The organism is Schlesneria sphaerica, assembly GCF_044336245.1.
In the GTDB taxonomy this organism is placed as follows: domain Bacteria; phylum Planctomycetota; class Planctomycetia; order Planctomycetales; family Planctomycetaceae; genus Schlesneria; species Schlesneria sphaerica.
In genome coordinates this window covers 5,328,698-5,559,383 of record NZ_CP172346.1, presented here as the reverse complement: position 1 = coordinate 5,559,383, position 230,686 = coordinate 5,328,698, and the positions used below count along the sequence as shown (strand labels likewise).

Annotated in this window: 176 protein-coding genes, 3 tRNA genes and 2 pseudogenes (2 of these 181 cut by a window edge); 95 read left to right on the top strand and 86 right to left on the bottom strand. The window is 56.7% G+C overall.

Annotated elements, in window-relative coordinates:
• Positions 1–375: the 3' portion of a CRTAC1 family protein gene (locus ACGY09_RS20165; protein WP_397569174.1), read on the top strand. 1,362 nt of this gene lie to the left of the window's left edge; only the last 375 of its 1,737 coding nucleotides appear in the window; its start codon lies off the left edge, out of view; it ends in the stop codon at positions 373–375.
• Positions 362–1,513, top strand: a complete 1,152-nt coding sequence (locus tag ACGY09_RS20160; RefSeq protein WP_397569173.1) for a tetratricopeptide repeat protein — start codon at positions 362–364, stop codon at positions 1,511–1,513. The genes ACGY09_RS20165 and ACGY09_RS20160 overlap by 14 nt, the downstream gene beginning before the upstream one ends.
• A 337-nt stretch (positions 1,514–1,850) precedes the next feature.
• On the opposite strand, the gene ACGY09_RS20155 is transcribed toward ACGY09_RS20160, so the two are convergent.
• The 5 genes from ACGY09_RS20155 to ACGY09_RS20135 form a co-directional block, all read right to left on the bottom strand.
• The gene (locus ACGY09_RS20155; RefSeq protein ID WP_397569172.1) at positions 1,851–2,366 is read right to left on the bottom strand and encodes a universal stress protein; all 516 of its coding nucleotides are present in this window, start codon (positions 2,364–2,366) and stop codon (positions 1,851–1,853) included.
• A gap of 51 nt (positions 2,367–2,417) precedes the next feature.
• Complete coding sequence (locus ACGY09_RS20150; RefSeq protein ID WP_373653180.1) at positions 2,418–2,792, bottom strand: HPF/RaiA family ribosome-associated protein; 375 nt, start codon at positions 2,790–2,792, stop codon at positions 2,418–2,420.
• A gap of 300 nt (positions 2,793–3,092) precedes the next feature.
• The gene (rnk, locus tag ACGY09_RS20145) at positions 3,093–3,512 is read right to left on the bottom strand and encodes a nucleoside diphosphate kinase regulator (RefSeq protein WP_373653181.1); all 420 of its coding nucleotides are present in this window, start codon (positions 3,510–3,512) and stop codon (positions 3,093–3,095) included.
• Between the two features lie 608 nt (positions 3,513–4,120).
• Positions 4,121–5,167, bottom strand: a complete 1,047-nt coding sequence (locus ACGY09_RS20140) for a TerC family protein (protein ID WP_397569171.1) — start codon at positions 5,165–5,167, stop codon at positions 4,121–4,123.
• A 378-nt stretch (positions 5,168–5,545) separates the two neighbouring features.
• Positions 5,546–6,577 (bottom strand): universal stress protein, encoded by a 1,032-nt coding sequence (locus tag ACGY09_RS20135; protein ID WP_397569170.1) that lies wholly within the window; start codon positions 6,575–6,577, stop codon positions 5,546–5,548.
• Between the two features lie 1,171 nt (positions 6,578–7,748).
• On the opposite strand from ACGY09_RS20135, the gene ACGY09_RS20130 reads away from it, so the two are divergent.
• The gene (locus tag ACGY09_RS20130) at positions 7,749–8,969 is read left to right on the top strand and encodes an ATP-binding protein (protein ID WP_397569169.1); all 1,221 of its coding nucleotides are present in this window, start codon (positions 7,749–7,751) and stop codon (positions 8,967–8,969) included.
• A complete protein-coding gene (locus tag ACGY09_RS20125; RefSeq protein ID WP_397569168.1) occupies positions 8,962–10,368 on the top strand; it encodes a sigma-54-dependent transcriptional regulator in 1,407 nt (468 codons plus the stop codon). Before ACGY09_RS20130 ends, ACGY09_RS20125 begins: the two co-directional genes overlap by 8 nt.
• Before the next feature lie 40 nt (positions 10,369–10,408).
• Here the strand turns inward: ACGY09_RS20125 and ACGY09_RS20120 are convergent, their stop codons facing one another.
• Complete coding sequence (locus tag ACGY09_RS20120) at positions 10,409–10,609, bottom strand: hypothetical protein (RefSeq protein ID WP_397569167.1); 201 nt, start codon at positions 10,607–10,609, stop codon at positions 10,409–10,411.
• A 73-nt stretch (positions 10,610–10,682) separates the two neighbouring features.
• Between ACGY09_RS20120 and ACGY09_RS20115 the strand changes: the two genes are divergently transcribed.
• Positions 10,683–11,078 (top strand): hypothetical protein, encoded by a 396-nt coding sequence (locus ACGY09_RS20115; RefSeq protein WP_397569166.1) that lies wholly within the window; start codon positions 10,683–10,685, stop codon positions 11,076–11,078.
• A gap of 788 nt (positions 11,079–11,866) precedes the next feature.
• Positions 11,867–12,340, top strand: coding sequence for a hypothetical protein (locus ACGY09_RS20110; protein ID WP_397569165.1), 474 nt, complete (start codon positions 11,867–11,869; stop codon positions 12,338–12,340).
• A 351-nt stretch (positions 12,341–12,691) separates the two neighbouring features.
• Here ACGY09_RS20110 and ACGY09_RS20105 read toward each other — a convergent pair whose 3' ends face one another.
• On the bottom strand, positions 12,692–13,348 hold the full coding sequence (locus tag ACGY09_RS20105; RefSeq protein ID WP_397569164.1) for a trimeric intracellular cation channel family protein: 657 nt from the start codon (positions 13,346–13,348) through the stop codon (positions 12,692–12,694).
• 440 nt (positions 13,349–13,788) lie between these two features.
• Between ACGY09_RS20105 and ACGY09_RS20100 the strand changes: the two genes are divergently transcribed.
• Positions 13,789–16,173 carry a 2OG-Fe(II) oxygenase gene (locus ACGY09_RS20100; protein WP_397569163.1) on the top strand — a complete coding sequence of 795 codons (2,385 nt, stop codon included), beginning with the start codon at positions 13,789–13,791 and terminating at the stop codon, positions 16,171–16,173.
• A gap of 271 nt (positions 16,174–16,444) precedes the next feature.
• Here the strand turns inward: ACGY09_RS20100 and ACGY09_RS20095 are convergent, their stop codons facing one another.
• The 8 genes and pseudogenes from ACGY09_RS20095 to ACGY09_RS20060 all read right to left on the bottom strand — a co-directional run bounded on the left by ACGY09_RS20095 (position 16,445) and on the right by ACGY09_RS20060 (position 27,941).
• On the bottom strand, positions 16,445–18,073 hold the full coding sequence (locus ACGY09_RS20095; RefSeq protein WP_397569162.1) for a type I restriction-modification system subunit M: 1,629 nt from the start codon (positions 18,071–18,073) through the stop codon (positions 16,445–16,447).
• 5 nt (positions 18,074–18,078) lie between these two features.
• On the bottom strand, positions 18,079–19,434 hold the full coding sequence (locus ACGY09_RS20090; protein WP_397569161.1) for an HD domain-containing protein: 1,356 nt from the start codon (positions 19,432–19,434) through the stop codon (positions 18,079–18,081).
• A gap of 14 nt (positions 19,435–19,448) precedes the next feature.
• Positions 19,449–19,964: a hypothetical protein gene (locus tag ACGY09_RS20085; RefSeq protein WP_397569160.1), complete on the bottom strand. Its 516-nt coding sequence runs from the start codon at positions 19,962–19,964 to the stop codon at positions 19,449–19,451.
• A gap of 144 nt (positions 19,965–20,108) precedes the next feature.
• Positions 20,109–20,852, bottom strand: a complete 744-nt coding sequence (locus tag ACGY09_RS20080; RefSeq protein ID WP_397571893.1) for a hypothetical protein — start codon at positions 20,850–20,852, stop codon at positions 20,109–20,111.
• Positions 20,853–20,858: 6 nt separating this feature from the next.
• A pseudogene (locus tag ACGY09_RS20075) lies at positions 20,859–21,308 on the bottom strand (restriction endonuclease subunit S); the annotation flags it as partial.
• Between the two features lie 30 nt (positions 21,309–21,338).
• Positions 21,339–24,332 carry a type I restriction endonuclease subunit R gene (locus ACGY09_RS20070; protein ID WP_397569159.1) on the bottom strand — a complete coding sequence of 998 codons (2,994 nt, stop codon included), beginning with the start codon at positions 24,330–24,332 and terminating at the stop codon, positions 21,339–21,341.
• Between the two features lie 2,489 nt (positions 24,333–26,821).
• A tRNA-Ser gene (locus tag ACGY09_RS20065) sits at positions 26,822–26,911 on the bottom strand.
• A 607-nt stretch (positions 26,912–27,518) separates the two neighbouring features.
• On the bottom strand, positions 27,519–27,941 hold the full coding sequence (locus tag ACGY09_RS20060) for a secondary thiamine-phosphate synthase enzyme YjbQ (RefSeq protein WP_397569158.1): 423 nt from the start codon (positions 27,939–27,941) through the stop codon (positions 27,519–27,521).
• Positions 27,942–28,412: 471 nt separating this feature from the next.
• Between ACGY09_RS20060 and ACGY09_RS20055 the strand changes: the two genes are divergently transcribed.
• Together ACGY09_RS20055 and ACGY09_RS20050 are read left to right on the top strand one after the other, a co-directional pair.
• Positions 28,413–29,408, top strand: a complete 996-nt coding sequence (locus ACGY09_RS20055) for an adenosine kinase (RefSeq protein WP_397569157.1) — start codon at positions 28,413–28,415, stop codon at positions 29,406–29,408.
• 506 nt (positions 29,409–29,914) lie between these two features.
• Positions 29,915–32,557 carry a PSD1 and planctomycete cytochrome C domain-containing protein gene (locus ACGY09_RS20050; RefSeq protein WP_397569156.1) on the top strand — a complete coding sequence of 881 codons (2,643 nt, stop codon included), beginning with the start codon at positions 29,915–29,917 and terminating at the stop codon, positions 32,555–32,557.
• A 92-nt stretch (positions 32,558–32,649) separates the two neighbouring features.
• Here the strand turns inward: ACGY09_RS20050 and ACGY09_RS20045 are convergent, their stop codons facing one another.
• Positions 32,650–34,335 (bottom strand): GspE/PulE family protein, encoded by a 1,686-nt coding sequence (locus ACGY09_RS20045; protein ID WP_397569155.1) that lies wholly within the window; start codon positions 34,333–34,335, stop codon positions 32,650–32,652.
• Positions 34,336–34,904: 569 nt separating this feature from the next.
• Positions 34,905–35,924, bottom strand: a complete 1,020-nt coding sequence (gene fba, locus ACGY09_RS20040) for a class II fructose-bisphosphate aldolase (RefSeq protein WP_373653193.1) — start codon at positions 35,922–35,924, stop codon at positions 34,905–34,907.
• A 442-nt stretch (positions 35,925–36,366) separates the two neighbouring features.
• Between fba and lpdA the strand changes: the two genes are divergently transcribed.
• Positions 36,367–37,788 (top strand): dihydrolipoyl dehydrogenase, encoded by a 1,422-nt coding sequence (gene lpdA, locus ACGY09_RS20035; RefSeq protein WP_397569154.1) that lies wholly within the window; start codon positions 36,367–36,369, stop codon positions 37,786–37,788.
• A gap of 213 nt (positions 37,789–38,001) precedes the next feature.
• Here the strand turns inward: lpdA and ACGY09_RS20030 are convergent, their stop codons facing one another.
• The 5 genes from ACGY09_RS20030 to ACGY09_RS20010 are packed head-to-tail and all read right to left on the bottom strand — an operon-like array spanning position 38,002 to position 41,763.
• Entirely contained in the window at positions 38,002–38,805 is an 804-nt protein-coding gene (locus tag ACGY09_RS20030) for a rhomboid family intramembrane serine protease (protein WP_397569153.1), read from the bottom strand.
• A gap of 13 nt (positions 38,806–38,818) precedes the next feature.
• On the bottom strand, positions 38,819–39,361 hold the full coding sequence (locus ACGY09_RS20025) for a macro domain-containing protein (protein ID WP_397569152.1): 543 nt from the start codon (positions 39,359–39,361) through the stop codon (positions 38,819–38,821).
• On the bottom strand, positions 39,362–40,264 hold the full coding sequence (locus ACGY09_RS20020; protein WP_397569151.1) for a dihydrodipicolinate synthase family protein: 903 nt from the start codon (positions 40,262–40,264) through the stop codon (positions 39,362–39,364).
• A 49-nt stretch (positions 40,265–40,313) separates the two neighbouring features.
• Entirely contained in the window at positions 40,314–40,721 is a 408-nt protein-coding gene (locus tag ACGY09_RS20015) for a globin (RefSeq protein ID WP_397569150.1), read from the bottom strand.
• A gap of 7 nt (positions 40,722–40,728) precedes the next feature.
• Complete coding sequence (locus ACGY09_RS20010; RefSeq protein ID WP_397569149.1) at positions 40,729–41,763, bottom strand: esterase/lipase family protein; 1,035 nt, start codon at positions 41,761–41,763, stop codon at positions 40,729–40,731.
• A gap of 489 nt (positions 41,764–42,252) precedes the next feature.
• Here ACGY09_RS20010 and ACGY09_RS20005 point away from each other — a divergent pair, with 489 nt between their 5' ends.
• Both ACGY09_RS20005 and ACGY09_RS20000 read left to right on the top strand, forming a co-directional pair.
• The gene (locus ACGY09_RS20005) at positions 42,253–43,500 is read left to right on the top strand and encodes a CinA family nicotinamide mononucleotide deamidase-related protein (protein WP_397569148.1); all 1,248 of its coding nucleotides are present in this window, start codon (positions 42,253–42,255) and stop codon (positions 43,498–43,500) included.
• Positions 43,501–43,690: 190 nt separating this feature from the next.
• On the top strand, positions 43,691–43,882 hold the full coding sequence (locus tag ACGY09_RS20000) for a hypothetical protein (RefSeq protein ID WP_373653201.1): 192 nt from the start codon (positions 43,691–43,693) through the stop codon (positions 43,880–43,882).
• 400 nt (positions 43,883–44,282) lie between these two features.
• Here the strand turns inward: ACGY09_RS20000 and ACGY09_RS19995 are convergent, their stop codons facing one another.
• Together ACGY09_RS19995 and ACGY09_RS19990 are read right to left on the bottom strand one after the other, a co-directional pair.
• A complete protein-coding gene (locus tag ACGY09_RS19995; RefSeq protein ID WP_397569147.1) occupies positions 44,283–44,624 on the bottom strand; it encodes a hypothetical protein in 342 nt (113 codons plus the stop codon).
• Between the two features lie 192 nt (positions 44,625–44,816).
• The gene (locus ACGY09_RS19990) at positions 44,817–45,356 is read right to left on the bottom strand and encodes a hypothetical protein (RefSeq protein WP_373653203.1); all 540 of its coding nucleotides are present in this window, start codon (positions 45,354–45,356) and stop codon (positions 44,817–44,819) included.
• 215 nt (positions 45,357–45,571) lie between these two features.
• Between ACGY09_RS19990 and ACGY09_RS19985 the strand changes: the two genes are divergently transcribed.
• From ACGY09_RS19985 to ACGY09_RS19955, 7 genes are all read left to right on the top strand, one after another.
• On the top strand, positions 45,572–46,651 hold the full coding sequence (locus tag ACGY09_RS19985) for a thiamine phosphate synthase (protein ID WP_397569146.1): 1,080 nt from the start codon (positions 45,572–45,574) through the stop codon (positions 46,649–46,651).
• A gap of 191 nt (positions 46,652–46,842) precedes the next feature.
• Positions 46,843–47,988 (top strand): squalene--hopene cyclase, encoded by a 1,146-nt coding sequence (locus ACGY09_RS19980; RefSeq protein ID WP_397569145.1) that lies wholly within the window; start codon positions 46,843–46,845, stop codon positions 47,986–47,988.
• Positions 47,989–48,103: 115 nt separating this feature from the next.
• A complete protein-coding gene (locus tag ACGY09_RS19975; protein ID WP_397569144.1) occupies positions 48,104–50,794 on the top strand; it encodes a BatA domain-containing protein in 2,691 nt (896 codons plus the stop codon).
• The gene (locus tag ACGY09_RS19970; RefSeq protein WP_397569143.1) at positions 50,791–53,238 is read left to right on the top strand and encodes a hypothetical protein; all 2,448 of its coding nucleotides are present in this window, start codon (positions 50,791–50,793) and stop codon (positions 53,236–53,238) included. The genes ACGY09_RS19975 and ACGY09_RS19970 overlap by 4 nt, the downstream gene beginning before the upstream one ends.
• A gap of 65 nt (positions 53,239–53,303) precedes the next feature.
• Positions 53,304–54,932 carry a hypothetical protein gene (locus ACGY09_RS19965; protein WP_397569142.1) on the top strand — a complete coding sequence of 543 codons (1,629 nt, stop codon included), beginning with the start codon at positions 53,304–53,306 and terminating at the stop codon, positions 54,930–54,932.
• Between the two features lie 48 nt (positions 54,933–54,980).
• Positions 54,981–58,937, top strand: a complete 3,957-nt coding sequence (locus ACGY09_RS19960) for a hypothetical protein (RefSeq protein ID WP_397569141.1) — start codon at positions 54,981–54,983, stop codon at positions 58,935–58,937.
• A gap of 74 nt (positions 58,938–59,011) precedes the next feature.
• Positions 59,012–60,040 (top strand): AAA family ATPase, encoded by a 1,029-nt coding sequence (locus ACGY09_RS19955; RefSeq protein WP_397569140.1) that lies wholly within the window; start codon positions 59,012–59,014, stop codon positions 60,038–60,040.
• 156 nt (positions 60,041–60,196) lie between these two features.
• Here the strand turns inward: ACGY09_RS19955 and ACGY09_RS19950 are convergent, their stop codons facing one another.
• Positions 60,197–61,648: a DUF1501 domain-containing protein gene (locus ACGY09_RS19950; RefSeq protein WP_397569139.1), complete on the bottom strand. Its 1,452-nt coding sequence runs from the start codon at positions 61,646–61,648 to the stop codon at positions 60,197–60,199.
• A gap of 112 nt (positions 61,649–61,760) precedes the next feature.
• Complete coding sequence (locus tag ACGY09_RS19945; protein WP_397569138.1) at positions 61,761–64,376, bottom strand: DUF1553 domain-containing protein; 2,616 nt, start codon at positions 64,374–64,376, stop codon at positions 61,761–61,763.
• Positions 64,377–65,287: 911 nt separating this feature from the next.
• On the opposite strand from ACGY09_RS19945, the gene ACGY09_RS19940 reads away from it, so the two are divergent.
• The 5 genes from ACGY09_RS19940 to ACGY09_RS19920 all read left to right on the top strand — a co-directional run bounded on the left by ACGY09_RS19940 (position 65,288) and on the right by ACGY09_RS19920 (position 71,173).
• Complete coding sequence (locus ACGY09_RS19940) at positions 65,288–66,193, top strand: DUF58 domain-containing protein (protein WP_373653213.1); 906 nt, start codon at positions 65,288–65,290, stop codon at positions 66,191–66,193.
• Between the two features lie 332 nt (positions 66,194–66,525).
• Entirely contained in the window at positions 66,526–67,542 is a 1,017-nt protein-coding gene (locus tag ACGY09_RS19935) for a peptidyl-alpha-hydroxyglycine alpha-amidating lyase family protein (RefSeq protein WP_373653214.1), read from the top strand.
• Entirely contained in the window at positions 67,539–68,624 is a 1,086-nt protein-coding gene (locus ACGY09_RS19930) for a zinc-binding dehydrogenase (RefSeq protein ID WP_373653215.1), read from the top strand. Before ACGY09_RS19935 ends, ACGY09_RS19930 begins: the two co-directional genes overlap by 4 nt.
• Before the next feature lie 75 nt (positions 68,625–68,699).
• Positions 68,700–69,884: a sialidase family protein gene (locus ACGY09_RS19925; protein WP_373653216.1), complete on the top strand. Its 1,185-nt coding sequence runs from the start codon at positions 68,700–68,702 to the stop codon at positions 69,882–69,884.
• Between the two features lie 200 nt (positions 69,885–70,084).
• Entirely contained in the window at positions 70,085–71,173 is a 1,089-nt protein-coding gene (locus tag ACGY09_RS19920; protein ID WP_397569137.1) for a peptidylprolyl isomerase, read from the top strand.
• Between the two features lie 70 nt (positions 71,174–71,243).
• Here the strand turns inward: ACGY09_RS19920 and ACGY09_RS19915 are convergent, their stop codons facing one another.
• A complete protein-coding gene (locus tag ACGY09_RS19915; protein WP_397569136.1) occupies positions 71,244–72,254 on the bottom strand; it encodes a cyanophycinase in 1,011 nt (336 codons plus the stop codon).
• A 182-nt stretch (positions 72,255–72,436) separates the two neighbouring features.
• Between ACGY09_RS19915 and ACGY09_RS19910 the strand changes: the two genes are divergently transcribed.
• Positions 72,437–72,961, top strand: coding sequence for a SixA phosphatase family protein (locus tag ACGY09_RS19910; protein WP_397569135.1), 525 nt, complete (start codon positions 72,437–72,439; stop codon positions 72,959–72,961).
• Between the two features lie 30 nt (positions 72,962–72,991).
• Here ACGY09_RS19910 and ACGY09_RS19905 read toward each other — a convergent pair whose 3' ends face one another.
• Positions 72,992–73,999 (bottom strand): ribose-phosphate diphosphokinase, encoded by a 1,008-nt coding sequence (locus ACGY09_RS19905; protein ID WP_373653220.1) that lies wholly within the window; start codon positions 73,997–73,999, stop codon positions 72,992–72,994.
• Between the two features lie 214 nt (positions 74,000–74,213).
• On the opposite strand from ACGY09_RS19905, the gene ACGY09_RS19900 reads away from it, so the two are divergent.
• Positions 74,214–74,462 (top strand): hypothetical protein, encoded by a 249-nt coding sequence (locus ACGY09_RS19900; RefSeq protein WP_373653221.1) that lies wholly within the window; start codon positions 74,214–74,216, stop codon positions 74,460–74,462.
• A gap of 506 nt (positions 74,463–74,968) precedes the next feature.
• Positions 74,969–75,919, top strand: a complete 951-nt coding sequence (xerD, locus tag ACGY09_RS19895) for a site-specific tyrosine recombinase XerD (protein ID WP_397569134.1) — start codon at positions 74,969–74,971, stop codon at positions 75,917–75,919.
• Between the two features lie 292 nt (positions 75,920–76,211).
• Here the strand turns inward: xerD and gatB are convergent, their stop codons facing one another.
• The 6 genes from gatB to ACGY09_RS19865 all read right to left on the bottom strand — a co-directional run bounded on the left by gatB (position 76,212) and on the right by ACGY09_RS19865 (position 83,259).
• Complete coding sequence (gatB, locus tag ACGY09_RS19890) at positions 76,212–77,711, bottom strand: Asp-tRNA(Asn)/Glu-tRNA(Gln) amidotransferase subunit GatB (protein ID WP_397569133.1); 1,500 nt, start codon at positions 77,709–77,711, stop codon at positions 76,212–76,214.
• A 12-nt stretch (positions 77,712–77,723) separates the two neighbouring features.
• Positions 77,724–78,605: an EboA domain-containing protein gene (locus ACGY09_RS19885; protein WP_397569132.1), complete on the bottom strand. Its 882-nt coding sequence runs from the start codon at positions 78,603–78,605 to the stop codon at positions 77,724–77,726.
• A gap of 36 nt (positions 78,606–78,641) precedes the next feature.
• Positions 78,642–78,893, bottom strand: a complete 252-nt coding sequence (locus ACGY09_RS19880; RefSeq protein WP_397569131.1) for a zinc ribbon domain-containing protein — start codon at positions 78,891–78,893, stop codon at positions 78,642–78,644.
• A 49-nt stretch (positions 78,894–78,942) separates the two neighbouring features.
• A complete protein-coding gene (locus ACGY09_RS19875) occupies positions 78,943–79,959 on the bottom strand; it encodes a sugar phosphate isomerase/epimerase family protein (RefSeq protein ID WP_397569130.1) in 1,017 nt (338 codons plus the stop codon).
• A 20-nt stretch (positions 79,960–79,979) separates the two neighbouring features.
• The gene (gene trpE, locus ACGY09_RS19870) at positions 79,980–81,476 is read right to left on the bottom strand and encodes an anthranilate synthase component I (protein WP_397569129.1); all 1,497 of its coding nucleotides are present in this window, start codon (positions 81,474–81,476) and stop codon (positions 79,980–79,982) included.
• 1,237 nt (positions 81,477–82,713) lie between these two features.
• Positions 82,714–83,259, bottom strand: a complete 546-nt coding sequence (locus ACGY09_RS19865; protein ID WP_397569128.1) for an RNA 2'-phosphotransferase — start codon at positions 83,257–83,259, stop codon at positions 82,714–82,716.
• A 93-nt stretch (positions 83,260–83,352) separates the two neighbouring features.
• On the opposite strand from ACGY09_RS19865, the gene ACGY09_RS19860 reads away from it, so the two are divergent.
• Complete coding sequence (locus ACGY09_RS19860; protein WP_397569127.1) at positions 83,353–83,655, top strand: transposase; 303 nt, start codon at positions 83,353–83,355, stop codon at positions 83,653–83,655.
• Positions 83,652–83,957, top strand: coding sequence for an IS3 family transposase (locus ACGY09_RS19855; RefSeq protein WP_397569126.1), 306 nt, complete (start codon positions 83,652–83,654; stop codon positions 83,955–83,957). The genes ACGY09_RS19860 and ACGY09_RS19855 overlap by 4 nt, the downstream gene beginning before the upstream one ends.
• Positions 83,958–84,087: 130 nt before the next feature.
• On the opposite strand, the gene ACGY09_RS19850 is transcribed toward ACGY09_RS19855, so the two are convergent.
• Positions 84,088–86,712 carry a DUF3656 domain-containing protein gene (locus ACGY09_RS19850; RefSeq protein WP_397569125.1) on the bottom strand — a complete coding sequence of 875 codons (2,625 nt, stop codon included), beginning with the start codon at positions 86,710–86,712 and terminating at the stop codon, positions 84,088–84,090.
• A 336-nt stretch (positions 86,713–87,048) separates the two neighbouring features.
• Here ACGY09_RS19850 and ACGY09_RS19845 point away from each other — a divergent pair, with 336 nt between their 5' ends.
• The 6 genes from ACGY09_RS19845 to ACGY09_RS19820 all read left to right on the top strand — a co-directional run bounded on the left by ACGY09_RS19845 (position 87,049) and on the right by ACGY09_RS19820 (position 92,345).
• Entirely contained in the window at positions 87,049–88,053 is a 1,005-nt protein-coding gene (locus tag ACGY09_RS19845; protein WP_397569124.1) for a DUF4351 domain-containing protein, read from the top strand.
• A gap of 133 nt (positions 88,054–88,186) precedes the next feature.
• Positions 88,187–88,429, top strand: coding sequence for a DUF4351 domain-containing protein (locus ACGY09_RS19840; RefSeq protein WP_397569123.1), 243 nt, complete (start codon positions 88,187–88,189; stop codon positions 88,427–88,429).
• A gap of 34 nt (positions 88,430–88,463) precedes the next feature.
• Complete coding sequence (locus tag ACGY09_RS19835) at positions 88,464–88,937, top strand: DUF1854 domain-containing protein (protein WP_397569122.1); 474 nt, start codon at positions 88,464–88,466, stop codon at positions 88,935–88,937.
• Positions 88,938–89,092: 155 nt separating this feature from the next.
• Positions 89,093–89,761: an ABC transporter ATP-binding protein gene (locus ACGY09_RS19830; RefSeq protein ID WP_373653235.1), complete on the top strand. Its 669-nt coding sequence runs from the start codon at positions 89,093–89,095 to the stop codon at positions 89,759–89,761.
• 174 nt (positions 89,762–89,935) lie between these two features.
• Positions 89,936–90,967: a DPP IV N-terminal domain-containing protein gene (locus ACGY09_RS19825; protein WP_397569121.1), complete on the top strand. Its 1,032-nt coding sequence runs from the start codon at positions 89,936–89,938 to the stop codon at positions 90,965–90,967.
• A 55-nt stretch (positions 90,968–91,022) separates the two neighbouring features.
• Positions 91,023–92,345, top strand: coding sequence for an amidohydrolase (locus tag ACGY09_RS19820; protein ID WP_373653237.1), 1,323 nt, complete (start codon positions 91,023–91,025; stop codon positions 92,343–92,345).
• Here the strand turns inward: ACGY09_RS19820 and ACGY09_RS19815 are convergent.
• The 7 genes from ACGY09_RS19815 to ACGY09_RS19785 all read right to left on the bottom strand — a co-directional run bounded on the left by ACGY09_RS19815 (position 92,342) and on the right by ACGY09_RS19785 (position 102,902).
• A complete protein-coding gene (locus ACGY09_RS19815; protein ID WP_373653238.1) occupies positions 92,342–92,491 on the bottom strand; it encodes a hypothetical protein in 150 nt (49 codons plus the stop codon). The genes ACGY09_RS19820 and ACGY09_RS19815 overlap by 4 nt on opposite strands.
• Before the next feature lie 182 nt (positions 92,492–92,673).
• Complete coding sequence (locus ACGY09_RS19810) at positions 92,674–93,696, bottom strand: DUF1559 domain-containing protein (RefSeq protein WP_373653239.1); 1,023 nt, start codon at positions 93,694–93,696, stop codon at positions 92,674–92,676.
• A 108-nt stretch (positions 93,697–93,804) separates the two neighbouring features.
• The gene (locus ACGY09_RS19805) at positions 93,805–94,296 is read right to left on the bottom strand and encodes a hypothetical protein (RefSeq protein WP_373653240.1); all 492 of its coding nucleotides are present in this window, start codon (positions 94,294–94,296) and stop codon (positions 93,805–93,807) included.
• Positions 94,297–94,734: 438 nt separating this feature from the next.
• A complete protein-coding gene (locus ACGY09_RS19800; protein ID WP_397569120.1) occupies positions 94,735–97,728 on the bottom strand; it encodes an FG-GAP-like repeat-containing protein in 2,994 nt (997 codons plus the stop codon).
• A 207-nt stretch (positions 97,729–97,935) separates the two neighbouring features.
• A complete protein-coding gene (locus ACGY09_RS19795) occupies positions 97,936–98,961 on the bottom strand; it encodes a DUF1559 domain-containing protein (RefSeq protein ID WP_373653242.1) in 1,026 nt (341 codons plus the stop codon).
• 114 nt (positions 98,962–99,075) lie between these two features.
• The gene (locus ACGY09_RS19790) at positions 99,076–99,603 is read right to left on the bottom strand and encodes a hypothetical protein (protein WP_397569119.1); all 528 of its coding nucleotides are present in this window, start codon (positions 99,601–99,603) and stop codon (positions 99,076–99,078) included.
• Positions 99,604–99,797: 194 nt separating this feature from the next.
• Entirely contained in the window at positions 99,798–102,902 is a 3,105-nt protein-coding gene (locus ACGY09_RS19785; protein WP_397569118.1) for an FG-GAP-like repeat-containing protein, read from the bottom strand.
• A 516-nt stretch (positions 102,903–103,418) separates the two neighbouring features.
• On the opposite strand from ACGY09_RS19785, the pseudogene ACGY09_RS19780 reads away from it, so the two are divergent.
• The 7 genes and pseudogenes from ACGY09_RS19780 to ACGY09_RS19750 form a co-directional block, all read left to right on the top strand.
• Positions 103,419–103,766 (top strand): annotated as a pseudogene (locus ACGY09_RS19780) (hypothetical protein); the annotation flags it as partial.
• Between the two features lie 48 nt (positions 103,767–103,814).
• A complete protein-coding gene (locus tag ACGY09_RS19775) occupies positions 103,815–106,460 on the top strand; it encodes an FG-GAP-like repeat-containing protein (RefSeq protein WP_397569117.1) in 2,646 nt (881 codons plus the stop codon).
• Positions 106,461–106,990: 530 nt separating this feature from the next.
• Positions 106,991–107,458: a carboxypeptidase-like regulatory domain-containing protein gene (locus ACGY09_RS19770; RefSeq protein WP_397569116.1), complete on the top strand. Its 468-nt coding sequence runs from the start codon at positions 106,991–106,993 to the stop codon at positions 107,456–107,458.
• A gap of 314 nt (positions 107,459–107,772) precedes the next feature.
• Positions 107,773–108,783, top strand: coding sequence for a DUF1559 domain-containing protein (locus ACGY09_RS19765; RefSeq protein ID WP_373653248.1), 1,011 nt, complete (start codon positions 107,773–107,775; stop codon positions 108,781–108,783).
• A gap of 775 nt (positions 108,784–109,558) precedes the next feature.
• Positions 109,559–110,005 carry a hypothetical protein gene (locus ACGY09_RS19760; RefSeq protein ID WP_373653249.1) on the top strand — a complete coding sequence of 149 codons (447 nt, stop codon included), beginning with the start codon at positions 109,559–109,561 and terminating at the stop codon, positions 110,003–110,005.
• Positions 110,006–110,272: 267 nt separating this feature from the next.
• Complete coding sequence (locus ACGY09_RS19755; protein ID WP_397569115.1) at positions 110,273–111,343, top strand: DUF1559 domain-containing protein; 1,071 nt, start codon at positions 110,273–110,275, stop codon at positions 111,341–111,343.
• A 265-nt stretch (positions 111,344–111,608) separates the two neighbouring features.
• Positions 111,609–112,589: a zinc-binding dehydrogenase gene (locus ACGY09_RS19750; protein WP_397569114.1), complete on the top strand. Its 981-nt coding sequence runs from the start codon at positions 111,609–111,611 to the stop codon at positions 112,587–112,589.
• 231 nt (positions 112,590–112,820) lie between these two features.
• Here ACGY09_RS19750 and ACGY09_RS19745 read toward each other — a convergent pair whose 3' ends face one another.
• Entirely contained in the window at positions 112,821–114,161 is a 1,341-nt protein-coding gene (locus ACGY09_RS19745; protein WP_397569113.1) for a hypothetical protein, read from the bottom strand.
• Positions 114,162–114,509: 348 nt separating this feature from the next.
• Between ACGY09_RS19745 and ACGY09_RS19740 the strand changes: the two genes are divergently transcribed.
• Positions 114,510–115,367, top strand: a complete 858-nt coding sequence (locus ACGY09_RS19740) for a RidA family protein (RefSeq protein WP_397569112.1) — start codon at positions 114,510–114,512, stop codon at positions 115,365–115,367.
• A gap of 35 nt (positions 115,368–115,402) precedes the next feature.
• Here the strand turns inward: ACGY09_RS19740 and ACGY09_RS19735 are convergent, their stop codons facing one another.
• A complete protein-coding gene (locus tag ACGY09_RS19735) occupies positions 115,403–116,890 on the bottom strand; it encodes a hypothetical protein (RefSeq protein ID WP_397569111.1) in 1,488 nt (495 codons plus the stop codon).
• Positions 116,891–117,424: 534 nt separating this feature from the next.
• Here ACGY09_RS19735 and ACGY09_RS19730 point away from each other — a divergent pair.
• The 4 genes from ACGY09_RS19730 to ACGY09_RS19715 all read left to right on the top strand — a co-directional run bounded on the left by ACGY09_RS19730 (position 117,425) and on the right by ACGY09_RS19715 (position 124,901).
• Positions 117,425–119,134: a hypothetical protein gene (locus ACGY09_RS19730; RefSeq protein WP_397569110.1), complete on the top strand. Its 1,710-nt coding sequence runs from the start codon at positions 117,425–117,427 to the stop codon at positions 119,132–119,134.
• Positions 119,135–119,435: 301 nt separating this feature from the next.
• Positions 119,436–120,137: a PEP-CTERM sorting domain-containing protein gene (locus tag ACGY09_RS19725; protein ID WP_397569109.1), complete on the top strand. Its 702-nt coding sequence runs from the start codon at positions 119,436–119,438 to the stop codon at positions 120,135–120,137.
• 467 nt (positions 120,138–120,604) lie between these two features.
• Positions 120,605–121,510, top strand: coding sequence for an SMP-30/gluconolactonase/LRE family protein (locus tag ACGY09_RS19720; protein ID WP_397569108.1), 906 nt, complete (start codon positions 120,605–120,607; stop codon positions 121,508–121,510).
• A gap of 199 nt (positions 121,511–121,709) precedes the next feature.
• The gene (locus ACGY09_RS19715; RefSeq protein ID WP_397569107.1) at positions 121,710–124,901 is read left to right on the top strand and encodes an error-prone DNA polymerase; all 3,192 of its coding nucleotides are present in this window, start codon (positions 121,710–121,712) and stop codon (positions 124,899–124,901) included.
• A gap of 182 nt (positions 124,902–125,083) precedes the next feature.
• On the opposite strand, the gene ACGY09_RS19710 is transcribed toward ACGY09_RS19715, so the two are convergent.
• The gene (locus tag ACGY09_RS19710; RefSeq protein ID WP_397569106.1) at positions 125,084–128,128 is read right to left on the bottom strand and encodes a tetratricopeptide repeat protein; all 3,045 of its coding nucleotides are present in this window, start codon (positions 128,126–128,128) and stop codon (positions 125,084–125,086) included.
• 297 nt (positions 128,129–128,425) lie between these two features.
• Between ACGY09_RS19710 and ACGY09_RS19705 the strand changes: the two genes are divergently transcribed.
• The 17 genes from ACGY09_RS19705 (at position 128,426) to ACGY09_RS19625 (ending at position 152,099) form a co-directional block, all read left to right on the top strand.
• A complete protein-coding gene (locus tag ACGY09_RS19705) occupies positions 128,426–128,755 on the top strand; it encodes an ankyrin repeat domain-containing protein (RefSeq protein ID WP_397569105.1) in 330 nt (109 codons plus the stop codon).
• Between the two features lie 76 nt (positions 128,756–128,831).
• Positions 128,832–129,248 carry an IS66 family insertion sequence element accessory protein TnpA gene (gene tnpA, locus ACGY09_RS19700; protein ID WP_397569104.1) on the top strand — a complete coding sequence of 139 codons (417 nt, stop codon included), beginning with the start codon at positions 128,832–128,834 and terminating at the stop codon, positions 129,246–129,248.
• Positions 129,242–129,634 carry an IS66 family insertion sequence element accessory protein TnpB gene (gene tnpB / locus ACGY09_RS19695; RefSeq protein ID WP_373649181.1) on the top strand — a complete coding sequence of 131 codons (393 nt, stop codon included), beginning with the start codon at positions 129,242–129,244 and terminating at the stop codon, positions 129,632–129,634. The genes tnpA and tnpB overlap by 7 nt, the downstream gene beginning before the upstream one ends.
• A 159-nt stretch (positions 129,635–129,793) precedes the next feature.
• On the top strand, positions 129,794–131,545 hold the full coding sequence (gene tnpC, locus ACGY09_RS19690) for an IS66 family transposase (RefSeq protein ID WP_397569103.1): 1,752 nt from the start codon (positions 129,794–129,796) through the stop codon (positions 131,543–131,545).
• A complete protein-coding gene (locus tag ACGY09_RS19685; protein WP_397569102.1) occupies positions 131,440–131,991 on the top strand; it encodes an ankyrin repeat domain-containing protein in 552 nt (183 codons plus the stop codon). The genes tnpC and ACGY09_RS19685 overlap by 106 nt, the downstream gene beginning before the upstream one ends.
• Before the next feature lie 638 nt (positions 131,992–132,629).
• Complete coding sequence (locus ACGY09_RS19680; protein ID WP_397569101.1) at positions 132,630–133,982, top strand: hypothetical protein; 1,353 nt, start codon at positions 132,630–132,632, stop codon at positions 133,980–133,982.
• Positions 133,983–134,032: 50 nt separating this feature from the next.
• Positions 134,033–135,631, top strand: coding sequence for a TolC family protein (locus tag ACGY09_RS19675; protein WP_373653262.1), 1,599 nt, complete (start codon positions 134,033–134,035; stop codon positions 135,629–135,631).
• Positions 135,632–135,942: 311 nt separating this feature from the next.
• Positions 135,943–137,136: a DUF4118 domain-containing protein gene (locus tag ACGY09_RS19670; protein ID WP_397569100.1), complete on the top strand. Its 1,194-nt coding sequence runs from the start codon at positions 135,943–135,945 to the stop codon at positions 137,134–137,136.
• Positions 137,133–137,789 carry a response regulator gene (locus ACGY09_RS19665; protein ID WP_397569099.1) on the top strand — a complete coding sequence of 219 codons (657 nt, stop codon included), beginning with the start codon at positions 137,133–137,135 and terminating at the stop codon, positions 137,787–137,789. The genes ACGY09_RS19670 and ACGY09_RS19665 overlap by 4 nt, the downstream gene beginning before the upstream one ends.
• A 40-nt stretch (positions 137,790–137,829) precedes the next feature.
• The gene (locus tag ACGY09_RS19660) at positions 137,830–139,203 is read left to right on the top strand and encodes an efflux RND transporter periplasmic adaptor subunit (RefSeq protein ID WP_397569098.1); all 1,374 of its coding nucleotides are present in this window, start codon (positions 137,830–137,832) and stop codon (positions 139,201–139,203) included.
• A gap of 53 nt (positions 139,204–139,256) precedes the next feature.
• Positions 139,257–142,802: an efflux RND transporter permease subunit gene (locus ACGY09_RS19655; RefSeq protein WP_397569097.1), complete on the top strand. Its 3,546-nt coding sequence runs from the start codon at positions 139,257–139,259 to the stop codon at positions 142,800–142,802.
• Between the two features lie 675 nt (positions 142,803–143,477).
• Positions 143,478–144,518: an SDR family NAD(P)-dependent oxidoreductase gene (locus ACGY09_RS19650; protein WP_397569096.1), complete on the top strand. Its 1,041-nt coding sequence runs from the start codon at positions 143,478–143,480 to the stop codon at positions 144,516–144,518.
• Positions 144,519–144,585: 67 nt separating this feature from the next.
• Entirely contained in the window at positions 144,586–145,359 is a 774-nt protein-coding gene (gene xth / locus ACGY09_RS19645; protein ID WP_397569095.1) for an exodeoxyribonuclease III, read from the top strand.
• Between the two features lie 195 nt (positions 145,360–145,554).
• Positions 145,555–150,063, top strand: coding sequence for a DEAD/DEAH box helicase (locus ACGY09_RS19640; RefSeq protein WP_397569094.1), 4,509 nt, complete (start codon positions 145,555–145,557; stop codon positions 150,061–150,063).
• Positions 150,064–150,078: 15 nt separating this feature from the next.
• Positions 150,079–150,966, top strand: coding sequence for an Fpg/Nei family DNA glycosylase (locus ACGY09_RS19635; RefSeq protein WP_397569093.1), 888 nt, complete (start codon positions 150,079–150,081; stop codon positions 150,964–150,966).
• Between the two features lie 83 nt (positions 150,967–151,049).
• The gene (locus ACGY09_RS19630; RefSeq protein WP_397569092.1) at positions 151,050–151,253 is read left to right on the top strand and encodes a hypothetical protein; all 204 of its coding nucleotides are present in this window, start codon (positions 151,050–151,052) and stop codon (positions 151,251–151,253) included.
• A gap of 309 nt (positions 151,254–151,562) precedes the next feature.
• Complete coding sequence (locus ACGY09_RS19625; protein WP_397569091.1) at positions 151,563–152,099, top strand: pyridoxamine 5'-phosphate oxidase family protein; 537 nt, start codon at positions 151,563–151,565, stop codon at positions 152,097–152,099.
• 996 nt (positions 152,100–153,095) lie between these two features.
• On the opposite strand, the gene ACGY09_RS19620 is transcribed toward ACGY09_RS19625, so the two are convergent.
• Entirely contained in the window at positions 153,096–153,860 is a 765-nt protein-coding gene (locus ACGY09_RS19620; RefSeq protein ID WP_397569090.1) for a hypothetical protein, read from the bottom strand.
• A 139-nt stretch (positions 153,861–153,999) separates the two neighbouring features.
• On the opposite strand from ACGY09_RS19620, the gene ACGY09_RS19615 reads away from it, so the two are divergent.
• The 5 genes from ACGY09_RS19615 (at position 154,000) to ACGY09_RS19595 (ending at position 159,917) form a co-directional block, all read left to right on the top strand.
• Complete coding sequence (locus tag ACGY09_RS19615) at positions 154,000–154,299, top strand: hypothetical protein (protein ID WP_397569089.1); 300 nt, start codon at positions 154,000–154,002, stop codon at positions 154,297–154,299.
• Between the two features lie 429 nt (positions 154,300–154,728).
• On the top strand, positions 154,729–156,147 hold the full coding sequence (locus ACGY09_RS19610; RefSeq protein WP_397569088.1) for a hypothetical protein: 1,419 nt from the start codon (positions 154,729–154,731) through the stop codon (positions 156,145–156,147).
• A gap of 1,217 nt (positions 156,148–157,364) precedes the next feature.
• Positions 157,365–158,045: an SOS response-associated peptidase gene (locus ACGY09_RS19605; protein WP_397569087.1), complete on the top strand. Its 681-nt coding sequence runs from the start codon at positions 157,365–157,367 to the stop codon at positions 158,043–158,045.
• Between the two features lie 36 nt (positions 158,046–158,081).
• Positions 158,082–158,645: a hypothetical protein gene (locus tag ACGY09_RS19600; RefSeq protein WP_397569086.1), complete on the top strand. Its 564-nt coding sequence runs from the start codon at positions 158,082–158,084 to the stop codon at positions 158,643–158,645.
• A gap of 813 nt (positions 158,646–159,458) precedes the next feature.
• Positions 159,459–159,917: a hypothetical protein gene (locus tag ACGY09_RS19595; RefSeq protein WP_397569085.1), complete on the top strand. Its 459-nt coding sequence runs from the start codon at positions 159,459–159,461 to the stop codon at positions 159,915–159,917.
• Positions 159,918–160,699: 782 nt separating this feature from the next.
• Here ACGY09_RS19595 and ACGY09_RS19590 read toward each other — a convergent pair.
• The gene (locus ACGY09_RS19590; RefSeq protein ID WP_397569084.1) at positions 160,700–161,014 is read right to left on the bottom strand and encodes a hypothetical protein; all 315 of its coding nucleotides are present in this window, start codon (positions 161,012–161,014) and stop codon (positions 160,700–160,702) included.
• A 444-nt stretch (positions 161,015–161,458) separates the two neighbouring features.
• On the opposite strand from ACGY09_RS19590, the gene ACGY09_RS19585 reads away from it, so the two are divergent.
• The 3 genes from ACGY09_RS19585 (at position 161,459) to ACGY09_RS19575 (ending at position 164,747) form a co-directional block, all read left to right on the top strand.
• Positions 161,459–161,532: transfer RNA gene (locus ACGY09_RS19585), tRNA-Arg, on the top strand.
• 5 nt (positions 161,533–161,537) lie between these two features.
• The gene (locus tag ACGY09_RS19580; protein ID WP_397569083.1) at positions 161,538–162,398 is read left to right on the top strand and encodes an aldo/keto reductase family protein; all 861 of its coding nucleotides are present in this window, start codon (positions 161,538–161,540) and stop codon (positions 162,396–162,398) included.
• Between the two features lie 159 nt (positions 162,399–162,557).
• Complete coding sequence (locus ACGY09_RS19575; protein ID WP_397569082.1) at positions 162,558–164,747, top strand: tetratricopeptide repeat protein; 2,190 nt, start codon at positions 162,558–162,560, stop codon at positions 164,745–164,747.
• 147 nt (positions 164,748–164,894) lie between these two features.
• Here ACGY09_RS19575 and ACGY09_RS19570 read toward each other — a convergent pair whose 3' ends face one another.
• Positions 164,895–166,385, bottom strand: coding sequence for a serine hydrolase domain-containing protein (locus ACGY09_RS19570; protein WP_397569081.1), 1,491 nt, complete (start codon positions 166,383–166,385; stop codon positions 164,895–164,897).
• A gap of 202 nt (positions 166,386–166,587) precedes the next feature.
• Complete coding sequence (locus tag ACGY09_RS19565; RefSeq protein WP_397569080.1) at positions 166,588–167,655, bottom strand: prenyltransferase/squalene oxidase repeat-containing protein; 1,068 nt, start codon at positions 167,653–167,655, stop codon at positions 166,588–166,590.
• A 276-nt stretch (positions 167,656–167,931) separates the two neighbouring features.
• On the opposite strand from ACGY09_RS19565, the gene ACGY09_RS19560 reads away from it, so the two are divergent.
• The 3 genes from ACGY09_RS19560 (at position 167,932) to ACGY09_RS19550 (ending at position 171,800) form a co-directional block, all read left to right on the top strand.
• On the top strand, positions 167,932–168,999 hold the full coding sequence (locus tag ACGY09_RS19560; RefSeq protein WP_373653296.1) for a lysylphosphatidylglycerol synthase transmembrane domain-containing protein: 1,068 nt from the start codon (positions 167,932–167,934) through the stop codon (positions 168,997–168,999).
• Positions 169,000–169,366: 367 nt separating this feature from the next.
• Positions 169,367–169,798 (top strand): hypothetical protein, encoded by a 432-nt coding sequence (locus ACGY09_RS19555; RefSeq protein WP_397569079.1) that lies wholly within the window; start codon positions 169,367–169,369, stop codon positions 169,796–169,798.
• 280 nt (positions 169,799–170,078) lie between these two features.
• Positions 170,079–171,800 (top strand): fatty acyl-AMP ligase, encoded by a 1,722-nt coding sequence (locus tag ACGY09_RS19550; protein WP_397569078.1) that lies wholly within the window; start codon positions 170,079–170,081, stop codon positions 171,798–171,800.
• An 8-nt stretch (positions 171,801–171,808) separates the two neighbouring features.
• Here the strand turns inward: ACGY09_RS19550 and ACGY09_RS19545 are convergent, their stop codons facing one another.
• From ACGY09_RS19545 to ACGY09_RS19520, 6 genes are all read right to left on the bottom strand, one after another.
• A complete protein-coding gene (locus ACGY09_RS19545) occupies positions 171,809–173,311 on the bottom strand; it encodes a DUF1501 domain-containing protein (protein WP_397569077.1) in 1,503 nt (500 codons plus the stop codon).
• Positions 173,312–173,542: 231 nt separating this feature from the next.
• A complete protein-coding gene (locus tag ACGY09_RS19540; protein ID WP_397569076.1) occupies positions 173,543–174,106 on the bottom strand; it encodes a hypothetical protein in 564 nt (187 codons plus the stop codon).
• 337 nt (positions 174,107–174,443) lie between these two features.
• The gene (locus tag ACGY09_RS19535; protein ID WP_397569075.1) at positions 174,444–175,424 is read right to left on the bottom strand and encodes a DUF1559 domain-containing protein; all 981 of its coding nucleotides are present in this window, start codon (positions 175,422–175,424) and stop codon (positions 174,444–174,446) included.
• A 332-nt stretch (positions 175,425–175,756) separates the two neighbouring features.
• A complete protein-coding gene (locus tag ACGY09_RS19530) occupies positions 175,757–178,390 on the bottom strand; it encodes an SGNH/GDSL hydrolase family protein (RefSeq protein ID WP_397569074.1) in 2,634 nt (877 codons plus the stop codon).
• Between the two features lie 59 nt (positions 178,391–178,449).
• On the bottom strand, positions 178,450–178,740 hold the full coding sequence (locus ACGY09_RS19525) for an acyl carrier protein (RefSeq protein ID WP_397569073.1): 291 nt from the start codon (positions 178,738–178,740) through the stop codon (positions 178,450–178,452).
• A 768-nt stretch (positions 178,741–179,508) separates the two neighbouring features.
• Complete coding sequence (locus ACGY09_RS19520; RefSeq protein ID WP_397569072.1) at positions 179,509–180,720, bottom strand: acyltransferase family protein; 1,212 nt, start codon at positions 180,718–180,720, stop codon at positions 179,509–179,511.
• Between the two features lie 432 nt (positions 180,721–181,152).
• Here ACGY09_RS19520 and hisI point away from each other — a divergent pair, with 432 nt between their 5' ends.
• The 3 genes from hisI to ACGY09_RS19505 all read left to right on the top strand — a co-directional run bounded on the left by hisI (position 181,153) and on the right by ACGY09_RS19505 (position 183,421).
• Positions 181,153–181,542 carry a phosphoribosyl-AMP cyclohydrolase gene (gene hisI, locus ACGY09_RS19515; protein ID WP_373653306.1) on the top strand — a complete coding sequence of 130 codons (390 nt, stop codon included), beginning with the start codon at positions 181,153–181,155 and terminating at the stop codon, positions 181,540–181,542.
• Positions 181,543–181,658: 116 nt separating this feature from the next.
• Complete coding sequence (gene hisG, locus ACGY09_RS19510; RefSeq protein WP_397569071.1) at positions 181,659–182,537, top strand: ATP phosphoribosyltransferase; 879 nt, start codon at positions 181,659–181,661, stop codon at positions 182,535–182,537.
• 65 nt (positions 182,538–182,602) lie between these two features.
• Positions 182,603–183,421, top strand: a complete 819-nt coding sequence (locus ACGY09_RS19505) for a ribonuclease domain-containing protein (RefSeq protein ID WP_397569070.1) — start codon at positions 182,603–182,605, stop codon at positions 183,419–183,421.
• 188 nt (positions 183,422–183,609) lie between these two features.
• Here ACGY09_RS19505 and ACGY09_RS19500 read toward each other — a convergent pair whose 3' ends face one another.
• The gene (locus ACGY09_RS19500; protein ID WP_397571892.1) at positions 183,610–185,019 is read right to left on the bottom strand and encodes a DUF1501 domain-containing protein; all 1,410 of its coding nucleotides are present in this window, start codon (positions 185,017–185,019) and stop codon (positions 183,610–183,612) included.
• Positions 185,020–185,576: 557 nt separating this feature from the next.
• Here ACGY09_RS19500 and aroC point away from each other — a divergent pair.
• Both aroC and ACGY09_RS19490 read left to right on the top strand, forming a co-directional pair.
• Positions 185,577–186,731 (top strand): chorismate synthase, encoded by a 1,155-nt coding sequence (gene aroC, locus ACGY09_RS19495; protein WP_397569069.1) that lies wholly within the window; start codon positions 185,577–185,579, stop codon positions 186,729–186,731.
• A gap of 211 nt (positions 186,732–186,942) precedes the next feature.
• Positions 186,943–187,026: transfer RNA gene (locus tag ACGY09_RS19490), tRNA-Leu, on the top strand.
• A gap of 92 nt (positions 187,027–187,118) precedes the next feature.
• Here ACGY09_RS19490 and ACGY09_RS19485 read toward each other — a convergent pair.
• The 7 genes from ACGY09_RS19485 to ACGY09_RS19455 form a co-directional block, all read right to left on the bottom strand.
• Entirely contained in the window at positions 187,119–188,309 is a 1,191-nt protein-coding gene (locus ACGY09_RS19485; RefSeq protein ID WP_397569068.1) for a tyrosine-type recombinase/integrase, read from the bottom strand.
• A 164-nt stretch (positions 188,310–188,473) separates the two neighbouring features.
• Complete coding sequence (locus ACGY09_RS19480; RefSeq protein WP_397569067.1) at positions 188,474–188,926, bottom strand: hypothetical protein; 453 nt, start codon at positions 188,924–188,926, stop codon at positions 188,474–188,476.
• Between the two features lie 98 nt (positions 188,927–189,024).
• Positions 189,025–189,279 carry a hypothetical protein gene (locus tag ACGY09_RS19475; RefSeq protein ID WP_397569066.1) on the bottom strand — a complete coding sequence of 85 codons (255 nt, stop codon included), beginning with the start codon at positions 189,277–189,279 and terminating at the stop codon, positions 189,025–189,027.
• Positions 189,280–189,407: 128 nt separating this feature from the next.
• Positions 189,408–189,551, bottom strand: coding sequence for a hypothetical protein (locus ACGY09_RS19470; protein ID WP_397569065.1), 144 nt, complete (start codon positions 189,549–189,551; stop codon positions 189,408–189,410).
• Positions 189,548–189,952 carry a hypothetical protein gene (locus ACGY09_RS19465; protein WP_397569064.1) on the bottom strand — a complete coding sequence of 135 codons (405 nt, stop codon included), beginning with the start codon at positions 189,950–189,952 and terminating at the stop codon, positions 189,548–189,550. The genes ACGY09_RS19470 and ACGY09_RS19465 overlap by 4 nt, the downstream gene beginning before the upstream one ends.
• A gap of 105 nt (positions 189,953–190,057) precedes the next feature.
• Positions 190,058–190,528, bottom strand: a complete 471-nt coding sequence (locus ACGY09_RS19460; RefSeq protein WP_397569063.1) for a hypothetical protein — start codon at positions 190,526–190,528, stop codon at positions 190,058–190,060.
• A complete protein-coding gene (locus ACGY09_RS19455) occupies positions 190,525–191,142 on the bottom strand; it encodes a hypothetical protein (protein WP_397569062.1) in 618 nt (205 codons plus the stop codon). Before ACGY09_RS19455 ends, ACGY09_RS19460 begins: the two co-directional genes overlap by 4 nt.
• 321 nt (positions 191,143–191,463) lie before the next feature.
• Between ACGY09_RS19455 and ACGY09_RS19450 the strand changes: the two genes are divergently transcribed.
• From ACGY09_RS19450 to ACGY09_RS19440, 3 genes are all read left to right on the top strand, one after another.
• The gene (locus ACGY09_RS19450; protein ID WP_397569061.1) at positions 191,464–191,817 is read left to right on the top strand and encodes a hypothetical protein; all 354 of its coding nucleotides are present in this window, start codon (positions 191,464–191,466) and stop codon (positions 191,815–191,817) included.
• Positions 191,818–193,215: 1,398 nt separating this feature from the next.
• Positions 193,216–193,560 carry a hypothetical protein gene (locus ACGY09_RS19445; protein WP_397569060.1) on the top strand — a complete coding sequence of 115 codons (345 nt, stop codon included), beginning with the start codon at positions 193,216–193,218 and terminating at the stop codon, positions 193,558–193,560.
• Positions 193,561–193,854: 294 nt separating this feature from the next.
• Entirely contained in the window at positions 193,855–194,259 is a 405-nt protein-coding gene (locus ACGY09_RS19440) for a type II toxin-antitoxin system death-on-curing family toxin (RefSeq protein ID WP_397569059.1), read from the top strand.
• Between the two features lie 24 nt (positions 194,260–194,283).
• Here ACGY09_RS19440 and ACGY09_RS19435 read toward each other — a convergent pair whose 3' ends face one another.
• The 11 genes from ACGY09_RS19435 to ACGY09_RS19385 all read right to left on the bottom strand — a co-directional run bounded on the left by ACGY09_RS19435 (position 194,284) and on the right by ACGY09_RS19385 (position 202,098).
• A complete protein-coding gene (locus ACGY09_RS19435) occupies positions 194,284–194,694 on the bottom strand; it encodes a hypothetical protein (protein ID WP_397569058.1) in 411 nt (136 codons plus the stop codon).
• Between the two features lie 271 nt (positions 194,695–194,965).
• Positions 194,966–195,385, bottom strand: coding sequence for a hypothetical protein (locus ACGY09_RS19430; RefSeq protein WP_397569057.1), 420 nt, complete (start codon positions 195,383–195,385; stop codon positions 194,966–194,968).
• Between the two features lie 26 nt (positions 195,386–195,411).
• Positions 195,412–195,984 carry a DUF6171 family protein gene (locus ACGY09_RS19425; protein WP_397569056.1) on the bottom strand — a complete coding sequence of 191 codons (573 nt, stop codon included), beginning with the start codon at positions 195,982–195,984 and terminating at the stop codon, positions 195,412–195,414.
• Between the two features lie 610 nt (positions 195,985–196,594).
• Complete coding sequence (locus ACGY09_RS19420) at positions 196,595–197,293, bottom strand: hypothetical protein (protein WP_397569055.1); 699 nt, start codon at positions 197,291–197,293, stop codon at positions 196,595–196,597.
• On the bottom strand, positions 197,286–198,182 hold the full coding sequence (locus ACGY09_RS19415; protein ID WP_397569054.1) for a hypothetical protein: 897 nt from the start codon (positions 198,180–198,182) through the stop codon (positions 197,286–197,288). Before ACGY09_RS19415 ends, ACGY09_RS19420 begins: the two co-directional genes overlap by 8 nt.
• 240 nt (positions 198,183–198,422) lie before the next feature.
• Positions 198,423–198,650, bottom strand: coding sequence for a hypothetical protein (locus tag ACGY09_RS19410; RefSeq protein WP_397569053.1), 228 nt, complete (start codon positions 198,648–198,650; stop codon positions 198,423–198,425).
• Positions 198,647–198,835, bottom strand: a complete 189-nt coding sequence (locus tag ACGY09_RS19405) for a hypothetical protein (protein WP_397569052.1) — start codon at positions 198,833–198,835, stop codon at positions 198,647–198,649. Before ACGY09_RS19405 ends, ACGY09_RS19410 begins: the two co-directional genes overlap by 4 nt.
• 1 nt (position 198,836) lies before the next feature.
• A complete protein-coding gene (locus tag ACGY09_RS19400; protein WP_397569051.1) occupies positions 198,837–199,178 on the bottom strand; it encodes a hypothetical protein in 342 nt (113 codons plus the stop codon).
• A gap of 297 nt (positions 199,179–199,475) precedes the next feature.
• Complete coding sequence (locus tag ACGY09_RS19395) at positions 199,476–199,832, bottom strand: hypothetical protein (RefSeq protein WP_397569050.1); 357 nt, start codon at positions 199,830–199,832, stop codon at positions 199,476–199,478.
• Between the two features lie 26 nt (positions 199,833–199,858).
• On the bottom strand, positions 199,859–201,208 hold the full coding sequence (locus ACGY09_RS19390; protein WP_397569049.1) for a replicative DNA helicase: 1,350 nt from the start codon (positions 201,206–201,208) through the stop codon (positions 199,859–199,861).
• Complete coding sequence (locus tag ACGY09_RS19385; RefSeq protein WP_397569048.1) at positions 201,205–202,098, bottom strand: hypothetical protein; 894 nt, start codon at positions 202,096–202,098, stop codon at positions 201,205–201,207. Before ACGY09_RS19385 ends, ACGY09_RS19390 begins: the two co-directional genes overlap by 4 nt.
• Between ACGY09_RS19385 and ACGY09_RS19380 the strand changes: the two genes are divergently transcribed.
• A complete protein-coding gene (locus tag ACGY09_RS19380) occupies positions 202,097–202,234 on the top strand; it encodes a hypothetical protein (protein WP_397569047.1) in 138 nt (45 codons plus the stop codon). The two genes, ACGY09_RS19385 and ACGY09_RS19380, sit on opposite strands and share 2 nt — an antisense overlap.
• Before the next feature lie 200 nt (positions 202,235–202,434).
• Here the strand turns inward: ACGY09_RS19380 and ACGY09_RS19375 are convergent, their stop codons facing one another.
• The 4 genes from ACGY09_RS19375 to ACGY09_RS19360 form a co-directional block, all read right to left on the bottom strand.
• Entirely contained in the window at positions 202,435–202,623 is a 189-nt protein-coding gene (locus tag ACGY09_RS19375) for a hypothetical protein (RefSeq protein WP_397569046.1), read from the bottom strand.
• Positions 202,624–202,649: 26 nt separating this feature from the next.
• Positions 202,650–202,931, bottom strand: coding sequence for a helix-turn-helix domain-containing protein (locus ACGY09_RS19370; protein ID WP_397569045.1), 282 nt, complete (start codon positions 202,929–202,931; stop codon positions 202,650–202,652).
• Between the two features lie 277 nt (positions 202,932–203,208).
• Positions 203,209–204,087, bottom strand: a complete 879-nt coding sequence (locus tag ACGY09_RS19365; protein WP_397569044.1) for a hypothetical protein — start codon at positions 204,085–204,087, stop codon at positions 203,209–203,211.
• Between the two features lie 432 nt (positions 204,088–204,519).
• Complete coding sequence (locus ACGY09_RS19360) at positions 204,520–205,395, bottom strand: DUF3883 domain-containing protein (protein ID WP_397569043.1); 876 nt, start codon at positions 205,393–205,395, stop codon at positions 204,520–204,522.
• A gap of 189 nt (positions 205,396–205,584) precedes the next feature.
• Between ACGY09_RS19360 and ACGY09_RS19355 the strand changes: the two genes are divergently transcribed.
• The 6 genes from ACGY09_RS19355 to ACGY09_RS19330 all read left to right on the top strand — a co-directional run bounded on the left by ACGY09_RS19355 (position 205,585) and on the right by ACGY09_RS19330 (position 211,951).
• Positions 205,585–205,848, top strand: a complete 264-nt coding sequence (locus ACGY09_RS19355; protein ID WP_397571891.1) for a transposase — start codon at positions 205,585–205,587, stop codon at positions 205,846–205,848.
• A gap of 441 nt (positions 205,849–206,289) precedes the next feature.
• On the top strand, positions 206,290–206,544 hold the full coding sequence (locus tag ACGY09_RS19350; RefSeq protein WP_397569042.1) for a hypothetical protein: 255 nt from the start codon (positions 206,290–206,292) through the stop codon (positions 206,542–206,544).
• Positions 206,545–206,617: 73 nt separating this feature from the next.
• Positions 206,618–206,767, top strand: coding sequence for a hypothetical protein (locus ACGY09_RS19345; protein ID WP_397569041.1), 150 nt, complete (start codon positions 206,618–206,620; stop codon positions 206,765–206,767).
• A gap of 413 nt (positions 206,768–207,180) precedes the next feature.
• Positions 207,181–208,425, top strand: coding sequence for a HEAT repeat domain-containing protein (locus tag ACGY09_RS19340; RefSeq protein ID WP_397569040.1), 1,245 nt, complete (start codon positions 207,181–207,183; stop codon positions 208,423–208,425).
• Positions 208,426–208,732: 307 nt separating this feature from the next.
• Positions 208,733–209,527, top strand: a complete 795-nt coding sequence (locus ACGY09_RS19335) for a hypothetical protein (protein ID WP_397569039.1) — start codon at positions 208,733–208,735, stop codon at positions 209,525–209,527.
• 1,155 nt (positions 209,528–210,682) lie between these two features.
• A complete protein-coding gene (locus ACGY09_RS19330) occupies positions 210,683–211,951 on the top strand; it encodes an AAA family ATPase (RefSeq protein ID WP_397571890.1) in 1,269 nt (422 codons plus the stop codon).
• A 664-nt stretch (positions 211,952–212,615) separates the two neighbouring features.
• Here ACGY09_RS19330 and adhP read toward each other — a convergent pair.
• Positions 212,616–213,647, bottom strand: coding sequence for an alcohol dehydrogenase AdhP (gene adhP, locus ACGY09_RS19325; RefSeq protein ID WP_397571889.1), 1,032 nt, complete (start codon positions 213,645–213,647; stop codon positions 212,616–212,618).
• A gap of 523 nt (positions 213,648–214,170) precedes the next feature.
• On the opposite strand from adhP, the gene ACGY09_RS19320 reads away from it, so the two are divergent.
• Positions 214,171–215,640, top strand: coding sequence for a B12-binding domain-containing radical SAM protein (locus tag ACGY09_RS19320; RefSeq protein ID WP_397569038.1), 1,470 nt, complete (start codon positions 214,171–214,173; stop codon positions 215,638–215,640).
• Between the two features lie 231 nt (positions 215,641–215,871).
• Here the strand turns inward: ACGY09_RS19320 and ACGY09_RS19315 are convergent, their stop codons facing one another.
• Together ACGY09_RS19315 and ACGY09_RS19310 are read right to left on the bottom strand one after the other, a co-directional pair.
• Positions 215,872–216,117, bottom strand: coding sequence for a hypothetical protein (locus tag ACGY09_RS19315; RefSeq protein ID WP_373653320.1), 246 nt, complete (start codon positions 216,115–216,117; stop codon positions 215,872–215,874).
• Positions 216,118–216,308: 191 nt separating this feature from the next.
• The gene (locus ACGY09_RS19310; protein WP_397569037.1) at positions 216,309–218,402 is read right to left on the bottom strand and encodes a hypothetical protein; all 2,094 of its coding nucleotides are present in this window, start codon (positions 218,400–218,402) and stop codon (positions 216,309–216,311) included.
• 353 nt (positions 218,403–218,755) lie between these two features.
• Between ACGY09_RS19310 and ACGY09_RS19305 the strand changes: the two genes are divergently transcribed.
• Complete coding sequence (locus ACGY09_RS19305; protein ID WP_397569036.1) at positions 218,756–219,490, top strand: tyrosine-protein phosphatase; 735 nt, start codon at positions 218,756–218,758, stop codon at positions 219,488–219,490.
• Positions 219,491–219,600: 110 nt separating this feature from the next.
• Here ACGY09_RS19305 and ACGY09_RS19300 read toward each other — a convergent pair whose 3' ends face one another.
• Complete coding sequence (locus ACGY09_RS19300) at positions 219,601–222,684, bottom strand: PAS domain-containing protein (RefSeq protein WP_397569035.1); 3,084 nt, start codon at positions 222,682–222,684, stop codon at positions 219,601–219,603.
• Positions 222,685–223,171: 487 nt separating this feature from the next.
• A complete protein-coding gene (locus ACGY09_RS19295) occupies positions 223,172–224,734 on the bottom strand; it encodes an FAD-dependent oxidoreductase (RefSeq protein ID WP_397569034.1) in 1,563 nt (520 codons plus the stop codon).
• Positions 224,735–224,952: 218 nt separating this feature from the next.
• On the opposite strand from ACGY09_RS19295, the gene ACGY09_RS19290 reads away from it, so the two are divergent.
• Positions 224,953–225,111, top strand: coding sequence for a hypothetical protein (locus ACGY09_RS19290; protein ID WP_397569033.1), 159 nt, complete (start codon positions 224,953–224,955; stop codon positions 225,109–225,111).
• A 20-nt stretch (positions 225,112–225,131) separates the two neighbouring features.
• Positions 225,132–226,331, top strand: coding sequence for an NAD(P)/FAD-dependent oxidoreductase (locus tag ACGY09_RS19285; protein WP_397569032.1), 1,200 nt, complete (start codon positions 225,132–225,134; stop codon positions 226,329–226,331).
• Between the two features lie 117 nt (positions 226,332–226,448).
• Here the strand turns inward: ACGY09_RS19285 and ACGY09_RS19280 are convergent, their stop codons facing one another.
• The 3 genes from ACGY09_RS19280 to thyX all read right to left on the bottom strand — a co-directional run bounded on the left by ACGY09_RS19280 (position 226,449) and on the right by thyX (position 229,810).
• On the bottom strand, positions 226,449–227,453 hold the full coding sequence (locus ACGY09_RS19280; RefSeq protein WP_397569031.1) for a glycosylase: 1,005 nt from the start codon (positions 227,451–227,453) through the stop codon (positions 226,449–226,451).
• 27 nt (positions 227,454–227,480) lie between these two features.
• Positions 227,481–228,707, bottom strand: coding sequence for a hypothetical protein (locus ACGY09_RS19275; RefSeq protein WP_397569030.1), 1,227 nt, complete (start codon positions 228,705–228,707; stop codon positions 227,481–227,483).
• Between the two features lie 176 nt (positions 228,708–228,883).
• Positions 228,884–229,810, bottom strand: a complete 927-nt coding sequence (gene thyX, locus ACGY09_RS19270; protein ID WP_397569029.1) for an FAD-dependent thymidylate synthase — start codon at positions 229,808–229,810, stop codon at positions 228,884–228,886.
• Positions 229,811–230,478: 668 nt separating this feature from the next.
• On the opposite strand from thyX, the gene ACGY09_RS19265 reads away from it, so the two are divergent.
• Positions 230,479–230,686, top strand: the beginning of a protein-coding gene (locus ACGY09_RS19265) for an FHA domain-containing protein (RefSeq protein ID WP_373653329.1). It continues 497 nt past the right edge of the window; the window shows 208 of its 705 coding nt (coding positions 1–208); it begins with the start codon at positions 230,479–230,481; its stop codon lies beyond the right edge, outside the window.

Genomic DNA, 230,686 nt, shown 5'->3' with positions numbered 1-230,686 from the left:
GTCGGGGACTTTGACAATGACGGAGGAATCGATGTGGTTGTCGTGCATCAGAATGAGCCCGTATCAGTCCTTCGCAACCGATTCCCTCATCAGCGATTCGTCAGTCTGGACATCATCGGAACTCGCGTTGACCGGGATGCGATCGGTACCACCGTTACCGTCAGACAGGAAGGGGACGAACGAATCGCGTTCGTCCGGAGTGGTGCAGGATACCTGTCTCATTTCGATCGACGCGTGGTGATGGCCGTGACGGACGCCCCTTTCGACGTGAAGGTTTGCTGGACGGACGGAATGACAGAAATCTTCCGCGCGGTTCCCACAGGTCGCACCTCTCATCTCATTCAAGGACAAAGCGAGTCCGATGCGGCCCCATAGCGAACCGACGGCCCAGCCCCGTCAATTGAACATAGCCCTCCTGCTGGCACTACTCGCAGGTAGCATTGTCGTTTGTGGACTGTTGTGGAGCCTGCGACCAAGCCCGGAAAGTCTGTATCAACAGGCCCTGCAGTCAAAAGAACTCCATGACAAGCAGCGGTTATTACAACAAGCCATCCGCTTGGCTAACGACGACGATCCGGCAGCCGAATTGGAACTGTGCCTCGTGTCCGCTCGGCTGAAAGACTGGAGTGCGGTCGAATCGGGGATCGCCAAGCTGTCTCAGCAGAAACTCCCTACATCTGACCTCATGAAGGTGGCACGCGTCTGCCTGGAAGCACAGCAATGGGCTTCCGCAAAACCGATACTGGACGCTCTGCAGGAAACGCAGGGTCAAAATGAAGATTACCTGCGTCTTCGCTGTGCCTACTTTCAGGGAACCGGAGATCATCGTGGGCTGATTGATGCGACGCTCCTGCTGACCAAAGCAGCCCCTCATCAGACAAATTACTGGCTGTTGCTGGCTCAGATCCACGAGTTATTGGAACAGAACGCTGCGGCCATCGCCGTGTATCAAGAGGCGCTGGACCACGAATTGAGTCGTCTGGACGAAATCAAAATTCGTTCCCGTTTACTGGAACAGTTGATTCACGTCGGAGATGCCCCCGGGGCAAGAGATCAGTTGAACGCGCTCATCGCAGCGGGGGAAACGGGTCCGCGAATCGAAATCGCGACTGCGCGCCTTTATCACCTGGAAGGACAAAGCGAACTCGCCTTAGCCTCGCTGGAGCCGGCTCTGCAACGGATTGGTGAGGTGCCAGAAGCCATTCGGTTACGCGGTGTCCTTCAGCTGGAACTCGGAAAATTTGATGAAGCGGTCCGGGACCTCAAACGAGTTATCGAGCTGACTCCCCACGACGAAATTGCCTTATTCAAACTCGCAGAGGCCAATCGACGGTGGGGGAAGCAAGACCCGACACGAGACGATGGAGTGCTGGCAGACAAGTACCATCAGAGGTACCTGCAAGTTCACCAGCGCCAGTTGAGGATCAAAGCGATTCAGCGAGAACTCGCGCAGACCCCAGATCACCCACAGTTGCGTAAAGAACTTGAACAACTCAAAGCCGAGACGCGTTAGCCACCGGTACTGTGGAATGAGGGCCTTGTTCTTTGAGTTAGGTTGAGGTTGGAGAGGGGGTCGCGACGATGGAAGAATGCTCTCCCTCAGCACGCCCACGAATTCATCAGGAGAGCTGACGGAACCATTCGATCGCGGTGAATCGCGGTTTGATACGCGGGAGATGCAGGACACGATGGGAGGAGTCCGAACGTCAGTGCCGCGGATTCCATGGAGGGGAATGTCAGGGGGCCATCACGGCACAGACCAACTCGGTTGCTCCTGACTGCGCGACTCTTTTTGCACTGAGACAGCTTGCGCAGAGACAGCCTGTGAGCAACCGAGTTGGACAACCCCGCTATTGCGACACGATCTCGACGGGACAACCCGCGTGCCTTGAGACCTGCGCCGCCGTGGAATCCCCCCACCACCGAAGCATGCGTGCCCGGCGTTTTGACCCCACGATGATCTGATCAGCACCATATCGACGGGCCTCATCAAGAATCACCTCCGCGGGATCACCTGTCCGTACGATGAACTTCGTCGACAGCTGCGGCGCAGCTCCCTTCAATCGCTCCGCAGCCTCTTCGAGCTGGCGTCTTGCCTCGGTGCGTTGGACATTCATCAGTTCTCCCAGGATGAGCTGTGACGGTCCCGCCAGAGCATTCGCCTCAATCGGCGAAAGCACGGTGATGAGTCGCACCTCCGCATCTTCGGGCCAATCGCGCTGCCTCAATTGCGTCAAAAACGCATGACTAGGGGACGTCCCCTCGATTGCCAGCAGAATTCGCTGCGATCGCGGGGTGTGACGACCCGCAGCATCCGTGGAGAGAGACCCGTTCGCGGGAGAAGGAGGTGGCATACACGTAGTCACGGTAATTCCTCTTCTAAAGATGAGATTCTTCGACTGAGGACCGGGATCACCTTACGACCCGGACTCGAATCGCGCGATCGATCCGAGTGACTTCGCCCTGTTCTTGCGGCTTCGTTTCAGGAGCGACTTGGGGCGCTGCAGTTTGTGGAGGACCACACGCCGCGCACGTTCGGCGGCTTGAGCAACAGCGGCCCACGGATTCTCGGATGTGGCAGACGCCGTCAGATGACCGAATGGCGGAAGCGAGATGCGGACACGACACTGTTTGTCGACCCCGCCGCGGGGACCATTTTCGTCACTCAGCGTGACATCGACACTCGTGATTCGCTTCGATGCATGACTGAGAGCTCGCGTCATCTGCTCGACGACGGCATTCGCATACCGGTGAGGCTGAGGGACTGACGACGCGTTGATATTGATCTTCATCACGGGTTCTCCTTGTACTGGTTCACAATCCAGGTTCACCACAACGAAAGCTTTCGAATATCCGCAAGACCGATCCGATGTTCCTGTTGCCTTGCGCGTTGACATCCACAAGAGTTCGATTCGAGAAAGAACAAAACCAATTTTCACCTCACCCCTGAAACTTTCCAGGGGTGAGGTCGACGCCGAGCGCTGGCGTCGAGGATCCCAGAGGCCAACCTGAGAATTCAGGTGGCGCTGTTTCTGATGCTGCTTTCAAAGGGGACGTATCCGTTAGTTCAGACGGCAGTGTCCGCGAAGCGGCTACGTGACACAGACACGGTTACGCTCGGGTTGGAAGACGACCTCTTCAATCCGAAACCGCACGAGCCCACTCGGAACCTGCCACTGCACGAGATCCCCTTCGCGATAGCCAAGGATGGCTGTTCCGATCGGGGCAAGTACTGACAGTTTATCTGACGCGATGTCCGCATCTTTAGGAAAAACAAGCGTATAAGTGCTTACTTCCTGGGTATGAACGTCACGGATTTTGACGGTCGAATTCATCGTCACGACATCGGGAGGAATCTCGTCAGGGTTCATGACGATCGCGCGATTCATCTCCTGCCGCAACGACTGGAGATAGGGCTTATCACCGAATGCCATTGCCAGTTCACTGAAGAACAGGCTTTCGAGATCGTCGTGATCCGACTTGGTAATGATGATTTGTCGTTTGCCAGCCATGTGTCGCTCCTCGTTCCTTAACCTTGTTTAACGTACCGCTCCTGACTGAACGCGAAAGTTTGCGGCAGAGAAATCACCTGCGATCGATTCGCTCAATTCGTTACGTCGAATGAGAACCCTGTCGTGTAACCACGCCTGCGCAGTGGCCGCGACATCGCTGCTCGTCAACTCAGGAATCGTGACTTCGTCAAACAGCGAACGCTGAGGGGAGAGTAAGCAACTCCCAGACCAATGCGCTCAAACACGAAAAACTGGCAAATAAAAGGGGGACCGCGGCGACGATTCGGGGCGTGGCGCACGAGAATCCGGCCCTCACCGTCAACTCCCGGTGACGGCCGAAACCTGAGTTGACATCGTCGAGGTTCAACCGAGCAACATCGGCCTCATTCGACGGCTTTCCCGTAGGAGACTGAATGGCTCCATGACGGTGAGGACCGGCCTGAAACTCCGGGGGTGTTCGCCCCGCAACGGATTTCACCTGCCCCTGCGACCATTTTGGTCAGGACATATCACGGGGCGGGGGACGAGCAGAGGGGCGCCCGTTCCCCGAACGTTGTGGTCCCCCCGGAGGGTGTTCGGTGATCACACAGCAAGGTGACGGAACCGACTTACGCCTCCTCAGAAGACTCGTGCGTCTCGGAAGGTCGCTTAATGATCATCGATGCCAGGATCCCCGCGACGAGGATCCCGATGATCACAGCCAGCAGATAGAAGTTGAAGTGCGACCCCAATGTCTTTTTCAGCCATTCGGTGAAGAACATCTTCAGCCCGACGATCAGCAGAATGACCGCCAGCGATACCTTCAGGTACCGGAACGTGTCGATCATCCCGGCGAGAGCGAAATACAGCGAGCGAAGTCCCAGGATGGCGAACACGTTACTGGTGAACACCAGGAAGGGATCCGCCGTAATGGCAAAGATCGCCGGGATCGAATCGACGGCAAAAATCACATCCGTCGATTCGATCAGGATCAGCGCCAGGGCTAAAGGAGTCAGCATCAGAGTGCCCGGTCGCAGACTCTCGGCGTACTCCCCCTTGGCTTCCACTCCCGCTCGCACAAAAAAATGCTCGCCATGAATCTCGTTGGCGACAGGAAAGAACCGTCGCGTCAGACGAATGATCCACCCGAAGCTGGAGGCTTCATGATTGGAAGCAAAGACCAGCATCTTGATCCCAGTGAAGATCAGCAGGGCGCCAAAGACATACAGCACCCAGTGGAATCGTGAAATCAGCAGATTTCCGACGGCGATCATCGCCCCGCGCATTACCAGCGCTCCAATGATGCCCCAGAACAGAACCCGATGCTGGTAAATTATGGGAATGGCAAAGAAGCCGAAGATCATCGCGATCACAAACACGTTGTCGATGCTCAGCGATTTTTCGACAATGTACCCCGTGATGTACTTTTCAACGGCGGTAGCGCCATCGTTCAGTTGACCATCTGCGACATCGATCTGGGTCCCCAGACCAAACCAGTGACCTTCGTAGGCAAAGTAGACGAAGACCGCAAAGGTGAGCCCCAGAGTCACCCACACCGCCGTCCAAGCCAGGGCTTCCCTGATGGAGACTACATGGGCGTGACGGTGGAATACACCAAGATCAAGGGCCAACATCGCCAGGACGAAGACCACAAAGCCAATCCACAGCCAGATCATGCGAAACCCCTTGCCTCTGCCCAATCAAATCGACACGTCGCGTCATCACAGTTTGAGCATCTCTATCGGCCTGACCACGATATCAGCAGTGGTAAATGGCTCTCGCTCTTCACTTCTCTGCAAGATAGTGAAAATACCACGCCCGCGGGTTACCGCAAGGATCGATCTGCATCTCGGCTTCCCTTCCCCCCTTTCACAAAACAGGCGGGACAAAGCTGCCGGATGACAGCCCTGCCCCGCCTGTTTGAAGTCCCACCCACGTCCCACCCGTCGAAATTCTCAGTCCGGTCCGAAAGGACCTCTACCGAACGTCGCTTGAGTCGCAAAAGCAACCATTTCGGGGCCCGTCATTTCGACGGGTGGGACCCGTCACGACTCTCACGTCACTTTCGTCAACTCCGGCCGCTTCGCTCGGCCGGGAATACTCTGCAGGAGGATCGGTATCTTCGAGTGACGCAGCAGAGAATCTGCGACACTCGAACGCATCATCCGTGAAAGTCCTCGGTCTGCGTGAGTCGGAATCGCGATCAGATCCGTCTCGTGCGACTCGGCGTAGTGCTGAATCGCCAATCGAGGATCTTCCGCACTGGTGAGGACATAGGCCTCCGCATGAATCCCATTCTGTTTCAATCGTTCGATCGTCCAGGAGAGGTACTCTCGGGGACTTGAATGAGGAAACAGACCGGCTGTCCATTCTTCGTTCTGGACGTTCAAGAGCGTGATCGTTCCGCCATGCGTCTGCGCGGCGAAACGAGCACAGTCCAGCACCGTTCTGTCCGCAACCGAGCCGTCCAGAGGCAGCAGAATTCGCTTCACTTCAGGTCCCGCAGTCAATTCGACCGGTACGGAATCCCCTTTGGTGACCAGCAGCGGAACAGACAGCCGCTGACGCAGTTGATCCACCCGGTTCTGCCACCAGAGCCGAGAAGCGAATCGTCGACGACGTGAACCGATCACGACCAGACTGGAATCGGGCACCCCCGTCATCAAGGCATCGATCGTGTCGGGACTATCGACCAGCACGATTTCAACATCCACGTCTTCCCTGCGAGTAATCTGCCGGGCAATCCGTTCGAGATAGTCCTGGTGTTCCACCTGCGTCCGTTCATAAGCGGACGAATGCTGCCACGGCTCGAGCGCGGCGAACGGCTCGGTGTAGGCGTGTATTAGCCTCAGCGAAGCCCCCGTTCGACGGACAATTGCCAGCGCAGGGGGCAATGCATGTTCTGCGGGGGTTGAGCCGTCAAGCGGAACAACAACGGTTTGAATCGTCTCGGAACTCCGTCGTTCGGGCTCCGCCTGCCAGAGCCGCGCATCGGATTTCCCTCCGTCGGTCGGCCAAAGATGAAGGCGGTCAGAAAGACTGGTCGAGGCCGCGATCCTGCTTGAAAACTGGTCGTCGCGTTTCATGTCACACTCCTCGTTTCGCTGACGGAAGTCTCGGACGAAATCAAAGAGAACTGATAGCTATTTGTGTGCCACCTCGGCCAAAAGGACTTTGTTCAACAGGAGGGACTACAAGGCCCTCGTCAGATAAGCACCTTCCTTCTTCCAGACAGGGCCTTACCTGCCGCTGGACCATCACTCTGTGACAAGCCCCATCCACCAGCACGTAACCCTTGAAGCCGTTGTGTGCTTCTAACTGCAGGACGTGCGCCTCCGTTGGCTGCTCCACTCTGTGAATGCGTCAACTACCCGTCCTTTCCCATCACTGGGCCTGGGTCTCTTGCCCCACCCTGCACCGATCAAGAGCCTCTTCTTCTCTCAGCGCATCACGGCGGCATCACAGCGAATCCCGTAATCGACCAAGCTCTACTGTCCACCTCCGGCGACGGTGTCATCAACAAAGGACAGACAAATCCGGTTTCGGACATCTCGGCGGACGCGAATGTTCAAGAGGCTCAAGACGCTGAAAATTCAGGCCCAGCATTCCTAGTTGCACAAGAGCAGCAGTCGCCGAAAAAGAGAAAACCCTTCTCGTGCTGATACCGAACGAGACGGTCGCAAGCGGCATCCCAGTTGCTTTGTCTTCGTAATGTTCTGTGGTCATTAACAAAGCATTCACAATCCGGTTGCCCGGGCAAGGCATCGGAAGAGCGAAGCGGCTGCTGAGTCGGCAAGTCGATGCGGATACCAGCTTCGTCGTCTCAGCAGAGCTTCGCTCTTCCATTTTTGATTGCTCCGTTTCCAGTCAACGACTTCCCCCCACATCTTCCTCGGCAGAGAGAGACATTCCGAAACGAGGGATCCCTCGAGCGAATTCGCACAGCGTCTCGATCGCGCTGCGCGGTGATCTCTCGCCCCTGGGACGCGGGATAGATCGGTACACACCAAGAGTGGGGGTCAGCTCGTTGACCACACGGGCATTGCAGAAGCGGAGGTCGAGCCTGCCCCCTTCATCCTGGCCCGTGAGATCGGTATCATGACAAGATCCGGAAAACCGATCTTAAAACAGACCTGCATGACAACGATTGAAAGTCGGTAAATCCGCGCAGTTCTGGCCGCATCAGGACATACAGGCCGTCCGCCGTGACGATTCTGATTTGAAGCGTGCAATTTCCGCATGGCGAGAGTATGCAGCATGTCCAACAAAACACGATTCGGACAATCCATAGTGCGACCCATTGATAACTACGTTTTCCGAGCCATCGCCGACTACACCTACGACTGGGAAAGCTGGCTTTCCCCCGAAGGAAAGCTGCTTTGGGTGAACGCAGCCGTCGAACGAATTACGGGTTACCACCCTGACGAATGCCTGCAGATGCCTGATTACCCCTTGTCGATGGTGGCCGAAGAAGATCGGCACAAGATCATCGAGATGCTGAATGATGCGACCACCGAAGGAAGCCGAAACGATGTCGAGTTCCAATTGATTCATCGCGATGGATCCCGGCGCTGGGCGGCGGTCTCCTGGCAGCCGATGTACGACGATTCCCACAGGCATCTGGGGCATCGTGCCAGTGTGCGGGATATCACAGAACGACACTATCTGCGGGAAGAACTGCGACTGCACAATCAGCACCTCGAACAGCTCGTGCAGGAACGGACGATCAAGATTGCGCAACTGGAACAGCATCGGCGCAAAATGGAAAAGCTCGCCGCGCTGGGACAGATGGCCGCGGGGATCGCTCACGAAATCAACAATCCCCTGGCCGGAATCCGCAACGCATTCGCACTCTTCAAGGGGAACCTCTCGGGGGATGACGAAAACTATGAGTTGCTCGAACTGATCGACAGTGAGATCGAACGGATCAGCTCCATCACGCACCAGATGTATCAGCTGTATCGCCCCAGTCAGCAGTCCCCCACCCGATTTGATTTGATTCGCGCCATCGAGAATGTGCTTCTGCTGTTGCAACCCCTCGCTTCCGAAGCCAATGTCCGCGTCGTTCTTCGCCCGCCCCCAAAAGACGCCAGCGCCGACCCCAGTGTCGATTCGAGTACGACAGACGTGGTCCTGCGGGAAAGCGAGTTGCGACAGATTCTGTTAAATATCGTCCGCAACGCGATTCAGGCTTCTCCGTCACAGGGTGAAGTTGTGCTGGACGTTTTTTCGACGGATCAAAACGTGACCATCACTGTAACCGATCAGGGAGAAGGGATTTCAAAGGAAGCGACCACGCGTATCTTTGAGCCATTCTTCAGCACAAAAACCGGAACTCGTCAGGGAATGGGACTGGGTCTGTCTGTCTCTCGCAGCCTCGTTGAGGCCATGGGTGGGAGCATTGCCGTCGAGCGATCAGGCCCTGGCGGTACGACATTCCAAGTTACACTCCCTCGCCGGATCTCCAGCCATGAATGAACCATCATCCCCCAAGCGAATTCTGATTGCCGACGACGAACCGCTCTACCTGCGGACAACCGGGCAGTTGCTCCGCAAAGCCGGGTTTGAATGCGAATGCGTACCGGATGCCGACGCAGCACTCGCCAAACTCGAAACCGGATCGTTTGACCTTATCCTGTCTGACCTCAACATGCCCGGCAATTTCAAACTGGAATTGCTGCGGCGTGGTCGTGCGCAGTGGCCGCATATCCCGCTGATCGTCATCACCGGGGTCCCATCCCTTCCCACCGCAATCGAAAGTGTCCGTCTGGGGATCGTGGACTACTTACTCAAACCAGTGAAGTTTGAAGAGCTACTGGCCAGTGTGAACCGTGCCCTGAGTCATGCAACGGCCCCCCCGGTCTTGAGCGAACCCGCCGTGGCAGAAGACGAGATCCCGACAGCCCGGTTTCCACAGATTATCGGCCAGAGCCCTGCAATGCAGGAACTGCTGGAAATCGTCGATCGTGTCGCGAAAACGGATACGAACGTCGTCATCACCGGGGAAAGCGGCACCGGCAAAGAAGTAATTGCGAAAGCGATTCACCAGAACAGCCGCCGCCGGAGCTTTCACTTTCAGGTCATCGACTGCACGGCAATTCCCGAATCCCTCTTTGAGTCGGTGCTGTTCGGTCACGCCCGGGGTTCGTTCACAGGTGCGGTTAAGGATCAGGAAGGCCTGCTCAGTCGCAGTCACCGGGGGACCGCCTTCTTCGACGAATTGGGAGAACTTCCCCTGGCCTCACAGGCAAAGCTGTTGCGAGCTGTGCAGGAGCAGGCGTTTACCCCCGTCGGCATGAGTGAACTGCGGAAGGTCGATACGCGGTACATCTGCGCAACAAACAGAAATCTGGAAGACGAAGTCGAAGCCGGTCGATTTCGACAGGATCTGTTTTACCGTCTCGGCGTCATTCATATCGAACTCCCCCCGCTGCGCAAGCGGGGCGATGATGTTCTGCTGTTGGCCGATGCCTTCCTGACGCAGCTTCAACCCGACAATCGGCGGGTCACCGGCTACACCGACGAAGTACAGGAATGTTTTCGCCGCTATGAATGGCCGGGAAACATTCGCGAACTGAGAAACGTCATCGAGCGGGCTGTCACATTATCGCGCACAGACAAAATCGAACTGGCAGACCTCCCCAAACCCCTCCGCACAGCAACCACAAATTCCGCATCCCGACAAGTGTCGGATATCGCCGAAATTTCCCGCGAAGAAGCACTCGACAATGCCGACCGCGATTACCTGACCGCCTTACTTAAAAAGCATGAAGGGAACATCTCTCAGGCGGCTCGCCAGGCAGGACTTTCCCGGCAGGGGATGCATCGGCTGCTCAGTCGACATCGCCTCGATGCGGCCGATTTCCGACAACAGTAGGAGAAATCGTCGTAGGCGGGTGAGTTCCGTTCACGCGTTTCTACTGTGCCGTGATCGCAGTAATGTGCGGTTGAGGAACGACTCGCGACGTGCCTCTTTGATGAAGCGAGATGGCTTTGAAGTTGTCGCAGGTCTCCGCACCGACTTCCTCGGTTCGCCAATCGACATCTACCCCGATTCCACTGCGCAGCCGACCGTCCAATCCTCCCATTCCGCTCAAATGGAATTTTGGAAAATTCATTCAAGATCTCGGTATCTTATTTGCACAATACATCCGCGGCGACGAGCAATCACATTCCCAGATGGACATGCAAATGGAATGCAACGAGTGGAGTGAGCGAAATCATTCGCTGAACGCGTTCAACTTGGCACTGAAGATCGGGACCCATGGACTGATACGCGACATCGTGCTTGATCTGGCGAGCGATGGAAGTGTCATCGTGTGGGGCCGTGCCCGTAACTACTACGCGATTCAACTGGCTGTCTGTGCAACACGAGAGTTCGGCAACCGGCGGCACCTGTTCCCCAAAACTCGACTCCTGCTGTCCGTGGGTGAAAGTGTTGTCGATCTCGAGATCGTCCATCCCGAGTACGAAAAACAGGATCGACCACTGCCCACTCCCCGCCCGCACCGTCGCATATCGATGACGATGACTGCCGCCATGCCCGCCGCGATGATGGATGTCATTGGCAGCGTCGAAAGCCTCTGAAACAGTGGGGTCGCTCCGACTCGTTCCACGGATCACGCATCACACGTCCTGAGATGCCTGCGCATGCGCTCGCTGATCGCTCGTCTGCTTCGTGATCCGCTGTGGCCCTGCTCGGTGCAGGAAGGCCAACTCCAATTGGGGCTCATAGAAGTACCCCGCTTGAAATGGCCTGGTTTGAACATCGGTGCCTCTTCGCAGCACAGATTCTCTCGCATGCGGTCAGGACGTGTCCGAAGAAATCATCGCGACCATTTGACCGTATCCAGGAGGGGGAACGACGCTCGACACCGTATTCCTTACCTGTGGCACAGAGCTCAGCTTCCGCAATACCTAACCGCGTAGAAGCAACAACCCTTCCAGTGTCGGCCCGCACAAGACCTCGCACGGCCATCACACCACCCTGGCCAGTGGTCCGGGGAATTATGGGGTCAGATGAACATCAGGGAGACACTGTCACCACATGGCGACACGTCGAAGCCGTTATGACTGTCCTCTTTCCAACAATATTCGCAGTTCCCGCGTTTCAAACGCTCTGAGACAGCTGTAAATGTCGGGGCTTTAAGCAATCTTCATGATCGGTACGCATCGTGCATTCCTCCCTCTTGCTACCAGGAGTTCGCTGTGTTTGTGATCTGCACGGTACGACGGTGATCTAAGGCGATCACGGGATCGAACAAGCACGGCTGTCGATGGAGCTTCACCACCGCCGAATGCCTGACTGAAAGCCATCACCAGATGACTTTCAGTCGAATCGCTCTGAGCGAAACTGATTTGCTGAGGAGAGGAACATGACCACAGGAACTGCAATCAAGGTGGAACTATCTGGTGTTCACCCCCGCAGTCATCGCTGCGCCAGCGCCGTGGATGCGGCCATGATCCGGGTGCAGGGAGTCTACTCGCGCTGCGACCTGCGCAACGGAACGGTGACGCTCACCGCCAGCGACGAGGCCGCTGCCCGCAAGGCCCTCGCGGCCTTCGCCGCAGCAGGATTCTACGGCACGTCCGACAATGACGATCTTCAGGTACAGCCCTTGGCCCCGACGACGTCCGCACGGCTGACGCGCGCTCAGATCTCAGGCATCCATAACTGCTGTCCCCCCTGCTGCAACGCCATCGATGAGGCAATCAGCAGTGTCCCGGGAGTCACAGGTCATACAGCTAGACCCGGAGTAACCCGGTTTTTCGTCACAGGCGATTTTGAATCGGGTGATCTGGTCCGGGCTCTCAACGAATCCGGCTTCAGTGCGATCATTGAACCGTAAGAAAGACGGTGGGCATACGCTCGATGCACCCGTAATAACAAGTGGATTGCTCATGTGGTCGCTTTGCTCACTAAGCGACAGACGTCAATGGCTTTTCTTTTCGGGTTGAGGGGATTTTCAGCTGAAATCCTGCGACCAATGCAGATTGTGCGACGGGGAAAGCGGTGGGCCGGGGTTTGATGACGGTCATCAAATGTCGGCTCACCGCGGCCCGCCTCCCCCTGTAGTGCCACGCTGAGCCCTGATCAGCAGGCAGACTTGCCGCAATCCGATCGCGGGAAGAAGCAAATCAATTCCGACTCGCTCTGTGCGCCATCTCACGCTGACTTCCTCCCTTGGCCTCCGTATGAGTTATTCTCGCTCCGAATGAGCCAACGGGCGGGGCAAGTGCCATCCCCGGTAGAGCGACATCATCCTCAGCCAGAAGCAGAGGAGCGCTCCCGCGATCAGGAATCCACTCAAGGGCAACTGCAACGTATGCCCTGTCGCAACCAGGAGCCCTGCGGCCAGTGCCGCAACGGCATAAATATCGGCCTGAAGAACGAGGGGTGTCTCGCGGACCAGCAGATCACGCAGCATCCCTCCGCCGATCCCGGTCAGCATCCCCATGAGCGCGGCCATCATGGGATGAAGACCGAACGAGAGTGCCTTTTGAGTCCCCGTCACGGCGAACAGTGACAGTCCGGCGGCGTCAAAGACCAGCACGGGCCAGCTTCGAAGGTTAATCCCCGGAGACCACAAAAACATCACCAGGCCCGCAACGACCGAGACGGTCACATACTTCCAGTCGCGAATGGCAGCCGGAGGAACCGCGCCGATTAAAACATCACGGGCGATCCCCCCCGCGTTCCCCGCCGCAAACGAGAGAAACATCAGTCCAAACAGGTCGAGCCTGTTTTTCACCCCCGCCGCCGCACCGCTCAGCGCAAATACAAACGTCCCCAGCAAATCAAACACAATCAAAAGCTGAGCAGCCAATCCACGCCCCTGCAACAACGGCTCATCCATCTCAGATCCCACCCGGCACGATACCAACTAAGCTTCTCCGCTTCGCAACAGCATCCTTCCCATTCCAACACGTCAATCCCACCGCTGCAATGACCGAACACGGTGCAGCAACGCTCGTCTCTGCTGGTCCGCTCAATTCAATCATCACTGACGACGTGCAGCCCTCATCGACATGCACGCCGCGAGATCGTCGTGCTCGCCACCCTGAACGGCGTCACCAGCAGCGAGGGTCGCTCTGAGAGAACCTCCGACAATGGATCTTCAAACGGTTGTTCGCCCCGCACTGAATCAGGGGTTGCTCACCCATCGGAGACATTCATCCCTCACATGACCCGACGGCTTACTCTCAGTAGAATCCCGTCACAATTCACAGATCATGATTTCGGCTCGTTCTTCAGCGGGTTCAAAATCATCAGAGACAGGCCTGGGAGGGAGTTCTCATGCGGTCATCAATGAAGGAACTGGAGCGAATACTCAATTCGCTTGGGGAGTCATCTCGATTCGCAACATCCGGCCAGTTACCGGCCGTACTTCCGGGTCTGGAAGTCGACGGTTTTGGTTCCGTCGGACTTCCATTAGCCGCTGTGGAAGCAAAGCGACTTATCCAACAGGCGGAACAAGCCCCCTACGGACGGGGCGAAGAAACAATCGTTGACACAGATGTTCGCCGCGTCTGGCAGTTCGAGCCCACCCAGTTCCGTCTCAAAAATACCGACTGGGCCACCCAGATCGAAACCGCAGTCGAACAAATTCGACGTGACTTTGGCTTAGATCAAAAGATCTCGGCACACCTCTACAAACTGCTGGTGTATGAGAAAGGGAGTTTTTTCGCGCCCCACCGCGACACCGAGAAGATTGCCCGAATGTTCGCGACGCTGGTGGTTTGCCTTCCCTCGCTCCATGAGGGAGGATCGCTCATCGTGCAACATGACGGACAGACAGAGACCATTGACTTCGGTGGAACAGCCTCCGAATTTCAGACCCGATTCGCTGCGTTCTACGCCGATTGCCAGCACGAAGTCACTCCGGTGACATCGGGATTTCGAATCTGTCTGGTTTACAACCTCTCTTTGAGCGGTCGTCGCCAGCCCTCCGCGCCACGCAATCAGCCCCTCGTCCAGCAGGCGCGACAAGAGTTGGAGAATCTCTTCGAAAACGCTTCAAACCCAATGGAGAAGATCTGCATTCCGCTGAGGCATCAATACACCGAAGCCAACCTCGATCCCCGGCAGTTGAAAGGAGAGGATCGGACTCGATTCGACGTGCTGCGACAGGCCGCCGAGTCGCTCGGCTATCCCTGCTATCTGGCCCTCCTGACGCACTGGCAATCGGGGGAAGCCGATTATGATTCCCTGGACACCGATCGCTATTGGGGCCGCAGCTCAAGACGACGAAGATACAGATATGATGACAACGACGAGGCAGACGATACTGATGTCGAACTTGGTGAAGTGCACGATGAGGATCTTTCGCTCGCCCATTGGCTGAATCCGGACGGAGAACCGCAGCCCTTCGGCAAGATTGAGTTCCAGGAAGAAGAAGTCCTGGGCTTCGATGAGAAAAAGGACTGGTCCCGCCGCCAGGAAGTTCACGAAGCGACAGGGAATGAAGGTGTCACTGTCGAATGCTGGTACCACCAGGCAGCCGTGGTGATCTGGCCCCCCTCTCGATTCTTCCAGATCATGGCCAGTGGAGGACCATCGTCGTCCGTTCCGGCACTCGAACAGATGATGGCCGCATCCCCTGCTTCGGACCAGTCATCCTCCCTCCGTGAGTTCGCCAAACAGATCATTGCGCAATGGAACCCGGATTGGAAATTACGCAACGACAAGGTCTCACTCGCCACCCGCATGCTGGAACTGCTGGACCGAATCGGTGACGCGGAACTGGCAGTCCGGTTTGTGCGGGACGTACTCCCCCAAAGCTTCAACGGCTCCGAAGGGAAAGCACTGACTCGACTGTGCCACCAATTCGGCTGGGATGTACTCGGTCCGTCCTTGCTGAGTTTTGTGGTTCAACAGCAACCGGAAGATCACATGACAACGATCGCCCGGATTGTCGCCGTGTGTGCCCCGCTTTGCTGCGATCCCCCCAAACCGACGAAAAAACGACTCCAGGTCTGCCAGTCCCTCGCGACAGAATTATGGTCCGCCGTGAAGCGTTTCGAACGCAAACTCGTCGGTGATGAGGATGATGATCTCTGGATCGAAGAAGGATCGTGGAACGATCCCGCCAGGGACTACATCGGACTAGTCGATCCACTGCTGCTGATCGGCGCTGCCGTGGAAGCGGCTGACGAACTGGAGCGATTTCTCGATCGGATTCTCCTTGATCCGCGCCGGTACAATCTTCGTCGAGTTTTAGTTCCCGACCTTCTATCGGCCCAGAAGTGGTTGCCCCGGTTTCCCGCAGGTCAGCCCGCACTCACACGACTGCGTGAACACTGTCTTGTGCAGCTTCGCGCCGCGACAACCGAGCCTGTAGAACCACCCAAAGACTGGACGCGCAGCGCGAATTTTGACTGCCACTGCGACGTCTGCCAGACCTTGGCGAAGTTCTTACGAGACCCGAAGCTACAGGTCGGTCGGTTCCCCCTCCGAAAAGACCGCCGCCAGCATCTGCACAATCAGATCGAACGCCATCACTGCGACTGCACGCACGAGACCGAGCGAAAAGGGTCCCCCCAAACACTCGTCTGCAACAAAACAAACGCAACCTACACACGCCAGCGCCAGCAATACGAAAATGACTTGAAACTGATCACAAAACTGGAAGCACTCACCACCCCGCCCAAACCCAGGAAGCCCAGAAAAAAGCCGCAGTAAAGCTGTGACGCCCCCTGCTCGAACAGTCAAGAAAACGAGCCTTTGGGTCGCCAACAACGAGAGAGCATCGGATTCACCGATCCTAAGGCACCGAAGTGCCCCTCCCTTCGGGCTACGGGAACCGGTTCATCGTGTGCTTTCTCCGATTCGGAGTCGTCGCCTCCGATGAATGTATCGCTCTTTCACTCGCAAACAACTCTCTCCGATATTCGCCTTACCAGGGGGCCGAGTCTCTCGCATTATTCTGCTGGCTGACGGAACTTCGCGAATGTCAGGGTAACGGAGGTAATCCGAGTTCCACGAGGAACTGGTTGTGGGCGTTCTTGGACTTTTGAATCTCGCGTTCAATATCGACCAGTGCGGCGTGCGTTTGTTTCAGGTCGATCTGGACTTCATCCTCGGCGTTGCTGACATACCGGGAAATATTCAGATTGAAGTCGTTGGCTTCAATCTCCTTCATCTTGACCCGGCGCGCGTACTTCTCGACCTGCTTCGGCCGATCTTTATAGGTGCGAATGATCCGGCCGATATGCTCGTCCGTCATGACATTCTGGCGTTTCCCTTTAGAGAAATTCTCGGGGCCGCTGGCGTTGATGAATAAGACGTCGTCCGGCTTCTTGCACCGTTTGAGCACCAGGATGCAGACGGGGATGCCGGTGGAGTAAAACAGGTTGGCGGGGAGCCCAATGACCGTGTCGATATGCCCGTCTTTGAGCAGCTTGGTGCGAATGCGCTCTTCCGCGCCCCCTCGGAACAGGACACCGTGCGGCAAGATGATCGCCATCACTCCCTGCTCACTCAGATAGTGGAAGCCATGCAGCAGGAACGCAAAGTCGGCTGCGCTTTTGGGTGCCAGTCCGTAGTTCTTGAACCGGACGTCCTCACCCAGCACCTCGTTCGGTTCCCAGCGATAGCTGAAAGGAGGATTGGCGACGACGGCATCGAACTTCGGCACTTTCGCCGGGTTGGTCTCGCGGAGCATGTCCCAGTCGTTAGTCAGCGAATCACCGTGATAGATCTCGAACTCGGTATCTTTGACTCCATGCAGCAGCATGTTCATTCGCGCGAGGTTGTAGGTCGTGATATTCGATTCCTGGCCATAGATCTTCCCGATTGTTCCTCCTGCCTCCCTGACATGACGGCGGACGTTGAGCAAAAGTGATCCTGACCCGCAGGCGAAATCCAGGACACTCTCCAGCCGCTTTCGAGGGCCCATCGTCGGTTCATGGCCGTCGAGTGTGACGATGGCTGACAGGATGTCGCTGATTCGCTGCGGCGTATAGAACTCGCCCGCCTTCTTGCCCGAGCCTGCTGCGAACTGGTCGAGCAGGTACTCGTAAGCATCGCCGAGCGTGTCGGTGTCGGTAGAGAACAGGGCCAGCCCCCGTGCGATCTCACTGACGACCGAGCAGAGCTTGGCGTTACGGGCTTCATAGCCCCGTCCGAGTTTGTCCGAGGCCAGGTTGATCTCCGAGAACAGACCGTGAAACGCGTTCTCGAAGGAATCTTCCTCAATGTACTTAAACGCCGCCTGCAGAGTATTCAACAGATCGCCGCTTTGCGTTTTGGCCAGGTGAGCGACGTTCGCCCAGAGATGCTCAGGCTTGATAACGTAGTGCGCCTTACGCCGCATCTGTTTTTCGAACCCGGGAACGTCCTTCTTGTTTTCAGCGTACCAGACGGAGAGCGGAGTTCGTCCGCCGTTGCCGATCGCGCTGGGGTCGGGGTAGTCCTTCCTCAACTCACGCTTCGCGGCCGCTTCGTAGTTGTCCGAGAGGTAGCGGAGAAACAGGAACGCGAGCATGTAATCGCGGAAATCATCCGCGTTCATTGACCCTCGTAGCTGGTCTGCAATGTTCCAGAGAATCTTGCCGAGTTGTTTTTGATCGTTTTCGGTCATGGTCTTTAGTTGCCAAACTCCGTGTCTGAATTGGAGGACATCAGCTTCCGACGGAGCTCAATCGCCTCTTGGCGAATCTCTTTGGGTACGTAGTAGTAGACGCGATCTTCCTGAGGAGTGATCACCGCTCCGAGTCGCGGCAGATAGGCCCCGATCGCCACAGGTCTCTCGTCGACCAGCACGCGAATCGTATTGACGGCAGACTGGTTTACAGGATCCTTTTCCTCCCGGTACGGCTGGCGATACTTCCCTTTCACCGTGTCGGCCAGGCAGTACATCGACGGTTCCTCATAATCCTTGGCTTTCAGCAACAAGTGCAGGTCTGCCTCCCATTTCCCGAAATCATTCGATTTGAGGGGATTGACGGGCGGCGGCGGCTCGACCATCGCTAACCCATCACGATTGAGGAATCGCCTGGCGCAGTCCGCGAGCGACTTGTCACTGTGCCCAGTCCACCGCTGAATTTGTTCCAGCACTGTGAACTCCTCGACAGCGAGATAGTCAGAAACCGGCATCGTCTCGTGATTGGGGTCTTCGGATTTCCAGAACTGTTCCAGAACAGGATTCGCGTTGACGTTGATCCCATTCTTCCTGAGTTCATCAGCGCGCTTCCACATTGCCTGCAGCAATACCTCAAATCCGCGTGTGGTCTTGTGCAGGTAAACATTTTGGTACATATAGTACCGGGCGAAGATGTATTCCTCGATTGCCATCGCCGACTTGGCAGGCCACACAAGATCCGTTTCGTCGTCATGAAACTGCATCGTGGTCAGCAATCGGTGCCAGTCGAAATGGCCGTATCCGGCGCCAGTGAACAGACTGTCGCGACGGAGATAGTCGAGCCGATCGACATCAAGCTGGCTCGACATCAGCGCTCGTTGCCACGCCGGATGCTTGGTGTCCTGGGAATTGATGAGGTCGGCAACGTGGTTCGGGAGATAGGCATCTTCCCGTTTGAGGATCTCGTGGACCTGCGATCCTTGGTCGAGGATCACGGCCATCGACCATTGCTCGTGATTAATACCAAGACAGGGCTCGAACAGATGGGAAAATGGACCATGTCCCACGTCGTGTAGAAGTGCCGTCGCCAGCAGCGCCTGCCGTGCCTTCCTGATTCGTTCGGCGTCACTGACTCGCTCGAGATGTTCGAGTACAAGCTTCATCAGGTGGGTGACGCCAAGGCTGTGCGCGAATCGCGTATGATCTGCACCTGGGTAAGTGAAGTTGCTCACACCCAGTTGATGAATACGACGCAACCGCTGGACCTCACGACAGTTTGCGAGATCAACGAGCCACCCGTCGCGATTGCGATCGAAAGCGATGTAATTATAGAGCGGGTCACGGAAGACCTTGTCAGACATGCAGTCCCCGCTCGCTAGGTCGCATCTACCGCATGAAATCGTTTCGCCAGCTTCAAGGCGTTCTGACTTGCGGGAAACTCAGGGGCGACTCCTTTGAACTGGCAGGCCAGTTGCAGGGCCTGATCCCAATCCTGATCCGTTGACTGACTGAAGTAAAACAGGATGGTCGAACCGAGTTCAAGCTGCCAGAGGTCGCTTCCGATCAGTTCCTTGCCGAGCTGTTCAAACCGCTGCATTCCCTCATCGATCGTCTGCTCGAGGAATTGGCGCGTGATCGGCTTCAGCTGGTAGACATACTGCGACCCGAAACGAGGTCCCCCGGTCTCATCCACCAGACCGGCGGCCACAATCTCATCGCAGGCATCGGCGACGTCGCACGAGTAAGGCCCGAAGTGGTGAAGTGTGTAGACGCATTCGAGCGGGCAGCCCGCTGCCTGAAGAAAGTAAACGACTTTTTGCAGCCGTTTACGGCCCTGCAATCCGGTCTCACCTGCCCAGGAGAGCAGTGTCGCGAGTTGCAGCCGGTTCATCTCAATTTCTCCTCGCGGTCATCCACAACATTCGTCAGTCCCAACGTGATCCGACATGTTATCGTCGTGACCGACGTGCGTCCAACAGTCTAACTCGATGCTCGATTCCTTGTCATTGCGGTTCCGACTCGGCAGAACATCCGCTCAGGCCCCCTCCGATGACGGTAACAGTTGCTGCATCAGGCCCTTTTTGTGTGTTCGCAGGCTGTTCCGCTTTTGTGATACGGAATCAATCAAGACGTCTAGCGAGCAGAGACACGCGGCGATTCGCTGCTGCTCGACAAGGGTGGGAGGCCAAGTCAACGCAAGCGAACTGAACCTTGAACTGCCTAGATGTGCGACTGAGGTTGTTTTGGTTGAAATGCTCGCGAATGTTCCGTCCTTCTGGCATTGCCTAAATGCTTGTGCAGCGAAGTCGGGACAAGTAGACGGGAAAGCTCGAAAGCGAAGTAGCTGATTCTGCATCGCGCAGCGTTGTTGGAACTGACCGCGATAGATCGACGTACGGCCCACAAGTTCTAATGATTGGCCTTCGTTCAACAGAACGTCCCCATCTAGAATTTCAAACCTGGCGAATTCAGAGTCAGTCATTGGCATCGTGAGCACATCTGACAAATCGATCTCGCCGTCCAAGACGTTTTTTGTACGCAGATAAGGTCGCGGCAAACCAGGCGCAGTGGCCGCCAATGCCTTTCCCGCGAGTACTTCTCCTCGGTTATCGACTCGCTTTGTCTCCCATTCCCCTTCATCGCGGAACTCGGGAAAACGCAGTCGGGGGCGGGATTCGCCTTCTTGGGGGAAGAGTTGCTGCATCAGCCCTTTCTTGTGGGACCGCAGCGTTTCCAGCTTTCGCTCTTCGGCGGCAATCCACTCATCCAACGACGTCAAACACGCCGCAATCTTTCTCTGCTCGACGAAACTTGGAATCGCGAATCTAACTTTCCTTATCGCACTCCCAATGATCTGAGGCTGGGCTGATCCGGAAATAACGTCCGAGAAACCTCTGTGTTTCAGATAGTGATAGAGAAATCGATGCGACGTTGCCGTCGAATCGATCTCATCCAGACACATTGAGTTGCCCGTTATGTAACTCTTTGCCGGGATTAACAGTACTTCACCGCAGGTCGACCCACGGCAAGTTACCGCCACAGTCTCGAATTCGTGGTTAAAGGTATCGTGGTGACCGATCAATCCATTTGCGCCGTAAACAGGGAAACCGTGGTCGCGCAAATTGGCGAAAGTAAGCGTCGGCCACTGCTGGGGCCGACAGACGTTGCCAAGTAACGTGCCCGTCCACCCCGGCTTGTCCCGGAACTCCGGAAAACGCAATCTCGGTGTCAGCACTTTCGTTTGATCGTCCTTCTTTGCCACGTTTCACCCCTCGTACGCGCTGATGCCGGAGATCTCTCTTCCGGCAGCACGCTTCTTGAGCAGAGGAACAAGATCGGTCATCAGGGCCTGTTCCTTTTCCGCGCGTTCGCGCCAGCCGAGGTCGAGCGGTTCGAGAAGGTCGTTGAGTCGCTCGGCGTCGAAGATCATGGGGGGCTGCAGGATCTGATCGACGAACGCCTGCAACGCCTCGTAGCTCAGGCCGTGACTGTCGGCCGTCGCTGCCAACTCCCGGGCGTCCCGTTCCGCCTTGAACTGCCGGTAACCTTCACGAACGGCGTTCTCATCCAGCGGCTTCCCCGCCTCCAGCGAACGGACGTATTCGGTGATCGCTTCCCGCTCGTCCATGAACTTCGCGTCAGACGCGATCAGCCCAATGAGCTGCTCGCGACTCATCTTCGCCTTCTTCGGGTCCTGCCCGGTGAAGCGCGAGATCAGCCCCATGATGTAGTCGTAGTCGATCATCGCCGATGCGAACAGGACGAACTCGAAATCGAGCTGGTCAAGCTCCGCAGGCTTCGGAGCATCATCCTTGCTGCCGGGCTTATTCTGTTGTTCACGCAGACGCTGAGCGGTTTCCAGGTATTTTCCACGGAAGCCTTTCAGCGTCTCCCTGGGAAGGGTCTGTTCGATCGTCTGTTTTTCTTCATCAGTAAGGTCGGTGTACTGGTCGAGCTGGGTCTGCAGCCGCTGAACTTCCTTGAATTGCTTCACAAAGGCGACCCGGGCGTCATCCCCTTTCAGATTGGCAACCGCTTCCGGTTTCGTTTCGAGTCCCTGAGAGGACATGAAGTCCGCCAGACTTTGAACCGCCTCTTTCAGTTTCTCGATGACCTTCGGAGCCTTGTCGACCAGCCAGATCTTGCGGGCCTGCTCTGCGGTGGCACCGGAGAACATCTGAATCGCTTCATCCACGTTCGCGTGCTGGCCACGGAAATCGAGGATGTGACCGTAAGGTTTACTTGCGTTGAGAACGCGGTTCGTGCGGCTGAACGCCTGAATCAGGCCGTGGTACTTGAGGTTCTTGTCAACGTACAGCGTGTTGAGGTACTTGCTGTCGAAACCGGTCAGCAGCATATCCACGACGATCGTGACATCGATCTTTTCACGCCCCTTCTTCGGCAGGTCGGCGTTGGAGAACTGCTGATCCTTGATCCGTTTCTGCACGTCCTGATAGTAAAGGTCAAACTCGTTGATCGAGTGATTCGTGCCATAGGTTTCGTTGTAAGTCTCGATGATCAGCTTGAGCGCCTTCTTTTTGCCGTCGGGATCATCCTGGTTGTCGAAGCGTTCCTGGATCAGATCTTCCTGAATCTGGCGCACGTCGGGACTAACATCACCGGGAGGGGAAAAAACACAGGCGATGTTCAGGGGCCTGAAATCAGGGTCGTCAATCTTTTTCCCCGTCTGCAGACTGTCAAACATGGACCAGTAATCAATCGCGTCGTTGATCGAGGAGGTCGCCAGAACGGCATTGAAACGACGGTTGGACGTTGCCGCATCGTGTTTCGCCAGAATCGCTTCCACGACCGCACGCTTGGCCAGCGTTTCCCCCGGCTTGAGCAGCGTTCCGTCGGGCAGTTTATAGTATTCGACGTTGAACCGCAGGACGTTCTGATCTTCAATCGCGTGCGTGATCGTGTATTGGTGCAGGCGCTGCTGAAACAGGTCTTCTGTCGTGCGGAGCTGCTTGACCTCGCCAGTAACCTGCCGAACTGACGCGTTCTCTTCAAAGATCGGTGTCCCGGTGAACCCGAAAAGCTGGGCGTTGGGAAAGAACTCTTTGATCGCTTTGTGATTGTCGCCAAACTGCGACCGATGACACTCATCAAAGATGAATGCGATCCGCTTGTCGCGCAAAGGGGAGAGACGTTCGATGTAGTTACGCCGGTTTGTCGGGTCGAGTGCCAGTCCGAGCTTCTGGATCGTGCAGACAATGACTTTGTCAGCGTAGTTGTCGGAGAGCAGGCGACGGACGAGTGACTCGGTATTGGTATTCTCTTCGACACACCCTTCCTGAAAGCGGTTGAATTCCTCGCGGGTCTGCCGGTCGAGATCTTTCCGGTCGACGACAAACAGGCATTTTTCAATGGTGGGATCGTCTTTCAGCAGCGTGGAGGCTTTGAAGGAAGTGAGCGTTTTGCCGCTTCCTGTCGTGTGCCAGACGTAACCGTTGCCGTTGTTCTTCTCGATGCAGTCGACGATGTGCTTCACGGCGTAGATCTGGTATGGCCGCATCATCAGCAGCTTCTGCTCGCTGGCGACGAGGACCATATAGCGGCTGATCATTTGCCCGAGAGTGCACTTGGCGAGGAACTTTTCGGCGAAGTCGTCGAAATGTGAGATTTTGGTGTTGTCTTCCGTCGCATACTGGTAGATCGGCAGGTACCGCTCTTCGGCGTCGAAGGCGAAGTGACGGGAGTTATTGTTCGCGAAGTAGTAGGTGCTGTCACGGTTGCTGACGAGGAAAAGTTGCACGAAGCAGAGCAGCGTCCGTGTGTAGCCATTGCCGGGGTCATTCTTGTAGCCGACGATCTGCTCCATCGCCTTTCGCGGGTTGATCCCCAGGGTCTTGAGTTCAATCTGCACGCACGGTACGCCGTTGATCAGCAGCATCACGTCATAACGGTGGTGGCTGTTGTCGGTGTTGATCCTGAGCTGGCTGATCACTTCGTAGGAGTTTTTGCACCAGTCCCTGATGTTGACCAGTGTGTAGTTGAGGGGAGTTCCGTCCTCGCGGGTGAAACTGTTGATGCTGCGAAGGGTTTTGGCGGCGGCGTAAACGTCAGAGGTGACAATCTCATCGAGCAGTTGATCAAATTCACCATCCGTCAGCTTAACCCGGTTAAGGGCCTGAAACTTCTGTCGGAAGTTCGCCTCAAGCGCACTCCGATCACGAATGTCGGTGCGAACCTCGTATTTGAGTTCGCCCAGCCGTGCGATGAGCTGTTCTTCCAAGTGTCGTTCTGATGAGGTCATAGTGGCGGCCACTGTAGCCCGAAGAACTTCAATTTGAAACGGGACCGGGAGGGAACTTCAGTGCTCCCCCAGTGTTCGGTCTTCTTGATGACCGACGCGGGGTTGGCGGAAAGTGGCTTTTAGCAGCTCAGTCGTGGCTTCCACCGACACAGGGTCGTTGGAGAGCAGGATGAGGTCGCTTAAGCCGGACTCTTTAGCTGAGCAGTCATGGCTTCCACAGACACAGGGTCGTTGGAGAGCGGGATCAGGTCGCTGACCGGACTCCTTAGCTGATCAGTCGTGGCTTCCACCGACGCGGGGTCGTTGGAGAGCGGAATGAGATCACTTGGCCGGACTCTTTAGTTGAGCAGTCGTGGCTTCCACCGACGCGGGGTCGTTGGAGAGCGGGATGAGATCACCTGGCACGACTCCCTTAGCGGATCAGTCGTGGCTTCCACCGACGCAGGGGCGTTGGAGAGCGGGATGAGGTCGCTGACCGGACTCTTTAGCTGATCAGTCGGGGCTTCAAACGACACAGGGTCGTTGGAGAGCGGGATGAGGTCACTTAAGCCGGACTCTTTAGCTGATCAGTCGGGGCTTCCACCGACGCAGGGTCGTTGGGGAGAGGGGTGCGGTCACTTGGCCCGGCTCCTTAGCTGAGCAGTCGTGGCTTCCACCGACACGGAGTCGTTGGAGAGCGGGATGAGGTCCCGGACCCGACACATGGGAACGATTCAGATCGCTCATGGGTTTTCAGGCTGCCGTAACCTGAGTGAATCGTGCCGGCAATTTCTGAACTGCTGAAACACCTTTCGGCAGTTTCCTGGCGATCGACTTGTTCGATAGTCCTGTTCTGGATTTCAACTTCCTCTGTTCGGGTTGTCTACTGGACCTTCGACGTTCGAGCAGTTTGGAAACCCCACATCCGTTCGTGCCGACGGGGACGTCGGCGGTCCCGGGATCGCCGACGTCCCCGTCGGCTTTCTTTCGGGCTTGGCGGCTTCTTACCGACGCGAGGTCGGGGAGTACGGTTTTGCTTGGAGTTGAGAATAATCGAGGGATCATTCCGCCGACAGCTCACCACCGGAGTGGCCGATTACCTGCTGGTGAGCGTTTATCAGGGCGCGATGGAGTCCAAAGGTTTGGATGTTTGGGCTCGCGGGATTGCGGTTTGTTGCTGACACTGTTCGTGTGGGAATTCTTCGTTGGACAGGTGAGCAAACCCGAGGGGGCTTGTCAGATGGTGGAATACCGTGATGAAAGAGACTCAGCGGCTCCCGTGCGTTCTGCTCAGCGAGCGTTCGGGTGGTGGACTGAGACCTGATAGCTGGCGTGATTCGTCTCGATGTGCGTTGTCGCGGTCGAGACTTGGCTGAGGATCGGGTTGTGAGGCGCACGGGTCTGTGTGGAATTGTTGCGAATTCGACGGGTTCTACTGACGCTGAAAAGTCTTTTTGACGGTCGCTGTCGGGTGACTCGTGGGAATCGGATCAGACTTCGAGACAGGCCGCCAAGGTCATCTGTGATCGGCGTCAGTGGAGAGATGAGGTGTCGCAAATGAAAGCGTCAATGACTTTGGTGCCGTTGTGTTGGTTCCGGCACACTTACACGCTCCATCAGAAGGACGATGCTGGAGCGTTGAGAGTGCCGGATGATAGGCACGTTTGTCGAGGACAGGAACGGGTTGGCCAGCCTGGCCAACCCCTGGCCAGTCGGTGGCCAGTCCCAAGTGCTGAATGGATCATGGTTTGTGCGATTTTCAGGGGACTGGCCCGGCTGGCCACAGAATTACGGAAGGGCGAATCCCAGTTTTTACGGCGGTCCTCGTCGATGACTCGCCACGGAGATGACACGCAACCGGATTCCCTGTGCCGGCCGGGGGATGAACGGTACTGGAGCGACGAGCCAGGAGCATTGGGAAACGGGGGAACTGAAAAGCAGGGACAGGGTCGCGAAGCGAACCGAGTCCAGGTTCTTGAATCGACGGCTGGCCAACGGACCGTGAGGCTGGGGTGAGGGAGGGAACGCTTAAAGCCCAATAGGGCCACCTGCCCCGGCTTCGAGTTGAGACGCACAACGAAACGACACATCGGCTATTTGACAATTCGGGACAGACGGAGTTGCCTCCGGATCTCATCGAGAGGGTTGCGGAGGGTGGCATTTTGAGGTGATGGACCGCAGGCTCCTCTTCGAAAAATAGAGACAAGCACTGCAGAGCGTGCCAGCCGGGATTTTCAAGAGACGATCAGCCGCGATCCTGGCCGGGCGATTCGATGCCCATGTATTTGGTTCTCGTTCCCCGAACTCGTTCGTGGGGCTCTGGAATCGCCTGACGGGTGCGACCGATCTCTGCCTCGCGGCGGACTCTCTGCCCTCCCAATCACTGTCCCCGGCCGTTGCAGGTCCGGCCATCGCGGTGGGTAGAGAACTTGCATATCCGAGAAATGAAACTTGCCCAGCTGACAATGAAAAAACCGTCGAGAAAACAGACGTTTTCTCGACGGTTGATGCGGAGAGGGAGGGATTCGAACCCTCGGTAGGAGGAATACCCCTACGCCGCTTTAGCAAAGCGGTGCTATCGGCCACTCAGCCACCTCTCCGGCTGACCAATCGAAGTCGAAACTATAGCCAATGAATCCTGAAAAACAAGTCGTGTTGATACCTGACAAAAAATGAGTGAAAATTTGCCCGTTTCTCGTGATTTTGCCGAATTCCGCTCACCGCGTCGGTGACCGGTAGAAACCCGCAATCCTCCCCTGACATCCTCAGCAGGTCGTAAAGTTGCTCCGGTCCTTCGACGTGCCGCCAACCGGTTGAGGTTACTCTCGATTCAACAGAGACGGGTCGCTTTCAATGCCGACAAACTTAGACTCCTCGATCTCGAATTGTATACCGTCCGACGAGAACCTCAGGCACGCAATCACACAGTCCCCAACCTCGTCTAAGATGGCTCCCGTCGTTCCACCTTGAACTTCCAAGGTGTTACCTTCAGATTCGACAGTGACCACCAACCTCGCCCTTTCCGCGACCCATTTGGCGTCGCAAGCAAAAAGCCAAGGTCGCTGACCAAATTCCTCGAACAGATGGGGTATACCGACATCGACCTCAGCTTCTGTGAAACCTGTGACAGCGATTCGAGTTCGCACTCTTGTCATGACAACGCCCCTTCCGAGCAGACTGTAAGCGTGCAATAGAACTCCAGCAGTCTCATTCTCCGATCACTTTGACAAGCACCCGCTTGGGCCTGTGACCATCGAATTCACCGTAGAAAATTTGTTCCCACGGTCCGAAATCGAGTTTGCCGTTGGTGATGGCGACGACCACCTCCCGCCCCATAATCTGGCGCTTCATGTGGGCGTCAGCGTTGTCTTCACCTGTTCGATTGTGGTGGTATCGAGCGGGTGAGGGGTCGAACGGGGCGAGTTCTTCCAGCCACTTCTGATAGTCCTGGTGCAGGCCCGGTTCATCGTCATTGATAAAGACGGATGCCGTAATATGCATGGCGTTGCAGAGCAGCAGTCCTTCTTTGACGCCACTCTTTTCCACGAGTTTTTCAACCGTCGGGGTGATGTTGAGAAAGCCCATCCGGTTTGGAATCTGAAAGTACAAATACTCTGTCAGTGACTTCATGTGGAACCTCCGGGACGCGAAGCGGATGAAACCGTTTGAACGGATCCGGCCAGGTGTTGGATACGAATCTTTCGCAGCGTAGCACACGCGGCAAAGTCCTTGAACGAAGCTTCTCACAGCCCTCACTGGTCTCACAGAGCGGTTGGAAACAGGGTTTCAGCGGTCGGTGGATGGTACCGCGGTTAAGGGTGATGCGAGTGGCGAGCCATTCCCCTGTCTGGTAAAAAATCATTTTTCTGATGGATTTGATCGAAATGAAGCGGAGAGCGGGCATCGATTGCGCGAACGTGCTCCCCTTCCCTGCCGCCCTTTTTGAGCAGAACCTCGTTCTGAAAATTGTCTGAAAACGGTCCGCACTTCGGTCGACCCTTTCCGCGAGTTCAGGAGCCGGTGTTTCCCAGGAACCACCGCGAGAGTTGGATCGAATTTCACCTTCGCCCGAGTTTGAATGATTTTTTGAAAGTAAGTTCCATGGCAACGGTTTATGACGTCTACGGCGTCGGCAATTCGCTGGTCGATATTCAGGCTCGCATCGAAGACTCAACCCTTGAGAAACTGGCATTCGCGAAGGGGATCATGACGCTGGTCGACGACGGGACTCAGACTCGAGTTCTGGAATCGATTCGCGGTGCCAAGATCAATCGCTGTGCCGGGGGATCCGCGGCGAACACGATCGCGGGCCTGGTCGAATTCGGTGGTAAGGCGGCCTATGCGGGCAAGACCGGACAGGATGAACTCGGCGAGTTCTGGCTGAAAGACATGCGGAACCTGGGAGTCACGATCGAAGTTCCTCAGGTGGCCGGACAGACCGGAGCGTGCGTCGTGCTGATCACAGACGATGCACAGCGAACCATGCTGACCCACCTCGGTCTTTCGGCCACGCTGAGCGCCGACGACATTTCTGAAGCGGAAATTCAGAAGTCGAAGTATGTCTACATCGAAGGGTATCTCTTCGCCGGAGAGACCACCAAGGAAGCGGCCCTGCGAGCAATCGAACTGGCGAAGAAGAACGGCGTGAAAGTCGCCTTCACCGTTTCCGATCCCTTCCTGATTTCGATGCACCGCGAGCTGTTCCTGCACCTGCTCAAGGATTCAGTTGACCTGCTGTTCTGCAATCTGGAGGAAGCGCGCAGTCTGACAGGCAAGACGGATCCCGTCGATTGTGCTCAGGTGATTCATCACCACGCCGCCGACGTGGCATTGACCCTGGGTGCCGATGGGTCGCTGTTGATGCAGGATGGCCAGGTCATCCCGATCGAAGGGGTCACCACGAAAGCGATCGACACGACCGGTGCAGGCGATATGTATGCCGCAGGGATCCTCTACGGCATCACTAACGGTCTGAACTGGAAGCAGGCGGGCCACCTGGCATCTCACGCCGCCGCACGCGTGGTGTCTCAGATGGGTGCTCGCCTTCAGCAGCCGTTCACCAAAGCCGACGTCGCCAAATTGCTGGAAGGGATCTGATCGCACTGTGAGTCGCCGCTGAGACGATTTTTGAAGCGGTCTGACAGGAACACGCCCGGTTTGGACGAACGGATCTGAAGTTCGTCCAAACCGGACGTACTGTTTTTCTTGCCTCCCGTCTCTTCGGGAGAAAAAGAGCCTCCACCGGATCAGGTCTGCCGCCGGACGTGCGAGGAACAACGCCACCCACTTCACGGAAGGGACGTCACATTCACTTGTTCCAGGTTCGTCGGCCCAAACACCACTTGCCGCTGTGCCGTCTCGGAATTGACCCGGTCTATTCAACGGACCATACTAATACGTTATCACGTTCATGGCAGGGCCATTCGGGAGTCTCCTCGATCCTCCCGGCGACTTTCATTCAAACGTGAAGCGGCAGCGACAGGTTTTCGATGGCTTTGCGACGGTGGCACCCGACCACCGTTGTCTAAAAACGTTGTGCGGTCATCGATTTCACGAACTGCTGATGATCAAGTTCGGTCCATCGAGTTTGCGAGGCATTGCTGATGCCGGTCGTACGATTTGTTAGCGCACTTTTTTGCTGTGCCGTTCTCACGTCTCTATGCCCGATCGTCGCTCACGCCGACGACGCCGCCGTTGACTATGCCACTCAGGTCAAGCCGATTCTGCTGAAGCTTTGTGCCGACTGCCATGGGAAGGAAACACAGCAATCCAGTCTGCGGTTGGACTCAGCGAAGGGAGTCACGACGGGGGGCGATTCGGGCCCCGCAGTCATCGCTGGAGATTCCGCTCGCAGCCTGCTCATCCATGCCATCACAGGGACCGAAGGGGCATTACAGATGCCTCCGGATGGAGACAAATTGGCCGAGGCCGATATTGCCATGCTGCGACGCTGGATCGATCAGGGTGCTCATTCTCCTGCGGATGAAGTGACGGAACCGGCCGTAGCGAAGACAAGTCGACACTGGGCGTTTCAACCAGTCCGACGAGTGATCCCCCCGACGGTCGAAGCACCTTTCGCCCGACACAATGGGATCGACAATTTCATCCAGGATCGCCTGCTGCGGGAGGAGCTGACTCCTTCTGAAGCTGCTGACAAAACAACACTCGTGCGGCGGGTCCATTTTGATCTGCTCGGACTTCCCCCTTCGGTCGAGACCGTGCAGGAATTCGTGAGTGACTCGTCTCCCGACGCTTACGAACGGCTTGTGGACCGGTTGCTGGCGTCCCCTCATTTCGGTGAGCGCTGGGCGCGCGACTGGCTGGATTCGGCGCGCTACGCCGACTCCAACGGATTCACTCGCGATCAACCTCGAACCATCTGGAAATACCGGGACTGGGTGATCGATGCCCTGAACCAGAACCTGTCGTTCAAGCAGTTCGTGATCGAGCAGATTGCCGGCGACCTATTGCCTGATGCGACGCTGGAGCAACTTGTCGCCACCGGTTTCCACCGGAACACCCTCATTAATGAAGAAGGGGGCACAGATCCAGAACAGTTTCGTGTTGAGGCGGTCGTAGACCGGGTCAACACCACGGGGGCTGTTTTCCTGGGACTCACGGTCGGCTGTGCACAGTGTCATGACCACAAATACGATCCGATTTCGCAGCGGGAATACTATCAGCTCTACGCGTTCTTTAACTCGAATGAGTTCCACGCTGGCGATCCGACGGCGCCGCGGATCGATGTTCCGTCCAAAGAACAGATCAGAAGCGGCGAGCCCGAGCGATGGAAAGCGATACAAAAGACAATCCAGCGTCTGGAGCAGGAACTGAAGGATCAGACCTCTGCCATCGCGGATGACCTGACTGCCTGGGAAAAGACACTCACGGAGGAAGACAAGGCCAAGTTGCCATTCAACGTGAAAAACGCTTTGGATCTGCCCCCCGTTGATCGGTCGGAAACGCATAAGCGGGATCTGGACGCTTACTTTCGGCGATTGCCAGTCTCCCGCTCAAAGTATCCACAGCTGGATGAGATTGGTCGCCTGCGTCAGACAGCTCCCCAGTTCGCAACCACGATGATCACACGGGAGATCAATCCTCCGCGTGAAACCTACATCCAGATCCGAGGAGACTTCCTTCGTAAGGGTGCCCCGGTGCAACCGGCCATCCCCGCGGTCCTCAAGCAGCCTGCTGCACAAGCAGCTTCCCCAGGTCCTGAACTCGCATCAATCACCAATCGCCTGGAACTGGCCGAGTGGCTTACCGCACCGGAAAATCCACTCACTCCCCGGGTGATCGCCAACAGGTACTGGCAGCGGATCTTTGGACGGGGAATTGTTGAAACGGAGAATGACTTCGGGATCCAGGGGGATCCACCGACTCATCCGGAGTTGCTCGACTGGCTGGCTGCAGAGCTTCGACGTGACACCACGTCGACGGGAGCCGCCAGGGACAATGCAGCAGACGCCACCAGCCCACCACAAGTCGCTGCGTCGGATCCCCGGGCCTGGGATCTCAAGGCGTTCTTGAGAGGCCTGATTCTGTCTGCGACCTACCGTCAGTCATCTCATTCCCGTAGTGATCTGATTGAGCAAGATCCGCTGAATAAGTTATTGGCCCGTCAGTCACGCATTCGTGTTGATGCCGAAATGATTCGCGATGCCGCATTGACGGTCAGCGGATTGCTCACCACAGAGCTGGGTGGTCCCCCGGTTTACCCGCCACAGCCGGAAGGGGTTTTTGATTTTACTCAGGACAAGAAGCCGTGGAAGACGTCAACCGGACGCGATCGGTTCCGAAAGGGGCTTTACACGCACATCTGGCGTTCCAGCATCTATCCCGCGATGGCCGCGTTTGACTTCCCGGAACCGAATGTCGCGTGCACGCGGCGAATCCGTTCCAATACGCCACTGCAGTCATTAACGCTGGCTAACGACCAGACGTTTTTCGAGTTCGCACGGGGTTTTGCCGTTCGATTGCTGGAAGCACCTGCCGGGGACGACAGTGATCGACTGATGCACGCGGTTCAGGTCGCCCTGGGACGTGAGCCGAATTCGCAGGAACTGGCTCGATTGCGAGGGTTTCTACACGAGCAGCGGGATCGCTTCGCGCAGGACATTCCGGCAGCCGAAGCATTTGCCCCCAACCCGGCCCCCGCGGGGATATCGCTGACGGAGGCTGCGGCCTGGACAGCCGTCTCACGCGTGCTCTTGAACCTCGATGAATTCATTACACGCGAATAGGAAAATGCTGGCGGGTGTCCACCTGATTCGACAGTTTGCGAGACCCGGGAACGGGGCGAAACCCCATTGCCTCCGACCTCGTCCGGTACTGATCAGCCCATCATGTCACGCTTGGTGATGCGCATGACTTCTTCGAGTGTCGTCGATCCGTCCAGGACGCGCTGGAAGCCGGACAAACGCAGGGATATCATCCCCTTTTTGAGAGCGTAGTCTCGCATCTCTGCGGTACTGGCCCGGTTGATGCAAAGCTTTCCAATTTCAGGATCGGTGCGAAGAAGTTCAAAGATCGCCCGGCGGCCAGCGTACCCACTTCCCTTGCACTCGCGACAGCCAATTGGTTTCCAGAGGAAATCGGGTGCGGGAACGGGGAAGTCCTCTGGAATCTCGTCCGGATCGGGTCGGTATTGTTCCTTGCAGTGTTTGCACAGCACGCGGACCAGTCGCTGGGCGAGCACCCCTTCGACGGTGCTGGAGACCAGATAGGGTTCCACGCCCATATCAATCAGACGGGCAAATGCTCCCGGTGCATCGTTGGTGTGGAGCGTGCTGAATACAAGGTGTCCGGTAAGTGCGGCCTGAATCGCTGCTTCGGCCGTTTCACCGTCTCGGATTTCCCCGATCAGAATCACGTCGGGGTCGTGACGCAGGATGCTGCGAAGCCCAGCGGCGAATGTCAGGCCGACTTTTGAATGGACCTGAATCTGGCTGATACCCGGATTCTGATATTCGACAGGGTCTTCCACCGTGATGATTTTCACCGTGGGGTCCTTGATCTCATTCAGCGCACTGTAGAGTGTCGACGTTTTACCGCTACCGGTGGGACCTGTGACGAGGATAATGCCGTGTGGGAGACCGATCAGTTCGTGAAAGGTCTGGGCCATCTGATCGGGCATACCGACATTCTTCAGATTGAAGACCATGCGTCCTTTGTCGAGGAGTCGCATGACCACCCCTTCTCCATGAACCATCGGAATGATGGAAACACGAACGTCGATTTCGCGGCCAGAGATGCGCAGCTTGATTCGGCCATCCTGGGGAATTCGCTTCTCGGCGATGTTCAGTTTGGACATGATCTTCAAACGAGTGACGATCGCCGCGAAGAAGTGCGAGATCGATTCGGGGACGGGTTGCACGCGCAACAGCCCGTCCACGCGGTAACGAACCGTCAAACCGTACTCTTGCGGTTCGATATGCACATCGCTTGCCTGCTGTTCGAGCGCTTCCACAAGCAACTCGTTGACCAGTTTGATCACGGAGGCATTTTCGGCCTGCTGGGCCAGATCAGAGTCATCCGTAGACAGGTCGCTGAGAAGTTCGATCCCCTCGGCGGACCGCTGAGCAACCAGCTCGTTCAGGGTATCCCCCCCGACCCCGAGATGCTCTTTGATGAGTTCAATAACATCGAGTCGTCGAGCGAGGACCGGTTCGAGATGGAATCCGCTGACAGCCGAAAGCTCTTCAATGGCTTCCAGATTGAAAGGGTCACTGGTGGCAACGATGACACTTCCGTTGCGTCGCCCCAACGGCAACAACGCATGACGAAACACCGCCGTCGTCGGAAACTGCATGAGCAGTTCCTTGTCGATGGACTCTTGCTTGACCTCCACAAAATCCATCCCGAGTTCTTCGGCGAACGCTCGCAGGACATCATCTTCCTTGACGACGCCCATCTCAACAAGAACGCGGTCGACACGCTTCCCTGCCGCCTGAGGCAAAGCCGCTTCGACCTGAGGCCGGGTGACGAGATTATGCCGAATCAGAGTTTGGGCGATATCCATAGTGCGACGGTAACGCTTGTGAGGGACGAGAACTCAGTTCAGACAGCACCACAGCGAAGATGATGACAGCTCACCAAGGTTCATCGAGTAGCCTGGTTTTCGGGGAAGTATCGATGGGGGGCGAAAAGAGCTTTTCATACGAGCGGGCGGGATGCAAAACACAGAACGACGAAGTCTTGCGGTGGAGTCCCTCAAATCCTCTCACAGAAGAACGTCCGTAAGAGGGACATGATGATCTCTCCAGGGGCAGGATTCAAATCCAGTCCGTGACATCGGCTCGACCCGCTATTCTTGGCAATCTGTCTCAGTGTGTCGATGATCTTTCCAAACGTTTAAGTCCCATTTCAGGTTACACTTGTCCCCCTTGCGGACAACCGCCCCGCGGCCACCATGTAGAGACGATTTTCAGCCTCAACCTTATCGAAGGGGGCTGGGCACCCGATCGACTGAGCTCTCGGAAGGCATCGTGAACGAACGGGTTGCGAGCACAGAACAAGAACGACCTGGACGAACCGAGGTTCGTCCAGGTCGAGAAGTGCAGTTTGCACTGGCCATTATCAGGCGAACAATTACTTGCAGCGTCCTGAAGCGATCAGCTTGCTGGCGTTGCCAGCCTGGCCGAATGAAACCATACGGGCCACGCAGACCTGCTTCATGGCTTCCCGAGCGGGCTTCAGATAGTCGCGCGGGTCGAATTTTTCAGGGCTGGTGGCGAGGAGTTGGCGAATGGCACCGGTGATGGCCATACGGCAATCGGTGTCGACATTGATCTTGCGGACACCACTCTTGATTCCGCGCTGAATTTCTTCAACGGGAACGCCGAAGGTCTGCTTCATCTTCCCGCCGAACTTGTTGATGATGTCCTGCAGTTCCTGAGGAACAGACGAACTGCCGTGCATCACGAGGTGAGTGTTTGGCAGCTTCTTGTGAATCTCTTCAATTCGCTTCATTGCCAGCACTTCGCCGTCTGGCTTCTTGTCGAACTTGTAAGCGCCGTGACTGGTGCCGATGGCGACGGCGAGCGCATCGACCTTGGTCGCCTTCACAAATCGTTCCGCCTCGTCAGGATCGGTGAGCAACTGGTCGTGCGAAAGTTGACCCGAAGCACCGTGTCCGTCTTCGGCTTCCCCTTCCCCTGTGTCGAGTCGTCCCAGGCAGCCCAGTTCTCCTTCGACGGAGACACCGAACATGTGAGCCACTTTGACGACTTCAGAGGTGACGGCGACGTTGTAGTCGTAATCGGCAGGTGTTTTGCCGTCTTCTTTCAGCGAGCCGTCCATCATGACGGAGGTGAAGCCATACTTGATGGCGCTGCAGCACGTCGCTGGACTGTTCCCGTGGTCCTGGTGCATCACAATGGGAATCTCGGGATACAATTCAGACGCGGCAAGCATCAGGTGCCGCAGGTAGTTGTCCTGAGAGTATGCACGGGCACCGCGAGACGCCTGTACGATCACGGGGGAATCGGTTTCCCGAGCAGCTTCCATGATCGACTGGATCTGTTCCATGTTATTAACATTGAACGCGGCCACGCCGTAGCTGTTTTCAGCAGCATGGTCCAACACGACGCGCAGTGGAACTAAAGGCATTGTCTTCTAACTCCTGAAACCGGCGAAACCCCCATCCTGTCTCGTAGCGGGCCTGCCCCCAGTGGGCAGACTCTGGAAATGATCGAGATCGGGGTTTCCAAGCGGTAGAATATCGATTTTCAGGCGTTGACGTTAGTGACGTTGATTCGAAAATCGAAATAAACGGCACAACCTGCCCTCGTACCTCTCGACAATCGTCACGAGGGGTGATCTGCTCGTTTCCCCCCGTTCGAAGGGGGTCTATCCCATAAATCGGAACTGGTGCGAAAGCCGCCTGACTGACGTGCCTCACGGCCCGAAAGTCATTAGACTGTCAGTTCGCAGATTCAGGGACCGGCGCGGGGACGCGGCAGGGTGTGCCCGGAGTCGTGTCGAATCAGGGATGCCATCGGCACTGTTTTTTTATTTGCGTCCAAATTGACCTCGAGATTGAAATAACAATATGGCGGATTTGCAGACTCAACTATTGGTACTTGGTGCTGGACCAGGCGGATATCCGGCCGCATTCGAAGCGGCAGATCATGGAATGCAAGTGACGCTCGTTGACGAAGGGGTTCGCCCCGGTGGCGTTTGCTTGAATCGGGGATGTATTCCCTCGAAAGCCCTGCTGCATGTCGCCAAGCTGATCAACGAAAGCCACGAATCAAGTGCCATCGGCGTAAACTTCGTTCCTCCCAAAATCGATCTGCCGAAGCTGCGCGAATGGAAGAATTCCGCCGTCGTCGGCAAGCTGGCAGGTGGCGTGGGGGAACTCTGTCGTGCCCGCGGAGTCCAACTGATCAGTGCGCGTGGAACGTTCCTCGACGCCAACACCATTGAATTGAAATACCCCGACGGCAAAACAGACAAGTTGAAGTTCGAAAAGGCGATCATCGCCACGGGCTCGTCGCCAGCAATGCCTCCTGCGTTCCAGATCGGTGATCCGCGAGTGATGGATTCAACCGGAGCTCTGGAACTGGCCGATATCCCTGGCAAGCTGCTGATCGTCGGTGGTGGCTACATCGGGCTGGAAATGGGTACGTTCTACTCCGCCCTGGGCTCGAAGGTCACTGTTGTCGAACTGACCAAAGACCTGCTGCCAGGAGCCGATCGCGAACTTGTTCGCCCACTGCAGAAGCGACTGGAATCGCAGTTCGCGGCAATCCATCTCAACACCAAAGTCGATGGCCTGACCGCCTCCAAAGCGGGGATCACGGCCAAGCTGACCGGTGAAGGCGTTAAGCCGGAACAGACGTTCGATCGCGTCCTGGTCTCCATCGGCCGTCGACCGAACAGCAAAGGCTTCGGACTAGAAAATACCGGCGTTGCCGTCGACGAGAAGGGCTTCATCAAGGTTGACGGTCAGCGTAAAACCAACGTCGATCACATCTATGCGATCGGCGACATTGCTGGCGAACCAATGCTGGCCCACAAAGCGACGCGTGAAGCCAAGGTGGCCGTCGAAGCCATGCTGGGCGGCCCGGCCGAGTTTGACAACATCGCTATTCCAGCAGTGGTCTTCACTGATCCGGAAGTCGCCTGGTGTGGTCTGACCGAACCTGAAGCGATCGCCAAAAACCGCGAAGTCAAAGTGGTCAAATTCCCGTGGGCCGCTTCAGGTCGCGCGATTACGCTCGCCCGCAGCGAAGGCCTGACGAAGATGATCGTCGACCCCAAGACCGAACGTGTTCTGGGCGTCGGAATCGTTGGTGTGGGAGCAGGCGAAATGATCGCTGAAGCAACACTCGCGGTCGAAACAGCCGCCGTTGCCCGTGATCTGGCCGAAACGATTCACGCTCATCCAACACTCAGCGAAACCCTGATGGAAGCCGCTGAAAGCGTCTACGGCCAGGCGACTCACTCGTACCGGCCCAAAAAACGCTAAACGAATGCACGAACGCTTCCGGCGTGACGTTCATTCAGAAAGACGCCGCCTGCTGTCGAGATCCCTCGAGAGCAGGCGGTTTTCATTTGCCTGGCCAGTGCTGCCGATGCTTCGTTCTGTCGGCGTCGCCTGAGTCCGAAGCAGCCTGCTCTGTCGATGTTCCCACAGCGAGGACGACCACGTCAGAAGCGGCAAGCATGAAAGTCCGCCGGGTTACCAGGGGCGACTTTGCCAGCGACGTGTATCGCCTCCGAATGGTGGATAGGTGCTGGATCGAACTTGTTGCACAGGGGGATTCAAGCCACCGATGTAGTAAAGCCCCGCGGTCATACCGAGTCCCGCGACGAAGCCACCGACGTGAGCCCACCACGCGACTCCCCCACCACCGGCTTCGGTTTGAAACCCGGACAGAACCTGGAATGCAAACCAGATTCCCAGAAAAATCGGCGCTGGAATCGGCATCAGGCGCGAGAAGATGCCCAACGGAATCAGCGACATCACCGAAGCGCGCGGGTAGAGCCACATATACGAGCCCATCACCCCCGCGATCGCACCGCTGGCACCAATGGTCGGTATATAGGATGTGGAGTCGGCCATGATGTGCATGATGCCAGCGGCCAGACCGCTGACGAAGTACATTACGGCAAAACCAATATGTCCGAATCGATCCTCGACGTTGTCTCCAAAAATGTACAGGAACCACATATTCCCTACGATGTGCATCAAGCCACCGTGCAGAAACATGCATGTGAATAGCGTCATCAGCGGCGAAATCGGAGACGAAAGATCGAGAACCTCGCGCTGCCGTCGACCCGACTGCGATTGCGTTTCGACGATGATCTCACGGGCCTTGGGATGAGTAACACGTAGTGGGATCATCCCATACTCCCGCACGATCTGCTCGCCCCCGTTCGGTGCGGTGAGCTGAACGAAAAATGCAACGACACAAGCAGCAATCAGCGCATAGCTGACGAAGGGGAATCGCAACGAAGGGACATCGTCCCACAGGGGAAACATGCAGCGACCTTAATTATGTGGCGACATAAGATTCAAGAACTCGGGCGAAGGCGCCGTAGGTGCCGCCATCGAACAGCACAAATCGTACCATCATCGGTGATGATTGTACGGTAACGAATGACCGGACTTCGGCAAGCGAGTTCTCGGCGGCGAGATCGACTGGAAAACGATATGCACCGGTACTGATTGCGGGAAACGCGATCGATGAACATGAATGCTTCACCGCCAATTCCAGACAACGTCGAATGCACGAGCGAAGCAGGTCAACTTCCCCCTTTTGTCCTCCTCGCCAGACAGGGCCCACGGCGTGGAGAATCACCTTGGCGGGCAACAGCCCGGGTCCCGAGGGGACCGCGTCTCCCGGAGGGCAACCAAGGGGGAACCTGGCCTGCGTTTCGGCCATAACAGTTGGACCGGCCGCCCGGTGGATCGCCCCGTCAACACCTCCCCCTCCAGCCAACTGAGGATTCGCGGCGTTTACAACGGCATCGACAACTTGTTGAGAGATATCTCCCTGCTGGAGTTCCACACGACAGACACCAAACTGCACTTTCATTTAGCATTCTCGTTTCGGCCGCGATTCGATCGCGCGCCTGATTATTCCGATGACGTTTTCGCGTTCTGAGCCAACCAGGGGCAGCCGCGGTGCACGGGTCAGTTCTGAACCGTATCCGCATTCCTGCACGGCTAATTTGATGTACTGCACCAGTTTGACGTGCGTGTCCAGATGCAAAAGAGGTGTGTACCAGCGGTAGATCTCGCGGGCCGCTTCCCACTGGCCCGAAACCGCCAGATCCCAGACCAGGCGGTTCTCGTGGGGAAACGCATTGACGAGCCCCGAAACCCAACCTTTGGCCCCGAGCAGGATGCTTTCGAGAATCAGGTCATCCACACCGCCGAACAGGATATATCGATCTCCACAGACATTGTAGAGATCGGTAATGCGGCGGGGATTATCGGAGGACTCTTTAATGACCTGTAGCGTCGGTTCATCCGCCAGTTCGAGAAACATTGTCGGTGTGATATCGACCCCGTAAACCGGGGGATTGTTGTAGACCATGATCGGCAGATCAGTCGCGTTGGCCACCGTCCGAAAGTGTGTGATCGTTTCGCGCGGGTCCGATTTGTAAACCATGGCTGGCAAGACCATCAGACCGTCGACGCCAACCTCTTTCGCTGCTGCAGCGTAGCGACACGCAAAAGCCGTCGTATATTCCGCCACACCCGTCAAAACGGGAATGCGACCGCGGACCAGATCCACAGTCGCCTTGAGCACATCAAGTTTCTCCTGCCGTTCCAGGGAACAGTTTTCGCCAACGGTCCCCAGCATCACGACGCCGTGAATCCCCGCGTCGATCATCTGCTCCAGATGCCTCAGAGTACTTGGAATGTCGAGCGACTGATCGCGATGAAAGTGTGTAATTGCCGCCGGAAAGACGCCCTGCCACGTGACATTCATCGCAGTCCTCGCTCTGAGAGATGACTTGAAGCGGGAAAATCGGAAGTGATCAGTTGATCATATTCGGCTTCGGTCCCCGATTAATCAAGAATGTGGCGACATCGTGGAGGAAATCGCGTATGACCGTGGTTGCGGCCTCGGGCAATTCAGCTTCCACCAATGCTTCATCCATCAGCTTGACCCAGCGATGCCGGGCTGCCTCATCGATTGCAAACGGCGCGTGACGCATCCGCAACTGGGGATGTCCTCGCTCCTGCAGATAACGGTCGGGTCCACCGAAACGGAAGATCAGAAAACCCTTCAGGCGATGTTCGGCCCCAGCCAGATCGTGAGCAGGATACATCGGTCCGAGGATGTCGTCTCCGGGAACTCGCCGATAGAAGGCAGCCACCAGTCGTTCAAACCCCGTCTCACCAATCAGATTGTAGACACTTGAGATCGCGTTTTCGTCGGGCATAATCGTTCTATGGCTTGGAGACTGTTTGGACGGGCAGTCCGGGAATCGGTTGCGGTTCTCGATCAACGTTCAACCGCCCGTCTTTCAAGAAATTCAATGTCTGCGTCTGTACGTCTTCGTGCCACAGCAGATGTGAGTGCATTGCATTGACAACGCCGAAGTCTGATGCGCCGGGTAACCTGGTGCTGTCGACCGTGACAGTTCCATCGTCATCCCCGGGAATCAGGGGATTCCATCCGCAAGCCGTTCCACTGGATCCGGCAATCACGGCGAACTCGAATTTCGGCACAGGAAGCTGTGGAATCAGTCCGTTCGAACGAGTTCCCAGTTGGCGTGCACTTGGCCCCCCTGCGGTTCTGAGCAGCCAGCTTCGGCGAGTCAAATCAGCCAGTTCCGCACCTTGATTCGGTGTCCCCAGCATCACCATCCGTTTGATCCGGGGATCATCAAATTCCTTGGTGTAAGCTCGAACGACCAGTCCACCCATGCTGTGGACGACGAAGTTGATTTCGCTGACTCCGTCGAGCGATTGAATCACCTTGTCCAGGTTGCGCGCGGCCTCGGGAATGGAAATCTGGGTGCTGGGATAATCAAACTCGACCGTCTGGTACCCTGCATTCTGCAGACTCTTTCCTAATGATGTCATACAGCGGGAAGATTGCAGCAGACCGTGAATCAGGATCACGGCAGGCCCGTTCTTCGGCGCGAGATTTCGTTCGCGAGCGATCTCGTCCAATACGGTCCGACACTCGGCGAAAGTCCCATTCGTATAACGCAGGCTTTCAGGATCGATCAAACGGCATTGTCCGCTGAACACGTTCTGCTGGATCCGCCATCCACTGCAGTGGTAAATATCGCCCCAGAACTGACGTCCCCCCGCCGTTTTCGACTGCACCGCATCTTCGGCTTGTCGCTTGATCGTTTCGAACCATGATCGCGACAGCGATTCTTCGGCAGCGGACACCGAGCTGCTCAGCGTAACATGCCCGGTCAGCAGCAAGATTGTGCAGCCGTAAAAGCGTAGGCGAGAAAGAAAATCCATACCTGACCTCATCCTGACTCCGACCAAATTCTTGATTTTCGGCTCTCGGCAAACCGTCCGGGAATTGTTGTCAAAGTTCCTGTTTTAGGAAAGACGATTCCCGAATCGTCACAGCAGCCGCTTTCCTCCAGCAAGAATGGGCATTCAAATGTAACTCCTGAACTCCTCGTTATTTACGCGATGGAAAAGGCCTCGTCACGCCGAAGCGGCACGCATGGCTCAAGCATTATATCCCGCCCGGAGTGAATTATTCATTGGATTCAGACCAAATGGCAGAATTGAACGCGTTGCCTGAACGATCGAGAAGCGATTAAACTTCTGATCTGCCCACCATGACCTCGCCGAAAGCGGCTGCCGATAACCAATAACACTCGGAATCAGGGAACGTCGATCAGCCGCCCCGGAGCGAATACGATGAAAACACTCCTGCCGCATTGATCGATTTCACGATCTCGTCCACGCGAACGCTGAATTTCCAGAGAATTTTCCATGCACGCCGAAATTATCTCCGTTGGAACCGAACTTACAGCGGGGACTAAACTCGATACAAACAGTCAATGGCTGAGCCTTGAACTGGCAGAAATCGGTATTCCGGTTCTCGCACATATGACGATCGCCGACGAGCTGGACGAGATGGTCGGCGCGCTGCGGACGGCGGCCGAGAGATCCGAAATCGTGCTGATGACCGGAGGTCTGGGTCCCACACTGGACGACCTGACGCGCGATGCCCTCGCCAAATTCGCCGGCGTCGAACTGATACTGCACGAACAGTCTCTCGAATACATCAAATCCATGTTCGCCAAGCGAAATCGGCCGATGCCCGAGCGAAATGTGATGCAGGCGATGTTTCCTCACGGCAGCGACCCCCTTCCCAATCCCCGCGGGACCGCTCCCGGGATCTGGATGACATATCGACGTGCAGATGGAACCCTCTCACACATTGCGGCGATGCCAGGCGTCCCCAGTGAGATGAAGCAGATGTTCCGGCAGCAGGTTCTTCCCCGACTGGACGGAAGTGGACAAGTCATCCGCCGGGCCCGAATCAATCTTTTCGGAGTGGGGGAATCACAGGCAGAAGAAGCACTGGGCGACCTGACCGCCCGCGGACGTGACCCCGACGTCGGGATTACCGTTCACGAAGCGACGATCACTCTGCGCATCACCGCCGCCGCCAGTTCGATCGATGAGTGTCATCAGAAGATCGAGAAAACTCGCGAAATCGTGCTGAACCGTATGGGAACATTGGTCTTCGGGGTGGAAGACGAAGAACTGGAACATGCTCTTGTCCGGTTATTGAAGCTGCGCCGCGCATCGCTCTCAACGGCCGAATCGGGTACGGGGGGACTGCTGGCTCACCGACTGACCGGGGTTCCCGGGTTCGAATCGTGTTATATGGGAGGGGTCGTCGTCCCCACGAATCTCGCCAAACGAGAACTCGTTTCGGTCGACCCGATGTTGATCCGTCAGTACGGACCGATCAGTCAGGAAGTCGCGCTGGCCTGTGCCAAAGGATGTCGCCAGCGATTTGGGACACATTTCGCCCTCGCGGTGACGGAATGGCCCAACTTTGATCCGGACGATCCCCTGGCACCCTTCCCCGCATCGTTTGTCGCCCTGGCCGGTCCGAAACATTCCAAGGTCGAGAAAGTCCAGCATTTCGGCGACCCTGCGATCGCGAAAAGCAGAACGGCGAAAGTCGCGATGAATATGCTGCGCCTGTATCTGATCGAAGGCTGAAACACGGACGCGTCTGGTCGGGATCTTCGTGGCAGCTTTGTCGCCAGAATCCGCTCAACTTTGAAAACACGCGGAAAAAGTGAATCGGCTCGCTTCCGCCGTATCGCCTGAGCTATATTATGGAAGTGACCTTCGCTGATGATCAACATCAGCGACACGCTCGTGCAGATCGACACAAGGAAGAGGCCGGATGGCAACCAATCTCGGAAAAAACCTCATTTTCGGATCATTCGGAGTTGCGGGCTTCGTCGCCATTCTGGCATTGCTCGATATGATTCTCGGCGTCCCTTTCGCCAAATCCATGACGATGGACATCCTGTTCCTGCTGAGCGCGGCCATCGTGGGATATCTGGGCTGGGACGCGTTCAAGGACATGAGCTGACCTTTCACGCGATCGGAAGCCGAAAACGTACTCCCCGGTGTGTACGGGCAGCAGACAGACGCCTCAGCCCTCGACTTGAATAGCGTCAGTCTCGTATCTGGCGGTGATCACGCCCACCCACGAAAAAGAACGACATCGAGGACGTGGTGCTCGCTCTAGGCGGGCCACGTCTGAAGGCGTTTCGACGACCACGCGCAGGGCGTTTTGGTCGCACCCGCCTGACAGAAATAGACCGGCATTAAAGTCCGGCACGGAGCCCTGCTCCGGGGTCGATTGCAGCCGCCCCGGAGTTTCTTACACGCTAAAATCGATCCATCATCCCGCGCATCCTGCTGGGGGATGATGAACTTTCTCTGTCGGAAAGTGCCCGCAGCACGATCCGTTTCGAAGCAGACAGAGCTCAGTTGCTCCATTCCGCCTGGCTGTCGTTCTTCTTGACGTAACCGAGACTGCGGACGACTTCGAGAACTTCGCTCCATGTGGGGAACATCCGACCGCTCTTCCGCTTGTATTCGTCCATTGCTTTCATGAATTCGACTTCGTCGAGGGTGTAATCCCGCTCACAAGTCGTCGGATCGATCATCTTGCGGCGTTCGACCTTACGTCGCGGTGCGGCCTCGAGCGGTGCCGCGACGGTTTCCGCATCGATCTCTGAACGAGTACGACGTCCCCCCACTCGGCGATTCTGAATTCGGCGTTGGACGGCGGTGAGTTCGTTGGTTCCACGAAGACTGGTGATCATGATTCTAAACCTCCACTGATAGCGTTGGGTCGGACAATCCTTTGCTGTGAGTCGCTCCCTCGACCCGATAATTATGACCGCAACTTTTCTGTTAAAGTGGAGTGTAAAGATTGCAAAACAATGTTCATGAAAGGAAACATTGTCGCGCATCGGATGAATTCGGTTTTACCGGATTTAACGAGCGACTTTCGACTATCTTCGATCCATCACCCCGATTTTCTCACCTTTGATCGGGTCCAGACGTTCGACGTCGATGATTCGCCAGTTTCCACCCTCTTTCTGAAAGCTTAACACGCAGCGAAACGGATGGTGACCAGTGAATCCCATCACGGAAATCGTTGCATTCGCGCGAAAGTGAACTCGACCTCGAGAATTCTGATTTGTCAGTGTCGTCTTAAAATCTGTCAGCCGCAGATCGTCGCCGACCTCCACCAGAGCCATCGCCTCTTGACAGAGGAGTCTTAGCCCCGGCGCCGACGCAGCAAAATGGTCGAGTGCCGCGGGGTCGCGCCGACGGAACTGATTGCAGAGGTCGACGACCTGCAACTGCAATTTCTCTCCATCCGTCACAATCATCCGCTCGACCCCATAGACAACGCCGATCATTCCCAGCGAAACCAGAGCCAGCACCAGATACAGACTTCGCCTGTCCGAATTCCAAAGTCCCAGAAATACGATGCCTGCCACAGCGCAAATCAACATGGGAGGCCACGCATTTTCAGTAAACCACATAGCAGATCTCATTTGGGGACAGGTTGGACAGAGGGGTCAAGACATGACGCCTTGATTGTACTCATTGTCCAGAAGAGTGGAACCCCATGTCTACGTCCATGGAATGGGCTTGTTCAGCAGATTTGTGCATCGGGTCGTCGGACGTGAACTATCAGCACAAAATTTTCCTTCTACAATTTACGGTTCAAATATGGCCCTCTCTCGGGAAGCTTCTGATGACAGATGTTCGGCTCGACGTTTTTCGGATTCTGGACGCCTCGGCCAACCGCGCACGAGAGGGACTACGGGTGATCGAAGACTTTGCCCGTTTTATGCAGAATGATGAGAGGCTCTCGCGCCGTCTCAAACAGCACCGGCATGAACTGACCGGCATCCTGTCCGAACTTCCCACCTCAGCCCTGCTTTCAGCACGCGACACGGTAAACGACGTTGGAACAACGATCTCTGTTGCCACGGAATACCAGAGAACGTCGGCCGACGATGTCGTCCAGGCCGCGTTCAAACGCGTGCAGGAGGCGCTGCGAAGTCTGGAAGAATTCAGCAAAGTGGTCGATGCAAAGCTCGCCGCTCGCTTTGAACAGCTTCGCTATCAGCTTTACACGACAGAAAAGGTACATGGCGCCGATCAGGATGCCCGGCAGCGTCTGGATGATCAACGGGTTTATCTACTGATCACGGCCGCGGCTTGCGACGGCGGACCGGAAGCAGTCGTGAAAGCGGCACTGGACGGAGGCGTTCGACTCATTCAATCTCGCGAAAAATCGCTCTCGGACCGGGAATGGCTCCGGTTCGCACGACAACTGCGGGCATGGACTGCCGCAGTGGGAGCCCTGCTGGTCATTAACGACCGGCCTGATCTTGCGGTGCTTTGCGATGCCGATGGGGTTCACGTCGGACAGGAGGAATTCACAGTGGCGGAAGCCCGCACGATCGTGGGACCAGAACGGCTTGTCGGCGTGTCGACGCATTCGATCGAACAGGCCCGCCAAGCGGTCCTGGACGGAGCCGACTATCTGGGTGTGGGCCCGACCTTCCCCAGCACGACGAAGTCCTTCTCCGACTTTCCGGGTCTGACACTGGTTCGGGAAGTGAGTAAGGAGGTATCGATCCCCTGGTTCGCTATTGGCGGAATCGGAACGGGCAACGTGGCGACGGTCGTTGGTGCAGGTGCCCGGCGAGTTGCGGTCAGCAGCGCCATTTGCAGTGCCCCCTCCCCCATGGCCGCCGCTCGAGCCTTGATTGAAGCGACCGAGTCCAATTGCGAAAGACCAACTCGGACCACATCACAGCCGTGACTCGTTGGCCAGATCCGCGCGCTGCGGCGGGTTTCGGCACCGTATCCCCCCCATAACCCCTCCCTGCTCGTCAGGGATCCTGGAACGTGGTAAAAAACTGGTCCGCAACGACACGCGCATCATGCGTAGAATACACCCCAAAGCACGCCACGTTCGATGCAACATTCCCACCCCAATCTTCAATCTTCACCATGAGTAGACTCACCATCGTATTCCGCAGCCTTCTCATCGCGCCTGTACTCTGGGCGGCGCTGGCGGTTCCAGTTCTGGGTCAGAATGAATGGGAAGTGACTCCGGAATCCGAACTGGCGCTGGATCGCGGACTTGCCTGGCTGGCGAAAACGCAGGGACCTCAGGGGAATTGGGAATCGAACGATCTGGGGTTGGTTGGACTGGGAGCCCTGGCGTTTCTGTCAGCGGGACATATGCCTGGACGAGGCAAATATGGTGATAACGTCGATCGAGCACTGAAATTTGTCGTTAAGAATGCCAAACCCTCTGGCCTGCTGAATATCGCGGACGCGCAACGGGATCTTTACAACCACGGCCTTGCCGCATTCGTGCTGGGCCAGGCCTACGGAATGACTGACGACCCACAAATCGGAAAGACGCTCGAACGGGCGCTGAAGCTGATTGCAAACACACAGTGTGACGACGGAAGCTGGGACTACCGGGCGAAGCGACAGGCGCACGGGCACGATCTGAGTCTGTCTGTGATGCAGGCCAAGGCGCTGCGCAGTGCCGTCGACAGCGGATTCGAAGTTCGGAATGATGTCATCAAGCTGGCGATTCAAAGTGTTCGCGGCTACTACAAGTCCGATAACGGTGCCCGCGGCCTGGAGGAGATGGCCCGGGAAGGGGGCGGAACATTCACCTACGACGGGAATCGGGCCACGATCGCGATGTCCGCATGCGGCGTGGTCTGCCTTCAGGAATTCGGCCAGTACGACGACTGGCGCATTCCCAAGAACTTCGATTACATGACCAGAGAGATCGCTCGGCTTTCTCCGGTCAAAGGGAACGGAGAAGTTCCATTCGACGCCTATACCCTCTACTACGTAGGCCAGGCTCTGTACCAGACGGGGGGAACCCGTTGGGAAACGAACTATCCCATCCTGCGAGATCACCTGGTCAAATCTCAGGTTCGTAAACCCGAAAATCCGTCCGAAGACGGTTCGTGGCGCGACACACGCTGGGTCCACGGCAAGCCTGGTCAATTATACGGAACGGCTGTGGGCTGTTTCATTCTCGCCATCCCCAACCGGTATCTCCCGATCCTGCAGGAAGGTAAGATTGAAGGACTGGGCGATCACCTGGGGAAGGAAGCCCGCAACTGATGACCGGCTTGATTCGATGACGCGTGCACCCGTGCTGGTATCCCGACTTCTTCGTCAATGACCGGGTTAGTAAGGTGGCCATTGCGGAAGATGCGATCAACCTCAAAGAAGATTCATGCTAAGTTTTGACGCCAGTTCATATGCTCTCGCAGGAATTGCCGCGGCAGCGGGTCCTGTGCTGATTCATCTGCTGAATCGACGACGATTCAAGACGGTGAACTGGGCCGCGATGGACTTCTTGCGAGACGCTCTTGAACGGACTCGCAAAAAGCTTCATCTGCGCGATGTCCTTCTGCTGGCACTACGGATTCTGACCATCGCTCTGTTCGGACTGATGCTGGCACGTCCTTACTTCAAGGGAGCATCATCTGGCCAGGCCTGGCAAAACGCTCTGCTGGTGGCAACTTTGGTGACCACCTTCGGACTGGCCATCCACTGGGCCACATCGACTGAGGGGAAACGAAGCAGAATTGTCACAGGGGGATTACTCTTCGGCGTGCTGATTTCGGGGTTTCAGTTGTTTGGACTGTCTCAGCGAAATCTCACTTCGGGTGATTCTCGCTTCAGCAGCAGGATGCCCCTGCACGCGATCCTCGTCGTGGACAATAGTCGAAGTATGGGCGTGGAATCACTCGGCACCCGTCTGCTCGATCGCGCCAAAAGCAAAGCGAGTGAGTTCATCAATTCACTTCCGTTGGAAAGCCGGATCTCCGTCATCCCCTTAGCAGGTTCAGAGACCCCCTACACGCTGGAAGGTTACCGAAACAAAGAAGACGCAAGACGTGCACTCGACCGAATCCCGCTGGTCGATACTGAAGGAAGCATCCGGTCAGGGCTGGAACTCGCCGTCCAGGCAACTCAGCAGACGGCGGATCCCCCCGCCAAGCGAGTCGTCCTGTTCACCGACCTGCAGGAGACGGGTTGGCAGGCGACCGTCGCTCCCGAGTTGATGCAGCAGCTCACTGGCATGCAGATTGTCCAGGTCGCAACTTCCCCCGCGCGGAATGTCTGGGTCTCGGGTCTGCATGTCGAAGACGGCCTCACAAGTGCCGAAGTCCCCTGTCGGCTGCTCGCCCGACTGAATGCCAATCGCGTAGAGACCAGTTCAATCCGGGAAAGCGAGGACCCGCCGTTTCGTGTCCAGGTCAGACTGCTGATCGATGGAGTCGAAGTTGCCAGCCAGACACTCGAAGTGTCTCCCGGACAGGAACGGGAGATCGAATTCATTCACCAGTTTGAGACCACCCCCGATCCCCTGAAGCCCGAATGGACTGTTGCAACCGTCATCGCCCGGCCCGAACAACTGTCGATAGATCAACTGGCGGAAGACAACCGTCAACAGATCGTGGTACCTGTCGTCTCATCACTCCCGGTCGTCTTCGTTGATCAATTCGGTGACGATGAAAACCTGGAGCAGAACCGGATTGGTGAGACGTATGCCTTGCGACATCTGCTGGCCCCTCGCTCCAGCGTCGACAAGTTACAACAACGGCTCATTCAGACCATTCATCTGCGGGGAGATCAGATCACGCAGGAAATACTCGAAACAGCTCGACTCGTCATCATTGCGGGCGTCGAGAAACCAGATGAGTCCACAATCTCGCTGCTGCATGACTATGTCCAGCAGGGTGGGCCACTGGTTGTACTCGCGGGAGCCCACTTCGATCCGTCTGCATGGACTGAACGGGCCTGGCGATCAGGCCAGGGAATCCTTCCTGTCCCGCTTGCTGCGAGTCCCATCGGGATGACTCCAGAAGAATCGTCCCAACAAATTCGGCCGTTCTACCTCGCCTTCGAGACGATGCAGCACGACTTTTTTCTGGTGGAAGGAGAAGATCCTCAGACTCTGTCAGCCCTGTTCGATGCGACACCCTTCTTCAAAGCCGTTCAGGCGACGATGTCGCCGGATCTGTTGAGCGATCTGCTGGAGGCCGACACCCGACGATTGACCGAACGTCAGCAGTTTCTGGAAGCGTACGAAGCACGTCCCTCGTCCCGCGCGGATAACTCCGCTGTCGTCGAAGAAGCTGAAAGAACATACCGTCGCTGGGAACCATCGTGGTGGAACTGGCGGTCCCCTCTTCCGTTAGTCGATCGGACATTGGGCCCCGCGGAACTGGCCAAACGGAGCCAGCCTCGAGTGCTGGCGGCTTTCGACGGCGAGGGGATGCCCTACCTCCTTGAGCGCCGCATTGGTGCTGGCCGACTGCTCCTGTTCACCAGCGGCGTCACTTCAAACTGGAATCTGCTCAAAAGTTCCGGGGCGATGTACTTCTTTCATCGGACGTGCAGTCAATTGATGGAAGAGACGCTTCCACGTCGAAATTATCTGGCCGGGCAGAAGATCACCCTTCCCGTCGAGAGAAGTGACGAGCTTGGCTATGGGGTCATAAGGCCGTCCGGGATTCGGGAAGCCCTGTACGTCGAAGCCATCAATTCGAACGTGTCAGGTGTCACGATCCGTCGCCCGGTCCGAGCAGGGACCTATCTTGTCCAATCCGAACAAGGCGCCCATGGAGATACTTCTGCAGCGAGACTGGTGGACGAGATTCCCATCGCCGTGAACGGGGCCGAAAGTGAATCCAATCTGACGGTATTACCTGCTGCGACCCTAATGCAACAACTCGATCAGTACGAGATTCGCGTCCTCACGGCCAATGATCCGATTCGGCTGGAAGGAGGAAGCAGCCGGGGAAGAAACCTGTGGAAAGGGTTCGGCTGGTCCGTACTCGCCTGTCTGTTGTGGGAGATGTTCATTGTGGCCGGCCCCTCGCTGAAACTTCGGGGGCAGGTGGTTTCCTCATGAACTGGACAGCATTTGTTGGCAGAAGACTGGGCTACAGTGAAACCTCGACCATCGAGTCGATTCGGATTTCTTTCGGCTCTGCCTGGGCTCATCCCTGGCCCGGTCTGGTGGTGCTGGGATGTCTCGGCCTGTCTGTCTTCACGTTCTGGTTCTACTTGCAGTGGCAGACCCACGCACAGCGGCCTGCCCGTCTGGGACTCGCGGTCCTCCGATCACTGATTCTGTCGCTGGTTCTGCTGATCGTCGCAGACCCTACGCTGGAACTGGCTCTGGTCAGTCTCCCCAAGCCGGTCCTATGGTTTCTGCTGGACGGCAGTGACAGCATGTCGATCGCCGACGAGCTTCCCGAAGCCGAGCGTTCGAGCCTGGCGACCGCAGTCGATCTCGAGGGCTACCGATCACAGCACCCTTCTCAATCTGGCAGCGACCGCCTCTCACGAGCTGACTACACCCGTGCCTGGCTGCACAAAGCGGATCACAATCTGATTGATCGATTGTCTGATTCGTATCGCCTCCGCTTCTTCAGCTTTGGCGAAACAGACGGGATTCGGATTCTGAGCTTTGACGAAACAACCTCGCAGCCCAACCGTTTTGCAGCCTGGCAGACAACAGGTCGTACCACGCCTCTGGGAGACGCCTTCGAGGAACTGGCACGACAACATGCCTCCGACAATGTCTCGGCAGTCGTCGTCGTCAGTGACTTCGGACAAAACTCCGGTACTTCACCACTGGAGGCCGCAAAGAAACTGGGGGTTCCGATCTTTACCGTCGGCGTCGGTCCGGTCACCGCGGTCGATCTCAGTCTCGACCTGATCGTTCCACAGACGATCAAGAAGGCCGAATCATCGACAATCAGTGTGACAGTAAGACAGCGTGAACTCGAGAACACTCCGGTCTCCGTTCAGGTTTATGCTCATCAAGCCGGAGCAGCGACGGAAAGCGAACAGCACCGGATCCCGATTAGCGAACGCAAACTGACCCTTGCGGAAGGAATGACTCAGCTCGAATTTCCCTTCACTCCAGACGTGACGGGACGGTTCGTCGTCACGGCGGAAGTCGAGCCCGTCGAAGGGGAAGTCGTCACCGAAAACAATCGAGCCACGCGTGAAGTCAGCATCATTGACGACTTTCTGCGGCTGATGTTCGTCGAGTATGAACCAACGTGGGAGTGGCGTTTTGTCAAAGAAATCTTTCACCGTGACAAACTGGTCGGAACCCGCGGCTTTCGGACATTCCTCAGATCGGCCGATCCCGTGGTCCGGGAAACGAATGAACTGTTCCTTCCAAACCTCACCCTTCCCCGCAGTCAGTTCTTCGAGAACGACGTGATCTTCCTCGGAGATATGCCGGCGTCCACCTTAAGCGAACGATTCTGTGAAATGACACGGGAATTTGTCAGCCAGTTCGGCGGTGGGCTGGTTGTCATCGCAGGGCCCCGGTTTGGACCGGGCCAACTGGCTGAAACCGCTTTGGCGGACATGCTGCCCGTTGTCGTCGATGGCGATCTCAGGCGGCGGGACGACCAGGAATTTCACCTCAACCTCACCCCGATTGCGGGGCAGTTCGACTTCATGCGCATGGGCACGTCCAGTGATGATCCCCTGAAGGGTTGGAACAACCTCGGCAAACTTCCCTGGTATCAGCCGGTGCGACGAGTCGAGGCGCGCGGAACGCAAGTTCTTGCCGAACACCCGCTGGACAAGTGCAGCGACGCACGGACTCCTCAACCCCTGATCGCTATTCGCCAGTACGGCCGGGGCGAAGTCGTCTATATCGCCTTCAATGAGATGTGGCGACTTCGGCGGTTACGGGGCGAGGAATTCTACCGCCAGTTCTGGGGCCAATTGATTCACAGACTGGGCCTCGGCCACGCACTCGGCAGTCACAAGCGGTTTGTCGTCAGAACGGACAAGAAACAATATCGTCCTGAGGAACAGGTCAGGATCACCGTCGAGGCTTACGACAAAGAGTTCCGCCCCCTCGACGAAAAAGAGATTCCGGAACGGCGATTGTGTACAGAGTGGATCCAGCCTCAAGAGGACGCCGAGGGGAATCGAACGCAGATCGTGGGAATTCCCCCGCTTCGGCCCGGTATCTTTGAGACGCGACTTCCCGTCACCAGTACGGGAGAATACCGCGTGCGCGTCACCGATCCCGTCACAGGTGACATCACCGAGATCAACTTCGACGTGGCGAATCAGTCAATTGAACGACAAAGCCCGATCCGAAATGCCCTGCTTCAGAAAAATCTCGCAGCAGAAACCGGTGGGAAAGACTACGACCTGAGAGATGTCGATCGATTCATCGAAGACTACCACCCTGTCCGTCAGAAAGAGATCAGTCTGGAGATCATCCCGCTGTGGACCAACTGGTTCACGTTTGGGCTGGTCCTTGTACTCCTGCTGGCGGAATGGCTGGTGCGCAAACTGGTGAATCTGGCCTGATCATGCAAACGAAGCTCCCCCATCTTCGATCGCAGCTGAATCTGCTCCGGCGGAAACGAAGTCTCGTGCGCCAATCCCAGGCCGCCTGCAGCCTGCTGACATTCACCCTGCTGCTGATCTGGTTCACTTTCGCAGGCGACTGGCTCTTTCGATTCTCGGCCCAGTCACGGTTCGTCATCTTGATCGGGATTCTGGTGGCCATCGGGTGGGGGATAAAAAAATGGATCGCGCCGCTGCTCTCTCATCGCGAGTCGCTGGAAGAGGTCGCTCTGATCGTCGAGCAGCAACATCACATCGACAACGATCTGGTCGCCGCTTTGCAGTTTGATCAGCCCCAATCCCGTTCGTGGGGTTCGACACGACTGACAAGCGCTGTGGTCGATTACGTGGCCGAATTCAGTCGCTCGCTGAATGTGCTCGAGGGATTTTCCTACCAGAAGCTCCCACGGCGACTGCTCGAACTGGGTGCGGCAGTCCTGCTGGTGACGGGAACCATTCTGGCCGTCCCTCAACATACGGCAGCATTCTGGAACAGGTTGCTGCTGGGTGATGCACGCTATCCCACGCGAACACAGATTCAATCCCTCTCGGTAAATGGGGAAGACGTCCCCGTGTTTTATCGCGGCAAGACTCACCAGCAACAGATTCCCTTTGGTGTTCCCATCGTTGTCAGAGCCCGCTGCGAGGGGGCCGTTCCGACAGTCGGATATGCGACGCTGCAGGGGCTGCGGAATGACGCGGTCAATCGCATCGAGCTACGTCCTGTTCCCAACATGCCGGGCGACTTCCAGGGAGAACTCTCGTACCTGACCGAGTCTCTACGGATGCGTATTGAAATCGGTGACGCGACTTCTGACCCTGGCGAAATCACCATCATCCCCCTGCCACTCGTTGATGTGACATGGAATGTGGTCCCCCCGACCTATGCCGCCGCAACACTCAAACAGGATGACATGGAAGGAAGTTCGCGGCAGATTGCGGTGCTGGACGGATCTCAGGCTCGACTGAAACTGGTCTGCCTGAACAAGAAACTCCGTTCGGCTCGACTGACGACAGGCGACACCACGTACGATCTGGTTGCTACCGGAAACATTCCTTCGGGCAGGGTGAGTTGGTCATTGCCGCCGAATACTCCCTTCGAGAACATTCGCGACTCACTCAAGTATGAAATCCAGGTGACAGATTACGATGGCCTGTCTCTCGAAAGCCCTGTTGCAGGCCAGATTCGACTGAAGTCGGATCGTCCACCCCGTATTGCCGCAACTGCCGTGACGCGGCACGTCCTTCCTTCGGCACAGCCGACACTCGACTACGTCGCCGTCGACGACTTTGGTATTGCCACCGTCACAGCCAGCATTCAAATTTCGCGTGCCAGAGGGGAATCGTCGAAGCATGACCTGCCCCTCAAACGGATCGAAGACCAGGACCAACCGCAACACAATCTGCGAGATCAGGTCCGCATTCCCCTTTCTGCGTATGAACTGGTCAAGGGAGATGACGTCAAAGTCTCGCTGCGAGTCAGCGACTGGCGGGGGGCCCTTCCCGGCCAATCGGCGGAAACGGAGCCGGTCCAGTTCAGCGTGACGGACTTGAGCGGTATCCTGACACAGACCGGCGAAGAAGATCGAAAATCTGCGAAACAGCTCGAGGAAATCCTGCAGCGCGAACTGGGGATCAGTGATGAGAAAAAATAGCTCGACGATCTTTATGGACCAGTTCATTCGACGGGAGAGCAACCACCGATGAAGCATTCTCTCTGGTCACGGATTCTCCTCGTCACCGGTCTGTTCGTGTGCAGCGCTGCCTCGTCGAGGGGACAGGTTCTTGAGAACGAAGCGCTCCTCCGCAAGCAGGAAGACCAGCAGCGTGCGCGAACCCTGACGCGTGAACTGCTGGCGAACGTCCTTGATGTGCAACTGCGTCAGCTCGATGAGAATGGTCTGTCTGACCAGGAAATTTATCGCGACATTAAGTTGATGCGTCAGAACCTCAACCATCTGGTTGAGATGGAAATGACGAACGTCGTTGACTTACTCGCCGAAGCCCAGCGACTTCCTGGAGAAAAGCGTGAGGCCCTCTTCGTCGATGCCCGCCAGCAGATTCGGACCGTGGTTCGTCAACTGGCTGTTCAGCGACAGAATCTGTTAAAGCGGCTCAAAATTGTGGAACTGGTCGAACAGGTTCGAAATCTCATCCATCAGCAATCGACGGTACAGAAGAATACCCGGGCAGTCCGGACTGAAGCCCAGTCTCTGCACGAGATTCTCACACTGCGCGCCATTGAAGATCAGCGCGACGTCAAAGAACTCTACCTGCATCTGATCGACACTCTTGTCGATATGAAGACCTGGAGCGGGTCCCTTTCCTCCACGGCCGCCGATGCCCTGAGGATCCTGAACGTCACCGAAGTCGGCCCCCATCTCGATTCCGCCGGACGCCACCTGCAGTCGGTGCAACATTCAGAAGCAACAGATGAGCAGGGTCAAGTCATTAAGGGATTGCAGGAACTATTGCGCGTCGTCGAACGAACCCAGGAGGGACTCGGTTCGGAATTCCTGGCGAACATTGACCGAGTACGTGGTCTGATGGAACGACAAAAACAGCTTCGAGACGAAACAAAATTGTTCGACGATCAGCAACCACCTCCCCCGGATTTCGTTGAACAACAGGCCCTGTTACAACGAGACATCGCCGGACTGGCGGAGGTCATTCCCAAAATTCCGAAGGGGGAAGCACTTCTGCAACTGGCAGAAGCCGCGGCGCTCGATGCCGCAGCCAGTCTGCTCGACGGCCGACTCGAAACGGCCATCTCGTCACAAGGCCAGGTCCTCGGGAATCTGGCGGCACTGGAACTGACGCTCCGGGAACAGGCGAAACAGAGTTCCCCCGACCGATCAGCCGAGGAACTGGCAGAAAGCATCAAACGACTTCACGACGCCAAAGCCGCATTGAACGGGGCAAAATCCAGACAACCGTCTGTACGAACTGATGCGGGCGAACAGACTCAGGCCACTGCGGCGCAACTCACCGAGATCATTCAGGCCACCGAGGCGGCGCTGGAGAACCCTGATCTCCCTGCCAATGTCCAGCAATCCCTCACGCGAGCGACGCAATCGGCCTCGGCTGCAATGACAGCCCTTGAAGCAGCAACATCGGAGACGGATTCGCAGGAAGCAGCGAAGTCGCTCACAGATGTCGCCCACACTCTGGACCGGGCACTCGCCACCGTGGATGCGGCCATCGCTGACACAGAACGACGCGAATCGGCTGTTAAAATCGGTGAACTGGCCCGCGCCGCGGAAGTTCTGGAGCGAGCAGCGTCCGAAGAGCGGCAGATCGCCGTCGAAGTGGATGCTCTCGCAGAAACCGGCTCAGCCACTGCCAGCGAGACAGCAGAACAGGCTCGGCAACTGACTGCGCGTCAGGACGATGTACACGCCATCGCGGAAAAAACGGCCAAAGCGCTTGCTCAGATCGCAGCAGAGGCTTCGCAACACATTCTGGCGGGCGAGGCCGATGCAAAGGACTCTTCACAAAAGCTGCAATCGATTGCGGACCAGACAGCCAGTGAGCTCGCATCCGCTGCGGGTGTCGCTGCCAATTCAGCGCGCAACGCGTCACAGAATCTGGCAGACGCAGCAAAACTCGCTCGCAAACTCGTCGTGACGACGGCCCGGGAACTGGCTCAAAAAACGTCCGAGCAGGCAGAGCAGATTGCCACTGCTCGGGCGGCTGTAGACCGCGCTCTCGATGATCTGCCATTAAGCGGCGACCTGGCAAAACTCGACGCGGCGAGAAACGAACTGAACATCGCAATCCAGCAACAGGCAACCGCGTCTGGAAAACCCGCTGCCGCTCTCGCTCTTCAACTCGTCCATCAGATTGCCAGCGGAATGGAGGCCCAGCAGGCAGCCGCGGAAATGGCGTCAGCCGCACAAGCCGGAGCGACCACGGAACTGAAAGCGACAATCAAACAGGAAGAAGCGGCCGAGTCTGCTTCGACGGCCCTGGGCACTGCCCGAAAATATATGCCCCTTGTTCCCAACCTGTCGGAATCCACATCCGGAAGCCTGATTCAATCATTAAACGATGCTCACCAGGCCGCTGCGCAGGCGGCACGCCAAATCCTCGAGTCCAATCCCTCGGGCGCCATGATGTCTCAAGCGAAAGCCGCCGAGGCACTGCGAGCCGCGTTGGTGATCGCGCAATCCGAGGCGCAGACAACAGTCCAGCAGCCGCCGACTCATCCCAGTGACTTACAGGCGCAAGCCGACGCCGCAGCAACGACCAAACAGGCGCAAGCATTTGCCAGCCAGGCCTCGCAAGTCTCAGCCTCGGCCGTACATCCAGCGGTGGAAGCCACCGCAAGCGCTGAACGAGCCCTGGTCGTCGCTCCCCGTGAAGCAGGTGCGCTCCAGGCGACTGCCGAAGCGAAGCTGCAAGAGGCGCTCCGTCACCTTGTCGCAGCCGTCGATGCGGCGACAAGGGAACGTGAAAAACGACTCGCGGAACTGGCGGATCAACACGAAGCGATGGCGGAGGAAGTCGCGGCAGCGGACCCGGCAGCGGCCGACTCGATCGATGTTGCTGCCCAGGCGGCTCGTCGCGGTTCACACGCAACGGAATCCTCCACGCAAGTCAGCGAAGCAGAAGCGGACGCGGAAATGGCCTTGGAGCAAGCCTCTGCCAACCTGGGTGCTCGAGAGCAGGAGATTCGACGAGACCAGGCCATCGCCGAGACTGTGGCCAGCCTGGCACAAGGCCAGCAGTTGGCCGCCGACACCATCGCCGAACAATCTGCAGAACTGGAGCGAATGGCCGAAGCAATGGAAGAAGCTTCTACCGAACAGCAACGAGCGGCGGCACAATCCTTAAATGAGGCCAAGCAACAATTCGCCGACTCGCAACGAGCAACGGGTCAGGGAGCCGTTGAGCTGAGCGGACAGAAGGAAGTTGCCAACCTTCCGCTTCGCGAAGCTCTTGAGCTGGCCTCGATGTTGCCAACCGAGGATGTCGCCTCGGAGGATCCGCTCGACGGACTTCTCCCTCAGCCCCCGACGGATTCCAAGGATTCCACAGCACCGGACGTGGCGGATGCCGGTCCCTCGCCCCCTTCCGCCCAAGCCGAGCAAGGCACCGAAGGTCCTGCGGTTTCCCCCTCCGAGGCGGGGCAGTCAGCGATCGCCAAACCGGGAAAAGCCTCTTCCGGCAAACCTAACGATCTGGGGACGGGTTTTGTCCCGCAGTCCCCCCAGTTAACCGCAGACATGATGGCGGGTGCCAAAGCTCAGCGAGCGGCCCGGAAGGCACTCGGACAGCAGATGCCCAAACTGTCTCAGCAGGCTGATGGACAACAGTCGGAATCCGGAAAAGTCACTGACGGCGATCCGGGAGAAGCTCAGTCGAGCGAACACTCCGAATCATCGAAGCTTTCAAAGAACGAGGGAGCCAGTACCACGAATCAAGGTGTCAAAGACGGACCGATTCAGCGCGAACCCGAAGGGACCAGTGCCACCTCGAAACCCTCGGACAAGGCTCGTGAGACCGAGGACAAGATCGAAGGAAAGCAATCGAAGGAAGCAGCCTGGTTCGCAAGGTTACCTGCTGAGCTACGTAAGTCACTTCGCGCTGGTACGGGGCAGAAACCGCCGCGAGCTTATGAAGAACGCCTGAAAAACTATCTGCAGAGTGTGGATTGAACGGTCGCCCCTTCCCGTTGCCGTACAAAAGCCCGATCATCACTAAGAACGATCTCACCAGTAAGACTTATCACATGACCACCGATTCCATTCCTGCGGACGACGTCGCGGCAGTACAGAAATGTGAAGGAGCCTACAACACGCTGCGCGATGAACTCGCGAAAGTCATCGTTGGCCAAAGCGACGTCATTGAACAGGTCCTGATCGCCATCTTCGCACGCGGGCACGCCCTGCTTGAAGGAGTCCCCGGTCTGGCCAAAACGCTGCTCATCAGCTCACTCGCACAGGCCCTGCACTTGACGTTCAAGCGGATCCAGTTCACCCCCGATCTGATGCCGAGTGACGTGACCGGCACCGATGTCATTCAGGAAAATCTGGAAACGCACAATCGCGAATACAAGTTTCTGCCAGGTCCGCTCTTCGCCAACATGATTCTGGCGGACGAGATTAACCGTACTCCACCCAAGACGCAGGCCGCGATGCTGGAAGCGATGCAGGAACGACAAGTTTCAGCCGGGGGCCAGATCCATCAGTTGCCCGATCCGTTCTTTGTGCTTGCAACGCAGAACCCGCTTGAACAGGAAGGGACCTATCCCCTGCCCGAAGCGCAACTGGACCGATTCCTGCTGCACATTCGCGTCGCATATCCCTCGGCCGCAGACGAGTGGGAAGTGGCGCGACGCGTCACCACAGGGCACATGGGAAAGATTGAGGGAGTCCTCTCCGGTGACGACATCGTGGGTTATCAGCGACTGGTCCAGCGTGTCCCCGTCAGTGATCAGGTGCTGGGTTACGCTCATGCTCTGGTGCGCGCGTCTCGTCCGGGCACGGAAGAGGCCCCCGACTTCGTCAACAAATGGGTGAACTGGGGAGCCGGCCCGCGCGGAGTCCTGACGCTCGTCACCTGTGCAAAAGCGCGAGCCATCCTCTACGGTCGCTACCACGCGACAATCGGCGACGTGCAGGCAGTGGCCCAGGGAGCTCTGCGGCATCGAATCGCCCCCAACTACGCCGCACAGGCGGCAGACATCAACAGCGAAAAGCTGATCGACATGCTCATGGAAAGAACACCGGCCGACAGGAAATATGCCCGGCCCGCTTAATCGAATCGCGTGGCGAACTGCCTGATTCGCCGCAGCGCACCAGCAGGCACTGGTATGCACCATGAATTGGTCGGATCGACCACAGAATCCAGCGTGGCTGGTCCGCGAATACGGACCAGCCACGCCGTTCTCTCTTCTCGTGACTCGCAAACTCAATCAGGCCTGTTCCTGGCCGCGTTTCAAAATGTCCCAGACGATTTTACCGGGCTGACCGTCAAGCAGCGTCCCTGGGGTACCGGGACGGGCAAAGGTCAGCTTTTCGGGATCCAGACCGAACAGATGCAGCAGTGTCGCATGGTAGTCGAAATGGTTGACGACGTTTTCCACGGCATGGTGACCGACTTCATCGGTCGCACCATACGCGAGTCCCCCCTTCACTCCACCACCGGCGAGCCACATGCTGAACCCGAAAGTATTGTGGTCGCGGCCGATGTTCTTTTCGTTCTGAATCACCGGCAGACGGCCCATTTCGCCACCCCAGTGGACGAGCGTCGTGTCGAGCAGACCGCGGCGTTTGAGGTCCATGACGAGTGCAGCCGATGGTTGATCGGTCACTTCGCACATTTGCGGCAATCCTGTTTTGATCGCACCGTGATGGTCCCAATGCTGGTTCCCGGTATGAACTTGCACGAAGCGGACACCGCGTTCAACCAGTCGCCGCGCGATGAGACACCGCGTGCCATACTCTGCAGACTTCGGATTATTCAGTCCGTACAGTTCCTTTGTCTCGGCAGTTTCCTGTGACAGGTCGAGTGCTTCCTTGGCAGCGGTCTGCATCCGGGCCGCCAGTTCATAACTCGAGATCCGCGCCGCCAGATCATGCTCACCCGGCCGTTGCGACAGGTGATCCTGGTTCAGCTCGCGTACGTAGTTCAGGAACTTGTCCTGCACCGCCCCCTGGAACTGAGGAGGTGGATCCAGGTTGAGAATTCGAGGCTCTTTCGGGCGAATCACCGTTCCCTGATACAGCGAGGGAAGCCAGCCATTCGTCCAGTTTTCGACTCCCGCGACAGGCAATCCCGATGGATCCGTCAGAACGACGAATGCGGGCATGTTCTGGTTTTCGGTCCCCAGACCATAGGCCATCCATGAACCCAGGGAAGGTCGACCTTGCTGGATGCGGCCGTTGGTCAATGCCCAGATCGATTGCACGTGATTATTGACGCCTGTGTGCATCGAGCGGATTAGACAAATGTCGTCCACGACCTTGCCCAGGTGCGGCAACAGTTCGCTGAGTTCCGTACCGCACTCGCCGTGCTTCTTGAACTTCCAGGGCGACGCATACAGCTTGGAAGTCGCCTCGGCCGCATTGTCGAGCTGAAGCTGACCATTGAAGGTCTGTCCATTCAGACGATCAAGTTCCGGCTTGGGCTCGAACATATCGATATGGCTAGGCCCCCCCTGCATGAACAGCGAGATCATCGCGTTCGCCTGCGGTGCATGGGGAGTTCGTTTGGGCACAAGATCAAACGACTGCTTTTCCAGATCGGGCTTCGCTGGCGCTCCCTTGGCCTCTTGCGTGAGCAGGTGCGTCAGCGCGAGTGACGACAATCCAAACCCGGATTGGGCGAGAAAATGTCGTCGAGTGTGGTCTGGGAAGAAGTGCATACGATTGCCCCTTATTAGTTTCTGTCCGAAGACATTCAGCGATCTTTTGCAGTGCGAATTCCAGCCTTGTGGGGAACCTCGTCACATGACAGGCCCCGCAGGCAGTCGAAACTCAGTCGACGTAGAGGAACAGGTTTGCGCTCAACAGGCCCTGGCAGAAACTCGCCAGTGCGACCTGCGCCGGGGATGGCTCCTTACCCGCCTGATCAGCAGGAACTTTGGCAGCAACCTGCTCTGTCTGCTCGGTCAGAAATGCAATTGCACCGGCCAGTTCCCGTTCAGTTGGAGGGCGCGTGAAGGCCGTGACCCACGCGAACTTGACCTGTTCCGAAATGTTATCTCCAGCCACCTTGCGAACACGGTCGGCGAACTTTTCCGCTTCGCGAACCACAAGACTGTTATTCATCATCAGCAATGCCTGAGGAGCGACAGTCGAGGACTGACGAATGTCACAGTTGGGTGACAAGGTCGCCATATCAAAGGGTTCGAGCATCCCCAGGGGCAACGAACGTCGCACCTGCACGTAGATGCTGCGACGGAACTCGTCTTCCCGCAGTGAAACCCCCTGGTTGATCCGTCCCCCAGCCAGGTCAAGAGTCGGCAAGCCGACAATGACTTGCCCCACTTCATCGACCGCGACCGGCGCGGGCTTTCCGTACATTTTGTCGCTCAGCGAGCCAGAGCAAGAGAGCATGGAGTCGCGGATTTCTTCTGCTTCCAGACGGCGCACGGGCATCCGGGCCAGCAGGCGGTTGTCAGGATCAGCAGCATCAATCTCGGGCCGACGCTGTGACCGCTGCTGGAACGCAGTGGACCCCAGCAGCAGACGATGGAATCGCTTTAACTGCCATCCGTCAGAGACGAAGCGCGTTGCCAGCCAGTCGAGCAATTCGGGGTGAGATGGACGTTCACCGAGATACCCGAAGTCACCGGGGGTCGCGACGATCCCCTTCCCGAAATGATGCATCCAGAAGCGATTCACCATCACGCGCGACAACAGAGGATGCTTGCCACTGGTGAGATTACGGGCATAGGCCAGACGGCGTCCCGTAGTGGGAACCTGAGGATCGTCGATCGCAATTTCGACCGGGGATGTCAGGGACACGATCGACAGTTCCGCCGGTGTCACTTCCTGCTTCGGCTGGTTGATCTCGCCTCGATAGAACAGATGGGTCGGAGGAACCTGACCGGGGATTTCCGTGAAGCCCGAAACATAGTCTTCGGCCGGACGCAAGGATCGGACCTGTGCAATCCGCTCGTCCCACCGTCGGTTAAATTCGTCAATCCGCGCGGGTTCATAAAGATAGACGCTACCCCCATCGACATTCAGACTCGGGGTCTCTTTCAGGATCTGCTGCTGTTCCGGCGTCCGTTTGTCGGCGCTGGTGGCGCGGGCCTGCCGGGCTGGTGCCCGCTGAGCTTCCGGCAGCTTGTTCACTTCCCGTTCAAAGACTTCCTGCACGATTGCGTTCAATTCGCGTCCGCGCTGTTCGCTCAACTTGTACTCGGCATCACCCAGCACCTTCGCGGTCAACCGCTGATCTGCACTCCACAGGCTGATCAAGCGAGATCCCGGCGCTCGCCAGGCCTTGGTGTTATATCCCGGCTCAAAGACCGCTCGGAAGCGGTAGTAGTCGGCCTGTGTGATCGGGTCGTAACGGTGGTTGTGGCACTGAGCACATCCCACTGTCATTCCCAGCATGGACGTCGAGACGATCTTGATTGTTTCTGCAATCACTTCATTGCTCGCGGCATTGACGTCAACGCCGCCACTCGCGGTGCCGTCAGGTGCCATCCGCAGAAAACCGGTTGCAGCGAGCTTGTCGGTGGCATCGGGAGAAAGATTTTCGTACGGGTACGTCACCAATTCGTCACCCGCCAGTTGCTCGACGATGAACTGGTCGAACGGCTTGTCAGAGTTAAACGCCCGGATGACATAGTCACGGTACTTGAACGCATAATCCCGAACAGGATCCGCTTCGGTGTAACCATCACTATCGGCATAACCGGCAACATCCAGCCAATGGCGACCCCAGCGTTCACCGTAACGGGGTGACGCCAGCAGTTCGTCGGTCAAACGTTCGACAGCGTCAGGCGCCGGGTCATTAACGAAACGCTCCACCGTATCGGGAGAAGGAGGCAATCCGTGCAAGTCGAAGGAGAGCCGGCGAACCAGCGTCAAACGATCTGCGGGTTCCGAGAAGTCCCAGTCTTTCGACTCCAGGACTGCCAGCAGAAACTGGTCGATGGGCGAGCGGACCTGCTCAGTATGCTGGACTGCAGGGACAGCAGGTTTGCGGATCGGCTGGACTGACCAGAATGCCCGCTCTTCATCGGTGAAGTCCCCTTCCAGCGGCTTTTCCGGTTCCGGACGAGCCGTTTTGGCTCCTCCCGCAACCCAGCGGGTGATGAGATTCACTTGTTCGGGCGTCAATTTTTTCTCGCCCGGCGGCATTTCACCGGATCGAATTCTCTCAAGCAGCAAACTCTTGTCGGCGTTCCCCGGCACGATCGCCGGGCCCCCTTCTCCGCCGCTCACCATCAGTCGCGCCAGACGAAGATCGAGCTTCCCTTCGACGGTTTCTTCTTCGCCGTGACAGTGGAAGCAAAACGACTTCAGAATGGGGCGAATGTGCGGTTCAAACAACACTTCGCCGGGAGTCTCTGCAGCTCGCAGAACGGGCCAGGAAGCGAACAGGATCGCGAGGGCAAGGCTGAGATTTTTCATGGCGGGAAATACCAGCGGGAGTTCAGCAGTAGCAGTTACGCATCGAGTATGTCTGATCATCGAAAGAATCGCAACGAGAATGAAGCCCAATCGCCTCATACATTCCCCTTTCCGAACGTGTATCAGCCCGTACTTCGGTTGTGGAATGACAGACAAATCTTCCTGTATTATCCCTTGTCGGGGCTTTGCGGAAAGGAGGGGCGGGATGACAGAAGATACGACACCTCAACAACCTCAAGCGATCAACGTGCGAATCGGGCAGTCTTAGAATCTGGCGCCAATCATCCCCAGTCGCGCAGAACGACACACATCGAATGCGAGGAACGTGGCCTGATTCACCAGCAGGCAGCAAGACGTCTCCATTCCTGCACATCCGATCCGTGGCGCATCAGACTTCAACGAAACAAAAAACAGCCGAAACATTTCTGGCTGATCGGGCGCCTGGACAGTTTTGATTCCCCGTCTCCCGGAATCGGCAAGCAATCAAGAACTTGAAACTGACCTGACGTTTCCGCACGACCTAAGCCCACTTCGATGGTCAGATCCGTCTGTTCTTCACCGCCGTCTGTTGTTCACGGGAGCTCGCAGGTTCTCGCACCGGATGTCACTTCAAGCCATCGACGATTTCCAGGTCGCTCATGCAATCGTTGTGAGTGGGAACTCGAATCAGCACAATGAGGCCCCGGGACATGCTCAGCCCCGTCGGGCCGAGTACGAGATCAGGGATCTCAATTGAGGAATATGATGAACCTGGATGCGGAGCTGTTTCCCTTCCGATTGATCTGACTCAATTGTATTCAACGGTCATCCAAACAACCTGTATCAGCCCCTCTGCCCAATTCGAAGCCTGTGCCCGCTCCTTGTGTCAACGCCCTGCGTTTCAGAACACCTGCAAGAAAAAGTGAGAGACGATGACGCAGAGCGTGCTTTCCCGGTACCTGAATCCCGAGATTCTCAGACGCGTTGCTGATCGACCACTGGAACCGCACGGACTGGTAATGGGGAACCTGGCGGGGGCTCACAAGTCCCCCCTCAGCGGCTTTGCAGTCGAATTTGCCGGGCACCGGGATTACATCGTCGGAGACGATCCACGGCACATCGACTGGCGGCTCTACTACAAGCGAGACCGTCTTTCGATCAAACAATACGAGATGGAGACGAACTTTGTCTGTCACCTCGTGCTGGATATCAGTGCGTCGATGCGGTACGGAGCCGGGAACGAGCAGAAGTTGTTCTGTGCAGCCCAGGCCGCCACGACCTTAGCCTATTCCATTATTGCGCAGAACGACAAAGTTTCCCTCACCACCTTCGATGATCGTATTCAAGGTTATGTCCCTCCGGGAAACACCTTGGCACAGATTCATCGGATCATCCAACACCTCGACCAGATCTCGCCCGTCGAAAAGACGAACATGGTTGACTGTCTGACGGACCTGACTGGCCGGATGGGACGCCGTGAGATCGTCATGATCTTCAGTGATTTTTTTACGGATCTCACTGCGCTGGAAACCGTGTTACAGCGGATGAAATACAACCGACACGAGATCGTGCTGTTTCACATCCTGCATCCTCACGAAAGGACATTTCAGTTTGAGGGAATGGTGAAGTTTCTCGGAATAGAAGAGACTGCAGAGTATCTGACGCAGACCGAGGACATCCGTAATGGATATCTCGCGTCGCTCCATCGCTATGAGGCCGCCTTCGAAGACCTCTGCCGACGGAATGCGATTGAACGCGTATCGGTGGACACCAGCGGAAATTTGGGTGACGATCTGGTGGAATACCTCAACCAGCGAACCCGCGTTCGTCTCCGGTAAATTTGATCCCTCCGGTAAATCTGGTCAAAGTCACATACTTTCAAAACAGGTGTGCGGTCGATGTTTCAACCTCGAAATGACGTTCGACAACATGCGAGATCAAACCGCCCCTCTCTGCGGAATCTGAAACCGTGGACGAATCTCGGCGCGAGCAGAAACATCTCGCTACCCACTCACCCTTCCAAAACTCATTAGCAGACCGACCTCCATCACCGTCGTCTCTCTGATTGGGGCATCTGTCCCCATCGTGGCCACTCTGCAACGTCCGACGCTCCGCACAACCCTGTTGGCCTGCTCCTCACATTCGCTTTTCTCACATATGGCACGGCTCCATGACTTCATCTGACTCCAAAATCATCACATCCGGCGGCTTTACATATCGGGCGATCGCGGATTGGGCGAAGTGGCCCGTCGACTGGCATATCTGGGAAGTCACAGGCGTAGCAACAGACTCAAAGGATCGTGTCTTCGTCTTCAACCGAAGTGACCATCCTGTCGCCGTCTTCGATCCCGATGGAAATTTGCTCTTCTCGTGGGGAGAAGGTCTCTTCAATCGCCCTCACGGCATCTGGATCGGCCCCGATGATTCCGTGTATTGCACCGACGACCTGGACCACACCATCCACAAGTTCACGGCAGAGGGCCGTCACGTTCTCACCTTGGGAACAAGCGGGAAGCCATCAGATACCGGCGCAACCTCAATCGACTATCGCACGATCCGCTACGCGGGCCCTCCCTTCCATTTCCCGACGAATCTTGCAGTGGCCCCCAATGGCGATTGGTACGTTGCTGATGGCTACGGCAACGCGCGAATTCATAAGTTCTCGCCCGACGGGACACTGCAGTTCTCCTGGGGAGAACCGGGATCAGGCCCGGGTCAGTTCCATGTTCCGCATGGGATTACCGTCGACCGAAATGGGGTCGTTTACGTCGCGGATCGCGAGAACAGTCGCTTGCAGCTCTTCTCACCCGAAGGAAAATTCCTTACCGAATGGACCGATATTGCCCGCCCGTGCGAAATGGTGATCGATCAGGAGGGCCTGGTCTACGTGGCTGAACTGGGTTATCGCGCCGGGATGTGGCCGGGCACAACGGCTCCTGCAGCGGATTCACCCGGTGGCCGTCTCAGTATTTTCGACTCGTCCGGCCATCTCCTTTCCCGATTTGGCGGTGGTGAAAGACCACAGGAAGCGGGCGACTTCTTCGCTCCGCATGATCTGTGGCTCGATAAAAACGGAAGTTTGTACATCGCTGAAGTTGTCTGGTCGGCGAATGGACGTCAGTATCCTTCCACCGGCCGCTACCACACGTTGCAGAAATTCGAACGACTGGCAGGAGTAACTCCATGAAGGCGTGGCGATTTTATGGCTTCGGAGATCTGCGTCTGGACGATATCCCGGAGCCTGTTTGTCAGCCCGGTCACGTCGTCGTTAAACCACTTTGCGTACAACCGAGCGTGACCGAAGCGCAGCTTGCGTTTGGTATTCCAACACTGGCCTACGACCGCGTGAAAGCCAGGCTGGATGCAGAGGCCCCTATCCAACTCTTCGGCCACGAGTTTTGCGCCAGGATCGTCGAAGTGGGCGAAGGAGTCAGCGGTTATTCCGTCGGTGATCGCGTTGCAGCCCGCGCCAAGCTTCCCTGCGGAAACTGCCCGCTATGCCGGAACGAGCGCAGCACTCTCTGCCGACAAGGTCCCGTCATCGGTTTCGATCAGCCGGGATGCTTCAGTGAGCTGGCACTGCTTCCCGAAATTGCTCTGGTCAAAGTCGATGATCGAATTTCGGATAGCGTCGCAGCATGTCTGCAATCGCTCAGCGACAGCGTTGCCGCTGTCGAAACAGCCCAGATCCAGATCGCCGACACCGTTGTGATCTTCGGACAGGGAAGCATGGGACTGGAGTGCCTGCAGATTGCGCGGATCAGTGGTGCCGGTCAAATTATTACCGTCGACGTCCGGGAGGAAGCCTGTGCGGTATCTCGCGAACTCGGAGCCGACCACGCACTCAACGCAAGGGCCTGCGATGTGGTGTCGACCATTCGAGAACTGACGGGAGGCAACGGGGCGGATGTAGTCTTCGAATGCGCCGGTGGCAGCCCCAGGCAGGGACTCGCGGGACACCAGACCTTGCTGGATGCCCTGGTTTCAGTCCGTTCAGGAGGAAAAATTATCGGCGTCTCGTGGTTTGGCGGCTCTGTCATGCTGCCGATTGATCTCTTCCGCGAGCGAAGCCTGCGATACCTGTTCCCCGACATCAGCACGCGAGAACACTTGCGGCACACGGTTCAGTTGGTAGCCTCGGGCCGTGTCCGACTCGAACACACAATTACTCACGTCCTGCACGGCATTGAAGCCGTTCCCGAAGCCTTCGAGATCACCGCAAGCAAAGGAAAGTATCAGGCAATCAACCCGGCCCAGGTCGTATTCTGATCGGATGATTTTCCGAACGAGGACGATTTCATTCCCTGATGAGAGTTGGCTTTTATGAGTTTGACGAGACAACGAATGAGTACGACCTGGCTGCGATTTGTGAGCGGTCTGCTGCTGATGACAAGCGTCCCTTGCGTGTATGCACAACAGGCAGAATCGGTTCCGCTGCAACCCGCCGAGGCGGTGCGAGTCAACGTTTACGCGGAACCTGGTCGGTTCGGCGGCTGGCCAGCCAATCATGGAATCTGGTCCTGGGGTAATGAGATCCTCGTCGGCTTTTCCGCGGGGTATTCCAAAGACAACGGCCCCGGCGTTCACGCGATTGATCGCGAGCGCCCGGAAGAACATCTTTTCGCCCGCAGCCTCGATGGTGGAGAAACCTGGTCACTGGAAAACCCATCGAAGCAAGGGGCACTCATCCCCGTTGGTAAAGGTCTTCACGGGATTACTCCTCCGGGACTGAAAGAGAAGCCGTGGCAGGATTGTCCAGGAGGAATCAATTTTCAACATCCCGACTTTGTGATCACGTTTCGCATGCTCGACCATCATGGTGACGAATCGCGATTCTCTTACTCAAACGATCGTGGCAAGACCTGGCAGGGACCGTTCCGCCTGGATGTGGCCGATGATCAGGGAAGAAAGCTCAAACTCGCCCCCCGCACAAACTACATCGTCAACGGCCCGCACGACTGCCTGGTCTTCCTCACTGCCGCCAAAGGGAATGGTCGCGAAGGACGTCCCCTGTGTGCACGGACGACTGATGGGGGTAAGACATGGAACTTCGTGGCGTGGATCGGGCCGGAACCGAAAGGGTATTCGATCATGCCTTCGGCGGTCCGCCTCGGCGAATCCGAACTGCTGGTCATCATTCGCTGTCGCGAAGGAAAGCGAAGTTGGCTTGATGCTTATCGTTCGCTCGACGACGGCAAAACCTGGAAAGTGGATGATCATCCCGTCGCGGATACCGGTGAAGGGAATCCCCCCAGCCTGATCAAGTTGTCCGACGGCCGCCTGAGCCTGGCATACGGGTATCGGGCAGAGCCATTTCAGATGCGGGCTCGCCTGAGTAACGATGGTGGCAAGACCTGGGGAAACATCCTGATCCTGCACAACAACGGGGGAGGACGCGACTTTGGGTACCCGGTCAGCGTGCAGCGCCCCGACGGAAAAATTGTGACAATCTACTATTTTCATGACCAGCCGCTCAGCGATCGATACATCGCGGCAACGATCTGGAACCCTGAATATACGGCAAAATAAGCCGAAAACCGGGCAAACGCGGGGTGGCAGGAGATCGCATTTTATTTTTAAGGACCGCTGGAAGCCGTCTTGACGCATTTTTTGCCGATTCCTATAACCCCGCCGCCGCCAGGGACGTCGGTGCCCATTTGGGCTCGCCTTACAGTTCGGTGTCACTTCCGATTCGGAGACAGATCATGGGTGAAGGGAATCACCTGTCCGTGCCCAATTCCAAGGGCCAGACCAAAGGACGGTTGATGTGGGTATTTGGCGGCTCGGTCGCTGCCGTACTGTCTGCTGGCATGTTGATGCAATACGTCCGCAGCCCCGCATCGATGGCAGCCACAGACCCGCCAGCCGGTCAGGCTCGCGTCGGCAACACGGCCAAGAAGCCTGAAGTTCTTGCCAAGGTCGACAAAGATACCATCACCTATGACACCGTCGCCGAAGAGTGCGTCAAACGCCATGGCCGCGAAGTCCTCGACGACCTGATCCATCGCCTGATCATCCAGCAGGCCTGCGAAGCCCACGAAATCACCGTCAGTGAGCAGGAAATCACCGACGAGATCAAACGGATCGCGACCCGCTTCAACCTCGATCCGACTCAATGGCTGCAAATGCTGCAGGCCGAACGCAACATCAGCCCGCTCCAGTACCGTCAGAGCGTGATCTTCCCGATGATCGCTTTGAAGAAGCTGGCAGGGGAAGAAGTCGAAGTCGACGACAAAGACATGAACGAAGCCTTCGTGCGAAACTATGGTCCTCGCGTCAAAGCACGCATGATCATGTTCGACAACCAGCGTCGGGCTCAAGCGGGTTGGGATGAACTCAAGAAGAACCCAGACGATTTTGAAGAACTTGCCGCCAAGTTGTCCGTCGATCCAAACAGCCGCGCATTGGGTGGTCAGATCCCCCCGATCGCCAAGTTCAACGGCAACGAAATGCTGGAAAACGCCGCCTTCCGACTCAAAGAAGGCGAAATCTCCGGTGTGATCGAAGTGGCCCCCAGCCGGTTCGTCATCCTGAAGTGCGAAGGTCGTACGGAACCTGTAGTCACCGAAATCGACGAAGTTCGTAACACCCTCTACGAAGAGCTGAAGGAATCGAAGATTCAGATGCAGGTTGCGAAGGTCTTCGAAAAGCTGAAAAAAGAAACCATCGTCGACAACTACCTGACTCAGACCTCAAACCGTCCTGAACGTAACGCAGCGGCGACCGGTCCGATCGGCGGCGGAGTTCAGCCAGCCAGTGGAACCCAGGCCAAGCCAACCGCTGCAGCGGCTCCCGCGAAAGCCCCTCGTAAGCAATAAGTCCAACGTCTCACGTTCGAAGTGACAAGACCTGAGGTCCGTCTCCGATCCCATCGGAGACGGACCTTTTTTATTCTCCAAATAGAACTTCCTCGAACGGGCTGAACGCAGGTTGAATCTGGTCGCCACGACGAAGTCGCTCGATATCAAACTCATCACCGGGATTCATGAACTGCAGGCGAAATTTACCAGACTTTTCGTTTCCCGCGTCCAGCACACACGCCACAACACACGACTGGCCGAGAACCTGAAAACTCCCCGTTTTGATGGCATATTGCAGTGCGGTCTCTTCATCGATTCCAAATCCAATTAGATCAGGGTGCCGCTCCAGAACCTGGTACAGCCGGCCGATTCGATTCCGTTTGATAAAGTGCTGATCGATCACCGCACCCGGAATCAGGTCGAAGCCACGTCCCATCACCGGTGTGCCTCGCCCTCCGGCAATCATGATCCCGGACATAATCGCGGCCCCGGCCGACGTGCCCCCAATCACGCCATTTCGGGACAGCACCTCTTTCAGTCGGCTTTCAACAAGTGTGCCGCCATACCAGTCGGCCAGCCATGTCTGCTGACCTCCCCCAAGCCAGACTCCGGTTGCGGTAGAGAGGACCTCACAGAACGAGACATCATTGGCCGTGGCACGCGATGTGGTATGCAGGACATCAACACTCTTGACCTCATATTTCAGCCACATCTGTCGATAGGACTCCCGCGCCTCGTCATCGATCACCTCAGCCGGGATCACCACAATCCGTGAGTTCGTGCCACCCGCCAATTCGATAAAGCGGTGACGAATCATCTCGGACAGATGCCCTCCCCCGGCGATCAGCAAGGTTCCGCCCGCAGGAGTCAATCCCATCGTCGGTGGCTTCTCCAGATACGCAATCCGGCGGTGAATCTCTGCCCGGACGTAAACACTGGCCCCCACCAGAATCACGACTGTCACCATCCAGCACAGCATTCGAGGCATGGAGATCGAACGACGTGCAACGCTCCCCTGCGGCGTTGCCGGAATTTCAGAACGAGAGGACGAGACAGAACTGGTCAGTTTCAGCCAACGAGATGTCTGCTTAGCGGACATTGTTTGCCCCCTTGATCTCGAAAGACGTTTTGACATGAATCCTATGACGTGATGTCTGAAATATTATCGTCTGTCGACTTCCTGGCCAGTGATCGAATCGTGTTTTCGAGCAAGTTTCTCGAAAAGTGAGTCCGTTTCGCCGACAATGTGCGGTGCACACACCCTCTCCAGGATCGACATCAATGACCGAGAAAAAATCCCTGCTTCTGTTTCGACACGCCAAGTCGAGTTGGGGCGACCCACAACTCGCTGATCAGGACCGCCCCCTGAATGATCGCGGACGTAAAGCGGCCGTCCGTATGGGGCGGTTGATGAAGGAGGAGCAGTTCATCCCTGACCTGGTCCTCTCCTCTACATCTCGACGGACACGTGAGACTGCGGAACTCGCGTTCGCAGAACTCGCCCCCGTTTCGTTATCCGTTCATTATCTGGATGAACTTTACGAGGCAGAGCCGGCGGGCTTAGCCGCAGTGCTGTCTCGGGTTTCCGAGCTGTTCCCGGCCGTCCTGTTGCTGGGGCATAACCCCGGCTTTGAAGAGTTTCTCACCCTTCTCACTGGTGAGCACCTCAAGTTTCCCACTGCTGCAATCGCGGTGATCGAATTGGGCCCGATCCAGTGGAGCGAGTTTTCCAATCTCCCATCATCGCCTCCGCCTAAAGGACGCCTCCAGCGACTGTGGAAACCCAAAGAGTTAGACCGAGATTAGACGTCCGACGCACGTGCGACCGACCGGAAATCAATCATACTTCTCAGGGAAGAGCATACTCACGCTGGTCCGGTCGTGGATTGAGCGGATGGCTGCCGCCATCAGGGGAGCAACCGAAATCACTTCGATATTCGCCGGTAATGGACTGAACGAATTTTCGATCGTGTCTGTAATGAACATCTTCTTGATTTCGCTTTCGGCGATCCGCGCTGCCGCACCTTCCGACAGTACGCCGTGCGTCACAGCAGCGTAGACATCGCGAGCACCGCGTGCTTTCAGCGTTCTGGCCATTTCCACCAGTGAACGGCCCGTGATCGTCAGGTCATCGACCAGAAAAACGTTCTTGTCCTGGACGTTACCGATCACTTCCACGATCTGCACAGTCTCTGTGTGGTCAGCCCGATACTTGTTCCCAATGACGACCGGCGCATTCAGCAGCCCTGCGTACGCCGCGGCCCCTTTCGCAAACCCAACGTCAGGACTGCACACCACCAGGTCGGGAATGTTGAGTTGCTTAAAGTGATCAACCAGCACGGTGCGACCGTAAAGATGGTCGACGGGGACGCGGAAGAAGCCCTGAATTTGAGGACTGTGCAAGTCCATCGTCAGTACGCGATCGGCCCCTGCCGCTTCGATGGCATCGGCACAGACACGGGCCCGGATCGAAACGCGGGGCTCGTCCTTCTTGTCCCCTTGTGCATAGCTGAAAAACGGGATGACTGCGGTGACGTTCTGGGCACTCGCGCGACGCGCGGCATCGATCCAGAACAAAAGTTCCATGAAGTTATCGTTGACCGGGAAGTGACAACCCTGCACGATGAAAACGTCTTTGCCCCGGACGTTCTCCTTGATGCGGACGAACACATTTCCTTCACTGAAGATGTGAGCCCGTGCAGGGGTCAGAGAGACACCCAATGTGTTGGCGATTGTTTGCGCCAGAATGGGATTCCCCGACCCTGCAATGATTGCCAGATCACCCTGAGGTGCCTGGAACGGTGCGAGTCTCGGCCCAGACAGATTCGGCCGCAGATAGTCCATTAAAACAGTCCTCTCATAATTCGCTAGACGTCAGCAGCAATCGTATCGAGACAAGGCCAGCGACACAAAGCAGCATCCCCACACGGAAACCCGCTCCAATGAAAGCCAGGTCTCCCGTTGCTTTGCCTGTCCGGTTTTCTCGGGGTATGATTTCTGGATTGCGGTTCGCATTTCGTTCTCGAACCGCTTCACACTTCTCTCAGTTCAAGAACCCATGGCTGACTACACAAAATACGACGCTCGTGTTGACTCACTGGTGATCGAATCCCGGACCAGCTGGGATCCCTCCGTGGGAAAACTGACCGATGAAGACAAGGCCGTGCTGGCCAGAATGGTCCACCGTGACCCCGCGAAAGCGGCCAAGGTCTCTTACACGAGATCACATACGGGATTTACCCGCGAAATCACTGTGACGGAACAGGATATTGCCCGGATCTTTGAGGAACAGGTCCAGGGAAATTAGCTTATCCCGACTGGCTGAACTTTGACGCCTCCTTCGCGCTTCAACCCGAGTCCCGCTGCGTCCGGCCCCGAACTGGGTCAATGGTCCGCCAGCACACTCGGGTCATCGTCGTGGATGATTTAATTCCCCTCCCCTGATTGGCTACTGACGTGGGTCAGGAATTTGGAACGAACTCACCGTACCCGAATCGGCTGACTCTGCGGACGGTTCACGGGAGACCGTCCCGAAAGTCTACCTCTTCGGCATCTGTTGCAGTGAAACGGCCTGTCTCGCGGATCCACAACAGCACTGCACATCACTCCGCCGATAAGTCAGGTATATTTCTCCTGTGGGGACACCGCTTGGGAATCGCCTCGTCCGCCAATTCCCGGAACGTTCCCCCTTCGGCCATTCCCGGGAACATGGCAGGTTGCAGAGCCGCAACGAAATCAAACTGATACTCGGCCCTGTAAGGGCTCACTGTTAGAAACGACTGGTCGCGACAAACGAATTTCTGGGGAAATACCGTGCCTCCGCGTCGACGTCCCACCTTGTCCGCCGCCACGAATTCCAGCAACAAGGCCGAACCCTCCGAACATCTCGCCGGATTCATCCATTACCTGAAGGCGGAATGTGGACTCTCCGCCAATACGCTGCTCGCCTACCGGCGTGACCTGACCCGATTCGATGCCTGGTATCAGACCAATGGTCCGGGCAAGCTGCAGCAGGTCGATCTGGCATTGCTGACTCGCTACCTGGAAGACCTCCATCAACATCAGTTTGCCGCCACGTCCATCGCCCGCCACCTGGCGGCTCTCAAAATGTTCTTCCGCTACCTGGTGCTGGAAGGGATCATCCCGGAAAGCCTCGTCGAACTCGTCAACTCGCCGAAACTCTGGCAACACCTTCCGAAGGTCCTCAGCCCCGAAAAGGTCGATGCCCTGATCGCAGCCCCCTCCCGCGAAGACCGTCAGCCGCTCCGGGATCGAGCCCTCCTGGCGCTCATGTACGCGACCGGTTGCCGTGCGTCCGAAGTCTGTGGCATAGCTCTGCGTGATATTCACCTGGAAGAGCGTTATTGCCGCTGCGTCGGGAAAGGAAACAAGGAACGTATCGTTTCACTGAATCCCGTCGCCTGCGCAGCAGTCGAAGCGTACCTGCAACACGAATACCCCAAACTGGCTCCCAAAGGAGACCCGACGTCCCCCCTGCTCGTTTCCCGCGGAGGCAACCCGCTCAGCCGAATCACCGTCTGGAAACTGGTGAAACGGTACGCCGCGCGGATTGGAGCCAGTCGCGAAGTCAGCCCCCACACGTTGCGACATAGCTTCGCCACGCACATGCTGGCCGGCGGTGCCGAAATCCGTGCCCTGCAGGAACTGCTCGGTCACGCCAGCATTCGCACGACTCAGATCTATACCCAGGTCGACCACAGCCGACTCAAGTCCATCCACGAGAAGTGCCATCCCCGTGGCTGAGATTTTTTGAACGCTGGCTCCTTAACTTGTCCACTCCCAAACGGAGAGAACGAGCACCGCATCCCCAAGGCGGACCGACCGCGGCGCCATTCAACAACCAACCCTGCCAGGCCCCGGAGTCTTTGTTGTTCTGACACGTCACGTTCGTCGACGTCTCAGAGCCGTGGCCTCAATCCGTCGAAGTCCCCACCACCAATTACTTCAAAGCCCCTCTCGGCCAACGAAGCCCTCCTCGGTGCTGCGACTTCAATCTGAAGCAGACATCCGGGGATTCCAGCAGACTGTCAGGAAGTCACGACCTGGCGATCGCCTCCAGCAGCTTTTCACGAACGAGTTGCGGGTCGGCCCCCTTCACCCCTTTCATGACCTGCCCGATCAGGGCCCCGATGGCCTTCTCGTTTCCGCTCTTGAAGTCGGCAATCGCCTTGGCACTTCGCTCGATCACCGCCGCGATGGCAGCATCAACGGCCCCGGTGTCCTGCACGATCGCCAGTCCGCGTGCTTTGACGATTTCATCGATTCGCGACTCCGTTACGGGAATCTCTTCATCGTGATCGCTGAGGAGCGCCGCGAAGACTTCTCGAGCCGCCTTGATGGTGATCTGCTTCTGGTTGATTCGCTTCAGCAGAGCCGCCAGCACAGGGGGCCGAATCGGGACCGTGGTGATCGTTTCACCCCGCTCTTTCATCGCGGCCTGCAGATCCTGCGTCAGCCAGTTCGCTGCCTGCTTCCCTTCTCCGCACTCCTTGGCAACATCTTCGAAGTAATCCGCGACGGCCCGCCCCTGATCGATGATCACCGACGCATCGTACGGCGTTAACTGATACTCATCGATCAATCGCTGACGACGGAGTCCGGGAAGTTCACACATTTCCGCACGAATCGCGTCAACGCGCTCGACGGTCGTGGTAACAGGCACGAGGTCAGGGTCAGGGAAATAGCGATAGTCTGCCGCTTCTTCTTTTTCGCGTAACGCATACGTGACTCCGCGGCCCGGGTCGAATCCGACCGTTCGCTTGTGGCCCCCTTTGGCTCCCATCCGGATCCCGGTCTGCTGATACGCTTCCCACTGGCGAGCCACTTCGTAGTCAATCGCCTGTTCCGTAAAGCGGAAACTGTTCAGGTTCTTGATTTCGACAATCGGTGTCGGGACCTTCGTCCCATCCGGCTGCAGCACGTGCAGGTTGACGTTCGCGTCGCACCGCAGACTCCCTTCCTGCATGTTGCAGTCAGAGACCTCAAGATACGTCAGCATCAGCCGCAACTCTTCGAGGAATCGGCGTGCTTCTTCCGACGAACGAAGATCCGGCTCCGTCACGATTTCGACCAGAGGAGTTCCCGCGCGGTTGAGATCGACCTTGCTGTCGCGGCCTCGGCCTGATTCGTCATGCGTATTCTTACCGGCGTCTTCTTCCAGGTGCGCTCGCAGGATGCGAACGCGCCGAACAGTCGCGGGGTCCCCGCAAACCACGTCGACATGGCCGTCATGACTGAAGGGAAGATCGAACTGGCTGATCTGATAGCCTTTGGGAAGGTCCGGATAGAAGTACTGTTTCCGGTCCCACTTGGTGAAGGGCGCGATCTGGCAGCCCAATCCCAGAGCCGTCTTCACTCCCAGGTGATAGGCGTGCTGGTTGAGAACCGGCAAGGCTCCCGGCAAGCCCAGACAGACGGGACAGGTCTGTACGTTGGGGTGATCAGGGTTGAACGTGGTCGGACAACCGCAAAAAATCTTGGTCTTGGTTTGGAGCTGGACGTGAATTTCCAGCCCGATAATGATTTCGTAGGACATCCGATCCTCAAATTAACAGGAACTCATCGCGTCAATGGTGGCCCACGTGATCTTGCCCGAGGCAATTTCGCCCGCGATTTCAGGCGCGATCCCGAGGAAATTCTGAGCGGCAGGTTCCGTACTTTCGCTGAGAGCCAATCCGGCAGCATATTTTTCGACAAGCGAGCCCGTCGTCAGCACGTTGTGCAGTTCCGACAACCCTCTGGGATCCGCATGCCGCCCGACACAGCGCCACAGCTCGGGTGCAATCGTGCGATGAGCCGCCCACCGTTCTGCGATGTAGTCCAGCACCATCCCCGAGAGTGCCGCGTTGGACCGCTGGTCCAGCCCCACGACGGGAGCCATCGGGACACCGATGAACTGGCACTTCAGCACCATCTGATTCCACTGGTCTTCGTTGAACTGTTCTGCCGGATACGGGTTCTGATACGCCACCGCGCAGAAGACAGCCTTGATGTTCGTCCGAATTCCCTCGGCAGCGCGCAGGACGTGTGCCTCGGGATGCGGCAACAGTGGTAACGACTGATAGATCGCGACCAGCTCCCCAACTTCACCCGTCGAGGCGAGTTGATCCAGAATCCCGACCAGGGTGGTCGGTTCGGTTGGCGGCAAAGTCAGCAGAAACAGCGTTCGAGTCGCCTGATCGATACTCCAGCCCTTCGGGTTCCAGCCAGGCCGCACCTCATTCCCGATGATCAGTTCTTCGTCCGTCAGCTCGAGATCGGATTTCCCGACCTTGCGCGGCACCATTCCGAAGGCGAGGAACAATCCCCGCTTGTCCCCCTGTTGAATGACTTCCTGGCGATCGCGAATCCACGCAGCCGCGGCGGGATCCACCCGCATTTCCATCCATCGCTCGATCAGTTGTCGAATTTTTTCCGTATCAGGATTCATGAGTGCTCTCTGAACTGGCCCTTCGCAGGGAACGCGTCAATGTCCGTGACCGCAACTGGAAGGGTTCCCACAGCAACCCGACATGGGAAGCTGAGGAATCGGACTGGCAATCGGCAACGCAATACCGCCCGAAATCACTCGCTCGACCGATGCGTCAAGCGGCGTCTTTCCCGGCTCGGTCTGAGTGCGCGTGCACAGTTCGCCCCACGTCCTGATGGATTCCTTCATTCCGTGCTGCACGGTCAACGTCTGCTGATTCTCTGGACAATGGTAATCGTAAGTGGGCATCTCTGAATTCTCCTCCCGTTCAAACCCGGCTCATTTAATCCCGGCTCGCTCAGCCAACCCGCTGGCGAGCTTCTGACAATGCTTGTTCAAACAGTTCGCGTTGCTTGATCAATTCCTCGGCGGGATCTGCGGGGACAACCCCCTCCTCCAGCATCATCCAGCCCGAATAGTTCACTTTCACGAACAGATCCATTAACTCCGCCCAAGGATAATTCGACACGTCGAATCGATGAATATGGGTCGTCTGTCCCAGCCGATCCTTCACCAGGTTGAAGTTATGTTCGAGCCCCGGAGCTTCCAGATCCTGCGGATTCGAGTTCCAGCAGGTCGCCACGTTGGGATGATCGGCCACATCGAGAATCGCCCGGATGGTGGGTAACTGAGCACACTGACCATGAACCTCGAGCCGTATCTGCTGACCGAACCCCGTCGCATACTCGGCGACTTCATTCAGGGCGCGACCGATCTGGGCGATCGTCTGCTCGCGAGGCACATCCTTGTGGAAAGAGTCTGGCTTGACCTTCACGCCCGAGCCGCCGACATCATGACTCAACTGGATGAAGGCTTTCGTCGCGTCGATCGCAGCCTGCAGCACCTTCGGATCCGGGCTGTCAAATCGTTCGTTGCTGCCAATCCCCACCATTTGAACGGGAGATTTCTCGAACTGTCGCCGCACTTCCTCACGTTGACGTTCGGAAAGGCTCGGTTCCACCCCATGCTTGTGTGTTGTACGGAGTTCGACTCCCAGAACCTTGGCACGCTCACAGTTCTTCAGCAGCGTGGGGAGATCCCAGTCTTTGCCCCACTGGTAGGTGACAAGCCCATAACGGATCTCGCCCCCCTTCTTCTCTTTCCCCTCCTCTGCCATCGCCCGCTGGGGAATCGCCCCCCATCCCGTTGACGCCGCAATACCGGTGAGCACCGATGTTTTCAGAAACTCACGTCGGGAAGCGATCCCACCTCGCCCGATCTGGCTCGTACAACACGTCCCCTCACGCTGGAGTGAAACAGGGTCCGGTTTCTGATCGACAGTCTGGAAGCCAACTTGCGCGCGGTCGTTGAGCATTCTGGGATCCTTCTCAGCGGTTATGACGAGGCCATCTGCCGTTCAGCAATCTCAATTGCTTTCAGTAACCCCCGGGCTTTGCTGAGGGTCTCTTCGTACTCTGAGGATGCAACACTGTCTGCCACAATCCCGGCACCCGCCTGCACATAGGCCGTCTGCCCCATCATGACAATCGTGCGGAGAGCGATGCATGTATCCATGTGGCCGGTAAAATCGAGGTAACCGACAGCCCCGCCGTAAGGTCCCCGGCGATGCGGTTCCAGCTCATCGATAATTTCCATGGCCCGTACTTTGGGAGCGCCTGACAAGGTCCCTGCCGGAAGCCCCGCTCGCAAGGCATCCAGTGCCGTCTTACCCGGAGCCAGTTTCCCCGTCACCGTAGAGCTGATGTGCATCACATGGCTGTAGCGTTCGACGTGCATGACGTCGCTGAGAACGACCGAACCGTACTCTGCCACGCGTCCGACATCGTTCCGCGCCAGGTCAACGAGCATCACGTGTTCGGCCCGCTCCTTCTCGTCGGCGAGAAGTTCTTTTTCCAGCGCTTCATCTTCTTCCTGCGTTTTGCCGCGACGACGCGTTCCTGCCAGAGGACGAATCGTGGTCCGCCCTTCCTCGACACGGACCATGATTTCCGGCGAACTGCCGATCAGATGCGCGTGCGGCGTCCTCAACAGAAACATGAATGGACTTGGATTCACCACACGCAACGCACGATAGATGTCGAGCGAACTGGCTTTTGTGGTGACCTCAAGCCGTTGGCTGAGAACGACCTGAAAGATATCTCCTGCGCGAATGTACTCTTTCGATTTCTCGACAGCCTGCTCGTAGCCAGCCCGCGTAAAGTTCGAGCGAAACGGAATCTGCGGATCACCGTGTAGCGAGATATCCGACAGGTGAATCGTCTCGGAGCGGGTGTCGAGTTGCTCGCACAACAGATCAACCCGCTTACAGGCATTCTCGTAAGCGGATCGCAAATCACCCCCTCGCACATCGGCGTGGACGACGACCCGAATCGTCTTTTGTATCTGGTCGAAGATCACCATCCGGTCGTACATGGCAAACGACATATCCGGCAATTTACGATCATCTTCCGGCGCATTGGGAAGGTGTTCCGTGTAGCGGACAGTATCGTACCCCGCATAACCGACAGCACCGCCACAAAAGCGCGGCAGTTGCGGAAGATGGGGTGCCCGATACTGCTCGAGCATCTGATGGATGTGCTCGAGAGGGTCTTCGACCGAGTACCGCTGTGTCTGGCCCGCTTCCGTCAGTACGATCTCTTTGTCATACGCATCGAACTGAAGGAACGGCCCGGCCCCGAGAAAGCTGTACCGTCCAACTCGCTCACCGCCGACCACACTCTCAAACAGGAACGAATTTTCGTCCCCGGCGATCCGACAGAAAGCGCTGACCGGCGTCAGCGTATCACTGATCAGTTGGCGAAAAACCGGTACAAAGTTCATCCCCTGGGAAAGTTTTTCAAATTCAGCAAAATCGGGCGTGTAGTGAGCCATGTCGTCGAACGTCTCTCCAGCGGAATTCCCGAGCACTCATGCCCGTCTGCCTCATCGTACCCGTTCGAGGAAACGAGGGCCAGCACGCCGAAAAGTTCACTTCCCGGCCCGAAAAACGAATCACGCGCAAGCGAATTCCTACCTGTGAGGGCACTTTTGCCCCAACGCCAGCCCCCAATCCCCCGCCGGGCCGCCACCCACACAATCCAAGAGACCAGCCAACCCCACGAACTCAGCCCGTCACGAACTCCGCCAACCGCAAAGTCGGCCCAGCCCCCACCCCGCCAAACCCGATCCCACCTGCGACAAACGAGGCCAGGACAGGCCGGAAATCCGAAACCCATGGGTCAATACGTGGCCGAAGTCAGAACAAAAAATTGAGATGAGCAAGTTGAACAAGTTGAGCAACTTCCCTGTTTTCCAGCACCAAACCGAGCATCGAAGTTGCTCATTTTGAGCAAGTTGAGCAACTTCAAAGTCCTCGCGGGCATCAAATCATCGGTCCCGCACGGTCACTTCACGCCCGCCATTCGGTGAATGCACCACCTCGCATCTCCGCTTCAGAACGGGGGAAAACTCGAACTGAGGCATCGCCGCAGCCATCAGGGCACGCGTCCCGCATGTCCACGCCAGCTTGACCCGATCAACTTGATCGCCCACACCACGACCGAACCGGTCAACAGGCCCCAACGGGAATTCTCCACCCGACCCGTGATGCAATTCAGATCCCCACTCGCGCTGGATCTATCTCCAGCGTCCCACGAAACGACGGGACGACGGGACCACGAATCGAGCACCGTAAATAAGACGAGAACCCCTTCTTCCGGCCCGCCACTGTATATCGTTCCAGTTTTGGTCGTTCTCATGCGTTAGTGTTACATGAACAGGACACTCGCGTCAACACCAGTTGTCGCTTTTTGTCTACTCAAACTTCTTCAAAGAACGACAGCACCACCCACCTCAGCACGAGAATCCTTCAAAACGAAAATTGAGAGCCCTTCTTCGCCCATCCGCTGGTTCTTAGTGACAGACTCATTGAAAAACTGGCAGCGAGTGGGCATCGACTGCGAGCGGATATAGAAAATGGCGCACCAATCACTCCCCTCGCAGGGGCATCCCGACGCTTATCTTCTTCCGAAATCCATTTCCATGGCACGTCCGTCGCCCCGAATACCCACGCCAAACAATCAGGGCAAGCCGACTGAGTGCGGGTCACTCCAGGTCAAACGTGATCACTTCATGAGTGCAACCGAATGTACCTGGCAGGGACGTGATCCGTGAGCCAGACGCCGTTCTCCGAACGCCGGAACTTGTAGCCGTCTGCGGACATCCCTGCGGAATCAATAACCAGAATGACGGGCGTCCCTCGCCGCTCACCCACTTTGGCCGCGACATCCAGTTCCTGTGAAAGATGAACGTCGTGACGGCTCATCTTCTTCAACCCTTCAAGCAGGATCGCATCGAGAAATCGACTTACCGTGCCATGAAACAGCTCGGGCGGTGGTGGAACTTCAACGAGTTGCAGGTCGACGGAGATCGAATGCCCCTGGTTCGCACGAATCTTCGTCTGCGTCTCATTCAGTGCGAACCGCTGCTTATCGTTCTCTGCCACAACCTGAAGCAGTTCGTCGCGCGTCATCCGAAACCCGATTCTCTCAGCCCCGGCCAACAGTTCTTCAATCAACACCCAGCCACCCGGCTCTAAATTCAAACCAAGTACCTCCGGTTCATGCCGCAGGTACTCACTCATAAATTTGCTGACAGTCACAATCCGTTTGCTCATTGTGCCTCTAATTTTTTTATCGCTGACTGAGGTGCTGACGAGTTCACGGACAGTTCAACATCTTAAACTGGAAGCCCCAGAAAGGATTGTGGGATGTCTAAGAAAGTCGAAAAGAGAAACGCAAAACGAACACGCCGGAGCTTCACGGAGGAGTTCAAGAAAGAAGCGGTGGCCTTGCTGCTGGATGGACACTCTGCCAGTTCCGTTGCGGAGCGACTGGGCCTGTCGAGCCCCAATGTTCTCTACCGATGGAAACAGGCGCAGCTCGAGGAGTCGGGCCCGATCGCAAGCACGCTGGAAGCGCGTGTCCACGAACTTGAAGTGGAGCTTCAGCGAGTGATTCGGGAGCGTGACATCCTAAAAAAAGCGTTGGCCATTTTCGGCCGCAACGAGTGACGGACATCTACGCTGCCGTGCCGGGTATTGCACAATCAAGCAACGCTCAGACCAGTGTCGTGTGCGAGGTGTTGGGAGTCAGTCGGTCCGCGTATTACGCCTGGAGAGAGCGTATCCCCAGCGGGCGAGAATCTCGTGACACGCGACTGGCTCAACAGATCCAAGCCATCTTGTGGAACCATCGCCGCCGTTATGGCGCGCGTCGAATTGCGGAGGAGTTAGCCGATCAAGGAGAGATTTGCTCACCGCGAAAAGTGGCTCAACTGCTGAGTTTACAGGGGCTGCGGGCCCCCACACCATAGCACAGCCCGCCCCCCTCTCCGCTATCGGCAGTGACGTCTGCAGCAGTCTGGCGAGGGGGGCTCTTCGAACGGGGCACCCGAGCCGGAAATCTGAAGTTGATGACCGGCACGAGAGGTCGCCTTGTTCGGCCTACAGAATGGCCAGGGGGTTTCGGCGTTCTTCCAGGGTTCCGCGAGTGACGCCGACTCGGTTGGCCGCGTTCAGTCGGCGCCAGACATCTTCACCCCGGATCCGCTGCGCGAGTAAGTCACCGTAGAGACTGAGAATCCTTCGGACTTCAGCAGGTTCTTCATCGAGGAACTCGATCCGCAGATTTCTGACGCCCCGCTCTAGCAGCGTCGCGACGACTTCTGCGGCACTTTGCGGAACAGCGTTGTAGAGCGTGTTTCGGCAGCCGACGTCCGCCTTCAGCGGATGCTCAGTTCCTACCCGGTCGCGAAGCTGAACCAAGTGTTCGTCGCACGGGCGACCGCAATTCGTCTTGTTTGTTCCGGGGGACAGCACGGAACAGAAGACGCAATGCTCCATGTGAAACATCGGCATGTGCTGGTGAATCACCACTTCCATCCACTGAGGGGGAACCGCCTCAACCAGATTCAGCAGTTGATCTCGGTTCAGATCGTAAGAAGCCGTCACTCGCTCGGCCCCCTGCCCTTTCAGAAAGTCGGCAGTCAACTCATTCGCCACGTTCAGCGAATAGTCGGCCACGAACGGAATTTTTCGCTCGGTACAGAATCGCAACCCTGCCAGATTACGAACCAGAATTCCGTCCGGTGAATGCTTGGCCAGCGCGAGGAACAGCCCCGCTTCGTCGGGTTTCTGGATTCGGGGAGGAGCCAGGTAAATCTGCCGCTGACTGGAATGCACCATCTCGACCGCTTGCCGGTACTCGCGGATATCCTGAAAGTCGGCATAGATCGCCGGCGCCCTGTCCAAGGCGGATGCGTTCTGGCTTTGACCAAAATCCCCCGGGCGTTGCTCGTTCCCGCCGATTTCGCGGTGGACAGGTTCATCGAGAACAGTCTCGATCTGCTTCAGCGTACGACACAGCAGATGCAACCGAGGTCCCTGCCTGGGTTCTGCCGCCGAAGGTGCGCGACGGTTGATTTGCTGCTGCAGTTCCCGCAGCGCCAAGTCTGGATGCAGGCGTCTGGGCCTTGCGAGCATGGCCTGGTGGTCCAGTTTCACCACCATTTCCTGCCGCAGTTTCGACAGCACGCTCAGCGGAATCATTGGCTCTCCCGCGATGAAGGCTTCAAGCCGACGCAGTTCGTAGGGGGTATTTCCCAGCCGGCCGAGTTGTTCGGCGAGAAACTCTTCAGTCACCGGGTGTTTTCGCGCAACGGGCAAGGGCTCGGCCGACTCAACGCCAACTCGCAGTTCCTGGCCGTGACTCGAAACGACGTCGGGGGTGACGACAGCTTCGATTTGAGCGGGTTGGCCCGCAATTGCCCGCACGCTGAGGTCCAGCGGTCGTTTACGTAGCGGATCGGGTCCAGTGTATGTCTTTCGCAGTCGGGCGGTGAGACGGGGATCGTCCGTCTTCCAGACAGATTGGCCCGGATACATTCGCTGGAAATCGATCGAGCCATGCTGAAATTCGAGTTCTACTTTTCCCGTTGCAACGGCTTCGTCCACCGCCTGACCACCGGCAATGACCCCGTAGACTCGCCCTCCCTGCTCTTCGTCGGCGGTTCGGTCTCCTTCGAAGACGACTCCATCGCCACGCGACACAGGCCCCTGAAGACGGATTTCGACAGTGTGACTGTAAACACGCGTGACAGTCCCCAGCAGAACTCCTCGCTTCGCAGAGGAAAGTCCGGGGACCAGCATCTTGTGGTCGTCGCCGTTCAGCCAGCCGACGGAAAATCCGCGTGAGAACGAGAGTTCCATCTCGCGCACGTCCTCGCGCGAGACTTCGATCGCTTCACCTCGCATGGCCGAGTCGATCGCAGCACGGTAATGCCGCGTGATATTGGCGACATAATCCGCGGACTTCAGTCGTCCCTCAATCTTGAAGGACGAAATTCCGGCGGCGATCAGTTCCGGAGTCAGCTCGTAGGCGGCCAGATCCTGAGGGCTGAGCAGATATTTTTGCGGTCCCAGATCGACGTCTTCCCCGTCACAGATCAGATCGTAGGGAAGACGGCAGGCCTGCGCGCATTGTCCCCGATTGGCACTTCGTCCCCCCAGGGATTCGCTGGTGAGGCATTGACCGGAATAAGCAACGCACAGCGCGCCGTGGACGAAACACTCCAGTTCGATGGAGGTCGACTTTTTCAGTTTTGCGATCTCGCGTATCGACAGCTCGCGCGGCAACACCACCCGCTCGACTCCGAGTTCCTGGGCGACCTCAATACATTCGGCGCTCGTCAACGTCATCTGGGTGGAAGCGTGAATCGGCAAAGCCGGACAGGCCTCGCGGATGAGTCGTACGACTCCCAGGTCCTGGACCAGCACGGCATCCACATTCGCATCGGAGATCACGCGAAGCAGCGATTCCAGTTCGGGGAGTTCGTCCGTGAAGGCCAGCGTGTTCAGGGTGATGTAGCCCTTCACACCTCGATGGTGGAGGAAGCTCATCACTTCTGCAAGTTCCCGGGGAGCCACATTCGTCGCGCGCGCCCGCGCGTTGAACCCGCAGTTCAAGCCGAAGTAGACCGCGTCGGCCCCATTCTCGACAGCGGCGCGCATACAGTCGCGGTCACCGGCAGGAGCAAGAAGTTCAGGTCGAAGTGAAGGAGGCAGAGCCATGAATCAGCCGATACAAATATGAATATAGAGTGCGGTGCAATCACTGCGGGCGAGCTACAATGGGGGGGAACGATATCGGTCCTTCCGATCAAGCGAAACCGGCCGCAGAAGTATAACGACGGCAGCCGAGGCCACGGTCAGAAAAGCAGACTCGCGACCTTGTTCAAATCCAACCGTTTCTCCATTCTAGCAGACCCAGTATGCTCGCACTTTGCATCTGATGGAGCCGAAACCACAGAGGATCTTCGAGCCCACGCGCCGTAACGTCAATTGGTGCCGGGTGTTTGTCCGCGTTTTCCTGGAGATCAGCCGTCCTTCTTGCATCGAGTCGACACGATGATTGAACCTGCGGATGCGACCGAAGCCGAAATTCGGCAGGACAGTGACTACGATGGGGCCTGGAAGGAGGCCTTTCGGCTTCACCTGCGCGAATTCATCGAGAAATGTTTTGCCCGGCTGGCCCTGTTGATCGACTGGTCCCGCGCCCCCGTCTGGCTCGACAAGGAAATCAGTCAGATCGTCGGACAATCAGGGCATCGTAACCGGGAGGTCGATCTCCTGTTCAAAGTCTGGCTGATCGAAGGTGGTGAACAATGGATTTTCTGCCACCTGGAAATTCAGACAAATTACGAAGCCAACTTTGATTTTCGGATCGATCTGTATAATTCGGGATTGAAGTGGCTGTTTCAGAGAGACGTCTTGACGCTGGTTTTGTTGACCGATGTCAATCCTGACTGGCGACCTGACAAGTATCAGTTTGAGCTGGGTGGATTTGTCAGCAATCGACTTTTTCCGATGTGTAAGGTTCTCGATCGACTCGCGACCGATTGGAAAGACGACAGATCGCTCGTCGTCGAGGTGTCGCGAGCCCAGATCGCTGCCCTTCGCACCTCACGCGACCCGCAGGCTCGTTATAATGCCAAAACGCAACTGGTGAGAAATCTTTACACGGCTGGATATGATGCGGATCAGATCCGCGAGATTTTCCGACTGATCGACTGGATGATGCACCTCCGGCTGGATTTGAGTCGACAATTTAATGAGGAACTCATCGCCTACGAGAAGGAATTGCAGATGCCGTACGTCACATCAATCGAACGCCACGCGGAACAACGAGGACTGGAACAAGGGTTGGAACAAGGGTTAAAGAAGGGACTGGAGCGAGGGAGCACCCGGCTCCTCATGCGGATCTTGTCACGCGTCTGTGGTGATGTGCCCGAGGAAGTCCAGTCAAAAATTGAAACACTCTCGCTGGAGCAGCGTGAAACTCTCGGCGAATCGGCAATCGATTTCCGTTCTCTCGACGACCTGAAAAACTGGCTGACAAATAACAATTCCTGATCCATCCGAAGCAATGGATTGACAACATCCCGCCTAATGAAGCTCCATCCGCTAGACGAGGCAACGCGCGTTCCCGCTGGACGTGAGTCGACAATTTCATGAGGAACTCATCGCCGACGAGAAGGAATTGCAGATGCCGTACGTCACATCAATCGAACGCCACGCGGAACAACGAGGACTGGAGCAAGGGCTGGAACGAGGGAGTACCCGAATCCTCCTGCGGATCCTGTCACGCATCTGTGGCGAAGTGCCCGAGAAAATCCAGGCACAGATCAAAACACTCTCGCTGGAACAGCGTGAAACACTCGGCGAATCGGCAATTGATTTCCGTTCTCTCGATGACCTGAAAAACTGGCTGACAAATAACAATTCCTGATCCGTTCGAGGCGGCATGCCTCGCGAGGAAACCTATGACGGACCTGACAAAACTGACCTTCGATCATGACTCATGGGGCCGTCTGACCCTCACGCTTGACGATGGCCGAACGTATGCGGGGATCGACCCTCTCCGCTGTTTCCCTCTGACCGATCCCGAGAAATTGATTGCCCTGCTGGACTCGGAAGGCCATGAAATTCTGACTTTGCCGGATCTCGATGTATTGTCGCCTCAGTCCCGCGACGTCCTCAACGCGGAACTGGCAGCACGTGATTTTGTGCCGGTCATCCAGCGTGTGATTTCGACAACCAATCCCAGCCCCCCCTGCCACTGGGTCGTTGATACCGATCGCGGAAGGACAAGCTTCCAACTGGAGAGCGAAGATGACGTCCGCAAGCTCGGAACGCATCGCGTGATTGTGGCCGATTCGCACGGGATTCGTTATTCCATTCCGGACGTGCGTCGTCTCGATTCGCATTCCCAGCGAATTGTGCAGCGCCTGGCGTAGGCTCCAGTCCGCCAGAAATCTGGCGAGTTTGTCACCCCTGCCCTCTCACCATCCTGAGACTTGAGCGTCTTTGTCATCCTCTAAAAGCGGAAGCTTGTCAGGCGAGCTGCTATAATTGATTATTTCGGCATCGCCGACGCGGAAGCAACTCATTCATGATTGAAGTCCAAGCCGTCTCGAAAATGCATCGCCGGGGCCGCCTCGAAGTCCCCGCACTCCGGGAAATCACCTGCCAGATTCCCAAAGGGTCATTCACGTTTATTCTGGGCCCCTCGGGAAGCGGTAAAAGCACCCTGCTCTATCTGCTTGGTGCACTGGATGAACCGACCACGGGCACCATCACTGTCCACGGCAAATCGCTGCAATCCATGACAGCAAGCGAACGGGACGAATTTCGAAGGAAGGATGCAGGGTTCATCTTTCAGAACTTCAATCTGCTTGCCAATCTGACGGCTGTGGAAAACGTGCTGGTCCCCTTTCTGCCAACCGGGGTGAGTCGCGAGTTGCGCAACAAGGCCGCGGAATTACTGGATCGACTTGGGTTGGGGGATCGCCGTGAGCACCGCCCCAACCAGTTGTCTGGCGGCGAACAACAACGGGTGGCAATCGCTCGTGCGTTGCTCAAGCGACCGAAACTGGTGCTCGCGGACGAACCGACAGGAGAACTCGACACGGCCAATTCCCTGGCGATTCTGCAAGACCTGCGAGCCCTCTGTCAGGAACAGCAATCGACAGTCGTAGTCGTCACCCATGAGCATGAATACATCCGCGAAGATGATCACGTCATCCGCATTCGTGACGGGCGCGTGGCCAACCAGCCTTAAGCTGCCTGCTTCCGCATTCGCTTGCAGCGGTGTCGTTCTCGCCACGACCACACTGGCAGGAAGGTCTATTGAACCGGAAGAATCCTGATCGCCGTGAGACGATTCTTCAAAGTCATTGCGGTAAGATCTCGGGAACTGTCGTAGTTTCTGTCAGTTCCACAGGAGATCAAACTGATGTTGACCGCGTTACTCCTCATTGCACTGGGAGCTCCCCCTGCCGTCACTGATGAGGCCGCCGAGGCGAAATATCTGGGTAATCTTCGACAAGTCACATCCGGCCTGCCTCGCGCGGGTGAAGGGTACTTCTCGCCCAATGGCGAGTGGATCGTCTATCAGGCGTACCCGATTGGGTATCCCTTCTACCAGATCTACGTTCAGAAGCTTGATGAGAAAACACCGCGACTCCTCAGCACAGGTCGGGGCCGAACAACGTGTGCGTACTTCTCGCCTGACGGAACGAAAATTCTCTTCGCGTCCAGCCACACGGATCCCCAGATCGACATCACCGAACTGAAAGCACGCGAAGAAGCGGCCAAAGGAGGTCGTCGGCGTTATCTGTGGGATTTCGATCCGCACATGGACATCTACATTTCGAACTTTGATGGCACCGGAATGAAGCGGCTGACCGACAGCCCCGAATACGACGCTGAAGGAAGTTTTTCTTCTGATGGGAAACAGATCGTCTTCACGTCGTCACGAGATGGGGATCCTGATCTGTACATCATGGACGCGGATGGTTCGAACGTTCGTCAATTGACGAACCAACCCGGCTATGATGGCGGTCCCTTCTTCTCTCCCGACAACAAGTGGGTCATCTTTCGGTCAGACCGCCAGAAAGAGCACATGCTGCAGTTGTTTGCCATCTCTGTCGACGGAAAGACCGAAGTTCAATTGACGGATAACCTCGATCAGGTGAACTGGTGCCCGTACTTCCACCCCAGCGGCAAGTATCTTGTCTGGGCCAGCGCGGACTACAGCAAAGGTCCCGCCAATGCTCCGTTTCACCTGTTCACAATGGAACTGGAATGGACGTCAGACTCCGTCAAACGTGGAGCCGTGACGCAAATCACGCACAGCACCGCGCAAGATGTCCTGCCCGTCTTCAGCCCCGATGGAAAGAGCCTGATGTGGACATCGACCCGTGGTGCCGACGGGACCAGCCAGCTCTGGATCGTGGACTGGCTGCGCGAGAAGAGAGGAAATTGACGGGGACGCTCAGTCCGAATTCACCATCCCATCGCGACTCTTCAAAGGACCACCCATGCGTGTTCATGCTTTGCCTGTGTCACTGCTGCTGGGACTGATCGCTTTCGCCGTCTGCGGGTTCTCCGTCTGCCGGGGAGAAGAGAAGATTGCGGACTGGTCGCAGCAGCATGTCGACGAACTGCTGGTGTTGTATCGCGACTTTCACAGCAATCCCGAACTCTCATTCCGCGAAGAACAGACAGCACGCAAGCACGCCGCCGAGCTGAAATCGCTCGGCTGCGAAGTTACCACCGGGGTCGGTCAGCAGGGGGTCGTGGGGCTGCTAAAAAATGGAGAAGGCCCCACCATCATGCTTCGTACCGATCTCGATGCCCTTCCGGTGACCGAGGCTACCGGTCTGCCATTCGCCTCGACGGTCAAAACCAAGGATGCGAAGGGAAACGACGTCGGTGTGATGCATGCCTGCGGGCATGATGTTCATATCACCTGTCAGATTGGTGTCGCGCGATACCTTGCCAGCCATCAGGACCGATGGCGTGGTACGGTCATGTTCGTGGGACAACCGGCAGAAGAGATCGGCGGAGGGGCCGAGGCCATGTTAAAAGATGGCCTGTTCACTCGCTTTCCACGACCTCATTCCGCCCTTGCACTGCACGTTGATCCGACCCTGCCCACCGGGAAAGTGGGCGTGAAAGCAGGCTACATCCTGGCGAACGTCGACAGTGTCGACATTCTCGTCAAAGGAAAAGGAGGACACGGAGCCTTCCCTCACACAACGATTGATCCGATCGTCCAGGCGGCGCACCTGATTGTTGATCTTCAGACTCTGGTCAGCCGTGAGAGCAGTCCCTTCGAACCGGCGGTCGTGACCGTGGGATCGATCCAGGGAGGAACCAAGCACAACATCATCGGGAACAGTTGCCGGCTCCAGTTGACGGTGCGAAGCTACTCGCCTGAAGTGCGCGAAAAGCTGATCGAGGGGATCCGGAGAAAAGCCAAGGCGGCCGCGATCAGTGCCGGTGCCCCGGAACCGACGATCGAGTTATCAGACTGGACGCCTGCTACCAAGAATGATGCAGACTTGGTGGAAAGAGTGGTTCCCGCGTTCCGCGAGGCTTTGGGCGAAGACAACGTTGTGCCCGTCGAACCGTCGATGGGGGGCGAGGATTTCTCTCAGTACGGGCTCGCTGGCGTTCCCATCTTCATGTTTCGTTTAGGATCAGTGACTCCGGAACGCATGAATGCACTTCGGGACGCCGGGAAGACCCCCGATTCGTTGCACTCGCCGTTCTACTATCCTGACGCCCCGGAAACGATCAAGACGGGTGTGACCGCCATGTCCGCCGCCGTGCTCGAACTCATGAAGGTCGAGAATTAGTGTCGCTGCAGCATCGCCTGGATAATCTTCTTCACCGGGGGGACAGTTTTCTTCCAGGTGTGGTCTTCGCGAATTCCGCCCCGCTTTACCACAGCACGTTGCCCGGCCAGCGGCATGCTCGGTTCGTCTTCGATAACACCCTGCACTTGAGTTCCGAGCCAACGACGCACACCGGCCACTGCAAAACGGGAACCTCAAAAACCGACCGCCAATTCATTCCGTGATCATCCGCGGAGAAGTGCGGTGCGACGCAAACACAAATCGCCGCGGGCAGAAGCACGCGGCGATTCGTTGACGTCGGATCAATTTATGGCTTCAGCCCAGAAATTTAGAACTCACCAACAGGATTGCCGTCGGCGATGTAGGCCAGTCGCTGACGGGTGGTGTTGTCGATATTCTCGCTGATGAAACGGACCGAACCGTCACCGAGCAGCGCCTGCACACCACCGGTGTGAAGGCTTCCGGGCGTACCCCATTCACCGAGCTTACCCGGAGGATTCTGAACGCTCCATGGCGTTCCAGGTCCCCAGCCGCAGCAGGCCCAGTCATTGATTTTTCGCTGACCGTTGAGGTTACCGAACTGAATTCCGTTGCCAACGTGCTGCGAACAGGCCCACGAACCCGTGTAACCGTCATGCACATTCAGAGTCGTTTCGACAACAGCCACGGTGTTACTCGATCCGTCGGTCAGGTCACGCAGCGATGCCGTCGACATGGCACCGAACATGGAACGAGTGTACTGATCTTCCTTGGACCACATGTTCCAGCCCTGTCCATCGGTGGTGCAGAAACCATAATTCGTCTTGTACGAGTTGACGCTGGGATCACAGCCGTAGTTACCGTCCAACAGCCCTTGAATGAAGGGGGTTCCACTGTCTGATGGACAAAGCAAAGCGTTCAGTTTGACAGCAGCAGCAGCGGCGTTTTCCGGAGGTACAATTCCGCCGATTCCGGCAAGTGGAAGACTACCGTTGTCTTTCCAGCCCCCCATGGCCGCACTGTGGTTGATTCGATTGTACAGGGGAGCCTGATCGAAGTACGGGAGGATCAACACCCAGCCGCTCTGATTCTTGATGTTCGGCAACGCGTTGTTGTTCGCGGTTGCGGCGTTAAAGCTGGAGGCATAGGGGAACATTCCCGCTACGTCGTGGTAGTTATGCAGGGCGAGACCAATCTGCTTCAGGTTGTTCTTGCATTGCGTACGGCGAGCAGCCTCGCGTGCCTGCTGCACGGCAGGCAACAGCAGAGCGATCAAGACCGCGATAATGGCGATCACGACCAGCAGCTCAATCAGCGTGAACGCGCGACTGTAGCGCCGGGGCTTGTAAGACACAGGATCAAAACTCTTCATCCAAATCCACTCCAAACAGGGAAAACAAAAAAGTACGAAGACGTTGCTTCGATACATTTCCTCTCAATGATGACAAGCAGCTTTTAGCAACACTGCTCGAGCAAACCGTTATTTCTTCGGAGCATTCTTCGCCGAAGTGATCGAGAATTCGATATCGCTTTTGCCCGCTTCAGGAACGTCGACCCGTCGGGTCATTTCCGCCATCTTGTCGCCGGGGTTGTTCCATCGTGCTGCAATGGTTTCTTTTGCCCGAACCATGGCGGGTGAGTCATTGGGCCCCAAGGGGCTTCCATCCTGTTTGACCATTCTCGAAAACGAGACCATGTATGAACCGGGGGTGATCCCCTCTTTATTCGTCCAGTGCATCACGGTGAAGCTGCCGTCGTCCTTCGTAACTGCCCAGGCCCCACCGACGCTCTTGGTCTCATTGATGGGGGTGAAGCGGATGTTGATACCCGCCACAGGCTTACCATCCAACTTGATGACCCCGGATGCAGGGACAATCTTCTCAGCGACGGTCTTGGAGCCGCCACAGCCCTGAACCAGACCAACAAAGAAGACGACAATCAACGACAACAGGCAACGGGCTGAGAGCTTCACTGACATCCTCCTCACAGTTTCGAGACACCGCAGAAGCATCAAGAGCTTCCGGCAACGAATGTGTCCCGTCCAAAAACAAAATTCAGCACTGGCGAAGAGGCGTAGGTCCGAGCCGTCTGATCGTTTCGCGTGAAGGCGACACAGTTGCGTAGTATGCAAGTGTCGTACCTTTGTCGCTCTCTTTAGACGCGATACGAGCGAATCGGAGGCTTCCGGGGCTGACTGGTGCTTGGCGTCAGTCACTGCCGAACCGCAGGAGCATCAATTACGCCACTTCTTGAGACGATTTCGTCTACCAATGACGATAGGTGACGGTACGTTCCAAGTAAACTCATAAAATCAACGGTTCTCGCCATTTTTGAGAACATCGCAAGAAAAAACATCGAAGCTGCTTACTCGGAAGGCACATTTACAAAAACGAATCCAGCCCCTTAGATATCAGCGGTCGCTATTAAATTCAACCAACGTCGACCGCGATTCGATTGCTAACCATTTCGCCGCAACTGCGACATTTTCAAACACATCTTTGTGACCGGATGGCCATTGAACTTCAATTTTGTTCACTCGTTCATCCCGACTTACCCCGATCGATACAACTCGTTCACTACACGATTCGTAACCGTCGCCACCTGTCAACTGCGCGATTCTTTCTTCGCCGTTCTGCAGGACGACCCGAATTTTGGCGCCGATCGCATCACGGCTGGATTGGGTTCCAATGAGTTTCAGGCAGAGCGAATGACACTGATTTTCCGTCGCATTCGTCGCCAGTAGAACGGGCTTTTCCAGGTCGGTCGCGACGAAGTCCGTCAGACCATCCCGATTCCAGTCGATCAGGGCGAGACCTCGGGCAAGTCTTTCGTCTCGCCAGAATTCGCCCCCCACCTGATCGGAGATTTCGACGAACCGGGCGTCATCAAGTCCATGGAAAATCTGTGCCTTCATGCGAAACGGTTCATTCAAAAATTCGTCAATGTGGCCATTCATCACGACCAACTCGGGACGGCCATCGCGATCCGCATCGATGAATTGAGTACCAAAGCCGAGTGGCTCGAACGTGGGCTTTCGAAGCCCGGCCCGCTGAGTCTGATCCTCATAGACGTCCCCTGCCTGCGATAAGTACAACGTATTCGACTCGCGTGCGAAGTTCGTGATAAACAGATCCAGCTTTCCGTCACGGTTTACGTCCCAGGTGGCAATCCCCATGCACGCCTGGGCCAGACCGTTCGCGTCAAGCGCGACACCCCGCAAGAATGCCTCATCGACAAAGCGAAGCGCTCCTCCTGCTTGCTCCGTTTGATTGATCAGCAGAAAATTTGCCGTCATGTCGTTCGCGATAAAAACATCGGGTCGGTGGTCATCATTGAAGTCACCGATGACGAGGCCCAGTCCCATCCCGAGCGGAAGGTCCAGTCCCGCTTCCGCCTGAAGTTCCTGAAAGCGGCCGTCACCCAGATTGACCGCCACGGTGTCGAGCGCGGCGTTGAACATCGTCGGGCGACAAACGACGGGCCTACGAAATTCGTCGTAGCAAGTCGCCGTCAGAAAGTCCTGTCCTTCGCAGTAATTGACATCGAAGATCTCGGGCAAGCCGTCCCCATTCAAATCGGCAATCGCGCAGCTCACCGTCCACGCCGATTCCTGAATCCCCGCTTCATCCGTCACGTCCCGAAATGTGCCATCACCACAGTTGCAGAACAGCTTGTTCCGTCCCAGGTTGGCCACATAGATGTCGGGGAATCCATCATTGTTGTAATCGCCGACCGTCACGCCCTGGGAGTAAGACGTCTCATCGATTCCCGCCGGAACGGTCACAGACTCAAACCGCTCGCCCCGGTGATTGCGGTAGAGAGCATCACTGGGCCCGGTAGGACTTGAAAGAGGGAGCGGTTTGCCTTGCGCGAAGTAGAGATCCGGCCACCCATCCTGATCGAAATCCAGGACTGCGACCCCTGCCCCCATCGTTTCATAAATCTTGTGTCCCGATTCCTGAGCGGACGTGTTGATATAGCGAAAGTCCAGTCCTGCCAACTCAGCCTGGTCCACGAACCGGATCTCAGTCGACTCACCTTCCCTCGTCGGCTCACTCCCCGCCGGGCTGGAGGCAGACTGGGTCCAGTCGGGTAACGGATATTTCAACCACTCACTCTTGTCCCCTGCCAGGCTGCCGGGCTTCGTCCGCGTCGGCCCGGCCAGTGCCGCCTGTGCAGCGAGTTCCTTTTTCCGGGCCAGCATGGGATCACCAGTAGCAGGACGGACCCGCCTGTCATAAACTTCGGCCCACCCCCAGGCCTCCCACAATCGCCCCGTCGCTGCGAGTTCCGAGATCATGGGTTCAATTAACAAATGGGACTGAGGCTCACCCATGCGGGAACTGAGATCGGTGATCCGCTGTAGACTGCGTGCCCGCTCAGTATAGGATGTACCGAGTTCGGCCAGACCGCGAGATTTGAGTACCTGCCCCATCAACATGTTGGCCGAAAGGCTTTCCGGCTCGCGAACGAGCGCCTCATGCAAGCAGCGGATCGCGGGGTCGGGTTTTCCGTTGAGATTCAGCCATTTCGCCCGTGCCAACCAGATCCGTCCGTCGTTCTCGCTCGTGGGAGGAAGTTGAGCATTCCAGGCGAGAAATTTCTCAGGTGCGAAATCCGCGTAGATTTCTCCCAGGATACTCTGTGCTTCGTTGTCCCCCGGGTCGGCCTTCACGACCTCGAGCAGGTATTGTTCTGCCTCGGAGACGCGGTTTCGATCCAGCTCATGCATCGCCTGCGGTAACAGCGGCGACTTTTCATTCGGATCGGCTTTGAGCATCAGTTCGAGCCGCCCCGAGTCATCAACCGTGGGATTGACAGAAGACAGCACGACCAGATCATCCTGCGTAAACGCGTTCTTCTGAATCAGTCGGACCAGGCACTCAACCACCTCGGCACGATGTCCCGTCACAGCAAAAATCTGCGCCAGGTAGCGGTCAGGTTCAGCCGCATTAGGGTTCGCCACACTCGCCAGCCGCAGGGTGTTAATCGCGGGTCGGATGAGATTCCGCGTCATCCAGTTTCTGCCCAATTGCACGGCAAGGGAACTGGCTCGAGCCGGATCCAGTCGCACCAGTTGCTCAAGTGCCGTCAGCGACCGGGACGCATCTCCCTCCCGCGCGGACGCATCGGCCAGCAGAGCCCATGCTTCTTTCAGGTCAGGGTACTGCTCCACTGCCCGCTCCAGCGTGCTGACGGCCTGCGCGTAATCGCGCTGGTCCAAGGCGGTCTGACTTTGTTCGAGCAACTCATCTGCGGTGGGATTTGCGTTAAATACTTTGAAGGCCACCGCCGTCGCCCCCGCGATTCCGATGACGATCAACAAAGGCAGCAGCCACGGCCTTGTTTTGTGTGAGCGTGTCGCCAGGGGAACCGGCTTCGGGCGGTCATCAGAAGTGGACAATTCATTTCCTGTCGAGCGAGAGAATCGAGGAATGGCCGACGTGCCGAATCGGCGGCAGCTTGATTGATTTCGATCCCGCATTCGTATTGGATCTCAGCAAACAGCGGTTTCTGCACCGACATAAAACAGCAACGTCACCGCACGACCGAAGTCGCGCGGTGACGTTAGAAGTATTCGTGCTGTTCCGAGATTGCAAATCAATTCGGATTAGAACTCGCCGACGACCTTTCCGTCAGCAATGTATCCGAGGCTCTGGCGGGTCACCGCGTCAATGTTCTCGCTGATGAAACGGACGGACCCATCAACGAGCAGGACCTGACACCCGCCCGTGTGCATACTCCCGACGGTTCCCCATTCACCCAGTTTCCCGGGTGGATTTTTCACGCTCCAGGGAGTTCCTGGCCCCCAGCCGCAACAGTCCCAGTCGTTGATTTTTCGCTGGCCATTCAGATTGGCAAAATCGACCCCTTGACCGACGTGCTGCATACAGGCCCATGACCCCGTGATACCATCGTAGACATTGAGAGTCTGTTCTGCGACAGCGACCGTGTTACTCGTTCCGTCCGAAACATCTCGCATGGAGGAGTTGGATTCAGGACCGAACAGCGCCCTCGCATACTGATTCTGTGTATCCCAGTTATAGTCCCCGAAAGGGGGGGAAACGCTAAAACCATAGTTGGTTTTATAGGCAGGCCTGTTTGTTTCACAGCCGTAGTTGCCATCGAATCCCGGGAAGATCGCCTGTCCGGAATCCGAAGGGCAAAGCAGCGCCACCAGTTTGGTCGCTGCGGCGTTGGCGTTCTCGATCGTCGGTCCCCCGTTCGCAAGCGGGACCGTTGCGGTGGACCAGCTTGGCCCCATGTAGCGTCCCATCGCTGCGCTATGGTTAATAGTGTTAAACAGGGGTGCCTGATCGAAGTACGGCAGCAACTGAACCCAACCCGTTGTATTCTTTACCTGTCGGATGGTGGGGTTGTTGTAGGCGTTTGGACCCGATCCGGAAACCGAGAATGGGAAGACATTGAATCCGCTGTGATAGTTGTGCAGTGCCAAACCAATCTGCTTGAGATTGTTCTTGCATTGAGTTCGTCTCGCTGCCTCGCGGGCCTGCTGCACCGCAGGCAACAGAAGCGCAATCAACACTGCAATAATTGCAATGACGACGAGCAACTCGATCAGTGTAAAAGCTCTTCGATCCCGCCACCTTAATCTGGACTTCGCCCTCGGCTTCATTTGCATGCCTCCATCAAAAAAGAGAAGAAACAAACACAACAGAAGAGAAACAAAAGCCACCCCCGGACCGCTCTCTGATTTGAGGGCCCGGAGGATTATGAAGAAGATGTAAGGTTATTTCTTTTTCGGCGCCGAAGTTGAAATCGTGAAATCCAGATCTGTCACCCCTTTCTCAGGGATTTCAATCCGGTTGTGCATCCCTGCGCGCGAGGGGTCGCTATACATGGCGGAAACAGATTCGCGCGACTGAACCATCGTGGGGGATTCGTTTTCGCCCAGAGGAGAACCATCCGGTTTAACCCGACGAGAGAAGTACACCTCGTATTTGCCGGGGGGAATTCCCTCCTTCGAGGAAACGTGGATCACTTTGAATTTCCCGTCGTTATCGGTGATGGCCCAGCAGCCGCCGACGGCCTTGTTGTTCTCGATGGGCTGAAAGCTCAGCCGCACTCCCGCTAGGGGTCGGCCATTCACCTTGACCAGGCCGGCCGCCGGAACAAGCTTTTCCGGTTTCGGGCCGGACTTCCCGCAACCGAGCGTTCCGATAAGCATCGCCATCGCGATGGACGAGACCGAGACGAGTCGAATGATGGGTGAACTCGTTAATTGAGAACGCGGATCCGAATCACGCTGCATTGCCATAATAGACGCTTACCCCTGAGACACAGATGCTGAAACCTGAGGCAGTCAAAAGTCGTGCGAATATCAGTCGTGCGAAACTCAGCTCGCTAGGGATCGGTTTTCCGCAGTGCTTTTTAAGAAGAACAAGGCGGGCCGATCACGTATGTCGAATTGTGCATTTAAGATGCCATTAATGTTAAACGATGTCAAGGCGGCTATTTCGGGACGACTTTAAGGGATATTGGCGCCCCATCCCCTTCGATAAAAAGCCACTCCGAATCCGTGCTGAGATGAGTAGCACGACTCTTTTCACCCGATGGCCAACTTATTTCCACGGCTTCCACGTTGGCGTGCTTGCCCGTCCCTATGCGCAAAACTTGCTCATTACTGCTTTCATAGCCATCACCCGCTACCCGTTGAAGATATCGGTGATCTGTTGGGGTTACAGTAACCCCAATTTTAGCACCGATTCCGTCACGATTGCTGCGCGTCCCTACCAGCCTGATCGCTAAGGTCCGATTCTCGGAGGGGGTCGTATTCACCCCCAGTACTGCCGCCTGCTCAAGATCCGTAGCGATAAAATCAACGCGCCCGTCCCGATTCCAGTCGAGTACCGCGAGTCCCCGCCCCAGACGGGGGCGCGCAAAAATCTCTCCGGCCTGCGAACCGGACAGTTCGACAAATTGACTGTTCGTCTTTCCGCGGAAAAATTGAGCCCGCATCTGGAACGGTTCGTTGATGAACTGATCGAGATGACCGTTCACGACAATCAGATCTTCCCAGCCGTCGTTGTCGGCGTCCATGAATTGAGTTCCGAACCCCAGCAGGTCGAATCCCGGGCCTCTGAGTTGGGAGGATTGCGTTGCATCCTGATAGAAACCCCCGGCTTGCGAGCGGTACAACGTGTTGGATTCGCGAGCAAAATTAGTGATGTAGAGATCCGGCAGGCGATCCCGGTTGATGTCGGCACACGCAATCCCCATGCAGGCTTGTGCCAGCCCAAACTCGTCAAGAGCCACATTCCGCAAGATCGCCTCGTCCTGAAAATGGAGCGGCTGATCGGGTCCCGCCTGCTGATTGATCAGCAGAAAGTTGGCAGACATATCGTTTGCGACGAAAACATCCAGCCGGTCATCCTCATTAAAGTCGGCAACGATCAGCCCCAGACCGCGACCATAAGGAAGATCCAGACCGCACTCGCGCTGCTGTTCTTCGAACCGGCCATCGCCGAGATTGATAGATACGGTGTTCCACGTAGGATCGAAGGCGGTCGGACGGCAGACGGTTCGTCTCCCGTAAGGATCGAGACAGTAACCGGTTAAAAGATCGGGCCCCTGCAGATAGTTGACGTCAAACAGCTCGGGGAATCCGTCTCCGTTGAGATCCGCGATGGCACAGCTCACCGTCCAGATTTCCTGCTTTAGCCCCGCAACCTCCGTCACATCAGTGAACGAACCATCGCCGTTGTTGCGCAGCAGGCTGTTGCGACCGAGATTGGCGACATACAGATCCGTAAACCCGTCATTATCAAAATCCCCGGCCGCAACCCCTTGCGAGTACGACGATTCCGACACGCCGGACAAGCCGGAAACCTGGCGGTACTCCTGCCCCCAGAGGTTGCGGTAAAGCTCGTCGCAGACCGTCGCCGAACCGCGTGTCGGCGATGTGTTACCTTGCGGGAAATACAGGTCTGGCCAGCCATCGCGATCGTAATCCAGTACCGCCACTCCTGACCCCATCGACTCGAAAATCATTCGCCCCGCAGCGGGAGAGTATGAGTTGACGAAGCGGAACCGGAGGCCTGCCTCTTCCGCTTTGTCAACAAATTGAATGCCCGCAGCATCAGAATCGCTTCCCGATGCTGACGAGGAGGCTGACATGACCTCGATTGCCGCGTCAGTCAGGGACGGCTGATTCCAGTCGGGCAGCGGAAATCGGTCCCAGTCACTCCCCTGCCCTGGCAGGCTGTGAGGATCCGTCCGGGGAAGGTCACGATGAAGTCGCGTTCGGATGCGACTTTTGAACTCGGCGACCGGGCTGATTTGAGGACCATGCTGCTGCTCGTACACAACGCACCACCCCCAGGCCTCCCAGAGCCGTCCTACGGCCTCCAGTTCCTCGATCAGCGGGATGACGAGTTCATCCCCGCGCGGATCGTTCATCCGGATGCTCATATCGATAATTCTCTGCAGATGCAGTCCCCGTTCGGAGAAGGCGTTTCCAAGTTCAATTTCGTCAAGAGACTTGAGCAATCCCCCCAGCAACATCGTTGTGGCGAGCTGCTCGGGCTCACGAATCAGCGATTCGTGCAGGCACCTGATCGCGGGGCCCACACTCCCCATGCGGGCGAGCCATCGTCCCCGGGCCGCCCAGATGCGCGAGTTGTTTTCGGCACCCGGCGACAGACGAGCATTCCACTTGAGGAATTTCTGCGGAAACTGCGCGGCGTAGAGCTCTCCCAAGGCCCCTTGTGCCTCGTCATCCCCGGGGACAGCGGCCGTTAGTTCCAATAGCAGCAGTTCCGCTGCTTCAGGTTTATCCCCCATCTGGCTGAAAGCACCCTGAAGTAAGGGTGCGCGAAATTCGGGGGCCGCCTTGAGAGCCTGTTGACGTTCCTCTGGAGCATCCCGGCAGGGAGTCGCGGCCGACAGGACAATCAGATCATCGCGGGAGAACGAATTCTTTCTGATGAGGTCCACCAGGTTGGTAACAACTTCCTCCCGATGCCCCGTGATGCTGTAAATCTGCGCCAGGATGCGCTCGGGCTCGGGCGAGGCAGGATCTGCTTCCGCTGCCAGCCGTGCCCCCTGGATCGCAGGTTGATAGCGGTGTTGGCCAACCCAGACCTTGGCCAGCTTGATTCCCAGAGCCCAGCCTCGCTTCGGTTCTCGCCGGACCACCTCCTGCAGCGCCGCCAGCGCCTGGTCCTGATGCTGATCAAGGCAAGCCGCCTCGGCCAGAAGTGCCCACGCTTTGGCAAGTTCGGGATCCCGTTGAACGGCCTGTTCAAACGAAGTTCGCGATGTCCGATAGTCACGCCGTTCCATCGCGCGGCGCCCGCGTTCAACCCACTCCTCCGCCGATTGGGGCGTCTGGCCTTGCAGTGCGAACCACATCGCGGCGAGCGCCAGCAATGAGAGACTCGCCCCGATCGCCAGCCATCGACCGAGTGCAAACGCACGGCGAGAACGAAACACCGATGATTCATTACGACGAGCGTGCTTCAAAGTGTCTCCGATTCCGACGGGCTGCCGATCAGAAAAGGGGTTGCGGATCACGTTGTCACTCGCAACGTGCCCCCTGACGAATAGCATACCCATATCGCTTTCCATTAAGAAAACACATTCAGCACGAGACCAGCGAAGACCTGGGAGCAGAAGACTCGCGATCATTCCATTGGGCGACGCTGCAGGACTGCGGGACGACAAGTCGGAATGTCGATCACTATGGGATTCAGATGGAGATAAGCTAACCGGAAAAAGCGATGACTGATTCGCCCCTGACAATCCCCCCTTTCTGACCTCAAACTGCCTGTCCTGAAGCCACCTGACACACTGCCGCAACTGAGTTCCCTTGCCTTACACCCACGCAGGTGAAACACTGCCGTGCGACAATCGGGACCGCGGGACATGACTGGAGTGAATCGGTTACCCCCCCCGGGGTTCATTCTTCTACTCTCACCTGACGGTTCGTTATGCGAGGTATGAGTCCTCGCGCATTCCCCGGTCGCCGCCCGTATTGGACCCGATGAAACAGAACAGCCCCGGTGATGCGGTGCGCAACAACGTCCCCGTAGCAATCGTTCTGACCATGATCGAGATTCTGAGGAACACAACATCGATTCCGATCCGCCTACTCCCGATTTCCAGCACGCGATCTCCGAACAGGGTCGGCGCAGGATCAGTCCCTACCTCGTTGCTTCAGGTCTGACGGGCTGCGTCCTCATCCTGCTACTCGTCTGGTTCCTTCCCCACCTGGTATCAGGAAAATCCGCTGAACAACTTGTCGAGCAGGGTCAGGTCGCACTCACTGAGCAGAAAGTCACGCTGGCCCGCCACTGTGCCGAGCGGGCTCTTCAACTGAAGCCCGACTTCACCGCTGCCTGGGAACTGTCGGCGGAAGCGAATGCTCAGTCGGGTGATCCCGATCAGTCCCTGCGCGCGCTGGAAAAACTGGCCGCACTGGATCCCGCAGCCGCTGCATCCCTGGGCCGTCGCCTGGGACGGCGATGGATGGTCGAAAACCGTGTTCGCCCTGCGCGGGCGGCGCTGATGTATACTGCGGGGGTCAATCCGGATCTGGCCGACCTCTACCGCTGGCAGGGTCAGATGGCCACTGTCATGGGGCGGCCGCAGGAAGTCGTGCGCTGCATCATCGAACTGATCAAACGCAACGCATTCAACAAGGAGGACCTGATCCTCGTCACCTCAGCAAACCCGGTGGCACCCGACGGTTCCCGACTGGCCAAAATGATCGAACTCGATCCGGAAAGCCGCTTCGATATCCTGGCCTACGTCCTGAACGACATCGCGCTGAACCATCTCGACAAAGCCCGTAACGGTCTGAAGGAAATCACCCGCGCGCGTCCACAGGACGCAGAAGCGATGGGTCTGTTAGGCGAAATTCTGGCCGACGGGCCTGCCCCGGATTTTCTCGCCTGGAACGCCCAGGTCACGCCTGCTCTGGAGACAAACTCCCACGTCTGGCTGGCGCGGGGAAAATGGCTGAGGCACCAAGGTCATACGGACAGTGCTATTCGCTGTCTGTACGAAGCATTTCAGCGTGAGCCCGAGTTACAACCGGCCAATTTCCTGCTGGGGCAGTTGTTGACACAAACAGGAGCGACGGAGCTGGGATCCGAGTTCACGGTACGGGGAAAGCGCCTTCAGACCATCATCAGCCTCAGTGCGCGCCTGCGCGACCAGCGTGCCAACGACTGGCTGACCCCGCTCATCGCAGAACTGCAGGCAACGGGACGGTTATGGGAAGCGTGGGGCTGGATTCGAATCCTCGAACAATTGCCGCCGGCGGACCGAAAGTTATTGCTCACTGCGGAAATCCAGGCTCTGAAGAGCGACCTGGACTCGCGTCTGACGGCCAGTCTGCCACGCACGCACCCAGACAGTCTTCCTGGCCGAGACTTCGAATGGCAACAATTTCCCTTGCCTGACTGGAGCAAGACTGCAGCGGTACACGCTTCCCCGGCACACTCATCCGAACCGCGAGACGACTCGCCCCCTCAGAAAGTCACCAGACCGGCGGAGCCGATCCGATTCGTCGATCAGGGATCGGCGAGCGGGTTGAATTTTCGATACGTCACCGCCGGTTCACCACAACAGGGCCGAAAGATCTTCGAAACGATGGGAGCGGGGGTGGGCGTACTGGACTATGACCTGGATGAGTGGCCTGACCTCTATTTTCCGCAGGGAAGCACATCGGCCACTGAACCCTCCATCGGTCCCACAGACGCCCTCTACCGCAATCGGTTCGGCGAACAGTTTGTCGATGTGACCCCGTTGGCCGGCATCCACGAGACGGCCTTCTCACAGGGTGTGGCCTGCGGAGATTTCGACTGTGACGGCTTTCCCGATGTGTATGTTGCCAATCTCGGTCGGAATACGCTGTATCACAACAACGGAGACGGAACGTTCACGGATGTCACCTCTCTCGCGGGTCTGCGTCAGTCCGTCTGGACGGTCAGTTGCGCGATCGCCGACCTCAATGGCGATGGACTTCCGGAACTCTTCGATGTGAACTACGTCGGCGGAGCGAAACTCTTCACCGGGATGTGCTACGACCAACACAATCGTCCGGGGATCTGTCGCCCCGTCGTTTACGACCCGGTCACCGATACGATCGGGCTGAATCAGGGAGATGGGCGATTTATCGAGCAGCAAAGGGAGTGTGGCCTGGAACTGCCGCAAGGAACCGGGCTGGGCCTGGTTGTCGCGGACTTCAACGACGACGGCCGCGTTGATGTCTTCGTAGCGAACGACATGACCCCCAACTACCTGCTGATCAATGATCAGACCAGCCCCGACCAGCCGCTCCATTTTCGTGACGAAGCCTTTTTGAGGGGCGTCGCTCTTGATCAGAACGGTGCCTCACAAGCATGCATGGGGGTGGCCTGCGCCGATGTGAATCGTGACGGTGCCATGGATCTGTATATCACGAACTTCGCGCGAGAACACAACGCCTTTTATCGATCCCAACCGGGTGGGTTCTATCAGGACCAGATCCGCAGCGCCGGGCTGAGTGAGCCCGGCTTCGAGCCACTGGGCTTCGGCACACAGTTTTTTGATGCAGACCACGATGGCTGGTATGATCTGGTCCTCGTCAATGGACAAATCGACAAGATCCCGGGTGAACCCTATCGGATGAGAGCGCAGTTCTTTCGAGGAACTGCAGCAGGAACCTTCACAGAACTGTTTGCAGACCAAGCGGAAGGAATCTTCCGTCAGGAGCGACTCGGCCGCGGACTGGCACTGCTCGACTGGAACCGTGACGGGAAAATCGATTTCGTCGCATCCGATCTCGAAGCAGCGGTCCTGCTCGCGGAGAACCAAACCATCTCCCCAGGCCACGCGGTTCAGTTGAAACTGATCGGGACCAGAAGCAATCGTGATGCGGTCGGTGCAAAACTGCGAATCCGGGTCTCTGCCGACGATATCCGCACCACACAGATAATGGCGGGTGACGGGTACGAATCCAGCAGCCAGAAAGGGATCGATATCGGGATCGGCAGTCGGACGATCGTCGAAGAAATCCAGATCCAATGGCCGTCCGGGCACATCGACACAAAAACAAATGTCGATACAAAATCCCCCTGGATAGCGATTGAAGGGACAGAAACATGGTTTCCGGTTATCAGGGATTAAGATAAGTTCTCAATTGGATTCCCAAGCCATTTCGAACTGCCTATAAAGTGCAGCGTCAGTGATCGTCCAGCGGGACAGGTCCCCGGAACGGGCTCGACCAACCACGACCCAAAGAGTGGATGCATTATTTTTTGATGTTTCGACTCTCTGCGGATGTGTCAGTCTGGCGGCGTCCCGCAGTCTTCTTCCGAGCGGAGCCAGGACCTTTAGGCATTGGTTTTCACTGATGCGTCAAGAGTTCGGTGGGAACTCAAAGGGAGAGGGTGGCACGGGCTTTGCTGTTTGCATCGCTGATGGAACCACTGCTTGCGTCAGGCTCGGTGACGCAAGCAGACTGACTGAGACAAGAAGCTTACACGAGAGCGTGAGCGAGGAGGGCCGTGCTCAAACGGAAGGCAACTCCTGCCGGGAACCCCCTCGACACTCAAATATGACAACCGCATAATGATTGCCACGCTGCTGCCTTTGGGTTTCAGTCGGGCACCTCGAATTGAATTGATTGGCTTTTTGGATTTACTGCTGGAGCAAGAATGACGGTTGGACGAAGTCTGCTACTGATTTGGCTGTGTTTGGTTTCTTTCTCTGGCTGCGGCTCGAACCAACCGAAAGCGGAAACACTGGTACCGGCATCGGGCACCGTGAAGGTGAACGGCCGCCCTGCAGAAGGGGTCCGCATCACCTTCCACCCCACAGACGACACCAAAACACAAGGTGGCTGCTGGGCCATGACGGATGCGGAAGGGAAGTTCACGGTCACGCACCTCAGCAACAAACCAGGAATTCCCGCAGGAAATTACTTCGTCACCTTCTCACAGTTTGTGAAGCCTGATGGCAAGCCTCTCGCCGCCAATGAATCACCGACGATGACTCCGAGCACTCAAGCAATTGCGGCACGATGGAGTGACGTCGGCAAAGCGGGAATGCATAACAAGACGACGATTCCTGACAAGGGGACCACCAGCCTGGACTTCATCATCTCGACCTCCGTGAAGAAATAATCTCGGAATTTTCGAGAAAGAAACGAGCCGCCCCCCTGTAATGTGCTTTAGTGAACAACACTGAGACAACCTGCCTGATCACCGCCAACGAAGATAACCGCCAGCGAATGGGTGAGCGCAACCGACGAAATTGATTGAGCCAGCGACAGACCCGGGTACCACTGGAAACTTATCCAGCCGGTCCCCGGACGACAAACGTGAAGTTGCGCATCTGCCTGCCCCCGCCTGCAAGACTTTTCCCTTGTGTAACCCTCGAAGGCTTTGATTGCCCGTTCGAGCTATTTGTTTGTCTCCCATTGTTGAAGGATCTTTTCATGAAAGCCTCCGTCGGTCTCGCGAACATTTCGCGACGCAGATCAAAAGCGTTCACTCTGATTGAACTGCTGGTGGTCATTGCGATCATTGCAGTCCTCATCGCGCTGCTGCTCCCCGCAGTCCAGCAGGCACGCGAAGCCGCGCGCCGCACCCAGTGCAAGAACAATTTCAAGCAATTGGGCCTCGCACTGCACAACTACCACGACACCTTCTCGGTGTTCCCTTACGCTACAGCAAACGGCCCTTACTCGACCCCCGCCAACGTCAAGAACCACACAGGCTACGTTCTGCTCCTGCCGTACATTGACCAGAGTCCGCTGTACAACCAGGTCAACTTCTCGCTCCCCATGGGCGACAACCTGGGCGCAACGTGGAGTCCTGTTTCCGGTGCTGCACTGACCCCAGGCCCCGCACCGACCACCAACACTGCCATCGGCACCAACAAAATTGCTGCTTTTCTGTGCCCCAGCGACAATGGAAAAGAAACCGTTGTCGGGGACGGAAACTATGGCTGTGCCGTTGGCGTCATCGCTTACCTGACCACCTACGGATTCAGCACCACCTCCCCGAACGCATGGGGCTACTGGTCAAATGAAAATCAGTACGCTCGCGGCATGTTTGGCGAAAACTCCAACAGCAACATCCGGGACGTCAGCGACGGCACCAGCAACACCGTCGCCATGGTCGAAACCACCCTGAACGTCGCTGACGGTCACACCCCCGCCTGGTCTTGCCGTGCCTACGCCGGCAGCTCGATCGACTTCGCCAACCTGAGCGGTGGAGCCCGCAAGATCAACGACTGGGAATGCTGCGCCTGGACGAGCCCTCCTTTCAACAGCCGTCAAGTTGGACGGCTCGGTGAGTGGGGCAGCCCCGGCAGCCTCCACACCGGCGGATTGCAGGTTCTTCTGACCGACGGTTCGGTCCGCTTCATCAGCGAAAATCTCGACGCGACGACCCGCCAGCGACTTGGCTTGATCGCAGACGGAAACCCGCTGGGCGAGTTCTAAGCCGGCATCCGGCAGCTTTACGCCGCTTGTCATGAAATCTCGAATTCGATCCGAAGCCGCTTCAGCCCCCTGAAGCGGCTTCTTCGTTTTTACGCCCCCCCCCCCTTGCCTACAGCCTTCCCGCATCTCTCTACGGCCTTACGGATCCAGACAGCACGCCCCCAAACACCCGTTGCCCGGAACGACACCCGGCACCTGATGCCAATATTTAGGCGGAAATGACCATTAAACTGGCAGTCGATTTCGCATGAACCGTCGAGCTGATTACAGTTTTGTCTGCTTGACGTCACCCGCAGGGACCTGATTCGGCCCGCACCCGCAATCACGAAATTTTCAAAAAAAATTAAAGACGCAATTGACATCTGAGCGGATGTCGCCTAAAAATGCTCACCGAACTTGTGATATTTAAATTGAAGAGAAACCCCAAGCAGTCGACGGAGGATATTCACTTAAGTGAATTCTTTTGAGAACGTTGTGTCATTTTTTTATTCTTGACTGGCTCTCTAAAACCAACTTAACACGCGTGAGAATAATCTCACATTTGGTTAATTGAGATTCAGCGAATGCGAAAACTGTGAAGTCGGCACCCTGCCGCCCGCCGGGTGAAGGTTGATCGACGAGGGCCTCGGGCCAATCCGAATACCCTGGATCTCACATCGATGGATTCAGGTGGTAGAAATGAGGGAAACAGAGATAGTCTCAACCTCCCGCGATAAATCACCGATCAAATGGATGTTGGTTTTTCACTGCTCAGAATTAAGAGAAGGTTTGTCGAATGTCTAAGTTAAGGGTCCATCGCCTGCTGCTCTGCCTGACCCTCATCTCCAGCGCCGCCACAGTCGGTTGTGGTAAAGCAAAACAGCCCTGGGATACCGTCTATCCCGCTACCGGAGTCTTGCTGCTGGAAGGAAAGCCATTGGCCGGTGCGCAGATCACGCTGATCCCAGAGGACAGTGAGGTCCCACCCTCCGTTCGTCCCACCGCGACCACGGAAATCGACGGCAGTTTCGAATTGGGAACTTATTCCAAAAGCGATGGGGCTCCTGCCGGGTCCTACAAGGTTCTCGCTCTGCATTATCCCATCGTGGGCTCGAAAGAGAATCCGTCGGCTGGCCCCAATGATTTGCCAAAGAAGTATGCAAGTCAGAACACCACTGATCTGAAAATTGAAGTGACACCCGATGGCACCGAGCCCGGTGAATTGATCCTGCGAAAGAAGTGATCGTTGCAATTCCGGTAACAGACTGATGGCCGTGCGGATCCCTTTCTCTGCTGGCAGAGAAATTGAGCTCCGCTGACCGACCTGGTCCCCGCCCGAAAGTTCCTCCGACTTCGAATGAGCGAAGGAGCAAGAAGATGAAATGAATCCCGAGTGTAAGAACTGCGTCATGCATTGCCACACAATCGTGATGGCAGATGTCGAGTTGAATTTTCCTGGCTTAGAAATCACTTACGATAAGAGCCACTTCCTATTAGAAAGAAATTGATTATGGTCCGCGTCTCTGTGAAGAATCCCCGCAACACCGCTCGTGGTGGATTCACCCTGATTGAACTGCTGGTGGTTATCGCCATTATCGCCGTTTTGATTGCTCTGCTGCTGCCCGCAGTCCAGCAAGCTCGTGAAGCCGCTCGCCGCACCCAGTGCAAGAACAATCTGAAGCAGATTGGCCTGGCCGTTCACAACTTCGAAGGAACGTTCAATCACCTGCCCAGCAGCCTGCGTCCCCCCACACCCGGGACCGTTCGTATGGCCGTCATGACCGCTCTGCTGCCGTACATTGATCAGGCCAACATCTTCAATCAGTACAACCAGACCATCAACTGGAGTGTGGGAACCAACGTTGCCCTGTCGCGAACCAAGATCAATGCCTTCGTCTGCCCATCCGATCCTCAGGGGGGGGCTCTTGACGGTGTTCCTGACAATCCTTCCGCCTGGGCACAGGATACCGCTGCCTCCAGCGACTACTCCCCCATCTTCGGCATCTCGCCGCTGAACCAGCCTTACACCTCGGTCCAGTTGACCAACCTGCACACTGACCCTGCCGACCCGACTTACCAGTACATTGCCGGTTTCTTCCCCAAGAACGCTACGATCACCACAGCATCGGGCCAGAAGCTTTCCGGAGCCAAGTTCAGCGACGTCACCGATGGTCTGTCGAACACCATCGCTTTTGCCGAATCGTCAGGTCGCCCTGCCGTCTGGCGCAAGAGCCGACAGTTCGGTGGTCTCCCCACCAACCGCGTCAACGGCGGTGGCTGGGCACGGCCTGCCAGCGACATCCTCTACTTCGGTGCCAAGGCTGACGGTTCAGACTTCCTCGGTACAGCCGCACTGAACGCCACCAACGGGCTGGATATCGGATCCTCTTCCTATCCGCACACCGACGCTCCTTACGTGTTCGGAACCCACGGCAACAGCCAGCCCTACTCGTTCCACACCGGTGGTGCTCACTTCCTGCTCGGGGACGGAGCCGTCAAGCTGATCAGCGAGAACATCTCCTTCGACGTCTTCATCGGACTGTGCACACCCAAGGGTGGCGAAATCGTCGGTGAATTCTAATCCGACGGGTGCCGGGAGCACCGACGGGTAACGATTTGACGCGCACCAGAGGACTCGCAAAGCATGCTTTGCGAGTCCTCTGCCTTTTCAGTCACCACTTTCAATGACAACCGTCGTCCCACACCCATCCCCGCCACCAGTCACACCTTCCTGCCGAATGAGGTTTTCTGTCGCTTTCAGATGATTGTCGAAAGCAGACGGGTTAGAGTGAGGATCTGTCAACTCCAGTTCCTGCCCCTTCCTGTTCCATCATCATGAGGCCCCTATGCTGATCGGCGACATGTATGCCCCGGGAAAAGTGCGGTTGATCGAAGTTCCTGAGCCTGTTCTGCCGTCCGAACCTCCGCATGGCTGCTCCGGGCAAATCGTCTTCCAGCCCGAAACAACCTGTCTGTGCGGATCGGATCTTCCTTACTTTAATGGCTGGAATGAATGGCCGATCGCGTTAGGTCATTCGCTTCACGAAATGATCGGAACCGTCGTCGCGACGAACGGGAAGAAATGGAAAACGGGCGACCGCGTTCTGGCCGTCCCCGTGGCTCAGCAGGGCCTGGCCGAACGATTTATCCTGGACGAGAACCGTGCAATCTCCGTCGCGACCAATGTCCCGGAAGAACAGGCGCTCATGGCCCAGCCACTGGGGACCGTCATCTTTGCCCTCAAGAAGCTCCCTTCCCTCCTTGATCGTGACGTTGTCGTCGTCGGACAGGGACCCATGGGTCAGCTTTTCAACGCGGCCCTCAGAAATCTCGGAGCGCGTCAGGTGATCGGCATCGATCTGGTCCAAGGCCGTCTTGAGACCAGCCCGCAGATGGGTGCCACAGCTACGATCTGCAACGCGAACACCGATCCGGTAACGGAAGTCAAAAAAATCCTGGGGGGCAGATTGCCTGACGTTGTGATCGAATGCGTGGGCCATGCCGATCAACAGTTCAATCTGTGCATTGATCTCTGCAGACCCGAGGGGCAGATTTTGTTCTTTGGCGTGCCACCCGAAAAGATCAACGACTTGCGCTGGCGTGACCTGTTCTTCAAAAACATCTCTGTTTACACCTCCGTCGGTCCCGATTTCTCGAGAGACTTTCCATCGGCCATGCAGTGGATCAAAGAAGGACGAATCAACGTCGCTCCCATCATCACTCACCGGTTTCCCCTCCGACGGCTACAGGAAAGCTTCGAGCTCTTCCGAGATCGCAAAGAAGGGGTGCTCAAAGTCATCGTCACCTTCCCTGCGCTGGGAAAATAGGCGAAATAACTGTCGCCAAACGTTTTACCCTCTTCGCCTCAAGCGGCTTGAGCGTCAGCAGACCGAGCAATTCCATCAACCTGATTTTCGCCGGAACTCGTTCGGGGGATTTTCTGAAGGAGCGTCAGAGACTGGGAATGTCGTTCTTTCCGCTTTGTGAAGGGACGATACCCCCACTTGACGGACCGGGACATCCTCGGGCGGACTTGAGGGATGGGAAGAGTCGATCGGTCAGCGGGTGGCATGTCGGCCGGTCAGGTCGATGTCTTTGGGTTCCGGTGACTGGTCCGTGATGAACTTCCAGGTCTCTCCCATTTCCCGCATCGATGTGAAATCCACGGCCGAGTACTTCACATCGAGATGCGGAGTCGTCACCGGGATATTTCTCTCGGAGTGAGAATCCATCGCAGCCGCGAGTACCCCGGTTGTCAGCAACGTTCGCTCGACGGGATAAGGAGAACGCTGTTCGCGAATTAATGTCTGAATGGAATGTGACAGAGCTTTGAACAGATTCCGGTTCTGCCACGGGCCCACATAAAAGCTCGTCGCCAGTGGATCGGGACGCCCCGCCACCTGGCAGGCGAAGCACCATCGCGTCGAACTCGCTCCAACACGCAGCATTGTTCCCCGCAGTCCATCACGGTACTTGACCAGAATTGCATGGATCGGGTGCTGACTACCCGTCCCCGGTTCAATAAAGTCTTTAAGTGAGGTGACCGCTTTTCCTTCCGCCGCACTCATTGCCGCCAGCGCCAACGCTGGACTCCACCGTCCTTCATCAGCGGCTTTCCAGACTTCGTCCCCTTCGAGGAAGTGCACCTCACTGACACCCGTTTCACCTCCGTGTCGCGACTCGACCATTGATTGCAGCACCTCGAGTGCGTGGAAGTCGTAGGACTCGATTCCGCCACTGTGAATCGAAACCGCTTCTTCGATCTCTGCATTGACCGGCATCTCGAGGGGTGGTCGTCGCTGAGCGAGTGGAACCGAGCTTCCCGCCATCAGGGGAAACTGGAGCTCCTTCGCTACCTGGTCCATCTCGGCCGCCCAATCCCAGCGATACGACAAATGCTTATCACTGAAAACAGGAACGGAGCGTCCCGACTGACGGAACACGGCCACAATCTCATCGAAGAACCGTTTGCGCGGATACATTCGCTGCTGCCGCTCGTTCATGGGATAGTCCCCGTGCTCGCCGATGGACACCACGCCATCGACTGCAAGCTCTTTTCCTCCCAGCGTCAGCGCCTCGGCAATGGTCGGAAAGATCTCGATACCATAGCGTTTCGCGACATCCCGCGCCATGTCCCGCCCTTCCGGAAACTGGTCGACGTAAAAGCTGACGATCTCCATGCCCGATTCGGTCAGCTTGCCGTTGAAGTAATACGGTTCCAGAAAGTTCTCGACGATGACATGAGCGTGACTGCGATACGTGAATTCTGTCAGGACAAGAGCGACACGCGGCCGCGCAGCACGAGCGTCCGACTGGTCAGCGCGAACGCCGGGAACGATCCCTCCGGCCGTCGCCAATGACAAGGCGGCAAAAGTTCTCAACCACTGTCGACGATCCATTCGTTCGAATACATCCATCACGTCAGGCCCTCAGACTCACATGGGTGGTTACAGTCACGGCATTGCGACGGGCGATTGAACATCGCTCGCAACAAGCAAAGAATCGCCTTCAGAAAAGTCATGCCATGTTCGCTCCTGTGCTGTCAACGCCGTGCAGCGACACCGGCCCCCGGCAGGCGGGAATCCGAACATCAGATGGGGCCCTGCTCTGCTGTAAGCCGCTTTGCTTCCATCCACCGGCGCTTTGCTTCCATCCACCGGCAAGGACGAGCACCGTCGCATGATCTTATCTTCCGATTCCGAACTCCCGCTTCAAGGGGCCGTGACGGTCCCTATCGCAGCAGCACGATGAGCGATAGTCTGGTGCCCTGTCGCAGTGACCGCGACCCGGACATCATGCCCTTGAGTCTGGACCAGCCTCTTCTCCCCCCTGCCGCGAAGACGATACCTATGTCGCTGATCGATCATCCCGAAGGTAACTATCGCTTCCTCCCCGGCATCGCCCCTTACTCGTGCGGAGTCGTCTCCAGCCCGGGGTTCGAGATCACTCACGTGACGTTTCAGAATCCCGTACCCTACCGAGCGGGATTCCAACGGATCGAACAATTCCTGGCAGACAATTCTCGCCCGAAAGCAGCGCTCTGTGGAATCGAACTGAGGTCCCCAAAGCCGTTCACCTTTCCTGGCTTCTCTGCGTTTAATGCAGAGTACGCCGCTATCCTGAAAGACTGGGGAATCTTCGTTGACGGAGTGAACCCGGTCGCCCGGACGAACGTAGCTCCGGTCGTGATGGCACCCGCCGAACCGGCCATGTACGGCTTTTCCCTCAGTATGCCCTGTACGCGAAAGCAGCCCGTGACTTTTATCGTCGCAGGAGGAGGCGAACTGCCAGAAGGAGTCCTCAACCGGGAAGGAATCATTGCTCTAGGGGACAAGTCAGAGGCAGGGATTCGAACCAAAGCCGAATTCGTCATGGATCTGATGGAGACGCGCCTACGGGGACTCGGCGCAGACTGGTCCCTGGTGAGTGCGATCAACGTCTATACAGCGCATTCCGTGGCACCGCTGATCAAGGAGACCATCCTCGGCCGTGCCGGGACTGCCGCGATTCATGGGGCCGTCTGGTACTACAGCGCGCCGCCGATCGAAGAAATTGAATTCGAAATGGACCTGCACGGCACACGAACCGACCTGCGTATTGACTGAGCGGCCTCATCGCCGGAAATTCGACTTGGCTACCTTCAGGCCGTTTCCGCCAGGACTTCCAGTCGATGAAGGATCTTGCCGCGCAGCACCCAGATCACGACCGCGATCACCACGCTCGTCCCGAAGAACGCGCCACACCTCGCGTAAACATCCATGCGAGAGGTGAATATGGAACTCACGTAAAACCACCCGGCCATGAAGCAGATTGTCAGAGTGGCTGGTATGGCCTTCCATCCAATATAGAGCGACATCAGGATCAGCAGGTGCAGGTAGCCAAAAACGCTCATCCCCACAGTGATTGTCCCCACCATCAACTCCATCGTCATCGTTGAGTGGATCGGAAAGTCATGAAACATGAACGTGAGGTAGATAAAGAGAAAGGGTGCCACGATGGTTGGCGCCAGCCCTAATCCCCAGCCGTAAATTTTGTCCGCGTAGATCTGAGACAATGAGCGAGGTGTCTGCACCAGTGACGACCAGGTCTGATATCGGATCTCATCCAGATACAACCGACTCACCGACCAGGTCCCATCCAGAATGCCGAACAGGGCGGCGTAGATGGCAGTCCATGCCGACACAAACCCCAAGTCAACTCCTGAATTTTGCCCTAGTATTAAAAAAAACATGACAGCGGGAACCGCGAGACGGACCACTGTCCAGAACAGCCCTCCATTGGAAAAGACGTACTCTCGCCAAATGATGGGCCTGGACCAGGCCCTGCGGGAAATGCGGCGCGTTCCCAGTCGCAATGGTGAGCGATCGCTTTTCGCTGCCAGCATCGCCATCGAATCGAACTTCCCCCACGCGACGATTAAGCAGACGATGCCAGCGACGATTCCGAACCAGACGGCGGGAGACCAGGCCGAGCCCTGAAATCCGCTCTCGGTCACCGTCATCAATTGCGCGGGAAGGCTGACCGTTCCCGCGGTTTCGCACATGGCCTGCCATTCAGGATACGAACTGAGCGGTGTGAGGAAAGGAGGCAGTGCGTAGAGGGCAACGGCCGTCGCTGTCGTGCGAGCGGCACTCGCCCCATCGGGCCGACAGACTGACATCGTGATCCCGATCGCCGCCAGCAGCCACAGGAACGCCACCAGCGCCGCGTAGCCCGCATACACCTGGGGCCACGAGATCCCCCCCAACGTGATAGCCACAATGGTAAACGGTAACTGCACGGCCACCAGCACCAAAGCTTCTAATAACATCGCTCCGTTTTTTCCGATCAGAATGGAAAGCGGCGTGATGCCAGTCAGTCGCAGCAGTCCGATGGTCTCGCCCTCCTTCTCTTCCGTGACTGATTGAGAAAAGCCGAAGATTGCCAGGCTGGACAGGAAGAATGCCGTCGCCAGCAGTTGTGATTGAAAGAGCTGAAGCCCTGATGCAGACTTCCAGGTTGACCCCTGCGCAACGCAAACCATCTGGTAGAGCATGAGCATCAGACCCAGACGAATGGCATGAGCGCCTCGTTTTCTCGATTCGATTAACAGAGACAGCTTTGCTAACTGCAGTGCGCCCACCAGCATGAAGCTCTCCTCGCATCGTTCCGGCGATCGAACCGCTCTCCCACGGCCATTTCGGACCAAAACAGGGGGACGTCCCCTATCGGTCGGGTGAGAAAATCAATGAGGGGCAATCGGCGGAGTGACCCTGAATGCCTCTGTTCTTCAATCAATCCATTCGTAGCGAGCGTAACAGTCGCCGGTCGAAATGGGTAACTGCCGGCGTCACTTCTCTTCGAGACAGACGAACAACGTCGTCCGGACTCGTCGTCCCTGACGACGTCCGACCTCCACGTGCATATCATTGCCAGTCTGCCTCGCACAGGATCTCTCGCAACATGATGAATGCGGCGAGTGTTTTACTTGAGAGGTGGGCCGACACCTCCGGATCGCCAGGGACCAGGGAACCATACGCCGCTGAACAGACCGCGTCGGTCGTCAGTCATTCACGTCAAGGGAACTGGCAAACGGACTTGTCCCCGGTATCATCTGACAGAACCGAAGTCGTTCCCTCGGCCGGAACACCAAATTGGGTTAACTCACTCGGAGTCGCAGGTCTTGAAGCTGTTTAATCGTTTCCCGGCCATCATCCACCACGATGACAGCACGACTGCGCCCTCACTCGCCAGGAAGTGGGAAACCATCCTCTTTTCGACCGTTCTCATCTGGACCTTTCTCGGCCTGTGTTTCCCGATGTATGACACCGACTTCTGGTGGCATCTGAAGACAGGCCAGTCGATCCTCGCGGGGAACGGCATCCCCGGACTGGACCTCTACACCTTCACCGACGCCGACAAGCCGTGGATCGATCTGCATTGGGGGTTTCAGGTACTGGTCGCCATTCTGTACGCGATTGGCGGAGTCCCCCTGGTCACACTGGTGAAAGCCGGTGTCGTGACCGCCGCGGTCGCGATCGGCTGGAGGGCCTGCGGAAACGAACTACCCGCCTGGAAGAAATCGCTGCTCTGGATCTTCCCGATCATCTGCATCGCGGGACGCGGCAACGAACGCCCCGAGATGCTCTCGCAGCTCTTTCTGGCAATGTGGCTCTGGATCGCCTGGAGATCAGAAAAACAGCCTGACTGGATGTGGTGGCTTCCGGTCCTGCAGATCATCTGGGTGAACTGCCACGCGTTATTTGTACTGGGTCTGATTGTCGGCTTCAGTTACGCCGTTGATGCGGTCATTCGCTCCCGCTGGGGTGGCCGATTCGGTCTCGAACCGCGCACGGACGGACCTCCGCTCGGCGCGGTATTTGTCGTTGCAGTGCTCGTGGCGCTCGCCTGTCTGATCAATCCGTATTTTGAAGAGGGGGCCTTATTCCCCTTAACGCTCTACAGAAAATTTTCGGTCGAGAAAGAGTTCTATCGCCAGAACATCGGAGAGTTTCGTCCTCCCATCGATTTCGTGATGCAGTTCGGACTGAGCAATCTCTTTGTCATTTCAGAACTGATTGTCTGGCTGGTGACGGCGGCCAGCTTCGTCTGGCTGCTGGTCAAGAAAGGGAGATGGAGCCCCTACCGGCTGATCCTGTTCGCCGGCTATTCCCACCTGGCCTGGCAGGCCAGTCGGAACACGAATATTTTCGCTCTCGTCTCAGCCGTCATCGCCTGCCAGAATTTCGCTGCCGCCGAAGTGATTAGTTCTCTATCCGTCGCTGGCAGCACCGCGGGTGATCGCGCCCACCCGACCGGGAAGAGAGTCAAACTCGCACAGGGAATGACCGGTCTGTTTGTCATTCTGACCGGACTGGTCGTCAGTGGCGTCTGGAATCAGATCGGCGAAAAGAATAAGCCTTTCGGACTGGGGGAAGCACCCAACTGGTTCATTCACGATGCCGCGAAATTTGCGGGACGGGACGGGTTCCCGATGCGCGCGTTCGTGGCTCACATCGGTCAGGCCGAAGTCTACGTGTACCACAATGGGCCTCTGCGAAAGGTCTTCATGGACGCACGCCTGGAAGTCTGCACCCAGCAGACATTCCAACTCTACAACGGCATTCTCGCAGCAATGGCGGCAGGTGACCCGATCTGGCAAAACCTGTTTCGGGAAGGAGAACCTCCCGTCGTGATTCTCGATAGTCGCTCATCGCGACCCGCGATTAATGGGATGCTGCAAAACCCGACCTGGCGTCTCGTCTTCGCCGACAAAACGGCAGCGGTCTTTTTACACATCGACACCGCAACCAGACTCTCATTGCCCCCTGTCGACCCGTCACCGCTGATGTATCCCGATGGTGAGCCGAAAGAAAAGAGCCGGGGAAAATAATCACCGGAATCCCGCATGCCAACACGTAGCCCCGCGCATTCCGACGCAGTGAGCGTCAAAGGCGAGCGAGACCTGACGCGGCCCCTGCCAGGGTGTCTGCGGCCGCCCATACAGCGGCGGCAAGTGTGCCAGCAGGATTTCTAACGCTTCGTTTTCTTTCGAAAATGAGAGCCTGCAGGACCGTATTCGCCCCCTGCAGAATTGTGCGTGCGGTTTTTTAATCTTCTTGCGTTCCCCTGAATCCGACCGCTATTCTGTTCACTTAGTATAAACTCACATTTGAACAGTAAAGGTTGCATCCGTGAAAAGCCTGACGTTTTGTTCCCTCTTCGCCGCGACTCTGTTTGCAGAACTCCTGTTCCAAACAGGTCATGCCACCGCAGCGATGGTGACCTATGCTGATCTGGCTTCGTGGAGTGCGAATGTTTCGGGAATCACGACAGAGAAGATTCCCGACCCAAGTCCGAATACGTTCGTCGACTTCGGACAAGGTGACGCCTCTCATTCCTACGGAAGCCTGACGTTCAGCCAGTCCACATCCGTCAACGATCAGGATAGTTTTCTCAGTCTTTACAATATTGGGCCCCTGGCGTCTGGGGTCCCTGCGGTGATCTCGGCACAGAACTCCTCTCCCGGTAGCACGCCTGAAGCAGTCAATATCCTGATCGAGTTCTCCGGACCGGTTCATGGATTCGCTCTGAATTTCGGGACGTTCCTCGGATACGACGTAACATTTACACTCTCGAACGGAAACAGCTTCACACAATCCTCGACGGCCAGCGACTATACTCTGCTCGATTTTGTCGGCGTGACAGACGACGTCGCATTTACCTCGGTTCTGCTGCAATCGACGGAACTTGAAGCCGTGTTGAACATCAACAACATTTCTTTCGCCACGACATTCGCCCCGGTTCCCGAGCCTTCGACGATGGTCCTGGCGGGAATGGGAGGACTGGGCCTGGCAATCGCTGCCCATCGTCGACGAACCAGGCTTGCGGCCTGAGCGACGGCGGCAACTCGTTACAAACGTCCATCACCTGAGCCGGTATCCGCGAATGAGACCGAATCGACTGAATTGTCAGCCGGTTCGGTCTCTTCTTACAGGGTTGCGATATCCAGGGTTGCGATATCGGCTCCATCGCGATCCGCCGGATCATGTGCTGATGTGGAACCGGCAGGACCTCGTTCCTGATCCTTCGTTCCTGATCCCTCGACAACGCGAGGAGGAAGGGGGAGGTCGGTCTTGAGGCCTTCAGATTTCCCATTCGGCTTTCCTGCCGAAGGATCGACAGGGCGACTCGTAGAGCAGAAAAGCTTTAGAAACGAGTCGCCGTCCCGATCGCCGTCCGCTGAACCAAAGGCTCTCTGGCGACACGTCCCTCCTTGAGGGCTGAGTTGAATTCTCGGCCACTTCTTCTATGCTGCAAATCGTAAGCGGTCCCTGACGAAGAATACCCCAAGGAGTTGCCGATGCTACGCGTGATCTTGTCCTGCCTTGCGTTTGCCCTGGTTTGTGACGGCCTGACACAGGCTCAATCAAAAAAGACCGTTGCGGTCGGCAAGAACCCCGAAAGCGTCTGTCGAGGTTTCGATGGTAAGCTGTACGTCACCGTGATCAATGATGAAGTCCCCGGCGATGGGACTGTCGTTGCCGTGGATGGTGAAACGGTCACCGTCTTCGCCAAAGGATTCAATGCCCCCAAGGGAATCGCATTTGTCGGTGATTACCTGGTGACGGCCGATGAAACGACCCTGTGGAAAATTGACAAAACCGGCAAGGCAACCAAGCTCGCCGAAGCCAAGGACTTCCCTCATCCAATCGAGTTTCTGAACGACGTCGCCGCTGGAAAAGACGGTGCCAGCGTCTACGTGAGCGAAATGAGCTCCCCCGCTCCGATGTTCGATCCCAGTGGCGAACGCAAGTTGTGGGCTCTGGACAGCAAGGAAGCCAAGGACCTGCCGAAAAAAGGGACCATCTACAAGGTGACCCTGAAAGGTGACGTCAGCGTCGCTGTTCCTGCGGGCAATTCCGCCGTTCGATTCCCTAACGGTGTGACCGTCAGCGAAGTCGCCGATGAGGAAGGAGTCTTCGTGGGAGAATTCTTCTCGGGCGAGGTCGTCCAGTACCATGACGGCAAATTTGTATCCCTTGCCTCGGGGATGCGCGGGATCGATGGACTGACCGTGACCAAAGACGCGATTTACGCGTCGAGCTGGATTCAGGGCAAAGTCTGGAAGGTGGACCGCAAAACCCGTGAAGCCAAGGTCATTCTGGAAGGCCTGAAGTCGGCCGCTGACTTTTACTACGACGCCAAGAACAAGCAGCTGGTCGTCCCCGACATGATCAGCGGAACACTCGTTTTCCTGCCCCTCTAGTCAGCGGCATCCCCGCTTGCCAGAATAGACCACAGGAATCAGGAAGGGCGAAGCGTGCCTGCATTTGCCGGTGCTTTGCCCTTCCGTGGACCTTTCCAGTGGCACTCATTCCCTTCCCCGGGCGACTCTGCGTGACCGAACATCCGGAAAGGTGATTTCAAGCAATCCCAAGGAAGGATTTTTTTGATGCCAGGCACGTATGCCAGAACAACCATTTCCGAAACTGCGGCCGCCTCACACTCCCGCGCTCACGTCGCCTGACCCGAAGCCCTGCGTCCCGGAAGCAGGCTTCGCCGAGCTCCACTGTTTCACCAATCACTCTTTTCTTCGCGGCGCATCCCACCCGGATGAACTCGTTCAGCGAGCCGCAGAACTGGGCTATGCCGCGCTGGCGATTACCGATCGCAACAGCCTGGCCGGGGTCGTCCGTGCTCATGCCGCCGCACGGCAGGTCGGGCTGAAGCTGCTCATCGGTGCCGAGGTTGCCTTTCAGGACAGCAGTACCGCGATCCTGTTGTCGATGAACCGCAACGGTTACGGGCACCTTGCCCGGTTACTGACTCTGGGCAAGCGGCGAACCATCAAAGGAGACTGCCAGCTCTTCTTCCAGGATTTGGCCGATCACCATGAAGGCTTGATCGCCTGTGTCCTGCTCGATTCGAACCGGCCGGAGGAACAGGCGACCGACCTTCGCCGCTGGAAGTCGCTGTTCGGGGACCGCTGTTATGCTCTGGGGCACCTCCATCTGGGTCCCTGCGACAGTCTCGCTCTCCAGCAGTTTCAATCGATCAGCACTGCGGCGGAGGTGCCTCTCGTGGCGTGTAACAGTCCCCTGTATCACGAACCACAACGCAGGTACTTACATGATGTTTTGACGGCGATCCGTCTGAAATGCACCGTCGCGGAACTGGGTGCCGCCCGACTGCCGAACGGGGAACGCCACTTAAAATCGGGCGACGAAATGCGGCGACTGTTCCGCGACTGCCCCGAGGTCATTTCGCGCTCAGTGGAAGTTGCCAATCGCTGTAAGTTCTCGCTGGATGAACTGCGATATGAATACCCTGAAGAACTGGCTCCTCCAGGAAAAACCCCATTCCACTGGCTGCAGCAACTGACCTGGGAAGGGGCTCGACACCGTTACCCGGACGGAATTCCACCGCATGTCGAAAACCTGCTGAATCACGAACTGAAGCTGATTGAAAAACTGCACTACGAGGCTTACTTCCTGACCGTCTGGGATCTGGTCCGCTTCGCGCGATCCCGGAATATCCTGTGTCAGGGACGGGGGTCCGCCGCGAACTCGGCAGTCTGCTACTGCCTGGGTGTCACCTCCGTCGATCCTGAAAAGATTGACGTGTTGTTTGAGCGGTTCATCTCGCAGGAGCGGGACGAGGCTCCCGATATCGACGTCGACTTCGAGCACGAGCGCCGCGAAGAAGTGATCCAGTACATCTATCAGAAATATGGCCGTGAACGGGCCGGCATGACGGCGGAAGTCATCTCTTATCGTCCCAAGTCAGCAGTCCGGGATGTGGGAAAGGCTTTGGGGCTGTCGCTGGATCGAGTCGATGTTCTCGCCAAGACAATGGAGCATTCTCGCAGTGATCCGGCAGTGATGGCCGACCGCTTCGCCGCCGTCGGGTTTGATCCTCAGTCGCGACTGGGCCGCCAGTTAATCATTCTGGTCGAGCAACTGCTCGGGTTCCCCCGTCATCTGGGACAACACACGGGCGGAATGGTCATGACCAAGGGCCCGCTCTGTGAGCTCGTTCCCATCGAAAATGCGATGATGGCCGATCGCACCGTGATTGAATGGGACAAGAACGACCTCGACGCACTCGGAATCCTGAAAGTGGATTGTCTGGCCCTCGGGATGCTGACGGCCATCCGGAAGTCATTTGAACTGCTCAAGGTCCATAAAGGAATCACGTGGACACTGGCGACACTTCCCGCCGAAGACACCGAAGTCTATGCCATGCTGTGCCGCGCCGAATCGATCGGCGTGTTTCAGGTCGAATCACGAGCTCAGATGAGCATGCTCCCTCGATTGAAGCCGATTTGTTTTTATGACCTGGTCGTGGAAGTAGCGATTGTTCGCCCCGGCCCGATTCAGGGGAATATGGTCCACCCGTATCTTCGCCGTCGCAGCAAAGAAGAGCCGGTCACCTATCCCAGTGAAGCCGTGAAAAAAGTTCTCCTGAAGACGAATGGCGTTCCCATTTTTCAGGAACAGGCCATGCAACTGGCGGTCGTCGCAGCGGGGTTTACTCCCGGTGAAGCCGACCAGTTGAGGCGCGCCATGGGAGCCTGGCGACGGACCGGGGTCATGGAAAAATTTCGAGCCAAACTGCTGGACGGGATGAGGGCCCGCGGTTACGAGGAAGACTTCGCCTTGCGCCTGTATGAACAGATCCAGGGGTTTGGAGAGTATGGGTTTCCCGAGTCCCATGCCGCGAGTTTCGCACTCCTGGTGTATGCGTCCGCATGGCTGAAATGCCATGAGCCTGCCTTCTTCACGGCGGCGCTGCTGAACAGTCAACCGCTCGGCTTTTATGCCCCATCGCAACTGGTAGGCGAGGCCCGACGCCAGGGGGTGGAGGTGCGCGGGGTTTGCGTGAACCAAAGCAACTGGGACTGCACGCTGGAACCGGTCTCCCCACCGACGCACCACGCGGCCCAGCATTCCTTTGCCCTGCGACTTGGGTTTCGCATGATCCACGGGATCAGGCGTGACACCGGCGCCCGAATTGAATCTGTCCGCAAAGTCTCCTTGTTCCAGTCGCAAGAAGAATTTTCATCGCGGACCGGACTGGGACGGGCTGAACTGGCGCTGCTGGCCAAGGCAGACGCTTTTCATTCCTTCCAGGCAAGACGGAGAGAGGCGGTTTGGCAGTCGATGCTGCCCCGTGAAAGGTCTCCGCTGTTTGACCGGGTTCCGGATGCCGAAGAGAAACCGGCTCTTCCCGTGATGACCCCGGTACAGGAAGTTGTTGCTGACTATCAGACCGCGGGACTGTCACTGCGCGGACACCCCTTGAAGTTCCTGCGCACAGAGCTCGATAAAAAGAATATCGTGCGTGCCCGTGATCTGCTGGTCCTGGAATCGGACCGCAAATACCGTGTCGCCGGCTTGGTCCTGCTGCGACAACGCCCCAGTACGGCCAAAGGGATCACGTTCATGACGATCGAGGACGAAACGGGAACGACGAATCTTGTCGTTCACGTCAACATCTGGGAAAAGTTCCGATTGATCGCTCGCGGCGCCTCGGCCATCCTGGCGCGCGGAATCCTGCAACGCCAGGAGGCGATCGTGCATCTGGTCGTTGATCACTTAACCGACCTGTCAGAAGAAGTCGGTCGCTACCAGGACGCCTCCCGCGATTTCCGATGACCGTCGAACCCGTTCGAATCCGTCGTCGTTCACGTCCTCTCCAATCACCGCAGTGCGACCACGGTTCTGGTGTGAGATAGATCTATCGCAAGCAAGATGTTATTCCCGGAATGGGCACCATGTCGCACGGGGACCGAGGCGTCGTTCGACTCTTTCTGCCCACACATGAATACGTAGCTCGGTCAGAACGCAGGCCCCGAATTTGAGCCAATAAGTTTGGAAATCGAGCTGAGATGATGGTGCGAAGAGAAACGAGGCCCACGGCTTCTGTTTCGCTCACGTGTTATCCAATCGCCTTGGCCTTCTCGCACAGCCTGCGCCAGTTTCGAAGCCGTCAGTTGAAACAGCGGATCAGGTTTGACGTCCGGCACGTCCCGTACGTTCTCTCGCAGAACGGTCCAAAGTCGGGCCAAATCTGTCACTTCGCTAATATCGAGCACGGAATGTTTTCCAGTTGGATCCAACCGCAGAATCGCAAAGGTGGCCTGGTCCCGATCGGCGTGCATCGTCTCCGTCCTGTGTGGGGTTCTGCAAATCTTCGCCCAAGCATTGAGATAATCAGGGTCGAGACGAACCGCTTCTTCGAATGATCTTAATGCCTCTTCATATTTCATTTCGGATTCACGCAGATAACCGAGAAGATAATGAAGTCGCGGATGTTCGGGCTTCTCTGCCACAAGCCGTGAAAAAACGTCATTGGCAATTTTGACCGCCAAGGGTCCTTTGAAAACTCCTTCGCAGCCAAAGCAGTGGCTTTCTACACGACCGAAACTGTCGGGCATCAGTTCGAAGGCACGCTGATAATGTCTGGCCGCCCCTTCCATGTCTCCACTATCCGCCAACTGAACCGCGAGCCGCGACTGAATACAGTAGGCGTCTGCGAACAGCAGCAGGCTGGCCCGGTACATCCTGATTCCTCGAGACAACATTCCCTGAACATAGTGCTGATCAGCCAGCTCTGCCATACGAATCGCTTTGACGGCCCCCTGATAGACTTTTGCCGTCTCTGAATTTCCCTGCTTCAGGATCTCCGCAAGGACGGCATAGACTCGCATGCGGTCCCCGCCCCCCTGCTCTCCGTCAGACGGATCAATCGCGATTGCCTGTCTGGCGAACTGCTCCGCTTTCACAAGATCTCCCCGATCCAGATAGTATCTGGCCAGCCAGATCAGCGGCCGTTCTTCAAACGCATCCTCAGCAAACACTTGCTCTGCGAACGGAACGAATTCATCCCCCGCCAATTCCAGCACCAATTGCCAGCCCGGATCGTATCCTGGCCACTTCACTGTGATTACCTTCGCGATCGCCAGTGCCTCCTCCTGTCTCCCCATTGCTGCAAGAGACTTGGCGGCGATTAAGGGGAGAGGAACTTGAGAGCGTTGCCCATGGTCGCTTTCGGGGGCTTGACTGTTCTCGAGCATCGTTCCAAGGTCAGGATCTTTCCACCAGGGTGCTTCTTCGAGTAGCGTCAAAACGTCTTCTACACGTTCCCCGGCGTGGTACACGCGCGCGAGCTGATGAAGAGGCGAACGTTCATCAGCATCATATTGGAAAGCAAATCCATCCTTCTGACGAAGCCGCGCAACCAGTTCCTTGATGCAAAGTCGTTCGGCACGGGCCAGTTGCTTCACTTCAATAAGCAGTTCAACAAACTGAGCCAGGTATAACGATGAAGGCTCATCATTAAGCAGTTTCTCGGCAATATCCGTCCCCCGAGTGATCCATTCGTCCCGATCGAGCAAGCGGCCAATTTCCGCCACTTTTAAGGCCAATTCAATATCCGATGCTCCACGATTGTCGTCGTTGCCTGCCTGTCCGTCTGGCAAAATCTGGAATGCGAAAGCGACCGCCTCGTCAATCCGGTCGGCTGAAAGAAGCGCATCAACACGGATGATCTCCAACTGGCGCCGTGCCATGAGCGACAGCTCAGCGTTGGCGATGGCCTCGTCAACCACCGGGAGCGCATCCTGACTTCGTCCGTTCTGAGCGGACAATTCGATGTAGAATTCCCATAAAGGCAGTTCGGGGTTGGCTTTCAAAGCGTCGTTGAGAAACGTATAGAATTTTTCCGCATGCCCGAGACCCTCCAATTCCGGCAGAATCAAGCGAATCTCGTTGATTGAAATCTGAACACCACCTCGCATTTCCAGCGGAGGCTCCTTCAGGAATTGGAAGACATCTTGTTGCCGGTCACGGACGATCAAACCGATGAGATAGTATGCCACTGGCAGGTGGTGATCTTCGCGATGGAACCACTCCCGCTGGGGTTGAGGCATTGTGCTGAACCGCTGAAAGAGATCGACAGCATCGATTGAATGACATAAGTCCCAGTATGGCTGTGATAACTCGTTGAGATGTTCGATCGCGAGTTCTCTTGCCAGGACCAGAGTTTCGTTGTCCTGCTTTTCCGAACGACGTAGCACGCCAAAGTTGAGTAGGCCCCCTTTCCGCTGAAATGCCCTTGTCAGTAAGATGGTTGCCTCTTCATGTCCGACGAGATGAACAAGATCAGGAATAACCAGTTCATCGAACTCCCCCGATGGCGCAATCTCAAGTTTCGAACGGAACACTTCCAGAGCTGACTTCGGTTCCAGTTCACCCTGCAATTCCTGCAAGTGGACGAACGCGAACTCTCGAAAGTAGTCATCCGCATCCTTGGACTGGAACATGTTCGTAATCGCGGTAAAGAGCCCTCCTCTACCTTTTCCTCCCTTCGCAGGATCAACAAGCTTGAGCCCTCGCTCGAGGTCCTCCTTTAACTGGTCCATCCGGCCGAGCAAGCGGTGCCCGAGCATTCGTACCGCAATCGCATTGATCTGTTCTCGTTCGCTCCCCTGAATCGGACGAGTATCGATCATTTGCACCAGGTCAGGCCAGGCCGCAGGGGGTGGCAAGGCGTCAATGAGCTTTCCCACCTCGATATCCTCATGGACTGATGATGACAGGTTTGATGTCGCTTTCCACAAATCGTAAACCTCAATCCACGCCGCTGCAGCATCGGGCGGTGTCAACAGGTCCAATCGGGCCGGAAGTTCCTGAATTTTCTTGGCGACGATCGCGATTTCGTCGCTGTCGTCCGACACCTCAGAAAGCTCTTGTACGGCTTCCAGCACCCGCTTGGCCCCCACAAGTTCCTCCGCGAAACTGATCGGCAACTGGAAATCCAAAACCCGCGACAAGATCAGAATCATCGCCATAACGAGAGAATAACGTCGGCTGCGTGACATAAGCTTTCCTGGGTCGAAGTTCGCATAAAGGATAAGCGTGATAAAGATGATTCTGGCATAACGTCTTCGTGATCGCCAAGCGAAGACGGCGATTTTCTTAGATTGCTTCACTCATAACAAATTGCATACTTGTATCAGCGCGGTTCACAAGTCAAAGATAAGCTTATCGAGCAGCAGGACGAAGATCGTATTACGGTGTCATGGCAGATATTGCAGATGGGGTGAATCGGTGCCGAATTCTCGCCCGCCAACACCGAGTTCACCCATCTGATGCTGGTTCGCAAAACGGAATCTCTGATGTCGCTCCCACTTCTCCGGCGGCTTGCCGAAGGCCGCACTGACCTGGTCTTTGAACTGATTGGCTCAGGCATGTCCGCGACCAGTACGGATGAGCAAGGAACGCCTCTGCTGAGCTGGTGTGCCTATTACGGAGACGTCAGCGCGATCAAATTCTTGCTTCAGCATGGTGAATCGCTCTCCCGGCTGGGTGACAACCTGGATCTCAGCGGTGCGGCCTTTCATGGACACTGGCGCCTCTGTCAGTATCTGATCGAGCACGGAGCCGATGTAGACTGGCAACAACCTGATACCGGCGAATCGCCTCTACACGCGGCCCTGTGCACGTAAGCGCACGGTGAAGTGCATCTTGAGCCATGCTTTAGTCTGAGTGGGTTTTGTTACCCTTCAGAGTGGAGATGGCGAGATGTCGCAGGTTGGTTCACGGAGTCGTGAGAAGGAGTCGTACTGGCGTTCCCATTGTGAGCGTCAGTCTTCGTCGGGGGAGTCGATTCGGGGCTATTGTCGTCGTCGCGGGCTTTCGGAGGCGACGTTTCATTACTGGCGGCGTCAGCTCTCGAGTCTCGATCAGGAGTTGACTGTTCGGCGGACCACTGATCCGCAGGTCACCCGCCCGCAGGGAACCGGGATGGCGGGGCTGGTTGCCGTAGAGGTGTTGGGTGATTCGCTGCCGCCTGCGATGCTGGAGATCGCCTGTGCTGGCGGTCTCGTCGTTCGGTTACGTGAGGATGCGGGTGTCGAGGTGTTGACTCGTGTGCTGACCGCCTGTCGGCAGATCCCCTCGGAACAACTCTCTTCGTCTGCGGGGGGGCGATTATGCTGAACATCTCTCGCACGACACGGGTGTTTCTGGCGACAGTGCCGACAGACATGCGGAAGGGGTTTGACGGTCTTCACGCCCTGGTGGAGAGCGTGATCGAAGAAGATCCGTTTGCCGGTCATCTGTTTGTGTTTCGGAACCAGCGTCGCGACCGGATCAAGCTGCTGTGGTGGGATCGCGATGGCTGGAGCCTGTTTTACAAGCGGTTGGAAAAAGGATGTTACGAGTTCCCGACCGACCGGAAGGAACAGACCTCACGCCGCTGCGAGATTCGCGCAGAGGAGCTTTTGCTGCTGTTGGAGGGGATTGATCTAGGGAGCGTGAAGCGACGCCCTCGCTATGAACGGCCGAGCGCAATCAATGACACCACGGCGCGGTCTTCAGTGTGAACTTCGTTCGGTCGTAAGACTGTCTGGCAGAATGCTGTCCCATGTCTTCGGTAGTCGTCCCTCCACGACGATTCGTGGAGGGACGTTTTTCGTTGGGAAAATACAGAAAAATCCCAAATTACTTGAAACGTTTTTGGGGGTTCGGGCGTATGACAGGGCATGAGTACGGATGGCTCCATTCTTCCTGATGACGTTGAGCAGCTCAAGGCGATGATCGCCGCACGTGATGCGGTCATCGCCAGAAGAGAGGCCGTCCTTCTACAGCGCGACATCGAGATCGTGGGACATCGCGCCGTCATCGCGCAGAAAGAAATGGTGATCACGTCATTGCACGACGTGGTTGAGCAGCAGCAGGCCAAACTGGAACGTGTGCATGAGCAACTGGCTCGCCTGCTTCGTGAACGCTACGGGCCGCGTAAGGAACGGGTCGATCCGAATCAGCTGACCCTGTTCACACCCGAAGAACTGGCGGAACTGATTCGCGAACTGAAGCGGGATCAGCAGGATTCGGTTTCGACCGACGATGGTTCGCTGCCCCAGGACGAGTCGCTGGGGGCCGCCAAGCCCAAGGAGCATGGCCGACGTCCCATCCCGCCTGAGATTCCGCGGGAAACCATCGTCCATGAACTGACGGAGCAAGAGCGACAGTGTCCCTGCTGTGGAGAGTTACGCGCCGAGATCGGACGTGAGGTCAGCGAGCAGCTGGAATTCATCCCCGCCCGTCTCAAGGCGATTCGGCACGAACGAGTGCGCTACGCCTGCCGGGGCTGCGAAGAGCATGTGGTGCTGGCTCCCAAGCCACCGCAACCGATCGACAAAGGCCTGCCGGGACCGGGACTGCTGGCGAACCTGATCGTGTCCAAGTATGGAGACTACCTGCCGCTGTATCGGATGGAAGACATTCTCTCGCGCTACAGGCTTCTCCTGCGGCGAAGCACACTGTGTGACTGGGTGGCGTCGATGGCCGATCTGCTGACCCCCTTGTACGACCTGCTGTGCCAGCGTGTGCGACAATCGGGTGTGATCCATACCGATGACACGAGCATCAAAATGCTGTCCGAAGGTCAGTGCCAGAACTGCAAGTTCTGGACGTATATCGGCGATCCCGCTCATCCGTATGTCGCCTACGAATTCAGCCTGACGCGCGCTGGGAGGAACCCGTCCCGGTTTCTGGAAGGCTTCTCGGGTTATCTGCAGGCGGATGCCTTCAGCGGGTACGACCAGATCTATGCCAAAGAACAGGTGACAGAAGTCGCCTGCATGGCACATTGCCGCCGGTACTGGCAGGAGGCCAGTCACACCGATGCGCGACGGGCGTACGAAGCGCTGGGCTACATCTCACGGTTGTATCAACTGGAGTCAGAATTCGAAGCGGCAGGGCTGAGCGGTGCATCACTGCGTGACGCACGCCAGCAGCATGCGGTTGGGATTCTCAAGACCTTCCGCAGCTGGCTGAACGAAGAGCAAAACCAGGTACTCCCCAAGAGTCCGATCGGACAGGCCTTCACCTACACACTGAATCAGTGGGAGGCGACCTGCCGCTACACCGACGACGGTGCACTGCAGATCGATAATAATCTGGCGGAGCGGATGATGAAGCCTCCCGCCATCCTGCGGAAGAACATGCTGTTCGTCGGCGGCGAACAGGGAGGTCATCGCGCTGCGATCCTGCTCAGTCTGGTCGGCAGTGCCAAGTACTGCGAGGTAGAACCGTGGCACTGGCTGCGAGCAGTCCTGGAGGAACTCCCCCAACGACTACGCACGGGAGCAGATCCCCCCGACCTGACAGACCTGCTCCCCGATCAATGGCTGAAGGCCCATCCCGAGCACCGCTGGAAGATCGAAACGATCCGAAAAAAAGAACGCCACAGGTCCAAACAACAAAAAGCCAACAAGAGAAAGAAACGCTGAACCCCCGGACTCATCCCCGGGGGCCTACTTCACCGTGCGCTTACCTGTGCACAACAATCCGACTCGCCCATGACCTGGTTCTCAAAGTTCTCTTGCAAAGCGGCGCGAACCCGAATTGCGTCACACGTCCCAATCGGGAGACAGGATGCTTTATGCGAGATTGTCGCACGAAAGGAGAAACTCCATTACACCGTGCCGCCGCGTTTGGAACAGAAGAGACAATTCAATTGTTGCTGGACGCGGGTTCCAATCGCGAGGCGAAGGACCAGCACGGAGACTCACCCCTCGCCTGGGCCAGTTGGTATGCGCGGCCCGATTCGATTCTTCGCCCTCTCTGCTACGGCCCCTACAACATCCGTGCAGGGCGAGCATCGATGGCTGCCAATGTGCTCGGGCGACCGATCCCCCAAAGTACTGGCAATTACGGGGGTGACGATTCTGACTAATAACTCGTCGCACTCTGTGCACTGACTGAAAATGAAGAACGCTTTCCGGAACAGGTACGCCACCCCACAAGATAATGGCATGTGGACAAAGTGGGACAGGTACCTGGAACGAAGCATAATCCGCATCGATTCAAGCGGACTTCGGAGCCTGTCCCCCATTCTCCAATAGCCTGATGCGACACCTCACGGGGGAGCTTCCACACCCCGCTCGGTCGCTCAGACTCAAGTTACCCGAGTTGCAACGTGGCTGTCTGCCGCAGGTTATCGCCAAACTCCGAAAAACCTGACATCCCTGTCCGGTCTTTTTGGGTGATGACAATGTTAATTCAGGTCGATGTTTTTAATAACACCGGATTCGACGGTTGTACTCATTAGGTAATCTTTTCATCGGAACCTTTCGGCTTAGCTCTTTCCGGTCACCATAAGTGATCACGCGAGAACCCCGCCCAAGGGGATCGTGCATATCACTCGGCAGCCACAAGCTGGATGGCCGGGGGACAATTCGTACATGACAGACATCGCTCCGGAGCGACCGCAAGCATCGCTCGGGGCCGCATGACATACGGGTCGCATTGATCAGTCACCTTAGGATCGCGGTACAACTCACCGCGGTCATTGAAGGTAACGTGAGGATTTTCATGGGTTTGCGACTAACTTACGCGTTGAGACTCGCCCTGGCGGTGAGCCTGGTCAGCATGCCCACACGGCTCTGGTCCGCCGACCCCGTGTTTCCCGATGTGAAAGCCCCTTCCCGTCTGGCGCCGTCAGATCTTCCGGTGCTGCCCGATGAATCAGCCCCGCTGAGACCCGAGCTGAAGAGTGTCCTGAATTCCACAGCCCCGAAACCTGCTGATCCATCGCAGGATCGCTCTCTGGAAGCGAATGAGCTACTGAAAGATGGACCGGGTGAAATTCCCGCTCCTGTTGACTGGTCGACTCGCTTTCACACTCGGGAAGTCCACTTCCCGCAGACGCCCGGCGCGTTTGACGTGGTCGGTAGCCAGATTGGAGCCGATGACCCGAACCGTCCGCGATATCCCTACCACTCGACCGAACCTTGGCTGGGCCATGCAGCGGACCCGGAATCATGGGGCGATCTGGCGGAGCTTCCCTACGTGCAACTGGGATGGTTCGCCAATGTCGATACGAACGTCTATGCTCCCAAAGTTTACGGACAGTTCAAGTCGGACACACTGCTTAACGGCATGTTCCCCAATGACCCGATCAATCTGGGAGTCTCCAAACTCGACGTGAACGTCAGCCCCCGATTTGAACTTGGTTACCGGTACGAACGAGGACTCGGTGAGACCCGCTTCGGCTACCAGTTCTACGACTTCCGGGGAAACGACACGCTGGCGAACTACGATCAGGGTGCTCCTGCGCAGCAAAGAAGTCAGGTCACTGGCCACGTGTTCGATCTTGACTTTTGCGAGTTCGAGTTCAACCCGGGGGGATTGCCGCTGATTCATCCGTTGTTCAAGTTCCCTGGGCGAATGGGACTGGGTCGTTCATTAACGCCCCAGCTCACCCCTCCCCCGCTGGAAATGCGGTTTCTCATCGGGGGACGAGGTGCCAATTACTTCACCCGGACCGAGGCAGTCGGCCCCACTACCACGGACCAGGTCACCAGCAACTTCTGGGGGGGTGGTCTGCATTTCACGTGGGACCTGAACCAGCGATTGACGCAGAATTCGCCCTTCTTCCTGCATCTGCGAGCGGAAGGTTCTGGAACCTTTGGCCGGATTGACCAGGTCTTCAGTCGAACCCGCGGAGCCGATTCGGAATCCGCCACGGATCCCCAGCGGTGGATCGGGGTGCCGACGGTCAGCCTGGAAATCGGACTCGCCTGGGCTCCCCAGCTTCCCCATCGAACCACGCGAGTCACACTCGCTTACCACTACGAAGAATGGTTCTCTTACGGTCAAACCACGGTGTCTGACACTGACCTGCTGCTGAACGGCGTCCTGTTGCGAGGTGAATGGAAGTTCTGATTGTTCGTCTTCTGGATAAGTCTTGCTTCAGTCCGATATTTAGGTCACCCATGCACCAGTTTCTGAAATTCGCCGCACTCTCGTTCTTGCTGAGCACAGGCTGCTCATTGGCGAGAAACACAGCGGAATCGAGCCTCGGTGCCACCAGGACCACTCGGTCAGCGCCCGCACCGGCACGACGACTTCCCGATGTCCCGTCGACGAAGCTGGAATCGCTCGAGCAGGAAGACCTGGTCCCCACCAGTGCCGAACGGCGTAAAGCCAGCACTGCACGTCGCTTCGAGGACCGAAATTCCGAGCAACCCCCACACTCCGTCCAGCAGGCCCGATACGTCGAGGAGGATGATTCGTCCCTCAACGGCGAGCCCGAGATCCTCGCTGGAGAGGCCGATCCGCAGGCCGTCATTCCGGCCCCCAGCGGCAGCGTGATCACAGACGCGAACAGGTTGGCAATGGAGTCGCAGTCAGAAGCATCGCTCTCGGCCCCCCGCGTCTATTCGCTCGCCGAACTGACGGCCATTACAGAGCAGGAACATCCCAAGCTTCGCATGGCATCGGCCGAGATTGAATCGGTGATGGGGGAACGTGTGCAAGCGGGGCTTTACCCCAACCCGCGTATGGAAACGAACAACCCGGAAATCTGGGCCGGGCGTGACAGCCAGGTGAACTTCGGCTGGCAGCAGGACTTCATCACGAAAGGAAAGATGCGACTCGATAAGGCGGCGGCAGACCAGAAATTACGCGTCACTGAGGCGATGTACGTCGTGGAAAAAATGCGGGTACTGACACAAGTCCGCATCCAGTACATCCAGGCATTGGCCGCACGGGAACGACTGAAAAATTCCGAAGACATTCTGCGAATTTCCAAAACAGCCCGCGATGTCTCTGCCGAACTCATGGAAACGGGCGAACGGACCCTCACCGATGTATTGCTGCTGAAAAACACTTACGAGCGGGCGCGACTGGCCGTCGAGAACAATCAGACACGCTACGAAGCGGAACTTCGTCAGGTCGCGATTGCTACTGGGATCCCCGATCTTGTGGTTGAGGATGTCTCTGGTTCAATCAACGATCTCCCCCCCTACTACGACGAACCCTACATCCGTGAGTTCCTGCAAAGTAATAGTGCTCCGATGATTATGGCCCGCGCCGAAGTCGTCCGCCGCAAAATCATGCTGAATCGGGCTGAGGTTGAACCTTACCCCGACTTTCGCTTTGGTCCCCACTATGCCGCCAGTACGACGGAAGGAAGCACCCGCCAGTTCTGGTTCACCTTTGTGTTCGATATTCCGATCTGGAACCTCAATCAGGGGAACATCCGCTCCGCCCGCGCAGAAGTGCTGAATGCCCAGGCCGAAGTGGAAAATCGCCGGATGGAGCTGCTGAACGACCTTGTCGATATCCACGCTCGCCACAAAACGTCGCAGTTATTACTCGCCCGCATCGACTCGTCGATCCTTCCCAACGCCGAGAAAACACAGCAACTGGTGCAGGAGGGCTACTCGGAAGGGACCCTGGACGTGAACCGGTTGCTGGAGGCGCAACGCGCACTTCTGGAAGCGAAACAGGACCAGATTGATGCGTACGAGCAGGCTTGGCGAACAGCGGCCGAACTGGCGGGCTACCTGCAGTTCGAACAGTTTCCTTAAGGAAGGCGAAGCCAGCCGCTCCGCCGTCAGGAAATCCCCGACAGACTGTCAGCGTCACCCTGCTGCCGTCGGAAATCCGGGGAAAGCGGGGTGGGTGGATTCATTTTCTACGTGGTGAACACGTGCTTTCGCTATAAACTTGCAGCGAGTAGCGGGGTCACCACACGGTGGTGCCTCGGCTTGCCAGGATGACTTTCCGTCAGCACTGACCGGAAACTGCGAGTAAGCTTCCGCATGACCTTACGCGCTCGACACCCCTTAACAGAAGCCTTTCCTTTTTCGGTTTCTCTCCTCGAGAACGACACACCTGAATGGCCAGCGGTCACTCCCATCGAATCCGAACCTTGCTGACTCCCGAGCCGCGCACGGACGGGACATTGAGGAATTCGGTCGAACCGAGGTGGAGTCTGGCAAGTCGTTTTGGCCGTGGAATGGGTTATCTGACCGCCCTGCTCTTCGTATTCCTGGCCACAATTTTACGAATGGTGCTCGACCCATTACTGGGTGAAGAGTTTCCCTTCGTTCCCTACCTTTGTGCAATCGTCTTCAGCTTCTACTTCGGCGGGCTTGGCCCCGCATTGATGACAATGGCACTGGGCTTTATCGCTACGGGCTACTTCTTTCTGACACCGCGCGGCTCGGTCCTCATTAATAATCTCCAGTCGCAAATTGGGGGCGGGTTCTACCTGCTGGTGGGTGGCTCAACAATTCTGTTAATGGAAGGCATGAAAGCCGCACAGCGCCGGGCCAATCACAATGAAGAAGAACTCTTGAAAAAACAGGCGGATCTTGAGACCGAAATTCGCGAACGCCGCGAAGCTCAGGAAGCCTATGTGAAGCTGCTGCGACGCATGGTCACGATTCAAGAAGTGGAACGCCGCCGAATCTCGCGCGAGCTCCACGACCAATGCGGCCAGGACCTGACCGCCCTGGATATCGGACTGAAAATCGTCGAGGAACTGATCGGGCCCCAAAACCAGTCTGCCCTTCAGCACTTGAAAAGCATGCATGAGACCCTGGGCCGAGTTTCACGCGAAGTCCACGACCTCGCCCTCGAACTGCGTCCCCCGTCGCTGGATGACCTGGGATTGAATGATGCCATCAAGGGATTCGTCGAGTCCTGGGGTGAGCGGACAGCCATCGCCGTCGACTTTGAAAGCCGCGGGCTGGATGACGTGCCGCTGGCTCCTGAAGTCGAAACGGCCGTCTATCGGACCGTCATTGAAGCCCTGACCAACGTCGCCAAGCATGCTGGCGTCTCGCGCGCGAGTGTCGTGCTCGAGATCCAGGGCCCCAACCTGATTCTGATCGTCGAGGATCAGGGACGGGGGTTTGATATCGACGCCCAAACCTCCGTTGGCAATCCTCCGCAGCACCTCGGACTGCTGGGAATGCGTGAGCGACTTGAAGCGGCAGGAGGAACCCTGGAAATTGAATCCACCCCCGGCGCCGGTACGACCATCTTTGCAAGGGCGCCAATACAGGGAGTGGGCGAAACCAAATGAACGGAAGCAAACTGGATGTTGTCATTGCCGATGACCATGCACTGGTGCGCCAGGGCCTGCGAATGCTCATCGATTGTCAGTCCGATATGACGGTCGTCGGCGAAGCGGGTGACGGACACGAGGCGCTGACCATGATCCAGCAATTGCGTCCCGCCGTCGCCGTCGTCGATGTCAGTATGCCGGTGATGAATGGAATCGAACTGACAGCGCGACTGGCAGGGGACGCGACCCCCACCAAAGTGCTGGCACTGACAGCGAATGAGGATCGCGGATATATGCACCGCCTGTTCTCATCGGGTGTCTGCGGATATCTGCTGAAAAGGTCCGCCGCAGATGAACTGATTCGAGCGATCCGATCTGTCTCACAGGGAATCCGCTATCTGGATCCTTCCATCCTGGACGAACTCGTCGGCATGACGGAATTTGACAAGTCGACACAACAAAAGCCCGAAGTGGCCCTCAGTGAGCGGGAAACGGAAGTCCTGAAGCTGATCGCTCAGGGCCTGACCAATAAAGAGATTGCCGCTCGACTGGATATCAGCGTGAAGACCGTGGAGACGTACAAAGCCCGGTCAATGCAGAAACTCGGACTCCGCGGACGAGCCGACATCGTTCGCTTCGCCGTCGATCGCTCCTGGCTGCGCGACATTTGAAATCGACACTTCCACGTCCTCGGAAATGACAGGATCGATCATGAGTGAAAAGTCCGTCCACAGCAAAGGCTCTACCCTCCCCTGGGGTTGGGGAATTGTCGCCGTCGTGGGTCTGGTCGTCGCCTGGAACTGGCAGCAACTTCGCCCGATCGCCCTCGACCTACTGCAGGATCCTGCGCAAGCGAAGGCCTTAACCGCCGTTCAGCCCCCGGTCGAACTGGTCCCTGAAGAAGAGGCCACACTGCAGCTAACCAGTCCCCACGCCGCAGCAGCCCTTGCCATCAAAGTCACCGAGGTTCGCAGTGCTCCTCAACCTGAACCTCTCCGATTACCCGGTTCCCTTCTCCTTGATCCTAACCGACTGGTCCATGTCCACTCCCGCTTCACCGGCGAAACCGTCTCCATCGGACAGATCGAAGATGACGGGGTCATGCGGCCGCTGCAGTACGGCGATCCCGTCAAGAAAGGACAGGTGATCGCGGTCATCTGGAGCAAGGAAGTCGGTGAGAAAAAGAGCGAACTGGTCGACGCCCTCTCGCAACTCGAAATGAGTCGATCTCTGCTGAAACGTCTGGAAAGCGTGCAGAAGGGGGTCGTCACCGAACGAGTCCTGCTCGAAGCACGACGGGATGTCGAAGCAGGAATGATCGCGGTCGCACGAGCCGAACGGACGCTGCGGTCCTGGCGGATGACCGATACCGAGATCGAGACCGTCCGACGCGAGTACCGGAATCTGATGAAAGATAAGGACGCATCAGATCTGGCAGTCGACGAGAAATGGGCTGAGACGGAAATCCGGGCCGCCATCGATGGCGTGATCGTCGAAAAGAATTTCAATGTCGGAGATGTCGTTGATCCGCAAGACGATCTTTTCAAGATTGCCGATCTGAGCCGGTTACAAGTCCTTGCCAACGTCTACGAAGAAGACCTGTGGGCCATTCGCGATCTCAAGCCCTCCGAACGGCATTGGAGCATCGACCTGAAGTCAGACCCATCGGACAATCAGATTCAGGGAACATTTGAATTGATCGGCAGCATGATTGATCCGGCTCAACGGACCGGTTCCGTCATGGGGTGGCTCGACAACAAGGATTCGCGCCTGCTGGTCGGCCAGTTCATTACCGCCACGGTGCAGCTTCCCGCGAGTTCAACAATTGTCGCCATCCCCGAATCGGCCCTGATCGAAGAAGGTGATTCATCGACGGTGTTCGTGGCCACCGACGCTCAACAACAACGCTTCACCCGCCGCAAAGTACTGGTCGTGAAACGAACCGCCGGGACGGTCTATATCAATAGCGACCCGCGCACATCAGGGTTCGAGCCTCTTCACGTGGGTGAAAGCGTCGTCAGCGAAGGATCACTGGGACTGGGTGGCGAACTTGCCAATCTTCAGGCGGGACAACGGAAAAGCTGAGCAGCTTCCATCCGTGTCCACCACCCGAGCATCGAGCAGAGGACTGCAATTCTATGGTCAGCAAACTGGTGAAATGGTCGCTCGATAACCCCTTGCTGGTGATGCTGGGGATGTTCGCGCTGATCGTGGCCGGGGGCTATGCCTTCCTGAATGTGAACGTCGAGGCCTATCCGGACCCTGCCCCGGCCATCATCGAGATCATCGCCAAGTACCCCGGGGCATCGGCCGAAGAAGTCGAACGCCAGGTGACGATCCCGCTTGAGGTCGCATTGGCAGGAATGCCGGGGCTGAAGTACACCCGCAGCAAATCCCTGTTCGGTCTGGCCCATGTCCGTAATCAGTTCGAATACGGCATTGATTACTACAAGGCACGTCAGGAAGTCATTAATCGACTCAGCTTCGTCAATGACCTCCCTCCCAATGTCGAACCAGAACTCTCTCCCACCAGCCCCACAGGTGAGATCCTGCGTTACACGTTGAAAGGTCCCCGCAACGAGGCGGGAGAAGAGATCTACACACTCAATGATCTCAAGACGCTGCAGGACTGGACTCTCGTCCGGAAGTTTCGACGAATTCCCCGCATCATCGACACCGTCAGCAGCGGGGGAACCATCAAACGATACGAAGTCCGTCCCGATCCCGAACGAATGTTGCGCTACGCCATTCCACTGAAACAACTCGAAGCAACGATCAGAGACAGTAACGCCAATATCGGGGGGGACTACCTCGTCCACGGCGAAAACCTGCTTAACGTCAGAAGTATTGGACTGATCGGCAACGGGATTGATCCGACACAGGCTCCCGTTGTCCTCAGTACGAAGAATCCGCAAGTCGCGGCGAACCACTTGCGTGCCGAAGAAAAAGCCCGCGTGAAAGCCATCCGCGAGATTGTGATCACCTCTGTCAACAACGTCCCTATCCGTGTGGAAGACGTGATCGAAGGGGGCCCGCTGCGGTATGAAGAGGAAATCGGAAAACAGGGAGTCGTCGTCACTCACCAGCCCCGCATGGGACGCATCAGCATCAGCTACCCGAGCACCGGGATCAAATCGGCCACGGACCACGCAGAACAGAATTCGCATGGCGGGGGGGCAGATGCCGCTGCGTCGGGGGAACCGGTCACCTGGTTCGACGATGCGGAACGAGTCCAGGGTATCATCCTGCTTCGGAAAGGTGAGGCATCTCTGCCGGCACTGAAGGACGTTCGGGACGAGATCGCGCGATTGAATTCCGGAGATGGAATGCTGCCCGGTGTCGAAATCGAACCTTACTACGATCGCACGGAACTGATCAACGTCACCACGCACACTGTGCACGAGAACCTTGTCGTGGGAATGGTTCTTGTCACCCTGATTCTGCTGATGTTCCTGACCAACGTCCGTTGCGCACTGATTGTGGCGATCAACGTGCCGCTGGCCCTGCTGGTGGCCTTCTCGATGCTCTATATCCGGGGACGGTCGGCAAACCTGCTTTCCATCGGTGCGGTCGACTTCGGTATCATCGTCGACAGCTCTGTCATTATCGTCGAGAACATCTACCGCCATCTGACCGCCGGCGAACAGACGAACGAGACTCTGAAAGAGCGCATCTTCCGGGCCTGCTCCGAAGTCGAGCGAGGTCTTTTTTTCACCACGGCGATCATGGTCTGCGCCTTCCTGCCGCTGTTCACCATGCGCGGCCCGGAAGGGCAGATCTTCGGCCCCATGGCCGACACCTATGCCTTCGCACTCGGCGGAGCCCTCGTCCTTGCTCTGACGATTGCTCCGGTTCTGTGCCTGTTATTCTTCAAAGAGCTGAAGCCTGTTCCCGATAACTTTCTGGTGCGCTACCTGAAAACGTCCTACCTGAACCGACTGCGGTGGTGTCTGCAGAACAGGACTTTGACGCTGGCCTTCATGCTGGGCATGATCGCCGTGACGGTATTCAACCTGCCACGACTGGGACGTGAGTTCATGCCGGAACTCGAAGAAGGCAATCTCTATGTCCGAGGAACATTTCCGATTAATGTGGCCCCGCATGTGGCGGCGTCCCGGTCTGACGCCGCTCGTGCCATCATGCGGCAGTACCCCGAAGTTCGCGTCGTGGTCTCTCAAAACGGACGACCCGATGATGGGACCGACCCCACCGGGTTCTACAACCTGGAGTTCTTCCTTCCCCTCAAGCCTCGGACGGAATGGCCGCTGACAGAACGTCAGACCGGCTGGCGTCGGATCTACGGACCCAAGCGAGCGAGGACAAAAGAAGAACTGATCGCGGGGATGGAATCAGAACTCTCTCACAAGATTCTGGGTGCCAACTGGAACTTCTCACAGAATATCCGCGACAACGTTATGGAATCTCTGTCGGGGGTTAAGGGGGATAACTCCGTTAAGATCTTCGGACCGGACCTGGCGGAGCTTGAGCGTATCGCTGACCAGTTGGCGGCAAGACTCAACACGATTCCGGGAATCACCAACGTCGGCGTCTTTCGAATTCAGGGGCAACCCAACCTTGAACTGCCGATCGATTCGCAGAAATGCAACTACTGGGGTGTGAGTGTCGAAGACGTGAACTCAGTCATTCACACGGCCGTCGGGGGCATGCCCTTTACCTCCATGATCGAAGGGGAGAAACGCTTTGACCTCGCGTTACGCTATCCCGAACAGCAGCGAAACAGTGAAGAAGCGATTCTGAATATCCCCGTCGATGTCTACAACAACCGCGTGATCCAGGAAAGCGGCACTCGGAATCGAAACAGTCTTTCGACCACAGGGAGTAACAGCCAGAAGCCTTCCATCATTGGCACGACAATGGCCACGTCGGTGAATACCGCAACCAATATGCCCCGCCGACGACTGCGCGACCTGGTCACGCCACTGAATTCTCAGGGACAACCCGATCCGAATGGACGATTCGTTCAGCCCGGTGCATCGACGATCTATCGAGAGCAGGGACTGAGGATGATCGCAGTGAAATTCAGCGTGCGAGGACGTGACCTCGCCAGCGCTGTGGCAGAAGCCCAGACCAAGACCAGCGACTTGTTCCAATCCCCCTACTCTTCGAGCTGGAGCGGCGAGTTTGACCAGATGCGTGAGGCCGAAGAACGACTGATGGTGATCGTGCCGATCTCGATGGCCCTGGTCTTCCTGCTGATCTACCTGGCGTTCGGGTCACTGCTCGATACGCTCGCTGTATTCGCGAATGTCGTCGCCCTGTCGATGGGAGGCTTCTGGGCTCTGATCTTCACTGGTACCAACTTCAGTATCTCAGCCGCCGTCGGCTTCATCTCAATCTTCGGCGTGGCCATTATGGACGGCCTGCTGCTGATTTCGTACTTCAACCAGTTACGTTCCCACGGACTGCCGCTGAATGAAGCAATCATGCAGGGTGCCGAGAAACGTGTTCGCCCCATGATGATGACAGCACTCACTGCCATTCTGGGCCTGCTTCCCGCCGCCTTCTCAACGAAGATCGGCGCTCAGACACAACAGCCGCTGGCGATTGTCGTCGTCGGGGGAATGTTAATGACGCTCGTCATCAACCGCTATATGATGCCGGTCCTGTACAGCCTCTACGGCCACCGGGAACCGAACAAAAACGCCGCTAACATGGCCCACTAGGTCATGGAGTACGACTCCGCTCGCTCGTTGAGAATCCGAGATCCTCTCGCTGCCGGATCGTGTCCCCAGCCGGGGGCTGACACAATCGACATCCACCGTCATTCCCCCCCTTCAGATACGGACCGGGCATGTTGGGTGGGAAGGTCGTGGTCATCCCCGTCTGCACCCTCGTTCCTGTCGGCGAGGAAGCCTCTGCAGAAGCGGAATGCCGATCAGGGGACACGGCTGTTCAGAGATTCGTCCAGATTGGTGAATCCGTCAGAATCACACTCCTGATTCGCTCTTCGAGATCCTCAGGGTTCAAACCGGAAGCGACTACCGCCGGTCAGACATTCCAAGACTGTCAGGGTCTTGGTACCGTCACGGTCCCGCGGGGGTGATCCGCTCTCCCAAAGGGGCCGCCCCCCCCGCCCGGGATACTTCCCCGAAACATTGCCCCGTACGCGATCATCCTGGAAGCAGACCGTTCACACACGGAACTCGAAATCATGGGTTCGCGAGGAACATCGTCAGCCCGCTCTGCCTGCCCTGCAAGAAGAGGATCTCATGACGCGGGGAGAAGGGTCCCCCTGCCGAGTCGTCGTGAAAAATGGGCGGCCATCGCCCGGCACGGAAAATGCAAACCTCCTGTCGGAACGGACGGCAGTTCTCTCTCTTCTCACGAACGGACACGTTATGAATCTCCCAACCAAATGCCTGGTCGGTGCTGCAACTGCCATGGGAGGCTACCTGCTTGGCAAGGAACTGATCCGGCGAACGCGTCGGTTTCCGTTTGGAGAAAAAGTCGCCGTGATCATGGGGGGCTCACGTGGATTGGGGTTGGAAATTGCCCGTCTCCTTGTCCAGCAAGGGTGTCGCGTTGCCATCTGTGCTCGGACCGAAGCCGATCTGGAAACCGCTCGGAAAGAATTGAGTAGCTCAGCCGGATCCGTCATCACCTGCGTTTGCGATGTGCGCAGTACACCAGATGTCGAGCGTGCGATCGCCGAGGTCGCAGGGGCATGGAACCGCATTGACTTGCTCTTCAATGTCGCCGGTCTCATGCAGGTCGGTCCGCTGGAGTCGATGACCTCCGACGACTTTCAAGAAGCGATGAACATTAACCTCTGGGGTCCGTACCGCTCGATTTCCGCCGCTCTCCCCCACATGCGAAAGCACAAATTCGGGCGGATTGTGAATATTGCTTCCATCGGAGGGATTCAGGCAATTCCCCACATGGCCCCCTACAGCACCAGCAAACATGCACTCGTCGGACTCTCGCACGCTCTACGGACCGAACTGGCGCAAGAGGGAATTCTTGTGACCACGGCCTGCCCCACCATCATGAGAACCGGCAGTCCGCGAAACGCCACCTTCAAAGGCCGCCACCGCGATGAATACACCTGGTTCGACATCGGTGCTTCGATCCCCTGGCTGTCGCTGGATTCCCGCAGTGCGGCCAGACAGATCGTCCGCGCCTGCTGGAATGGTGACGGAGAAGTCGACATCTGTAACTTCCTCAATCCCGCAACTCTCGCGGTCCGCTGGGCACCCCGCTTGACGGCCGAGGCCATGTCTGTTGCGAACCGACTGCTTCCCCCCATGGGAGGCATCCAGACCGAATCCGCCTACGGTTACGAAAGTGAATCTCAGGTTGCTCCCTCTTGGCTGACTCGAAACGGAGACCTGGCTGCAGAGAGAAACAACCAGATGCGCCCCCGGCCCGAACCGGCGTGACCTCGCTCGTGAACTCTCGACCATCGACTGGATCCGGATACACTGGTAGCGGGAGCACACTAGTTCGATGAAGATCGCCACCTACAACGTGAATGGGGTCAACGGACGACTTCAGGTCTTGCTCCGCTGGCTGGAAGAGTCGCAGCCGGACTGCGTCTGCCTGCAGGAACTCAAAGCCCCGCAGGAAAAGTTCCCAGCCGCGGCACTTGAGAAGGCTGGCTATGCATCCGTATGGCTGGGTCAGAAACAATGGAACGGGGTAGCAATCCTGACTCGCGGCTCTAATCCGGAATTAACGCGGTCTGGTCTTCCGGGCGACCATGACGATTCACAGAGCCGTTACATTGAAGCAGCGTATAACGGGATCCTCATCGGCTGTCTTTACCTCCCCAATGGCAACCCGGCTCCGGGACCCAAGTTCAACTACAAGCTGGCATGGTTCAACCGCTTGATCGAGTATTCCAAGTCGCTCATCCGGCAGAAAATTCCCGTCGTGCTCGCCGGTGACTATAATGTCATCCCCACAGAGCTTGACGCCCGTAAGCCAGAGAACTGGGTTCGTGACGCTCTATTTTTCCCCGAGTCCCGGGCGTCATATCAACTGTTGCTGCAGCAGGGCTGGACCGATGCGCTGAGGCATCTGCATCCGACGGAGGGGATGTATACGTTCTGGGTTTATTTTCGGAGTTCCTACGAACGCGATGCCGGGATTCGAATCGATCATTTTCTGTTGAGTCCGCAGGTGGCGGGGCAATTGACTGATGCCCAAGTCGACCGGCATGTCCGCGGATGGGAAAAATCGAGTGACCATGCCCCTGTCTGGATCGAACTGCAAGACTAAGCCACGAGATCACCACATGCTTGTTCCCATCACCTTGTTAATCTCCACGCATTTCGACGGTTGATCTTTGCGACAGCTGTTTCGCAGCGAAAGCGTCAGCGAGCAGACAGAATCAAGGTACCACGTGGCTCCCATGGCAATGCTGGCCTGCGGAGAGTTTAATCGAAACCTCAGGAATCCAGTGACTCGAAAGCTATGCCCCGCCGATCCACACAACTCGATCCTCTCTCCGCGTTTCATCCGCTCGTGAAAGAGTGGTTTCTGCAGAGTTTCCCCGAACCGACGGAAGCACAGAACCGCGCCTGGAAAGAAATCGACCAGGGCGAGCACACCCTGCTGCTGGCCCCGACCGGTTCGGGAAAGACCCTTGCCGCGTTCCTCGTGGCGATTAATCGGATCATGTTCGGAACACGCCCGGATGGGTCACCCACCGGCGTACGCGTCCTGTATATCTCGCCCTTGAAAGCGCTGGGAGTTGACGTCGAGCGAAACCTCCGGGCGCCCATTGCCGGAGTCCGCGCGGTGGCCGAGCGGCATGGAGCGGTCCACTCCGTCCCGACCGTCGGCGTCCGCAGCGGTGACACCCCAACTGCCGAACGGACGAAGCTGGCGAAGCATCCCCCTGACATTCTGATTACCACGCCCGAGTCCCTTTACCTGCTCCTGACCTCTCGCTCACGCGACATTCTCGCCACGGTCGAAACGATTATCGTCGACGAAATTCACGCTCTCGTCGGCAGCAAACGAGGTGCGCACCTCGCCACGTCACTCGAACGGCTCGAGAACTTGCGGCGCCGAGAGGATCCCAGTCGTCCCCCCGTGCAGCGAATCGGACTTTCCGCCACCCAGCGACCACTGGATGAGGTGGCGCGGTTCCTGGGCGGAGCAGAAATCCAGGCGGAAAGTGATGACGTCGTCCCTCGCAAGGTGAGCATTGTCGAGGCGGGCCGCACACGCCAATTGCGACTGCGGATCGAAGTCCCCGTCGAAGATATGACGAAATTGGGTGTCGAAGAAGAACAGTTCTCGGGCCCCGCAGCGGGCGGCCCCGTGAGAACATCCATCTGGCCTTCCATTCATCCGCGACTGGTCGAACTGATCCGACAACATCGCAGCACCATGATTTTCGTCAACAGCCGACGTCTGGCAGAACGGCTTGCCGGCGCGATCAACGAACTGGCTGAAGAAGAGATCGCGCTGGCCCATCATGGCTCGATCGCCAAAGACATCCGACTTTCGACCGAAGATCGGCTGAAACTCGGAACGCTGCCCGCCATCATCGCGACCTCGTCCCTTGAGTTAGGAATCGATATGGGTGCCGTTGATCTGGTGATCCAGATCGAGGCTCCCCCGTCCATTGCGTCGGGTATCCAGCGCATCGGCCGCGCAGGACATCAGGTTGGGACTCCTTCGACAGGCGTCATATTCCCCAAATACCGCGGTGACCTGTTAGCCTGTAGTGCTGCCGCCGAACGGATGATGCGCGGTGAGGTCGAAGAGACCTTCTATCCCCGCAATCCCCTGGATGTCCTCGCACAGCAGATTGTCGCCATGGTCGCGCTCGAATCCGTCGATGTGCAGACCGTCTATGACACCATGCGACGCGCGGCCCCTTATGCGCAACTCCCTCGTTCCAGCTTCGAAGGAGTGCTCGACCTCCTTTCCGGTCGATACCCCTCGCATGAATTTGCGGAACTGAGACCCCGCGTCAACTGGGACCGTCTGGGTGGTATCGTCTCCCCCCGTAAAGGAACACAGCGTCTGGCGATCCTGAATGCAGGAACGATCCCCGATCGCGGGACGTACGGAGTTTTCCTCGCCGGATCTGATGGCCACAACAGCCGGGTCGGAGAACTCGACGAAGAGATGGTCTTCGAGACACGTCCGGGCGACATCTTCCTGCTGGGGGCGTCCTCATGGCGTGTGCTCGAAATCACCAAGGATCAGGTGCTCGTCGTCCCCGCCCCGGGTGAAGCGGGTAAGATGCCCTTCTGGCGCGGCGACGGCCCCGGACGCCCGATGGAGTTCGGCAAGGCCATCGGCTCTCTCTCACGGCGACTCGTCCGCATGGACCGCGACGAAGCTCAGAAAGCGCTGACGACCGAACATTCCCTTGACGAACGTGCAGCCACGAACCTACTGACTTATCTGCACGATCAGGCAGCCGCAACCGAAGAGCCGCCAACGGATAAAACGATTATCATCGAATGCTTTGTCGATGAAGTCGGTGACTGGCGAATCTGCATTCTGTCACCGTTTGGAAGCCGCGTGCATGCTCCGTGGGCGATGGCCGTCGCCGCACGACTGCGCAGCGAAACGACGGGCGAAGTCGACATGATGTGGACCGATGACGGGATCGTATTCCGTCTACCCGAAGCAGACGAGCCACCTCCCGTGGAACTGTTTCTGCCATCCTCAAGCGAAATCGAAGACGAAATTGTCGGACAGGTCGGCTCGACGGCGCTCTTCGCTGCCCGGTTCCGTGAGAACGCCGCTCGTGCATTGCTGCTCCCTCGCCGGCAACCCGGCAAGCGAACTCCCCTCTGGCTGCAGCGACGCAAAGCGGCCGACCTGCTCTCGGTCGCGTCCCGTTATTCGCAGTTCCCCATCCTGCTCGAATCCTACCGCGAATGCCTGAGGGACGTCTTCGACATCAAAGGTCTGCGGAGTATCCTTCAGGAAGTCGAAAAGCGTTCGATTCGTGTCAAACAGGTGATCTCCAGCAGCGCCTCCCCCTTTGCTTCGTCGCTCATGTTCAACTACGTGAGCAACTTTCTTTATGACGGCGATGCGCCACTCGCCGAACGTCGTGCCGCGACGCTGGCACTGGATCAGGCGCAACTCCGCGAACTGCTGGGAACGGCCGAGCTGCGTGAACTGCTTGATGCGAACGTCATCAGCCAACTGGCCCTGGAACTCCAACTGCTTGAGCGAGCCTATCCGGTTTCCGATGCTGACGGACTGCACGAAATGCTGCTGTTGCTGGGAGACCTCAGTCGTGACGAATTGCTCGCCCGGCTCGGGTTGCCGCGAGAACAGGGCGTGGACATGCTGGAAAAATGGCTCACACAACTGACTGACGAGCGGCGTATCCTCGAGTGCCGGGTCGCGGGCGAGTCGCGGTTCATCGCCGCGGAAGACGCGGGCCGATACCGTGATGCGATTGGCATCGCGGTGCCACGCGGTTTGCCTGCCGTCTTTTTGCAGCCAGTGGAGAATGCTCTCGTCGACCTGATCGGACGGTTCGCCCGCCGGCATCCCCCCTTCCCGCTGGAACTTGTTGCCGCGCGGTTCGGCCTGGCTCCGGCGACGGCCACGATGGCACTAAAGGAACTGGCCGTCACAGGGCGACTTCTCGAGGGAGAATTTCTGCCGGGGGGACGCGAACGGGAATGGTGTGATGCCGAGGTGCTACGTCAGCTCAAGCGACGATCACTGGCACGACTGCGTGAACAGGTTGAACCGGTCGAACAAGCGGCACTCGCTCGTTTTCTGGTGAACTGGCAGGGGGTTTCTCAGCCCCGTCGCGGACTCGACAGCCTGCTTGATGTCATCGAACAGTTGCAGGGGGTGGCACTTCCTGCTTCTGACTGGGAACGCCTGATTCTCCCCGCCCGCATCAGCGATTTTCGCCCCAGCGACCTGGATGAACTCTGTTCATCGGGTGAAGTTTTGTGGCAGGGTGCCGGGGCACTGGGACCTGACGACGGCCGAGTCGCGTTCTATCTCGTCGATCATTTCGCGCGACTAGCGCCGCCCATCCTCCCGACCGAGGGAGACCTCGAAGAGAAAATTCGCGCCTCACTGTCGCGCCGGAACGCCGTCTTCTTCGACGAACTCGCCCGCGAGATCGGGGGCTTCAAGAATGAAATCATCGACGCACTCTGGCATATGGTCTGGACAGGCGAAGTCACCAATGACACGCTCATTCCTCTTCGCTCTTTACGACATCAGAAGCAGACGGTCCACAAGTCGACACGCCACAAACGAGGCTTCCGGTCGCGCCGGATAGCGGTCCAACCCGGAACGGAAGGACGCTGGTCCCTTTTGAACGGGGCCGTTCGGGAGGCATCGTCACCTACCGAGCATCAGACGGCGGTGGCCACGCAGTTGATCGAACGCTACGGCGTGGTGACGCGAGAAATGGTCGCTTCTGAAGGAATTGAAGGGGGCTTTTCACGGATCTACCCCGTCTTCAAAGAAATGGAAGAAATCGGACGGATTCGCCGGGGCTACTTCGTCTCCGGTTTAGGAGCGGCCCAGTTTGCAGCCCCGGGGGCGGACGACCGCCTGCGCGAGCAAACGACAACCGACGACCCGGCCCACGAAGTGAAGGCCATCGCGCTGGCAGCAACCGATCCCGCCAATCCGTACGGAGCCGCTCTGCACTGGCCCGACAGAACCGATGAGGCGCGTCCGGCGCGGACAGCGGGTGCACGTGTTATCCTCTGGAACGGTTCGCTGATCGGCTACTTGAACAAATCAAGCGAGCAGCTTCTGACGTTCCTCCCTGCAGAAGAACCACAGCGGACAAAGGCGCAGACCGCCTTGATCGAACTATTACGAAGTCTGACAACCGACAATAAGCCGCTCTTCCTGAACCTGATCGATCGGCTGGCTCCAGAGTCAGCCGCGATTGCAAAACCTCTTCAGGCCGCCGGGTTCGTCTCGACCAGTCGCGGATTCCTGCACCAACGCCGCTAGTAAGGAGTACTCGCAATGCCGGAAGGGGATACCATCCACCGCGCGGCGACGCGGCTGAAATCCGTGCTGAATGGTCAGACGATCAACAAAGCCGATTCGGCATGGCTCGGCCCGCTGGCCAGCTCGCTCGACGGACATACCGTCGAGTCGATCCAGGCACGTGGTAAACACCTGCTGATGTTCCTCGACGACCGTCGCGCGATCCACTCGCACATGGGCATGACCGGCTCGTGGCATATTTACCGACCGGGAGAACCATGGCAGAAGCCGGCACACCGCGCCGCGATCACACTGAACTGTCCTGCCGTTTGCGTCGTTTGCTTCACACCCAAGCTGCTGGAAATCCTCAGCGAATCAGCCCTGCGTCGTCACGACTATCTCAATCGCCTGGGCCCCGACCTGCTGGCAGGCAAACCCACCGATGAGGAAGTCCTCTCACGCTTCCGCCAGGCGAACAACTCGGCCATCGGCATGGCCGTATTGAACCAGACAATCGTCAGCGGCATCGGGAATGTCTACAAATCAGAAGTCCTCTTCAACTTGAAGATCCATCCCCTCACCCCCGTCAGTCAACTGAGCGACGAGCAACTTCTGAGCATCGTTTCCATCGCGACACAGATGATGGAACGGAATCTGGACGGTCGCCCCCGTACCACTCGCTACACGCTGGACGGCGGTCGCTATTACACCTACGGACGAGGAGGCAAGCCCTGCTATACCTGCGGCACACCGATCCTCGTGATCCGACAGGGGGATGCTGGCAGGACGACGTATTTTTGTCCCCAGTGTCAGCCCCCTTCCCCCATCCCGACAGTCGCTCCGCAGCTTGAAGACACAAAACCGCTCGTCGAGGTCATCACAAAACAAAAGGATCGAAACACCGAGGATCACAACTTAGAATAAAGGCGAACGGCAACTCACAGAGAATCAGCGAAGCCATCGTCACCTCTCGCAATTTCCCATCGTCCCCGAAAGGCAGGTCCGCTATGTCTCCTGATGAAGAATTTGTTCGAGCCCGTCATCCCAATGCCGATCTGGTCGAAGTCAGCCACCCCACGACGGGTCAATGCAAATGGTGCATCCACTACCACGCGGAACTTGATTCCAAGATCATGGGACAAGGGGACTCGATCGAAGAGGCCTGGGCCAATGCACGGGCGCATTGCGCGGATGATCCCGAGATCGTTTAGGACAGTGCCGGTCGAGCATTCCAGTTACTTAAGAATTCGGACGGACCCGGCCGGGCAGGCTCACCGACGGGACACGTGAAAAGTCTTCCTCCGTCCGCAGGCTCTTGAAAATTGGGGGGGGGGGACTGGCTCCGAAGTCCGCTTGAAATCAATAAGAGATCTGCCTTGCTCCAGGTGCCTGTCCCACGTTTTCAATAGGCCGTCCTACGAAGAACGTCGGAGGCGCCCCCCCTTTTTCACCGGCCTCGGCATGGAGTTTGCCCCCCAGAAAGCTTCAACCTAATCTCGTTCCCCCAGCAGGCGATGATCATGAACTCCATCAATCAGAATCAGCCCGAGATGAATCATCAGGATCTGCACGGTCCCGACGCCGTTCGTAAGATCCAGGAACTGGTCAAACTGGCTGAGAACTGCTTTTTCTGCACCTCCCTGGAAAATGGCCCGGCCAGTTCGGCTCGTCCGATGAACATCCGCGAAGTCGATGACGACGGCCAGCTCTGGTTACTCTGTGCGAGCGACAGCTTCCTCTACGATGAACTGATCGCTGACCCGGTCGTGCGATTGTACTTTCAGGGATCAACCCACTCTGACTTCCTGCAACTCACCGGCCGCGCCACGGTGACAGCGGATCAAGCAAAAATTAAACAGCTCTGGGAACCCATTCTCAAGACGTGGTTTACGGAGGGACTGAATGATCCCCGAATTCGTGTCATCCGAGTCTCCCCAACGGAAGGCTACTACTGGGACACAAAGCACGGGATGGCGGTGGCAGGAGTCAAAATGCTCATCGGCTCCCTGATCGGCAAAACCCTCGACGACTCGATCGAGGGTGAACTCCATGTCTAGCTCGTCCCAGCGCTAGTGCTGAGTCCGCATGACGAACTCCCCGGTGTCTCCGCTTACGTGAAAACTGAGAGATAAGGCAGGCCACTGCCCGGAATGCAGGTCTTCACGACGGACGGCTCTCTGCTCTCCGGAACGAACACGTGAATTGAGAGCGGCCACCCCGGCATTGCCGCGTGACAATTAATATCCGGTGCCCGTGCATGTTCTGATTCCCGGTCGTCTGGGAAAATGTTTCACGGATCGGGCGGATTCCAGAAAAGGTGGTCTGAAACGATCGCTACAAAGATCAACAGCAATTCGGCCGAATCGGCACGCCAATTCCCTATCAATTGGATGATCTACTTGAAGCCTCAGTCTAATGCTGCACAATAACTCTCCCTGCGGAATATGCCTTCAGTCGCTAGCGGCGTTGGGAGGGGGCGGATTTACTCCGATCCCTCGTTGAGGGACGTTTCCGCAGGGATTTGAGCATACAACCGAGGAATTCGACCCTATTCCCTATGGTGAAAGCCTATTGAACACTCCCTCAAAACAGACCACCCATTTTCATTTTCGCGCAGTCCGAGAGTTGATGTTGACTGGCTCTGAATGCCAGAAATGCAGCCGGCGCTTAGCAATTCCCCGGGGTGGTCCTGAAGTTGGGTTACCCTGCAGCTGGAGCCATTGTCATCGAACGACTGAAACAGGTTGCAGCCGCCCACATCGTGTCTGAGCCACTGTCGTGAGGACGGTTTCTGGTTTGATTCTGCGGGATTTTTTGACGGGCATAGACTTTATAGAGCCTCGACCACCCAGGCCTCTGCGCACATTCCCCACGTTACTGGACTGCCTGCCCCTCCCGATTCGGTACCTGTTGCAAGCCTGCAACCAGTTTTAGTGAATCCATCCTGATCTCACCGGAGCTTCGACCGGTTTGCCTGCAGCACCGTCAGGTCGACCAGCATTCTTGCCGGACCACTTGAGCCCTCTTGGAGCGCAGCACCCCAGCCAATGAGCTCACTTAATCAAACCGCCTTCGCCCCTATCGCTGGGCGGCTTGCCGGCGGCATAGAGCCCCTCCGGATGATAATGAAACACGATCAACTTCCCACGAACGATCGTGAACCGCTCAAGCTTGCCGTCCTCATACTTGAGCAGCACATCTCCTTTGTTGCGGTAGAGCTGACCAGTCCGGTCGTAAGTCTTTTCACCGAACTTCACTTCACCATCTCTTGATATCTTGTAGGTGTGCACCACATTCTTAAACCGAACGAACCAGTGTCCTTCGAATTTTTGAAATTCTGAGGGCTTCGAAAACTCCTCTCTCTCTTCGCGGATCGCTTTTGCGACGGCGAGATTGCCCTCTTTGGTGTACTGCTTAATTGCGGCTTCATACGCCTGCTCAAGCTTCGCCGCCGCTATCCTACATCGTGAGTCGAATCCCTTCTTGGCCTTCGCGCTCAATGACGGCGGGAACTCACCCTTCTCTTCGAAGGCCACGATTTCCGCCTGCGTCACCTCGATCGCTTTAAGATCTCCAGCTGCCTGCTCCGATGCAGCCCTGACATTCAGCATCTCTAAGATGCCCGCTTGCGCCGCCTCGAATTCTGCTTCGTACTTCTTTTTGGCTGCAGTCAACGATGCTTCGATCGGATCCACGTCGCCAAACGAGTTTCCTACTCCCCCAGCGATGATCACCGCGGCCCAGCAGACGAGTCGAGCGATCTGGCGCATCTCTAACCTTCTCCGGCTCAGCCAATGGGCAGCTTGAATTTCGTTCATGAGAGACACCCCCGTTATTCTCAACAACTTCGGTCCCCTTGGCCGAATCGAATCGCACTGACTGTACTGCAGCGACCGCCATTCGCCAATCTGGCGAAGGTCGAGCGAACAACATCGTCTAGAACTGACGACTATCCAGATGTCGCCACTGACGCTATTGGGTGTGGTCATAGCAGCTCAGTTCCTGCTGACAGTCCGGACAGCAGAACCGAGTCCCCGCTCAATGTTCGACACGGACTTCAACCCGCAACTGCTCGATATTCAAGGTGGCGCCAGACACCGTTCAGGGACTCTTCAACCCCAAGATCTGCTGGTACAGTTCTCGATCCTGCATCATTCCACCTGCTCGGAAATTGAAAAACCCTACCAAACCCACAAGAAAACCGGATGGACCATTGCCCCCCCATTAAAACAATTTTCTTGTAAACATTACTCATAGACCCGCTCCGTTTAAGATTGTTTTACGCTCTACTAAATACCACTCAGCATCGCACGAAGCACGGCTGAGTCCGCCGCGTTAGGCAATGCGTGGCCGAAACATGCACTTTTTTCGCTCACATAACAATCGTTAAATGAAATTATTCGATTTAAGGCGTATCATTAACAAAGTGATTATTCTGGCTAATCGAATCAGGCAACTCCGCGACATCGCCGCACAGCCGACAACTTCGTGCTGAGTGGTCGATTTCAAGCGGTCTTTTCACGTTCGACCGTGAACCCTCACCCTGAGTATCGAAGAGACTCGACGTCGCGCAAACACGCAGCTTGACGCAATCGCTCGATGTTTTACACTAAAAAGGGTCTGTATCCCCGTACTTCCTATACATTCACGTCACTTTTGTTTCCCGTTGTTCTTTGGAGAAGTGAAATGCTCAATCTCTTTTTCGAGTCAACTTCCGCCCGGCATGCACGCCGACGTCGCTGTCGACAGTATTCGAATGAGATACAAGTCTGCGAGCAGCGTCTGTTGCTCTCGGCAGTCGATGTGACAACGTCTCCTGGTCCAGGTGGATCAGTCAATGTGACCTTTACCGGAACCGACGCCAACGATCAGGTTCTTCTGGGAACCCACTATGAAACGGGGTTATTGACGGCCTACAGCTTCAATGGCACGACGTTCCGGCTGAATGGTGGACCGGAGACGGATTCGCTCACGTTTTCCAGTCTTTCCGATGTCACGTTCAACCTCAATGGGGGAAGTGATGGCGTATCGATATTCACAACTTCGCTCAGGGACCTGAACCTGAATCTTGGCTCGGGTAACGACTTTGCTTTCATCGTCGATGCAAACATACGAGACGTCGCGATTCAAGATGGAGTCGACGATTTCGAGCAGAATTCGTACACGATTCAGACCTTTGCCACCTCGTACCACCTGAGAAACATTGAGGCCCAGTTCGATCGGGGATCTTCACAAATCACCGTCGACGCATTCACGGGGAAGTCGATTGAAATCGGGAAAGTATCGATCTCAGGAGGGAACGTCCAAAGTGTGGGATTCTCTGCCAACGCGGATTCGGGCAGTCAGGTCCTGATCACAGGCAAGGTCCAGATTCAAAACGACCCTTCCTATTTCGGAGTGGCAAACGTTTTACTGGGAACACAACAGGCGACACCCAGTGAACCCGGAAGCGTTGTATTGACGAAGGACCTTGAATTGAACGCTCCTGGTGGATGGATGACGATCAGCGGGAATACGAGCATCCACGGCAAGACAGACTTCGTCACCACAGGATTTTATAACGACCGATTCGTTGCCGAGAGTGGCGCCCCTGTCTTTGAAGGGAAAGTCACGATCAGTACAGGCTTTGGAGACGACTACATCCTGCTCGAGAAATTCGATCCGTCGTTTCCCGCCACCGAGTTTCACGGCAAGGTCAGTATTTCAACAGGTGAAGGTAACGACATCGTCAACATAGGCCCTGCGATTTTCGAAGGGGCGCTGACGATTGATCTGGGGGACAGCAGCCCATTTGGTCCCTTTGGCGCCGACAACATGCGTCTGGGAGCTGTCGATGTCCAGGGAAAGCTGGATGTCACTGCGACCGGCCAGGCCATCGTCGTGATCTCGCCTCCGGCAACCGGCCAGGCTCATTTCCGTAAGGATGCCAGTTTTACACTGGGGGCAGGCGGCGTCTATATCAACAGTTCCGCTTCGAATGTCACATTTGACAAAGCCCAGGTCTTTGTCGGTCAACCCAATCGAATCCAGGTCAACTACATCGGCAATGTGATCGCCAACCCGGCCAAGCGCAAGCTGACGAACGCGGACCTCTTCACTTCGTAACCGACTCATTGGTCTTCAACTATGGCAGGCGCGTGGCAATGCGCGCCTGCCTCATTGAATCATACCTCTCGTATCCATAGAGCGCAGCGATCATCGCTAAAACTAATATCTTGCATCCGTTCCACAGACTTCCTCCAGTCCTATTTTAAAGAACGAAATTGCACATACCTCAAAGTTTCCACAGCCTGCTTCCGCCGTCGCCATAACATCCACAGAAGCGCCAATACAGCTGCCGCAATGCCATTCGTGAGCAACAACACCCTAGAAGCAGTTCATTACGCAGGCGAGGTGAAAGAAACCTTCGAAGAGATGCGGGTAGTAGACGGGTATCGCTCTGGTAAATCTTGCCATCATCCTCCGCTCTTCAGGACCCAGAATTCCCTCCAGACAGGGTCGAGGCTCGACTCGTGGTCGGCCTCCCAGTGGGGATGGAAGAGGGTTTGCAAACAGATCTCTGATGGAATTCCACTGGGCATCATCAAGAAAAGGCTTCGGGACCGTCCTGGACCCTGTCGTATTCGGCCGCCGTCGCTAGGGCCACATGGACAGGGTAATTCGCATGTAAGGGACTCCTTTCTCCCTTACCGGTATGCATATTGTCTGCCAGAGTAGTTATTGCAATAAAAGGGTTTTGAAACTGCCTCTACAGCTTCGCCGATTTACGGCCGCCGCTCCCAGTCCTCACGAGAAACCGGTTCCTCGCCTGTTCTCAGCATGTCTTCGACGTAGATGTCCCACGCGTCGTCAGAAGTTTCCCTCCGCTGCGACCACGTCCAGGATCTCCCCGATGTACGGTCAGGTAGACTAACTCGGATAACGAGCGTCTCAGGGTTGCCGCCGCGTTCAATTGGCCAATAGCTGCCGCAACTAACACAGATGAAGAAATGCCCAGCATGGGAAGTATCACCTGCTGGCGCGTCGAGCACGATTCGTGAAGAACACGACCAGCAGGGCAACTGAGCCGCCACACCGAGCCAGTCAACAAGCGCGGCCGAGAGAAACGATCCGATGGGTTTGCTGGGGATACAGCGATCGCAACGAAACAGGAAAGAGGTCGAAGCGCCCTCGTGTACCAAAGCTGTTCCCCTCGAATCGAAATATGGAGTGCGCCAGAATCAATATGGATAAGAGCGAGGTCCATTGGCGTCCAGTTTGACTGCCGATTTCGATTTGGTGACACTTCATTCTCAGGTTATTCACTCCCAGAAGGCAACGTCATGTGCGGCCGTATCACCTCGAAGGTCACGCCCCAGGATCTGCAGGAGTTCTTTGACGTTGTTCGCTTTGACGACTCAATCGACTGGACACCTCGGTACAACGTCGCCCCCACCACCCAGGTAATTTGCGTGAAAGGTGCACGGGACGGACGAGAGGCATTTCCTGCTCGGTTGGGACTGATTCCCTCTTGGGCAAAGGACTTGAAGATTGCGGCCTCCACGTTCAACGCCCGATCGGACACCGTCGCCACCAAACCGATGTTCCGATCCGCCTTCAAGGCCCGGCGGTGCCTCGTGATCGCGAGCGGATTCTACGAGTGGAAGAAACTGGACGCCAAGAACAAACAACCGTATTACATCACGCGAACAAACGGTCAGCCGATGGCGATGGCGGGTCTGCACGAATGGTGGAAGTCGCCCGAAGGCGAAGAGATCGTCAGTTGCACAATTTGCACGACAGAGGCCAACGAGATGATGAGTGAACTTCACGACCGCATGCCGGTGATCCTTACGAACGACCAGATCGCACCATGGCTAGATACGTCGATCAACGATGTGCCTGCGTTGGAGACACTGCTCACGCAGTTTCCCGCCGAGGGGACGCAGGCATGGGCGGTCTCGAAAGAAGTCGGCAACGTCCGGAACCAGGGGGAACGATTGATGACGGCGGTTCCTGAGTAGGAATCAATTGCGGCAACGTCATGGGGATTACAGAACATGCGAGAGTTCTTCAGGGGATGGAAACGGAAAGTCGGATGTGTGGCCCTCTTGCTGGCGTGCGTATTCATGGCTGAATGGGTACGAAGCTACAGTGCAACTGGAGGCGTTTGGATTCCATTTGGTTCTTCAATCTGGACCGTTTGCAGCGTTAAGGGACGCCTGCATTTTGTGTATGCCCGTTGCAAATCACCCGAAAGTCTTAACCAATTCCCCCAGGACGTTATGCTCATTGAATCCAACGAAGGAAATAAGAGCTACGTCATCGCTTATTACAATGCTTCCCGTCACTTTAAGTGGACCACAAAAGGAAAGGCTCCAAACGATCTGGGGGTGCCTGATCCAGAGTTGAAAGTATGGCGAGCATGGGGACTGGCGTATGCTGAAAAAACCAAGTCGTTCAATCATCCTGATGGTAGTGTTTCGGAAACAATCCAATTCGGCGAGATTCTTCACGTGCACGTCGTTCTCCCGCTCACCCTACTTTCCGCGTGGCTCCTTCTCTCGACAACCCGGAAGTCGAATCAAAAGTCACCCCAGCCAGCCCAATTGATTGGAGCGTGAGTCGTGGCCAACTTCTTCAAACCGTGGCGACGAAAGGTGGGGTGTGTGACGCTTGTGATGGCTTGCGTTTTTGCAGTGGGATGGACCAGATCGCTTTGCGTCCGAGACTCGTTGACCATTGATCCGGAGGGGAGGCGTTTCCGAATCATTGATTCCGTCGAGGGCAGAGTGACAACAACGACTGGGGCGAGTTTGGGTCCACCACGTCTATTCGAGCTTGAATCGATTACAAGGAGCCCCATCGAGAAAACATTTGGAGGTGAATTTCTCTGGAAATGGCAGTGGTGCGGATTTGGTTGGGCAACTTCGTCCACTCAGAACCAGACGTTGGACATTTTAATGATCCCATACTGGTCGATCGTTATCCCGCTAACCCTTCTCTCCGCCTATCTCCTGCTCTCCAAGCCACGGCGGGCGAAGCAACCCTCCGACGTCACTGCCGCAAGCGAACCCGCTCCACAATCAAGCGTTCCTCCTCGGGCCTGAATGCGCCTGCCGACAAAGGACGACAAACGGGTCGCCTGAAACACTCGGAACTCGGCAGCGTGAAAGACAAAAAGCACTTTGGGACCGGCCCAAAATGGACGTACCCCACTGGAATAGGTTGCCGCAAATCTCTGGACTGGCGATAGTGCGAAGCGACTTTGATCCGTCACACCAGTGAGAGTAGAGAATATGCAGGAATTCTTTCGTGGATGGAAACGTAAATTCGGCGGTGTGACGTTAATGATTGCGTGCGTCTTTGCTACGGCTTGGGTTCGGAGTTGGAGTACCACTGATCGATTCGGAATCGCTCAGACGAGTTCTCGCCGCATGTTCGAATCAATTAAAGGTGAATTGCATTTGCTGACACAATTTTCGGCAGAAATCGGAGTATTGCTCCCAATCGATGCTATGAAATGGGTGAGTGAGCCAAATGCTGACAACGATTCTCTCGCTATGCTTCGTATGGTGAGTGAGATGGATGCCATTCAAAGACTGACCGAATCGATCGGCAAGGGTGAGGACGCAGTGGTTCGCCCAGATAATCAATTTGACAGGCAGTTGACTAGGATGGGGTTTTGGTATCGCTCGACCAATTTGTTCTCGCCACCTATGCAAATGTCATGTGGTTCGATCCCGTACTGGTCAATAGTCGTCCCTCTGATTCTGCTTTCCGCATGGCTGTTGCTCTCAAAACCGCGCAAGCCCGCCGCTACCGTCAATCCCGTTGAAGTTACACGATCATGCGAAAGTTCTTCAGTAGTTGGCAAGGGAAGGTCGGCCTCTTGACGCTCGCACTGGCATGCGTTTTCGCGGTTGGGTGCATTCGGAGTTTCGCTGTTCCAGATGTGCTTTTCGATGCAAATATGGACTTTGGTCGGCATCGGGTTGTGTCGATGCGCTCAGAAATTTCATGGAGAGGTTACGTGCAGACCAAGTCAGAGGGTTTGAAGCGTCAACGAATTTGCTCGACTCCTTACTGGTCCGTCGTTATCCCGCTAACAGCCATCTCCGCCGGGCTTCTGCTCTCGAAGTCCCACAAACCGACTCAGAAGAAGCTCCCTGAACATGATCTATTCGAGGGACGTTGAAATATGGGCGAGATTTTCAAGGGATGGCGACGGAAAGCAGGATGTGTGACCCTCGGTTTGACGTGCGCACTATGTGGAGCATGAATGCGGAGCATTGTCGTATGGGACGATCTTAGTTCGCCCATCGGGAGACGCACTGCCGCTCATATGATTTCATCGCAAGGGTATATTCTCCCCTTTGTCGAATATGAAATCAAAAGCGACGCTGAATGTTCTGACTTTGCATGGAGATCCACTACTACTCCAAATTCCAACTTCGTAGGACTTTACAAGTTTCGATGGTACTTTGGTTGTGGAATATGATCGGAAGGCGTGGCTCGAAGATCCGATTGCGACAAAGGAATAATGTTCGCAATTCCATATTCTGGACTGGTTCTCCCCCTGACCCTGCTGTCCGCGTTGTTATTGCTCTCCAGGCCCCGGCCGCCGAAGGGAGCCTAAATCGAACCTCAATTGCCATCCAGCCACCCTTGAACCGTATCAACAATTGAGGTCCATATCCTCCCATTCCTCCGATTCGACGGTCTCACCGCATACCACGAGATTCACTGTGAACGTACCCTCCAAGAAGTCACGTTTAATATCTGTCTCATTCGGGTCGCCTTGAGATGCCAGCAGTGCGATTCTGTCGGCCGAGTGACTCAATTCCAACCTTACCGTGTAGCAAGGCAATGATTGCAAATGATCGCCGGTGATTTGATCCACTGATACCACACGCACGTTGTGAAAGTCGAATTGTGTTTTCGCATAACCCATAGCAATGCACTCGATATTTTCAATGCTGTTCTCACTCATTCGATTAATGCTCCGCAACGACGTAGTAGCTCTTTGATTAACTCGGTTGGAATGAAATCCGGATCAATTGCTTTCAATTCTTGCCACACCTCATCTGGCGACATTCGTTTAAACGAACCACGGCTTCTCACAAATGTACACGCCGGGTTCTCACCGACACACCACGGCCCGAAGAAACGGAACTCACCCCGGACCTTCTTCGCCCAGCGTCTGGTGGCGTAAGGAAACAGCGTAAAATTTGGATGAGGTTTGGCTGGCTTGTCTGGTTTTCGGGAGCCGTTAGACTGTTCCCTGTCTCGGGTTCTTGCCTTAGAGAAGGAATCGCAGGCTCAAAAATGGTATGGAGGAATTACGGGCAACCTTCTGACAGGTGTCAGAGCGGGTGTCAGCGACCGCAGAACAAGGCTTTTCGATTTGACACAACTCGAAATCCTGTAAACACTTGCTCCCGTAGCTCAGTTGGATAGAGCGACGGTTTCCTAAACCGTAGGTCGGTGGTTCGAATCCACTCGGGGGTATTTTCATGTCAGAGTCTTCCGCGGTACTGGGCAGGATTGAACGGACGAAGGTTCCTCCCTTTCTTTATGGGACCGCGTGGAAGGAAGAGCGGACGCGGGAGTTGACGGTTGCGGCTCTGAAAGCCGGGTTTCGCGGGATCGATACTGCCAACCAGCGGAAGCACTACGACGAAGCCTCCGTCGGACTTGGCATCGCCGACGCCATTCAGAGTCAGCTTGTCGCTCGCGAAGACCTCTTCCTGCAGACCAAGTTCACCTTTCGCCCCGGTCAGGATCACCGACTCCCCTATGACCCGGCATCGCCGGTGGCTGAGCAGGTCAGGCAATCCTTCTCCAGCTCCCTGCAGCATCTGGGAACCACCTGGATTGACTCGTACGTGCTGCATGGGCCTTCTCAAGGTACTGGCCTTGGCAAAACTGACTGGGAGGCGTGGAGTGCCATTGAGTCGCTGTATGAACAGGGATTGATCCGCTGTCTGGGAATCAGCAATGTTTCTCTGGATCAGCTACAGACACTGACCGCCCGCTGTCGGATTGCTCCGCATTTCGTGCAGAATCGCTGTTACGCGAGCATGGGATGGGACGGGAGAGTGCGTGATTTTTGCCGTACAAACGGAATTGTCTACCAGGGCTTTTCGCTGCTGACGGCCAATCGCCCGGTGCTGGCTCATCCTCAGGTCCTGAAGATCGCGCAGCACTACGGACGAACCCCCTGCCAGATCGTATTTCGGTTTGCACGGGATGTGGGAATACTTCCCCTGACCGGTACGACCAGTGTGGAACACATGCGAGACGATCTCGAGGTTCTGGACTTCCAGCTTCAGCTGGATGAGCTGAAGTTGATTGAGCGTGTTGCGATCGCTTGAGATGCGGGATTGATTCTGACTCGGTCCAGGACGGTCCCCGCAGCACGGCGGGGATCAATGATTTGAGCGAGTCCCCCAACTGCTGTCACTCGCTGCTGCATGCACGGCTTGGTTCAGCCCACCTGAGTGGTTCCATCGCCCCTCCAGCGATACCATGGAATGACGGCATTTCAGCCTGCTTTGTTTGATCTGGCACTTTTGGTCCGAATGGTCCCCCTGGAACGTATCATGAAGGCCTCGATCGCGCGACTTCTCTGCCTGGCGACTCTGTCACTTGCCGCCTCTGCGACGTGTTCTGTCGCCAATGATCTGGAACTTTTTCGGCGACCGGCGCTGGCAGAACAGAGCCAGGAGATGCAACTGAGAGGAATGCTGCTGGCACGCATGGGTCACCAGGACGAAGCTCTCAGGCTCATGCACGAGGCTGTCAAACTCGCTCCGTTCTCGGGAGTCGCCCGGTACAACCTGGCGTGCATCTATGCAAAGAACGGGAAAGGGGATGAGAGTCTGGCGGCGTTGAAAGAGTCGATCGAACGGGGATTCGCCCAAGTCGGCATCGCAGCGAAGGACCCAGACTTCAATTCGATTCGGGACCGGGCGGATTTTCAGGAATTGATGGAAAAGTACGCTCAAAAGCAAATTGAACCCAAGACACCCAATCCGGCGGAACTCGAAAAAAACATCGCCTGGGTAGGATCCGACAATACGATCTGGGACGAGCCCACTAACTTGCTGAAGACCGGGTTCCAATGGAAAAAGCCCGTCAGGCAGCCTGCTGTGATTCTGGAGCATGGCGAAGTCGGAAAGCGATTGAAGAAGTGGTTCGCGGAGGGGACCGCTGCAGGTAATTTTGGAGATCTTTATGACAACTGTGACTCGGATCATTCCAACCTGAAGTACGCTCAGTTCCCGCAACTGCACCGGATCGAGTACAAGCCCGAGATTCTTTCCGAGATTCAACAGGGTTTTCAGCACCGCTTTCTCCATGGCGGGGTCGTGATCGGGAATTCGTCCACATCATTGGTCTCGACTCCGCTGTGGCGCAGCAACGTGAGAATGGCCTACACACGTCCCACCTGGATCACGGCCCTCGCCCGGCAGTACACCCTGAACCATCTGTACGTTTATCCGGAACATACCGACCACGATCCCGGCCACAACGGTTCTGGAGGGGGCTATGGGGATCTATTCCCCGCCAACACGCCCTACGTGCTCATCAGTCAGGGATCTTCCTACACTGACCAGCCGTTCCTGGATGCTCTGGCCTGCACGCTGGCTGCGTTTCGGCCTGAGGTCAAGAAAAAGCTGGTCGACAGCGGGTTCATCGCCCCCACCCTGCAGCAGATTTTTCGCTCCAACTACAAGGCATTGAACAACGAAGACGAATATCTGACGGGGGTGGCACACCCGTCCGTATTTGATGGGACGCTGATCGATCCGCTCAAGATGATTGAAGCGGCTCATGCCATGACGGAAACCACGATTCCTCCCGTCGTTCGTTTTCGGATCGAGCAACAGGATCGCGGCATCGTCGGGCGGGATTACTTTGATGCGGCTGACCGTGAGCACCTGTTTGACACCGCTTGCGCTATCGCGAGAGTGGGGCGTTCGATGCAGTTTCGCCGTCGGATGATTGTCTCCGCACGAGAAAGTATCGACCTCAACGGGCACCCGCTCAAGTATCAATGGGTCGTGCTGCGGGGGGACCCATCGCTGATTTCTCTGAAACCTCTCGACGAGACGGGGAGCCGAGCGGATATCACGGTGGCCTGGCACCCTCGTCGCAAAATTCAGCCCGACAGTGATATTGAATCGAACCGCGTCGATATCGGTGTGTTCGCGTTTAACGGGACCCACTGGTCGCCCCCTTCGTTCATCACGTGGTACTTTCTTGACAATGAAGACCGGGAATATGACGAATCGGGTCGCATCCTGTCCGTCTCGTATCACGGGGGAACGGACAAAGGGAACTACGCGGACCCCCTGATCCAGACCCCGAAGACCTGGAAGGATGAGTACAAGTACACGCCAAACGGAGATCTGATCGGATGGACCCGCACACGGGCCAACATCCCTCGCAGCAAACCGGAAGACTTCACCTATGACGGCGCACTCATCATCGCGAAGGATGAGCTGGGGCGAGCAACGGAGGCTCAAACCGTACGCTATTTATCTCAGTCGAACGGCAAAGCCCTGCCCACGCTGGTGCAGCAACTCGGCGACGAGATTCTTCAGTATCAGTACCAGGACGTGAACGATCAAATCGGCAAGGTCGTCGCGAAAAAGAGGGCCCTTCCCCCCTCCGACAAGCCGACACCCGAATCACCGACTAGTGCTAAGCAAGAGTAGAGGCAACGTAGAGAACGCACAGGGTCGCCTGAGGGGCTCTACTCGACTCGTATCGCTTCGCATTCGGGTTCTCGGCGTCTCTTTCCCATTCGGCACGCCGACGGGCAGGAGCGCCGCGAGCCGGTATTACCCGGCTCACCGGCTTCATCATTTGTCCGATGACGACGGCCCCGTGGTGCCTCGCAGCTTGAAATCCGCCGCAGGTCCGAAGCTGGCGTTGTATTGACAGTCCGCCAGAACCTCATCGCCGGTAAACTTGAAACGGACCGTGGCGGTGAAAGGTGTTTCGTAGAAGCAATACTGGGCCGTAAAGGTGTCGTCAGCAGTCCAGGCGCCACTGACCGCGACCGGCTGCGAAGCCCCTCCGCTGAATGCCGTTCTCCCGCGGGTCCAGTCCCCGCTGCGACAGACGGTCGGATACTCCGTCCCGTTACAACGAAGAGAGATCGTGACTTCCCCTGCAGCTGGCCCCGATTCAAACCGGACGGCTTCCAGTTGGTGTTTATTCTGCGCAATAGCGTACTGCTTACCCAGGATTTTCGGAGGCATGGCGGCACCCGTTTGCGGCGGAATCCGTAGACTTGCCAGCGTCTGCTTGAGCTTGGCGGCGACCTCCGGATTCGGGGCTTGAGGCTCAGCGTGAAACGCGGGCAAGAGTCGGTCCCAGACGACATTCAGCACATCGGGCATATTTTTGACGCCACTGGTGATGGCAATGACCGCGTCGAGTTCCGGCAGGACAACGCAATACTGGCCGAACGCGCCGTCTCCGCGAAATGCACCATGACGACAGCGCCAGAACTGGTAACCATACCCCTGGTCCCAGTCGCTGGCGGGATTGCTTCCTGTGGCTGTCTGACGGGCGGTCGCCTCGCTGATCCACTTCTCGGGCACAAGCTGCTGACCGTTCCACTTCCCCTTCTGAAGGTAGAGCTGTCCAAACCTGGCGATGTCTTCGGTACGGATACTGAGTCCATAGCCACCCGTGGAAATCCCTTGGGGACTGGTTTCCCACTGCGGATTCTCGATACCGAGGGGATCGAAAAGTCTGGGACGCAGATAGTCAATCAGCTTGACTTCCGTCACTTTCTGCACGATTGCCGACTGCATGTAGGTGGCTGAAGTGTTGTAGAGAAAATGCGTCCCCGGTTTGAAGGGGACAGGATGTTCGAGAAACGACCTGGTCCAGGGGACGCTGTCCGTACGGGGTGGCTCGCTCTGATGTCCCGTCGCCATTCTCAGCAAATCACTGACTCGCATCGCCTGCAGATGATCGCTTGGTGCGGCACGCAGATCTTCCGGAAAGAATTTGACGACCGGGTCGTGGAGGCTCAACTTGCCTTCTTCAATGGCCAGCCCGATCGCGGTCGAGGCGAAACTTTTACTGAGAGAGTAAAGGGAATGCCGTGCTTCCGCGTGGTAGGGAGCCCACCACCCTTCTGCGACCACATGTCCGTGCCGAACCAGCATAAAGCTGTGGAGAGAATCAAACTGACTGTCGGCCGCCTCGACAAAGGACAGGACCGCAGCCGACGAGATCCCCTGCTCTTCGGGAGTGCTCCGTGGCAAGTCTTTTCCGCGAGAAACGGTGGGAATCAGGAGCATCGCGGCGAGAGCAACCGTGATCGGGAACTTCATGGTCCAGGTCCTGCAGATTCAAGTTCGTGGATTCGTCGATTCATGTAACAGCAACGTCACGCGAAGTGTCGCTGAAATCCCGATAACAGGACAGCCTTGCGACTGAAATTGCTGACTTTCCCGGCCGTTTCGTGCACGATCGGGGCACGTTCTGGAAGAGCGAAAAGGGAGGACGAGTTGAGCCCCCTGCCAGACGAGTTTTTCATTCAGCGGTGGCTGCGGTCTCGGGTAAGGCCAACGCCATCGCGATCGTGGCCCAGCTTGCCGTCGCGCTGGAGAGGAACTGATCCTTACCGTGCGGGTAGCCCGATTCAAAATACGACTGAAAGGGCTTGGCGCGCGAGACCACATGCCAAGACCCATCGTCGTGCTGCTGTGAGATCAGATACGCCAACCCCTGCCTGTAGACCGGATCCGAGGTCGCAAGACCTCCCGCTTCATGCAGCGCGACCAGCGCCGTGCTGGTCGCGTACGCGTCGCCATTCATTCCCGTCACCTGTGACCAACTGCCGTCCTCGTTCTGGCTTCGCTTTAGTTCGTCAACTGCCAGGTCGACCGAGGGAGCCCGCCCGTGCAGCAGGTGCAGCAGACGCAACCGGAAAACGCGATCCTCGTGATCCTGAGGCTCAGCCTTCTGCAGCCATGACTGAATCTGCTCGATGCGTGCGTCGATCAACTCCTGCTGTTCTTCAGTCCTAAACGTTTTGAGACCCCGGACCGCGACGTAGGTGGATGTGAAATGACTCTGTTCGCTGGGAGGGCGGCTCGCTTCCGGTTCGTAGTGATCGAGCTGAACCTGATAAATCAACAGGTACTCGACAACTGCGGCCGTCGTCTCGTCTGCAGGCCAGCTCCCCTTGTTCAGGGTCCACAGGGCGTAGCCAGCCGTATCGACCTGTCCTCCCTGCCCCTCACCATCCCGGTATCGCTTTTTGTTTCGCGCAAGAAAGTCGGCCGTAAATCGAAGGATTTCGGCTTGAAGTTCAGCGTCAGTTTGGAACCCGCGTGCTTGGGCTGCGGTCATGGCCATCAGAGGCAGCCCCTGATTGTGGCAATTAAAACATTGCTTGCGCTGCTCTAACGAGCCTCGGGCCCCTTTCTCGAGCAAAGGGAGCGATTTGAGAATGGCGGCTTTGATCGCCGTCTCGGTGGGGCCGCCGTCCTCCGCGGTGGCGCTTGCCCAGGGAGAAAAAAGAAACAGGAGACTGCCGACGACAGCCATCCCGCGAGCGACTGAGGCAATCCACCGTTCTGAATCTGGTATGCTCATGAGGATGCCCTGACAGCGGACGGAGGGTGAGACTCAAGCTGATCACCCCATCTTTCAGGCACGTGCGGACGATCGTGCCCGCGTTTCGATCATACCGGTCCGGTGATGGCGATTGAACCTCTGCGTTCACTTGCCACGATGCCGATCGGAGATCAGGGTTGGCCAGGACGATATAGTATACATTTTTTCAGTACCGGCTGGTTGGCAATTTTTGTTTCAGGTTACCATCATGTTTGACCGCACGGATGAATGTCCTCACTAATAGATTCTCTCCAAATGTCGTCTCCTGCCAGCCAATTTTCATTCCACGGCAACCGTTGGGTTCATGTCCTGTTTGGGATCGTCGTGTCCGGTCTTTGTCTCTGGTTTGCCACGCGGGAACTTCTGTCCGATCCGGAAGCGTTTTCCAAAGCGGGAAACGCGTTTGCGGATGCGAACTACTGGACTCTGGTTCCAATCATGATCGCGACCGGCGTCTTTTATTGGCTCAAAGCCTTGCGCTGGCGACTGCTGCTGTCTCCGATCGGTCAGTTCAAAGTGGGACGCGACCTGTTTCCCTTCGTGATGATGGGGTTTGGTCTGAACAATGTCCTTCCCGTTCACATGGGTGAAGTGGTTCGGGTGCTGCTGTTCGCACGACATGCCAACCTGAAAGTGTCTACGGTGGCTTCGTCAGTGGTACTGGAGCGAATTTTTGACTCGATCACGGTCCTGACGCTGCTGAGCGTCGGGCTCGTGTTTGTTGACGGGTTGAATCCGAGCGTGCAAACCAATACGTCCATTGTCGCGGTCTGCGTGGGATGTCTGGTCCTGACGTTGCTCCTGTATGTCTTTTACTTTGCTCTATGCATCCGCATCGTCAACGCGGTTCTCTCGCCGATTCTTCCTGCTTCGTGGCTGGAAAAGTTACACCATCTGCTGGAAGCAGGAGTGACGGGGCTGGCCGCCGTGAAGCAGCCTCGATTGCTGGCGGGCATCATGGCCATTTCGCTTTGCAGCTGGATGATCAACGGGTTCGTCATCCATCTGGCACTCAAAAGCTTTGGTCTGCCCAACAGCCTGCTGATCTCGTGTATCGTGCTGGGACTGACCGCTGTCGGTGCTGCAGTCCCTTCGGCCCCCGGCTATGTCGGCGTCATTCAGCTTTGCTTCACGATGGTGTTGAGTGTGTTCTCGGACGACTATCCCGGAATCTTCGCCGCTTCCGTCTACTACCACCTGACGGAATACATCATCGTGACGCTCACCGGGATTTACTTTCTGAACACGACCGGGCGGGGCCTGAAGAAGCAGAGTCTTGATCTTCCGTTTACCCAGCCCACCCCCGCGGCAGAGCCGGAATAGTTTTCGGCATCCAACCGCTGCTGTTCCGAGGTCTCCGTGATCCGCCTGTGAGCAGCTTTGGGACGCGGAATCGCCATCTCGGGTGGGTCTCAGACGCGTCTCTCGGCGACAGTCCGCCGTCAAGTCCCGGCGGCGATGCTCCAGTTCCCAGTCGGTCTGATTCCCTGCGCGCCATGGTGAGCGTTAGGGACTCAATCTCGTACGGGGTGAGTTCTGTGGCTCTCTCCTCTCATAAACCCTGATTTTGATAGCACATAGAGTTCTCTTACGGGAAAGCTAAGGGGACATCTGGCGTCCGGCGCAGAAGTTGCCTCTAGGTATTCGCATGACGTGATGCGTTGTTCAAACCCCACAGGAGATCAGAAACATGGCTACGATGACCGAACAGATGAAGGACAAAGGCAAAGAAATCGGCGCCCAGGTATCAAACCAAGTGGGAAAGTCGGTTGAGGGGATTCGCGACGCCGCTGGCAACGTCATCGAACAAGTGAAAGACGCGGGCACAAATGCCTATTCCGCAGTGGAAGGGAAAGCGGAAGAACTGAGCGGCTCGCTCAGTAGTGGGCTGAAAGCGACTGCTCGTTCGATTCGCGAGCATGGGCCACAAGAAGGAACCCTTGGTGCGGCAACATCCGCCGTCGCCCAGACCTTTTCCAACTCGGCCAATTTCCTCGACAATCAAGGACTGAATGGGGTCTGCTCAGACGTGACCAGTCTGATTTCACGCAACCCGATCCCTGCGTTCCTGATGAGTGTGGGCATCGGCTTCCTCCTGGCTTCATCAAGCCGCCGATCGTGATAGAAAATCGTTGAGCACTACACCATCCACGGACTACATAAGATGAATCCCTAGTTACGAGAGGTTAGGACAATATCCGTCCGCAACACCATCTCCATAGGTGAAGTTCATCTCGGAACGGCGTCCGCCAGCGGTCCGTGGATGGTGCATTTTTATGACGCTCTTCTTCCCTCCGCAGGCGATTCAATCATTGCTCGCCGGTCGCTAAGGGATGTGGGAATCCACTTGCGGAGTTCTCATCGACACCGGATAGTTCCTGTGAAGACAGGAGACGGTGCCGATGCGATCAATCTACTCATGCCTGGTGGATGCGGCCGTTAGACAGCCCGATAAGCTGCTGTACGTGTTTCCTGAGACCAGGTGGAACTCAGCAGACTCGCTGACTTACTCCCTGCTGGCAGAACGGGCCGCTCGCGCCGCCAGAGCCATTTCCTCTCAGACTCGTCCCGGTGATCGTGCGCTGTTGTTGTTTCCCACGGGGCCTGAATTCTGCGAAGCGTTTCTCGGCTGTGTCGCCTGCGGCGTGATTCCCGTGCCGCTCAGAACGCCAAACTTGCGCCGCAATGCGAGGTCACTCGATGAAATCTGTCACGATTGTGCACCGACGCTGATTCTCGCGGACGACGCGACAGCCAGGTTATTGCGAACCGACCAGCAACTCACCCCCGCGCTCGCCCCGCTGCCCGTGATGACCGCGAATGAATGGCGTGGCGCGCCGAGCGAGTTTCCGACGCTTACCTTCGCTCCACACGACACTGTCTTTCTGCAATATACATCGGGGTCGACGGCGAGACCCAAAGGGGTTCAGGTCACTCACGCGAATCTCCTGGCCAATGTGACCATGATTCGGGACCAGATGCAGGTTCGAACGGGTGAGGATTCGTCGGTGACCTGGCTGCCGCATTATCACGATATGGGGTTGGTCGGGAGCTATCTCACCACCATCTTCACGAATCTGACTTGCACCTGTCTGCCCCCTGAGGAATTTGCGTTCCGTCCGGCGAGCTGGCTGCAGGCCATCGCGGCGCAGCGGGCCGATATCTGTGGCTGCCCCGACTTCGGTTACCAACTTTGCGCTGAAAAGATAAGCGATGAAGAAATGTCGGGCCTCGACCTCTCCGCGTGGCGGGTGGCGTTCGTGGGAGCCGAACGGATTCGCGAGGAGACATTACGCCTGTTCGCGCGCCGTTTCTCTGCCTGGGGCTTCGGAGAAAGCTCTTTCTTTCCCTGTTATGGACTGGGCGAAGCAACGCTGATGGCCACCGGCGGGCCTGCAGGCAATGGGGTGATTGTCCGCACAGTCAGCAAGCGGGGCCTGGCAGAGAATCGGATTGAACCGGCCCCTAGTCGCGACGACGAACTACAGATTGTTGGCAGCGGCGCGACCTTCGCCAGCTCAACCGTTTCGATACGAGATCCTGAAACAGGAACGCCATTGGCCGAGGGGTCGATTGGCGAAATTCATCTCTGCAGTGAATCCGTCACCCCTGGCTACTTCCAAAGAGACGATCTGAATTCCTTCCTTTTTCGCGATATCAGCGAGAATGGAGAGGAGCGCAGGTTCCTCAGGACCGGCGATCTGGGGTTCCTTTCCGATCAGCATCTCTTCGTGACGGGACGGCTGAAGGAACTGATTATCGTCCGAGGAAGAAACCTTTATCCGGAAGACGTTGAACACGTGGTCCAGTCGGCTCACCCCTCGCTGCAGCCGCGTGGAACCGTCGCCTTCTCGGTGGACCAGAATGGTCTCGAAGCATTTGTGATTGCCAGTGAACTGAAACGAACGGCGAGGGGGCCCGAATCATTCGAGGAAATCCTTGGGGCAATCCGATCTGCGGTGGCACTCTCTTTTGGGATCAGTCCTGCAGAAATTGTGTTGCTCCGGCAAGCTTCGGTGCCACGGACGAGTAGTGGCAAACCCCGGCGATTGATGGTGCGGGAGAGCTATCTCAAGGGAACTCTGGAAATGATTCCTTCGACGCAACCGAGTGCTGAATCGTGAAAGGACTTTCAGCCGAGCAGTTCCTCAATCACAGATCCATTATCAATCAGCCGGGTTGGTCGCTGGCGCAGATCAGGAATCGTCGTCTCAAGGTCGATACCCTTGATGTGGTACATGGTTGAAAGAATATCTTCGGGCGACACGGGCCGCTCCTTCACAAACGCGCCCGTCGCATCTGAGGCCCCGACCACACAACCCGGTTTGATTCCTGCTCCTGCGAGCATCACGCTGTAGACAGACGACCAATGGTCGCGTCCTCCACCCCGGATGTGAGTGTCAATCTTGGGAGTTCGCCCGTGCTCCGTCAGACACATGACCAGGGTTTCGTCCAGCAGGCCCCGTTCTTCCAGATCCAGCAGCAAGGTACTCATCGCCGCATCGAAGCTCGGCAGCAGTTCGTCACCGAGCCGGGTGAAGTGGTCGAAGTGTGTATCCCAGGCAGTGTTGACGACTTCGAATTCGTCCCAGAAGACCGAAACGATCCGGCACCCCGCTTCCAGCAGCCTGCGGCCAGTCAGCGCGGACTGGCCGAACAGCGTCATGCCGTAGCGTTCCCGCAACGATGTCGGTTCCAGTCCGACATCCAGCGCGTCACGCACCCTGGCCGACGTGATCATGGAATAGGCTTTGGCCGCGAAGCGATCATGTCCCTTCCCTGCCGACAGATCGTTGAGGTACGCCTTTTGATCATCGAACTGTCTGACCAGACTTCGTCGCCGGTTCAATCGATCCAGTGTGATTCCATCACGCAGTTGCGCTTCCTTCGAGACTTTAAGCCGGCTTTCAGGAGTGATTCCCAAGTAAGGGTCGGCGACGTCGACGTCCTTCAGTCCGTGGAAGAAGGAAACTCGCGGGACGGTCCTGGTTGCCTTACCATGGAATTCGGTCCAGACCGGGTTGTAGCCGTGTCCCAGGAAGGATGCGTACGGCCCCGCGCGCCGCGAGAAGGGGGCAAAGGCGCTAAACTGCCAGGGAAGTGCCATATTGCGCGGCACATCCGTCGGATCTTCGGCCCCTGCCTGATCCGCCAGATAATCCAATACGCTGCCAAAGAACGGACGATGCCGTGAGTCGAAAGGATTCGTCTCGTTCGAGAAATCGATCGCCGGAGCCCCGGTCAGCGTATAGAGGTTCGAGTGATTATTGTGTGGATGGGTCATCGACCGAACCAGAGCCATCCGGTCCGTCAGGCAAGCCAGTTTGGGAAGCTGGTCACAGATTGATGTTCCGGCAACGGCAGTGGAAATGGCGCCGAACTTCCCCCGGATTCCTTCGGGTGCCTCCGGCTTGGGATCCCAGGTCTCAAACTGGGAAGCAGCCCCCTGCAGGTAGATCAGCAAGACATTTCTCGCCTTGCCGAATCCATCCGAGGTGGAAATGGCCTGAGGGGCCCCCTGAGCTTCGAGACAAAGGAGTTGCGGGAGTCCCAGGGAAGCCGCTCCGATTTCCAGAACCTTCCTGCGATTGCAGTGCGCTGCAAAGGGATTCAGTGAGCCGAGGATCTGGAACATGAGCCCCTCCTGCCAAAGCATGGCGAGCGGTACTGCCGCATCGAATTGCCGGAATTACATCAAACGGGGAACTGCAAAAGCGACCATGACAATTCCATCGTAGCCGCAGACAGGAAAGGAATCGATGACCTTCTGAGACCAAATCAAGGCAGTCCCGTTCCACCGCTTGGTCCCACACTTAAATCCCACAGCCGCATCGGGGACGGGTGCTCGACATCTGCTGCGCGGAACTCAGATTTCCAGTTTCGGTTGTGTTTTGAACGGTGCCGGCGTCTGCGGATTCGCAATTTTTTTCTCACCCATCCGGCGTGCCCCTTCTTGTGTGGCCTTCGACCCCTTCAGGTTCAGTGACATCAGACAATAAAAGTTCGAGAGACTGTCCAGTCCGGCATCGGTGATCGGGGTTTGAGACAAATTCAGGATCACAGTTTTCTGGAGAACATTGCCGGCGTCGAGCTCGGCAAGCTGTTCGTCGGTAATCGACGTATTGCTGAGGTTGAGATCAAAGACCGGGTCGTTCTGAGCGACTTCAATCATCTCGGTGATCAATTTCTCGCTGAGCGTGGCTCCGGAAAGATCGATCATCCAGCCCACCATATGGAAGCCGTACATCGACTTGCCTTCTTTCCTGGCGCTTCCTCCGGCATTGGAAATCAGCCCCTCAAACGTCGATTCTCGTTGCTTGAACTTTTCGTATTCGCTCGGGCCCGACATCAGTCCGCAGCCAGACGACACAACGAGGAAAAGAGCGACGAGCGATGTCCTGACAGGGGACAATTTGCGGTGCAATGACATAGACTTTCTCCAAACCATCTCTGGTCGAAAACCACGGGAGTGCGGAAATCTCGAGGTCCGGCCGTCTCAAGTTGCCGCTATCGTACACGCCGGGCCTGGTCGATCGAGACCCTGCCCCAGTGAAGTTCCACACCGTTGAATTCCGGTAAACCCGATCAGATCCATTCGCTCGACCTGACTGCCAGAGCCCCTGGAAAGCGCCTCATTCGCGGAACCCCAGGACGAGGATGGCAGTCGCCCCTGTCTCGCTGGGGTCCTCTCTCGTCTGGGGCCAGGGAGGTCGCGCCGTGCCGGCAGTTCTTGTGCGCTCCGTTCGCCGATAGGCCGGACGAGCAAATTAAAATTCGCCAATGACCCGTCCGTCGCTGATCGAGCCCAGCAGGTGATAGATGCCGACATCGTCATAGCTGTTGGGAAGATCATTCCATTGAATATTTTCACTGATGAATCGCACAGAGCCATCGGCCATGGCAAATTGAGCACCACCCGCATGAGCACTGCCGAACGCAATCAAAGGCTGGTCGGTTGCCGAGGTGCTGCCCACGACATCACTATGCGTCCCGGCGTTCATCTGGAATTCCGTTTTCCCGGCCAGAGCCCAGACGTTCGTGATTCCGTCACACGAAAGTTCCTGCCCGGCCCAGACGCCCGCCCAGGGACCCGCAGGGGCCGTCTGTTTGGCCCACTTCACGCTGCTTCGCTCACCGAGCATAATCGTGTTCGAGGTGCCGTCGGTAATTTTGGCAATCGATACGGCACCTCCGCCGCTCCGGAAGATTCCATCACTATCGTGATTGCCGTTGCAGGCCAGGTAGTTCGACTTACCAAAGTTCAAGGTCTGCGAGAGGATCATACCGCTGCAAAGTCCACCGGTCGATTTTTGCAGGAACGGGCGATTGACGTTGATGGGACCAACCGGGTCGCTCGGGCAGACAAACGCCGCTTTTGGCGACGAAAGCAGGGCTTGCCGAGCAGGATCGTTAGCAGCCTGCTCAAGCATTTGCGTGCTGATATTGAGCTGTGTGTAGAGTGGCGCTTGATCCATGTAAGGGAGAATCATCACCGACCAGGCCCAGGCAGAGTTCGGCAGACCGATATTAATGTATTGCGCCTCGGGGAAATTCTGGAACGTGTCGTGATAGTTGTGCAGAGCCAGTGCGAGCTGTTTGAGATTATTCTTACATTGTGTTCTTCGGGCCGCCTCACGTGCCTGCTGGACTGCAGGAAGGAGAAGAGCGATCAATACAGCGATAATGGCAATCACCACCAGTAGCTCAATCAACGTGAAGCCGCGTTGCCGACGTGCGTAAGCCTTCATCTGGTTTCTCCATTTCCTGAAAATTGAATAATGACAATACGCCGCGCGGAGACTCAGGCCCCGGCGGCTTTCGCGGAAACTAGAAGCGATCAGCTAATATTTGATGAGCAAGACAGGTCGCGATTGGGAGACAGCAACCTTAATCGAGCATAAAACGAACCTGATGTTTGTCAAGACGGAGGGTACGTTTTTCCACTAACACCTCATCCCGGTCGCTATCAGAACACAACACGGAAGCAGGAAACACCCTCCTGACAATCATCGGTCCCTCGCGTCGGGTAGTGGCCGATATTCACAAGCATGGAAAGCAATGATTGCGGAAACGTGTTTTCTCAATGAGCAGTCGTTCCATTCAGATCACAACCCTCAGGCAGCGTTTTCGGGTTCGACTGAACCTGGTTCAGCAGCGCCTCAGCAATGAGCGTATGACCATGCGCATTCGGGTGGTACTCGGTGCCGGGGAACAGTCCAGTCTCTCCTTTCGTCCAGCCAGAAAGATCACAAACGATAAATCCTGCCTCGGTCGCGATCGGAGACAGTTTTTCGCGGATCTCGCGATCGTCGGCACCGGGAACCGGGAGATAGATCCAGACAGGAACCGCTTTGAATCTCCGGCACTCGTCTACAATGGTCAGATAGCAGGCACGCAGGATCTCTTCGTTGAAACGAGTCAGCCGACTTAGCACCTCACCCGGCGGCTGACGTGATGTCACTCCCGCCTGTGTGGCGACTTCTTTCAGAGGATCAGAGGGGAGTTCCTTGCCATACGAGACAAGTTGCGCCAGAGGTGTCGCTAACTCATTGAATTCGTCCTGGTGCGCAAAGTAAAAGACGGCGTCAGGCGAGAATCCAAACACCTTCCGCTGGATGCGCACCGTCCGTTGAACCGCCCACTGCTTTCCAACGCCGAAGTTGAGGACTTCAAACCGGTGTGCGGAACCGGGAATCGCCTGATTCAGCAGATTCTCAAACTGACGGGAAAAAACCGTGTCATCCGCAACGCCATAACCCATCACAATACTGGAACCCACGACAGCGATTCGACAGGTCCCCTCGGGCTTCTGAAACGTTAACGAATTTCGATCACGCATCCCGAATTCGTTCACCGAGAATGGCTGACCATCCAGCTCCGTCCGTATCCCCGGAATCAGTTCGACTCCCTGGTAGACATCGGCCTGCCGGGAAATCTTGAGGAACCCTTCCCCCTGTCGCTGCTGCGGGCCGTCGACCGTGAACAGCGAACTGAGCAGCGGTCCTGCCTGAATTGCTGCGGTATTCAGGTCTTCATAGTAGCTTTGCAGCTTCTCTCCCGCCGCAAGTTCCAATGTGGGATCGTGACGGAACTGACTAATCGCTCGGACAAATTCGTCTGGCAGCAGACCAGAAAAACCGGGCGAGATGAATGCGATCATCAGACTCAGAAACGCCAGATGCAGACTGACGGAACGGCGGAACGTCTGATCGACAACGGCTCCGTCTCGACCAGGGCCGGTGACTTCGCGTTTCAGCGGCCCGCCCGATTCCGTGACTCCGGCGAGTTGCTTCCCCTCCTCCCGTTGCCCTGACAACCACAGCAAGATGGTCCCCAATCCGACCACAATCAACAGCACCATCAGCACCCGGGCAATCCCCGGCACCGCGTCGGCTCGCTCTAAGGCGCTCGCAACCAACTGCAGAAAGCCGGGCTTGGTCCAGCAGGACCAGAAGATGCTGACAAGACAGAACATCCCCACCGTCTGCACCGACGTCACGAACGCTCGCAGAAATGGAGACTGGTAGACAACAGGGTGACGTCGCGAATCCAGCAAGCTGTTCACAGCGACCAGTAACCCTGTTCCCAGCCAGAGGCAACCATCGTTAACGGTCAGCGGAAATCGTCCCAGCAGCCAAAATGTCTGCCACGAGTGAAGCACCCAGGTGCTCAGGAAAACCAGCAACACACTCACAAACATGGCATAGCTGATGGAAAGTCCGCGGCGTCGAAATGCATAGAAGGAAGGATAGAACACGTACTTCGCCATGAAGTCCTTCCAGTAAATATTGATTCGCCGCCAGATGTCGCTGAAGCTGGAGGCCAGAAAATAGCAATGATGTGTCCGAGGAAGGTTGAATCCGAACAGGTGCAGCAAGCCTGTCACGAGATGAAAATGCCCGGAAACCTGTAAGTACAACGCATAATTCGTTGCCGCAAAGAGTGAGATCCGAGTGAACTCATAAAGCTCTGACAGGTCCGGAACAACATAAGCCTTCATGAAGCGGTAGATCAGTAAATGGACAAGTCCCCGGACGATCCATTCGACTCCGCGTTGATAAACCAACCATTCATCCTGGTCATAACGCGTTGCCACAAAGGTCTTGAAATCGACGATGGGAAACAGCGGAAAACAGGTATTGGGCAGCATGAAGAAGTACGACAAGGCCCACACCAGAGAAGGTGTCTTCTGTTGCCGGTAAGACTCGTAGACGAACGTGATCAGACGGAACATGAACATCGACCCGACGACAGGCCAGAACGGAAACGGAGAGACGACTCGCAGCGCCACCAGCAACGTCGCCGCAGCAATCAAGAGTCCCACCCGCCAGGGGTGCGTCACGGGGAGATAGCAAATCCCGATCAAGAGTCCGCCGATCCCCAGCACCGACAGGCCGTTGACGATACCGAGCACGAACAGCACACAACCGACACCAAGCAGCGCAAAGAAGGTGAGTCGCAGATCGGTACGTTGGCTCTTCGCCGGAACTGGCCCGCTGAAATGGGAATTGATTGCCGAAGCGGCCCCCGTCCCGTCAACGGAGCCGTCCGTTTCGGTGGTGCCCTTGCGCTGAACAGGGAGCCAGGCATGAATGGCAAACCCGGCGACAATCACGCAGAGCACCGGAAAGAAATGCCTCAGTCGTTCAATCTCAAAGGAGTAGACGACGGCCAGAATCAGGGAAAGTTCGAGCAGCAGAGCCAGAAATGGCACAACACGACCGCCGTTGGCCCGGAAGAGTCGCTCATCGCTGACGGGAGTGACGTCGATGGCTACTTCCCCGTCAATTCCACCACCTGCTGTGCCAGTTCCTGAATCGTGATGTCGTCTTCCAACGGGTTACTGGGAAACCGGAATCCGCCCCAGTCCTCCAGTTCCGAGACCACCGACACCACCTGGATCGAATCGACGCCCAGCGACAATATCGACCGATCCACGGAGAGTTGCCCCGAGTCCACGCGCAGCTCTTTCGCTAACCGATTGACGATCCACGATTGAATCTCATCAACGGATTTTCCGGCAGGCAGGGTCGATTGAGATATCGGCGCGATGGGGGAGTCCATAAACGCCAGTATTGTGGTCGTTCAGGGCTTACGCAAGTTATTTATGCGGCCCCGTAAGAGAGAGGCACTCCCACCGGGTTTATCCGTCGTGAAACGAAAAATCCGTTCAGCACGCCCCATGGGTCGCACAGGTTGCCCGGTCTTCCCGGCTACCTGAGTGCGAAGCACAAGAGGTCCCCACCGAAGCAAATTCGTCATTGCGGCAAAACGGCAACTTGCTGCACGCAGACGCCCGGTCCCCTGCAATGACGCCGCTCCTCACGCCGCTTTGCGGGTCGCGGCAGTCGCCTCGTCCTCCGTTGACAGCGGGTAGCACAGGTTGCCCGGTCCGCCGGGCTACCTGTGTGCGAAGCACAAGAGGTCCCCACCGAAGCAAATTCGGCATTGCGGCAAAACGGCAACTTGCTGCACGCAGACGCCCGGTCCACTGCAATGACACCGCTCGTCACGCCGCTTTGCGGGTCGCAGCAGTCGCCTCGTCCCCCGTTGACAGCGGGTAGCACAGGTTGCCCGGTCCGCCGGGCTACCTGTGTGCGAAGCACAAGAGGTCTCCACCGCAGCAGATTCGTCATTGCGGCAAAACGGCAACTTGCTGCACGCAGACGCCCGGCCCCCTGAAATGACGCCGCTCGTCACGCCGCTTTGCGGATCGCAACAGTCGCCTCGTCCCTCATTGGCAGCGGGTAGCACAGGTTGCCCGGTCCGCCGGGCTACCTGTGTGCGAAGCACAAGAGGTCCCCACCGCAGCAAATTCGTCGTTGCCGCTCGTCACGCCGCTTTGCGCGTCGCAGCAGTCGCCTCGTCCCCCGTTGGCAGGCTGAGAATCTCGGCGGGAACTTCAGCGATCGCGGGACGCCGGCGGCTTCGCAGGAATGGTGCTTCACAGTACAGGTAGAACGGATAACAGCAGAGCACCGTTAAACCGACACACAACAAGTCCGCAATAATCGAACCTTGAACCCCGCCAAGCCTGAGAACGCTGCGCCAACTTTCCGACGCCTGGTTGTGCAGCAGATAAACCGAATACGACATGGCTCCCAGTACGCAAAGCCCCTGATAAGCGTAGTTGGCCAGCGATCCCCCGGCGGCGCGAGGCGCGGGTTCCGTGAGATCAAGCGATTTCCCCGCCCACAGCGCCACCGCGAATCCGACGGCAAACACAAGTCGTTCCACCTCGTACCCCGCCGCAGTGACCGCCAGAAACGCGATTCCCAGTCCGGCGACGAGGGCTCCCGAAATCCATTGCTCGCGATGTCGGAAGAGGCTTGCCGGGGTCAACCCATTCTTCAGCAGCGCATGAACGGCAACCCCCAGAGCAAACCAGGACCAGAACGGGATACACGATCCCGTGTTCATCACATGGAATTTCCACACAGGATGATAGAAAGTGGCGAGCGACACGGCGGTCAGAGCTGCGGCGAGCCACAGCGACCAGCGAGGCCGCAGCAGCCCTAAGGCGACGATCAGGTAGAACTGAAACTCAATCCCGAGAGTCCAGTAGGCCCCGTTCACGCTGCCGAACCGTCCGAAAAACAGGCCGAAACGCTGATCGAAGATCTGTGTCAACGACGCGATTTTGACCCAGTCGAACCAGTTGTAATGGCGGAACCGGGACGTGTTGACCGCCCCCCATTCCCCCGTCACCAGCGCCTTGAGCAACTCTGTTCCGAAGTGGGCCGCAATGATCACCGCGATCGAAAGCCAGAACGTGGGATAAATGCGTCGGGCACGCTGATACAGAAAGTTGCCAAACGACTGACCGTGTTTCTGAGCACGTCCGAAGGCGGTCGCCAGACAGTACCCCGAGATCACGAAGAACATCGGGACCGCGCGATCCCCCGCTTTCAGCAGCGAGTGCAGGAACGGGAATGCGTGTTGAAATGCCTCGGAAAACGAAAAGTGAAATACAAAGACCCAGACGGCAGCCAGACCCCGCAACGGTTCGATCAGGTGATAACGGAGTTGAGTTGGTGCCTTCAACAGGTTGTCCCCCGTAACCGATGGTTCAGAGTCGCGTATTGATGAGGCAAATCAATACCTGCATCAAGCTGGAAATGCGGTCATCTGCACAGACGTATCATTGGTTAAAGAATTCACCCGGATTTGTCGGTTACGACCGAACCAAACGGGAAAGACTGCGTCAGAACTTTTCTTCGGCGTCGAGTTTGCCGAAAATGACGCGAAAGCGGCGTGCCGTTACACTTTGCCAGACCGGCAACCCTGCAGGCACTGACCGGCAAAATGCTGCACTGAACAGACTCGAAAACCACCGGGGTGAATCCCACGCCGCAACCCGCACGACGGGCGGTTCGACATCTTGCTTCCGGTGGGTTACAGTTTTCGTGGCTGGGTTTTCTTCCGCGTGACCTCTGGCCTGACCGTTTCTTGACCGAATTTTTGACCGAGATGACGATGATCGACGCCTCCGGACCTGATTTCACAAAGACTGAACTGATTCCCGTGATCGCCCAGGATGACGCGACGGGCGATGTCCTGATGCTGGCGTATATGAATGCCGAGGCATTTGCTGAGACGCTCAACACGGGGCGCGTCTGCTACTACAGCCGCAGCCGCAAGAAGTTATGGCGAAAGGGCGAAGAGAGCGGGAATGTTCAGGAATTGAAAGCGCTCTTCTATGACTGCGACGCAGACACCCTGCTTGTCAAAGTGAACCAGATCGGCGGCGCCGCATGCCACGAAGGCTTTCGCAGCTGCTTCTTCCGCCAGATCGATCCTCAATCCAGGTCGGTTTCCATTGTCGGTGAACGAGTCTTCGACCCCAAGTCGGTCTACAAGAAATAGACATCGCTGCATTCGGCAATCCGAGTGATTTCGAAGGTTGCTTGGTCCCCTGCGTTATATAATCCTGTTCGTGCTGAACAGTGTACCGATTTCCTTCTGAGCTAGACGAACCTTCCATGTCAGACAAGTTGATTAAACTGGGTATCCCTGCCGGCAGTCTTCAGGAAGCAACGGCAGAACTCTTCAAAAAAGCGGGCTATACAATCAAGTTCTCGTCGCGATCGTACTACCCCGAGATCGATGACACGGAAATTGAGTGCATGCTGATCCGCGCCCAGGAAATGGCACGCTACGTCGAGCAAGGAGTCCTCGACGCGGGCATCACCGGACATGACTGGGTGATCGAAAACAACTCTGACGTCCACGAAGTCTGCGAGTTGATGTTCTCTAAAGTCAGCCGCCGCCCGGTCCGCTGGGTGCTGTGCGTTCCTCAGGACTCCCCTGTTAAAACGGTCAAAGACCTGCAAGGAAAGCGGATCGCCACCGAGGTCGTCGGACTGACCACGCGATACCTCGAAAAACACGGTGTCACCGCACAAGTCGAATTCTCGTGGGGGGCCACCGAAGTCAAGCCACCCAAGCTGGCCGATGCCATCGTCGAAGTGACCGAAACCGGCAGTTCTTTACGAGCCAACAACTTGCGCATCGTCGAAGAGGTGATGCAGAGCACCACCCGTTTCATCGCAAATAAGAACGCCTGGAAGGACGATTGGAAGCGCGACAAACTCTCGAACATCTCGCTGATGCTGCAAAGCTGTCTGGCGGCCGAAGGTAAAGTCGGACTGATGATGAATGTGCGCCGCAGCGATCTGAGCGCCGTCATCCGCGAATTGCCCGCTCTGCAGAAACCAACGGTCGCCTCGCTGTCCGATCCCGATTGGGTCGATGTCAACACGATCGTCGATGAATCGTTCGTCCGAATGATCGTTCCACGACTCAAGGCCGCAGGTGCCAAGGGGATTGTCGAATACCCCATTAACCGGATTATCGACTGACCGTCGCGGACCTCGCGCCACACCGGCAAGTCGCGGCCTTTTAACACCTGAGAGAGTCTGCTCTGATGTCGAACGAGCCAGCTTCGCCGCGACCTGCTGTCAACACCCCCAAACTCCAATCCCTGATCTTCCTTTTGATGATCGGAGGGATTGTTGCATACTCGGTGTGGCAAGATCAGCGATCAGCCAAACCCGTCTCGGTCAACAGCGACACAGACGCTGCCGTAACGCTGAAGAGTCTCTCTCCGAAGGCCGATGTGGACCTGCATAAAGCGTCGTACGTCCCCGACGAAGATGAACCGACACTCCCGGCCGTCACGCCGGAATCGGGTGCTGCCGACAAAACCCACTCCGACGAGCCGTCGACCGCCAGACAGGGAGCGGCGAGCGAGGTACCAGCCAAGACCAATCCCGACCGGGCCGGTTCACCTCGTGCCCCTCCCGCAGGCCGCGCGGGAGAAGCGACCGGAAAGCCGGGTCCCCTATCAGAGATTCGCTCCAACCCGAACGGCCGCTCTCAGGCCAAGCCTCCCAAGCAGGAAGACTCCGCCCGCCAGAAGCCCAATGACAATGAGGTCACGTATCTCGTCCCCAACCAGACCATCCGCAACCTGAATAATCGTGTGGTCTTCAAAGGGACGGTCGACCTGAAACCGACCCTCGATCGCATCGAACGAGGGGAATCACACCAACATCGGAACGACGGAGCCGTCTTCCAGAACCGCGAAAGCCGACTCCCCCGCAAGCCCTCAGGGTACTACAAGGAATACGTCCACCCGACGCCGGGCGAAAATGGCCCCGGTCCACAGCGGATTATCATCGGCAAACAAGGCGAAGTCTGGTACACGGCTGACCACTACAAATCATTCAAGAAGATCAAGTAGCGGCAACCGGTACGAACCACGCGCGAGTACTTCCTTCCTCGCACATGCCCGAGACTGTTTGAGCCCCATTCTCGACTGCGGTCCGTGCGCAGGGACACGGCGTCCGCGGATCCGATCCGGCAGCGATCACGGGTCCCGTAGCAATCCCTGTTCTTGCAGCAACCTGGGGGCAGTCCCCCCAAACGACATTACGCGAGAATCGACGAGATGACTTTCGCCTCTTCCACACCCGTCAGTCGTGCGTCCAGCCCCTGAAACTTGTGCGTGAATCGTTCGTGATCGATCCCCATGACGTGCAGCAACGTCGCGTGGAAATCACGGACATGAACTTCGTCCTGCACGACGTTGTAGCCGAACGGACAGGTCTCGCCGTAGACGGTCCCTCCTTTGATCCCGCCCCCCGCCATCCACATGCTGAAGCACCGGGGATGATGATCGCGACCGTAATCCGTCGCCGTCAGTTTCCCTTGCGAGTAGTTCGTGCGACCAAACTCCCCTCCCCAGATCACCAGCGTGTCATTCAGCAATCCCCGCTGCTTGAGATCCTGCAGTAACGCGGCAGCAGGCTGGTCGGTCTCGCGGCATTGAGTCCGAATCCCGTTGGGCAATCCCCCATGCTGGTCCCACCCCTGGTGGTAAAGCTGGATGAACTTCACCCCCCGCTCTGCCAGCCGACGCGCCAGCAGGCAATTGGCGGCAAAGGTCCCCGGCTGCTTTGCATCGGGGCCGTACAAATCAAAGATGTGTTGCGGCTCGGACGAAAGATCGGTCACCTCCGGAACACTCGCCTGCATCCGGAACGCCATTTCGTACTGAGCGATGCGCGTATTGATCTCGGCATCGCCGGTCGCCGCCAACTCGAGTTCGTGCAGGTCGCGCAATCGATCGAGCATGTTCCGGCGGCTGGCCGGGTCGATCCCCGGGGGATTATTGAGATAGAGCACGGGCTCTTTCCCGGAACGAAACTGCACGCCCTGATAGTTTGAAGGGAGGAACCCCGTCCCCCAGAGCCGTGAATAGAGCGGCTGGTCTGTCTTCCCTTTGGTGATCAGCACTACAAACGCCGGCAGATTCTCGTTGTCGCTCCCTAAACCGTAGGAGAGCCAGGCACCGATGCTCGGACGACCGGAGATCTGGTTACCGGTCTGCAGAAACGTGATCGCCGGATCATGATTGATTGCCTCGGTCGACATGGAACGGATGATCGCCATGTCATCCACGACTTTCGCCGTGTGCGGCAGCAGTTCGCTCAGCCAGGCTCCAGATTGTCCGTGCTGAGCGAACTTGAAGATGGAACCTGCCAGCGGGAGCGAAGCCTGATTTCCCGACATCCCCGTCAACCGCTGTCCATTCCGGACAGAATCGGGCAGTGGCTCTCCCTGGCGTTCGTTGAGCACCGGTTTGTAGTCGAACGTCTCCAGTTGTGACGGCCCGCCACTCTGGAAGAGATAGATCACCCGCTTGGCCGCAGGAGGATGATGCGTGGCGGCGAGGGCTCCCCCGGCCGCCGCTGCCGATCGCGCGCTTCCCATGAGGTCGGCAAGAGCGATTCCGCCGAGCCCCATCCCCATCCGGGACAAAAGTGCCCGGCGAGACATTGCGGACGGCGCAGCGGGGTCCGCCAGTAGAGACGTAGCGTTGTTGATCGTGAAGTCGTGCATCGGCGGGCTTCTCGCGATTGATGGCCGTTTCCAGGTCCCTGCGACACAGTCGGCGTCGACTCATCCAATTATGCCGCTCTGTCCCTCAACCGTCGATGATCGGCCACAAATTCGGCCTGCTGACGGAGCGTCTGTACGGCCCCATCCCCGTCCTGCAGGCATGCTTTACGCCACAAAATGTCCCACGTGAAAGACCGCATCAGGAAGACTCGATCAGGAGCTGACGCCCCGCGAACAGGTTACATGACGAACTCTCGGCCCGCCTACGCCAACCCGAAGTTGCACCAACCCGTAAAAGCACCGCGCATCGCGAACGTGACAACAGTCTCGGCACATTGGCCCCGAGCAGGTGACCGCCCTGCGGGCAATGCCCCTCGGTCACAACCGCAATCCTCGATTTTCCGGGATCGAGTCCCGCGAAATTTGAAAAAAGAGACGATCCGGCAGATTGCTTCGCTGACCTGTCGCAGACCGTTCGATACAATCCGGGCATCATGGCAGGAAATTCATTCGGTCAAGCGTTTCGAGTTACAACGGCAGGCGAAAGCCACGGTCCGGCAAACGTTGTCATTATTGACGGCGTCCCCCCCGGCATCCCGCTGTCTGTGGAGGACCTGCTCGTCGATCTGAACCGACGTCGCCCCGGTCAAAGCCACATCGTCACGCAGCGGGACGAATCGGATACGCCCGAAATCCTGTCCGGGGTCTTCGAGGGCCGGACAACGGGAACCAGCCTCGCCATTCTGATTCGGAATCAGGATCAGCGCAGCAAAGACTACGGCAATATCCAGAACGTCTACCGTCCCGGACACGCCGACTTCAGTTTTGACGCCAAGTACGGGTTCCGGGACTACCGCGGTGGCGGCCGCTCCAGTGCGCGGGAAACGACCGTCCGCGTCGCCGCCGGGGTCGTCGCCAAAAAAATTCTGCAGCAGGCCTTCGACGGACGTGTCGTCGGCTATGTCACTCAAGTCGGAGATGTGAAGGCTCAGATCGCCGATCCGGCCAGCCTGACGCTGTCCCAGGTCGAAACGCTCCCCTCGGGCGAGCCCAACATCATCCGCTGTCCCGACCTGAACGCGGCGACTCGCATGATCGAACTGATCGAGCAGATTCGCAAAGAAGGAGATTCGATCGGAGGAGCCGCAGAGATTGTCGCCATCAATGTCCCCGCGGGACTCGGCGAACCGGTCTTCGACAAGATCAAAGCCGACCTGGCCAAAGCCCTGTTCAGCCTCCCCGCCGTCCTGGGCGTGGAGTACGGAATCGGGTTCGGCTGCGTCGGCATGCGCGGCAGCCAGCACAACGACCACTTTGTTCCCTCCTCGTCCCCCACTGCCACCGGCCCGGCCCGCATCACCACGGAGACAAACCGGCACGGAGGCATGCTGGGAGGAATCACCACCGGCCTCCCCATCATTCTGCGCGCCGCCGTCAAACCGACCAGCAGCCTGCCGATCGAGCAGCCAACGGTCACGGCCCAGGGCGAAAAGACCACCGTCCGGACGAAAGGACGCCACGACCCCTGCCTGCTCCCCAGGTTCATCCCGATGGCAGAAGCAATGGTCGCCATCGTCATCGCCGATCACTGGCTCCGCTGGCAAGGCCAGAACGCCGGCCGCGTCCCGCGAACAACGGCCAACGAGTAGCACCAGCCCCCAAGCTCTACTCTGCCCAACCAGCCCCAGCGATCTCCTTGGATGACCGATCCAAGTTTGCCGTTTCAACGCGCAGCGGAGAAACGGCAAGCGGTACGAACGGCCAGCAGCGCCACCGGCTGGTAGAAACCGACTCGAAAGCAAGTGGTGGCACTTGACTCCGCGACGTCCCCCCTTCATCATAGCCGTCCCGCAATTTCAAGCCGAAGTGGCGGAACCGGCAGACGCGCTGGATTCAAAATCCAGTGTCAGCAATGACGTGTGGGTTCGAGTCCCACCTTCGGCACTATACTACGAAAGGACTTACGTCAAATTGATGTGAGTCCTTTCGTCTTTTCTGGAACCCGTTCCATGTATATTCCATGATCGGCTTCGAAATCATCCAGTTTCGCCGATTTTGAGATTTGGCGGGACAAACAGGTTTTTCACTGTCTCTTCGTAGCCCTTCGCCATGTTGACATAGTTCCGGGTCGTCTCCAGCGACTTGTGCTGCATCAGCCCCTGCAACTCGAACAGGTTCATCGTCGCCGCGTTCATGGTCGCGAAGCCCCGGCGTAGGTCGTGGAAACCATACCACCGGCCGAACTTGCCCCCCTTCGGCATCGGCGATCCATCCGCCAGCTTTGCCGCCGCTTGGATGATCTGGAATTCTGGCCAAAGGTCTCGCTTGTTCTGGTTCCAGGGGAAGACGTGAGAATCGAACGTGCCTGCTAATTGGGAAATGTGGGACAGGACCAACGGGTGAAGCGGAATCCGCTCCTCACGTTTCCCTTTGTTGCCCCGTACCTCGGCTCTCGTCACCGCCGTTCCCGCCTCCAGGTCGATATCTTCCCACTTCAACGCCATCAACTGCCCGATCCGCCAGCCCGTCATGTAGGCCGTGACGATCAGTCCACGCCACCAGACAGCCGGTTCCAGGTTGGGGATGCTGTATGGTCGTCGCGCCACGTTGCAGGCCGAGTAGATTGCGGCAAAATGTTCTGGTGGTACGAATGTCGGTAGCCGCTTCGGGAGTTTCAGGAATCGAATCTTGGGAACGGTCTGAATGATCTTCCATTCCTTCGCCACATTCAGGACGAGTCGGATATACCGCAGCTCCTTATTGATTGTGGCGGGGGATATCTTTTGGGGTTCCTGTTTTTCATCCCCCTTAGCCGAACGGCTTTTGCCGATCTGTTCCTGAAGCCGCTTTGCTACGAATGTGTCAATGAAATCCGATGTGATCGACGTAACCAACTTCGGTTTGGCCACCCGTTCAAAGTTACTGAGTGCAACTTCAACTGCGATCCGGGACGGTTCATCGAATCGAACGGCGATCTTACTGTCGTAATCCTCGCGGAACGCTTTCCACGCCGCCTTTGCCTTCTGACCGTACGTTCCCGTCACTAACTGGGAATGGATCGTGTCCGCCAGCTTGTTCGCGGCCGTCTTTCCGATCTTGCCAGGCCCGCAGGACTTCGTGCGTAGAATTCCGTCCGGGTCGTAGTGGGAGACGTACCAGGATGCCTTCTCCTCGCCCTTTGTCTCAACTTGCTTCTTCAGTTGATGAACCCAAGCCCGTTTATCCATTTGATCAACTCCGTTGAGACTCGATGAAAAGCGATGCTATCGAATCAACGGATTCAATCAAACGGCAAACACGGACGGAACCCCTCCCCTTCGAGAGAAGCCCCGCCCGTTGAGAATCTGATTTGCTGCAGGTTGTAAAAGATCAATTCAGGCCAGCCGGGTTGTCATTCGTCGTTCAGGTGCTCGTCCAACTTCTTTAGGTCGTTCGCATCCTGCCAGGCATCGTCAGTTGTTCCCATAGCCGCCGCCATGATAATTAGCTTCAACGAGGCGATCTTTGCCTGCACTTCATCCATGTCTTCCTTCGTATATGTCCCGTCGTCGCTCGGCGCGATGCTTTTACTGATCTTTACGTCGATGCTGGAAAGACTGTAGACCAGTGCCCATGAATATCCGTCATCACTGACAGCGAATTCTGGCTCGCTTAGTTCAAAGGGTTTCAGGCGGTCCCGAACCATCGACACTTCGCGTTGCGATCGTTCATCATTCGAATATCCATCGTTTCCGAACACGATCATTCCGTCGTCAACCGGAAGCACCCCGCGATGCTGGGTCATGTGGAACTTTCCGACATAATTTGCCGCAATCGTGGCTGCAGGCGTTTCACTGTCCGTCATTGCTTGAATCCTCATCAGGATGTCTGGTTCAAGAAAGCCCCCGCCAGCATCGCCAACGGGGGCGTGATTCAGTTCACATTCTCACCGCCGTTGCGGCATCATTCCTCCACCAGTTCTTCCCATTGGGTTATACACCCAAGTTTTTTTGCCGTGTCCGCAATATCAACATGAGTATCGACCACAACATTTCGGTTAAGGTCGAGGATGTAGTGTTCGCCAAGGTTATCTAAATCTCCTTGACTGCGGCTCGCTTTCAGTTTCCGGTCGTCTCCAGATAACTTCCTGTTGATCCGCTGAATCATCGCACGCTTGCTCACTTGAGATTTCTTGATTGCCTTCTTTGTACTGGTCATAGTTTTCTCCGTGCCTTATCCAGTTTGATTGAAGAACCGCATGGAAACATACTAGCACCGCAAGCACACGAGTCAATGAGCAAACGTGAAAATGAGTGTCAGGCGCACGGTAAGATCGAAAGTGTCCTTCACTCCGTCAGGCGTTCCATGATCCATTCAACGCCGTCGGGGTCGTCAGTCTCGAGCTTTTCCAGTTCCTCAACGATCAGTCTGAGCACCCGATGTCTCTCGACCTGCTGAGCCAGGCTGGCTTCCACTTCTTCGATGGTCACGCTACTGCCTCCTCTTCTGATGAGACGTTGACCAGGCTGGCGATCAGATCCAAGTCCCGATCGTCAGGCACTGCCTCAATCGCTTCAGCCGCGCTCAGCATCAACGCGGACTGTTCCCGCAGCCATTCGCCTACCTGAGACGGGAGAGGCTTCCGCAGGTCGAATTCTCCCTTCAGTGCGTACCATGAATAACTGAGGGTCGCCGCTTCCTCGTTCGTCGCTGGTCGGAACCCGTCTTCGTCCTGATCTTCCTCGGTTTCCGCCATGACGAACGATGTGAACCCGGAATGCTCGAGTAGAACATCCTCCGTTACGGAGTCCGCCGCCTGATCAATCAGGTCGGTCGTCGGTCGGGTAATCTTGTCCAGACGATAGGCCAGTTTGTTTTCGATAGGCTTCATTGGATCGCTCCTGCTGGGGTGTTATGTGGGTCGTGTCAGATCCATTCAGCATCGACGATCAGGAACGTCCTGCCGTCTCGCTCAAATGGCGGACTGGAATTGGAACTACTGCCGGGAGAACTCGATCCTTCTGCGACGATCCCGATGGAATGAATCGTCCCGGATGTTGGCGTCGTCCCCCGGACGAACGATCTCCACGATTCTTGCCGTTCGGGAATCTCTGCCGACCATGATGTCGACGCGACAGCCAAGCGCCTTTGCCAGCGATTGTGCGGCACGTTCTGCACGCCTTTCGCAGTCATATTCGATGCCGTCGACGAACCACGATTGGCGAGTGTGGTACTTGTCCAGAAACTCAACCGCCTTCTTGGTCAGCACCAGAACAGCCTCCTCGTCACCGAACTGACCGAGCTTGCGAACCGCTTTGACATGACTGGGACATGACAGGAACTTCCTCACGAGGTGTGCTGAGTTAGGCTGATCCGGTTCCTCCGTCAGTTCGCAGTTGCAGGCGTAGCAGCGGGGGAACGCGGCCAGGAGTTCACGGCGCAGTCGTTGCTTTACTCTCTGTCTCATGGGGTCACCGTCCCTTCTGCTGGCTGGTCGGCCAGTTTGGGATCGGTCACGGAATCAGCACGCCGCAGGCTGATCGTCCATTGGCGGGGGATGCGAGCCAGGTCATAGCGGGGTTTGTTGGCCCGGTTTGCGGCATCTTCAGCCGCCCGGAACGTCAGGCCCGCTTGAACGCACGGAGGGAAGTCAGCCGGGTCTGCTGGTCGATCCTGAGGGGAGATGCCAGACAGGATTACCACCGATCCCCGATTGGTCAGAACGGCCCACCGTCGCTTTCTCCTACTGATGTCGCTCTGGTTGTAGAGCAGCACATACTGCCCGGCCAGTTCCATACCGAGTTCATCGGTGACGCTGGGGGGAACGTCGCGTGAATTGGCGGGTTCCCAGCTCACATTCTGAATCGTGACAGTGCCGCAGGTCGGGGAGTCCTTCCAGTATGACGGCCGCTTGGCTTTCATCCGCTCGATCGATTGTTCCGCCTGCTCCACCGTAATCGGGGTTTGATGGACGATCGTCGCAGCATCATTGATCGTCGTCGTGGTTGGCTCGTCGTCCAAGACGTGGCCCGTAAAGTCCGGACGTTCCGCAGCGTGAAAAACGGGTGTAAGCGTCGCCATGAATGAGACTCCCTTGTGAGAAAGGCCAGGCACCGAGCGCAACGGTAGCGCTGATGTCGTGCTGGTACGTGAAAACACCGTGTCTAGAACTCGCGGTCGACCTGAAACGTCTTTGCGTTCCGGTCAGTGAGAATGAAACGACCCCCGCCGATGCCTGTAACCACACAAGACATTTCGACGGGGGTCGATGATCTGATTCTGATTGTTCGGTCGCGAGTGTTGTCGCTCGCTGCTGTCTTGTGTGGTAGGCGAGAAAGTAAAAAGAAAAAACGTCGTTGTCAACCAGTTCTTACAAAAAGTCGAACAAAAAAACATTACGGCATGGTTAACCACTTCGTTCATCGCTTTAATCTGGGCATGGCACGCGAAGAACACTCCCCTGAAAAGTTTGAGGCCATCGCCAAAGAACTGAGCGATGCCGCTGCCGTATTGAGTGATCTCGCTGAGACTCTTCGCTCGCACAAGATGCCCCATGTTCTGATTCATGGGTCGACGAATGAGAACTTTCACCTGCCAGCAGTTCTCGACTGGGTCGGCAAGACGAATATCGATTCACGAACCCAGCTACGTGCATGGCTGAACGGGATTCAGTCGAAGGCTGAGCTTCAGAGGAAGTACAACGACCGGAAGCGGAAGGCCGCAGCCAAGAGGCCCCCGAAACGACCTGGGACGTGATCGCCGGAAACTGTCGCTAACATTAGCGGCAGTTTTTTCCCCATCGCCGGGAAACTGTCGCTGAATTCGTCGACGGTTTTCTCTACACGCCACCCCATCGACGTGACCCCAATTTTGTCACCTTTTGGTGACAAAACCGTACAGGTAAACCACTGAACAAGTCGTCCCCAATTGGGGACTCACCCCGGCAGTGATCGCTCCACAATCCTGTGGAACGTCGACCACTTGATCCATATTCTTGTGGAGCAAGCCCCCCGATTTGGTTCAGACTGCTATGAATCAAATATCGTTGCCAGCTCCTTACGGGTGTCGACAGGCTGTGGTGGACTTTTCGCTAATCTTTGCGAAAGGTCGTCTTGGTCCGCTTTTGAGGGTGCTCGAGCACTCATCAGTTTTGGGGAGTGGTGATCCCTTCACTGTCGGCGTCATCCGATGACACCTTTAAAGGTAGTTCCAAAGGTCTCCCCAAAGGTGGTAACCGTTTCCACCTTTCAAGAGCCACGCGGTTTTCCACGGAAATGTGGACAACTCAATCACCAGCATGGTTCCCCCCCCCTTGAATGGAAGTACCTGAGAGCAGGTCGATTCACAGATCCGTGATCAGTCGTGGGGATCTCGAACGCCACCGCAGCACTCCCCTTTTAGGGTGAGTGGTTTTTCCAAGGGGGAAACGAGGCAATCCCACCACCGACAGCACCATCTCACCGTTACTAAAACTATTAACGGCTCCCCCTTGAAGGGGATCGGCGGAAGTGTCGCAGGCCAGCACCCGGACGGTTGAGAAACTTATCAACCGTTGGGGATCAGGTCGATGTAACGCTGATGTAACGGAAATTGCGTTACATTTGTTGCGCTGGTCGGCGCGATACTCGGAAAAAGCCTCTGCTTTGCAGAAGGGTTTCGAGAACCCTCACCGCCAGGTCCTGCTGGGATCACCGATCGAAAATGTAACCAAAAGGTGACAAAAATCGGTTCCCGGCAAATTTACCGGAATCAGCACCGAACGCGATAAACGCGATTTCCACCCCTGAGATTTCCGACGATGATTCTATCGGGGGGATCAGTCGGAACGCGGGAGAAGTGATCCTCGCGAACCGTTGTCACTGAGACAAGGTGATCGGAAGGCGCAAATTCCCCCTACCCCGAAGTTTGGCTGATGTAGTATTACCCGGTTTGAAAAGTTCTGACAGATCAAACTGACGGGCACGAGCACCCGCTTGCCGTGTGTGAGTGCTGGAAGGACCCGCAGATGTTCTGCTCGCCGATTGTTCATTTGGGCGTCTTTGGAAGAATGCAATTGCTTGTCGTGTGGTTTCAGCGTAGCATGTTTTGAATTGCTGATGACGGTGGAATGCAACTACCGATTGTCAATTCGTGTGTATTTCTGAAGTGTGAGAGATGACGATTGATCCACAGCCTATCGCTTCCAATGAAGGACTGCGAGAATTTGGCATCGAATATCCCACACCGACTGGGCCAAGTCACTTTTGCAATCAAATGTTGATCCAAGGTGATTTAGATGTTGTTTACTTGCATTTTTTTCAACTTCGACCGCCAATCTTGCTGCCAAGTGCCACAGATGCAACCGGAACGCCACTCAAGGTTACCGCAGACCCAATGACCAGCGTCGTCATGAACTTTGCCAAAGCGGAACAATTTGCAGATTTGTTACAGAGACAAATTTCGGCGTTGAAGGAAATAAGAGATGCAAACACCTCAGACGCACAACTTGAAGCAAACTGATATCTTCTACAAATGCGTCATTGCTCGGCCATGCGAAGCAGACAATTTGCCGAATTATGCGATGATGCCATTGTCCCTCAGTGACACTTACCCAGTAATGGTGCCGCCTGTGGTCTGCCAAAATCTCTCCAACGTCGCAGCTGACAATTCCGGGCATAAAGTTCCAGGCAATGTGGGATCGTCCACCCCCGTTGATCCTCAACGGAACTGTCACAATTCGATCAACGAAGGATTTAAGCATGCCACCCAGCGAGTCTTAAACAAGAATCGCGAACTTTATCGCCGGTTGGCCTGATGCGGTATTTGACGGCGGATGAAGTCGTCGAGCTCCATAATCTCAGCATATCCGAATTTGGTGGTATAGCCGGTATACGTGATGAGAATCTTCTTCACTCGGCCATCGCCATGCCTTCCAGTGGCTTTGGCCGAGTTGAGTTTTACCCGAGCATCGAATTAAAAGCGGCATCGCTCTGCTTTTCGCTTATCAAAAACCACCCATTCACTGATGGAAACAAGCGAGTTGGGCACATGGCGATGGAAACGTTTTTGATTTTGAATGGATATGAACTGCACGCGAGTGTGGATGAGTCGGAACAACTGATTCTGGAAGTGGCCGCAGGTAATGTGGGCCGCGAACAACTCAGCGAATGGATCCGGACCCATATGATCCCGACCATCGAAGTCACTGCTTGGGTATGACTGGCGATCGTCCTTCCGCCAGAATCAACTTGGCTTCAACAGACTTGAAGCAATATCCGCACGATCTGCATTTGTGCCACCGAATAGGCCGTCGGCTTGATGTGACGGGACAGTCAGCCCCCCGGCATCGTCGACGCGGACACTGAATGACGTGGTACACGATCGGTCTCGGGTCGACTCGTTGGTCTCGTGGCATGGTCCCTCATCCAGGTCGTGAGCACCGATCTTTCGCCGGGTGATCCGCTCACTGTGGGACCACTCGGAACGAATCTTTCGGCACTCCGCTTCGATCTCTGCTGGTGATGGCAAGTAGATCGGCTTCCGTCTCCGCGTCAGTGGTTCCGCATTGGTGATCACCGCTTCAGCTTCCGCCGTGGTCGTGCAGGTCTCACTGGCCCCAATGGCGTTTCTCTCGTCGTCTGCCGTGCTCCACATTTCAAACACTCCCGGTGTCTCATTGTCTTCGTGCCCGCGTCATCGTGAACTGTATTGATCACATGTGAGAATCCGCCGCATTGCTTGCCGCGAACGATCGCCACGCATCGCAAGCCCCGTGTTCGTGATCGTCTCGGCATGGTGGTTTCGCTCCCTGAAAAATGTCGTGATCCGCTCCAGCCGATGGTCCAGATTTGTCACCAAAAGGTGACAAAAAGCGAGGCCGGCCACTCACTAAACCAGCCCCGCCCCCGACCTACGCCGGTCAGCTTCAGTTGTTCCCGATACACAATCCTGCAGTCGACTCGGAGCCGGAAACAGATACTCCTTCCGACTGCTTGGGGTTGAGTGCCTCATAGGCTTTCAACCGCTGGAACGCGACTTGGACAAACCAGTCGTGCAGGTCGAAGAAAAACGCAGATACAGGCGTGCTACGATCGCCACACGATTGAACGTGCGTCGTCATCAACGCGGCCCCGATGCAGCCGTCGCACCACCGTAAAACGTCCAGCAGTGCATACCGCTCCGGGTCGGTCTCATTCACGGCACGATAGGCTTTCTCGTCAGCAATCGCTGAGTTAATCCACTGGCTGAGGCAGCCCCTTGACGGGATCAGACTTGGGATCACAACGAGAGCATCGTCGGTGAGCTTGCCGACATTGACTTGGCGGGGTTCTTTCGACAGGTACATAGTTTCGATTCCTTGAAAGTGTGGGACTACCATTTCTTCAGTGGGCATTCAGCCGTTTTCATCGCCAATTTGTTCATCAAATGGTTCTTCAGTTCGCATCGACACCCGCACAACTTGCAGTGCTCGTCCTCGAATGATGGGCACGCCTGACAGATTGCCAAACGCTTCTTGATCAGTGCTTCACTGCTGCGGGGGAATCCGTTGAACGCATTCCACGCCCACGCCTTCCCGAAGTTCACGCCCTTAACCAGCAGGCTGGGAGCTTTCGCCATCGCCGCGTCCAGATCCTGCTGTTCCTGTGTGGGACCAGTGGAGCCGGGAGGGAATGGAACCACCTCAAGCACCACCCCAGTTGCATCCTGCCGCGAGCACCGCCGCTGGATCTCTGAGAGAGCGTTGCGGATGAACTCCGTCCCGCTGCCGTGATATGTCGACGTGTGCTTCAGGATCGTTTCTGCGAGCTTAAACTTGCCCTGCCGTCTTGCCGCATCGGCAACGTGCAGACTGTTCCGCAGCGACTCCTCGGATCCGCCATGAGCGATGATTCCGTCGTTAGCTTCGTATATCGCGACCGCCTCATCGTATTCGCTCTGTTTCATGCTATCACCATGAGATAATTACGTCGTAGGTTGGGACGTTCGTAGTAGAGTGCCGGTAGTTGACCGACATTCCGTTGAATGGTCGAAGTCGGTTGAAGATGTACAACGCTTGCAACGTCAGCCCCGGACTGTAAATTGAAAAACCGCCTTCCATTGAGCACGCTAAGTGGTCGGTCTGAATCGTGTAAAAATTATTCCCGATCCGCCGCTGCCATGTTGGTATCCCGAACGTGGTCCCCTGCCACGGAACTGTTATCACTGACCCGTCTGGGAATGGTGTTCCGGTCGTCGTTAGCGTGATTGTGGTTCCCGCTCCCGGCACTGGAATTGTGCAAGGCCCCTCACCCGATGAACTGCTCGAACTGGGACAGCAGGGACAGTCGCTAAATGTGATCGTTTCGCCGGGATTCGGCACCTGATACTCCTTCCGCAATGTGGCGAGCACATCGCCCGCCGTTGAATTGAAAATGCGTGCCCTCGATGCCCAGCGCGCCCGCTGTTGAAAGGTTTTGGCGTCATCTCGATAGGCTGGATGGCGGATGTGTCGGAAGCTACAACACTTGAGCGGCAATCGCGTGCCGAATTGGGATGGGTCAGTGTCGATCGGTGGTCAGAGTTTTTCGGGGTCGCAGAGATGCGTCTCCTCGATCTCGCGTCGTTCCACCTTCTGTGCCTCGAACAGCCGATCCAGTTCCAGCCGCCGCTGGTCCAGCGTCTGAAGTTCGGTCTCGAGTCTCACAGCCCTTGCTGAAATCACCGCGTCAGCCCCTGTGGTCAATCGGTTCTGACAGTCATCGTAGGCGTGCTTTGTATGCTTGATCTGCTCTGTGAGAGACTGGTGTTCCCGTGCCCGATCAGCACAGCGCCGCTCCAGCTCCCCGATCTTGGCAAGTGCCTCTGGGTGACGACAGCCCTTGATCAATTCAGCCCGTGCCGCCTTACCATCGGCCACCCGCTTTTGTGCGTCCGACGTTCCACACTGGTGGGTGTAGATCTGCTGGTTGAACTCTTCAATCACCTGATCCCGCTGTTTCACCAGATCGCCAATATCCTTCGCACGCTGGGTGATCTCAGCTTGTGCGTCTGCGACCAGATCCATCTTCCGCCGCAGATCCCGCCGACGATCGATCGACAGCTTGAACTCCTCCAGATCCGCGACAGTCAGGCCGCTTTGCTCCAGATCCTCGTAACTCACATCCTCCGCACGAACGTAGGCCCCGATAACCTGCTGCCGCAGCAGTTCCCGCTGTGCCTTTCGTGTTGACTCCTCTTGAAGTAGCTTGTCCCGAAGTGTCGTTCCGTTATTCATGGTCGCATCCTTTCCATTGAGATGCAGCTAAAGTGCGATCGCCCGGAATTGGGTCGCTCGCTGGTTTACTGAGAGTTACAGGGTCGTGCCCCGTGTCGCTGGCCCAAAGTTCGAGAAGTCGTCGCGGTGGCTCTGACTTCGAAATCGCGCTCAGTGGCAAGTGCTTCATCGATTGAATTTCGTCGCTGACCGCCGCGAGATACTGCCACGGGTCGCTGTAATCGAAGTAGTCCCACGCCAGCAATTGGACTAGCGGCAGCCGCAGCTTCGTTGCCTCGATCAGTCGGCCTGAAACGTGCATCGCCAACCGGATGAATCGCCAGTCGTGATGAACCCACTTCGGACGATCCGCGTATTCTGGAAGGGTGCCTGGATCGGCTTCGGTGTCTTCCTTGAAAACCTGAAATTTCGTCTCTTGTCGAACGTAGGGATGGCTTACGCACCAGTGCGGAAAGCACCCGATACAGTGCGCCAGTTCGTGCCCCGCGACTTGCAACAGCCGTGAGTACCAGCCGTCGTAATCGTCGCTCGATGATGGGGGATCATCACGCAGGCAGAATGCAGGCCCGATGCCTCGCCACTGTGGCCCGATCTGTGGACGCAAGGTGTCGGCCAGGTCCTGAGAAGTGATCCCGCACAAATTGTCATGCCATCGCAGGCCGATCTCATTCTCACCCAGCACATACAACCGTTTGCACTTCGACTCCCTCAACTCGTGCCGGATCATTGGCTTCAGCGTGTCGATCAGCTTCTGTCGCTCCCGTGCCCACGAGAAACGCCAGGGTCGCACGATCTTCGGTGCGGGACGCTCATACGCCTTGATCCATTTCCGCTCGCCCGTGTCTGGGTCTAGCCATAGGATCCTTCTATAAGGGTTTCGTTTCAGCATGGCTTACCTCTCTTGAATTCGTCTGGTTGGGGTCAGTTGCCGGTCGTATGATGGTCGCGGGTCCCATTGGGTGGGTGTTGGCATGTAACTGCTAAACGACCTCTCCCGAACCGGGTTTTTATTTAAGTTCTCGCCGATAATGAGTAAGAGTCAGTGCGCTTGGGGTGGGGGTGACATTTGCAATCACGGACGGTCTCGTGTGCAGTAACAAGTGATGTAGGACCGACAGGAACCTATCCTTCATGGTCCCGCCCCCTCATGCCGCAGGATCACCTGCCCGTCCCGTCGAACCTCGATCGATTGCTTCGATGTTGTGTGATCAGGTCCGATGTTGACCTCGTTGCGGTTCTCGATCAGTAGCCGTGGTGGCGCTGGTCCGATCGTCGGTTGGTGGTCGCAACAGCCGATCGCCCAGCACCATGCCACCAGCACCAGCAGCAATGCCCATGACCATGATCGCTGTCTCATCGGGTAACGTCCTGTTGATAGGCATTGCGGAGTGCCGCACGCTGTGCAGGTCGTAATGAGTCTGGCTTCCAATTGTGTGCGATGAGCCAAGCATCAAAGTCCATGTGCATCCCTGATAGCTGGTCCGCCTTCAATGCTGCCGTTGGGACCTCGGGAACGGCATAAAGTTTTCTCGATGTGGTCATCTCAGATAACTCCATGTGGGTTAATGATCTCGTCCTCGTCGTCAGACTCTTCCTCGTCAGTCCCGAATGCGTCATCAAGCATGTCGGCCAGGTCCATCAAGAAAGTCCGGCTCTCCGATCGGAGCACGCTATTGCCGCTCCAGCAGCGAACGTCGCAGGTGGGGAGCAGGGCTTCCGCAGTCATGCTGCGAGCAGCGCGATACCGTTCGATCTCCGGTGTGCATCCGGTCGCCACGATCACCAATTTCGCCGCGAAGTCATCAAACTCCGCTGGCTCCGTCGCTTCGTTCAAGTGTGCGAGCAATTCCCGCATTATCGGCCCGCTGGGTGTGTCTCGATTCAAACTGTGCTCCTTGTTCAAACTCACTTTGTTGCGAAACCTCGCTGGTCGCTACGCCCCGGTTTCCCGGAGTCGCTTCCGGTGTGAACCCCACCCTCTGGTGTGACCGTCATCGTCGAGCCCCTTTGAATCTTCGCGAGGATCGCCCCTGCCGCGTTCCGTTTGCTTTCCCGATGTTGATCATTGGCTTCGTTTGCCCGGTCTCATCAGAGACGTTCATCCATCGGCACCGCTGACAGTTCCATCTGCCGGACTGGGGTTTGCTTGATATCTCGCCGCAGCCGCTGCATTTTGGCGGGGTCATGGCTTCCCCTTCGGTTTGAATAATCCCTCGAATCCGGCGATTGAATCACCAGGGGAATGCCTGTCGAGAAGGTAGTCGCGATATGCTTTTCCAACCGGACCACGGTCTAGGATCGTTCGGTTCTTGGCTTCCGATTCCGAGAACTTCAGCCGACCGTCTGCGGCCAGGTACAACGTCAGTTCGAACTTCGCGGGGTCGTCCTCCCAGTTCTTCGCGAACGACTCAAGCCATTCATCGAAACTGATCCCGGTCCCGAGTTGCTCGTGTAATCGTCTCGCATCGACGACAGCGATCATCTGACCGTTGACTCGGAGTTGTTCCGGTTCGATTTGTACGTGCGTCTTGTTTGCCATGCTTCTTTCCTTCGGTTAGTTGTTAATTACCACACCTGCTCATCTGCTTGATAAATTCCCGTAATCGTTTGGCGTGCGGCATCGATCCGCATTGGGATGATTGCTCGCTGAATTCCACGGCTGCGGTTCTTGGCTTGATAGACTCGAAACTCGCCAGGGTCGTGATAGTTCGGGTCGGCCTTCGCAGGCCACTGGCAAAACAGGACAATGTCCGCGTCTTGTTCCAGTTGGCCAGAATCACGCAGATCGCTGAGTTGTGGGGTCGCTGACTGTCGTCCCTCGATCGCTCTTGAAAGTTGAGCCAGCAGGACGACTACGATCTCGTGTTTCATCGCGGCCCGCTTGAGCCGTGTCGAGACGTCGCTTACTTGCTCGTACTTACTTGCTCCAGCCCCCTTCAACAGTTGAGCGTAGTCCACAACCGCGATCTTGATCCCGTGCCGTCGAACCGCTGCGGAAATGGCCCGTTCTGCAACGTCAACCGATCCGCATGTCTCAGCGATCAACAACGGAGCCCGGCCGTTGAAATGTTGTCTTGCCTCGAATTGCAGTCGCTCAACGTCATTCGACCACCCATGAACGTCTGTCGGCATGATCCGCTGAATCGTCCGTCTGGCGAGCGATATCGCGCTCATTTCTTCGCTGATGATCAGCACCGGCACCCCGTGCCCGGTCGCGTTTTCAGAAGTCTGCAAGCCGATGAGCGACTTACCTTGACCGGGTCGACCGCCGACGATGATCAACTCACCCAAGGCCATCCCGCCAATTGCGTCGTCGATCTCTGGAATCCCTACGCGCATCGTTTCTGCCGTGCCAGCAGCGAGGCTTGCGAGATACTCGTCAACCGCATCAGACATTGACTTTTCGCGTCGATACCCAACTTGAGGAAGATCCTCAGCGATCCGCAACAGGTTCGCCCGAAGCCCCTCGATGCTCGATTCCGATTCAGCGAGCTTTCGAAGGTCCTCAAGCCCCTTCTGAAACTTTCGCAACGCCCCCTTGTTGTTGATGATCCCGACCCACTCGGAAACATGCTCGGAACCAAAGCACTCGGCTTGATCCATCAGTTCCAGTAAGTAGGCGAGGCCCTCGGGTAGTTCAGACAGCTTGCCCGATTCCGTCAGACGGTCGCAGACTGTCGCAGCATCAACTGGACGCTGTTCGCTGGCAAGTTCAGCCATTGCTGACAGGACAGCCCGGTTTGCATCGCTCACAACCGCAGATCGATCCAGCTCACAAACCACGTCACGCAGTTCAGAGAATCGAACCAGCGCCGTCCCAACCAGCAGTTTCTCGGCATAGTCCGCCCGAATGACTCCCCGCTCCAGTGGGATCTGCCATTGTGCAGCGCCGCGTCTTGTACGTGCCTCGCTCATTGGATGATCCCTCCCAGCGAATTCGTGCGGATCTCAGACAGGGGGACAATTCTCGGGGTCGTGGAGTGATTTTGTCGTTGAACTGAACCACGTGACTCAAACGCGACACCCTGCCATCCGTTCGCCATCGCAGTTTCGATTTTCTCGATAGCCACACTCGCGCCGTGCGGAGCCAGTTTCTTCAGCGTGAGGTTCGCTGACAGTTCCGTCAGTGGTTTCTTCTCGTCCCGGCGATAGTCGGCCCACGCTTTGAATGCTTGCCTGAAAGGTGGAGTATCGAGCGAAGCGGGGATCTCGGCTGACAAAGGATCGAATGCGGCTTTGGTCGCCTTTGGTGGCTTCGTTTTCTTCAGTTTGGAGCCACCCTCTGTATTAGGTATAGGAATAGGAAGAATGTTTGCCCTTTGCCCCGTCACTTTGTCCCCGTTGCCACGTAAAAAATACGTGTTATCCGCCTCGTATTCTGATTCAACGCCATTTGCCACGTCTTTTTTACGTGTTATTCGCCGCGAATCATCGAACCCCTCATCGGTCGGATTGTCATCAATCCCGCTTGCGTGAGGTGGAATTACCACGAAGTAGCGGCCAGCTCGCCCACGGCATCCAGGCTCGTAATTGAGCCATCCAGCGTCGACGCATTTGATCCTCGCCCGTGCGAGTGACTTTTGACTATCGACGCCCACTATTGGCATCAATTGGCCATCAAAAAACGTCACCGCACGACGATAGCCTGCAGCGTCCTCTGTTGTTGCGATCGTCACCAGCAAGGCGAACCCGGTAGGCCCGATTTCTTGTGCTACGCAGGTTTTCGCCAGTAGCCGAATAAACTTCATTGCGAAGAATGCGGGGCGAGCCGGATAACGCCCAATGTCCGCAGGGGCACCACTCATGACACCTCCCCGGCGACACCGTACCGACGTAGCACCGCAGACAAGACTGATCCCAGCAGGACAGGCCCGCAAGCTGGTGAATCGTCTGAGACGCGACTACCAGACGCATCAAGCCCATGCCGTCGCCGCAGTCTGATTGACGCATCTTTCAAAATCGCCCGCACTCCGGGTGTGAGCCCGATGGCCGAGTCGACGACGACGCAGACAGGACCGTGCTTGACTACTCTCGGTAAGGTATTGCCGACAGCTCTTGATGTCCGTATCATGTGAATGTCCTCCCCGGACAAATGTTGATCAATGCGAACCCGACAGATTCAGCCCTGTCGGGTTTTCGCTCTAATTGGCCCGCAAATACGCCGCATGCAAAACCTGTCTTTGCAGTGGCGATAACTCCGAATGCCGCCATCCGTTCTGCAGCAACCAGGCACCGAACGACGTTGAGCCCACGGCACGCAATTCCGCTTGCTCGATTGTCTTGATTGCACCCTTCGTCAACTGCGGCACCGCGAATAATCGATCGATCATTAGTCAGTCTCCTCAAAACGAGTCCGTTAAATCCTTGGCTCAGACCGATTCCGCGCCAGGTACTGCAACAAGTCAGATCTCGTGTATCGGATGCGTCGACCGACGATCTGTGAAGCACCGATGCGGCCCCGGAGTCGTTCGTCACGAAGTTGATGCGGCTCCATGTCCACCAGCCGAGCCGCTTTCTGCTCAGAGAATGCGATCTGGTCGCCAAGCCGTTCTTCGTCGGTTTGGATCGCTGCGATGGTTTCCGCGACCACGGCCGCAATGACTGGCGCGAATGATTCGGGGTCGATGCTTACTTGCATGACGCGGCCTCGATCATTTCGCTTTCAAAACGCTCACTGTTAGCTTCGTCGCGCGACTTCGCGATCCGTAGAACCTTGCGAAGTAGTCTTGCCTCCGTCGTTATTGACGCGAGACGCTCCCTCACCACCTTAGTGGGGGGAATTTCAATAATCTGCGTGCTATCCATCGTCGTATCCTCTGTGCCAGTGCTTGTGACTGCTGACAGGGATGACGATAGTCGACGCGACTCATGGATTTATCACGAACAGTTAGAAATCTTCGTGATCTTTTCATGACTCACTCAAATACCAAAAAACCATCCCTTCTCTTGAGTGACTTCGGGTAATCAAGTTCAAGGAATGCGTTATTGATCATCGTCACGGAATTACTGAACGTGCCATCGACCGGATCTTTGTTCGGTTTCCACATAGTCTTCATTACGTGAGACTCATGGGCTTGAGATTTACCCCACATGTAATTGATCATCGCAAAAGCTTTAGGCTGCAGTTGTCGAGACTTTCCGTTAATCCAAATCTTGTTTGGAGCTTCTGGCCCGTCCGGGTGCGGTTCCGGTAAAGGATCGCATCCATGGGATGGCGTTACCGACGGCGGTGAAATGAAAACCTTCAGCCGCTCCAACTCTTGGATGCAGCCTGATACCGTCGCTGGATCTGCTGGCCATGCGGGTCTGTTTTCCGGGACGTTCGCCAGCAGCCATAGGTGAGCGTGTCGGACAGCAGATCGACCGAATGACAGATCGTTTGCGCGTGCCACGCTTGTAATCGTTTCACCGAGCCACCGCGAGAATGCGTCTGCCGTATTCAACGCATACTTCGGAAGTTCTAACTCCCATCCGCGAGGCAGTTCCTTGCGTTCATCGACCAGAGAACTCAGTCGGAGAAATGCGTCATCCAGCCACCGCAGCCGATCTCGCTTCGCAGCCTCTCGCGTAACAACTTCGTGTTCGGGTTGCGGGGATTCGGTCCACGGGATGGGATGGAAGGTGATTCCCATTCCCGCAAGACTCTGAATCACGTGCGATGCGAACTTCTCAGCGTATCCCTTCAGCTCGTCAACGCCCCACGGCAGATGTGGTCCATACTCCGCTTGTGGTGTGCGCTGCCATTCGACGTCCCTCAGTAATTCAACGCAACTTCCAGCCAGATCATCTTCCATGTCGCCCGCCCCATGCGTGCCAGCCCCATTGAATCAAAGCACCGACCACGGAGCGAATGGGGATCGCTTTTCGGGAGCTAACCTAGTGGTCGGTGCGTGTACTGTCAGACATCCCGTCTTTTCGTTCCATGTCAATTCCATGTCCACGGCACGACTTCACACGGGATCAGCACGGTGAGTATAGCAGAGAAACGGCTTTGTTTCTTGCCTTTTCCGTAGTCCTCGAAAGTGTAGCGTAGCCCTGAATGTGGATTCAAAATCCAGTGTCAGCAATGACGTGTGGGTTCGAGTCCCACCTTCGGCACTCCTTGCAAATTCATCGAATTGCAAGCGCAACACAAAAATCCGCCACCTCCGACCAATTCGGAAGTGGCGGATTTTTCGTTTTAACGCCCCTCTACGGTCGGCAACGCAGCACCCAATTGCACTTCCTTATACCCCAGCCCGATACAACACAGGTTCGAGCTGACAAGTTTGCCTCAATGATCCATTCAAGATGAAGAGCTTGGGCGACCGCACGAAGTCAAAAACGCGGAACAATTGATACTGATGCGAACGATCCTCAGAGCATCGCACTTCATTCGAAGTAACGTAGAATGGAAAGAACTTACCGAGCCCCGTGGCCTTAACCTCCACCAATCTTTCCGAGTCGTCTGTTTCATCGAACGAAATGATGTCGAATCCGAGCCCATCTCCGTTATCTCGCGATGCCCAGACCACCTTCTGAGCCAAGTCATCTCGACCGACGAGCTTTAACCGATGCCGTTCCAGATCGAACACGAACTGTTCGCCAAGCTTTCCGAGCAGTTGATTTGCGGCATCGCGTTCCGCAAAGTCGATCCTACGAGTTTTGCGAGACAACCACGGCTTACTATTCGCGTTAGGGGTAAAGATCTTTTCGGGAGGATCTATGATGACATCCTTGAGACTTCGAGAGCTAATGACCGGTGACTCCGTCGGGTTTAAAGTCGGCGCGACAGCCATTTCCTGCAACAAATTTGGCCGCTGGTCTAAGTACGCTTCGACCTCTGAGGCGAGGATTGACTGATAGTTTCTGAGAGGTTTGTACCCCTCGATGTAGGGTACCCCGAGCTCCACCAGCACAGCGCTGACATTCTGGTGCTTGAACTCAATAGCGTTCTTTGTCCGCGCCGACAACGAAGGAGCGAGTGCCCTGCAATGCTCTGCTTTGTTGTACGGGTTCCCGTGCAACTCTGATTGCAGCATGTCGAAGTAATCAGCCACAAGCAAACGGACTTCTTTCGCCGTCCAAGCTTTGGCTGTCTGCGACTCCTTCTTGAGATCCATTTTCTTGACACCATTGAACCGAGTTCTATGTGACTAAGTCTTCAAACTGCCTGCAACGTAATAAATCGCTACGACTCCGCATCCCTGGACTCCCAGGTCGAGGAAAACGGAACCGTCACGACCGTGAAAAATTATTCCACCAGCCGTAGGAATGAGCAATCCAAGGTGACTGAGTAACTCTCACCCAAGCTGACCAAGACGGAGCGACCGCCCGCGGAACGCAGAGCCCTCATGGGTGCGATTCTGTACCTCAATCAAACCGGTTGCCTGTGGCGTTCCTTTCCACGCGAATACCCCCTCTGCAAGATGGCTTACACCGTTTTCTGGCGCTGGCGTCGAGACGAGTCTGGAATTCGATCCACGACGCCCTTTCTCGAAAGGTTCGTCAGACCGCTGGCACGCAGCCGACGCCGAGTGTGGTCACTATCGACAGCCAGTCTATTCGTACCGTAGAAGGAGGGGTGGATTGAGGATACAAGGCAGGGAAATAAGGTCACTGCCAGCGAACGGCACATCGACGTTGCCCCGTTGAGGCTCATCTGCGTAGTCGTCAATGTCGCCCCTTGGCAAGATCAGGACGGAGCTTGGTAACCTTCTGCACAAGTTTTGTTCATTCAGTCGACAGCGCCGAATCTTTGTGGGCAGCGTCTACGGGTGAAAAGGACTGCCGAAGTGAGTCAGCCCACTCTAAATGATGATTTGCCATACCGCCTGAGGATCTTCAATCAATATTCATTGCTCATCCGTCATACTGCTGGGACAACCGATCTTGAGAGCAATCGTTCTATCTTCTCTGACTTGATCGACTGAGAATGTGGAATCAAACAGACGATATACGTTTCAGGCATTTTGAAGATTTCTCCTCAAGTTACCAAATGAAAGGACCGCTGAAAGATGCAAGTTTTTAGAGCGGGAGTGAAGGTCTTTTCGTTCGCAGTTGCGAGCTCATTCGTTCTCTACATTGCTCGATTTGTGTATTTGCAATACGAATACGAGATGGACGATGAGTTTGCCCAGTGGGGTGCCGCTGATATGGTCACCTTGTACATGGACAATCACAACGGTGAATGGCCACGTTCGTGGGATGATCTCCGTGAATTTTACGATGACGGACGATCGCGCATTGGTGGTTGGTCATTTGAGAAGTAGTGGTTGGTCATTTGAGAAGTACCAGAGTCGAGTGTTTATTGATTTTGCGGTGACCGCAAAGGAACTCCAAGAATTGTCATTTCGACCCGGACCGGTGGGGTTCAATGTTATCCATGCGCGACTGACGTATACGGTCTATAATCCCAACGAGACTATTCGTCAGTACTTCCAGGAGAAAAAGCAGGCGCATGCGGAACAGCCCAGCGTCGAAGCCACCGATTGATTGGTGCATGGCGTGACAGCCTGGAGTGTGCTGCAGAGTCGGACATGGATTACTCCAATGTGCGCACTGGAGTCGAATCCCGTCCTCAGCGTCTGAAGTAGCTCGGAAGAATTTTCGATAAGTTTCAGACCTCTGCGTCAATCAGGCGGAGGTGCTCAATTCTTGACATGGCGGATGTGACTGCGAACACTCAAAACGTCATCACCAGCTTCAGCTCGCGCCTGCTTTCGGGGCAGGTCCGTTTCGGACGTATGCGTAACGACTGGTGATGACCCTCTCAGTGACGATTTCCTGTTCTGCCGCTTAAGCGATGCGACCGAACCTCCGTTCCACGTCCGTCTTGGCAAGCGGCTCGATTGCAGGGGCTTGACCGACGAAGCAGACCTTCGGGATCGGTTAGGGAGATACAGCGAATGCGTGAGGTCGGTTCTCTCAAATTGGTGCTGAGATGGGTGACGACTTTGGCGGTCGTCGCCTGGTCCCTATTCGATTGGTACCATCTCTTTTCATACAGCGAAGGTTATTCGTTCGGACCCCAGGACTACGGAAATCCTCTCACTTTCAGGCGAGACTACTACGACGATGTTGTTCTGTTTTTTTCACAGGCCTTCCTGTTTGATGTCGCAGTGGCAGCACTCGTCGTGCTGGCGGTGGCTTATAGTTTGTGGACCTGGTCCGCAACCTGGTCGATTGAGTTCTACTGTAAGTTCCTCCTGGTGCTCTCTGTCTGCACAGTGATCCTCATCATAGGGGAGCCGATCCCCTTGATCCTGCTTCTGCCGAGTGCACTTTTACTACTGGTCGGAGGTCTGGGCATCTGGCTGACGAGTGTGGCATATGCCTCCGCGAAGACAGGCGGATACCTCTTCGGGCCGAAGGGAACTCTCTTGCTTCCCCTCACCTTGACGGTGGGAATGTTAGTCCTTGGCTGGCAATGTTGGCCTCAGGACATCTTTGAAAGAGGCAGCAAGGATCCAAGCCGAGTTGTCGCTCTGGTCGCGCGATTGCAGGACGACAATCCCCGGGTACGTTCGCTGGCCCTTCGTGCATTGCAAGATCACGGCCCTTTCGATGCCCCTGCAGCAGCAGCGATTATCCAGGCCATGTCTGACCCCGATGATCGAGTTCAGGAAGACGCGATCTCCCTGGCACCCGACCTGGGTCTGGCTGCCATCGAAGCGGTACCGATCATTCTTGACAAGTTCAAACAAGGCGGCATGTTCTCATCTAAGTTCGCATCCCAACTCGCAGAACTGGGGCCCATTGCCAAGGCGGCTGTTCCTGATCTCAAGGAAATGCTACCTGCGTCAACAGATTATTCCAAACTCGAGATCTGCCGAGCCCTATGGAAAATTGAAGGGAATACCACACTCGTCGTTCCAGCGCTGATCGAATTGTTAGACGATGAATATTTACCAATCGCCGAGGCTGCGGCGACACTCTTGGGACAGATTGGCCCCGAAGCGGCGGACGCCGTACCAGGGCTAAAGGCGATCGTCGATCACGTACCAGAAGCCAAGGCGTCTGAGCCAGAAGAAGAAGAAGAAGACTCCTCACTCCCCCGTCTCCCTCCCCGCAAGATGTCCGATCCGAAATCCGATCCTCGACTCCGCAGCGCCGCACGACTCGCTCTGATCCGGATCCTTCGGTCTGAATAGACAACAACTCCAGTTGTGCGTCAAAGTGCAGCCGTACTCACCCGAGCGAACACGTCGAAAACCCGGAAACGTATCAGAGCCGCCCGCTCGGCCACACAACCCCAACGAATAAAGCTCTCCTCCGACCCCGCGTCGATGGAAGCAACGACTGAGCCCCTAACACAACCGCACAAACCCCGAACAAAGAAGCTCTCCTCCGACCCCGCGTCGGTGGAAGCCACGACTGAACCGCTAAAGACAACCGCACAAACCCAACAAAGAAGCTCTCCTCCGACCCTGTGTCGGTGGAAGCAACGACTGAGCCGCTATGGAGCCGATCTACACCTCTGCGACGGTGACTCCTGCCTATCAGTTACGGTGGTCGCTGTCGCTGTTCGCCGGCCAGCCCTTGCCCGCCTCGGACCTTTGGCTGTCAGAGCTCAGGCAGAAGGTGGAGGAGGACGGTGTGCGGATCCTTGAGGCGCAATCACGCCATGGAAATACCTGGCAGTTCTTTCTCTCGACACGGCCGGAGGTGGCTCCCCCTTCCATCGTGAAGTCTGTGAAGGGACGGCTGCAACACCTGGTTCGAGAGACGGCGCGGAAAGCGTTCCGCAGGAATTTTCTGCTGGCGGCGATCGGCAATGCGAAACGGGAGGTGGTCGAGGCGTACGTGGCATCTCAACTGGATCATCATCGTATGGGCGACGATCGAGTTCAGAGCGCTCTGCAGCGATTTCAACTGGCCTTCCCCGAGGTGGACCTGTCGCAGAGACAGACGACGGCACATGGGGCGTACCTCTACAACATGCACCTGGTGCTGGTGCATGCCGGACGCTGGAATGAGGTTCGTGAAGAAGCACTGGCTGGCACCCGAGATATGGTGCTTCGGATCGCTCATGCCAAGGGACATCGGATCTCTCGCCTCGCGTTGTTGCCTGACCACCTGCATCTTCTGGCGGGTTTTCCTGCGACTTCGTCCCCTGAAGAGATCGCACTCGGCTACCTGAACAACCTGGCCTACGCTCACGGAATGCGGCGGATCTTTTCTTTCAGTTACTACGTGGGGACTGTGGGAGAGTTTGACACCGGGGTGATCCAGGCCGCACTTGATCGCTCTTAGCCGCTCAGTCGTGGCTGCCACCGACGCGGGGTCGGAGGAGAGCTCTTGGGTGGGGCTGCTTTCTGCTCTTAGCGGCTCAGTCGTGGCTTCCACCGATACAGGGTCGGAGGAGAGCTCTTGGGTGGGGCTGCTTTCTGCTCTTAGCCGCTCAGTCGTGGCTTCCACCGACACAGGGTCGGAGGAGAGCTCTTGTGTAGGGCTGCTTTCTGCTCTTAGCGGCTCAGTCGTGGCTTCCACCGACGCGGGGTCGGAGGAGAGCTCTTGGGTGGGGCTGCTTTCTGCTCTTAGCGGCTCAGTCGTGGCTTCCACCGACGCGGGGTCGGAGGAGAGCTCTTGGGTGGGGCTGCTTTCTGCTCTTAGCGGCTCAGTCGCTGCTTCCACCGACGCGGGGTCGGAGGAGAGCTCTTGGGTGGGGCTGCTTTCTGCTCTTAGCCGCTCAGTCGCTGCTTCCACCGACGCGGGGTCGGAGGAGAGCTCTTGGGTGGGGCTGCTTTCTGCTCTTAGCCGCTCAGTCGTGGCTGCCACCGACGCGGGGTCGGAGGAGAGCTCTTGGGTGGGGCTGCTTTCTGCTCTTAGCCGCTCAGTCGTGGCTGCCACCGACGCGGGGTCGGAGGAGAGCTCTTGTGTGGGGCTGCTTTCTGCTCTTAGCCGCTCAGTCGTGGCTGCCACCGACACAGGGTCGGAGGAGAGCGGAGTGGTTTGGGTGCGAGGGCGGCTTAGCGGGGCAGTCGTGGCTGCCGGCCGACTCGGGGTCCGGGGAGAGGGGTTTGTTGGCGTGGGGAGGGATCTTGGGGGGGAAACTGCCTGGGTTCCTGCTGGGTGACGGATTGACACCTGTTCTTCCTGGATCACCAGTTCTTTGGGGATGAGGTTTTGTTCCAAACGTTTGGAGGTTTGGTCTCGTTCGCAGAGTGTTTGTTGCTGACACTGCTCGTGGTGGAAGTTGCAGGACGGGGATGGGCAACCGGGGCGAGCATGCCCCTTCTTTTTAGCGTTCCCTTCTGCAATCGCCTGTTCGTTCGAAAAACTGCGGTTGAAGGTGCGCTCAGACGAGGAGGAGGTTAGAGCTTGGAACTCGAACATTGTCATTCAGGTGATTCGGCGAAGGGTGTGAGGAGGGGGGAACCGTCGCGGCGAGAGGGGTGTTTGACCGACGTGAATGCGGAGGCTGACTTGGGAACTGGTGTGCAGGAGGGGTTTGTTTCGCGGTGTGTTGAGGAGCTTGAGGCTCGACCGTTTGTCTGGCTGTGGGGTGAACTGGTGGCGCGGGGGATGGTGACGAGCCTGGCCGGTTCTTCCGGTATCGGAAAGTCGTTCGTGGCGGTCGATGTGGCGGCTGCGGTGACGCGGGGTGATCGGATGAGCTTACGAGCGTCGAATGCCTCATCAACGGCTCACACCGGAGATGATGACGGGGGTGAGGTGCTGTTCATCTCGCCGGACTATGAAATGGCGGAAGTCCTGCGGCCGCGATTACTGGCGGCCGGGACAGAGATGCGCCGCATTCGTGTGATCCAGGGAATCCCCACGAACGAAGCGGATCGCCGAGGGAACGGATGCCGACCGTTCCAGCTAAGGGACGATCTGGCGCTACTGGAACAGGAGATCGAACGACGAACCGCGGCGGGTTCTTCCTTGCGACTGATCGTGATTGATCCGTTCCTGCAGGATTCTTCGTTTGAGCAGAGCCGTTCCGATGGGACGGCCCTGCTGTTGACGATGCAGCGTCTGGCGGGCATTGCGGCCGCGAATCAGGTCGCCATTTTGCTGGTGGTGAACGGCCCCGCCAAAGCCAGAGCCGCTGGGAATCACCGTTTGACACCGCTGGAGTTGGTCGCTCCATCGGCTTGGTGGATCGGCCGTGATCCTGATCGCACGGAACGTCGGTTGCTGTTGCCCGTCAAAGCCAATCTGGTTGAGAGAACGCCTGCCCGCTCCTTTGTGCTCAGTGCAGGTCGCGTTGAATGGGACCGCCGGCCGATCTGGCTGACGGCCGAGCGGTTTCAGACCGAAATGCGGGAGCGGCAGCGACTTCCCTTGTTTGAGCAGGAATTCAGCGAGCTGGCACGGGCGATGTGCTGGCTGCGGGATTTCATGCAGACGGAGATGTATGAATTCAAGCAGGTGAAGTCCGCGGCGGATGTGATGGGCTTCAGCGAAAGAACATTGCGACGGGCGTTTTGTGGGTTGAAAGGAAACTCGTGGCGAATCCCCGGGACAAACTCCTGGGCCTGGAGGTTACGAGAGGGGGATGTCGTGAATCCGCACCTTCCCTGGCCGCTCGATCGGTTTCTCTATCAGGAAGATGATGAACCTGCGGAGGGAGACGTTGCCCACGCTGCAGGAGCGGAGGGAGTCGAGACCGGGCGAGTCAAAACTCAGGAAGTGGCGGTGGGAGATCGTGAGTCCGGGAGGGACGATTGATTGATGGGTGGTCGCGGCGAGGGAATCCGGAGAGAGAAGAGACAGCGGCGGGAGGCCCCTGCTGCGGGCCTGGACGATGGGGACTTGCCGACGATTTTCGGTGAAACAGGACGCGGGGAAAGGGTAACGGGCTGGCCAGCTGGCCAAGCTTTGGCCAGTCGGTGGCCAGTCCCATGTGCTGTCATAATCACAGTTTAAGCGATTCTGGCCGACTGGCCCGGCTGGCCAACGGATTGCGACACCTGGCCCAGGGTCCCGTTTACAACGGCCGCACAGGATCTTCCCTGATGCAGTCATCTGGTGCTCGATCGCTTGCGTGGAAGGAAGCCACTGAGGCTCTTACAAATCTGCTTGCCACGGCTTTGTAACGGGCCGCAAACCGAATCGCTGGATTTTCGCTCTTTGACAATTCGAGACGACTCGTCCCTTTGCCGGAACTGGACCCGAGGGTTGCGGCAGGTGACGATTTCAGAAAATCTGCCGCTCGGTGCTCGTTGAAAAAGTGGGACAGGTACTGTGAACAGTGCCGGTCCACTCTCTCAACATGCACAAGACCGGATTGGAACCGGCACGAACTGGAGACCAACCGGGCCTCAGCCTGGCGCGACATCCCGTTCCGCCACTTCAACCCAGTTGGTCAGTCACTTCGAGGAATGCGCGTTCCTCATGCCTGGCGGAGGTCGAGGACGATTCGGCCTTCGATTTTGCCCTGGTGCATTCGTTCGAAGACGCTGTTGATGTTTTCGAGGGGTTCCGGCGATGTGACCGCTTTCACTTTGCCCGCTGCGGCGAAGTCGAGTGCTTCCTGGAGATCGAGACGGGTTCCGACGATGGAACCGCGAACCGTGATACCTCGCAGCACCATGTCGAAGATTCCCAGCGGGAATTCTCCGGGTGGAAGTCCGTTCAACGAGATGGTACCTCCGCGGCGGACCATTCCCAGTGCCTGCTGAAAGGCGATCGGGGAGACGGCCGTCACCAGGACTCCATGGGCTCCTCCGATCTCTTTGGTCAAGTAGGCGGCCGGGTCGCAGTGACGGGCGTTAACTGTCACTTTCGCTCCCAGCCTCTGAGCAAATTCCAGCTTCGTATCGTCCACGTCGACGGCTGCGACGTTCAGTCCCATGGCGATCGCGTATTGAACTGCCAGATGGCCCAGTCCTCCGATCCCGGAGATAACAACCCAGTTTCCCGGGTGTGTATCGGTCACCTTCAAGCCTTTGTAAACGGTGACCCCCGCGCACAACACCGGCGCGATCTCGACCAGATCGACGCCGGAGGGGATTCGCCCCACGAAATTAGGATCGGCAATCACGTACTCGGCGAAACTTCCGTTGACCGAATAGCCAGAGTTCTTCTGACGTTCACAGAGAGTTTCCCAGCCCCCGAGGCAGTGCTCACAGTAACCACACGCGGTGTGAAGCCAGGGAATCCCCACACAGTCCCCCTCTTTAATATGCTTGACGCCCGAGCCGACTGCGCAAACATAACCGACCCCTTCATGACCGGGGATGAAGGGGAGCGTCGGCTTGACCGGCCAGTCCCCCTGCACCGCATGCAGGTCCGTATGGCAGACCCCCGTGGTTTCGATCTTGACCCGGATCTGGCCAGGCACCACCTCGGGGACGGGAAGTTCCTCAATCTGGAGAGGCTTTCCGAAATCGCGAACGACAGCGGCTTTCATCGTCGCCATGATGAGACTCCTGTAGTAACGGCAGAGCAGACATTTGAGAGTGCGACTCGGACAGTCGCTTTGGACTCAATAACGCCAGTCAAAGGAAGCAGTCGCCAGGAACGATAATCACGAACAGATGCGGATTCTGTTGATACTGCCTCAGCATGATTCTCATGTTAGTTTCCAGTGACATGATATCACGTGGTCAGATATCCAGCGATTCATTTTGTGGATCCTTGCCGAAGTCGCGCAGACGCAAAACCGAGCAGGAACCTGGATTCCTCGGCAGTGAAGAGCGCGAGCCTCGAAGACCGCGAACGCAGAGCGGTGGTTATCTTGCGGGGCTCGATTGAGATCGCGGAGTCTCTGAAGTGAGGATCTCCGGGGAGTCAGATAGCGAGTTGACTTAAGCTAGTTTTGATGGGTATATCAGTACGAAGTTGACCCACGTGTACACTGAATATTCGACAATACAAGGAATTGCGGCGTCAGCCAAAGGGCAGCAGTTCCGATTACTTTCTTTTTCAGACCGCGGGGCGTGAGAATGAAGCAAAAAGTCCTGATTGTTGACCTTAACAACTTCGCCACGTTCCCCACACTGGCCATCGGCCTGCTGGTGGCATCACTCCGTAAAGCGGGTTTCGAAGTCGACGTCTTGTGTCCGCTGTCTCATGGCGTGCCGGCTGTTGCGCGGGAAAAACAGGAAGGTCGTATTGACCACTGGATTCGTCGATTTCATCTGACGAGTAATCCATTCCTGCTGGGGATGCGAGACACGGCGAGGCGGATGCGGTCCTGGTGGATTAATCGGCCTCATCCCGTGGTGGTGGCAGAGTGCGATCGGGCGCTGGCGAAGAAGCCGGATATTCTACTGCTGTCAGCGTACCTGCAGCACTATCCATCCGTCGTCGAGATTGGGCGGATTGCTCAAAACCGGGGAATTCCGATGCTACTGGGGGGCCCCGTCTTCAATATCCCCGCGACGTCCGACGCCTGGAGAAGTGTTCCCGGTCTCACCGCCATTTATGGGGGTGAGGCAGACCTCATCCTGCCGGAACTGGTTCGTACAGCCATCGCCGGTGGTGACCTGCTTCAGTTTCCCGGGATTGTCTTGCCGAACGGTCGAGTTGCCCCTGAAGCTCCACCCCTGCGGGAACTTGATCAACTCCCCGTCCCTGATTTTTCCGACTTTCCCTGGGACAAATATCGCGTGCGGGTGATCCCGCTGATGTCGGGTCGCGGTTGCGGCTGGAGTCAGTGCGTCTTTTGCAGCGACGTCGTTTCCGTTAACGGTCGAACCTTTCGAACCCGGTCTGCCCCGGTCGTCCTGAACGAGATGCGGGAACTTGCCGCTCGGCACGATGCCCGTCACTTCCTGTTCCTCGATCTGAAGCTCAATTCTGACGTGCGGGTCTGGCGAGAGATCGTCGGGGGAATTCAGTCAGCCGTGCCCGGAGCCGAATGGATTGGCACGGTACACGTCGATAAACGCCCCGATAACGGTCTGAGGGCTGAGGATCTTCGCGCCGCTGTGAACGCCGGTATGCGACGAGTCAGTTTCGGTTTTGAAACGGCAAGCCAGCGACTGCTCGATCGAATGAAGAAGGGGTCGCTGATCGAGAACTACCGGCAATTCGTGGTCGATGCCTACGAAGCTGGGTTGAGCGTACGCTGCACTGCCTTTCATGGGTTTCCCACGGAAACGGCGGCCGATCTGGACGAGACGCGCAAGTTCTTCGAAGAGCATGCCAAACACATCGATCGAATTCGCTTCAACACATTTAACGTCATTCCGGGGACTCCTGTCCACGCGGGGGTGCATGCATCACCGCAGCAGATTCCCGAGTTGACGCCGATTGCAGAGGATCCAATTATCCAGCGGACAAGCTACCGCCATGCGGCGCTGGCGGCCCGTGATTATCGACGAGCGAAGAAGCGGTTGCTGGAAGTGATTCATTCGATCAATCGTCGCCCGCTACGGAGCGGCACAGAAGCCCTCGACGGCTTGATGTAGACATCAGGGTGCTTCCACGACAAGCAGCCACTGCGGGACGCTCCGGCGACCTGAAGCTTTCGAGGGGGCCAACTCGGTGTTTCCATCGCCCCTCCAGGAGCGATTCCGTCGAAGACGTTATGAACAGTCGGAAGTCCTCCGTCCCGCAATGAACCACGAGGGAGATTGAGAGGCCTTGCCGGAAAGCAACCTCTCAAGTGCAGACATCGGAGAACATGACGGTGGGTCTGGCTAGATCCCTGTCGAATCGTGAGTGTATTCGACGGGGGGTTCGTTCAACCGCTGCCAGATGGCGATATCTTCGGGCGTCGCCAGGCGGACATGGCTGATCTCGACAGGAAAATCTTCACCGGTCCGGTCGAGCAGTTCTGTGTGGATTCGGTGGAGTGCGGCATGGCCAGCAATCCAGGCATCGACTTCGCTCTCTGCCGTGACCAGGGCATGTCGAATCGGAGAGGCGACGTAGTAGGTAACCATTTTCTGCTCCTTTGATACTCCTCACTACGACCCGCAACCACCTGCGGCGGCCTTGATATTCAGTCTGATTTGTTTCCTGCTGGACGTTCAAGAATTTTTTTGTTTTTGGGATTCGTCCCACGGACACCGATCATATTCGTAGGCCGACTCCTCAAACAACAGGGTCAGGAGCCGGCCCAATTACCGACCAATCATCTCGCTTTAACGGAGGTTTGCCAGTTCTCATCAAAGTAGTCCGCTTGAATCACCTCTTCGGGAAAGGCTTCAGTCGATGGTCGCCATTGTTCCGCCCCGTCCGTCACTTTAACGACGCTCCAGTCTCCCTGCCGCGGGAACAACAAGTAGTTGAACGCTGCGAAATCTTTTTCATGGAAGGTATGTCCGCTGTTAATCACCACATAGCGATCGGCCGCCAGAGGGCTGGGGTGGACCAGTGCAGGAGCGTGTCCGACAGACGCGTAGTCGCGGTTTCCCAGAGTCAACGTTTCAGGGGTCCACGTGAGAGGCAGACTGGGGAGAACTTTGGCGATCAGGGAGTTGCTGCCAGGATCACCAAACAGGATCAGATGTTTGTCACGGAGGTCTTCGGCCGTCACCTCGGTATCGTTTTTGACGGTCAGGTCTCCCCGCATGTAACGAGCCCATTCGTACTCAAACCGCCGCAGGCTGGCGTCAGTCCACGCATGGATCTCGGGGTTCCAGGCTTTCCCTGTCCCGCGTACACAGAGGAAAGGAGAACTGAAGGCATCATCAATGGGACCTTGCAACCCGGGGCGTTTACCGGCGAGTTTCACCGCATGTCGATCCCCGAGACAGACCCATTTCCCCTCCTGAAGCGCGAGGACCAGAGGGTGTTTTGAAGCGGGAAGTTGCAGTTCCTGCCCGGCGATTCGTACCGTGGTTCCCTTGGCCGAAAGAACTCGTGGTTCCAGGGCAAAGCGAGTAATGTTCTGCAGCGTCGCGATGTCGATACTGCCGTCATCCCGGATCCTGGCTTTGATCTCTGCTCGAGCGTAGTGCTGCTGCAGACCGAGCAGCTCGATCCAGTGACAGCGACTGTACTTGAGGGTCCATGTCACAAAACGCAGCTCACGAGGTGTGTGATCCAGCCCCTTGTGCACATGCATACCGATCAGACGCATCTGTTCGGCATGCGTGACAGGATCAATCACGTGGCCCGTCCCGGGGGAAATCAGGTTGATCATTTGCAGCCCTTCCATTGCAAATGTTTCACCCATGATGACGTGAGCTTGAAAGAAGATGTCCTGACCGCCGATGGCGGCAATCGCGGGGACGACACCGGCATTCGCTGCATAGTCGACGGAATCGAGCATATGCAGGCCCAACTCCTGATATTCGGGAAGTAGGCCGACCTTGATAAATGAGGGAATCGGAGTTTCCGAGAATCGATGAGTATCCACATAACCGCAGTAGGGACCGAGTGCGACGAAACGATCAGGATGCTTCAATCCCAGATGCCACGTGCCCGATGCCCCCATCGACATCCCCCGAAGGACGATTCGATCGCGGTCAATGTTGTAGTTGCGGCACACGGCTTCAATCGCTTCGAACACGTCGGTCTCACCTGCCCAGCGGTAGCAATTTTCGACTCGCCCCAAGGGGTGGAGCTCGATGTAATCCACGTCGGGCCCTGTTGCGTCCGCGTTGTCCGTCAGACCGAATCGAGACATGAAGCGAAGCTCGCTCATCCCGACCGGCTTGGAGCTTCCATGCAGGACAACATCCAGTCGCGTGGGACGGGACCCGTCATAGCCCTTGGGAATGATCAGTCCGAAGGGTTGCGCAGAGCCGTCGACGGCGGAGACGTACCCGCGGACAAGATTCCCTTTCCGCTTGGTCCAGGGGGACTGGTTGTTCTGAAGTTGCTGGAGGCGATGCAGGCCGGTCGCCAGAGCCTGATCCACCACGGCGCGATCACCGGGTGTGAGCGGCCCGTCATACCGCTGAGCCCAGACAGCCGCTCGGAGAAACACACGAGCATCCGCCAGTAAATCGGGATTGATGTGCGGTCGTCGCGTGAATTCCGCTTGCAACCGTCGAGTCGCCTCGTCCGTTGCAGCGACTTCAGCAGCGGGAGGTGAATCCGCGGCAATCAGACTCTGCCCCACGAGGACCACCAGGAGACAGAGACACCACTGTACCAGGGAAACGGGATTTGCGGTGGATCCGAAAGCGGTCGGAACTATTGGATTGCTGTTGCGGAGGGGGCTTGAGGAATGGTCTACGTTCTTACTTGAACCGGTACTGCGGAAGGGAATCGACATTCTTGTTCCTCTGGCAACTGACAGGGGTGGCACAACATTGCGAACAGATCCAGGGACAATCGCCCCCTCAGCGTCGGCCCGAATGTACACTCGCAGGTCCCCCCTTTCCATTCGGTTGGGCCTGGAAAGGATCGCGTCTGGCGACAGTGGTGCGACGAGAGAAAATGATGGTTGTGGTTTGAGGCCTCGATTAGATTCTGGCAGAAGCTCAGGTGGTGGGCAGGGATGCCTTTGAAAGTTGTTGCGGAAAGACGTATGTGCAGGAGCATGCGAAGTGATTTACAATGTGAGGCCTCTTTCGCACGACGGAAGCGGAATGACGCTCACTTTTTCAATGACGGACCGCCCCGGGAATGATTGATCTCCACAGCCATATCTTGCCAGGTGTCGATGACGGACCGCGAGACCTGCAGGAAAGTCTGAAGCTGGCACGTGCCTACGTCGAGGATGGCGTAACAGTGGTTACCGCGACTCCTCATTGTCATCGGCTGATTCACTTGCTTCGTGCTGACGTACTGCCGCACGTCCAGGCCTTTAACCAGGAATTGAAGGGGGCCGGAATCCCGTTGACGGTGCTACCCGGTTCCGAAATCCAGGTTTACGATTCCACCATCTACCGGCGTGAGTTTGAAGACGATGTCTTTTGCCATCTAGGGGACCGGAAGACCTTCACGCTGCTCGAATTCAACTGGTCCGTCGATTTATTTCCTCGTGACGCGGCAGAACTGGTTGAGTGGATCCGTCGTCAGGGAATGATACCGATCGTCGCTCATCCCGAGCGGCACGTCTTTTTTCGGGAACAGCCGGAATTGGTTCGGCCACTGGTTGAGGCGGGTGCGTGGCTGCAAATTACCGTTGATTCGCTGATCGGTAATTTTGGTCCTGAAGCCAACGCCTTTGCGGAACAATTTTTACGGACTTACCCGGAAGCCATTCTGGCCTCAGACGCTCACAACACGAAGCGATGTTCGGGGCTTTCCCGAGGCTATCAATGGGTCCGCGAGCATCTTGGTGACAAACGGGCCGACGATCTGTTTGATCGGGCAGAAGTGGTACGAGCGAGCCTGCTCTCAGAACCTGTCTCCTAGTTTTTCACCGGAGAACTTTCGTTGACGAACTTGCAGCTGAGCTCAGGCTAGCGGGCCAGTCCGCTACTTAGGTATTGGAGAACTACAGTCGATCTGCCGAGGCGATTAAACTACGCGGATCCCCCAGCAAGAGAAAGCTCGTTCAGCATTTTCTGAAGATCGTCCAAGCTGACCGGTTTCACAAGATGTCCGTTGCAGCCCGCTTCCCAGGACTGTTCGCGGTCCGACTCCTGACCCCAGCCGGTCAGAGCCACGATCCTCATGTCGGCCCCCCACTCCTGTTGACGAATACGCCGAGCGGCATCTAAGCCGTTCAGCCGAGGCATCCCGATATCCATCAGAATAACATGAGGTTGAAATGATTCTGCTCGCTCAATCGCCTCAATCCCATCCGCAGCCAGATCTGTTTCATTTCCCAGTAACCGCAGCATCATCGCCATGGATGACGCGGAATCCTGATTGTCATCAACGACCAGGATTCGTCGTTTGGAGGGGGTCGTCGTGAGGCTCTCAGGAGCCTTTCTGACAGGTGGTTGCGGGGGATCTTCCGAGATCACGGGAAGGCGCACGGTAAACTCACTTCCCTTGTCCAAACCTTCACTCGCCGCCGTGACAGTTCCCCCATGCATTTCGACCAATCCTTTGACGAGTGCGAGGCCGATACCAAGGCCGCCGGTTGCCCGTTCCATCGAACGATCGACTTGTGAGAACATATCAAACAGGTGAGGAAGTGCATCGGGAGGTATACCGATCCCATTATCCTTCACCGTCACACAAACTTCATCTCCGGAAAGTGTCGCATCCACAGAGATGAGCCCTGCATCGTGCGTGTAGCGGGCCGAGTTCGTCAGCAGATTACTAAATACCTGGGCGAGTCGCGTCAGGTCCGCATCCAGAAAGACGGGTTGGGGGGGAAGATGGATTTCCAGCGTGTGTCCAGCAGCCTGGATCGCGGGCATCGCCGTTTCGACAGCGCTATTGATCGCTTCCTCCAGCGTCAGACGGGTCCGACGGAGTTCCATTTTGTGGCGGTTGATCCGAGACATATCCAGCAGGTCATCAATCAGCCGGACCATATGGGTCAACTGTCGATCCATCATCGTCTGAGCGTGGTCTCGCTCTTCTGCGTTCTGCGACAAACGCAGGACCTGCAATCCATTCCGGATCGGTGCCAGGGGATTTCTCAGTTCGTGAGCCAGCAATGCCAGGAAGTCATCCTTGTTGCGGTCGGCCTGCCGCAGGGCTCGTTCCGATTCTTTTCGGTCTGTGATGTCCCGACTCGATCCCGCAACGGCCTCAACCTCACCGTCTGAACCAAAAACGGGCGTGAAGATATGCTCGTAGGACCGCGTCCCCAGAGAACTGGTAAAGAGAACCTCATCTCGTACAGGCTGTTGAGTGCGAACGACATCCTCGATCTGCCGTTGCAGTAGGGTGGCAACGTCCGCAGGATAGTTCAGGTCTTCGAAGTTCCGTCCCAGAACCTCCGAGGCTTCTTTCTGCCACAGTGTCAGCAATGATTTGTTGACATAAGTAAATCGGCCCTCACAGTCGAAAAGGTAGATAAAGTCCGGGGTGTTCGAGAGCGCGGTCTCGAACATTCTGCGTTGCCGTTCCGACTCGGCCGTGACGCGTGCAAGGTCATTCTCGGCTTTCTGACGCGAGGTTAAATCGATTCCCTGAAGCAGTACGCCCGTGGTCGCTCCCCTGGCGTCTTTCAATGGCTGATAGACAAAGTCAATGACGCGTTCTTCCAACTGCCCGTTGCGATTAAAAACCACTTTCTGATCGGTGTCGAAGCGAGTCTCTCCACTGCGATAGACACCGTCGACGATTTCGAAGTAGCCCTGACCGGCAATCTCGGGAAATGCTTCGCGGATCGTCATCCCGACCACGTCGCGATCGCCAATCAGTTCGCGGTAGCGGTCGTTTGCCCGCTCGATCAGATGATCTGGACCGGAGAGCACACACATGAATGAGGGTGCATGCTCGAAAATATCGGCCAGTCGTGCCCGCTCAAAGTCAATTTGACGTAACAATGCATCTCGTTCGGCTTCCATGCGTCGACGTTTACTGACGTCGTTGACAAAGACAGAAATCCCCTCTGGAGTGGGATAAGCCCGCACTTCGGCGTCGCAGTTGAGATCGGAAGAGAATGCGGTGACCGAACCCTCCTGGTGACGATCCATTGCCATCCTGAAAACGGCTTCGAACTCACTTCCCGTAAAACCCGGGAAGACATCCCACAAGCACCTTCTGACAAGCCGATCCGCGGTGGCATTAAGAAGCCTACCTGCCGGCCCGTTGACATACGTGAATTTCCACTCACGATCGATCGAGAAGAACGCCTCACTGATGCTTTCCAGAAGGACCAGAGCCCGCTGCTGCTGTTCCTGTAAGGCGAGTTGAGTCTTCCGCTTTTCGGTGATGTCGCGGAACACCAGCACCGTGCCACTGATATGACCGTGTTCCGTTTGGATGGGTGCCGCCGACTCATCGATCAGTCGCTCGGTCCCATCGCGGGCGATCAGCAATGTCGGCTTGTCGAAACCAATCGTAACACCCTGCCGTCGTGCAAGGTCTGCGGGATTTTCAACGGGCTCATGAGTCTGTTCATTGACCACCCGAAACACACTGGCAAGCCTTTGCCCTACCGCTTCAGACCGTTTCCACCCGACAAGTGCTTCTGCTACCGAATTAATGAACCGGACCCGCCCTTCACTGTCGGTCGTGATCACCCCGTCTGCAATACTCGCCAACGTCGTCATCAACTCATCCGCACGAGCCTGTTCCGCAAGCTGCGTTAGACGACGCAGGCGAATCTCGGCTTCGAGCTCCTGCTGGCGGTCGTCGATACGGCGCCAGGCCCGTTGCAGCAATTCCCCGATCCCGCAGAGGATTGCTCCGAGAATTGCGAACGACACGAGACGTACTAATCCGGACGGATCGTCACTAATTCGTTGGATATACGAGGGCGAAAAGAGGAACAGGGCCGTTAAGATCCCTGAAGTCGTGGAGATGGCTCCGGACCTCCATCCCCCCAGTACTCCACTCGCGGCGATCATGAGCGTAAACGCCAGAGAGGTTGGAATTCCACTGAAAAGGTTGGGAGTAAACCTTTGAAACACGACCATCAGCGTACAGCCGATAATGCTGACGACGATCGGGATCACGTTTCGCTTCAGCGATGGCATTACGGAAAGCTCCGCAGATTTTCTTCATGCTGTGTCGACGGCGCAGTGCGGGGAGGCGGCTTTTCTCCCCGAAAAGGGGCAACCCCTAGCCGTTTGAGACGGCTCGACAACGTCAGCCAGCTCGCCTGAGGGAATATATCCCGGTCAGCTGCCGTCCGTCGACTCCACAACCCCCGGTAGCGGGGCGGGAAATAAGCCACATCATGAGTGCAAGAGTCTGTGCGGGGATTACATGACCGCGACGAACTTACCACTTATCAGGTTGGCAGCCCGGAACACGACCCTCATTTTCGACGCGGTGGTCGGTTGTGCGCGATGGACGGACCGGGCCAACCAGTCCCGTTCAGAGAACTAACCTCGTGATTGCCCCTTGCGATCCCGTCTATCGTGCTGCGGACGAAGATCTTGCTTGTGCGAGGCGACATCCGTCTCTTGTCAGAATCCACCCCGCGAGCGGCTGGTCGACGGAACTCGCAGAACTGCTGCACTAGCCGGACTGCGATTCCTGAGGAACACTTTTATCCACCGGCTCCAGCGGAGAAATAGCGGGGCCGTTCACGACTTGCCCGTAAGCATCGAACCGCGATCCGTGGCACGGACAGTCCCACACCTTTTCAAGGTTGTTCCAGTGAACGATGCAGCCCAGATGCGGGCACACAGCAGAGCATTCGTGCAATTCTCCAGCCTCATCTCGATAAACCGCGACTTTGGAAAGGCCTCGCCTGAGGACGGTTCCCTCGTCCCGTTCCAGTTCATCAGCCGAACTCCGGTCGCCACCCGAGAGCCAGTCGACGACGTACTCCGTGCCCACGTTCCAGTTCTCTGACACGAAGTTACGCCAGGCCATTCCTGAAACCGGTTTACGTGCCGGATCATAAAATTTTGCCCAGGGGTGATCGTGACCCAGAATCAATTGTGTCAGAAGGATCCCGGCGATCGTTCCGTGAGTCATCCCCATTCCCGAGTCACCGGTTGCAATATAAACGTTCTCTTGATCTGCGGGATTCTTGCCAATAAAGGCGCCCCCGTCCGTCGTCTCCATCACCATACCAGACCAGCGGAATTCGATTTTTCCCATCATCGAAAACCGTTCTCGACCCCAGTTTTCCAAGCGAAAATGTCGCTCGGCCTGATCGTTGACCTGCCCCGCTTTATGATCTTCCCCGCCGATAATAATCAGGTCTTCCGCATCCGTAAATTTCTGCAGCCGAACATAATGATAGTACTCTTCTGTATCCCAGAATAAACCCCGAGTAATACTGCCAGCCGGAATTCGTGCGGCGATAACGTAGGTAAGATACGGAGCCATCTTCGTATGCATCGCAAAGATATCGTTGACGGGCGAGTTGGTGGCCACCACAACAGACTTGGCCGTAATCGTAGGGCCGACTGACGTTTCTACGGACGGCACACTTCCGCCATGTACCTGACGGACCGGGGTATCTTCGTAAACATGTCCCCCCATCTCTTGGATCGATTCCGCCAGATGAGAAATGTACTTCAGCGGGTGAAACTGGCCCTGATTCGGGTAGCGAAGAGCCCGCCCGGTATCGAAAGTCGTCAGCGGCGCACGTCCCACAATTTCGAGACCTTTCAGACCTGCCCGTGTCGCTGACTCAAGTTCCTTATCCAATATGTCGGTCTTCTGCCCGGGAGGACAGAACAGGTAACCGGGAAGACGGTGGAAGTCGCAGTCGATTCCCTCGTTCCGGACGATTTCTTCGATTCGATTAATCGCAGCCGTATGGCTTTCGGCGGCGATCCGAACTCCGTCGACGCCGTGAACTTTTTCGACCTCGCTGTAGAGGTTGTCATGGGCGTTGGACAGATGAGCTGTCGTCCGCTGCGTCTGGCCGGCAGCGATCCGCCGACTGTCAACGACCACCACCGACTTACCGGCTTTTGCCAGTGAGTAAGCTGTCGAGATACCAGCGATCCCCGCACCAACCACGCAAACATCGACCTTCAAGTCTTTCTGCAGGACTGGCCGACCAGGAATTGAAGCGGTTGCCATCCATACAGACTGTGTTTGTTCAGTTTGTCGCTGCATTGGAAGGTTCCTTTATTTTCTGCGGTGCTCCCTTTTCAGAATGGAAGTAGCAAACTTAGTGCCGGGACTTCAGTGACGATCAACGTCATGGGGGACCCGTTCTTCTGGGATCCGGTTCATCTCAAAATCAAATTGCCAAGCGACAGGTAGCGATTTCGACGATTGTGGCATCGCATATGCTAAGTGGACGCTCAAGGTTCATTGCCACGAGTCAGCCCATGCATCCAGCACAATGGGAACCTTTCTGCTTCGTTATTTCCCTCGCCGCACAGGTCGGGTTACCCCTCATCATTGTGGGGAAGAGTTGGAACGAACAGCAGCGAGGCAATAACCCTTCCCGACGCAGCCCTGACGAGACATCCGAGATCTGCATCTGAGATGAGTGAGACTAGTCTGCATGGATCTAAAATCAGACCTTCCGTTCTGGCCTGTAAAAAATGGACTTCTTCGCTGTTACCCTCCGCTGAAAAGTGACGAGGACTGTGACGTTGCCATTTTGGGGGGTGGCATCACTGGTGCTCTGGTAGCGCATCGGCTGACTCAGGAGGGCCTTTCGGTCGTTCTGGTGGACCGCCGAGAAATTGCCCAGGGAAGCACTAGTGCAAGCACCGCCCTCCTCCAATACGAGGTTGATACCCATCTGACCGATCTGGCAGAGATGATCGGCAAGGATGCGGCTGTTCGTGCTTACCGACTTTGTTCGAATGCCATCGACCAACTTGCCGAGATTGTTTCGGGGCTGGATGACGCCTGTGACTTCGAACGCCAACCAAGCCTGTATCTGGCTTCCCAGCCCCAGGACATCCCGGCGCTGCAGACTGAGTGCGAACTCCGTGCCCGACATGACTTTCCGGTCCGCTGGCGGAGTACGCTCGATATCCGGAATGAATTCGGTTTCGAGGCGCAGGGGGGAATTCTGTCCCAACAAGCCGCTGCCGTGGATCCCTTTCGACTGACACATCGTCTGCTGGAAGCGGGGCTGAACCGGGGTCTGCGTGTTTATGACCGGACCACGGTTCTCGCCTGGAAGTCGACCGGTACTGGGGTTGAACTTACCACAGATCGCGATGCGATCATTAGAGCCAAGGTGATGGTCTTCGCGAACGGTTATGAAGCCCAAACCGCGTTGCGGGAAAAAATCGTGACGTTAAAAAGCACCTACGCGCTGATTACGGCACCTGATCAGCCACAAGTCTGGAAGCAACCCTGCCTGATCTGGGAGTCTGCTCGTCCTTACCTTTATCTCCGGCGCACCGCCGAGGGACGAATTCTGGCCGGAGGTGAAGACGATCCCTTTCGTTCTCCCGCTCGCCGTGACGCTCAGCTCGACCTCAAGAAGAATCGCCTGCTGGAGCGACTGAAATCGCTTTTCCCCGACTTTCTACTCGAAAGCGAATACTCCTGGGCGGGAACATTTGGTGAAACGAAGGACGGGCTCGCCTACATCGGCCCTTCTCCGGAAATCGCGAATGCCCACTTCGCCCTGGGATTCGGGGGAAACGGAATCACCTATAGTGTGATCGCGGCCGAAATCCTGAGTGACCTGATCCAGGGACGACCGAATGAAGACGCACACCTGTTTCGGTTTGGCAGATGAACCTAGCGAGTCCCTCAGTCACGACACCGCAAATGAACGTACCAGATCCCTTTGAACGCTGAACGATCAAGCAGCATGATGGCTGTTGCTACAGCAGCGAGTAACTGAATCAACATCTCAAGGAGTGGCCTGCGACCTGACATGATGCACGTTGACTTCATTGTGCATCGTGTAAAGACGGAATCGTTCGCCGTCAAAGATCAGCATCCCGCTCGACTTATTCTCGTTCGTCGGCCGAAGCGGGTTGCCAGCATACTTCTTCCAGTGAATCAGATCATCTGAAACGGCCAATCCTGTTGACCAGATTGATGGCGTGCCGGGATCTTCCGATTTATGAGCCCCGTGAAAGACTGCGTAGTAGCGCCCCTTGTGTCGGAAAATCTGGTTGAGAGCAATCTGATTGAAGTCATACTCTTCGGGTCCCGGTTCCAATACCGGTTCGTCTTTGACGTTGGTGAACACCTCGGTATCTGACGATGTCGCCAGCCAGACTGCCCGATCCCCACGTTCGTAGAACAAGTACCACTTGCCGTTCTCAAACCAGGCAGTCGGAGTTCCATACGGGCCATCGGAAATCGGTTCGCCGTTGACCTTGCGCACATCCAGCCGCCGCACTCGCTGCCACGAAACTCCATCGCGCGACGTGAGAAGATGCGCCTGGTCTTGTGCCCCTTCCGCGAACATATAGTAGATCCCCTCATGGGGAATGATGCAGACATCTTCGACCCAATGTTCCGAATAGATGGGGTTTCGGGAATCCCGCTGCCAGACGTAGCCATCCGTGGACGTGGCGTAGCCCAGCTTCTTCTGACCCGGGCGGGTTCCGTCGTAGCCGGTGTACCACATTTTCCATTGGTTCCCTTCACGCAGAATCCAGCCCCGTTCCCGAATCTTGACATCCCAATGCCCCTCCCCCGCTCCGAGGAACAGAGGGTTACGCGGGTCAGACTCAAACTGAGTCAACTCGGGAGGAAATTCCTCATCAGCGTAGACGGCACCCGCGATCCAAAGCGGTGAAATAAGCAGGCAGGCCAGCATCGCAAAACAGCGCAGCGACGAGCGGACCGGACCCAGAGACTCAACGGCCCCTAACTGGCTTGAATTCCCTCGGGCACTGTCCATCGATTGGCCTTTCTTACGCGAGCAAGGTTATTCCTGAATTTCGCTGTAAACGTGCTGTGCCCCCGCCAAAACGATGCATCCATCACACGATGCAAGCAGCCGAGCGGCCTCGAGTGGGTCTTCCAGCGGTGTCATGAATGACCGTTCGACGAGTTGGCTGTCGAGACGACTGAGCAAGTAAATTGAAGCCCAGTCTGCAGCGGAAGCGATTTGTGATGCCGATAATACGTCCGGCGGTGCAGCATTTCGCAGGGGGCGCAGGGCGGCTTTGGCCGAACGACTGTTGCCGATCATTTCGATTCCTGCCCCCGGCTCTGCGGCCAGATCGGACAAGACAATGATGCGGCCACCCTGAACGACCAGTTTACGAGCCGCTTCCACCGCCGCGCCGAGATCATCCCAGGAAGTCTCGTCACCCGAACCGGGGATAGCGACCAGTGCTGTCTCGCCCCGTTGATCGAGCGTCACGCGCCAATGTTCGTCCAGCAGCTTTCGGCCTTGTTCTGCGACCCGGTCGGTGCTTCCCGCCAGAATGGCTGACATTCCCGCATGGCTTCGCGAAGGAAGCACCTGAATGGCGAACTGAACCCCCAGCAGCCAGGCAATTTCATTGACCAGTTGCCGCAAGGGACGTTCATCGTCCGGCCCGAGTTCCTGGTGCCCCTGTCCGAGCGACTTTGCAAACGCGTCCGGAGTCGACAAGCCAGGATAGAAAGCACTGGTCAGTTCACGTCTGCCGAGCATCGCGTCAAAGCCAAAGCGCCCGATCGGCAGCACGAAATCGGCGTCCAGAACATCTCGTGACAGATACAGTCGTTCGCCCGCCGCACTGGAAGCCAGATAGCCGGTGGCGTCAGCCACGGTCGGATCGTGGATTTTCCACGTCACCTGATCTCTCACTTCGGGCGGCAACAGTCGCCGCGGGTCGGCCAGGTTACGCTTCAGCATTGATGCAGGCTGAAGAATCAGCACACTGGAGGGGTTGATCCCGGCCGAGGCAAACGACGACCAGATTCCACTGATAATTTCAGCCCCGGAAGGGACACCGCGATCAAGCACGATCGTCACGCGGTCATCGGGGACAAGAGCCAGTTCCAGCGCGGGAAACTCGATCGGCTGACGTACGCTTTCTCTCGCCGCTCCAACGGGATCGGCCAGCGGTTCAGGCCCCAGTCCCGAATACAAAATACGGTTATCAGGAAGTTCGCTTTCCCAGCGTTCCAAGGCTCCGTAGTCGAGCGTGATCAGCGTCATTCCTCAACACTTTCGTCGTCCGCAGTCAATTTCACTCATTCAGGCAAACTCACTGGGCGGGCATTCATTGTTCACCCACCACGCAACCTGTTCAACCCGTGTCATCCGTGAGCTGTAACACTCGCGTCAATCTCGACTGGCGGGGAACCCCGGGTCAGTTCCCGTTCATTGCCACGCTAATTTGCCGCAGCGGGTTCGGACCGAACCAGCAGTCCCAGGTCGACCAGCTTGCTTCGACACTCATCTCGTTCACGACAGCGGGCCAAGTCAACCCATGTCGGATCCTGAACACTCATGAAGTCTGCTTCAGTATACGGAGGTGCCGAATTGGTTGCTGCACCACGCGCCGTCAGTCGCTGGATCACCTCACGCTCCAGTCGACTGAGCGATGATCCACCGATGCGATAATCCTCGAACGCTTCCCAGACCACGGGGAACAGGGGGCGGATAATTTCGCGCCCGATGGTCGTCGCATACAACCGGATTTCCTGCTGAGCATGCGAGTCCATTCGGAGCGCGAGAAAGTGCAGCAGGTTGTGCAGATCGACCTTCCAGTAGGCTTCAGTATAGGTCGACAGCGGCAGATCCTTACGGGCTTGCTCACGCGCCACCCCTGCCGACAAGCGGTCTTCATACGTCTGGCGAGACAGATCCTGAAGTTGCCGTTCCGCCTCTGTCAATTGCTGCCCAACCTCGATCGGTAAAGACTGACCACTCCCCTGCCGATTCTGAGTCGCCTGGGCTCGCCAGGACGAGGGATCGGTGGTCTGCGCCGAGTCGATCGCTTCGGAATAACGGGTGCTGTACTCATTGACGTTGGCCATCCGATGCCGAATCCACTGGCGCCAGCAGTCCATGGGGACGCGGACCAGCAGCTTGACTTCAGCCATTTCAAACGGAGTCGTATGCCGATGTCTCAGCAGATATCGAATCAGCGAACGATCATCGGAAACTCGTTTCGTGCCGGCGCCGTAGCTGACCCGCGCAGCCTGTACGACAGCGGAGTCGTCACCCATCACGTCGACGAGGCAGACGAAACCATCATTGAGCAACGGGAATTTCTTCCATCGCAGTTGCTCCATGGTTGACAAAGTTTCGGACATGAGAGGAATCCCCACTGAAAACCAGCCCAAGGACAGCCACAGGCCGGACGTATTCTTTCAAATTACTTCTCTAGGCTCGGCGAGGGCCATCATGATCACACCGACGAACCAACCGATTCGACATTGACGGCGTGCTGGCGTTTACTGCCCCGGGATCCACGCCAATTCTCAGCAAAACGTTCACATGGTACAAAGTCCAGCGAATCTGGGCTTCGTGACCCCTGGCATCTTCGCTGAAGGGCATGAACAGGCCTCCCGGCCCCACTCGCCCTTCTCACAACCGTACGGACATCGCTCGGCAGAAGTCGGGAACTTGTATGTGATCAGACGGTCGAATTCTACCAAGACGAACCTCTTCACATCTTCAGCAACGAGTCCCCAGCAGCTTCCAGACGACGCAACTTGAACAGCGGGAGTTGTATGGAGCCGGCGGCCTGAATCTCGATCCACCCTCCCTTCCTCGACGTGACATCGCTTGGGACTGAACGGATTCCCACTCCGCAGGATTCGGGAACACGATCCAGGACACCATTTCAGGACAGGCACTGCCGCTTGACGACGGGAGAATCAGCGTGTTAAAACCATTTTTGCGTGAATTTTTTGATCATGGGTTGTCATGGCTTCAGTGATCCTCCTCATTTGGCTTTATTCTCTATGTGGATCGTCCGATGACCTGGGTGACAATTCGAGTCCTCGAAGGTATGGAACAGGGGCGGGTCTATTCTCGCTTGCCCCTGCCAATCTCGGTCGGTCGTGAGGATGAAAACAACATCCAATTGAATGATGACCGGATCAGCCGATTTCATGCAAAACTGCAGGATCATTCCGGTCGCGTCATCCTGACAGACCTCGACAGCACGAATGGAACACGCGTTA

Excerpts from the sequence above, each read along its gene's own strand:
- ACGY09_RS20085 (WP_397569160.1), bottom strand. The coding sequence starts at position 19,964 with ATGAACCGGCTGCAACTCGCGACACTGCTCTCCTGGGCAGGTGAGACC.
- ACGY09_RS19600 (WP_397569086.1), top strand. The coding sequence starts at position 158,082 with ATGCGAGAGTTCTTCAGGGGATGGAAACGGAAAGTCGGATGTGTGGCC.
- ACGY09_RS19660 (WP_397569098.1), top strand. The coding sequence starts at position 137,830 with ATGAGTGAAAAGTCCGTCCACAGCAAAGGCTCTACCCTCCCCTGGGGT.
- ACGY09_RS19975 (WP_397569144.1), top strand. The coding sequence starts at position 48,104 with ATGCTAAGTTTTGACGCCAGTTCATATGCTCTCGCAGGAATTGCCGCG.
- ACGY09_RS19415 (WP_397569054.1), bottom strand. The coding sequence starts at position 198,182 with ATGCTGAAACGAAACCCTTATAGAAGGATCCTATGGCTAGACCCAGAC.
- ACGY09_RS19450 (WP_397569061.1), top strand. The coding sequence starts at position 191,464 with ATGGTTAACCACTTCGTTCATCGCTTTAATCTGGGCATGGCACGCGAA.
- ACGY09_RS19720 (WP_397569108.1), top strand. The coding sequence starts at position 120,605 with ATGCTACGCGTGATCTTGTCCTGCCTTGCGTTTGCCCTGGTTTGTGAC.
- lpdA (WP_397569154.1), top strand. The coding sequence starts at position 36,367 with ATGGCGGATTTGCAGACTCAACTATTGGTACTTGGTGCTGGACCAGGC.
- ACGY09_RS20030 (WP_397569153.1), bottom strand. The coding sequence starts at position 38,805 with ATGTTTCCCCTGTGGGACGATGTCCCTTCGTTGCGATTCCCCTTCGTC.
- ACGY09_RS19360 (WP_397569043.1), bottom strand. The coding sequence starts at position 205,395 with ATGGATCTCAAGAAGGAGTCGCAGACAGCCAAAGCTTGGACGGCGAAA.
- thyX (WP_397569029.1), bottom strand. The coding sequence starts at position 229,810 with ATGTCCGAAACTTTGTCAACCATGGAGCAACTGCGATGGAAGAAATTC.
- ACGY09_RS20110 (WP_397569165.1), top strand. The coding sequence starts at position 11,867 with ATGACCACAGGAACTGCAATCAAGGTGGAACTATCTGGTGTTCACCCC.
- ACGY09_RS19370 (WP_397569045.1), bottom strand. The coding sequence starts at position 202,931 with ATGCAAGTAAGCATCGACCCCGAATCATTCGCGCCAGTCATTGCGGCC.
- ACGY09_RS19735 (WP_397569111.1), bottom strand. The coding sequence starts at position 116,890 with ATGCTGGTGGGCGCACTGCAGTTAGCAAAGCTGTCTCTGTTAATCGAA.
- ACGY09_RS19595 (WP_397569085.1), top strand. The coding sequence starts at position 159,459 with ATGTTCGAATCAATTAAAGGTGAATTGCATTTGCTGACACAATTTTCG.
- ACGY09_RS19295 (WP_397569034.1), bottom strand. The coding sequence starts at position 224,734 with ATGCAGCGACAAACTGAACAAACACAGTCTGTATGGATGGCAACCGCT.
- ACGY09_RS20060 (WP_397569158.1), bottom strand. The coding sequence starts at position 27,941 with ATGAAGTCACTGACAGAGTATTTGTACTTTCAGATTCCAAACCGGATG.
- ACGY09_RS19755 (WP_397569115.1), top strand. The coding sequence starts at position 110,273 with ATGGTCCGCGTCTCTGTGAAGAATCCCCGCAACACCGCTCGTGGTGGA.
- ACGY09_RS19685 (WP_397569102.1), top strand. The coding sequence starts at position 131,440 with ATGGCTGAAGGCCCATCCCGAGCACCGCTGGAAGATCGAAACGATCCG.
- ACGY09_RS19545 (WP_397569077.1), bottom strand. The coding sequence starts at position 173,311 with ATGTTCCAGATCCTCGGCTCACTGAATCCCTTTGCAGCGCACTGCAAT.
- ACGY09_RS19590 (WP_397569084.1), bottom strand. The coding sequence starts at position 161,014 with ATGAGTGAGAACAGCATTGAAAATATCGAGTGCATTGCTATGGGTTAT.
- ACGY09_RS19475 (WP_397569066.1), bottom strand. The coding sequence starts at position 189,279 with ATGACCAGTACAAAGAAGGCAATCAAGAAATCTCAAGTGAGCAAGCGT.
- ACGY09_RS19500 (WP_397571892.1), bottom strand. The coding sequence starts at position 185,019 with ATGTCTCGCCGGGCACTTTTGTCCCGGATGGGGATGGGGCTCGGCGGA.
- xth (WP_397569095.1), top strand. The coding sequence starts at position 144,586 with ATGAAGATCGCCACCTACAACGTGAATGGGGTCAACGGACGACTTCAG.
- tnpB (WP_373649181.1), top strand. The coding sequence starts at position 129,242 with ATGCTGAACATCTCTCGCACGACACGGGTGTTTCTGGCGACAGTGCCG.
- trpE (WP_397569129.1), bottom strand. The coding sequence starts at position 81,476 with ATGGCTCACTACACGCCCGATTTTGCTGAATTTGAAAAACTTTCCCAG.
- ACGY09_RS19275 (WP_397569030.1), bottom strand. The coding sequence starts at position 228,707 with ATGACGCTGATCACGCTCGACTACGGAGCCTTGGAACGCTGGGAAAGC.
- ACGY09_RS19305 (WP_397569036.1), top strand. The coding sequence starts at position 218,756 with ATGATTGATCTCCACAGCCATATCTTGCCAGGTGTCGATGACGGACCG.
- ACGY09_RS19790 (WP_397569119.1), bottom strand. The coding sequence starts at position 99,603 with ATGGCAATGCAGCGTGATTCGGATCCGCGTTCTCAATTAACGAGTTCA.
- ACGY09_RS19835 (WP_397569122.1), top strand. The coding sequence starts at position 88,464 with ATGACGGACCTGACAAAACTGACCTTCGATCATGACTCATGGGGCCGT.
- ACGY09_RS19350 (WP_397569042.1), top strand. The coding sequence starts at position 206,290 with ATGCAAGTTTTTAGAGCGGGAGTGAAGGTCTTTTCGTTCGCAGTTGCG.
- ACGY09_RS19380 (WP_397569047.1), top strand. The coding sequence starts at position 202,097 with ATGACACCTCCCCGGCGACACCGTACCGACGTAGCACCGCAGACAAGA.
- ACGY09_RS19635 (WP_397569093.1), top strand. The coding sequence starts at position 150,079 with ATGCCGGAAGGGGATACCATCCACCGCGCGGCGACGCGGCTGAAATCC.
- ACGY09_RS19950 (WP_397569139.1), bottom strand. The coding sequence starts at position 61,648 with ATGCACTTCTTCCCAGACCACACTCGACGACATTTTCTCGCCCAATCC.
- rnk (WP_373653181.1), bottom strand. The coding sequence starts at position 3,512 with ATGGCTGGCAAACGACAAATCATCATTACCAAGTCGGATCACGACGAT.
- ACGY09_RS19430 (WP_397569057.1), bottom strand. The coding sequence starts at position 195,385 with ATGTACCTGTCGAAAGAACCCCGCCAAGTCAATGTCGGCAAGCTCACC.
- ACGY09_RS19560 (WP_373653296.1), top strand. The coding sequence starts at position 167,932 with ATGTCGTCTCCTGCCAGCCAATTTTCATTCCACGGCAACCGTTGGGTT.
- ACGY09_RS19845 (WP_397569124.1), top strand. The coding sequence starts at position 87,049 with ATGATTGAACCTGCGGATGCGACCGAAGCCGAAATTCGGCAGGACAGT.
- ACGY09_RS19290 (WP_397569033.1), top strand. The coding sequence starts at position 224,953 with ATGCATCCAGCACAATGGGAACCTTTCTGCTTCGTTATTTCCCTCGCC.
- ACGY09_RS19455 (WP_397569062.1), bottom strand. The coding sequence starts at position 191,142 with ATGGCGACGCTTACACCCGTTTTTCACGCTGCGGAACGTCCGGACTTT.
- ACGY09_RS20010 (WP_397569149.1), bottom strand. The coding sequence starts at position 41,763 with ATGGATTTTCTTTCTCGCCTACGCTTTTACGGCTGCACAATCTTGCTG.
- ACGY09_RS19320 (WP_397569038.1), top strand. The coding sequence starts at position 214,171 with ATGAAGCAAAAAGTCCTGATTGTTGACCTTAACAACTTCGCCACGTTC.
- ACGY09_RS19540 (WP_397569076.1), bottom strand. The coding sequence starts at position 174,106 with ATGTCATTGCACCGCAAATTGTCCCCTGTCAGGACATCGCTCGTCGCT.
- tnpC (WP_397569103.1), top strand. The coding sequence starts at position 129,794 with ATGAGTACGGATGGCTCCATTCTTCCTGATGACGTTGAGCAGCTCAAG.
- ACGY09_RS20095 (WP_397569162.1), bottom strand. The coding sequence starts at position 18,073 with ATGACCGAAAACGATCAAAAACAACTCGGCAAGATTCTCTGGAACATT.
- ACGY09_RS19460 (WP_397569063.1), bottom strand. The coding sequence starts at position 190,528 with ATGAGACAGAGAGTAAAGCAACGACTGCGCCGTGAACTCCTGGCCGCG.
- ACGY09_RS19860 (WP_397569127.1), top strand. The coding sequence starts at position 83,353 with ATGTCTAAGAAAGTCGAAAAGAGAAACGCAAAACGAACACGCCGGAGC.
- ACGY09_RS19395 (WP_397569050.1), bottom strand. The coding sequence starts at position 199,832 with ATGGCAAACAAGACGCACGTACAAATCGAACCGGAACAACTCCGAGTC.
- hisG (WP_397569071.1), top strand. The coding sequence starts at position 181,659 with ATGTCAGACAAGTTGATTAAACTGGGTATCCCTGCCGGCAGTCTTCAG.
- ACGY09_RS20135 (WP_397569170.1), bottom strand. The coding sequence starts at position 6,577 with ATGAAACGCGACGACCAGTTTTCAAGCAGGATCGCGGCCTCGACCAGT.
- ACGY09_RS19810 (WP_373653239.1), bottom strand. The coding sequence starts at position 93,696 with ATGAAGAGTTTTGATCCTGTGTCTTACAAGCCCCGGCGCTACAGTCGC.
- ACGY09_RS19310 (WP_397569037.1), bottom strand. The coding sequence starts at position 218,402 with ATGTCGATTCCCTTCCGCAGTACCGGTTCAAGTAAGAACGTAGACCAT.
- ACGY09_RS19445 (WP_397569060.1), top strand. The coding sequence starts at position 193,216 with ATGACGATTGATCCACAGCCTATCGCTTCCAATGAAGGACTGCGAGAA.
- ACGY09_RS19985 (WP_397569146.1), top strand. The coding sequence starts at position 45,572 with ATGACAGATGTTCGGCTCGACGTTTTTCGGATTCTGGACGCCTCGGCC.
- ACGY09_RS19960 (WP_397569141.1), top strand. The coding sequence starts at position 54,981 with ATGAAGCATTCTCTCTGGTCACGGATTCTCCTCGTCACCGGTCTGTTC.
- ACGY09_RS19620 (WP_397569090.1), bottom strand. The coding sequence starts at position 153,860 with ATGAACGAAATTCAAGCTGCCCATTGGCTGAGCCGGAGAAGGTTAGAG.
- ACGY09_RS19655 (WP_397569097.1), top strand. The coding sequence starts at position 139,257 with ATGGTCAGCAAACTGGTGAAATGGTCGCTCGATAACCCCTTGCTGGTG.
- ACGY09_RS19905 (WP_373653220.1), bottom strand. The coding sequence starts at position 73,999 with ATGGACTATCTGCGGCCGAATCTGTCTGGGCCGAGACTCGCACCGTTC.
- ACGY09_RS19740 (WP_397569112.1), top strand. The coding sequence starts at position 114,510 with ATGAGCGATAGTCTGGTGCCCTGTCGCAGTGACCGCGACCCGGACATC.
- ACGY09_RS20015 (WP_397569150.1), bottom strand. The coding sequence starts at position 40,721 with ATGCCCGACGAAAACGCGATCTCAAGTGTCTACAATCTGATTGGTGAG.
- ACGY09_RS19865 (WP_397569128.1), bottom strand. The coding sequence starts at position 83,259 with ATGAGCAAACGGATTGTGACTGTCAGCAAATTTATGAGTGAGTACCTG.
- ACGY09_RS19885 (WP_397569132.1), bottom strand. The coding sequence starts at position 78,605 with ATGAATCCTGATACGGAAAAAATTCGACAACTGATCGAGCGATGGATG.
- tnpA (WP_397569104.1), top strand. The coding sequence starts at position 128,832 with ATGTCGCAGGTTGGTTCACGGAGTCGTGAGAAGGAGTCGTACTGGCGT.
- ACGY09_RS19615 (WP_397569089.1), top strand. The coding sequence starts at position 154,000 with ATGTCGCCACTGACGCTATTGGGTGTGGTCATAGCAGCTCAGTTCCTG.
- ACGY09_RS19770 (WP_397569116.1), top strand. The coding sequence starts at position 106,991 with ATGACGGTTGGACGAAGTCTGCTACTGATTTGGCTGTGTTTGGTTTCT.
- ACGY09_RS19875 (WP_397569130.1), bottom strand. The coding sequence starts at position 79,959 with ATGCTCAACGACCGCGCGCAAGTTGGCTTCCAGACTGTCGATCAGAAA.
- ACGY09_RS19300 (WP_397569035.1), bottom strand. The coding sequence starts at position 222,684 with ATGCCATCGCTGAAGCGAAACGTGATCCCGATCGTCGTCAGCATTATC.
- aroC (WP_397569069.1), top strand. The coding sequence starts at position 185,577 with ATGGCAGGAAATTCATTCGGTCAAGCGTTTCGAGTTACAACGGCAGGC.
- ACGY09_RS19535 (WP_397569075.1), bottom strand. The coding sequence starts at position 175,424 with ATGAAGGCTTACGCACGTCGGCAACGCGGCTTCACGTTGATTGAGCTA.
- ACGY09_RS19840 (WP_397569123.1), top strand. The coding sequence starts at position 88,187 with ATGCCGTACGTCACATCAATCGAACGCCACGCGGAACAACGAGGACTG.
- ACGY09_RS19285 (WP_397569032.1), top strand. The coding sequence starts at position 225,132 with ATGGATCTAAAATCAGACCTTCCGTTCTGGCCTGTAAAAAATGGACTT.
- ACGY09_RS19525 (WP_397569073.1), bottom strand. The coding sequence starts at position 178,740 with ATGGACTCCCCCATCGCGCCGATATCTCAATCGACCCTGCCTGCCGGA.
- ACGY09_RS19420 (WP_397569055.1), bottom strand. The coding sequence starts at position 197,293 with ATGAATAACGGAACGACACTTCGGGACAAGCTACTTCAAGAGGAGTCA.
- ACGY09_RS19335 (WP_397569039.1), top strand. The coding sequence starts at position 208,733 with ATGGAGCCGATCTACACCTCTGCGACGGTGACTCCTGCCTATCAGTTA.
- ACGY09_RS19750 (WP_397569114.1), top strand. The coding sequence starts at position 111,609 with ATGCTGATCGGCGACATGTATGCCCCGGGAAAAGTGCGGTTGATCGAA.
- ACGY09_RS19775 (WP_397569117.1), top strand. The coding sequence starts at position 103,815 with ATGGTCGAAAACCGTGTTCGCCCTGCGCGGGCGGCGCTGATGTATACT.
- ACGY09_RS20120 (WP_397569167.1), bottom strand. The coding sequence starts at position 10,609 with ATGAATTTTCCAAAATTCCATTTGAGCGGAATGGGAGGATTGGACGGT.
- ACGY09_RS19610 (WP_397569088.1), top strand. The coding sequence starts at position 154,729 with ATGCTCAATCTCTTTTTCGAGTCAACTTCCGCCCGGCATGCACGCCGA.
- ACGY09_RS19710 (WP_397569106.1), bottom strand. The coding sequence starts at position 128,128 with ATGTCACGCAGCCGACGTTATTCTCTCGTTATGGCGATGATTCTGATC.
- ACGY09_RS19640 (WP_397569094.1), top strand. The coding sequence starts at position 145,555 with ATGCCCCGCCGATCCACACAACTCGATCCTCTCTCCGCGTTTCATCCG.
- ACGY09_RS19425 (WP_397569056.1), bottom strand. The coding sequence starts at position 195,984 with ATGAAACAGAGCGAATACGATGAGGCGGTCGCGATATACGAAGCTAAC.
- ACGY09_RS19605 (WP_397569087.1), top strand. The coding sequence starts at position 157,365 with ATGTGCGGCCGTATCACCTCGAAGGTCACGCCCCAGGATCTGCAGGAG.
- ACGY09_RS19675 (WP_373653262.1), top strand. The coding sequence starts at position 134,033 with ATGCACCAGTTTCTGAAATTCGCCGCACTCTCGTTCTTGCTGAGCACA.
- ACGY09_RS19365 (WP_397569044.1), bottom strand. The coding sequence starts at position 204,087 with ATGGAAGATGATCTGGCTGGAAGTTGCGTTGAATTACTGAGGGACGTC.
- ACGY09_RS19995 (WP_397569147.1), bottom strand. The coding sequence starts at position 44,624 with ATGATCACCAGTCTTCGTGGAACCAACGAACTCACCGCCGTCCAACGC.
- ACGY09_RS20050 (WP_397569156.1), top strand. The coding sequence starts at position 29,915 with ATGCCGGTCGTACGATTTGTTAGCGCACTTTTTTGCTGTGCCGTTCTC.
- ACGY09_RS19705 (WP_397569105.1), top strand. The coding sequence starts at position 128,426 with ATGTCGCTCCCACTTCTCCGGCGGCTTGCCGAAGGCCGCACTGACCTG.
- ACGY09_RS19830 (WP_373653235.1), top strand. The coding sequence starts at position 89,093 with ATGATTGAAGTCCAAGCCGTCTCGAAAATGCATCGCCGGGGCCGCCTC.
- ACGY09_RS20100 (WP_397569163.1), top strand. The coding sequence starts at position 13,789 with ATGCGGTCATCAATGAAGGAACTGGAGCGAATACTCAATTCGCTTGGG.
- ACGY09_RS19315 (WP_373653320.1), bottom strand. The coding sequence starts at position 216,117 with ATGGTTACCTACTACGTCGCCTCTCCGATTCGACATGCCCTGGTCACG.
- ACGY09_RS19410 (WP_397569053.1), bottom strand. The coding sequence starts at position 198,650 with ATGAGACAGCGATCATGGTCATGGGCATTGCTGCTGGTGCTGGTGGCA.
- ACGY09_RS19440 (WP_397569059.1), top strand. The coding sequence starts at position 193,855 with ATGCGGTATTTGACGGCGGATGAAGTCGTCGAGCTCCATAATCTCAGC.
- ACGY09_RS19480 (WP_397569067.1), bottom strand. The coding sequence starts at position 188,926 with ATGACGGACAGTGAAACGCCTGCAGCCACGATTGCGGCAAATTATGTC.
- ACGY09_RS19565 (WP_397569080.1), bottom strand. The coding sequence starts at position 167,655 with ATGAGCATACCAGATTCAGAACGGTGGATTGCCTCAGTCGCTCGCGGG.
- ACGY09_RS19435 (WP_397569058.1), bottom strand. The coding sequence starts at position 194,694 with ATGTGGAGCACGGCAGACGACGAGAGAAACGCCATTGGGGCCAGTGAG.
- ACGY09_RS19385 (WP_397569048.1), bottom strand. The coding sequence starts at position 202,098 with ATGAGTGGTGCCCCTGCGGACATTGGGCGTTATCCGGCTCGCCCCGCA.
- ACGY09_RS19580 (WP_397569083.1), top strand. The coding sequence starts at position 161,538 with ATGTCAGAGTCTTCCGCGGTACTGGGCAGGATTGAACGGACGAAGGTT.
- ACGY09_RS20020 (WP_397569151.1), bottom strand. The coding sequence starts at position 40,264 with ATGAATGTCACGTGGCAGGGCGTCTTTCCGGCGGCAATTACACACTTT.
- ACGY09_RS19980 (WP_397569145.1), top strand. The coding sequence starts at position 46,843 with ATGAGTAGACTCACCATCGTATTCCGCAGCCTTCTCATCGCGCCTGTA.
- ACGY09_RS19715 (WP_397569107.1), top strand. The coding sequence starts at position 121,710 with ATGCCAGAACAACCATTTCCGAAACTGCGGCCGCCTCACACTCCCGCG.
- ACGY09_RS19760 (WP_373653249.1), top strand. The coding sequence starts at position 109,559 with ATGTCTAAGTTAAGGGTCCATCGCCTGCTGCTCTGCCTGACCCTCATC.
- ACGY09_RS19940 (WP_373653213.1), top strand. The coding sequence starts at position 65,288 with ATGACGCAGAGCGTGCTTTCCCGGTACCTGAATCCCGAGATTCTCAGA.
- ACGY09_RS19670 (WP_397569100.1), top strand. The coding sequence starts at position 135,943 with ATGGCCAGCGGTCACTCCCATCGAATCCGAACCTTGCTGACTCCCGAG.
- ACGY09_RS19280 (WP_397569031.1), bottom strand. The coding sequence starts at position 227,453 with ATGGACAGTGCCCGAGGGAATTCAAGCCAGTTAGGGGCCGTTGAGTCT.
- ACGY09_RS19970 (WP_397569143.1), top strand. The coding sequence starts at position 50,791 with ATGAACTGGACAGCATTTGTTGGCAGAAGACTGGGCTACAGTGAAACC.
- ACGY09_RS19820 (WP_373653237.1), top strand. The coding sequence starts at position 91,023 with ATGCGTGTTCATGCTTTGCCTGTGTCACTGCTGCTGGGACTGATCGCT.
- ACGY09_RS19850 (WP_397569125.1), bottom strand. The coding sequence starts at position 86,712 with ATGGCTCTGCCTCCTTCACTTCGACCTGAACTTCTTGCTCCTGCCGGT.
- gatB (WP_397569133.1), bottom strand. The coding sequence starts at position 77,711 with ATGTCCTACGAAATCATTATCGGGCTGGAAATTCACGTCCAGCTCCAA.
- ACGY09_RS19575 (WP_397569082.1), top strand. The coding sequence starts at position 162,558 with ATGACGGCATTTCAGCCTGCTTTGTTTGATCTGGCACTTTTGGTCCGA.
- ACGY09_RS20115 (WP_397569166.1), top strand. The coding sequence starts at position 10,683 with ATGGAATGCAACGAGTGGAGTGAGCGAAATCATTCGCTGAACGCGTTC.
- ACGY09_RS19955 (WP_397569140.1), top strand. The coding sequence starts at position 59,012 with ATGACCACCGATTCCATTCCTGCGGACGACGTCGCGGCAGTACAGAAA.
- fba (WP_373653193.1), bottom strand. The coding sequence starts at position 35,924 with ATGCCTTTAGTTCCACTGCGCGTCGTGTTGGACCATGCTGCTGAAAAC.
- ACGY09_RS19925 (WP_373653216.1), top strand. The coding sequence starts at position 68,700 with ATGAGTACGACCTGGCTGCGATTTGTGAGCGGTCTGCTGCTGATGACA.
- ACGY09_RS20150 (WP_373653180.1), bottom strand. The coding sequence starts at position 2,792 with ATGAAGATCAATATCAACGCGTCGTCAGTCCCTCAGCCTCACCGGTAT.
- ACGY09_RS20140 (WP_397569171.1), bottom strand. The coding sequence starts at position 5,167 with ATGATCTGGCTGTGGATTGGCTTTGTGGTCTTCGTCCTGGCGATGTTG.
- ACGY09_RS19825 (WP_397569121.1), top strand. The coding sequence starts at position 89,936 with ATGTTGACCGCGTTACTCCTCATTGCACTGGGAGCTCCCCCTGCCGTC.
- ACGY09_RS20105 (WP_397569164.1), bottom strand. The coding sequence starts at position 13,348 with ATGGATGAGCCGTTGTTGCAGGGGCGTGGATTGGCTGCTCAGCTTTTG.
- ACGY09_RS20090 (WP_397569161.1), bottom strand. The coding sequence starts at position 19,434 with ATGTCTGACAAGGTCTTCCGTGACCCGCTCTATAATTACATCGCTTTC.
- ACGY09_RS19935 (WP_373653214.1), top strand. The coding sequence starts at position 66,526 with ATGACTTCATCTGACTCCAAAATCATCACATCCGGCGGCTTTACATAT.
- ACGY09_RS19765 (WP_373653248.1), top strand. The coding sequence starts at position 107,773 with ATGAAAGCCTCCGTCGGTCTCGCGAACATTTCGCGACGCAGATCAAAA.
- ACGY09_RS19665 (WP_397569099.1), top strand. The coding sequence starts at position 137,133 with ATGAACGGAAGCAAACTGGATGTTGTCATTGCCGATGACCATGCACTG.
- ACGY09_RS19550 (WP_397569078.1), top strand. The coding sequence starts at position 170,079 with ATGCGATCAATCTACTCATGCCTGGTGGATGCGGCCGTTAGACAGCCC.
- ACGY09_RS19930 (WP_373653215.1), top strand. The coding sequence starts at position 67,539 with ATGAAGGCGTGGCGATTTTATGGCTTCGGAGATCTGCGTCTGGACGAT.
- ACGY09_RS19785 (WP_397569118.1), bottom strand. The coding sequence starts at position 102,902 with ATGGGTATGCTATTCGTCAGGGGGCACGTTGCGAGTGACAACGTGATC.
- hisI (WP_373653306.1), top strand. The coding sequence starts at position 181,153 with ATGATCGACGCCTCCGGACCTGATTTCACAAAGACTGAACTGATTCCC.
- ACGY09_RS19915 (WP_397569136.1), bottom strand. The coding sequence starts at position 72,254 with ATGTCCGCTAAGCAGACATCTCGTTGGCTGAAACTGACCAGTTCTGTC.
- ACGY09_RS19880 (WP_397569131.1), bottom strand. The coding sequence starts at position 78,893 with ATGCCCACTTACGATTACCATTGTCCAGAGAATCAGCAGACGTTGACC.
- ACGY09_RS20070 (WP_397569159.1), bottom strand. The coding sequence starts at position 24,332 with ATGACCTCATCAGAACGACACTTGGAAGAACAGCTCATCGCACGGCTG.
- ACGY09_RS19630 (WP_397569092.1), top strand. The coding sequence starts at position 151,050 with ATGTCTCCTGATGAAGAATTTGTTCGAGCCCGTCATCCCAATGCCGAT.
- ACGY09_RS19465 (WP_397569064.1), bottom strand. The coding sequence starts at position 189,952 with ATGAAGCCTATCGAAAACAAACTGGCCTATCGTCTGGACAAGATTACC.
- ACGY09_RS19745 (WP_397569113.1), bottom strand. The coding sequence starts at position 114,161 with ATGGATCGTCGACAGTGGTTGAGAACTTTTGCCGCCTTGTCATTGGCG.
- ACGY09_RS20000 (WP_373653201.1), top strand. The coding sequence starts at position 43,691 with ATGGCAACCAATCTCGGAAAAAACCTCATTTTCGGATCATTCGGAGTT.
- ACGY09_RS20125 (WP_397569168.1), top strand. The coding sequence starts at position 8,962 with ATGAATGAACCATCATCCCCCAAGCGAATTCTGATTGCCGACGACGAA.
- ACGY09_RS19910 (WP_397569135.1), top strand. The coding sequence starts at position 72,437 with ATGACCGAGAAAAAATCCCTGCTTCTGTTTCGACACGCCAAGTCGAGT.
- ACGY09_RS19485 (WP_397569068.1), bottom strand. The coding sequence starts at position 188,309 with ATGGATAAACGGGCTTGGGTTCATCAACTGAAGAAGCAAGTTGAGACA.
- ACGY09_RS19555 (WP_397569079.1), top strand. The coding sequence starts at position 169,367 with ATGGCTACGATGACCGAACAGATGAAGGACAAAGGCAAAGAAATCGGC.
- ACGY09_RS19405 (WP_397569052.1), bottom strand. The coding sequence starts at position 198,835 with ATGACCACATCGAGAAAACTTTATGCCGTTCCCGAGGTCCCAACGGCA.
- ACGY09_RS19505 (WP_397569070.1), top strand. The coding sequence starts at position 182,603 with ATGTCGAACGAGCCAGCTTCGCCGCGACCTGCTGTCAACACCCCCAAA.
- ACGY09_RS20130 (WP_397569169.1), top strand. The coding sequence starts at position 7,749 with ATGTCCAACAAAACACGATTCGGACAATCCATAGTGCGACCCATTGAT.
- ACGY09_RS19625 (WP_397569091.1), top strand. The coding sequence starts at position 151,563 with ATGAACTCCATCAATCAGAATCAGCCCGAGATGAATCATCAGGATCTG.
- ACGY09_RS19795 (WP_373653242.1), bottom strand. The coding sequence starts at position 98,961 with ATGAAGCCGAGGGCGAAGTCCAGATTAAGGTGGCGGGATCGAAGAGCT.
- ACGY09_RS20160 (WP_397569173.1), top strand. The coding sequence starts at position 362 with ATGCGGCCCCATAGCGAACCGACGGCCCAGCCCCGTCAATTGAACATA.
- ACGY09_RS19570 (WP_397569081.1), bottom strand. The coding sequence starts at position 166,385 with ATGAAGTTCCCGATCACGGTTGCTCTCGCCGCGATGCTCCTGATTCCC.
- ACGY09_RS19340 (WP_397569040.1), top strand. The coding sequence starts at position 207,181 with ATGCGTGAGGTCGGTTCTCTCAAATTGGTGCTGAGATGGGTGACGACT.
- ACGY09_RS19375 (WP_397569046.1), bottom strand. The coding sequence starts at position 202,623 with ATGATCGATCGATTATTCGCGGTGCCGCAGTTGACGAAGGGTGCAATC.
- ACGY09_RS19680 (WP_397569101.1), top strand. The coding sequence starts at position 132,630 with ATGGGTTTGCGACTAACTTACGCGTTGAGACTCGCCCTGGCGGTGAGC.
- ACGY09_RS20025 (WP_397569152.1), bottom strand. The coding sequence starts at position 39,361 with ATGAAAGTGCAGTTTGGTGTCTGTCGTGTGGAACTCCAGCAGGGAGAT.
- ACGY09_RS20045 (WP_397569155.1), bottom strand. The coding sequence starts at position 34,335 with ATGGATATCGCCCAAACTCTGATTCGGCATAATCTCGTCACCCGGCCT.
- ACGY09_RS19990 (WP_373653203.1), bottom strand. The coding sequence starts at position 45,356 with ATGTGGTTTACTGAAAATGCGTGGCCTCCCATGTTGATTTGCGCTGTG.
- ACGY09_RS19390 (WP_397569049.1), bottom strand. The coding sequence starts at position 201,208 with ATGAGCGAGGCACGTACAAGACGCGGCGCTGCACAATGGCAGATCCCA.
- ACGY09_RS19900 (WP_373653221.1), top strand. The coding sequence starts at position 74,214 with ATGGCTGACTACACAAAATACGACGCTCGTGTTGACTCACTGGTGATC.
- ACGY09_RS20055 (WP_397569157.1), top strand. The coding sequence starts at position 28,413 with ATGGCAACGGTTTATGACGTCTACGGCGTCGGCAATTCGCTGGTCGAT.
- ACGY09_RS20005 (WP_397569148.1), top strand. The coding sequence starts at position 42,253 with ATGCACGCCGAAATTATCTCCGTTGGAACCGAACTTACAGCGGGGACT.
- ACGY09_RS19945 (WP_397569138.1), bottom strand. The coding sequence starts at position 64,376 with ATGAAAAATCTCAGCCTTGCCCTCGCGATCCTGTTCGCTTCCTGGCCC.
- ACGY09_RS19650 (WP_397569096.1), top strand. The coding sequence starts at position 143,478 with ATGAATCTCCCAACCAAATGCCTGGTCGGTGCTGCAACTGCCATGGGA.